Below are 228,194 nucleotides of genomic sequence, written 5' to 3' on the forward strand. Positions count from 1 at the left end.
CTGGCGCGGCGATAACGCGCCAGTCGCCAGACACGCCGACAAGCGGCTGGTGCCTTCGATTGCCGGGAAATCGCGCTGCTGCTCATACGCCGCCGCCTGCTGCTGGCAAAACTGACGAAGCCGCGCGAGAGCGCTTTTCTCATCGGCCGGGAACAGGTTTTCGTCAAATTCCTGCTGCGGATAATCAAGCGTAATCGGTTCTACTGCGACCTCGACGCCTTCACGCGGGTGCGGTGCGGCGACACACTGAGGCAGATCCGCTTTCAGCCGACGCAGAAAGGCATTTTTAAAGGGCGTAAAGACTTTATACATCTCATGATTGCCGGTCATCACGCTACCAGGTGCCAGCATCACGCTGTCGTCAAAACCCTGGCAGGCAACATTTGGCAATGCCTTTTCGACGGCCGCGTCACGCTGTCGCTCGTTAAATTCGTATTGATAGTTATAAAAAAGATGGCTGACTTGCTCGCGCCCACAGACATCCACCACCGTTTGTACGCAGTCGGTAAAATCTGCCGCTTCCCGGTAGATCAACGGAATGCCCTTTTCCGCCAGCGCCTGCTGCAAGGCGTTGAGATGCGCATTGAGACAGGCAGCCTGGCGTGGCGCCATATTATGTTGCCGCCACTGTGCCGGCGTGGCGATAAACAGGGCTTTTACCTGCGCGTTATCGCTGCGACAGGCGGCAGCAAGCGCAAGATTGTCGTGCACGCGCAAATCCGCGCGAAACCAGACCAGATGGGTGGTCATACCGCTCCTAATATCCTTAATGTAAGCACCGCGCCTTTGGCCGGGAGTTAACATGGCGTCGCCCGGCCAGGGACGCGTCGGGAAATTCAACCATATAGTGTTTGAGTAAGGTCTTCGGTGCAAGCCGTGGCTGGGGTCGCTGGCGGTAACATTCAATCAGCGTGGAGAGGGCTGGCTGCTGGCGGGCATAAAGCGTTTGATAAAAACCAGACATCAACGCCATGGTATGATTGCGCCGCGTGGTTAGCGCCAGGCGGGTCGGAGCAAATATCTGGCGGGCAGAGAGCGACTTAGCCGCGAGCGCAAGCCCTGTATAACAACCGTAAAAAAGACGGGTTTCCCGGACAAACAGGCATGAATGCCAGCAGGGATGTTCTCGCGCATCACAGCTCCTTTTTTCTACCCGCAGTAAGTGTAGTCACAGGCCGCAGATAAAAAAAAGCCACCGCAAAAGCGGTGGCGATGAGGTTTGCTGTGTGTCGTCGATTAATAAAAGTCGCAGGCTACTTTCTCTGCCTGCTCCATCCACACCGGTTTATCGCTGGTTTTTGCCCAGACGCGATGCAGATAGCTATAAAAACGTGCGCGGTCTTTCCAGAACAACATTACCGGCAACGCCAGCACACCCGCCAGAACGGCGAAAGCACGTCGCATCAACACAATATGAGCCGGAAACGCTTTGTATGTGTCCATAATTCTCTCCCCTTTGTCAGGCCGGTAAGCAGCACCGGAAAATAATTAGCCCCCACTGAAAGTCACTAACGTAAAAACCAGGGCGGTACTGAAATCTGGTTAAAATAGTACCGTTTTGTTTGTAATTTTACTACTCATCCGACCACTATTTTTTGTCAATTTAGGCTTTATTTACATTGAGCCGGTAAATAAGTTACAAAATGGTTAAATTAATACTAACCATCAGTTAAATTGTGGATTTTTTGATAAACAGGGTTGCCCGGGGAAAGGGGCAACCCGCATTAACACCACTCCCCCTGCTCATTCCGCGCGATTTTTATATTTTTTTTACACCTCGCCCGCCGATTTTTGCGAAATCTTTGCGTCGAAAATTCTACTTTTTCTGCACATCGTTAAATCACCCCGGAGGTGGATTGTGAGTGCAGGCGTAGTAATCGGCATCGTGCTGGTTTTCCTGTTATTGGGCTATCTGGTTTATGCCCTGATCAACGCGGAGGCTTTCTGATGGCCGCTCAGGCGTTTCTTCTGATTGCCAGCTTTCTGCTGGTATTGTTTATCCTCGCGCGCCCGCTCGGTTCGCTGCTGGCGAAAATGATCGCCGGGCAGCCGCTGCCCGGCGTGCGCGGTGTGGAAAACCTCCTCTGGCGCGGGCTTGGTATCGATAACCGTGAAATGAACTGGCGGCACTATTTACTGGCGATTTTGTGGCTGAACATCTTCGGCCTGGTGCTGCTGTTTGCGATGCTGATGCTGCAAGGCATTCTGCCGCTCAACCCACAAAATCTGCCGGGGCTCTCCTGGCACCTGGCGCTGAACACCGCCGTCAGCTTTATCTCTAACACCAACTGGCAGGCGTACTCCGGGGAGAGCACCCTGAGCTATTTCAGCCAGATGGCGGGACTGACGGTACAAAACTTCTTATCCGCCGCGACGGGTATTGCTGTGGTCTTTGCGCTGATCCGCGCTTTTTCACGTCGCAGTATGGAGACGCTCGGTAACGCCTGGGTCGATATCACGCGCATTACCCTGTGGCTGCTGCTGCCTATCGCACTGCTGATTGCGCTGTTTTTTATTCAGCAAGGGGCGCTGCAAAACTTTTCGCCGTACCAGGCTTATACCTCGCTGGAAGGTGTGCAACACCTGATGCCGATGGGGCCTGTCGCGTCGCAAGAAGCGATAAAAATGCTCGGCACCAACGGCGGCGGCTTCTTTAACGCCAACTCGTCGCATCCGTTTGAAAACCCTACAGCCTTAACCAATTTTGTGCAGATGCTGGCGATCTTCCTGATCCCGGCGGCGCTGTGCTTCGCTTTTGGCGATGCGGTCGGCGATCGCCGCCAGGGACATATGTTGCTGTGGGCAATGTCGATTATTTTCGTCATCTGCGCCGGGATTGTGATGTGGGCGGAGTTGCAGGGTAATCCGCACTTCCTGACGCTCGGCGGCGACAGCGCCATCAATATGGAAGGGAAAGAGAGCCGTTTCGGCATTCTGGCCAGCAGCTTGTACGCCGTGGTCACCACCGCGGCCTCTTGCGGCGCGGTCAACGCCATGCATGACTCGTTTACCGCGCTTGGCGGCATGATCCCGATGTGGCTGATGCAGATTGGCGAAGTGGTGTTCGGCGGCGTGGGTTCGGGTCTGTACGGCATGCTGCTGTTTGTACTGCTGGCGGTGTTTATCGCGGGGCTGATGATTGGCCGCACACCTGAATTCCTCGGCAAGAAAATCGACGTGCGTGAAATGAAAATGACCGCGCTGGCGATCCTCGTCACCCCGGCTCTGGTGCTGATTGGCACCGCGCTGGCCATGATGACCGACGCCGGTCGCAGCGGTATGTTCAACCCCGGTATTCACGGCTTTAGCGAAGTGCTGTACGCCGTCTCATCTGCCGCTAATAACAACGGCAGCGCCTTTGCGGGCTTAAGCGCCAATACGCCATTCTGGAACTGTTTGCTGGCGTTTTGCATGTTCTTTGGCCGCTTTGGTGTGATTGTGCCGGTGATGGCGATTGCTGGTTCGCTGGTGGCGAAGAAAATTCAACCGACCAGCTCCGGCACGCTGCCAACGCATGGTGCGCTGTTTATCGGCCTGCTGATCGGCACCGTGTTACTGGTCGGCGCTTTAACCTTTATTCCAGCCCTGGCGCTCGGCCCGGTGGCGGAATACCTGCAATTTTAAGAGTGGCGGAGACGCGTTATATGAGTCGTAAACAACTGGCGCTTTTCGAACCGAATCTAGTCCGCCAGGCGCTGATGGATTCCGTGACCAAGTTAAGCCCGCATGTACAGTGGCGTAACCCGGTAATGTTTATTGTCTGGATTGGCAGCGTGTTAACTACCCTGCTGGCGCTGGCAATGGCGACCGGTCATCTCGACGGCAGCGCGTGGTTCACCGGCGCGATCAGCGTGTGGCTGTGGGTGACGGTTCTGTTCGCCAACTTCGCCGAAGCGCTGGCCGAAGGCCGCAGTAAAGCACAGGCCAACAGCCTGAAAGGGGTGAAAAAGACCGCGTTTGCCCGCAAACTTCGCGCCCCGCAGCATGACGCGCAAATCGACCACATTCCGGCGGAAGATCTGCGCAAAGGCGACATCGTGCTGGTGGAAGCAGGCGACATTATCCCCTGCGATGGCGAAGTGATCGAAGGCGGCGCGTCGGTGGATGAGAGCGCGATCACCGGGGAATCCGCACCGGTGATTCGTGAGTCCGGCGGCGATTTCGCCTCAGTAACCGGCGGTACGCGTATTCTCTCTGACTGGCTGGTGATCCAGTGCAGCGTTAACCCCGGAGAAACCTTCCTTGATCGCATGATCGCGATGGTGGAAGGCGCGCAGCGGCGTAAAACGCCGAACGAAATCGCGCTGACCATTTTGCTGGTGGCGCTGACGATTGTGTTCCTGCTGGCAACGGCAACGCTGTGGCCCTTCTCCGTATACGGCGGCACGCCGGTGAGTGTCACCGTGCTGGTTGCCCTGCTGGTATGTCTCATCCCAACCACTATCGGCGGACTGCTTTCCGCGATTGGTGTCGCGGGGATGAGCCGCATGCTGGGGGCAAACGTGATTGCCACCAGCGGCCGCGCGGTGGAAGCGGCGGGCGATGTCGATGTGTTATTGCTGGATAAAACCGGCACCATCACGCTGGGTAACCGCCAGGCGTCAGACTTCCTGCCCGCCCGGGGCGTGGATGAAAAAACGCTGGCCGATGCCGCGCAGCTCTCCTCGCTGGCGGACGAAACGCCGGAAGGCCGCAGTATTGTTATTCTGGCGAAACAGCGCTTTAACCTGCGCGAGCGCGACATGCAAAGTCTGCAAGCGACTTTTGTGCCGTTCACCGCGCAAACCCGGATGAGCGGGATTAACGTGCAGGACCGGATGATCCGCAAAGGTTCTGTCGATGCCATTCGCCGCCATATCGAAGCGAATGGCGGTCAGTTCCCGGCTGATGTCGAAGCGCTGGTCGAACGCGTGGCGCGCCAGGGAGCAACGCCGCTGGTGGTTGCCGAAGGGGCAAAAGTGCTGGGCGTGATTGCGCTGAAAGATATCGTCAAAGGCGGTATTAAAGAGCGTTTTGCCCAGTTACGCAAAATGGGTATTAAAACGGTGATGATCACCGGTGATAACCGCCTGACCGCCGCCGCGATTGCCGCCGAAGCGGGTGTCGACGATTTTCTGGCCGAAGCGACACCGGAAGCCAAACTGGCGCTGATCCGCCAGTATCAGGCAGAAGGCCGGCTGGTAGCGATGACCGGCGATGGCACCAACGACGCCCCCGCGCTGGCGCAGGCGGATGTGGCGGTCGCGATGAACTCCGGTACACAGGCGGCGAAAGAAGCGGGCAACATGGTGGATTTGGATTCCAACCCCACCAAGCTGATTGAAGTGGTGCATATCGGCAAACAGATGCTGATGACGCGTGGTTCGCTGACCACCTTCAGTATCGCTAATGATGTGGCGAAGTACTTCGCCATTATCCCGGCAGCGTTTGCAGCGACCTATCCGCAACTGAATATGCTCAACGTGATGCACCTGCACTCCCCGGCGTCGGCGATTTTGAGTGCCGTTATTTTTAACGCGCTGGTGATTGTGTTTCTGATCCCGCTGGCATTGAAAGGGGTGAGCTACAAACCGCTGACCGCCTCTGCCATGCTGCGTCGCAACCTGTGGATCTACGGGCTGGGCGGTTTGATCGTGCCGTTTATTGGCATCAAAGCGATCGACCTTATTCTCACGCTGTTCGGCCTGGTGTAAGAGGAAGATAAAAATGGCTTTATTACGTCCCGCATTTCTGCTTTTGATACTCTTTACCCTGATTACCGGCGGGCTTTATCCGCTGCTGACTACCGCGCTGGGGCAGTGGTGGTTTCACGATCAGGCCAACGGCTCACTTATTCGTGAAGGCGACAATGTGCGTGGCTCTCGCCTGTTAGGCCAGGATTTTACCCAGCCGGGATATTTTCATGGTCGCCCTTCCGCCACGGCGGACGCGCCTTATAATCCTATGGCGTCCGGCGGCAGTAACCTGGCGGGTAGCAACCCGGAGCTGGATAAAGAAGTGGCGCAGCGCGTCGCGCAACTGCGGGCCGACAACCCGCAAGCGGATACGCATGTACCGGTAGAACTCATTACCTCCTCGGCCAGCGGCCTTGATGGTCAGTTATCTCCGCAGGCCGCGGAATGGCAGATCCCGCGGGTGGCGCAGGCGCGTAACCTGCCGGTGCAGGTGGTGGCGAAACTGGTGGCACAGCACACCTCAACGCCGCTGGTGAATTTTATCGGCCAACCGGTGGTGAATGTGGTGGAACTTAATCTGGCGCTGGATGCGCTCAAGGACAAATAAAGCATGACTGATGAGCCTTTGCGCCCCAATCCCGACCGCCTGCTGGAGCATGCCGCCACCGCGCACCGGGGCAAGCTAAAAGTCTTTTTTGGCGCCTGCGCCGGGGTGGGGAAAACCTTTGCGATGCTGCAGGAAGCACAGCGGCTGCGGGCGCAAGGGCTGGATATTCTGATTGGCGTTGTGGAAACCCACGGTCGAAAAGAGACCGCCGCGCTGCTGGAGGGGCTGGCAACGCAGCCCGCCCGGCGTATTCACCATCGCGGACGCTTAATTCAGGAGTTTGATCTGGACGCCGCCCTTGCGCGGCGTCCGGCGCTTATTTTGATGGACGAGCTGGCGCACAGTAACGCGCCCGGCTCGCGCCACCCGAAACGCTGGCAGGATGTCGAAGAGCTGCTGGAAGCGGGAATTGATGTTTTTACCACCGTCAACGTTCAGCACCTCGAAAGCCTGAACGACGTGGTCAGCGGCGTGACCGGGATTCAGGTGCGCGAAACGGTGCCGGACCCCTTCTTTGACAGCGCCGATGAAGTGGTGCTGGTGGATTTACCGCCGGATGACCTGCGCCAGCGTCTGCACGAAGGCAAAGTCTATATTGGCGGTCAGGCGGAACGCGCGATTGAGCACTTCTTCCGTAAAGGCAACCTGATTGCCCTGCGCGAACTGGCGCTGCGCCGCACAGCCGATCGGGTGGATGACCAAATGCGCGCCTGGCGCGACCGCCAGGGCGAAGAAAAAGTCTGGCACACGCGTGATGCGATTTTGCTTTGCGTCGGCCACGGCGCAGGCAATGAGAAGCTGATCCGCACTGCCGCACGCCTGGCGGCCAAGCTCGGCAGCGCCTGGCATGCGGTATATGTCGAAACCCCAACGTTGCATAAACTGCCGGAGCCGCAGCGGCGGGCGATTTTAAGTTCGCTGCGTCTGGCGCAGGAGCTGGGCGCAGAAACCGCCACCCTTTCCGATCCGGCGGAAGACCGCGCCATTTTGCGTTACGCGCGCGAACATAATCTCGGCAAAATTCTGATTGGCAGACGCAACAAACGCCACTGGTGGAGCCGGGAATCCTTTGCCGACAGGCTCGCCAGGCGCGCGCCGGATCTCGATCTGGTGATTATCGCGCTGGAAGATGCGCCGACTCCCCTGCCCGCCCGCGCCGGGGATATTCGCCCGTTTATGGATCGCTTTCGCGTGCAGCTTAAAGGCTGTCTCGTCGCGCTTGCGCTTTGCGCCGCCATTACCCTGATAGCTATGCAGTGGCTGACGGCATTTGATGCCGCCAACCTGGTGATGATCTATCTGCTTGGCGTGGTGCTGGTGGCGCTGTTTTTTGGCCGCTGGCCCTCCGCGTTCGCCACGGTAATTAACGTTGTCAGCTTCGATCTCTTTTTCATTGCCCCGCGCGGCACGCTGGCGGTGTCCGATGTGCAGTACCTGCTGACCTTTGGCGTAATGCTGACGGTAGGCCTGGTGATAGGCAACCTGACGGCCGGTGTTCGTTACCAAGCGCGCGTGGCGCGCTACCGGGAGCAGCGCACCCGACATCTGTATGAGATGTCAAAAGCGCTGGCGGTTGGACGTAGCAATCAGGATATCGCCGCGACCAGCGAAACCTTTATCCACTCCACGTTTAATGCACGCAGCAAACTGCTGTTGCCGGACAGCCACGGCCAGCTGGCGGCTGTGACGCAGACGCACGGCATGACGCCGTGGGATGACGCCATCGCCCGCTGGAGTTTTGATAAAGGCCAGCCTGCCGGTGCAGGCACCGATACGCTGCCCGGCGTGCCGTATCAAATTTTGCCGCTAAAAAGCGATCAAAAAACCCATGGCTTGTTGATTGTTGAACCGGCGAATCTGCGCCAGTTAATGATCCCGGAACAGCAGCGCCTGCTGGAAACCTTCACCCTGCTGGTCGCCAGCGCGCTGGAGCGCCAGGCATTAGCCACCAGCGAAGAGCAGGCGCGGCTTGCCAGCGAGCGCGAAAGCATTCGCAACTCGTTGCTGGCGGCGCTGTCTCACGATCTGCGCACGCCGCTGACCGTGCTGTTTGGTCAGGCGGAGATCCTCACACTGGATCTGGCGAGCGAAGGTTCAACACATGCGCCGCAAGCTAACGAAATCCGCCAGCATGTGCTGAACACCACGCGGCTGGTGAACAATTTGCTGGATATGGCGCGCATCCAGTCCGGCGGCTTTAACCTGAAAAAAGAGTGGCTGACCCTCGAAGAGGTGATTGGCAGTGCGTTGCGAACGCTGGAGCCAGGGCTTGGCGGCCAGCATATTGCGCTCGACCTGCCCGATCCGCTGATGCTGGTGCATGTTGACGGCCCGTTGTTTGAGCGCGTGTTGATTAATCTGCTGGAAAATGCGGTGAAATATGCCGGGCATCGCGCCGAAATCGGCATTACCGCGCACAGCACGCCGGACCAGTTAACGCTGGATGTGTGGGATAACGGGCCGGGGATCCCCACTGGTCAGGAAGCGGCGATTTTCGATAAATTTGCCCGCGGAACCAAAGAGTCTGCCATTCCCGGCGTTGGGCTGGGGCTGGCGATTTGCCAGGCGATTGTTGAGGTGCATGGCGGCACTATCGCTGCCCGCAACCGTCCGCAAGGCGGCGCGCTGTTTTGTGTTACACTTCCACGGGAAACACCGCCGCAACTGGATGAATTACCTGAGGATCTGTGATCAACGTTCTGATTGTTGAAGATGAACAAGCTATCCGCCGTTTTCTGCGCACCGCGCTGGAAGCCGAAGGGCTGCGCGTCCATGAAGCAGAAACACTTCAGCGCGGGTTAATTGAAGCCGCCACCCGCAAGCCGGATCTGGTGATCCTTGATTTAGGGTTGCCGGACGGTGACGGGCTCGATTTTATTCGTGATCTGCGCCAGTGGAGCAACATGCCGGTGATTGTGCTCTCTGCGCGTACTGAAGAGAGCGACAAGATCGCCGCGCTGGATGCGGGTGCCGACGATTATCTCAGCAAGCCGTTTGGCATTGGCGAATTGCAGGCGCGCCTGCGCGTCGCGCTGCGCCGCCATGCCGCAGCCACACCTGATGAGCCGGTGGTCACTTTTTCCGATATCCGCGTCGATCTGGCTAACCGCCGCATCCAACGCGGTGAGGAAGAGCTTCATCTCACACCGATTGAGTTTCGCCTGCTGGCAGTGCTGCTCAATAACCACGGGAAAGTCCTGACGCAGCGCCAGCTGCTTAGCCAGGTCTGGGGTCCTAACGCCGTGGAACACAGCCATTACCTGCGCATTTATATGGGACATTTGCGGCAAAAGCTGGAGGTCGATCCGGCGCGCCCTCGCCATTTACTGACGGAAACAGGTATCGGCTACCGGTTTATGCTCTGACGGCGTATCCTTCTGATTTTTTGGGAGGGGAATCATGAGTGCCTGGTTAATTTATGCCTTGCTGTCGGCGCTGACCGCTGCGCTGGTCGCCATTTTCGGCAAAATCGGTTTACAACATCTTGATGCCAATACCGCCACTGCTATCCGTGCGGTGGTGATGGCGATTTTTCTGGTTGGCGTGGTGGTGGTTCAGGGCAAGCTGTCGCTGATTTCGACGGTATTCGCCGATAAAAAAGCGTTGCTGTTTGTGGTGCTAAGCGGTGTAGCCGGTGCGCTGTCGTGGCTGTTCTATTTTATGGCGATCAAAACCGGGAATGTGTCGCGCGTGGCGCCGATTGATAAGCTCAGCGTGGTATTTGCGGTGATTCTGGCGGTGGTGCTGTTTGGCGAGAACGTTTCTCTGATTTCTGGCGCGGGTGTGGCGTTGATTACCGCCGGTGCGCTGATGGTGGCGCTGGGGTAATTAAAAACAGGCTCCGGGAGGAGCCTGTGCGAATATTATCGGGATATTTGACGACTAAACATTCGGGAGAAAAGGCCGCCTTTCTTCGTTGGGGTTGTAGGAGGTGAATTAGGTAACCTCATCTTAAATACAATCCGTTGAGTGGAGGGTTTATCCTTCGTCTGATAGGTTAATAGTCTGCTACCTGAAGCATCGAAATTCGTCGCGTCAAGATATGTCGTTTGTTCGACTGTCGCGCTAAAAATCCCCTCTGCCAGATATTCTTCAGTATCCATATTTTTCATTTCGAACTGTTGCCTGGAGGTGATGCGGTACACATCCCCCTCATGAACGATCAAATGTTCAGGTTTGCTGTCACGTTTAGCCGAAAACGTGTTGTCATCATCAACACGCCTCACGCCATAAAGCTCAATAGCAATATCTGCAAGGTGCCCCTGATGAGCCACCGTAGAAAGGATTTTTTTATTTTGCGGAGAGAAAAACTGATCAACGTCTGCCGCTGAGAATGGAATATCCATACCGAGTGCGGCATAGGAAGTAGTGTAAACAGAGCGATGGAGATCTTTGGCAAATGCCTCAGAAACAGCAGCCCCTTCTTCAACCAATTCTGATTCGTGCGTGGGCTGAAAATGAGGGATTTTTCGTTCCCAACTGACAGTGATACTACGCGAGCTGGTTTCACTCCCCTCTGAAGCGGGTTCATCCTGGATATTTCCTCTCACTATCACCGGGTTGTTTTCCGATTCGATAAAGCTATCTGGTACATGAAGTAATCGATCCAGTGCAGCGAATTCATTATTACCGATCAGTTCCCCGAAACTTCTGGAAGCTAAGATCGGCGCTCGCCCATCGGGATCTTTTAGCGTCAACGGATTGTTATGTACCATGCAGAATAAATTTAGCCCTCCCTCTGGGTCAGCACTGAGCCAACGTCCGCCCCACGGCTGATAATAGCGATAGCCGTAATAATACAACCCTGTGGCGTCAAGCTCTTTGCTCGAATAACGTAAGGTTTTGTAGCTGACTTCCGTCTGATTACGGGCCACCAGTAGCGCCGTGCCGCCGAAGGGATAATACTCTTCCTGACTAATGAGGTATCCGTCCCCATCGACCTCCAACTGGCAGCTACCGATCAGGTTGCCATAGCTCCAGCGTAGTTGGTCATTTGCGCTAATATCGCCTGGTAAGCCACTTTCCCAATGCAATGCCCTCACTTGTACCTGGTCGGCAACGCTGGTAGTGATCACCTGTAAATTCTCCGTCACGGTGCCGCCATTGGTGGTTGTTCGCCATTCAAGACCAGGCAGGTAAATCACCTTTTGTGACCGATAACCGCCGCTAGTCTGTTGACTAGTCATTTTGATAATACGCTGGCTGCGGGCATCGTAACGATAGCTTTCGCTGTCATCGCTGCCACTGTTGCGCACAACTGGCACAACTTTCTGTAGTTCGCCTCGCGGGGTCCAGGTCACTGGCTGACCCGAGAAGAGAACGGTTTGCTGACCGCGATAGGTGAAAAGAGTATCTACTTGCGCAGGATCCTCTGTCAGACTCCTCAACACGGCCCGATTGCTACTATTGCTGACAGTCATCGTCGTGGTATAGCTATTGCCGGAGGCGGGTGCGCTTTGTTGAATCTGTATCAGATTGTTGCCGGTATCATAACTGTATGTGCGGCTGTAGTTAGTGTAAGTAGCATCATCGAAGGAAGAAAATACAGGGAGAGCACTGCTTTGTTGCCTTGCATCCGCCATTTCACGACCAGTTGCCCTGATCAATTGATACAGGCTGTCATAGCTGTAAGTACACCTGGGCACGATTTCTTGATTACGCCAGAAGCGTGTCTCTTCTGCATCGTTGCTGACCACCAGTACATTACCTACTGGATCATATTCATAACGCAAATCTTGCAGTACTTTCGCACCGGAAGGGTGAGTCGTTGGACGCTCGGTTTTAATACCAACCAGGCGCTGAGTTTCCTTTTCGTAGGTCCAGGTCGTCATCACACCATTACCGTGTAGTTCTACGAGCTTTTGCCCTGCGGCAGAATAGGTTATTGATGTGACAATGGGCTGCTCTTTACCACCGTTGATTGTCAGCCAACACGATTTCACCAATCCTGCCACATCGTACGCAATGCGTTGCACATTGCCGACAGCATCAATGGTGGCGAGGACACTTCCTATGGCATCAACGGTAGTCAACGTGGTGTAATTCTCACTCGCCAACGAATCGTTCCAGACAGAAACATCACTGCCCTGCCAGTCTGCAAAAGTATTTGCATCTTCAGCACCCCGCAACAATCTGCGTGTAATGGATAGAGGAACGCCATGAAGTGAAAAAACCTCCACCTGGACCAGGCCTACGGGATCATAATGGCTGATACACTGGCCAGAGAGATTATTATCCTGCTCACTTTGCGTATTGCTACCGTAGACAAATCGTTCCATTACTCGAGCATTATCTCCCGCTACCTGCTCCGTCAAACTCAGCAAGCGGCCAGGCAAAGTACTTTTCTCATACTGCCAGGAGCGGGTCAGTGAACGCTCACGTTCACCATGGAAACCAATATTTGTAACGGAAAGAAAAATACGTCCGGCATTGTCGTTCAACGCAATTGTGGTTCCCGCATCAGAACTCTGCTCACAGAGTACATGCCCTAACAAATCGGTCATGTAGATAAAATTCACCTCCCCGTTAGCATATAAACGAGGGTCTGCACTCTGTTGCAAAAAGCCCCGCGCATTGAACCCATGCCTGGCTATACGTTCGCTGGTAACTGCCGGGGTGTCGGGGTGCCGGCAGTACGCAATATTGCGGACATTTAGTCCACGGTTATCAAGGACTTTGACTGACGGGGTTTTTCCAAAAATCGTCAACATAAGCATTCTCCTGTCGTTTTTATCGAGGCGCGAAATCTGCGGATCGATTCAAAATGAGTTAATGGCAAAATAATAAAGTTCGCCACTCAAGCACAGGAAAGGAGGGGAAAGTCACTGGGGTAACATCTTAAAAAACAAAACAAAAAAACGGGAACGCTAAACGTTCCCGTACAAATTAAGATTTTTCATTACCCTGGGGGAATGTTGAGCTATGCGTTTTTCAGCACTTCGCTGACAATCTCTACCGCTTCTTTTTCGATCTGCTTACGGTGTTCAGCACCGAGGAAGCTTTCACAGTAGATTTTGTAGGCGTCTTCGGTGCCTGACGGACGCGCGGCGAACCAGCCGTTGTCGGTCATCACTTTCAGCCCGCCAATGGATGCGCCGTTGCCCGGTGCCGCAGTAAGACGCGCGGTAATCGGGTCACCAGCGAGGGTGCTGGCGCTAACCATTTCCGGAGAAAGCTTAGACAGTGCCGCTTTCTGTGCGGAAGAGGCGGAAGCCTGTAAACGGTTGTAGCTCGGCGCACCGAAACGTTCTGCCAGCTCATCGTAGTGCTGCTGCGGGTTTTTCCCGGTGACGGCGGTGATTTCCGCAGCCAGCAGGCACATGATGATGCCGTCTTTATCCGTTGACCACGGGGTGCCGTCGAAACGCAGGAAAGAAGCACCCGCGCTCTCTTCGCCACCGAAGCCGAAGCTGCCATCGTGCAGACCATCCACAAACCATTTAAAGCCGACCGGGACTTCCACCAGCTTACGACCCAGGTCATTCACCACGCGGTCGATCATCGCCGAGGAAACCAGCGTTTTACCAACGGCAACGTCTTTGCCCCACTGCGGACGGTGCTGGAACAGGTAGTTGATCGCCACCGCCAGGTAGTGGTTCGGGTTCATCAGACCAGCCGGAGTAACAATGCCGTGACGGTCGTAGTCCGGATCGTTGGCGAAGGCCAGATCGAACTTGTCACGCAGCGCCAGCAAGCCCGCCATGGCGCACTCGGAGGAGCAATCCATACGGATAACGCCATCTTTATCGAGATGCATGAAGCGGAACGTCTGATCGACCTGATCGTTAACAATGGTCAAATCCAGCTTGTAGTGCTCAGCAATACGTTTCCAGTACTCGATACCGGAGCCGCCCAGCGGATCAACACCCAGTTTCAGGCCCGCTTTCTGGATAGCCGCCATATCGACGATATCCGCCAGCCCTTCAATAAACGGCTGTACCAGATCTTTTTCCGTCACATGACCAGACGCCAGTGCGGCATCAAGCGTAATGCGTTTTACGCCTTTCAGGCCATCTGCCAGCAGTGCGTTAGCGCGATCCTCGACCACTTTGGTGACGTTGGTATCAGCCGGGCCACCATTGGGTGGGTTGTATTTGATACCACCATCTTCCGGTGGGTTATGCGACGGCGTAATAACGATACCGTCCGCCTGCGCGCCGCCGTTTTTGTTGTGAACCAGGATAGCGTTTGAGATGGCAGGCGTCGGCGTGAAGCCGTTATTTTCCTGCACGATAATGTCCACACCGTTGGCTGCCAGCACTTCCAGCACAGAGATAAACGCCGGTTCAGACAGCGCGTGGGTATCTTTACCCACATAGCACGGGCCGGTAATACCGTTTTTCGCACGCTCTTCGGCGATAGCCTGAGCGATGGCAAGGATATGCTGCTCGTTGAAGCTGTGGCGACCTGCGCTGCCACGGTGGCCGGAGGTTCCGAACTTCACCGCATGTTCTGAATTTCCGACTTCCGGTTTCAGCACGTAATACTGCGCAGTAAGCTGCGCGACGTTGATTAAATCGCCCTGTTGTGCAGGTTGACCCGCACGCGGATGGTTAGCCATTGCCTGGTCCTTTCAATGCAAGGATTAAATTGTGCCGCAAACTTTTTCAATCAATTCCGCGGGGAACTGCATTGATTGCATGATGTGCTCGATCATGCTGCATTTACGACCCGTATTGGTATTAGTGATGACCCAGTAAGGGGTGTTCGGCACCTGTTTCGGCTTGGTTTGATTGCCGTTTTGCAAAAGCGTTTGCTCGTTCGCGGCAAAGTATACGCGGGTGCGCCCATGCAGAGACTCGGTGGATTCCGTAAACCCTTTTTCATCCAGTAAGTAGAGTGTAGACAGCACCAGCAGGAAACGATTGACCGCCTTTTTCTGCTCGGCATATTCATCAGACAGAAGCAGCTCGCGAACGGCACGGACTTTGTCTTTGGCGGTGTTGGTCGGTTTACTCCCTTCAACGGTGCTGACAGTACGCGTCTCTTTTACCGGCGCGAGGGAAGCGGCAGGCTGTGATGATTGAGGTACGGCGGAAAATTTTAACATACGCCGTAAAATGTCGGATGCGCTCTCGCCAATGTGCTTCGTGTGGCTGGCAATATAACTGTAGAGCTCATCATCAACTTCGATCGTTTTCATCTTAATCCAGTGCGATATCTTATCTGAATACAAGTGTTGGGATTATAAAGTGAAATCTCAACAGCGGATAGCGTCAAACCAGGATGGCGGCAAAACTAAGAGTAATTCTTAACCTTGCGGCCGGGCGGCAGAATGTTCAACATAATAACCTAACCCGAATGAGTGAAAAAAAGAACTTTGCCATGAAATTGAATACGCGCGCGCAAACTGCGCAACATCCGCACAACAATTCTCCGATCGTCCTTGTTCACGGTCTTTTTGGTAGCCTCGATAACCTTGGCGTGCTCGCCCGTGAACTGGTTCAGGATCATGATGTGTTGCAAGTGGATATGCGTAACCACGGTCTTTCAGAACGCGCTTCAGAAATGAACTACCCGGCCATGGCGCAGGATCTGCTGGATACGCTGGATGCACATCAGCTCGATAAAGCGACCTTTATTGGCCACTCCATGGGTGGTAAAGCGGTGATGGCGTTAACAGCGCTTGCGCCGGAGCGTATTGATCAACTGGTGGCGATTGATATTGCACCAGTGGATTACCAGGTGCGACGCCATGACGAAATTTTTGCCGCCATCAATGCGGTGAGCGATGCCGGGGCATCCACTCGCCAGCAAGCCGCTGCTCTGATGCGCGAACATATAAATGAAGAAGGTGTCATTCAGTTCCTGCTGAAATCCTTTGTCGACGGCGCATGGCGTTTCAATGTGCCGGTGTTATGGGATCAATACCCGCATATTGTCGGCTGGGAAACGATTCCTGCATGGCATAAACCGGCCCTGTTTGTTCGCGGGGGAAACTCCCCTTACGTCACTGAAGCCTACCGTGACGCGCTGCTGGCGCAGTTCCCGCAGGCGCGAGCACATGTGATTGCAGGTGCAGGTCATTGGGTACATGCCGAGAAACCCGATGCGGTTTTGCGCGCTATCCGTCGCTATCTCGCTGAAAAGACAAATTGATTAAAAAGGCGGCGACTGGTCGTTTCAACGCGCCCGGTCGTTGGCGTGTCCGTTGTGCTGATGTATGATGGCGCGCTATTCAGCCCGGGCGCGCCGCCCGATTGCTTGTTTTTCCCGTAGTATGTTTAGACCATGGCTAAAGAACAAACGGACCGTACGACACTAGATCTGTTCGCGAATGAGCGTCGCCCGGGACGGCCGAAGACAAACCCGCTCTCGCGCGATGAACAGTTGCGCATCAATAAACGCAATCAGCTAAAACGCGATAAAGTTCGTGGGCTTAAGCGTGTCGAATTAAAACTCAACGTGGAAGCCGTCGATGCGTTAAACGAGCTGGCAGAAGCGCGAGATATGAGCCGCAGCGAGCTTATCGAAGAGATGCTGCTGGCGCAGCTGAAAGCTTTGCGCGGCTAGCGAATCCTCCGAAACATCATCGAAATAACACTTTCATGTGTCATACAGTGCAGTCCGACGCGATAGCAGTTTCCGCGTGCTTCCCTGTTCTGCTATGATTGCCCTTATCTGTGGGCGTAGCGCCACCACCATACTCATTAAGTTTCAAGAGGTTATTTTACTCATGGCAATTACAGGCATTTTCTTCGGCAGCGACACCGGTAACACCGAAAACATCGCGAAAATGATTCAGAGTCAGCTTGGTAAAGACGTTGCCGACGTACATGACATTGCCAAGAGCAGCAAAGAAGATATCGAAGGGTATGACATTCTGTTGCTCGGCATTCCCACCTGGTACTATGGTGAAGCGCAGTGCGACTGGGATGACTTTTTCCCGACGCTGGAAGAGATCGACTTTAACGGTAAATTAGTTGCGCTGTTCGGCTGTGGCGACCAGGAAGATTACGCGGAATACTTCTGCGATGCGCTGGGCACCATTCGCGATATCATCGAACCGCGCGGCGCGACCATTGTTGGCCACTGGCCGACCGCGGGCTACCATTTTGAAGCCTCTAAAGGTCTCGCGGATGACGACCACTTCGTTGGCCTGGCGATTGACGAAGACCGTCAACCCGAGATGACCTCAGAACGCGTACAGAAATGGGTAAAACAGGTTCGTGAAGAGCTGCACCTGGACGATATCATTAACGCCTGATTTTTTACGGCGTAATCTGTGGGTTACGCCGTATTAATAGATAAAAGCAATGGAAATAATTGCTACAAATTTTTAACTTTTTTCTCCATCGCTGTACAATGAGCCCTGCTAAACTGGGTGCCGTCGCAAAGGACTTTGCTGGCGACACCACGTTTTATAAGCTTACTTTACTTGAGGGCTTGCAGTTTTCATCCAGCCATGGCAGTTCTATAATGAGACGCATTACCCCAGGTGCATTCCTTATAACTTCCGCTAAGGAAGTGAATCGTATAGCAACAGGACAGATTCCGCATGACTGACAACAATACCGCATTAAAGAAGGCCGGCCTGAAAGTCACGCTTCCTCGGTTAAAAATCCTTGAAGTGCTTCAGGAACCGGATAACCATCATGTCAGTGCGGAAGATTTATACAAACGACTGATCGACATGGGCGAAGAGATCGGGCTGGCAACGGTTTACCGTGTACTAAACCAGTTCGACGACGCCGGGATTGTGACCCGTCATAACTTCGAAGGCGGCAAGTCCGTTTTTGAACTGACTCAGCAGCATCACCACGATCACCTGATCTGCCTCGATTGCGGCAAGGTGATTGAATTCAGTGATGACTCCATTGAAGCGCGTCAGCGTGAAATTGCCGCGAAACACGGCATTCGCCTGACTAACCACAGTCTTTACCTTTACGGCCACTGCGCCGAAGGTGACTGCCGCGAAGATGAACACGCGCACGACGCGAAATAACTGCTTTTGAAACCTAAAAAGCCAGCCTGACGGTTGGCTTTTTTTTGCCTGCAACATCGGCAATAAAAGAAAAAACCCGGCAAGCTCGCGCCGCCGGGTTTAATCGCTGCATCACATTACGCTTTTACGCTATCGACACGGCTAAAGCGTTTACCGTCCGGGCTGGCGGTGCGCACCTGCACTTCCCCCCTCACCTGCGGACGCGCTTTATCGTCGTAGCGCTGCCAGTTTTTGCCGCCGTCGGTTGAGAACTCAACCACCATGCCAGGGAAGCTGGTATTGGCTTCAAGTTTTCCACCGACCACGCGCGCGCCCGGTACTGGCAGGCGGTAATGAACCCCGGCCTTATCCAGTTTCGCCAGTTCGCGATGACCTAACAGGTTCGCAAAGCGTTGCCAGTCACGTTCCAGCGCTTTCACATCCACCAGATGTGTCACGCCGCCTTTGTATTCACGTCCGGCTTTGTAATCCTGCTCCCAGCCCGCGCGATGCCATGCGCGCTCAGCCACCGAAACCATACGCGGATAGATCATGTACTCCATCTGGTTATCGGTGCGCACCACTTCGCTCCACAGCTGCGCGGAAAGGCCATACGCGCCAGGCCACGGTTTATCGGACTTCGCGCTAAACGGGTTGCCATCACGATCGAGCGAGGTTTCCGCGTTCTGCGGCATGTTGTCCGGGGCGAAGCTGAAAATCTTACGTTCATCGCTAAAACGCGTGCCCCAGTAATAGCCGCTTTCCGCCGGGTTGACCTCATTCGGGAAGTCGAGATACACATAATCAGGATTGGAGACGACAACACGGAAGCCTTTGTTCGCCCAGTCATTCACCGAATCAAAACCGCCCCAGTAGAGCGTATCCCAGAAGTTAACATTGACATGATCGGTGGCGAACACCGACGCGTCTTTGGCATCTTTCAAACCGTCCTGCCACGCCTGCATAGTATCAATGCCGTGCGCTTTCACCAGCTTGCTGACTTCCACGCCGAAATAGCTGGAGAGATGTTCAACATCGGCAACTTTGCCCTCTTTGATCATCGCCTGACAGGCTTGCGATTTCGCCCATGGCTTATCCTGATTGCTCTGATCGATAATGCCTTTGCCCGCTTCCGGTTTTTTCTGATCCGTATAGCCTGTACCCAGATAGATATTTTTCGCTTCGTCACCGCCAAAATGCCAGGTATTCAGCGGCAGCCCGGCTTCTTTATGCATTTGCTGGATTTCGCCAATCACTTTGTCCACAAAGTTACGCGACGAATCAAGGCACGGATTGAGATAGCCGGTACGGTTATAGAACTGCACACCGGTGGTGTTCGAGGTGTCTGTCGGATCCAGCAGACGATATTGATTCGCCTCTTTCTCTTTGCCCGCTTTCATCAGGCGATCGTAACGCGCTTCCATCGCGATCACCGCTGCACGCGCATGAGCTGGCATATCGATTTCCGGGATCACCTCAATCTGTCGCGCTTTGGCGTATTTGAGGATCTCGATGTAATCCGCACGGCTAAAGTGGCCGCTGCCGTTGTTGTTACTGTCCGGCCCGGAACCCAGCTGTGGCAACAGGCACGTTTTCTCACTCAAATCATGACAACGTTTGCTGCCGATATCGGTCAGTTCCGGCAGGCCGGGGATCTCAATACGCCAGCCTTCATCATCCGTAAGATGGAAATGGAATTTGTTGAGTTTGTACGCCGACATCTGATCCAACAGACGCAGCACCGCCGCTTTGCTGTGGAAGTTGCGACCGACATCCAACTGAATGCCGCGATAGTCAAAACGCGGCGCATCTTTCGCTTCAAGCGCGGCAATCTTCATCTCGCCCGTAGCAGGAACGAGCGACAGCAGCGATTGCAGACCGTAGAACACGCCCGCCTGATCGTAGCCGGTCACCACGGTTTCCTTCGTGCCAATGTGCAGACGGTACGCGCCAGAAACCGCCTCATCGCCGCTAAAGACGTTGCTGGCAATTTCAGTCCGCAGCGGATAACTGCCCTCTTTCACCCCCAGCAATGCAAAACGCGATTTCACTGCATCCTGTGCATCGGCACTCAGCGCTGAGAGATCCAGCTTCACGCCCTTACTCAGGTCGACATCCTGCCCGTGGATGTTAACGTGCTGCGGTGTTGGCACAATCTGACCACGTAGCGATGCGAGGTTTAGCGTTTTCACATCGCTATTTTTCTCAAAACGCGCCTCGGCAGTCATCAGGATATTTTTATCGTCCGGCGTGCGTTTCCACTGATTATCAAGCGGTGTAACGAAGCGGGATAAATCTTCCGTGTCCGTATTGGCAATGACTTTCGCCGTCGCGCCGTCGGCGGTGACGTACCAGCGCGGCAACACATCGGTGATAAACAACTGCCAGTATTCATTGATAATCGGGATCTCTATCGCCTGCCTGGCCGGGAAACCGGTGAATTTGTCGGTCGGTTCCAGCTTATGCAGGTCGCCCATAATGTGGGTTACTTTGAACTGATCGTTTGCTACCTCCAGCACCGGGCGAATGCTATGAAAATAGATGGCCCACGCTTTGTCGGTTACCGCGTCGCCATTATTGGTCAGTGTGATCACCGCTTTGTTGCAGGAAGCCCAATCGGCGCCGAGTTTCGCGCAGTCAACGCCGTGTTGCGCGGCGAAATTATCTTTCACCGCATAGTTAAGATGAAACTGGCTGATAGCATCCACGGTACTCTGATTCGCCAGCGCCGCAGTGCTGCCCAGCATCGCCAGTACGGCACTGGCGAGCATACTTAAACGAACTGTTTTCATTACGTATTCCTTGTAGTTTGCCGGGCCGAACCCGGCATGCGCTCATCAGAAAATGGTAAACGGTGCGATAACCATAAACTTCACATCGCGCTCATCCTGGAAGATGTTGCCATAACCGCCGCTGTAGCTCGGGATGTCGGAATGGTTGTCGTACTGGGTGAAGTGCAATTTGAACATCGTGCCTTTCGCACGCCCTTCCTGCAGGGTGTAAATTGCATCGAGGCTGTAAGAAGACTCTTTCAGGCGGTAGTTCGGATCGTAATAGGCATCTGGCGTTGCCATATCTGCGGGTTTCGCATCCCAGGCGTAAGCGTAAGACGCGCCCACCGTCCAGCCCGGCAGGTTCCAGTTTTTCAGGTCGTACATCGCACCGAAGAACACCGCTTTTTCGCCGTTGGCGTTAAAGTCAGAGCGGTTATCCCACCAGATATCCAGCCGACCGTTGGATGAAGCGTAAGTCGGCGTCATACGTTGCAGGAAGTAGCCCTGCTGGCCATCCGCTTTTACCCACGTTCCTTCCAGACGCAGATCGACCTGCCCCACTTTGTAGCCAAATGTCAGCGCCTGCAGCCACGCCGTGCCGTCATAAATATCGTTTACGCCGCCATTACTGACTTTGTCGCGTGTGCCATAGAACTGGTAACTGGTGCTCAGCGGGCTGCCTGCGATATCGAATTTGTAGCTGGCTTTTGCGAAATATTGATCGACATACCCCTGAGCCTGACCAAACGCGGCTTCCAGGATGAGATCGTTTTTAAAGTCATATTTCGCGCCAACCGAATGCAGGTAATCAACTTTGGTCTTTTTATCGTTTTGATAGAACTTGTCCATCTCGATATGCCACGGCGATTTGTACTCGTTGGTCCACATGTAGGAGAAACTCAACGCCCCGGCATCGCCGTAGTCAAAATTCGCCCCGGCTTCAGCGCCCTGATAAGTGCCTGGCATAAAGCTCCAGTGCGGCGCTAACAGCGTCTGGCCGGTTGGCTGGATGTAACCTGCGCGCGCCCATACCGGGCCATATTTAAATTTCGCCGCGGCTTTATACAGGCTGACCCCGCTCTTATCACCTGACCAGTCTTCTTTGTAGGCTTTATTGCTGGAGGAGAAAGCGATTTCGTTCGGATGCGCGCTGTCGCCGTTTTCCGCCATCTCGATGGCAGTAAAGGCAGCAATATCCAGACCAAACATATCGGCGGCGTAACCGGACTGGAAATCCAGGTTCGCGTTCCATGTTGAGTGGGAAAGGTTGGTTTTGTATTTATCTTCCAGAACATCTTTGCGGTCACGTTCACGCTGCCAGTAATAGATACCGCCGGTGAGCGTGGAATCATCGATAAAGCCTGCTGCATGAGCCTGTGGAGAGACAACCCAGCCCGACATTGCTGTGACACCGGCGATTGCCAGCGCCAGCGTACTACGTTTGCCACTAAACGTACGCATGAGTGATTCCTTCTAGACGTATTAAAAAATCGCCGGAGATGACGAAAAAAGGTCAAATAGTTTAGGTAGTTACGAAAACCCCCGAATTCACTACCGACTTAAGACTATTTTTCGCGACGCGAATTATCAATGTTTTTCAGCGGCAAAATGACAGGATTATGACGAAGAGCACATATTCCGTAGTGTTTTGAAACATGTTACATAAAACAGGAAAACAACCAATAAAAATCGGAAAAACAAAGACATTAATACTAATTGATAGCGATTACACATTAGAATCGACTTTTAAAGCCACAAAAATGCTTTCCATCTGTTCAGTAAAAGCATCAATGAGAAGACACATTAATTCGCGTCGCGAATGTATATAAAGTGTAACAAGCTAATGGATAAGCAAAAAAAAGCGCCGCTGAAAGCGGCGCTTTAACCCAATTGTTTCTGGTTGACTTACTCAGTCGCCGATTTTCGCCCAGGTATCGCGCAGACCCACTGTACGGTTGAACACCGGTTTGGAAGCGGTTGCATGACGGCTATCAAGGCAGAAATAACCTTCACGTTCGAACTGGTAAGCTTTGCCCGCCTCTGCTTCTTTCAATGACGGTTCGGCGTAGCCTTGCTTAATAACCAGCGATTCCGGGTTGATGGTCGACAGGAAATCTTCGGCCGCCCCCGGATTCGGGACGCTGAACAGACGATCGTAAAGGCGGATTTCGACCGGCAGCGCATGCTGTGCGCTCACCCAGTGAATAACCCCTTTCACTTTGCGACCGTCGGCCGGATCTTTGCTCAGCGTGTCCGCATCGTAAGAACAGAAAATAGTGGTGATGTTGCCGTCGGCATCTTTCTCCACGCGTTCTGCTTTGATGACGTAAGCGTTACGCAGACGAACCTCTTTACCCAGTACCAGACGTTTGTACTGTTTGTTGGCTTCTTCGCGGAAATCTGCGCGATCGATCCAGATTTCACCGCTAAACGGCACGTCACGTGTGCCCATTTCCGGCTTATTCGGATGGTTCGGCATGCTAACGATTTCGCTGCTGCCCTGCGGGTAATTTTCGATAACCAGCTTCACCGGATCGATAACCGCCATTGCACGCGGAGCGTTTTCATTCAGATCTTCACGGATGCAGGACTCCAGAGAAGCCATCTCAATGGTGTTGTCCTGTTTGGTGACACCGATACGTTTGCAGAATTCGCGGATAGAGCCTGCGGTGTAACCACGGCGGCGCAGACCGGAGATGGTCGGCATACGCGGATCGTCCCAGCCTTCAACATGCTTGTCAGTGACCAGCAGGTTCAGCTTGCGCTTGGACATCACAGTGTATTCCAGATTCAGGCGCGAAAATTCGTACTGGCGCGGGTGAACCGGAATGGTGATGTTATCCAGCACCCAGTCATACAGACGGCGGTTATCCTGGAATTCCAGCGTACACAGTGAATGAGTAATGCCTTCCAGCGCATCGCTGATGCAGTGGGTAAAGTCGTACATCGGGTAGATGCACCACTTGTTACCGGTCTGGTGATGTTCGGCGAATTTAATGCGATACAGCACCGGATCGCGCATCACGATAAACGGCGACGCCATATCGATCTTCGCACGCAGGCACGCTTTACCCTCTTCGAAGCCACCCGCGCGCATTTTTTCAAACAGCGCCAGGTTCTCTTCCACGCTGCGATCGCGATACGGGCTGTTCTTACCCGGTGCCGTCAATGTACCGCGATATTCGCGGATCTCATCAGCGGAGAGCTCGTCAACGTAGGCCAGGCCTTTGTTGATAAGCTCGATCGCGTATTCGTACAGCTTGTCGAAATAATCCGAGGAGTAGCAGATATCGCCAGACCAGTGAAAGCCCAACCATTGCACGTCGTTCTTAATAGATTCAACGTATTCGATGTCTTCTTTTGCAGGGTTTGTGTCATCGAAACGCAGGTTGCACTGCCCCTGGTAATCCTGGGCGATACCAAAGTTCAGGCAGATCGATTTCGCGTGGCCAATGTGCAAATAACCATTTGGCTCCGGCGGAAAACGGGTATGGACGGTAGTGTGCTTACCACTGGCCAGATCTTCATCAATGATCTGGCGAATAAAGTTAGTCGGGCGGGCTTCTGCCTCACTCATCACAGGTTCCTCAAGGCGTAAACAACGTATAACGGCATATGATCTAATAAGAGGACGCAGGAAACAACCTTTACTTATACAAATCACTGATGCCCGGAAGAAAGGTATTCAGCTACGTCCTGCGCTTGTCGGCAGCGTAAATCTTGCGTGGTCGGTTTAAGGATGACCGGGCTCGCTATCTCATCGCCCTCGCCGTTTTGCGGAACATAACCCGGCGCTTCAATACACCAGCCCCACGAGTAGAAATTCGTCCCGTGCAAAAAGAAAATCATATTTTCCCACTGGGATTTTTTCTCCACGTCGATATGCCCTTGCCGATCGGCTCGAAACGCTTCCGGCGGCGGATAGTACCCCGGCGGTGAACGCCCGGTGCTGACCCACATCATTGCCGTTGAGATCGGTTCCCCGGCCGGATTACGCACATCCACTTCATAGTGTGGACGCAGCGTGGCGTAACGTGGAATACAGCCGCTTAACGTCAGTACGATAAAGAACGCGCTAATTATCCTTTTCATATCATCCCCTTGATAAAAGCGACATCAGTATGGCACTGATTAAATGCAAGGCAAAAAAAAGCGGCGGAGGATATTCCCCCGCCGCTTAAGGCATGAAAGCTTACTCAGGAGCTATTAGCCTTTAATTTCATACAGCGGAGTCTGACCAGCAACCACCGCGCCCTGCGCCTTGATAACCAGACCGCTAAAGTCGTCGATATTGCTGACCACCACCGGGCTAATCATTGAACGGGCATTCGCGTTGAGGTATTCCAGATCCATTTCGAGGATCGGCTGTCCCGCTACCACTTCCGCACCTTCTTCAACCAGGCGAGTAAAGCCCTGGCCGCCCAGCGCCACGGTATCAATGCCCATATGGACAACGATTTCCGCACCTTTCTCGGTTTCCAGGCAGAAGGCATGGTTAGTGTTGAAGATTTTCACAATGGTGCCCGCAGCCGGAGAAACCACGGTTTTATCCGTCGGTTTCACTGCCACGCCATCACCCACGGCTTTGCTGGCAAAGGCTTCATCCGGCACTTGATCCAGCGCCACCAGTTCACCGGTTACAGGCGATACCAACTCAGCGATGGTTGTCGCGTTCGGTACCGCCTGCGGCTTTACCGATGCCGCCTGAGCCGCTGCCGGAGCAGCATTGCCTGCAGGCGGGACATCACCTGCCGTTCTCATCGCGTCGGCAATTTTTTCCGCCACGAAACCAACAATAATCTGCACCCCGGTTTTGTTCAGACGAATAACGCCTGAAGCGCCAAGACGTTTCGCCATGGATTCGTTCACCAGCGAAGAGTCTTTCACCGTTAAACGCAGACGAGTGATACAGGCGTCAATACCAGTCAGGTTAGAAGACCCCCCAATCGCGGCGATATACTGACGCGCCAGGCCACTCACATCCTGCTCGGTGTTACCGCTGACATTCATATCCTGACCATCCGCTTCGTCGCCGGAAACAGCCAGTTCGCGACCCGGAGTCAACATGTTGAACTTGGTGATAGCGAAACGGAAAACCACGTAATAGATAACGAAGAACACCAGACCTTGCGGGATCAGCATCCACCACTGGGTCGCCAGCGGGTTGCGCGAGGAGAGCACCATATCCACCAGACCGGCGCTGAAGCCGAAACCGGCAATCCAGTGCATGCTCGCGGCGATAAATACGGAGATCCCTGTCAGCACTGCATGGATCACATACAGTACCGGCGCAACGAACATAAAGGAGAATTCCAGCGGTTCAGTGATACCGGTAAAGAACGAGGCAAACGCGCCCGCCATCATGATACCCAGAACTTTGGCTTTATTTTCCGGACGTGCACAGTGGTAAATCGCCAGCGCCGCGCCCGGCAGGCCGAACATCATGATCGGGAAGAAACCTGCCTGGTAACGGCCAGTGATACCGACCACCGCTTTACCGGCTTCAATAGACTGCGCGCCACCAAGGAAGTTAGGAATATCGTTAATACCTGCTACGTCAAACCAGAACACAGAGTTGAGCGCGTGGTGCAAACCGACCGGAATTAACAGGCGGTTAAAGAAGGCGTAAACGCCAGCGCCCACGGAGCCGAGTTTCTGAATGCTTTCACCAAATTCCACCAGACCGCTAAACACGACCGGCCAGATATACATCATGATGAAAGCAACAACGATCATCACAAACGAGGTGAGGATCGGCACCAGACGGCGACCGCTAAAGAAGGAGAGCGCTTTCGGCAGCTCAACGCTGCTAAAGCGGTTATAGAGTTCAGCGGCAATAATCCCCACCAGAATACCGACGAACTGGTTTTTGATTTTGCCAAACGCGGCCGGAACTTGATCCGCAGGGATTTTTTGGATCATTGCCACTGCTGCCGGTGAACAGAGCGTGGTCAGAACCAGGAAGCCGACAAAGCCAGCCAGCGCCGCAGCACCATCTTTGTCTTTTGACATACCGTAAGCGACACCCACCGCGAACAGCACGCCCATGTTATCGATAATGGCGGAGCCGGACTGGATGAAAAACGCCGCCAGTGCGTTTTGACCACCCCAGCCAACCGGGTCAATCCAGTACCCGACACCCATCAGAATTGCCGCCGCAGGCAGCGTGGCGACAGGCACCATTAGCGCACGGCCGATCTTTTGCAGATAACCTAGAATACTCACTTTTATTCCCCCTATGAACCCGATAAGAGCTCACTGAAACAGTCGTTTTTTATTGTGTCACTAACCCTGAAATCACGGCTATTTTCTCACTACCTGACAGAGTGTGTGAAAAATTAATTCGCCTCGCAAATTAAAAGCGTATTTTCTGTGATTAAAATCACTAAGTATCGTCAATCACCCTCCCAATCACTGGCAAACAGGCAAAACTTATTTTATGATTAAAAATATCAGGACGGATTGCTCCCTTCTCTCTGTCGCGAACCAGGTTACGCTTAACGCTGAGTTAGCACGCATTCCGCCAACTTTCTTCATTTAACTTTAGAGGTGAACAATGAGACTGATTCCCCTGGCGACAGCTGAACAAGTCGGCAAATGGGCAGCCCGCCATATCGTCAATCGTATCAACGCGTTCAAACCAACCGCAGACCGTCCGTTTATTCTCGGCTTACCAACCGGTGGAACTCCGCTCACCGCGTACAAAGCGTTAGTTGAGATGCACAAAGCAGGCCAGGTTAGTTTCCAGCATGTTGTCACCTTTAACATGGATGAGTATGTCGGCTTGCCGAAAGATCACCCGGAAAGCTACCACAGCTTTATGCACCGCAATTTCTTCGATCATGTTGATATTCCGGCTGAAAATATTAACCTGCTCGATGGCAACGCGCCGGATATTGACGCAGAATGTCGCCGTTATGAAGAAAAAATCCGCTCTTACGGCAAAATTCACCTGTTTATGGGTGGCGTAGGCAACGATGGGCACATCGCGTTTAACGAACCGGCGTCTTCGCTGGCCTCGCGCACCCGTATTAAAACCCTGACCCATGACACTCGCGTGGCGAACTCTCGCTTCTTTGACGGCGACGTTAATCAGGTGCCGAAATACGCTCTGACCGTTGGCGTGGGTACGCTGTTGGATGCGGAAGAGGTGATGATCCTGGTGCTCGGCGGCGTGAAAGCGCAGGCGCTGCAGGCGGCTGTTGAGGGCAACGTTAACCACATGTGGACCATCAGTTGCCTGCAGTTACACCCGAAAGCCGTCATCGTCTGTGACGAACCGTCCACGATGGAGCTGAAAGTGAAAACGTTGAAATACTTCAACGAGTTAGAAGCGGAAAATATTAAAGGTCTGTAAGTTAGTTCCCGCTCCGCGAGGCGGATCCTGCGGAGCGGTATACCTAGTTAACCGGGGGTCGTTATGTATGCTTTAACCCAGGGCCGAATCTACACCGGCCATGAAATTCTGGATGGCCATGCGCTGGTCATCGCCAATGGTCTGATTGAACGCCTTTGTCCGCTGGCTGAGCTGCCAACAGGAATTGAACAACGCTCGCTGAATGGTGCCATCCTTGCCCCCGGTTTTATCGACGTGCAGCTCAACGGCTGTGGCGGCGTACAGTTTAACGACACCGCAGAAGCCGTTAGCGTAAAAACGCTGGAAATCATGCAGCAGGCAAATGAGAAATCCGGCTGCACCAGCTACCTGCCGACGCTGATTACCACCAGCGATGAATTAATGAAACAGGGCGTGCAGGTAATGCGCGATTACCTGGCTAAATACCCGAATCAGGCGCTGGGCCTTCATCTGGAAGGGCCGTGGCTGAATATTGTTAAAAAAGGCACGCACAACCCGGAATTCGTGCGTAAACCGGATCCGGCGTTAGTCGACTTCCTGTGCCAGAACGCCGATGTGATCACCAAAGTTACGCTGGCCCCGGAAATGGCGGGCACCGAGGTGATTCACCAGTTAGCTGACGCGGGCATCGTGGTTTCTGCCGGTCACTCCAATGCAACGTTAAAAGAAGCAAAAGCCGGTTTCCGCGCCGGGATCACGTTCGCCACACATTTATATAATGCCATGCCGTACATTACCGGCCGTGAACCCGGTCTGGCAGGCGCAGTGCTTGATGACACAGACGTTTACTGCGGCGTGATTGCAGATGGCCTGCATGTCGATTACGTTAATATCCGTAATGCTAAGCGATTGAAAGGCGACAAACTTTGCCTGGTAACTGACGCGACAGCGCCAGCAGGCGCGAATATTGAGCAGTTCATTTTTGCTGGCAAAACAATATACTACCGTAATGGACTGTGCGTGGACGAAAACGGAACGCTGAGCGGTTCCTCCCTGACGATGATCGAAGGGGTGCGAAATCTGGTAGAGCATGTCGGCATTGCGCTGGATGAAGCGCTGCGTATGGCAACCCTCTACCCCGCTCGCGCCATTGGCGTTGACGAAAAGCTGGGAAGTCTCGCCGCGGGGAAAGTGGCGAACCTGACGGCGTTCACGCGCGATTATAAAATCATCAAGACCATCGTTAATGGCAACGAGGTCGTCACTGCATAAAGAGACGGTATGACATCAGGCGGACAAGCTCAAATCGGTAACGTTGACCTCGTAAAGCAGCTTAACAGCGCGGCGGTTTACCGCCTGATTGACCAACACGGCCCCATTTCGCGCATTCAGATTGCCGAACAAAGCCAGCTTGCTCCCGCCAGCGTGACAAAAATCACGCGCCAGCTCATCGAACGCGGGCTGATCAAAGAAGTCGATCAGCAGGCCTCCACCGGGGGCCGCCGCGCTATCTCCATTGTTACCGAAACCCGCAGTTTCCAGGCTATCGGCGTGCGCCTCGGGCGTTACGACACCACCCTGACCTTGTACGATTTAAGCAGCAAAGTGCTGGCGGAAGAGCATTATCCGCTTCCCGAACGTACCCAGGAAACGCTGGAACACGCGCTGCTCAATACCATCAGCCACTTTATTGAAACCAGCCAGCGTAAGATCCGCGAACTGATCGCGATTTCCGTTATTCTGCCGGGCCTGGTAGACCCGGAAAGCGGTGTGATTCGCTATATGCCGCATATTCAGGTTGAAAACTGGGCGCTGGTGGAAGCCCTTGAAGAACGTTTCAAATTGACCTGTTTTGTCGGGCATGACATTCGCAGCCTGGCGCTGGCCGAGCACTATTTTGGGGCAAGCCAGGATTGTGAAGACTCCATTCTGGTGCGCGTGCACCGCGGGACAGGCGCCGGGATTATCTCTAACGGGCGTATATTTATCGGCCGTAACGGCAACGTCGGCGAAATTGGACACGTGCAAGTCGAGCCGCTGGGCGAACGCTGCCACTGCGGCAATTTTGGCTGTCTGGAAACTATCGCCGCCAATGCCGCAATAGAACATCGCGTTCGTCACCTGCTGGAACAGGGCTACCAGAGCCGCCTGACGCTGGAAGATTGCTCTATCAAAACCATCTGCAAAGCCGCCAACAAAGGCGATGCGCTGGCCTGTGAAGTAATCGAATATGTTGGTCGCCATTTGGGTAAAACCATCGCCATTGCCATTAACCTGTTTAACCCGCAGAAAGTGGTGATCGCCGGGGAAATTGTTGAAGCAGAAAAAGTGCTGCTCCCGGCCATTGAGGCGTGCATTAACACTCAGGCGTTAAAAGCGTTTCGCAAAAACTTGCCTGTGGTGCCTTCCGCGCTGGATCACCGCTCGGCGATCGGCGCGTTTGCGCTGGTAAAACGCGCTATGTTGAACGGTCTGCTGCTGCAACGTTTGCTGGAAAACTAACAGCGTCTATCGTTAATACTTATTTTTTTATCCGGACAGTCCATGACCATTCAGAATGTAATCTGTGATATTGACGGCGTGCTGATGCACGACAACGTTGCCGTACCGGGTGCTGCGGAGTTTATCTCCCGCATCCTTGAAAAAGGCATGCCGCTGGTATTACTGACCAACTACCCTTCGCAAACGGGCCAGGATCTGGCGAACCGCTTTGTCTCCGCGGGGATTGATGTGCCTGCCAGCGTCTTTTATACCTCGGCGATGGCGACCGCTGATTTTCTTAAACGCCAGGAAGGGAAAAAAGCCTATGTGGTGGGCGAAGGCGCACTGATCCACGAGCTTTACAAAGCTGGTTTTACCATTACCGATATCAACCCGGATTTTGTCATCGTTGGCGAGACCCGCTCCTATAACTGGGAAATGATGCATAAAGCAGCGTTCTTCGTGGCGAACGGCGCGCGCTTTATCGCCACCAACCCTGACACCCACGGGCGTGGATACTACCCGGCCTGCGGTGCGCTGTGTGCAGGTATTGAAAAAATTTCCGGCCGCAAACCTTTCTATGTCGGCAAACCCAGCCCGTGGATTATCCGTGCGGCACTCAACACTATGCAGGCGCATTCCGAACAGACGGTGATTGTGGGCGATAACCTGCGCACCGATATCCTGGCGGGTTTCCAGGCCGGGCTTGAAACTATCCTGGTACTCTCTGGTGTGTCGCGCATCGATGATATCGACAGCATGCCGTTTCGCCCGTCGTGGATTTACCCCTCGGTCGCGGAAATCGACGTTATCTAAACTTCACCACGTCTTCGGGCGTGGTTTTTTATTTTCACCCCTGTCAAAAAGAACACCATTCAATAAAAAGCGCATTATTTTGCCGATTCATCAATAACAGAGTCTTATGCATACTCTTTTTTCAGCATTCAATAATCATCATTGCACTTTTTACTTTCAGCGCGGTAAAAGGCTTGCGCGCTGCCCCGTTTTTGCGGCATTTTGACTGCAAGCACACAACATTACAGCTTTGCACTCAAGGTTAACGGAGAAGTCTATGTGTTCAATTTTTGGCGTACTGGATATTAAAACCGACGCAGTCGAATTACGTAAAAAAGCGCTGGAATTATCCCGACTGATGCGCCACCGCGGCCCGGACTGGTCCGGTGTTTATGCAAGTGATAAAGCCATTCTGGCGCATGAACGTCTGTCTATTGTTGACGTTAACGCCGGGGCACAGCCGCTCTACAACGAGAAGAAAACACATGCGCTGGCAGTGAACGGTGAAATTTATAACCACCAGGCGCTGCGCGCAGAATATGGCGACCGTTACGCATTCCAGACCGGTTCTGACTGTGAAGTGATCCTCGCGCTGTATCAGGAAAAAGGGCCGGAATTCCTCGACGACTTGCAAGGTATGTTCGCTTTCGCCCTGTACGACAGTGAAAAAGATGCTTACCTGATTGGCCGCGACCATATCGGCATTATCCCGCTGTATATGGGGCACGACGAACACGGCAACTTGTACGTGGCGTCAGAAATGAAAGCGCTGGTGCCGGTTTGCCGCACCATTAAAGAGTTCCCGGCAGGCAGCTACCTGTGGAGCAAAGACGGTGAAATCCGCTCTTATTATCAGCGCGACTGGTTTGACTACGATGCAGTAAAAGACAACGTGACCGACAAAGCGGAACTGCGCCAGGCGCTGGAAGACGCGGTGAAAAGCCACCTGATGTCCGATGTGCCGTACGGCGTGCTGCTTTCGGGTGGTCTGGATTCTTCGGTCATTTCCGCGATCACCAAAAAATTCGCAGCCCGTCGCGTTGAAGATCAGGAGAAATCAGAAGCCTGGTGGCCGCAACTGCACTCCTTCGCTGTGGGTCTGAAAGGCGCGCCGGATCTGAAAGCGGCGCAGGAAGTCGCCAACCATCTTGGCACCGTGCACCATGAAATTCATTTCACCGTGCAGGAAGGACTGGATGCGATTCGCGATGTGATTTACCACATCGAAACCTATGACGTGACGACGATTCGTGCCTCGACGCCGATGTATCTGATGTCGCGTAAAATCAAAGCGATGGGCATCAAAATGGTGCTCTCCGGCGAAGGTTCCGATGAAGTGTTTGGCGGTTATCTCTATTTCCATAAAGCGCCGGATGCCAAAGAGCTGCACGAAGAAACCGTGCGTAAACTGCAGGCCCTGCATATGTTTGACTGCGCCCGTGCAAACAAAGCGATGTCCGCCTGGGGCGTGGAGGCGCGCGTGCCGTTCCTGGATAAAAAATTCCTCGACGTGGCGATGCGTATCAACCCGGAAGACAAAATGTGCGGCAGTAACGGCAAAATGGAGAAACACATTCTGCGCGAATGTTTTGAGTCCTACCTGCCGGCAAGCGTGGCATGGCGCCAGAAAGAGCAGTTCTCCGACGGCGTGGGTTATAGCTGGATCGATACGCTGAAAGAAGTTGCGGCGCAGCAGGTTACGGATCAACAACTGGCAACGGCCAGCTACCGTTTCCCGTACAACACGCCAGCATCGAAAGAAGCGTATCTGTACCGCGAAATTTTTGAAGAGCTGTTCCCGCTGGCAAGCGCGGCGGAATGTGTTCCCGGCGGCCCGTCCGTTGCTTGTTCTTCCGCAAAAGCGTTTGAATGGGACGAAGCTTTCAAAACCATGAACGATCCGTCAGGTCGCGCGGTTGGTATTCACCAGTCAGCTTATTAATAAGTAATGGTTATTCTTACAGGCCCTGCGGGGCCTGTTGTTTTTTGTGCGCTGATTTAATGAATAAAATCAATTTTCGCCCAATAAAGCGTCATGCTGTTCGCAACCTAACCAAACAGTCACATTCCGGCAATTTTCGATGAAAAAGGTATTGACGCTGTAAGGCCCAATACGCATAATGCGCCCCGCAACGCCGATAAGGTAACGCGAAAAAAGATGGCTACGTAGCTCAGCTGGTTAGAGCACAGCACTCATAATGCTGGGGTCACAGGTTCGATTCCCGTCGTAGCCACCATCTTTTTTGCGGGAGTGGCGAAATTGGTAGACGCACCAGATTTAGGTTCTGGCGCCGCAAGGTGTGCGAGTTCAAGTCTCGCCTCCCGCACCATTCCCAGGTAAGCGTTGCACGGATGGGGTATCGCCAAGCGGTAAGGCACCGGTTTTTGATACCGGCATTCCCTGGTTCGAATCCAGGTACCCCAGCCATCTCTTCTTCGACTCCTGCGAAACGCACTAGTCGTTGGGGTATCGCCAAGCGGTAAGGCACCGGTTTTTGATACCGGCATTCCCTGGTTCGAATCCAGGTACCCCAGCCAGTCGATGACTGGGAAAGCAGTAAAACTTGGCTACGTAGCTCAGCTGGTTAGAGCACAGCACTCATAATGCTGGGGTCACAGGTTCGATTCCCGTCGTAGCCACCATATTTAAGGTCTAATGTTAAGACGTTAAACCTGAAAAAGATTTGTTGGGGTATCGCCAAGCGGTAAGGCAGTGGATTCTGATTCCACCATCCCGAGGTTCGAATCCTCGTACCCCAGCCATCTCAAAGACGTTTGCTTTCGCGAACGCACTTTTGGGGTATCGCCAAGCGGTAAGGCAGTGGATTCTGATTCCACCATTCCGAGGTTCGAATCCTCGTACCCCAGCCAACAAAACAAAAAAGCTCGCTTCGGCGGGCTTTTTTGTTTTCTGCACATCCACGGATGTTGGTAGTTAATCACTGCATAAACCGTATGGTAATTTACCCGCCTCTCTCCTCTGAGCCAGCATGATGAACTATCAAAACACTGCCCTGTTAATTTATGCCCCGCTGTATTTACTTTTTGTGGTAACCGGTTTCGGTCTTGCTTTTATGGGCCTCTCCGCGCCGATCTTTTATGGCCTCTGTATGGGGGTGATTTTCCCGGTTGTCATATCCATGCGTCTGCATACGCTGAGCGAAAGCGGCCAGGCCCTGCTGCTGAAGGAGACAACTCACTGGACGGTGTATGTGCAGGGCATTCCGGTGCAGGAAACACGCTCATCGCTGAAAAATCCCTGCTTCTCTACGCCACAGCGCCTTCAGCAATTCTGTATGCGGACACTGCTCGCCAGGCTCGTGCTGCAGGTTGCGTCTGTCGCGCTACTGGTGCAACAGGCCAGCGCAAACCCGCTCTCCCCAGGTTATGGGGCGGCAGCCTTCGTGGCGCTGATTATTCTGCTGGTGCCGCTTTACCGCACAGTGCTGTTGCTGCGCAAAATGCACAATGGCCAATGGGCGCTGCAACAGCTTGAAGGGATTGACGGGTATCAGGCCTTTTTTATCGACAAAAAAGGCGCGCACACGGCCCTGGATAAGTTATTGGCCATTATGTGAGTACTGCGGGTGCTGCGCCCGCAGACCTTTTATAATCCTAATGCGTACTTCAGCGCCTGCCGTTTCAGCACACCGGCGCGATCTGCCGCCATCAGGCCGATATTGCGCAGCAGCCGCACCGGGCCGAGGGTATTACTGAACCCGGCGTAAAACAGATCCATTCCGCTTTGCATAATAAAGTTATCCGCCATACGTCGCGTCTGATAACGCTTCAACACCGCATGGCTGGCCCAGGCTTCCGCCTGCGTACGCGCGCTGGTCAATACATCCAGCAGCGCATCCACATCGCGATACCCCAGATTAACGCCCTGCCCGGCCAACGGATGAATGGTATGCGCTGCGTCGCCCACCAGCGCCAGCCCCGGCCTGACATACTGCAGCGCATGGCGGCGAGTCAGCGGAAAAGAGGCCGCAGCAACCGGTTTAACGGCACCTAAGCGCGCCGGGAAATGCCGGGCAATCTCCTGCTCCAGTTGCGCCATCGTTAATGTCTGCAACTGACGAATACGCGCCGGGCTGTCATACCACACCAGCGATGCCCAGTTATCAAACAGCGGTAAAAAGGCATGCGGACCAGCAGGCGTGAAATGTTGCCAGGTGCTGTCACCCGCTTCGTGTTCGCACTGAACGGTGATCAACATGCAGGATTGCTGATACTGCCAGGCGTGAATGCCAATTCCCGCCGCTTGTCGTACCCAGGAATTCGCGCCATCGGCCCCTACCACCAGTTTTGCGGTTAACGTATCACCATCCGCAAACGTTAATTGCTGATGCGCATCGTGCGCATGCAGCGCGGTTAATTCTTTCGCCGTAAGTAGCGTTACCTGCGGGTGCGCCTGTAACGCCTCCCACAGCGCACGCTGGAGCACCGTGTTTTCCACCATGTAACCGAGCAGCGGCAACTTCAGCTCGCGAGCGTCGAACAGCACATGCGCATTTTCCCACTCCCAGGTTTCCAGTTGCCGATAAGGGTGACAGCGCATGGCCTGAATGTTCTCCCAGACGCCCAGCCCGCGGAGTAACGCCACCGATGCGGCACTGATTGCCGAAATACGTACGTCCGGCGGTAACGTTGCATCAAACGCCGCGGGTTCCTGTTTTTCAATCACGGTCACGGCAAAACCATGTTGCGCCAGCCCCAGCGCCAGCGCTCCGCCGACCATTCCGCCGCCAACGATGGCAACTTCAGTGGATTGATTTGTCATGGCTACTTGTCCTTCAACGAGAATCCGTTAAGTTTACCGGATTTTTTACCCCTTGAGGCTGACAACCGTCATACTGGTCAGCACGCGACCAAAGCATTACAATACGCGGCCTGCAATCCTGGCTGATACCCGTCATACTCAGGGTATACGAACTTAAGCAAGAGCAAGTCGATGACAAAAAAACTCCACATAAAAACCTGGGGCTGTCAGATGAACGAATACGATTCATCGAAGATGGCCGATCTGCTGGATGCCACGCACGGCTATCAACTGACCGAGGTGGCGGAAGAAGCGGATGTGCTGCTGCTTAATACCTGCTCAATCCGTGAAAAGGCTCAGGAAAAAGTCTTCCATCAGTTGGGCCGCTGGAAGCTGCTGAAAGAGAAAAACCCCGATCTGATTATCGGTGTTGGCGGCTGCGTGGCGTCTCAGGAAGGCGATCATATTCGCCAGCGCGCGCACTATGTCGACATTATTTTTGGGCCACAAACCCTGCACCGCTTGCCGGAAATGATTAACTCCGTGCGCGGCACCCGTAGCCCGGTAGTCGATATCAGCTTCCCGGAAATTGAAAAATTCGACCGTTTGCCGGAACCGCGCGCCGAAGGTCCGACCGCGTTTGTATCGATCATGGAAGGCTGTAACAAATACTGTACTTACTGCGTGGTGCCTTATACCCGTGGTGAAGAAGTCAGCCGCCCTGCCGATGACATCCTGTTTGAGATCGCGCAACTGGCGGCGCAGGGCGTGCGTGAAGTGAACCTGCTCGGCCAGAATGTGAACGCCTGGCGCGGTGAGAACTTTGACGGCAGTATCGGCACCTTTGCCGAACTGCTGCGTCTGGTGGCGGCGATTGATGGTATCGATCGCATCCGTTTCACCACCAGCCACCCTATTGAGTTCACCGATGACATCATTGACGTCTATCGCGACACGCCGGAGCTGGTGAGCTTCCTGCATCTGCCGGTGCAAAGTGGTTCTGACCGCATACTGAATCTGATGAGCCGCACGCATACCGCGCTGGAATACAAAGCGATCATCCGTAAGCTACGCGAGGCGCGCCCGGACATTCAGATTAGCTCCGACTTTATCGTCGGCTTCCCGGGTGAGACCACCGAAGATTTCGAAAAAACCATGAAGCTGATTGCCGATGTTAACTTCGACATGAGCTACAGCTTTATCTTCTCCGCACGCCCGGGCACGCCCGCTGCCGATATGGTAGATGATGTGCCGGAAGAGGAGAAAAAACAGCGCCTGTACATTCTGCAAGAGCGTATTAACCAGCAGGCGATGGCCTGGAGCCGCCGTATGCTTGGCACGACGCAGCGCATCCTGGTGGAAGGTACTTCTCGTAAGAACATCATGGAGCTGTCCGGCCGCACCGAAAATAACCGCGTGGTGAACTTCGAAGGCAAGCCAGAGATGATCGGTAAATTTGTCGATGTGGAAATCGTTGATGTCTACCCGAACTCCCTGCGCGGCGTGCTGGTGCGTACCGAAGAAGAAATGGGTCTGCGCGTGGTGGAATCGCCACAATCTGTTATTGCCCGTACGCGTAAAGAGAACGACCTCGGCGTCGGTCTGTACCAACCGTAATACCACCGGCCTGCCATTTCTGGCAGGCCTTGCTTTTCCCCTCGCCGGCCCCAACATCTTGCGCAATGCTTGCGACTTCTTTATATGCCGTGAATAATTCCCTAATGGGCATAGCCCTCGACACATCGAAAAGAGGAACAGTTTGAATATAGATACGCGTGAAATTACCCTTGAGCCAGCGGACAACGCACGTCTGCTAAGTCTGTGCGGCCCGTTTGACGACAACATCAAACAACTGGAGCGGCGACTGGGCATCGAAATCAACCGCCGCGATAATCACTTCAAACTCACCGGACGCGAAATTTGCGTTAATGCCGCCGCCGATATTCTGCGCACCCTGTATGTCGATACCGCGCCGATGCGCGGCCAGATCCAGGATATCGAACCGGAACAGATCCATCTGGCTATCAAAGAAGCGCGCGTGCTGGAGCAGAGCGCCGAGAGCGTGCCGGAGTACGGCAAAGCGATTCATATCAAGACCAAGCGTGGTGTGATTAAACCGCGCACGCCGAACCAGGCGCAGTACGTCGCCAATATGCTCGATCACGACATCACCTTCGGCGTTGGCCCGGCGGGAACCGGTAAAACTTACCTCGCGGTCGCCGCAGCAGTGGATGCACTGGAACGTCAGGAAGTACGCCGCATTCTGCTGACGCGCCCGGCGGTAGAAGCAGGTGAAAAACTCGGCTTCCTGCCCGGCGATCTCAGCCAAAAAGTCGATCCTTATCTGCGCCCGCTGTATGACGCGCTGTTTGAAATGATTGGCTTTGAACGCGTCGAAAAGCTGATAGAGCGCAACGTCATTGAAGTCGCGCCGTTAGCCTATATGCGCGGCCGTACGCTAAACGACGCGTTTATCATTCTTGATGAGAGCCAGAACACCACCATCGAACAGATGAAGATGTTCCTGACGCGTATTGGCTTTAACTCCAAAGCGGTGATTACCGGCGATGTCACGCAGATTGACCTGCCGCGCAATACCAAGTCCGGTCTGCGTCACGCCATTGAAGTGCTGGCGAACGTCGACGAAATCAGCTTTAACTTCTTCCACAGCGAAGATGTGGTGCGCCATCCGGTGGTTGCCCGTATCGTTATCGCCTATGAAGCCTGGGAAGAGGCCGAACAGAAACGTAAAGCAGAACTGGCCGCCGAGCGCAAACGCGAAGCCCAGGAGCAGGAGCAAAAATGAGTCAGGTGATCCTTGATCTACAGCTGGCGTGTGAAGATAACAGCGGCCTGCCGGAAGAAGCGCAGTTCCAGAAGTGGCTTGACGCCGTTATCCCGCAGTTTCAGGAAGAAGCGGAAGTCACCATTCGCGTGATCGACAATGCGGAAAGCCATGAACTGAACCTGACCTACCGCGGGAAAGATAAGCCGACTAACGTGCTCTCTTTCCCGTTTGAAGCGCCGCCGGGTATCGAAATGCCGCTGCTTGGCGATTTGATCATTTGCCGCCAGGTTGTGGAACAGGAAGCCCAGGAGCAAGGCAAACCACTGGACGCACACTGGGCGCACATGGTGGTGCACGGTAGTTTACACCTGCTCGGTTACGATCATATTGAGGATGATGAAGCCGAAGAGATGGAAGGGATCGAGACAGAGATAATGCTTGCTCTGGGCTATGAGGATCCGTACATTTCCGAGAAAGAGTAAGTTGGCGCGCAGATTGCTGCGCGCCACTCGCTAAAAATGCCGTCCGGCGCTGAGTTTACGCGCGACGCGCGACAGATTAACCAACACGAGAACCCACACGACGCCATGAGCGACGATAACTCACACAGTAGCGACAACACCACCAACAAAAAGGGATTTTTCTCCCTTTTGCTCAGCCAGCTCTTTCACGGCGAACCGAAAAACCGTGATGAACTGCTGGAACTGATCCGAGACTCCGGGCAGAACGAGCTTATCGACAACGATACGCGCGACATGCTGGAAGGGGTAATGGATATTGCGGACCAGCGCGTTCGCGACATCATGATCCCCCGCTCCCAAATGATTACCCTGAAACGCAACCAGACGCTGGACGAATGTCTCGATGTCATTATCGAGTCTGCCCACTCGCGTTTCCCGGTGATTAGCGAAGATAAAGATCACATCGAAGGGATCCTGATGGCTAAGGATTTGCTGCCTTTTATGCGCAGCGACGCCGAAGCGTTCAGCATGGAAAAAGTGTTACGCCAGGCGGTAGTGGTGCCGGAAAGCAAGCGTGTTGATCGCATGCTGAAAGAGTTCCGTTCCCAGCGCTACCATATGGCTATCGTTATTGATGAGTTCGGCGGCGTTTCTGGCCTGGTAACGATTGAAGATATTCTCGAGCTTATTGTCGGCGAAATCGAAGACGAATATGACGAAGAAGAAGATATCGATTTCCGCCAGCTTAGCCGCCACACATGGACAGTACGCGCACTGGCGCCGATTGAAGATTTCAATGAAACCTTCGGCACCCACTTCAGTGATGATGAAGTAGACACCATTGGCGGTCTGGTGATGCAGGCGTTTGGTCACTTGCCTGCGCGCGGCGAATCGATTGACATTGATGGTTACCAATTCAAGGTCGCTATGGCTGATAGTCGACGTATTATTCAGGTCCATGTCAGAATGCCGGATGATTCTCCGCAACCGAAACTGGATGAGTAATGTAAATGGTATTTGCCGCATTGTTTGAGCGCCAGCGCATACGTCTGCTGCTGGCGTTGTTATTCGGAGCCAGCGGAACGCTGGCTTTTTCTCCTTATGACTTCTGGCCCGCCGCACTTATCTCTCTGATTGGTCTGCAGGGTTTAACCCTGGATCGCCGCCCGTTGCAAGCTGCCTGGATTGGTTATTTCTGGGGGCTTGGCCTGTTTGGCAGCGGTGTGCACTGGGTGTATGTCAGCATCGCCCAGTTTGGCGGCATGCCTGGCCCGGTTAATATATTCCTCGTGGTGCTGCTGGCGGCCTATCTGTCGCTCTACACCGGGCTGTTCGCCGGTATTTTGTCGCGTCTGTGGCCGCATACTACCTGGTTGCGCCTGGCCGTTGCCGCGCCGGTCGTCTGGCAAATTACCGAGTTCCTGCGCGGCTGGGTGCTGACCGGTTTCCCGTGGCTCCAGTTTGGTTACAGCCAGATAGATGGGCCGCTGAAAGGTCTTGCGCCGGTGCTTGGCGTTGAAGCAATCAATTTCTTACTGATGGTGGTGAGCGGTCTGGTGGTACTGGCGATAGCGCAGCGTCGCTTGCGCCCGCTGGTTGTCGCCGTCGTGTTGTTCGCTCTGCCCTTCCCACTGCGTTATATCCAGTGGTATCAACTGCTGCCGGAGCGCACCACTCAGGTGTCGATGGTGCAGGGGAATATTCCACAATCAATGAAGTGGGACGAAAACCAGCTGCTCAATACGCTGAAAATCTACAGCGAAGCCAGTGAGCAGGTGATGGGTAAATCGCAGCTGATTATCTGGCCGGAGTCTGCCATTCCGGATCTGGAAATTAACCAGCAACGCTTTTTAAGCGCCATGGATAATCTGCTGCGGGCAAACAACAGTACGCTTATCACCGGGATTGTCGATTCACGTCTCAATAAGCAAAACCGTTACGATACCTACAACACCATCATTACGCTGGGCAAAGACAACGCTTATAGCTACAGCTCAAGCGATCGCTATAACAAAAACCATCTGGTACCGTTTGGCGAGTTTGTACCGCTGGAGTCGATTCTGCGTCCGCTGGCACCCTTCTTCGATTTGCCGATGTCCTCATTCAGCCGTGGCGCTTATGTACAGCCTCCGCTGTCGGCGCATGGGCTAACGCTGACGGCGGCAATCTGCTACGAAATCATCCTTGGCGAGCAGGTGCGTGATAATTTCCGTCCGGATACCGATTTCTTGCTGACCATCTCGAACGATGCCTGGTTTGGCAAATCCATCGGCCCGTGGCAGCACTTCCAGATGGCACGGATGCGTGCGCTGGAACTGGCGCGCCCGCTGTTGCGGAGCACCAATAATGGCATCACCGCAGTCATTGGCCCGCAGGGTGAAATCCAGGCGATGATCCCGCAATTTACTCGTGAAGTATTAACCGCGAAGGTGACGCCAACCTCTGGTCTCACGCCGTATGCCCGCACGGGTAACTGGCCGCTGTGGATTATCACCGCCTTGCTGGGCTTTGGCGCCCTGGTGATGGGCTTGCGTCAACGCCGCCGTTAATCACTCTCCTCGTTGTTCTGCCCGGTGGCGATCTGCTTGCCGGGCATCCTCTCTTCGCTACACAAAATTTACGATTAGGCCGTTTTGGCATGCGGTTTGCTTATATCTATCAGGCAGCTATGTAATCCGCTTATGTGCAACTTATGTCGCACCAGCAGGAAACAGTAGCAGCACCAATCTGGTGCAATGGAAGATTTTTGCCTCTAAACGGTGCGGCGCGCCTCGCAAAAATAAACAATACCGCAGCAAAATCTTTACATTAAGCCAGACTGAATGTAACAAACACACACGACACTGCACGATATTGTCGCAGAACAACAAAAACACAATACACACAATGGGTATCAATACGCGTCTCTGGCGCTGACGATAAAGGAGTCTGGATATGCAATTACGTAAACTGGCCGCCGCGATGCTGGTGATGGGACTGTCCGCCGGTCTGGTGCATGCTGAAGATGCAAAACCTGCCGACGCAGCGCCGGCTGATCAACAAGCTACACTGGCTAAAATTGCTAAAAACGGCGTTATCGTCGTCGGTCACCGCGAATCTTCCGTACCGTTCTCCTACTACGACAATGAACAAAAAGTCGTGGGGTACTCCCAGGACTACTCCAACGCTATCGTTGAAGCGGTGAAGAAAAAACTGAATAAGCCGGATCTGGCGGTAAAACTGATTCCAATCACGTCACAAAACCGTATCCCGCTGCTGCAAAACGGCACCTTCGATTTTGAGTGTGGTTCCACCACCAATAACGTTGAACGTCAGAAGCAAGCGGCGTTCTCTGACACCATTTTCGTGGTTGGCACACGTCTGCTGACCAAAAAAGGCGGCCCGATTAAAGACTTCGCCGACCTGAAAGGCAAAGCGGTTGTTGTGACTTCCGGCACTACCTCAGAAATCCTGCTGAACAAGCTGAACGATGAGAAGAAAATGGATATGCGCATTATTAGCGCGAAAGACCATGGCGACTCGTTCCGTACGCTGGAAAGCGGTCGTGCGGTAGCCTTTATGATGGATGACGCGCTGCTGGCGGGTGAACGTGCGAAAGCGAAAAAACCGGACAACTGGGACATCGTTGGCACGCCGCAATCAAAAGAAGCCTATGGCTGTATGCTGCGTAAAAACGATCCTGAGTTCAAAAAGCTGATGGATGACACCATCGCTCAGTTGCAGACATCCGGTGCGGCGGAAAAATCCTTCGATAAATGGTTTAAAAACCCAATTCCGCCAAAAAACATGAACCTCAATTTCGATCTCTCTGACGATATGAAAGCGCTGTTCAAAGAACCGAATGACAAAGCTCTGAACTAATTAAAACCATTAGGGGCGGGTTTACCTGCCCTCTCGATTGTCGAAGTAGCACGGACAGACTATATGCTGAGTGGTCGTTCCCCACTCAACACGAAAACTCGCTCTTCACACAATCTTCGAGGGTAGCGCTGCTACCCTTTTTTTTCCGGAGTAGATTTATGTCCATAGACTGGAACTGGGGAATATTCTTTGAACAGGCCCCGTTCGGCAACACCACCTATCTTGGCTGGCTATGGAGTGGTTTTCAGGTCACCATCGCGCTTTCCGTGACGGCCTGGATTATCGCTTTCCTGGTCGGTTCCCTGTTTGGCATCCTGCGCACCGTCCCTAACCGTTTCTTGTCCGGCATTGGCACCCTTTATGTCGAACTGTTCCGCAACGTGCCGCTGATCGTGCAGTTCTTTACCTGGTATGAAGTGGTACCTGAATTGCTGCCGGAAGATATTGGCATGTGGTACAAGTCGGAACTGGATCCGAATATTCAGTTCTTCGTCTCCTCAATGGTCTGCCTGGGGCTGTTTACCGCAGCGCGTGTTTGCGAGCAGGTACGCGCCGCGATTCAGTCGCTACCGCGCGGGCAGAAAAACGCCGGTCTGGCGATGGGGCTGACTCTGCCGCAAACCTACCGTTATGTATTGCTGCCAAATGCCTATCGCGTGATTGTGCCGCCGATGACCTCGGAAATGATGAACCTGGTGAAAAACTCGGCCATCGCGTCCACCATCGGGCTGGTCGATATGGCGGCACAAGCGAGCAAATTACTGGATTACTCGGCGCATGCGTGGGAAACCTTCACTGCCATTACCATCGCCTATGTATTGATTAACGGCGTCATTATGCTAATGATGAGCCTGGTTGAACGCAAAATTCGCCTGCCGGGCAATATGGGAGGCAAATAATCATGTACGAGTTTAACTGGGACTCAATTCTCCCTTCCCTGCCCTATCTAGTGGCAGGCTTGATGATGACGCTAAAGATCACGGCGATTGCGATTATTGTCGGTATCATCTGGGGAACACTGCTGGCGGTATTGCGCCTGTCGACTTTCGCCCCGCTGCGCTGGTTCGCCAAGAGCTACGTTAACGTGTTCCGCTCCATTCCGCTGGTGATGGTGCTGCTGTGGTTCTATCTGATCGTGCCGGGCTTTCTGCAAAACGTGCTCGGCCTGTCCCCCAAAACCGATATCCGCCTGATTTCAGCGATGGTGGCCTTTTCAATGTTTGAAGCGGCCTACTATTCAGAAATCATTCGCGCAGGCATCCAGAGTATCTCCCGCGGGCAATCCAGCGCCGCACTGGCGCTGGGGATGACGCACTGGCAGTCGATGAAACTAATCATTTTACCGCAGGCATTCCGCGCCATGGTGCCGCTGCTGCTTACGCAGGGCATTGTGCTATTCCAGGACACCTCACTGGTGTATGTCCTGAGTCTGGCGGATTTCTTCCGCACGGCGACGAATATTGGCGATCGCGACGGGACTCGAGTTGAAATGATCCTGTTTGCCGGTGCAGTTTATTTTGTTATCAGTTTGAGTGCTTCGCTGTTGGTCAGCTGGCTGAAGAAAAGGACCGTCTAATGATTTCCCTGAAAAATGTTTCTAAATGGTATGGTCACTTTCAGGTGTTGACCGATTGCTCCACCGAAGTGAAAAAAGGCGAAGTGGTGGTGGTTTGTGGGCCGTCCGGCTCCGGTAAATCCACGCTGATTAAAACCGTCAATGGTCTGGAACCGGTGCAAAAAGGCGAGATTCTCGTCAACGGCACCAAAGTGAATGACAAGAAAACCGATCTGGCAAAGCTGCGTTCTCACGTCGGGATGGTGTTTCAGCACTTTGAACTGTTCCCGCACCTGTCGATTATCGAAAACCTGACGCTGGCGCAGGTAAAAGTGCTGAAGCGTGATAAAGCCGCCGCACGGGAAAAAGGGCTCAAGCTGCTGGAGCGCGTTGGTTTGTCAGCGCATGCGAATAAGTTTCCGGCGCAGCTCTCCGGCGGCCAGCAGCAACGTGTGGCGATTGCCCGCGCGCTCTGTATGGATCCGGTGGCGATGCTGTTTGATGAGCCGACTTCCGCACTCGATCCAGAGATGATCAACGAAGTGCTGGATGTCATGGTTGAACTGGCAAACGAAGGCATGACGATGATGGTGGTGACCCACGAAATGGGCTTTGCCCGCAAAGTAGCGAACCGGGTGATCTTTATGGATGAAGGGAAAATTGTCGAGGATTCAGAGAAAGACGCCTTCTTCGATAATCCGAAATCCGAACGTGCAAAAGACTTCCTCGCAAAAATCCTGCATTAATAATCTGCGCCTGCCCGCTCCGGGCAGGCGCTTTCTGGATTATGGTTCGAACGGGCGGCGCTGGAATTGGTCATGTCCGCATTTCGGGCATAACGGCAACACATCCGGTGTATAGACCGCCAGATGAAAGTGGCACTTCTCGCAGACCAGATTCCCGAGTCCTACCACTTCGCCGCTGTGATAGACACCGTGGTGATTGAGATCCTGGAACACTTCACGCCACTCAAGCTGCGTTTTATCGGTGATATCCGCCAGTTCCTGCCAGATACTCTCTTTAATCACCCGCATAAATACGCTGTCGGTGACTTCTTCCTGGCTTTCGCTGTAACTGAGGGCGAACTCCTCCAGATCGCGGCGAATGGCGCGCATCAGCTCGTCAACCTCGGTGCGCGTTAACTCACCGGTCTTCGCCACGCGCAGGCGCGCTTGTTCAACCAGGGCGTCAATATCACGCTCTCCATTGCGTAGACGCTCGGTCAACGCCGCCACCAGTTCACGGTAAAAATGAGCAACCTTGTTCATCGTTTCGCCTCCCGGTTCAGTAACTCTCTCTAATGGTAGACGTTATTTCTTACTCGCTGTGCCGACTCGCCCGCACTGTCGACAAAAAATTCGCCGCCAACGGCTGCGGCAATTTCATTCCCGCCTCGCGGAAAGGCTGTTTTGAGAGTGGCGTTTGGGCTATGCTATGCCTTTCGAAAAATCACGTAACAACGCTACATTTGTAGCTGTAGCAAAAACAGGACTACTGGCTGCCATGCAAGAGCAATACCGCCCGGAAGAGATAGAATCCAAAGTACAGCGCCACTGGGAAGAGAAGCGCACATTTGAAGTCACTGAAGACGAGAGCAAAGAGAAATACTATTGCTTGTCGATGCTCCCCTATCCTTCTGGCCGACTACACATGGGCCACGTCCGTAACTACACCATCGGCGATGTGATCTCCCGTTATCAGCGCATGTTGGGTAAAAACGTGCTGCAGCCGATTGGCTGGGATGCGTTTGGTCTGCCGGCTGAAGGCGCGGCGGTAAAAAATAACACCGCACCGGCACCGTGGACTTACGACAACATCGCGTACATGAAAAACCAGCTCAAAATGCTGGGTTTCGGCTATGACTGGAGCCGCGAGCTGGCGACCTGCACCCCGGAATATTACCGTTGGGAACAGAAGTTCTTCACCGAGCTGTACAAAAAAGGTCTCGTCTATAAGAAAACCTCCGCGGTGAACTGGTGCCCGAACGATCAGACCGTGCTGGCGAACGAACAAGTTATCGACGGCTGCTGCTGGCGCTGCGATACCAAAGTTGAGCGTAAAGAGATCCCGCAGTGGTTTATTAAAATCACCGCTTACGCTGACGAGCTGCTGAATGACCTGGATAATCTGGATCACTGGCCGGATACGGTGAAAACCATGCAGCGCAACTGGATTGGCCGTTCTGAAGGCGTGGAGATCACGTTCGACGTGCAGAACAGCGACCAGAAACTGACGGTCTACACCACCCGCCCGGACACATTTATCGGCGCAACCTATCTGGCCGTTGCGGCAGGCCATCCGCTGGCGCAGCAAGCTGCCGCGAGCAAACCGGAGCTGGCGTCCTTTATCGACGAATGCCGTAACACCAAAGTTGCGGAAGCCGATATGGCGACGATGGAGAAAAAAGGCGTTGATACCGGCCTGAAAGCCATTCACCCGCTGACCGGGGAAGCGATTCCGGTATGGGCGGCAAACTTTGTGCTGATGGAGTACGGCACCGGTGCGGTGATGGCCGTTCCGGGTCACGATCAGCGCGACTACGAATTTGCCACGAAATACAATCTGCCGATCAAGGCGGTCATTCTCAACGCTGACGGCAGCGCGCCGGATCTGAGCGAACAAGCGATGACCGAAAAAGGCGTGCTGTTTAACTCCGGCGAATTCGACGGTCTCGACTTTAACGCTGCTTTTAACGCCATTGCCGACAAACTGGCGGCCAAAGGCGTGGGCGAGCGCAAAGTGAATTTCCGTCTGCGCGACTGGGGCGTTTCCCGTCAGCGTTACTGGGGCGCGCCCATCCCGATGGTGACGCTGGAAGATGGCACCGTTATTCCAACGCCGGAAGATCAACTGCCGGTTATCCTGCCGGAAGATGTTGTCATGGACGGTATCACCAGCCCGATTAAAGCCGATCCTGAGTGGGCGAAAACCACCGTCAACGGCCAGCCGGCGCTACGCGAAACCGATACCTTCGACACCTTTATGGAGTCTTCCTGGTACTATGCGCGTTATACCTGCCCGCAGCACAACGAAGGTATGCTGGACCCGAAAGCGGCAAATTACTGGTTGCCGGTAGATATTTATATTGGCGGTATCGAACACGCCATCATGCACCTGCTCTACTTCCGCTTCTTCCACAAACTGATGCGCGACGCGGGCATGGTGAACTCCGATGAGCCTGCGAAACAGCTGTTGTGCCAGGGCATGGTACTGGCCGATGCGTTCTATTACGTGGGTGAAAACGGCGAGCGTAACTGGGTTTCGCCGAAAGATGCCATTGTTGAACGTGACGAGAAAGGGCGCATTGTCAAAGCGACCGATCCGGCGGGCCACGAGCTGGTTTATACCGGCATGAGCAAAATGTCCAAGTCGAAAAACAACGGTATCGACCCGCAGGAAATGGTTGAACGTTACGGCGCGGACACCGTGCGTCTGTTCATGATGTTTGCATCGCCAGCCGATATGACACTGGAGTGGCAGGAATCCGGCGTAGAAGGCGCGAACCGCTTCCTGAAACGCGTCTGGAAACTGGTTTATGAACACACCGCTCGGGGTGCTGTTGCCGCACTGGATCTGGCTGCGCTGAGTGAAGACCAGCAAGCCCTGCGCCGCGACGTGCATAAAACTATCGCTAAAGTTTCCGATGATATTGGTCGTCGTCAGACTTTCAACACCGCTATCGCGGCGATTATGGAGCTGATGAACAAGCTGGCGAAAGCGCCGCAGGAGAGCGAGCAGGATCGCGCCTTAATGCAGGAAGCCCTGCTGGCGGTGGTACGTATGCTTAACCCGTTCACCCCACACGCCAGCTTCACGCTGTGGCAGGAACTGGGCGGCGAAGGCGACATCGACAACGCACCGTGGCCGGTAGCTGATGAGAAAGCGATGGTTGAAAACACCACGCTGGTTGTCGTCCAGGTCAATGGTAAAGTGCGTGGTAAAATTACTGTTGCCGTTGACGCGACGGAAGAACAGGTGCGTGAACGCGCAGGCCAGGAACATCTGGTAGCAAAATATCTTGATGGCGTGACCGTGCGTAAAGTGATTTACGTACCGGGTAAACTGCTTAATCTGGTCGTTGGCTAAGCGCGGGAGGAAGCGTGCGATATCTGGCTACATTGTTCGTATCACTGGCGGTGCTAATCACCGCCGGATGTGGCTGGCATCTGCGTAATACCACGCAGGTGCCGAGCGAAATGAAAACGATGTTCTTTGATTCCGGGGATCCGAATGGCCCACTGAGCCGCGCGATCCGCAGCCAGTTGCGCCTGAATGGCGTCGAACTGTTGGAGAAAACGTCCACACGTCAGGATGTGCCTTCTTTGCGTCTTGGTGCCGTAACGTTCTCCCGTGACACGGCTTCTGTTTTCCAGGATGGCCGAACAGCGGAATATCAAATGGTGCTGACCGTAAACGCCAGCGTACTGATCCCGGGTCATGATATTTACCCGATCAATACCAAAGTTTATCGTTCCTTCTTTGATAACCCGCAAACGGCACTGGCGAAAGCCGCAGAGCAGGAGATGATCGTTCAGGAGATGTACGACAAAGCAGCCGAACAACTGATTCGTAAGCTGCCTAGCGTACATACGGCAGATGCGAAAAGCACGCAGCACGCCGCCACCTCGACGACTGGCTCCTCCTCCACGCAACCGGGTAGCTAATGCTCAGGTTGTATCCGGAACAACTCCGCGCGCAGCTTAATGAAGGGCTGCGCGCGGCGTATTTACTCCTCGGTAATGATCCGCTGCTGTTGCAAGAGAGCCAGGACGCCGTGCGTCAGGTCGCCGCTGAACAGGGCTTCATCGAACACCATACCTTTACACTGGATGCCAGCACGGATTGGGATGCGATTTTCTCCATCTGCCAGGCATTGAGTCTGTTCGCCAGCCGCCAGACGTTACTGTTACAGCTGCCCGAAAATGGCCCAAACGCGGCTATCAATGAACAGCTGGCAAAGCTGGTTAGCCTGCTGCATGACGACCTCATTTTGACAGTGCGCGGGAACAAGCTGACCAAAGCGCAGGAAAACGCGGCATGGATAACGCAGTTAAATAATCGTGCCGTGCAGGTAAGCTGCCAGACGCCGGAGCAGGCGAATCTGCCGCGCTGGGTTGCCGCCAGAGCAAAGCAAAACAAACTGGAACTGGACGACGCCGCCAATCAGTTACTTTGTTATTGCTACGAAGGAAACTTACTGGCACTGGCACAAGCGCTGGAACGCCTGGCGCTACTGTGGCCGGATGGCAAACTCACCCTGCCCCGTGTGGAACATGCGGTAAACGACGCGGCGCACTTCACACCCTTCCACTGGGTTGATGCGCTACTTGCCGGGAAAAGCAAACGCGCGTTGCACATTCTCACCCAGTTGCGACTGGAAGCGTGTGAGCCGGTGATCCTGCTGCGTACCGTGCAACGGGAATTGCTGTTGCTGGTGACATTGAAACGCCAGTCAGCACACACGCCATTGCGTGCGCTGTTTGACAAGCATCGGGTGTGGCAAAACCGCCGGGGTGTCACGGGCGATGCGCTTAATCGCCTGAGCCTCGATCAGTTACGCCAGGCAGTCCATTTGCTGAGCCGCATTGAGTTGATTGTGAAGCAGGATTTTGGGCAGTCGGTCTGGGCCGAGCTTGAAGGGCTTTCTCTGCTACTCTGTCATAAGGCACTGGCAGACGTTTTTATTGATGGTTGATATGAATCAGTTGCAGGCACTGTTTGGCGGTACATTCGATCCGGTCCATTATGGACACCTGAAACCTGTGGAAGCGCTGGCGAACCAGATTGGCCTTTCCAGGGTGATCATCATGCCCAATAACGTGCCGCCACACCGCGCACAACCGGAGGCCAGCAGCCAGCAACGCAAAAAAATGGTCGAGCTGGCCATTGCCGACAAGCCCTTATTCACCCTTGATGAACGCGAACTTCGCCGCGACACCCCATCATACACGGCGCAAACCTTACAGGAGTGGCGGGAAGAGCAAGGTACGCAACACCCACTGGCGTTTATCATTGGCCAGGATTCACTGCTCACCTTCCCCACCTGGCATCACTACGAGACCATTCTGGATAACTGCCATCTGATTGTCTGCCGCCGCCCGGGTTACCCGCTGACGATGGAGCAGGACGCGCACCAGCAGTGGCTGGAAGCCCATCTCACCACCAATCCTGAAGAGCTGCATGTTTTACCCGCCGGACGGATTTACCTTGCCGAAACGCCGTGGTTCAACATTTCGGCAACGCTTATCCGTGAACGGCTGGAGCACGGTGAAAAGTGTGATGATCTGCTCCCTGAGTCCGTCATGGCATATATCAACGAGCAGGGTTTGTACCGCTTATCACCGCCGTCATGGCAGCGATGAGCCGATCATTCTCCCTTTCGCTTCGCACCGCCACACGATAATAGCGCGCATCGAGCCCTGGATAATTGGCGCAGCTACGAATCAAAATGTGGCGGGAAAGCAAGGCCTGTTGTAACTCCAGACCCGGCACGTCACAGCGCAAAAAAAGATAGTTTGCACGGCCAGGCCAGACCGTTAACCCCGGCAGCACACTAAGCGCGGCGAACAGACGCGGACGTTCGTTATTGAGCCAGTTCCAGCTTGCCTGCTGATAGTCACTGTCCTGCAAAATCACCTCACCGGCGAGCGCGGCAAAGGCATTGATGGACCACGGCATCTGCGCATCGCGCATAGACCGGACCTGCTGTTCGTTGCTGCCCAGCACATACCCCAGTCGCAGGCCAGGAATGGCGTAAAACTTGGTGAGTGAACGCAGCACCCAAACGTGCGGATTGTTTGCCAGATAAGGAATAAAACCTTCGCGTTCGGCAATAAAATCCATAAAGGCTTCGTCGAGGACAAGCGTAATTCCCAGCGATTTACAACGGGCGGCAATCGCGTGCAGCAGAGCGTCGTCCGGCAACAAACCGGTGGGGTTATTGGGTGTACAGAGAAATAAACAGTCGAGATCGGCGGTTAGCGCGCCCAGCAACGCATCAGTAAGCTGCCAGCCATCAGTCTCACGCAATTGATAGTCGCGAATCCCGCACGCCACCAACGCCAGCGCCCGGCGATACTCGGCAAACCCAGGCGTTATCAGCATCGCTTGACGTGGCTTAAGCATGTTGACCAGCGAAAAGATCGCTTCCGTTTCACCATTTCCGGCAAGTATCCATGAAGCAGGCACCTGGTGATGAGCCGCCAGCACCTGATGCAGACGCTGATACTCAACATCCGGGTAGCGCTCGGCGAGCGACAGATTATTTTGCAACGCGTGTTTAAGCGATGCCGGCATGCCAGCCGGATTAATGTTGGCACTGAAATCAAGCAACTGCTCCGCTGATATCCCCAACAGTTCTGCCGCCTCACGCGTGTTGCCACCGTGCGCACTGTGAAACAAAGCCATCTTCCGCTCCGGTTAAAAGCCGTTATCTTAAACGAAAAAGAGGCCGTGATTGAGGGCGCGATGGTAAACTTTGCGCACAAATCCAGACGGGAGACCATCATGCGACTCTGGCTGATACGCCACGGAGAAACCGAAGCGAATGTCGCCGGGCTTTATAGCGGCCATTCACCGACTCCGCTGACGCCCAAGGGGCTGGCGCAGGCGAAAACTCTGCGCGATCTACTCGCTCATGTACCCTTCGATTATGTGCTGTGTAGCGAACTGGAGCGCGCGCAGCAGACGGCCGCACGCGTGCTGGAATCGCGCACGCTGACCGTTCATACCACACCATTACTCAATGAGATGTTTTTTGGCGACTGGGAAATGCGCCATCATCGCGATTTAACGCGAGAAGATCCGCAAAGCTATGCCGCCTGGTGTACCGACTGGCAGCACGCCGTTCCAACCAATGGTGAAGGATTTCAGGCATTTTCTGCACGAATTGAGCAAGTTATTGCGCTCGTTGCCGATATAAAAAGTCAGCACAAGAATGTGTTGATCGCCAGCCATCAGGGAGTGTTGAGTTTGTTGATCGCCCGTTTGCTCAACATGCCTGCTGCGTCACTGTGGCATTTTCGTGTTGATCAAGGGTGCTGGAGCGCTATTGATATCCATGATGATTTCGCCACGCTGCGGGTATTAAATAGCCGGGCAGCATGGCACGCGGACGATGCATAGCCTGTTTTTCATGCATCCTATTCACACCGCTGATTCGGTCATTGACACGCCCTCACAGGCTGTTATCCTCCGCGCGCAGAAATTGTTTTACAAAAATGGCAATGCAATCACGCGCCCGTGATGGGATGATAGCCAACTTTTAAACTTGCCGGGTCTCTCAGACCCCGACAATCGATGCAGTTCAGGTATAATGTCAGGCCGTTCATTAACAGTACATTTTTTACTCACCCCAGGGGGAACACTTGCAGGGTAAAGCACTCCAGGATTTTGTTATCGACAAAATTGATGACCTGAAAGGTCAGGATATCGTCGCCATTGACGTTCAGGGTAAATCCAGTATCACCGACTGCATGATTATCTGCACCGGTACATCTACGCGTCACGTTATCTCTATTGCGGATCATGTGGTGCAGGAATCGCGCGCCGCCGGCATGATGCCGCTGGGTGTCGAAGGTGAAAGCGCCGCGGACTGGGTCGTTGTCGATTTAGGCGATGTAATTGTCCACGTCATGCAGGAAGAGAGCCGTCGCCTGTATGAGCTGGAAAAACTCTGGGGTTAATGCGTGAAACTGCAACTGGTCGCCGTCGGCACGAAAATGCCGGACTGGGTACAGACAGGTTTTAGTGAATACCTGCGCCGCTTTCCAAAAGATATGCCGTTCGAGTTAATCGAAATTCCGGCGGGAAAGCGCGGCAAGAACGCAGATATCAAACGCATTCTCGATAAAGAGGGTGAACTGATGCTGGCCGCGGCTGGCAAAAATCGTATCGTTACCCTCGATATTCCGGGCAAACCCTGGGATACGCCGCAGTTGGCAAACGAACTGGAACGCTGGAAGCAAGACGGGCGCGATGTCAGCTTGCTTATTGGCGGGCCGGAAGGGTTATCCCCGGCCTGCAAAGCGGCGGCAGAACAAAGTTGGTCACTCTCTGCGCTAACGTTACCTCACCCGCTGGTGCGCGTGCTGGTTGCCGAAAGCCTGTATCGCGCATGGAGTATTACTACCAACCATCCTTATCACCGTGAGTAACGACGAGTCTTGGGTAGATTAAGCAGCGGATGAAATTACAGAATTCTTTTCGCGACTATACGGCTGAGTCCGCGCTGTTTGTGCGCCGGGCGCTGGTCGCTTTTACGGGGATTTTGCTGCTTACCGGCGTGCTGGTAGCCAATCTTTATAACCTGCAAATCGTCCGTTTTGCGGACTACCAGACCCGCTCCAACGAAAACCGCATCAAGCTGGTGCCTATCGCGCCCAGCCGCGGCATTATCTACGATCGCAACGGCACGCCGCTGGCGCTGAACCGCACCATCTATCAGGTCGAGATGATGCCGGAGAAAGTTGATGATGTGCAGCAAACGCTGGATGCCCTGCGCGATGTGGTGGATCTGAATGACGACGATATCGCCAACTTCAAAAAAGAGCGCTCACGCTCGCACCGCTTCACCTCAATCCCGGTAAAAACTAACCTGACGGAAGTCCAGGTGGCGCGCTTTGCGGTGAACCAGTACCGTTTTCCCGGCGTTGAGGTCAAGGGCTATAAGCGCCGCTTTTATCCGTATGGTTCCGCGCTGACGCACGTTATTGGCTACGTGTCGAAAATTAACGATAAAGATGTCGAACGGCTGGATAAAGAGGGCAAGCTGGCAAACTACGCCGCCACCCACGATATCGGTAAACTGGGTATCGAGCGCTATTACGAAGATGTGCTGCATGGTCAGACCGGTTATGAAGAGGTGGAAGTCAACAACCGCGGCCGCGTGATCCGTCAGCTCAAAGAGGTGCCGCCGCAGGCCGGTCACGATATCTACCTGACGCTGGATTTAAAACTCCAGCAATATATTGAAACGCTGCTCGCCGGTAGCCGTGCCGCCGTGGTCGTGACCGATCCACGCAATGGCAGCATTCTCGCGCTGGTGTCGATGCCAAGCTACGACCCGAACCTGTTTGTCGATGGCATTTCCAGCAAAGATTACTCTTCACTGTTAAACGACCCAAATACGCCGCTGATCAACCGCGCCACACAAGGGGTTTACCCGCCTGCGTCGACGGTGAAACCGTATGTGGCCGTTTCCGCACTCAGCGCCGGGGTGATCACGCGCAATACCAGCTTGTTCGATCCCGGCTGGTGGCAATTACCCGGCTCGGAAAAACGTTACCGCGACTGGAAAAAATGGGGTCACGGCCACCTGAATGTTACCAAATCGCTTGAAGAGTCCGCCGATACCTTCTTCTATCAGGTCGCCTATGATATGGGCATTGACCGCCTGGCAGAATGGATGGGCAAATTTGGCTACGGTCACTATACCGGCGTTGACCTCTCGGAAGAGCGCGCCGGGAACATGCCAACCCGCGAATGGAAACTGAAGCGCTTTAAAAAGCCGTGGTATCAGGGCGATACCATTCCAGTAGGGATCGGCCAGGGTTACTGGACAGCAACGCCATTGCAGATGAACAAAGCGATGATGACGCTGATTAATGACGGCGTTGTTAAAGTGCCGCATCTGCTGATGAGCACGGTAGAAGATGGCAAACAAGTGCCGTGGCAACAGCCGGCACAGCCGCCGGTGGGTGATATTCACTCTGGCTACTGGGAGATTGCCAAAGACGGGATGTATGGAGTAGCCAACCGTCCGAACGGTACGGGTCATAAGTATTTCGCCAACGCGCCGTACAAAGTCGCGGCGAAATCCGGTACCGCCCAGGTCTTTGGCTTGAAAGCCAACGAAACCTATAACGCCCACCGTATTGCCGAACGTCTGCGCGACCATAAACTAATGACGGCATTCGCCCCTTACGACAACCCGCAGGTCGCCGTCGCCGTCATTCTGGAAAACGGTGGCGCTGGTCCGGCGGTGGGTACGATTATGCGCCAGATCCTCGATCACATTATGCTTGGCGATAACAACACCGAGCTGCCAACGGAAAACCCGTCCACGGCAGCAGTGGAGGACCAATAACATGACGGATAATCCGAACAAGAAATCGTTCTGGGATAAAATCCACATCGATCCGGTGCTGCTGCTGATTATCCTTGCGCTGCTGTTTTACAGCGCGATCGTTATCTGGAGCGCCAGCGGCCAGGATATCGGTATGACCGAGCGCAAAATCGGCCAAATCGCCATGGGGCTGATTATCATGGTTATCCTGGCGCAGGTGCCGCCACGCGTCTATGAAGGTTGGGCGCCCTATCTCTACATTTTCTGCGTCGTGTTGCTTGTCGCGGTGGATGCTTTCGGCGCTATCTCAAAAGGCGCGCAGCGCTGGCTCGATTTGGGCGTGGTGCGTTTCCAGCCTTCAGAAATAGCCAAAATAGCCGTACCGTTGATGGTGGCGCGCTTTATTAACCGCGATGTCTGCCCGCCTTCGCTGAAAAATACCGCAATCGCGCTGGCGCTGATTTTCGTGCCGACGCTGCTGGTGGCGGCGCAACCGGATTTGGGAACCTCGATCCTCGTGGTGCTCTCCGGGCTGTTTGTGCTGTTTCTTTCCGGGTTAAGCTGGCGATTGATTGGCATTGCCGCAGTGCTGGTAGCGGCATTTATCCCGGTGTTGTGGTTCTTCCTGATGCATGATTATCAGCGCCAGCGCGTGATGATGCTGCTCGATCCGGAAACCGATCCGCTCGGCGCGGGCTATCATATTATTCAGTCAAAAATCGCCATCGGCTCCGGCGGTCTGAGCGGTAAAGGCTGGCTGCATGGAACCCAGTCGCAACTGGAGTTTCTGCCCGAACGCCATACCGACTTTATCTTTGCCGTGCTGGCAGAAGAGCTGGGCCTCATCGGTATCCTGATTTTGCTGGCGCTATATGTATTGCTGATTATGCGTGGGCTGTGGATTGCCGCCCGGGCGCAAACCACGTTCGGACGCGTTATGGCCGGTGGTTTAATGTTGATTTTGTTCGTTTATGTGTTCGTAAATATTGGTATGGTGAGTGGTATCCTGCCAGTGGTGGGCGTTCCGCTGCCACTGATCAGTTACGGGGGTTCTGCCCTGATCGTACTCATGGCCGGGTTTGGTATCGTTATGTCGATCCATACCCACAGGAAAATGTTGTCAAAGAGTGTATAAGAGGTGGGCAATGCGTAAGCAATGGCTTGGGATCTGCATAGCAGCAGGATTACTGGCGGCATGTTCGAACGATGATGGTCAGCAGCAGACGACCGTAGCGCCGCAACCTGCGGTGTGTAACGGCCCTGTCGTTGAAATTAGCGGTGCGGAGCCTCATTACGAAGCGCCTGTCGCCACGGCGAATCAGGATTATGAACGCGACGGTAAGCGCTACAAAATCGTGCAGAATCCGGCGAACTTTAGCCAGGCGGGTTTTGCGGCGATTTACGATGCCGAACCCGGCAGTAATTTGACCGCCTCCGGCGAAGCGTTCGATCCGATGCAGCTTACCGCAGCACATCCGACGCTGCCCATTCCGAGCTATGCGCGTATCACCAACCTGGCCAATGGTCGCATGATAGTGGTGCGTATTAACGATCGCGGGCCCTACGGTAACGATCGCGTAATTTCCCTGTCGCGCGCGGCAGCGGATCGACTGAATACCTCCAATAACACCAAAGTGCGTATTGATCCGATTATCGTTGCGCAGGATGGTTCCCTTTCCGGCCCGGGTATGGCATGTACGAAAGTTGCACAGCAAACCTACGCCTTGCCAGCGCGTCCCGATCTTGGCGGCGGTCTCGGCAGTGTCTCTTCGGCTCCGCAGCCTGAAGAACCGCAGGGCAACGTACACGCGATCAGCAATGATACGCTGAAAAGCGACGACACCACTGCTGCGCCGGTACGTAGCGGTGGCTTCCTGGGCGCGCCGACCCCACTCGCCTCTGGCGTACTGGAAGGAAGCGCTAATACTTCCACCGCGACAGCAGCGCAACCTGCAACAACATCTGTGACGCCAACCGTTACACCGACCGCGCAGACTGCTCCGGCTGCGCAAACGTACACACCGACGCGCACTTCGCCCGTTACAGCACCGGGTTCGGTACAGGGCAACGTACATACGGCCGCGCCTGCCAGCAGCGCTGCGGCGGCAAGCAGTGGCGGTTATATGGTGCAGGTGGGAGCCGTCAGCGATCAGACCCGTGCTCAGCAATATCAGCAGCGCCTGGCGCAGCAGTTTGCGGTTCCTGGCCGCGTCACGCAAAACGGTGCTGTCTGGCGCGTACAGTTAGGGCCGTTCAGCAACAAAGCGGACGCCAGCGCATTGCAGCAACGTCTGCAAAACGAGGCGCAATTGCAGTCATTTGTCACGAATGCCCAGTAAACATGCGAAGGTGTCTGACTTTGTCAACTTATGTCAGCAACATTAACAAAGTCATGCTGAAAGTCAGATGCCTGCATGTATAGCTTTTGCTATAGTAAGGCACTTTTTTTAACTCCATCACGGATGTCGTTGTTCGACCATGAAGACCACTTTTTCCGTTCGTTTTATGCAGCGCCTGGCGCTCACCACGGCGCTGACTGCAGCCTCTCTTTCCGCTGCGCATGCCGATGACCTGAATATTAAGACCATGATCCCGGGCGTTCCGCAGATTGACGCGGAATCCTATATCCTGATCGACTATAACTCCGGCAAAGTGCTGGCTGAGCAAAACGCCGATGCGCGCCGCGATCCGGCAAGTCTGACCAAAATGATGACCAGCTATGTCATTGGCCAGGCCATGAAAGCGGGCAAATTTAAAGACAGCGATCTGGTCACGATTGGTAACGACGCCTGGGCGACCGGCAACCCGGTGTTCCGTGGCTCTTCCCTGATGTTCCTGAAACCTGGTATGCAAGTGCCAGTTTCCCAGTTGATCCGTGGTATCAACCTGCAATCCGGTAACGATGCCTGCGTGGCGATGGCCGATTATGTGGCGGGCAGCCAGGACGCGTTTGTCGGCCTGATGAATAACTATGTGAAAGCACTGGGCCTGCAAAACAGTCACTTCCAGACCGTACATGGCCTGGATGCTGATGGTCAGTACAGCTCCGCGCGTGACATGGCGCTGATTGGTCAGGCGCTGATCCGCGATGTGCCGAACGAATACTCCATTTATAAAGAGAAAGAGTTCACCTTTAACGGCATTCGTCAGACCAACCGTAATGGCCTGCTGTGGGATAACAGCTTGAATGTTGACGGGATTAAAACCGGTCACACCGATAAAGCGGGTTATAACCTGGTGGCGTCAGCGACCGAAGGCCAGATGCGCCTGATATCTGCTGTAATGGGTGGTCGCACGTTTAAAGGCCGTGAAACCGAAAGCAAGAAACTGCTGACCTGGGGCTTCCGTTTCTTTGAAACTGTAAGCCCAATTAAAGCCGGTAAAGAGTTTGCTTCAGAGCCAGCATGGTTTGGCGACAGCGATCGTGCTTCGCTGGGTGTTGATAAAGACGTGTACCTGACCATTCCGCGCGGCCGTATGAAAGATCTGAAAGCCAGCTATGTGCTGAACACCAGCGAGCTGCACGCACCGCTGCAGAAAAATCAGGTGGTTGGCTCTATTAACTTCCAGCTGGATGGCAAAACCATCGAACAGCGCCCGCTGGTGGTGCTGCAGGAGATCCCGGAAGGTAATTTCTTCGGCAAAATCATTGATTACATTAAATTGATGTTCCATCACTGGTTTGGCTAAAAATTGAACACTTGAAAGTGTGATTTCCGTCCCCATATACTTAGCATCTCAGAAAAACTCCTGCCCTTGCGGCAGGAGTTCTTATTTTTTACGCCGGAGCTGACATGAAAACCAATCTTAAAGAACTGCTTGAATTCCCGACTCCTTTTACTTACAAAGTGATGGGTCTGGCGAAACCAGAGCTGGTTGATCTGGTGGTTGAAGTGGTACAGCGCCATGCGCCAGGTGATTACTCTCCGCAGGTAAAACCGAGCAGCAAAGGCAATTACCACTCGGTATCCATCACCATTAACGCTACCCATATTGAGCAAGTTGAGACGCTGTACGAAGAACTCGGCAATATCGAAATTGTTCGTATGGTGCTGTAATTGTTCATCACGTTACCCGGAGCCATTCGGGTAACGTTTTCGCTGTGATATACTTCCCCCACTCTTTTTCTCCCCCGGGGATGCCGTTTTGTCTCAGGACACCATTCTTATCCGCAATCTTGGTTTGCAGCCTTATGATCCGATTTCTCGGGCAATGCATGAATTCACTGATGCTCGCGACGAGACGACGCCGGATGAAATCTGGCTGGTAGAACACCATCCCGTCTTTACGCAAGGCCAGGCTGGCAAAGCCGAACATGTGCTCGCCCCGGGGGATATTCCTGTGATCCAGAGCGACCGCGGCGGCCAGGTAACCTACCATGGACCAGGCCAGCAGGTAATGTATGTATTAATTAATCTGAAGCGGCGCAAAGTAGGCGTGCGCGAACTTGTCACATTGCTCGAAAATACGGTTATCAATACGCTGGCCACACTCGGGATTAACGCACAGGCGCGAGCTGACGCACCGGGTGTATATGTGCAAGGCAAGAAAATCTGTTCCCTGGGTCTGCGGATCCGTAAAGGGTGCTCATTCCATGGCCTGGCGCTGAATATCGATATGGATTTGGCGCCGTTTATGCGCATCAATCCTTGCGGTTACGCCGGTATGGAAATGACCCAAGTCAGCCAACTGGTGGAAAATAGCGATATGGATAAATTAAGGACGATTCTTATCCAGCAATTTTTAGCGCTACTAAACAATCCACCGCATCAATATATGAGCGCTTAATATATCATGTATAGAAGCCCGCATTTTGTGCGGGTAGTTATTTATTTGGCCTGTTAGCGCTTTACAATAGAAGCCATATTCTCTATTTTCAACCTGCCTGCTTTGTCGGGAAAATTAGCATTAAAGCACGTTGCCAGGCTTTGTATACACGCTCCAGTCCAATCTTTTTTTAGTGTATTGTCTGGCCTCGCGATGAAAAACTACGTCATGATGACGAGAGACAGGATGTTTACTCAAGTTAATAATCAACAAAAAAAATAAATTCAACTATCATTCAGATTTTGAATGAATACGGAGCACAAGCGTGGATAATAATAACCTGCAGGAAAAGCGAATAACCGTGCGCCCCGACGATGATAAGCCGCAAGTCTTCAGAACGCTGCGCAATATTGATCTCAATTTACTGACTATTTTTGAGGCAGTATATGTGCACAAAGGGATAGTCAACGCGGCGAAAGTGCTCAATTTAACGCCTTCCGCAATTAGCCAGTCCATTCAAAAATTACGCGCAATATTTCCCGATCCGCTTTTCATTCGTAAAGGTCAGGGCGTGACGCCTACGGCTTATGCTTCCCATCTGCACGAATATATCAGCCAGGGACTGGAGTCTATTCTTGGCGCATTAGATCTGACCGGCAGCTATGACAAACAACGTACGATTACCATCGGTACGCCACCATCGATTGGTGCATTAGTTATACCTGTTATCTTCCAGGCAATAAAAGAGAGTTCGCCGCATCTGATGATGCGTAATATTCCTGTTAACGATGCGGAAAGCCAGCTCAGCCAGTTTCAAACCGATTTAATTATTGATACGCATATTGCAGGCTCTCGTACCATTAATCATCACGTCCTCTATAGCGACCGTGTCATGCTGGTTTGCCGCAAAGGGCACCCTTGTTTAAATGGGCCGATTAATGAAGCGGTTTTACAGCAGTACGAACACACGCTGCTCATGCTGGAAGGGCAAAATCTTAGCGGGCTGCGCCAGCGTGTACAGGATCTTTTCCCTGAGCGTCAGGTAAGCTTCAGCAGTTACAATATGTTTACGATTGCGGCACTGATCGGCAACAGCGATATGCTGGGATTAATGCCGGCGCGGCTGTTTACGTTATTCAGTGGCTGTTGGCCGCTGGTTGAAATTGATTACCCGCCAATCAGTAACGAGCACCTTGAAATCTCGCTTTTTTACAATAAGTTGAGCCTGCGTGACCCGGTGCTGGAAAGCGTTATTAACGTTATACGACGGGCTTTTTAACGCCCGTCCGTGCCAGGCGAAAGCGCTAACCCTTATTGGGCATTTGGCACAAAACAACAACTATTTTACAAATTGCCCCGTTGTCAGGCTGCTTTCTATCCCCCATCAATGGTATACTGCACGCAAGTTAATTCAAAAATAGTTGATAAATACAACATTCATTTGAATTGAAATGCTTACTTCGTTATCCGCAACTGGAACACGCACGCTATGAGTAAACCCATTGTGATGGAACGCGGTGTTAAGTACCGCGATGCCGATAAAATGGCGCTTATCCCGGTTAAAAATGTGGCGACAGAGCGCGAAGCCCTGTTAAGAAAACCGGAATGGATGAAAATCAAACTCCCGGCCGACTCCTCCCGTATCCAAGGGATTAAAGCAGCCATGCGCAAAAACGGGCTGCACTCTGTGTGCGAAGAGGCTTCCTGCCCGAACCTTGCTGAGTGTTTCAACCACGGTACGGCAACCTTTATGATCCTTGGTGCTATCTGCACGCGCCGTTGCCCATTCTGCGATGTGGCACACGGACGTCCTGTGGCGCCGGATGCCAACGAACCGCAAAAACTGGCGCAGACCATTGCTGATATGGCGCTGCGTTATGTGGTTATCACCTCTGTAGACCGTGACGATTTGCGTGATGGCGGTGCTCAGCATTTTGCTGATTGCATTACCGCCATCCGTGAAAAAAGTCCATCGATCAAAATCGAAACGCTGGTGCCGGATTTCCGTGGCCGCATGGATCGTGCGCTGGATATCCTCACCGTCACGCCGCCGGATGTCTTTAACCACAACCTGGAGAACGTGCCGCGTATTTACCGCCAGGTTCGCCCGGGCGCGGATTACAACTGGTCGCTGAAACTTCTGGAGCGTTTTAAAGAAGCGCATCCGGAAATCCCAACAAAATCCGGTCTGATGGTTGGCTTAGGTGAAACCAACGCAGAGATCATTGAGGTTATGCGCGATCTGCGCCGTCACGGCGTGACGATGCTGACGCTGGGCCAATATTTACAGCCAAGCCGCCATCACCTGCCGGTACAGCGCTATGTCAGCCCGGATGAGTTTGACGAAATGAAAGAGGAAGCACTGGCGATGGGCTTTACCCATGCGGCGTGTGGCCCGTTCGTTCGTTCCTCTTACCATGCCGATCTGCAGGCAAAAGGCGTGGAAGTAAAGTAATACTTGCTTACACTGCAGACAAAAAAACCGGCTTCTGCGCCGGTTTTTTTTCGCCTGTCAAAGCCGCTGTTACTCTTTGTGAGAGAGTTTTTCTGCTGTGACTTCGTCAGCTTTTTTCGCTGCATCATCATCATTCATGGCTTTTTTAAAGCCTTTGATGGCTGCGCCCAGGTCACCGCCGAGCGTACGCAATTTTTTGGTTCCAAACAGCAGAACAACCAGTGCGGCCACAACCAGCAGTTTGGTAATACTAATCTCACCCATAGATACCTTCTTTCGTAAAACAGGCTGCATAAAACGCCATTATAACCGGACTTCATTAACGGTCATTCGACGCGCGCACACAATAGCAATGTGTAACGAGATGAATCAAGTGTTGTTTAAAAAAACATCACACTAAATGTGGTGCAGCGAAACGGCGATTACGTAACACCGGCAGTGCCTCGCGGGTCTGCACCACACGTTCAGGCGAGACCTCGGCGAAAATAAGCTGTGGCGCTTGCGCCGCCGCCGCAATCGTCACGCCCTGCGGATCAACGACCCGGCTCTGCCCGATATTCTTATTGCCGCATTCGCCTGCCGCGACAATATAACATGTTGTGTCCAGCGCCCTTGCCGAGAGCAGCGTCGCCCAGTGCTGCTCCTTGAGGGGACCGCGTACCCAGGCGGCAGGCAACACCAGCAGTTCTGCCCCCTGCAACGCCAGCGACAACGCCAGTTCCGGGAAACGCAGATCGTAGCACGTCATCAAACCGACCTTCATGCCCTCCACCTCAATCAACGGCGGAATATCGCGCCCGGCGTCCACCCGCGCAGATTCCTGCATGTTGAACGCGTCATACAAATGCAGCTTGGCATACTGCGCGATCACCTCACCACCGCGCAATACCACCAGCGTATTAACTGCCCTGCCCTCGGTTGACGGAACATGCACTGTCAACACCGTCGTCAACGCATTACGCTGGCTCTCCGTACGCAACAGGCTCAGAAAGCCGCCATCAAGCGTCTGCGCCGATTTGACCGCAAGGTGTGGGTCAGCATCATCTCTTGCCAGTAATGCCTCTGGCAGCACCAGCAGCGACGCCTGACGCGCTACCGCCTGTGCCATCAACGCAACACACGTCTGCGCATTGGTCCGCCAGTCTGGCGTGACCGCAAATTGCCCGGCTGCAACAATCATCTTTAGTCCTCTCGCTTCGTCGCGATAGCCAGAAAATAGCCGCGACGCTAAACTCAACACTCTAACAAATCAAATAGCAGGATCTCACGGTGTTACAACTTCTTTTAGCGGTATTTATTGGCGGTGGAACCGGTAGCGTTGCGCGCTGGATGTTAAGCATGAAACTTAATCCGGCGCATCAGGCGATCCCTGTTGGGACGCTCACCGCCAACCTGCTCGGCGCGTTTATTATCGGTATGGGGTTAGCGTGGTTCAATCGGATGACGCACATCGATCCCGTCTGGAAAGTACTGTTAACCACCGGTTTTTGTGGCGGTCTGACTACCTTTTCTACCTTTTCCGCGGAAGTGGTGTTCTTGTTACAGGAGGGGCGAATTAACTGGGCGCTGCTGAACGTGGCGGTAAACCTGCTGGGCTCGTTTGCTATGACGGCACTGGCGTTTTGGCTATTTTCCTCAGTTAACGCAAACTGAAAGGATAAAAAAACCCGCCTTACGGCGGGTTTTGGAATTCTTACTGTACGTACGTAGCTGAATTAAACAGGCATTACGTTCGCAGCAGATGGGCCTTTGGCACCGTTAGTGATTTCAAACTCAACGCGCTGACCTTCAGCCAGGGTTTTGAAACCATTGCTCTGGATTGCAGAGAAGTGTACGAACACGTCTTTGCTGCCATCTTCCGGAGTAATGAAACCGAATCCTTTGGATTCATTAAACCACTTAACGTTACCTTTAATCTTAGACATCAAAATTACCTTTACATGAAAAATCGACACAAATGCTGTGTCGGGTATCAGTACAACAATTGTGACGACTTTTGTCCAGTCGTTATTCGTGAAAAAGTGATAAATGTCGCTAACTTTTTTGCAAAAGTGAGTTTATTCCGCGTTTTAGGCGATGATTAAAATTTGTACATCGCGTTAACACCGCGTTTGCAGCTAAAACTGAAAGCGCATCCAGGCAAAGTAAACGTTCCCGTTGTTATAGGTGCCCGGAATGTAGGTCATCTGGAAGGTCGCCGGGCCATAACCGATAGATGCCAGCGGCAACAGCACCGGAACGGGAATGTACTTCCAGTTATCACGCGCGGTAAACCCGGCCGTATAACCCAATCCCAGACGGAAGTTATCATCTGCCAGCGGACGCCATGTTTTCTCCCATCCGTAGCCGCCAATCGGCTCCCATTTGTTAAATGAATCTTTAAATGCCATCAGATAGAGGCCGTGCCAGTTCCCTTTTTCGTCCCAGCGTGACTGACCAAAACCCGCGCCCCATGGACGTTCGTTATAGCGGTCCGTTTTCTCCTTGTCATAGGCGAAACGCGCATGCCAGGTGATAGCAGGAACATAGAGATCATAATGCTCTGGCTGCTGCCAGGTTTGCTTCACATTGTCAGTAAAACTCGAGAACCAGGAATTCTCTGCAGCAAGCGCTGTGGTAACCACCGAAAACTGGCAAAATAAAGACAAAATAATAGCTAAAAACTTCTTATTTACAGACACCGTAATTATTCCATGTTATGCAACAACGTATATTCTTGGGCATGTTATCTGAATGGTTCCTTAACAAGATCGGATTAATTCTGAAAAAACCTACGGAATAATCGCAGTATTACGTCACTAAACACAGAATATCGTTCAATGCGCCCCATCACAGGGGCGCAAAAAAGCGACTAACGTTTGCGATGCAGTAAGAAATAAACTGCCGGGATAACCAACATCGACAGCAAAGGTGCCGTTATCATGCCGCCAATCATCGGCGCAGCGATACGGCTCATCACCTCCGAACCGCTGCCACCGCCCCACATAATGGGAAGCAGCCCCGCCATTATCGTCGCAACCGTCATTACCTTTGGCCGCACGCGGAGTACCGCACCTTCATGGATTGCCTGTAGCAGTACCTTATTTCCCCCCTCCGGTTCACGTGTGCGATATTTCTTAAGCGCGTGATTAAGATAGAGCACCATAATAACGCCGAACTCTGCCGCCACGCCGGCCAGAGCAATAAAACCGACCGCCCCCGCAACGGATAAATTATATCCCAGCAGCCACAATAACCAGACACCGCCAATCAACGAGAATGGTAATGTCCCCATTATTAACAGGGCATCAGATATACGCTTAAAGGTAATAAATAGCAGGACGAAGATAATCATTAGCGTTACCGGCAAAACGATTTTCAATTTTGCCGTGGCGCGTTCCAGATATTCAAACTGTCCGGACCACGAGAGCGTAACCCCCTGCGGCAGTTTCACCTGCTGTGCTACACGCTGCTGCATCTCGTCCACTGCCGATTTCAAATCGCGACCGCGCAGGTCAACGTAGATCCAGTTTGAGAGGCGCGCGTTCTCGCTTTTCAGCATTGGCGGCCCCTCTTTCACCACGATATCCGCCAGTTCACCTAACGCGATCTGGCTGCCATTTTCGGTGATCACCGGCAATTTACGCAAATCATCGACGTTATCTCGTATTTCTCGCGGGTAACGTACATTGACAGGATATCGCTCCCGCCCTTGCAGCACTTCGCCAATATTTTCCCCACCAACCAGCGTAGAGACCAGCGATTGCAACTCTTTTACCGACACACCATAACGCGCAGCCTGCTGCCGGTTAATGTTGATATCGACGTAGCGCCCCCCCGCCAGACGCTCGGCCAGTGCCGATGTTACGCCTGGCACTGTTTTCACCACCTGCTCGATTTGCTGCGCCACACGTTCAATATCAGCAATATTATTGCCGTTCACCTTAATCCCCACCGGGCTTTTGATCCCGGTTGCCAGCATATCCAGGCGGTTACGGATAGGCGGCACCCAGACATTGGCAATGCCCGGCACCCTGACGGTTTTATCCAGTTCTTCCACCAGTTTTTCCGGCGTCATACCTGGCCGCCACTGGTCGCGCGGTTTAAAGCGGATAGTGGTTTCCAGCATGGTTAATGGCGCAGGATCGGTCGCGCTCTCTGCTCGGCCTGCTTTACCAAACACGCTCGCCACTTCCGGCACGCTTTTAATCAGCCGGTCAGTCTGCTGCAATAAACGCCCGGCTTCCCGCGCAGAGATCCCCGGTAACGTCGACGGCATATACAGTAAATCACCTTCGTTGAGCGGCGGCATAAACTCACTGCCCAGCCGACTCAACGGCCATAACGTTGCCAGCAACAGCAACAACGCCACCGCCAGTGTCGCTTTCGGCCACGCCAGCACTTTATCCAGCAGTGGCTCATACAGGCGAATCAGGAAACGGTTAATGGGGTTGGCTTTCTCATCAGGGATCTTGCCGCGAATAAACAAGCCCATCAGCACCGGAACCAGCGTGATACCAAGCCCGGCCGCTACAGCCATCGCCCAGCTCTTGGTGAATGCCAGCGGCGAGAACATACGCCCTTCCTGCGCTTCGAGTGAAAACACAGGAATAAACGACAAGGTAATGATCAGCAGGCTGCAAAATAACGCCGGCCCCACTTCGACTGCCGCCTGTTCTGAAAAATGCCAGTAATCCGCTCCGGTCGGCTGTCGATCAGGGTTATCGTGCCGCCACTGCTCCATCACCTTGTGCATATTCTCGATCATCACAATGGCCGCATCCACCATTGCGCCGATAGCAATCGCAATCCCGCCCAGCGACATGATATTGGCGTTGATGCCCTGGTAATGCATGACGATAAACGCGCCGAGGATCCCCAGCGGCAGTGACACAATTGCCACTAATGCCGAACGGAAATGGAACAGGAACAGCGTGCAAACCAGCGCAACAACGATAAATTCCTCAATTAATTTATGCGTCAGCGTTTCAACCGCGCTCTCAATCAGCGTCGAGCGATCATAAACCGGTACGATCGCCACACCGTCGGGCAGCGTTTTTTGCACCTCGCTGAGTTTCGCTTTCACCGCATGAATGGTATCGAGCGCGTTTTTGCCATAACGCATAACGATAATGCCGCCCGCGACTTCACCTTCGCCATTATATTCCGCCACGCCGCGGCGCAGCTCAGGCCCCAGGCGCACCGTCGCTACATCTGAAAGCATCACCGGTACACCATCCCGGCTGGCAATCACTATCTGGCGAAAATCCGCCAGTTGCCGCAGGTAACCGGTGGTCCGCACCATAAATTCGGCTTCGCCCATCTCCAGCAGCGCACCGCCGCTCTCCTGGTTCGCCGCCTGCACAGCGCTGACGATCTGTTCATGGGTAATATTCAGCGCCCGCATTTTCGCGGGATCCGGCACAACCTGATATTGCCGAACCATACCGCCAACACTTGCCACTTCCGCAACGTTCGGCACGGTTTTAAGTTCAAATTTCAGCGTCCAGTCCTGCAACGCGCGCAAATCCGCCAGATTATGTTTACCGCTGCGATCCACCAGCGCGTACTCATAAATCCAGCCCACACCGGTCGCATCCGGCCCTAACCCAACGTTCACGCCCGCAGGCAATGAAGACTGGATTTGACTTAAGTTCTCCAGCACACGAGAACGCGCCCAGTAGAGATCGGTATCATCATCAAACAGCACATAGACATAGGCATCGCCAAACATCGAATAGCCGCGCACCGTTTTCGCCCCCGGCACGGAAAGCATGGCGGTAGTCAACGGATAAGTCACTTGATCTTCAATAAGTTGCGGCGCTTTACCCGGATAGCTGGCACGAATAATCACCTGTACATCGGAGAGATCCGGCAGAGCATCCAGCGGCGCGCGCTGGATTGACCAAATCCCCCAGCCGGTGAGCACCAGCGCGGCCAGCAGGATTAACAAGCGGTTACGCAGCGAGGCGCGAATCACGGCAGCAATCATTTCATCGTCTCCTGCGTGGGCATCAGATGAGTAATGACAGCACCCTGCTCGTCATCGAGCGTAAAGCTGAACATCACCTTATCGCCCACTTTGATGGCGGGTTCAGGCTGTTTAAGAACGAAGTCCATCGTCATCGCGCCCCAGTTCAGCGCCGGAATCGGCTGGTGCGACAGCGTGATGCTACCAGCATCAATCGCTTTCACCACACCGGTTGCGTCGTAGGTTTGCACTTTCTTCGCGGGAGTTTGCGGCGCCTGTTGGTGCGGCAGTGCGCTACGCAAGCTCGCTTCTGAGTCAATCAGGAACTGGCCGGAGGTCACGACCTTATCGCCCTCCTGTAATCCGGACAGCACTTCGGTCCAGCCCTCTGCCGTACGCCCGGTGGTGACGTTAACGGCCTGGAAATGCCCGTCACCCGTCGCCAGTAACACGCGGCTTGCCGCACCGGTTTCAATCAGTGCCTCTTCCGGAATAGCCAGTACCGCAGGCTGTTGCGCCGATGCAGGCTGCGTTACGGTCAGGAACATGCCGGGTTTAAGTTTTTGCTGTGGGTTATCCAGCACGATACGCGCTTTCAGCGTCCGGGTGGTGGTTTCAAGCTGCGGCAACAACTCACTGACGCGGCCGTGAAACTGCTCACCCGGCCAACTACCCGATGTGGCAATAATTTCGCTACCCGCAGTAAGCGCCTGCGCCTGGCTTTGCGGGTAATCGACCACCAGCCAGACAGGATCAAGGTTCGCCAGCTCAAAGAGAACTTGCGTAGCGGCAACTTGCGCGCCTTCACGGGAATCAAGTTTCACCACATAGCCGTCACGATCGGCGCGCAGCGTGAGCCGGGTTTGCGGTTTCCCGCTACGCTCAACCGCGCGAATAATGGCATCCGGCATAAATTGCAACGCCAGCCGCTCGCGGGCGGCGCGCGTCAGTTCGCCATCGCCCAACTGGCGCACCGCCAGATACTCCTGCTGCGCCGTTGTCCATTGCGGGATCCACAGTTGCGCCAGCGCTTCGCCTTTCTTCACCCACTGTTGCGGCGCGCGAACAAACAGTTTTTCCACCACGCCCGCCGCCGGAGACGGCACGCTCTGAATACTGCGCTCATCGGTGGTTACCGTGGCAAAGGCGGAAAACGCGTCGGCAAGCGCGCGTTTTTCCACCTTCGTCGTCGTCATCCCCAGGTTTTGCTGCTGCTGCGCACTGACGCTGACGCCACCGCTGGCAGGTGTTTCATCGGCATAACGCGGCACCAGCGGCATATCCATAAACGGGGATTTACCCGGCTTGTCAAAACGCTGATCCGGCACCATCGGATCGTACCAGTAGAGCACTTTTCGTTGTGTTGTTTGCTCGCCTGAAGCCGCAGGCGCACTGTGCTGGCGACCGGCGAAATACCCTGCGCCCGCCGCCAGGCAAGCCGTAATCACGACGGCTAAAATCGTTTTTTTCATTACCTTAACTCCTGCGGGATCAGCCAGCGGATTGCGGCCCATTTCTGCGCCATCTCTTTCTCGGCCTGGTTCGCGGCCAGTTCGCTATCGAGCACATTACGCCGGGCCTCCAGTAACCCGGAGAGATCCGATTGCCCCGAACGGTATTGCGCCGCCAGTAACGTGGCCCGCTGACGAACCAGCGGCAGCACCTCGTCACGCTGGCGCATCCACAGCGTTTGCGCGGCGTTATATTCGGCAATGAGCGAATGCAGCTGTGCGGCGTGATCGCGCTCAGCCAGCGCCAACTGGTCGTTAGCCTGCATAGTGCGGGAAACATCAGCGGCGTGATCTTTATCCTGACGGTGCGACTGGAACAGCGGCAAATCGACGGTAAACATCACCCCGGCCATATCTTCATACCCTTCGGCGCGGCGTCCGTACCACACTTCCACCTCGACATCCGGAATGGCGGCAATGGCGGATTCGGCGGAACGGGCTTTCGCGCTGTTAGCCATACTGGCCGCAGCGATAATGTCCGGATGCTGCGCAATGCCCTGCTCCAGCGTTTTTTCATCCGCGGGCAGACGTTGATACCGTGGAAGCTCGCCGGAAACGGCACTCACATCCTCGCCAGTCAACTGCGCCAGGCGAGTTTGCGCCAGGTGCACATCGCGTTCGGCGAGCGTGAGCTTGTCGCGCATTGCACTCAGGCCAACCCGGAAAGCCAGCACGCTATCTGGTGCAGCATTGCCAGCGCCCACGCTGGCGCGCTGCGCGCCCTGCTGGCGTTCGGTTTCTGCCAGCAGTTTGCGCGCGGTCTGCAACGCCTGTTGTGAAAGCGCTAAGTCGAGCCACGCCTGGGCGGTGTCGCGCTGTAAATTGGCGCGTACGACGGCAGATTTGGCGCTAACACTTTGCGCTTCGGCTAACAACGTATCGGCTTTACGATCGCGTTTTTCGGCGCTGACATACTGCTGCATGATCCCGATCCGCTGCATCGTCATCCCTTCGCGGGTTAAACGGCGATCGTTGTTGCCCTGTACCGGGACGTTTTCAATACCGAATTTCAGCTTCGGGTCGGGTAACTGGCGGGCAGAATCTGCCATCGCATCCAGCGCCTGCGATTCGTTGCGGTTAGCGGAAAGTTCTGCGGAATAGCGCTCAGCGGCGGCAAGGGTTTGCGTCAGCGTCAGTGACTCCGCCTGCGCGGCGGAGCACATCAGTCCAAGCAACACCCCGCCGAGCCGCAGGCTCAGCGAGTAACGTTTCATTGTTGCCCCCGGTTAGCGTTGCGGCGTTAATGAAACGAGCTGGTAGCCGTTTTCGCTTTGTACAAAGCTGAACTCGACCTTATCGCCCACGTTCACCAGTGCAAACGTGCTGCCTTTGGCCAGGGCAAACTGCATGGTCATTGGCGGCCAGTTCAGCGCGGGAATAGCGTGATGGGCAATAGAAATCGCATCGGGGGTAATTTTCTTGATAACGCCCTGGCTTTGATAGGTCTGCGCTTGAGCGTGCATGGCACCATGCGAAGACATATCGTGCATGCCGTGCATTGCGGGCATATCTTCCGCGTAAGCGGCAAGGGAGAAAAACAGCACGCCAGAGAGCATGCAAAGAAGAGAAGAACGCATAATAAAACTCCTGTTAAACAATGAAATTAATAAAATTCAATGGATTAACAGGTTTTTATTCACGGAACCGGCAAAAACGAATCGTTGCCGGCGGGCCTATAGCGGGAGGGGTTAACGACCATCCGTCATGCGCGACGGGGGAACAAACAGGTTCAGCGACCACCAGCGTCAGCGAAACGGGCAGCGCTACCAGTGAAGCGTTATCGGTATCTTTTTGCGCCAGATCCGGTACACAATGCTTTTCGCACAGCGGCGTTTTCATCATGTCCATATGCGGCGCGCTGTCCGACATCATCATTCGATGGTCCATATGCTGAACCATCATATGTTCACCCTGCACGCTGACACTGCAGTCATGGGAAGCGAGCGCCACCTGGCTTTGAATCAGCAGCCAACCAAACGCCAAAAGCAGCATCAATAGATGCCGCTTAATAAAGCGCAATCGGTATAGCCAGCCTGCGTGCATAACGTCGCCATGGGTGAAAGGAAAGTAACGGCGAGTATAAGCAGCATTATTTTTAATTTTAAAGCGTTTTTTAACTAATTTACGCCCGGAAATAAAGCGCAACCGAAACCGTTAAATTCATTAACTTATCAGCACTTTTTAAATAACAAATTTATCATTTCCTATTAATCCCAATTATTGCTTAAGCAGTATTAATTAAGTGGGGTGATAACAATTTGACGCGATTATTCGCTCAACACATCGCTTTGTTGATTTTAATCATCTACCCGCTGGCTATTATTCGGCACATTGCGTTGCCAGTTTTTTTACTTACTTTTCATTCAGGTCAACCTCCGGGGCCAACAACATGTTATTAACACTCATTGAACTGCTGATAGGCGTGGTGGTGATTGTCGGCGTGGCGCGCTACATCATCAAAGGCTACTCCGCCACCGGCGTGCTGTTTGTCGGCGGTCTGGCGCTATTAATTGTCAGCGCGCTGATGGGCCACAAAATATTACCAGGCAGCGCCACCAGCACTGGCTATAGCGCTACCGATATTGTCGAATACATTAAAATCCTGCTGATGAGTCGCGGTGGCGATCTCGGCATGATGATCATGATGCTGTGCGGGTTTGCCGCTTATATGACCCACATCGGCGCCAATGACATGGTGGTGAAGCTGGCTTCGCGGCCGCTGCGCTTTATCAACTCGCCTTACCTGCTGATGATTGCCGCCTATTTTGTCGCTTGCCTGATGTCGCTGGCGGTCTCTTCCGCAACCGGCCTTGGCGTGCTGTTGATGGCAACGTTGTTCCCGGTGATGGTCAACGTCGGTATCAGCCGTGGTGCGGCAGCAGCCATTTGTGCTTCTCCGGCGGCAATCATTCTTTCGCCCACCTCCGGTGACGTAGTGTTGGCCGCGAAAGCCGCAGAGATGCCGCTTATCGACTTCGCGTTTAAAACCACCCTGCCCATCTCTATTGCGGCAATTATTGCCATGGCGATTGCCCACTTTTTCTGGCAGCGCTACCTGGATAAAAAAGAGCATATCGTCAGCGAAATGCTGGATGTGAAAGACATCACCACCAGTGCGCCCACCTTCTACGCCATTCTGCCGTTTACGCCGATTATCGGCGTGCTGATTTTCGACGGCAAATGGGGCCCGGAACTGCATATCATCACCATTCTGGTGATTTGTATGTTGCTGGCGGCAGTGCTGGAATTTTTACGTGGTTTCAATACACAAAACGTCTTTTCCGGGCTGGAAGTGGCTTATCGCGGTATGGCTGACGCGTTTGCTGGCGTGGTGATGTTGCTGGTCGCCGCCGGGGTTTTCGCCCAGGGGTTAAGCACCATTGGCTTTATCCAGAGCCTGATTTCGATTGCCACCTCGTTCGGTTCAGCGAGCATTATTTTGATGCTGGTGCTGGTCACGCTGACCATGCTGGCGGCAATGACCACCGGTTCCGGTAACGCGCCGTTCTACGCCTTTGTCGAGATGATCCCGAAACTGGCGCACGAATCCGGTATCAACCCGGCTTACCTGTCGATTCCAATGTTGCAGGCATCCAATCTTGGTCGCACCATCTCTCCGGTTTCCGGCGTGGTAGTTGCCGTGGCGGGGATGGCGAACATATCCCCGTTTGAAGTGGTAAAACGGACTTCGGTACCAGTGATCGTCGGTCTGATTGTGGTGATCATCGCCACCGAAGTATTAGTCCCGGGTGTCGCAGTACATTAATTTATAAATGCCATTTATGAAAAAGCGCCTGCCCGGCGCTTTTTTTATGGTTTAATAACGCATGGCAATTACCCGGATACATCCATCAGGAACCGATATGTTTATAAAGGGATTCTTCACCTGCGCAAGCCTTGCCGCAACGCTGTTCTCCGTCGCTTATGCCGCACCGCTCAAGCCCACACAGTATGGTGACTTTGACCGCTATGTTCTGGCGCTCTCCTGGCAAACCGGTTTTTGCCAGAGCCTGCACGCGCAAGGTCGCAATGAGCCTGATGAGTGCCGACCGCAAAAAGAACCCGCCAACAAAGCCGATTATCTGACCGTGCATGGCCTGTGGCCTGGCCTGCCAAAATCCATCGCCGCGCGCGGTGTCGACGAGCGCCGCTGGATGCGCTTCGGCTGCGCCACGCGTCCGATTCCAAACATGCCGGAGGCGAAAGCCAGCCAGAAATGCGCCGCGGCGGAAACCGGCTTGTCGCTGGAAGTCGCCAATAAACTCAACGCCGTGATGCCGGGCGCGGGCAGCACCACCTGCCTTGAGCGCTATGAATATGCCAAGCACGGCGTCTGTTTTGGCTTCGATCCGGACGACTATTTCGGCGCGATGGTACGCCTGGACACGGAAATCAAACAGAGCGCGCTCGGCCAGTTTCTGGCGGAAAACTACGGGAAAACCGTCACCCGTGACGCATTCAACGCCGCCGTCGCGAAAGCCTACGGCGATCAAAGCGTGAAAGCGGTGAAGCTGACCTGTAGCGGCAACCCGGCGTGGCTGACGGAAATGCAGATCGCCATCAAAGCCGGGGCGATAAATGCACCGCTCGCAGCCACCTCTTTGCTGCCGCAACCGCACCCCGGCAACTGCGGAAACAGCTTCGTGATTGATAAAGCGGGCTACTGATAAATCATAATTCCGGCAAATGTGCGCGGCATCACTTCACAGCGCGCTGCCGTGTCAGTATTATCCCCTTTAGACAAACCCTCGCTGCCAGTCGGCGAGGGTTTTTCTTTGGATCAATCACCTGACATGGAGTACCAGATGTCCAGACCTGCCATTATCATTAATGAGCGAGACGCCGAGCGCCTCGACCGTCTGCTTGAGCAGCCCGCTCACGCTAACCTGCCGGTCGCGGATGCGCTAAATGAAGAGTTGGATCGCGCCCAGATGTGCGCCCCAGAAGCGATGCCACATGATGTGGTGACGATGAACAGCACGGTAAAATTCCGTGAGCTGAAAAGCGGTGAAGAGCGCGTGCGCACGCTGGTTTATCCGGCGAATGTGACCGACAGCGCCAGCCAGCTTTCGGTGCTTGCGCCTGTCGGCGCAGCGCTACTGGGTTTGCGCGTTGGCGATACCATTCACTGGGAACTGCCGGGCGGCACCACCACCGACCTTGAAGTACTCGAACTGCTGTACCAGCCCGAAGCCGCAGGCGATTTCATGCGCTAAGCCCCGCCCTGCGTTGTTATGCAGAGGATGCGCCCGCATCCTCTTTCCGTTCCCGCCCGTTTATTCTTCAGATTTGCCATCCAGGCAGCAAAATATTCCTCCCGTTTATGATTCAATCAGAAGGACATAATCTACAGGGAGAAACGTTTATGTATCAGACAATCATTATGCCGGTCGATGTTTTCGAAATGGAGTTAAGCGACAAAGCCGTGCGTCACGCTGAATTTCTCGCTCAGAGTGAAGGCGTTATCCATCTTTTGCATGTACTACCCGCCTCCGCCAGCCTGAGTCTGCACCGTTTCGCCGCTGATATACGCCGTTTCGAAGAGCATCTGCATCAGGAAGCGCAAACACGCCTTAGTACCATGATCACGCACTTTTACATTGATTCTTCACGCATTCATGTTCATGTCCGTTCTGGGAACGTGCGCGATGTGGTCAATGAGTTAGCCGAAGAGTTGAATGCTGATATGGTGGTGATTGCCTCGCGCAATCCGTCCATCTCCACCCACCTGCTCGGCTCGAACGCCGCGAATATCGTGCGCCACGCGCACATTCCGGTGCTGGTGGTCAGATAAAGACGCTCAGGCGTAAAAAAAGAGGCTACCAACGGTAGCCTCTTTACATTTGCAGGTATTGTTTACTTTCTTATTTTTGCTTACGCAGTTTTCGTGCGGATAAGGTAGTCAAAGGAACTCAGAGAGGCTTTGGCACCTTCACCCGTGGCAATAATGATCTGTTTGTACGGCACCGTGGTGCAGTCACCGGCGGCAAACACGCCTTTCACGCTGGTTTCGCATTTCGCGTCGATAATAATTTCGCCCATGCGGTTGCGCTCAATCGCGCCTTCCAGCCAGGTGGTGTTCGGCAGCAGACCAATCTGCACAAAAATCCCCGCCAGCGCCACGCTGTGAACATCGCCGCTCACACGATCGCGGTACTCAAGACCGGTCACTTTGCTGCCGTCGCCTTTCACTTCAGTAGTCTGCGCGTTCAGAATAATGTTGACGTTTTTCAGGCTGCGCACTTTGTCCTGCAACACCTGGTCAGCTTTCATTTCCGGGGCGAATTCAAGCAGTGTTACGTGCTCGACAATCCCCGCCAGATCGATAGCCGCTTCCACACCGGAGTTACCACCGCCGATCACCGCCACGCGCTTGCCTTTAAACAGCGGGCCGTCGCAGTGCGGGCAGTAAGTCACACCTTTGGTGCGATATTGATCTTCGCCCGGCACATTCATGTTGCGCCATTTCGCGCCGGTGGCAATGATAATGCTGCGCGCTTTCAGTACCGCGCCGGAGGCGGTTTCAATCTGGTGCAGACCGCCTTCCACCGCAGCCGGAACCAGTTTGCTGGCGCTCTGGCTGTCAATCACGTCGACGTTGTAATCCGAGACGTGCGCTTTCAGCGCACCCGCCAGTTTCTGGCCTTCTGTTTTCGGCACAGAAATGTAGTTTTCAATATCCACGGTATCCAGTACCTGGCCGCCGAAACGCTCGCCCATCAGGCCGGTACGAATGCCTTTACGCGCTGAGTAAACCGCCGCCGCCGCACCCGCCGGGCCGGAACCGACAATCAGCACGTCGTAAGCGTCACGCTTGTTCAGCTCTTCCGCCGCGCGTTTTTCCGCACCGGTATCAATTTTGGCGACAATTTCGCTCAGCGTCATACGCCCCTGACCGAACTCCTGGCCGTTAACGAACACGGCCGGCACACCCATCACGTTACGATCGGTGATTTCGTTCTGGAACGTACCGCCATCAATCGCCGTGTGTTTAATACGCGGGTTCAGCACCGCCATCAGGTTCAGCGCCTGCACCACGTCCGGGCAGTTATGGCAGGAGAGCGAATAGTAGGTTTCAAACTCAAAATCGCCATCCAGATCGCGGATCTGCTCAAGCAGCGCCTGCGCCTCTTTTGACGGATGACCACCGGTCCACAGCAGCGCCAGCACCAGAGAAGTAAATTCGTGACCCAGCGGCGAACCGGCAAAACGCGGGCCGTTATGCGAGCCAGGGTTAGTGATCAGGAACGACGGTTTACGCACCGCCAGGCTGTTGTCTTCTTTAAAGGAGACCTTGTCTGACAGTTCAGCGATTTCGCCCAGCAGTTCTTTGATTTCTGCCGATTTCGCGCTGTCATCCAGCGTAGCAATCAGCTCAACAGGTTTAGTCAGTTTCTCAAGGTAGGCCTTGAGTTGGGTTTTCATAGTAGTGTCGAGCATAACGTTCTCCCTTAAAACATCATCATGCAAGCCGAATTGTTTAAGGCTGCATCAATGCAACTTGCATCATGGTGCTGAATAAAACGGGCACCCAAAAGTACCCGTTTGCCAGATAATTTCCCCAGTATTTCGCGCCAGAGCAAGGCGGCTAGCCTGAGCGTCCCCGGGAGCTTACACCACTAAGTGAACGGGGCGAGCAGGCGACGCCAACGCCGCTATGGCGTGAAAGACGACAGGAAATTTAGATTTTACCAACCAGATCCAGGGACGGAGCCAACGTCGCTTCACCCTCTTTCCATTTCGCCGGGCACACTTCACCTGGGTGAGAAGCCACGTACTGTGCTGCTTTGATTTTACGCAGCAGGTCAGATGCGTCGCGGCCGATGCCTTCAGCGGTGACTTCGATAGCCTGGATGATGCCCTGCGGGTCAACAACGAAGGTGGCGCGATCGGCCAGACCTTCATCTTCACGCATGTTGTCGAAGTTACGGGTCAGGGCGCCAGTCGGGTCACCGATCATCGCGTATTTGATTTTCGCGATGGTTTCGGAGCTGCTGTGCCACGCTTTGTGGGTGAAGTGGGTATCGGTGGAAACAGAGTAAACGTCCACGCCCAGTTTCTGCAGCTCTTCGTAGTGGTCAGCCACGTCGCCCAGTTCAGTCGGGCATACGAAGGTGAAGTCAGCCGGGTAGAAGAAGAAGACGCTCCAGCGGCCTTCGGTATCTTTCTCGGTTACTTCGATGAACTCACCGTTTTTGAACGCCTGGTTTTTAAAAGGTTTAATCTTGGTATTAATTAAGGACATCTATACTTCCTCCGTGTTTTCGTTGGGGTGTAAGTTAACGAACTTCGATTGATTGAGCCAATGCGTTTGCTTTATCAAATCAATAAGTGTTAGCTAACAACCCGCAACGAGCAACCTTGTGAACGGCTGAATTGCCAAAAGTAAAAAGGCCACCGCGACGGGTGGCCTCGATACCTGAAATACCCGTGGGTAACTTCAGCGCCAGCAAGCTGGCTTTGCGTTGCGCTCATAACCTGTTGGTCATCAAGCGTTGTTGATTACACCACTGCGGGCACGTGAGGACAATGCCTTGCCCGGCGGTCTTACCGATGGTTGTGATAGGTTTTCTCTACCCTTGCTCTTTCCCACTGTTTTTATAAGGATTTTTATGCTCAAGCGCCTGTTAATGCTGACCCTGCTCCCGCTGACTCTGCACGCCGAAGAACTGCCTGCGCCGGTAAAAGCCATTGAAAAACAAGGCATCACCATCATTAAATCCTTCGACGCGCCGGGCGGCATGAAAGGCTATCTCGGTAAATATCAGGAAATGGGCGTCACCATTTATGTCACGCCGGACGGCAAACACGCTATCTCCGGCTACATGTACGACGATGCAGGCACCAACCTGAGCGAAAAGCTGATCGCCAAAGAGATTTACGCCCCGGCAGGCCGTGCGCTGTGGCAGCAGATGGAAAAAGCCGACTGGCTGCTGGATGGCAAAAAAGAGGCACCGCGCGTGGTGTACGTCTTTGCCGACCCGTATTGCCCGTACTGCAAACAGTTCTGGCAGCAGGCACGCCCGTGGGTGGAGTCCGGCAAAGTGCAGATCCGCACGTTGTTGGTTGGCGTGATCAAACCGGAAAGCCCGGCGGCCGCGGCAGCGATTATGAGCGCGCAGGATCCGGCAAAAAGCTGGCACGACTTTGAGCAGTCGAACGGCAAAATGGCGCTGACGTTACCGAAAAGCGTACCGCCGGAAATGATGAAAAAGCTCAACATCAACCAGAAAATCATGGACGATCTCGGTGCGAACGCCACGCCTGCCATTTACTACATGAATGAAGACAATGTGTTGCAGCAGGAAGTCGGTTTGCCGGACGCGGAAAAACTGAACACGATTATGGGCGAGAAGTAAAAGCAGTCACGGCGGCGCAGGCAGCACCGCCGTTAACCTGTTACAGCTTACACAGGCGCTCTGCCGCCGCCAGCAGCGTCGATTCCTGTTTCGCGAAGCACAGACGAATCAGTTTGTGCGGGAAAGGATCGGCGCAGAACACCGACAGCGGGATCGCCGCCACGCCAACTTCTTTCGTCAGCCACTGGCAGAAACTCACATCGTCCAGATCGGAAATCGCACTGTAATCCGCCAGCAGGAAGTAGGTGCCTTCGCACGGCAAAATCTCCAGCTTGCTGCGGCTGAGCGCATTGACCAGCACATCGCGCCGCGCGCGGTAAAACTCCGGTAGCTCACGATAATGTTCCGGCTCGGCGCGCAGCATATCCGCCAGCGCCAGTTGCGCCGGAGTATTCACCGAGAACGTCAGATACTGATGAACCTTGCGCAGCTCCGCGCTGATGGCGGCAGGCGCCACGCAGTAGCCCACTTTCCAGCCCGTCATATGGTAGGTTTTGCCAAATGACGACACTGCCACCGCCCGCTCGCGCAATTGCGGATGCGCCAGCACGCTGGCATGCCCCTCTTCGGCAAAACAGATGTGCTCGTAGACTTCATCGCTCAGCACATAGATTTCGCGTTCGGCAATTGCCTGCCACAACGCAGCGAAATCCGCCTTTTGCCACACCGTCGCCGACGGGTTGTGCGGCGTGTTCAAAATCACCAGCCGCGTGCGGTCGCTGAGCAACCCCGCAAACTGCTGCCAGTCGACGCGAAAATGCGGCGGTTGCAGCGCAATGCGTTTCAGCACCCCGCCGGAAAGCTCGACCGCTGGCGCGTAACTGTCATAGCTCGGATCAAAGCAGATCACCTCATCGCCCTGGCGTACCAGCGCAGTAATCGCCGCGTACAACGCTTCGGTCGCCCCGGCGGTGACGGTGATATCGGTATTAACATCCGGTTTATGCCCGTACAGCGCGGCGGTTTTATCGGCAATCGCTTCACGCAGCGCCTGCACACCGGTCATCGGCGCGTACTGATTCGCCCCCTGCGCCACATGAAACGCCAGCCGCTCCTGCAAATAGCGTGGGCCGTCGAAATCCGGGAAGCCTTGCGACAGATTAATCGCCTGGTGCTGCTGCGCCAGGGCGCTCATTTGCGTAAAGATGGTGGTGCCAAGCGCGGGAAGTTTACTTTGTGGAATCAGTGCATTATTGCTCATTATTAGCTGCCTGCCTGTGATACGCGTGTTGCCACCACTATAACACGATGCTAGTATTTGGCAATCAAGACGCTTAGACGTCTATACGATAACAATATTCCTTATAAGGAAGGGTGATGACAGACAACCTGCAACTCCAACAACTCGTTGCCGCCTGCCACTGGATAGGCGCAAAAGGCTGGGCACCCGCTACCGGCGGGAATATGTCCGTGCGCCAGGACGCCGACTGGTGCTGGCTGAGCGAATCCGGCAAAGACAAAGGCAGCCTGACCACGGCGGATTTTTTGCAGGTGTCGATTGCCGATAACCATGCCCCTTCCGGTCGTAAACCCTCGGCGGAAACTGGCCTGCACACCTTGATTTACCGCCTCTACCCGCAGGCCAACGCAGTGCTGCACGTACACACTGTGAACGCGACGGTGCTGTCTCGGGTGGAGAAATCCCCTGCCCTGCTGCTGAACGGTTTTGAGATGCAAAAATCCCTGAGCGGCCAGACCACGCACCTGGACACCGTGCCGGTGGCCATTTTCGACAACGACCAGGATATCGACGCGCTGGCGGCTCGCATCGCCGACTATGCGCAGACCCATCCGCTGCGCTATGGTTTTCTGCTGCGTGGCCACGGGCTAACCTGCTGGGGGCACGATGTCGCCGAAGCCCGCCGCCATCTGGAAGGGCTGGAGTTTTTATTTGAATGCGAAATGCAGCGTCGCCTGCTGGAGAGACCATGATCCGCGCTATCGTTACTGATATTGAAGGCACCACCAGTGATATCCGCTTTGTGCACAACGTCCTGTTCCCTTACGCCCGTGAACGCCTGGCGGCGTTTGTCACAGCCGAGCAGTACAACGAGCCGGTGAGCACCATCCTGGATAATCTGCGGGAAGAGATCGCCCGGCCACAAGCCAGCACCGCCGAACTGATTGAGGTGCTGTTTGCTTTTATGGATGAAGATCGCAAATCAACGGCGCTGAAAGCGTTGCAGGGCATTATCTGGCGCGACGGTTATGTGAACGGCGATTTCAAAGGCCACCTTTACCCGGACGTGTTGCCCCAGCTTGAGAAATGGAAAGCGCAGGGTATTGATCTGTATGTATATTCCTCTGGCTCGGTGGCGGCGCAAAAACTGTTATTTGGCTACAGCGACGAAGGTGATATTACTCCTCTGTTCAGCGGGTATTTCGACACGCTGGTTGGCGCGAAACGCGATGTGCAGTCGTACCGCAATATTGCTGCGCAGATTGGGTTGCCGCCCGCGTCCATTTTGTTCCTCTCCGATATTCATCAGGAGCTGGACGCCGCCGAAGCGGCAGGTTTTCGCACCACGCAACTGATTCGCGGCGATGATGACGCAGCCAGCCATCATTACCAGGTTCCCTCTTTCAGCAACATTAAGCCGGAGCAGATCCCTTCATGAGCGCACTGACGATTTACACCGATACCGACGCCAGCACGCCGGTGTGGCACAGCACCGACGCCGCAGAGATCCAGCAAAAACTGAACGCCAAAGGTGTGCGTTTTGAACGCTGGCAGGCCGACCGCGATCTCGGCGCAAACCCGACACCGAAGACGGTGATCACCGCTTACCAGCACGCCATCGACAAATTGGTGGCCGAGAAAGGTTATCAAAGCTGGGATGTGATCAGCCTGCGCGCCGATAACCCGCAGAAAGAGGCGATGCGCGCCAAGTTCCTCAATGAACATACGCACGGCGAAGATGAAGTGCGCTTCTTTGTGGAAGGCGCGGGCTTGTTTTGCCTGCACATCGGCAGCAACGTTTACCAGGTGCTGTGCGAGAAAAACGACCTGATTTCCGTTCCCGCCGGAACCCCGCACTGGTTTGATATGGGCTCAGAGCCGAACTTCACCGCCATCCGGATTTTTGATAATCCAGAGGGGTGGATCGCGCAGTTTACCGGCAGTGAAATTGCGGACGGGTATCCGCGGTTGGCGTGATAATAAGGCTCCTTTTGGAGCCCTATTTTTAGATTTTCATGGTGGCTATCTAACCTCCATACAGGCATCTAAGGGATTACTTTTCTGTCTATCTCGTCGATCCCATTCTCAACGCAGCAACCGCTTGCTACACCCTGCTTTGTTGGCGCGCCATCTTCTTTCATCGCATCAAATGACTGAGCGGAAAATCGCCGCAGAAGAGTATCAGATCTAACCCATACGGCTTCCACTACGCTCAGTTAACGCTTTTGGGAGCCTGCCCGGTTCACGCTTTTTTAAGCACCTTTATGATGCACGGATATTCTTCTGAATAGACACAAGCCACTTACTCACCTCCTTTTGCTAAGCCAAAACCCCCATATCCCTGCAAGCCTTCATTCCTGAATGGGATACGTTTTTTGGAGCGCAGTGTTTTACGGGAAAAAACGATATCTCATTATTTTCACAACGCCTTTGTTACGACGAAACATTTGTGATCCCTGCGTAATAGACCACGCCCCGCACTGGCAATCTCCCACTCCACCGGCGACACTCTTTAAGCCGCCAGCACAGATAAAGGAGCGAAACATGACGGGTGATTTTTACTGGATTAACGAACCGCAGCAGTGGCGTGAAACGCAGGGCAAAATGGAAGTGGTCACGGATGGCAGCACCGATTTCTGGCGCAAGACCTGGTACGGGTTTGAGCGCTTCAGCGGCCACGGTTTTGTGCGCGATGTGACGGATGATTTCACCTTTCAGGTACGGATTCAGGCGCGTTTTTCCGAGCTGTATGACCAGGCGGGCGTGTTGTTGGTCGCGGACGAACAGAACTGGCTAAAAGCCGGGATTGAGTTTAACGATGGCGCGCCCGCCATCGGCAGCGTGCTGACGCAGGGTTATTCAGACTGGGCGACCGGTATTTTCCCCGGTGACGCGGGCGATTTCTGGCTGCGCCTGAGCCGCAAAGGCGACGCGCTACGGCTGCAATACTCCACCGATGGTCACATCTGGCCGCTGCTGCGGCTGTGCCATTTTCCCCACTCGCGTTGCGCGGTTGGCATGATGTGCTGCACACCGGAACGCAGCGGTCTGGAAGTGGTCTTTTCTGAAATGGCGTTCACGCCGCTGCTGGAAAAAGATCTCCACGATCTGAGCTAGGTTCACCAGCATATCAGCGCCTCAAGTACAGCGCAGGCAGTCGACGCGTTATTGACGTTACAGGCTGCCTTACCTAGCCAGGCCGAGAAAAATATTCACTCATAAATATCCTTTTCTAATAATTCCGTTGATAAACTTTTTCTTGTGCTACACATTATTTCAGTTTTACTAAACTCTCGCGTTAAATAGTGGTAAAAATACACAATATATTATTCACTCAATAACAACATGCTTTGAATATATTATATAGACAATACTTTTAGTCATTTCATTAAAAATTTAGCGCTTGTATTTAAAGGTTATTTTCCCGAACACTTACCAAGCTAATGAAAAAGTAAAACTCACTTCTCTTTTTATTCATTTCGCTATGAAGGTTTCACTTTAGTCGCCGATAAAAATAGTGTTCCCCTGGATATGGAAAGTACCTGAGGCTGTTATGACCATTCTTAAGAAATTATTAGTCGTGTTTGCTATAACATTTGTTGCCATGATTGTGCTCGGTGGTCTTAGCATCCGGGCATTAGATAATGCGCAATCACGTTTCGATTACGTTGTTGAAAATAGTTTACCGAGTATCAGTAAGCTCAGCGAGGCGCTCCAGCACCGCGAAGAGGCGCGTCGACAAATCCTGATGTCACTGTTGGTCACCGATGAGGCAGTGTTTACCAAACATATGGCGCAAGCGAAAGATGAGCTAAATAAAACCAACGAGATATTTAAATATTATCGTGAAAAGCTTATTAGTGACGACATTGATGCACAGCAATTAAAAAAGACGCAAGATTCCTTTGATGACTATTTGCAAAAAGCAGAATCCATGGTTGGTGTTTATCACAGCGAAGGTGTTGAAGCGGCTCGAAAAATGGTTTCTGATGGCGGTATAACTGCCAATGCCTCTGTTGCTCTGAGCGCAAATATTAAAGATATGCTGATTCATAATTATAATATTGCTGCTAAATACGCCGAAAATAACCATGCACAATATATCAATACTTTTTGGCTATTAGTGGGAACCATTATCTTTTTGCTGGCGTTAATTGCCGTATTTGCTTCGTCAATCCTGAGCTATTTAAACAAGGGTTTAAAAAGCCTGCAAAAAAGTATGGAAACCATCAGCAGCACGCTGGATCTGACGCTTAAAGTTGATCTGCATAAAAAAGATGAACTGGGTGCAACTGCCAGCAGTTTTAATAACCTGATGGAGAAAATCCGCGAAGTGTTGAGCAGCGTAAAAGATGCCAGCAACGAAGTGGATGTCGCGGCGAGCGAGATCGCCAAAAGCAATGATGACCTGTCATCCCGCACCGAATCGCAGGCCTCGTCGCTGGAGCAAACCGCCGCCAGCATGAACGAATTGTCAGCCACGGTGCGCCACAATATGGATAACGCCCAAGAGGCGAACGCCTTTATTGGTCGCGTACAGTCAATGGTGAATGAAAGCCATCGTGAGCTGAGTTCCCTGCAAAAATCCATCGACGATATTTCCGCGTCTTCGGCGAAAATCTCTGAAATCACCGACATTATAGACGGCATCGCCTTCCAGACGAACATCCTCGCGCTCAACGCAGCGGTGGAAGCCGCCCGTGCCGGTGAGCAGGGCAAAGGCTTTGCGGTGGTGGCCGGCGAAGTGCGATCGCTCTCGCAGCGTTCCTCGGTGGCGGCACGTGATATTCGTGGTTTAATCGATGAAGCCATCAAGAATGTCGGTCAGGGCGTCAGCTATGCGGCCAACGTGACCACGCGGATGAACGAGGCGCTGGGCGCGGTTGATGAAACCACGGTACTGATTAATCAGGTGAATAACTCTTCAACCGAGCAGAGCCACGGTATTGAGCAGGTTAACGTGGCGGTCAGCCAGATGGAGGGCAACCTGCAGCAGAATGCCGCCATGGTTGAAGAGATGGCCACCGCCGCGAACTCACTCAGCCACCAGGCCGGTAAACTGCTTAACGATGTAAACGCCTTTAAGCTGTAACCCATCATTGTCAGGCAAGTGCCCCCTACGCACTTGTCTGACAATCTTACCTCTCTCCGGCCTTCCTCGATAAATCCCCCAAATATTTACTTCTGATGCATTCCCCCTGAAACTGCTTAGCAGCAGTGCCAGACTCTGCTTTGCAACGCAACACAAACAGAAAATCACACAGGCCTACTTTGGCATGGTATTGCGGGGCGCTGGGCCATAAAAACCCTGGCGGTTTGCGTAGCTAAAACGATAAAAAAATCGTTGAGTTAATTCGTAAGCGTGGTTTTTATATAGCCTTTGAAGCGAACCGAAAAAGGATTAGCCTTCTGCCATGCAAATCATAAAAATTGCACTTGTCATCGTATCGCTATCAATTTTCAGTGCGGGTGCCATCACGCTTGATTCAGGCAAAGCTATCCAGCAATGCCTTACACTGCCTGCCTATGGTGATGAAAAAAACCAGACACAATGCAAAGAGGACTTAAAAAATAAATCAGAAAAATCACTACAAGAAACAATCGCTAAGATAAAAACACGGATAAACAACGATTACGATACGCCCTATCACCTTAATGATCCTGAAGGCAGTGAGATAAAAGATCTGTTTTGGGAGAGATTTAATAAATCTCAACAGCTTTGGATCGCATCACGAAATGAGTTCTGTGCAGCGTCAGCGTTATTAGTTGGCGAGTGGGCGGCAAGCCAGGATGATTTACAGACGCAATGCATTATTAATCAAAACACTGATCGCGAGCAGTTATTAAAAGCGACCTATATAAAATAAGCTGCCAGGCACCTTTATGCCGGAGTATTTTTGCTGTCGCAGGAAATAAACCTGGTGGTGATTCTCCCGGCTTCTACAGTAAGCCTAACGCTTCCGGTAAATGGCTAACAAACGCGGTTTTATCGGCTGGATAGTGCCGTGATAACTCAATAAATATCGCCGTCAGGTGATGTTTATCATCTGCTTTTAATGTTTGCAGTTCAGCGGCAACCTGCTCCAGCGCATTGATGGCGGTGTCCTGATCCAGTTGGTTTTCATCGGTGAACTCAAGGAAAATAGCCAAATCGGCGATCACTTTTGCCAGCGCAATTTCACAACGTGTTGGCAATTTCACCTCTCCTTATGGATGCATTTTCAGTTTTTTCGGCGCAAATATCACAAAGCGGAACCGCCTTCTTTAACTATCAGCGCTTTCATATGTTCAATACTGAAAACACCCCATTTACCGCCGTAGTCGTTAAAAATCTCTACGGCGAGGCGGTACTCCTCTTCGCTGATGAGCGCGTCTTCTTCGACGATATAATCGCAGATCGTTTCGAATGCTAAACCACTCTCACCGTAATCGACGTACTCAATGGCAAAGCGCAGTTTCTCTGCATTCACGCGGCCAGCAAAACGCGCACCAAAGGTTTTAATGCCCTCGCGCATTATGATCCTCTTTTTTCCCGCGATTCGTTGACCAGCGCGCAAACCACCGGCACAGATACCGCCAGCAAAAACAGCATGATGCTGATCATTGCGTTACCCGCGTTTTCACGCCAGTTACCAAGCAGCGCCGAAAGCAGAAAAAATCCCACACCGCAGAGCAGCATCACTTTGCCAAAAAGGCGGTTCGCCCGATACCAGGCCGTGTCATCCCGCAAGGTTAGCGCGGTGCGCACACCGTAAAAACGATTGGGTTTGATACGTTGTCGCGCCAGCGGAATAGCAATCGCCATTAGCACCAGCATCCCAACGCTGAGGGAGAGAAAGATGTCGTTCATTGCAGGCTCCTTATGCTGAGCAGACATACATTCCGGACGTTTGTTATGGCAAAACATCATGTGCCCGACAACGGGATAAAGCAACGGCTATCCCTTGAGCGGGATCGCGCATATGTTTAGCGGAGAGATAGAAACCCGCACACCGGACGGTGCGCGGGAAAGTGCGAGGCTTAGAAGAAGGTCAGCAGGCTGAGGTTAAAGCGGTTGTCCTGCGATTCGCCGCTTTGATTGCCGTGCGCGTACTCCAGCGTTAGCAAGGCGCTGTTCGGGCTCGCGGCCTGGCTGGCGCTCAGGCGCAAACCGGCACCATACGCGCTACCATGCACCTCTTTTTTCTCCAGCGCCGTCGGTTTTGCCTGGCTTACCGAACCCAGCGAACCGAAGACGTATGGCATTACCGCGCTGCCAAAGTCGGGTGCCCAGGAGAACGCGCCCAGCGGCTGCGGTAAGCCAACTTCAGCACGCGCGGCCAGGGCGCTATCGCCGCTGACCGTGCCGGAATCAAACGCCGACAGCCAGCTGCTGCCGCCAAGTGAAGCCTGCTCAGAGGACGGCAGGGCCTGGTCAAACGAGGTCTGCGCCAGGCCAGAAAGGGAGAGTTGTACTTTGCCATCCACCAGCGGCTGGCTGTAGTTCATGGTCAGCTCCAGTTTCTGGAAATCGGGATCGGCACCGTTTCGGCTCATCGGCAGATCGATGGTGCCGTGGCGTGCGCCCAGGCCGTCGATACCAAAAGAGGCCGTCAGGCTGGAGGCGAAACGCGCGTCAAAATCGGTGGTGTAATCCATCGACTGCGCCACGCGTACAATGCGCAGACGATCCTCGGTAAACGGCACGTCGGTGTTATTGAACTGCAAGTGCTGCGTTTCGTTTTGCACATCCAGCGACAGCAAAGTCGAGGTGTTAAAATCACGCGCACGCACCCAGTGGTAACCCAGGCGTGTCGACAGGCGCTGGAAATGATCGCGCGAGGTCAGCCCGCTGTCGGTTTTCGGTTTGGTGCGGCTGTCCACCCCTTCGACGTTCATCCACAAACCATCTGTGCCAAGCGGTACGACCACGCCGAGCGCCCACTGGCGGTTACGCGGCTGCGTATCCGTAAACGGGTTATCGCCGCGCGGGTAACCGTTCAGGCGCGCGTATACCTGCTCGCCAAAACCCGTCAGGTTATTAAGCTGCCCGCCAAGCCCGAGTGAGTATTTACCCAGTTCGTCAGAAAGGCCGTTATCAAAGGTTACCAGCCCGGCAAGCGGATCGTAGCGGCCATCAACAATCAGCACCGTTGAGCCCGGTTTGCTGCCCGGTTTGAGGGTCGATTTCAACATCACGCCCGGCGTGTCACCCGCCAGCAGCAAACGCCGCTCGAGCGCTTTACGGGTTAAATGTTTCTCGCCCACCAGCGGTTGCAACAGGCTTTCCACCCGGCGGCGCGCAGTGTCCGGCAGCGCAGAGGCATCCACTTTTTCCACGTAACCGTCGGTTACCACCACATGCAGCGGCGCACCATCTTTGATTTGTTGCGGCGGCAGGCTGACGCGCGCCAGCAAGTAACCCGCTTTGATGTAGGCGGTTTCCAGTTCCTGCGCGGCGGCAAACAAATTCGCGGCAGAGACGCGGCGACCTTTGACGCGCGATTCAATGCGCGCCGTTTCGCTCGCTAACTGCGGAAAACCGCCTTCAACCAGCAGACCGTCTGGCGTGACAAACAGTTTTTCCGCGCCGTTCGGCGCAGTAAGCCCGGTGGTGGCAGGCAGCGTAATGCCGCCGCCGGTGTGCTGCTGAACCGGCGCATAAGAGGGTTGCACCAGTTGGCCGGCGCTGGGAGCCGCCATCGCGGTTCCTGCGTGTAAGCTCGCGGCGATACTCAGGCTCAACAATGTCGGTGCTAAAAGTGAAGAGTGTGAAAATAAACGCATGAGTTATCTCTTATTTTTACTTGCCGGAGCAGGAAAGGGCTAAATCGGCGCCCATGGAACAAACCGCACCCGCCAGGCGAGGATCCGCCGTGGCGATAACCGCGTTATCCGCGCTACCAGCGCTGCTGGCATCATGGGTCACCAGCATCGTATTACCGGTTAACTGACGCGTCACATCCTGCGCAAAGACACGGTTGCCAATGGTGGCGGCTAACGGCGTCGCTACCGGTGTTGATGTCGGAGTCGGGGTTGGCGTCGGAGTTGGCGTGCCCGGCTGGTCATTTACCACAAGCGTACCGTCGATATAGTTGATGGTGTAATTACCCAGCCCGTTACCGGTGGCATTGGCGGCAATCACCGCGTAACTGCCCGCAATGGCGGTGCTGTCTGCGCCGTCACTGGTGACATCCACGTGCGCGATCGCATCGCTGTTCAGCAGGCCGCTGGCGCTATAGCCCAGTTGCGCGGTACTTCCAACCGTTTTGCTGCCGCTATTCGCGGTGATGGTCAGTGCAGCAGGTGTCACGTTCAGCGTGCCGTTGTAGCTAATAACGTAGTTGGACAAACCGCTGCCGGTTGCACCGCTACCATTGATACCGTAGCTGCCAACATTAGCCGTCGCCGCTGCACCTGCGCTGCTCAGCGCCACGCCGGTCACCGTGTCGCCATTGAGCAGGCCGAGCACGCTGTAATCGCTCAGGCTGATAAGGTCGCCGTAGGTTTTGCTGGCGTTGCCGGCGTTGATCACCAGTTGTGCCGGCGTCACGTTCAGCGAGCCTGCACCGTAGCTGATGGTGTAATTCGACAAGCCGTTGCCGTTCGCATTGCTGGCGTTGATGGCATAACTGCCCACGCCTGCGGTGATGGCGGCCCCTGCGCTGTTAAGGGCGACATTCGTTACCGTATCGCCGTTTAACAAGCCCACAATGCTGTAGCCACTTAGGTTCGCCGCATCGCCATAAACCTTGCTGGCGTTCGCGGCGGTGATGGTCAGCGTCGCGGGTGTGACGGTCAGGTTGCCGTTGCGATAGACAACGTTGTAATTGGCAAGCCCGGTGCCTGTCACGTTGCTGCCCACAATGCTGTAGCTGCCAACGTTAGCCGTGGTGGCAAAGCCCAGGCTGGTATAGGTCAAGCCGTTCACGGAATCGCCATTGACCAGGCCTTGCGCGGAGTAATTCACACTTCCCGGGAACTGACCATACACTTTGCTGGCGTTAGCCACGTTAATGGTCAGCGTAGCTGGCGTCACCGTGGCGCCAACGCCCACAATGCTGGCTGGCTGCCCGTTGGGTTTAAGCGCGCTGACACCGGTGGTGTCCAGTGCATAGCTGCCGACGTTATCGGTGCTCCTAAGCCCGTTTGTCAGGCTGCCGCTGATAGCGTTCCAGAACCCGGCGCCGTAGTAAGTTGTAATCGGGTTCGTACCGTAGATAGCAGTTTGCGCCACGCCAACAATACCGGACACGCCGAACAGCGCCGGTGTAGCGGAACCGGTGGCCGGTGCCCAGACTTTATTATCCAGCCCGATAAAATTCGCGCTGTTGTTCATTTGCGCGGTGGTTAAACCGGTGATCGCTTCCGTACCGTTGGCACCGCGCCCGATGCCTGCCGCGACGTTATCGCTATTCCAGTAGAGGTTACTCTGCGTTCCGCTACCGCTTTTGGAACCCACCACCCCGCCAATCGCGCTGGGTGTGGAGGTCACGTTGATGGTATTGGTTGCAATGCTATTGCTGATCGTTCCGGTGTTACTGCCTGCCAGTCCGCCTGCCTGCGCGTTCAAACCGGCGTTAATCACGCCGGAGGAGTAGACATTGTTGATACTGCCGGCGTTATTACCGGTCAGCCCGCCGACATAACCAATCGCACCGCCCATCCCGCTGCCGGTAACGCTACCGGAAACGTAGCTTGCGCTAATCGTGCCGCCCGCCATGTTGTAGCCGGTCAGACCGCCGACATACTGCAAGCCGTTGCCGCTGGTGCCGGAGAGATTCAGGGAGCCGTCGAAATAACTTTGCGTAATGTTTTTGCTGTTCTGCCCGACCAGACCGCCCCAGTAAGACCAGTTAGAGCTGTTCGTCGCGCTAATTGACGCCCCGGAACGGCTGTAGGAGATCTGCCCGGCGTTGTTACCCACCAGCCCGCCCATGTAGGCTGTGGCATCGGACGAGCGGGTCAATGAGCCAAGCACCGTAGAATAGGCGATAGTGCCGGTGTTGTAGGCTGCCAGCAGTCCGGCGTAGAACGGCGATGTCGAAGACGCGGTGAGCTGCGCCGAGTTCAGCCCCATGTTGCGGATGGTGCCGGTGTTATAGCCAAACAAGCCAACATAGGTATCCGCACTGTTAATGGTCAGGCTGGAGATGGTGTGCCCAAGCCCCGTGAAGATGCCGCTAAACGGCGCACTGGACGAGACGCCAACCAGTGAAGAGGTATATGTGTTGCCAATAGCAAGAATGTTTTGCGCCAGCGCGTATTTGCCGCCAAGCCCGGTGCTGTCAATGGCATCGAGATCCGCCATCGTGCGGATCAACGTGTAATTCTGCCCACCAATGGTCAGTGAGGCATTCGCGCCAGGTATTGTTATCTGTTTGCCGGAGAGCAGCGTGTAATCTTTGCCGATGCCATAGTTCAGCGCCAGGCCCGCATTCGCTCCGGTCGCCGAGATATTACCGTTAAGAATGATGTTGCCAGCCGCCGCCAGCGTTAAGGTGGTGTCGGTCGTCCAGCCAAGGTTCGTGGCAAGCGTGATGTCGCCATTCTGGCTGCCGGTCGAGCCGGTGGAAACCGTGACGTTGGCGGTCGAGAGCGCGTTTTGTAACGTGGTCACGTTAATAACACTATCATCCGCGCTGGCGCTAAAACCGGAGCCACTATCCGCCGCCGAGGAGATGACCACGTTATGCGGATCGAGCAGCAGATTGCCGAATTTGCCGCTTTGCGCAGAGAGATCGGTGCTGCCGGTATAGGCCAGTTTGGCTTTGCCGGAGACTTCCGCTTCGCCGCCTTTGCCGGTGCCCGCGCCGCGTGCGCTGATTTTACCGCTGAAGGTTGTCTGGTTATCCGACCACACCACCACATCGCCGCCATTCCCCTGGACTGTCGCATCAGCGGTGATACGGCTGGCGCTGTCAATGTGTGTATCCGTGGCGCGTTGCGTGCTGCCTTTGCCCTGACGCTCGCCGCCAATGTTAATGTTACCGCCGCCGGTTTTGCCGGAAGCGTCCACTTTCGCCCCCGCCAGTGCAATGTTATCGCCGGTGACAGTGATTTTCCCGCCTGCGCCGCCGCCCGATTTCGCGCTCAGCGTGCCGGAAAGCACTACATTGCCGCCTTCACCGCCGCCAATGACGATGGAGCCGTTCTGGCCGCTAACGCTGTCGGCTTCGACCACGCCGCTCAGGTTGATGGCGTTACGCGCCGCATTGCGCGCCGTGGCGGCTGTCATCACCACCGAGCCGCCCTGTGCCGACACCGTGCCGCTATTTTGGATCAGCGCCTCTTTCATGCCGGAATTACCCGGTACAGCGACCTGCAGGAAGCCATCGCCGGAGAGATCCAGGGTGGCAGATTCGCCCGCGCCCAGCCCCACTTTGCCGACCGGGACGTTGATTAAACCGTCGTTTTTGACGTTGCCGCCAATCAATGCGGCATAGCCGCCGCGACCAACGCTTATCACGCCTGCGTTGCTCACTTCAGCCGATGAACCGTTGCCGGTGAAGACGCGCTTCCCTTTGAGGAAGTCTTCATCTTTGATGTCCAGCGTCGAAGCAACAAAGCCGCCGCCGGTTTTCACCGTGCCACCCGGTGTAATGGCGATACCGTTCGGGTTCACCAGGTAGACCTGACCATTAGCCGTTATCGAACCGGCGATGGTGGATTTTGTTGTGCCTGTGACGCGGTTAAGAATGGCGGAAGAGCTGCTCGGCTGAACGAAATCGACCGAATTGCCCTTGCCGACGGAGAAACTGTTCCAGTTAACGATCGCCGTGCCGGAGTGCTGGTTCACCGTGACGGCGGAACCATTTTGCCCAATGGAGACCTGCCCCGCCGCGACATTCGCGCCGGTGGGCAACTCGCCCGCTAGCGCGGGGGCTGCGCAAAGGGCACTGACAAACAGCGCGATAAAACGTTTTGTAAAAACCGGTGGCGTATTACTGCCCTGGTGCTGAGCTGAAGAACGGCAAAACGATGATGTCATGAGCATCATTCCTGTGATGGCAAGAAGAGTAATGGGGTGTTTACTCGCAAGCTGCTCTTTGCAGAGCAACGTTACATCCCTTGCTGATCAACAGGTCTGAACTGTCGCTATCGCAGAATTATGTAAATGCGCCGTAACAATAAGGTTATCGTCACCTTAAGATAAATCTTTATCATTTCGGACATATCTCGTTGCATCTTTTCACAAATAAAAATAAGCGATTGATTAGCTGAATGTTCTGCCGGGTAGCAATGTGCTGACCCGGCCAGCCGGAGTGGTCAATGCTGGGGCGTCACGCGGTTGATGCCCATCGCCATCACCTGTGCCGGGTCGAACAGCGACAAACTTTCCACCTGCGAAAGCAGCAGTACTTTGCGAAAATCGAGCGCCGAGCGTGGTTCTGAAGCAAGGTCGATACCATGCTCGTCATACCAGGCGCTGTAGTTATGCTCGACGTGCAGATCGAGGGTGTTTTCATCGCGATAGCCGCTAAGCATGGGGATCAACACAATGTTGTTCGCATCGCCGCTATCAAAGGTGGCCGTGTGGATCATGCCAATGTAAATGCGTTGTGACTTGAGGGTGATCCACGCCAGATCGCCCTTTTCCATACACTGATAAATCAGCCCTTCCACGCCGTTAGCGCGCGAGAGGTGTTTATACAACTCGCGCCGACCGTTGCTGTCGAGCCTGGCGCTACCGGACCAGTTCGAGCGCCACAGGCAAAACAGCACCGCAAAGGCGAGCATAATCACCACCGGCGCCTGGATGCCTAAAAAGCTCCAGTTCATAAAGCTCATATGCAGGTGGTGCTGCTCCGGGCCAAACACCGCTGGCCACGCGTTCATCACCGTAGAGGTGATCAACAGACACAGCCACAGTAGCCCCGTCGCCAGAATCCCCTGTAACACGAAGACGCAGCCATACAGCGCCACGAGGAAGTAAACATCCCAGCCGAAGCTGCGTTTGAATTTAAAACGGGTGGAGAGATCGTGCGAGGTATACCAGTAGCCACAAACCATTAACACCATAAAGATAGCGGTTCCCATGCTACGCCCTCTTCAACGTGTCGACGTGGCGTTTGAAATCTTCCTGCACGCGCTGGCAATGAATATTCACCGAGGTATTGCCATCGGCATCAACCACAATGCGTTCGCCATCTTCAATGGCATCCTGAATGTCGTTGTGACTCATCACCTGTAACAATCGGTCCGGGCTTGCGAATAATGAATACAGCATTTTTTTCATTTCGTACCTCCGCAGCCAAGTATAGAAACCCTGCCGCGTGTATGGCGTTTTTCATCCGGATTCTTACTGCCGCACGGCTTTTCGCTCAGATTGTCACTTTTACGCAACAGGTTGTCCGTTACGCGGGGGCGACGAATAGGCGCGGCGTGGAAACTGACACCACACCCTGCGGAGACCCGAAAAATGTTAACGACCCCTGCTGAAAAATATCAACGCCACATGCCCGTAACGCTGCGCGATCGCCGCTGGCCGGATAACACGCTGACCCGCGCCCCGCGCTGGCTCTCGACCGATTTGCGCGACGGCAACCAGGCGCTCGCCGAGCCCATGGACGCCGCGCGGAAACTGAAATTCTGGGAATTGCTGCTGGCCTGCGGTTTTAAAGAGATTGAAGTCGCTTTCCCGTCCGCGTCGCAAACGGATTTCAATTTCGTGCGCCAGTTGATTGAGGAACACCGTATTCCGGACGATGTGACCATACAGGTGTTAACCCAGGCGCGGGAAGATTTGATTACCCGCACGTTCGCCGCGCTGCAGGGCGCGAAGCGCGCCACCGTGCATCTGTATAACGCCACCGCCCCGGTGTTCCGTGAGCAGGTTTTTCGCCAGAGCCGCGAGGAGATCGTCGCGCTGGCGGTAAACGCCGCGCGGCAAATTCGCGACCTTTGTGAAAACGCGCCAGAAACCGAGTGGGTTTTCCAGTATTCGCCGGAAACCTTCTGCTTTACCGAAGCGGAGTTTGCACTGGCGATTTGCGAAGCGGTGGCCGATGTCTGGGAACCGGGCGCGACACGACCAATGATCGTTAACCTGCCTGCCACGGTGGAAGTGAGCACGCCAAATGTCTATGCCGACCAGATTGAGCATTTTTGCCGCCACTTCTCGCGCCGCGAGCAGGTGTGCATCAGCGTGCATACCCATAACGATCGCGGCACCGGGATTGCCAGTGCGGAACTGGCGCTGCTCGCCGGTGCGGAGCGCGTGGAAGGTTGCCTGTTTGGCAACGGTGAGCGTACCGGCAATGCCGACCTGGTGACGCTGGCGCTGAATCTTTATACCCAGGGCATCGCGCCGGAGCTGGATTTTAGCCAGATGAAAAAGGTGGTTGAGATCGTCGAAGAGTGCAACCAGTTGCCGGTAGCGCCGCGTCATCCCTATGCCGGAGAACTGGTGTTCACGGCCTTTTCCGGCTCTCACCAGGATGCGATCAAAAAAGGCTTTGCCGCGCGGCAAAACACCCCGAATGCCTTCTGGGAAGTGCCCTATTTGCCGCTCGATCCGGCGGATATTGGCTGTAGTTATGAAGCGGTTATCCGCGTCAATAGCCAGTCAGGCAAGAGCGGTGCGGCATGGCTGCTGGAGCAGAACCACGGCCTGAATTTGCCGCGCAAACTTCAGCAGGAATTCAGCCAGCATGTGCAAAACGCGGCGGATGCGAACGGAAAAGAGATGTCGCAAATGGCTATCTGGAACCTGTTTCGCCAGACTTACGGGCTGGTGGAACATCCGCCACTGCAACTGATTGAATATGTCTGCACCAACCAGCCAGGGCAGCGCACCACGTTACAGGCGGAGATCCTTTGCCACGACAAAAAACTCAAACTCGACGCCAGCGGCAACGGCTTTCTTTCCGCCGCCATCACCGCCCTGTGCCGCAGCTTGCAAGTGGAGATCAACATTGAGAGCTACCACGAACATACGCTCGGCAAGCACAGCGACAGCCGCTCGGTCGCCTATGTCTGCTGCGAGGATAAACACGGCGCGCGCGCCTGGGGCGTCAGTATCGATAGCGACATTACCCGTGCCTCGTTGCAGGCGGTGTTAAATGCCGCCCGGCCCTTTATTACGAGGTAAAGTAATCGCCGGGCGGCACGCCCATTACCCGGCGAAACATGGCGCTGAAGGCGCTGGGGTTGGCGTAGCCGCACTCCAGCGCCACCTGCGTGACCGGCTCACCCTGCGCCAGCCGGGTTAACGCGGCCAGCAAACGCGCCCGCCGTAACCATTCGCTGAACTGTAAACCGGTCTGCTGGTAGAAATGGCGCGACAAGGTGCGCCCGCTCATGTTGACCTGGCGAGCGGCATTTTCCAGCGTCCACTCACCCGCCGGATCGCGCCGCACCGCGTCACAAAGCTGCCTTAACCGCGCGGAAGTGGGTTCCGGCAGGCAAAACGGCAGCGTATTCATCAGGCGGATTTCATCCAGAATCAGTTCGTAAATGCGCTCCGCACGGCTGCCAGCCTGATACGCCTGTGGCAATTCCAGCGCGTTCAGAATCAGCGCGCGCAGCAAATCGCTGACCCGCACCACCTGGCAGACCACCGGTAAATCGGCCCGCGCCAGCGGTTCGACAAACACGCCGCGCGCCTGCACTTCCCCGTCAATACGCAGCGCATGAGAAACCTGCGCCGGGATCCACACGCCACGCCCTGGCGGCACAATCCACATGCCCTGCTGCGTTTCCACGCGGATCACGCCACTCAGGGTGTGGATCAGCTGATCGCACGGGTGAGTATGCCAGTGCTCATGCTCCCCGTGCCGGTAATCATGGGCGTAGGGGATCACTGCGCGTTGGGAAAAATCGAGGACGAATGTCTGTTTCACGGCGCGACCGTTGTTATGTTGCAGGGTGACATTACCTTAATCACCGCCGCGCTCGCTGTCATTTATTTCTCCCGGCACAGCGGGCAGTTGTGGCAATATTCCACCGGCGTTGAGGCTTTGTAATAAAAACAGCAGGTGCGGCGAAAACGCACCATCTTGCCCGCTGCGTCCTTTTGCGCAGGCCGGCGAAAGCGCCTGAGCGGATTCCAGGGCGCAGCAAACAGATCGGGTGTGGCGGCGTCCAGCAGCCAGGCGAAATCCGCCTGCTGGCGCTGCGTCTGCTGCGCGTTCAGCCCCTCCATTCGCCCCTGGTAGAGCGAGTAAACGCGCACGGCGGTGTTTTCCCACAAAATAGCTTCCGGCAGGCCGCTTACCCGCGCCAGGCTCTGCCACAACGGCGATAAATAGTCGCGAAACAACGCGCCAACCACCGTTTCGCGCCATGCGTCGCGCTGGCCGGAAAGGTAATGCGTTACGTCAACATCCACCGGCAGCGACGAGCTCCACAGCCCGTTGTCGTGCGCATATTCCACCCGGCTGGCGTAAAGGCTTAACGGCAAGCCTTTATCAAACACGCTCATTGCGTACAGCACATTGCCGGTCGCGAGGAATGCCAGCCGTTTGGCGAGCAGCGACGCGGCAATCGCCAGATCGGGCGCGCCAATCAGCGGCATCACCCGCGCTAACAGCGCGCGGCAGCTTTGTGCATCCAGTAGCGCCTGTGCCGGTACGCTGCGCGCATCGGCTTGAGAGCGCGAACGCAGACGGAAAGTGTGTTGCAGGTACGAACGCTCTTCAACCGTCAGCATCGGACGCTCCCGGAAAAGGAATGCACAACGGTGTGTGGAAGAAAGGATCGTCGATGATGCGACAGCGCAGATTAAACACCTCGTTGACCAGCGTTTCGGTCATTATCTGCTGCGGCGCGCCCTCGGCATAAACCCGCCCGTCATGGATGGCGACGAGGTGATCGGCATAACGGCAGGCGAGGTTGAGATCGTGCAGCACCATCACAATGGTTTTGCCCTGCTGCCGGTTGAGCTGGCGCAACAGTTCAAGGATCTCAATCTGGTGCGCCAGATCGAGATAGGTGGTCGGTTCATCCAGCAAGAGTGTCTCCGTGGCCTGCGCCAGCGTCATGGCAATCCACACGCGCTGGCGCTGCCCGCCGGATAACGCATCCACCGGGCGATGCTGCAATGCGTCGGTTGCGGTCAGGCGCAGCGCGGCATTCACCTGCTGCTCATCCTCTTGCGACCACTGGCGCAGCCAGTTCTGATACGGAAAACGCCCCAGACTCACCAGTTGACGCACCGTGATACCTTCCGGCGCGACAGGCGTTTGCGGCAAAATGGCCAGCTTGCGGGCAATTTCCGCCGTATTGCTGGCGTGAATGTCCAGGCCATCGAGAATAACGGTGCCGGAATGCGGCGTCAGCAAGCGCGCCATGGCTTTAAGCAGCGTGCTTTTGCCGCAGCCGTTGCTGCCAATCAGCACCGAGACTTTCGCGCCAGGCAGGGTTAAATCCAGCGCGTTAATCACCTGCCGCTGTTGATAGCTGACGCTCAGTTTTTGCGTTGAGAGAGACACATTTTCCCCATCAGATTACGTCCGCTGCCGAATCAGCAGCCACAAAAAGAACGGCGCACCGGCCAGCGCCACAAAAATCCCTGCCGGTAAATCAGCAGGCCGGAATAGCGTTCTGGCGAACAGGTCAGCGATAACCACCATACTGCCCGCGCTACAGACGGTGACATACGCCAGGCCGAAAAAGCCATTGCGCACCACAAGCCTTGCCAGGTGCGGCGCAATCAGCCCGACAAACGCCATCGCCCCCACCTGCGCAATCGCCCCGCCGGAGAGCACCACACAACTTAGCAGTAACAGCACCCGCAGCGGCTGCACCCGTACGCCAAGGCCGGTGGCCAGCGCGTCGTCCAGTTGCAGGGTTTTCAGATAGCGCGCCAGAAACAGCAGCACCGGCAACGCCCACACATACACCGCCAGCAGGCGCAACACTTTGTCCCATGTAGCGGCATACACGCTGCCGCTCAACCATACCCAGGCGGAAAAGGTGGTGGTCAGCGGGCTGAAGACCAGCACCAGCGTCACTACCGCGCCCGCCAGGGCTGAAACGCCAACGCCGGTGAGGATCAGCCGCAAGGGTGTCAAACCGCTGCGCCACGACAGCAGAAAGATCAGCCCGACGGCGCAGGCCGCGCCGCCCATCGCCGCATACGGCAAGGGCGCGCTGCCATATTGCAGGCTGAAAAAGGAGAGCCACAACAACGCCCCGGCACTCGCCCCGGCGGTCACGCCGAGCGTATCCGGCGAAGCTAACGGGTTACGCACCAGCGTTTGCAGGATCAACCCGGCAAGCCCCAGCCCGCCACCTGCCAGCATCGCCAGCGCCACGCGCGGCAGACGCAACTGGTGCAGAATAAAGCTGTGCGCGCTGGCATCCGGCTGCACCAGCAACCGAAGCGTTTGCGCCAGCGAGATCGCCACATCGCCAGTGTTCAGTGCCACCAGCGCGACCAGCAAAGTCATCGCCGTACAGCCGAGTAATAGCGGCAGTAAACGCCGGGAGTAGTGGCGGGAAAACGACCCGCAGCGCAAAAGCTGACTATCCGGCATGATTCCCCCTGCGTTGCGCCAGCAGGATAAAAAACGGCGCGCCCATCAGTGCGGTCATCACCCCGACCGGCAGCTCCTGGGGCAGAATAACCACCCGCGCGGCGATGTCGGCGGCCAGTAGCAGTAACGCGCCGAGCAGCGCGCAGGCCGGAAGCGTATAGCGCAGGTCGCTGCCAAATAACTGGCGCGCCATATGCGGCACCATCAGGCCGACAAAACCGACATTTCCCGCCAGCGCCACGGCGCAACCCGCCAGCCCCACTACCAGCATGCTCGCCAGCAGGCGCACCAGCGCGATGTTCAGCCCCAGCCCACGGGCAATCTCTTCTCCGGCGTTGAGCACGTTCATCTGCCCGGCGAAAAAGCAGGCGGCCACCACCAGCAGCGCACCGGGGAGCAGCATCGGGTAGACGAGCTGTACGTCATTGCCCGCAAGGCTACCGGCCAGCCAGAACAACATGGTGTCGAGACTTTCCTGATCGATAACGAGAATGGCCTGAGTAAAGGCATTGCACAGCGCAGTGATCGCCACACCCGCCAGCACCAGCCGCAGTGGATTAAGCTGCCCGTTGCTGACGTTACTGGTAAACCACACCAGCGTGCCGGTGGCGCAGGCACCGCTAAACGCCAGTAACAGCGTGATCCACGGGTCGCCGATGGCAAAAAAACTGCCCGCCAGCACAATTAACAGCGCCGCGCCCGCATTGACACCAAACAACCCCGGCGAGGCCAGCGGATTGCGGGTCAAGGCCTGCATCAACGCCCCCGCCACGGCGAGAAACGCACCAACGCCAACAGCCAGCACTGTGCGCGGCAGGCGCGAGGTGCGAATAATAATATCCACCGCGCTGGTGGGATCGGCATGCAGCAGCGCCTGCGTCAGTTGGCTGAGTGAATAAAACCGCGCGCCGGTCATCATGCTGAGCAACATCAGCATTACCAGTAGCAGGCCGCCGAGCAGAAAACGCCCGCTCATACGCGCCCCCGGTTGAGTGCCTGTTCAACATCACGGAGGATCTGGTTGGCGCCCAGGATGCCGCCGGATAAGCTCCACGGCACGCTATCCACTTCCCACAGTTGCCGCGTTTTCACCGCGCGCAGTTGCTGCCACAGCGGGTGCGCGGTGAGGGCGTGGTACTGTCGCGTGATGGCCGGGCTGTTGGCCCGCAGCAAAATAAAAAACAGATCGGCATCCAGCAGCGGAATATTTTCCATGCTGGAAAAGCGCAACGACGCGCTGTGCGCCTGCATGGCCTGCGCATTCCAGGCAAATCCCACTTCAGACATCACCGAGCCGGGAAAGCTGTTCGCCACATAGCTGCGAATGTGATCGGGTCGCACTTCAATTACCGACACCTGCGGCGCACGCTGCCCGGCAAAACGTTGTTGCAGCAGGCTGCGCAGCGTGGCGATACGCGCATCCCAGCGCTCAAGGAGCTGCGCGGCGGAGCTGGTCAGGGCCATTTTTTGCGCCACCACCGTCAGCGTTTTTTTGAATTCAAAGACATCGTCGAGCAGCGTAACAGGTGCGATTTTCGCCATCAGCGGCGCGACATCCTGATGGCGAAAGCGGGAAGCGAAAATGATATCGGGTTGCAGCAGCGCGATTTTTTCCAGCGCAGGCTGCGTCTCCAGCCCCAGTTGCGGCACACCGGAAAGCTGCGGGCGCAAATAGCGATACACCGGTTTTTCCGCCCAGGATTCAACAATGCCGCAGGGCGTAACGCCCAGCGCGGCCAGGCTGTCGGTGGCCCCCTGAAACAGAGAAACCGCGCGCGATACGCCGGGTTTGGCAAACAGCAATGGTGAGACACTGCACAACAGTAGCGCCTGTAAGCTGCGTCGGCGCGAAAGAGAGAAAGCGAGTTCGTTTTTCATCATCCACTCAAACCGCCCCGCTAACCGGGGCGGTGACACTCAAAAATCGAGACTGTAGCCCAGCGTCGCGGTGCGACCCCGACCGGCGAAATAGCGATCCGGATCGACTGACGCGCTTTGCGAATAGTAGGTGATGTACTGTTTATTCAGCAGGTTAGAAACCCCAAGGCTCACCTGCCCGTACGGTAGCTTGTAGCCGACCGCCGCATCCACCAGCGCATAACCGGAAAAGTCTTTTTCCGCATCGTCGAATGTCTTGCTGAGCGCCCAGTTGGCTTGCAGGAAGGTGCTCAGTTGCGCATTCCAGTTTGCCGACCAGCTGGCGATGATGCGATCCGGGGCGATATTTAAGCCATCGAGTTTCGCATCCAGGCTGCCGTTGTCATCGCTGTCATACCGGCCGCGCATGTGTGACCACGACAAGGTCAATTTGTGATCGGCATTCGGGCTGTAACCGGCGCTAACTTCCACACCGTCAATCTCGGTCTTTTCGCGACGGGCGACAAACGCATCGTTGACCAGCTCAACGCGGCTGCCGAGCTTCGAGGTGGACTGGTAGTAACTGGCTTCGAAATCAAACGGCGCGTGTTGTACGCGAAAACCGATTTCGCTGTTTTTGGTGACGATCGGTTTCAGACCGTTGTAGTCATCCAGTTTGATGCCCGGCGTGTCGATGCCGCGCAGCACGCGTCCGACATCCGGCACGGTAAACCCTTCGCTGTAGCTGGCAAACAGGCTTAACGGTTCAACCGGTGTCCAGACCACACCGGCGTTATACAGCGTCTGGTCGAACGATGGCGTGCCCCCTTCTACCGTCACGCGGTCGTTGGCCCACACGGTTTGATAACTGTCGATATTCAGCCGGGCATATTCATAGCGAACACCGCCGCTTAATTTCACCGATTCAACCGGCGTGTATTCCAGTTGCAGGAACGGAGACAGATCGGTGTAGTTAATTTCCGGAACGTAGGTGCGCCCGGTAGCCCATAAATCCTGTTTCGAGTTATCAAACAGGGTATCGAAACCCACCGTCGCTTTAATGCGGTCATCCCAGAGATCGTCTTTGGTGAGCGCGATTTTGCTGCCGTACTTATCGGTATACGCACGGCTCTGATCGTACAACGTGCCGAGGGGAGCAATAGCCGGATCCTGGAACGACGAGGAATTGGTCGCGCCGAACAGCGCTTCATAGCGCTGATAATAGGCCAGCGCCGTCAGCTTCATGCCTGCCAGATTGTAGTTATCGTAGGTGGCTCCCACCGTCCACACATCGTTATGCGGCGCGCTGCCTGGCGGGTTACCTTTTTTCGAGGTGGTTACTTCACCGTCATCGCGATCGCCTCGCACGCTGACATAGTTATCTTTGTTTTTCAGGCGGTAACGGTTAAGGCTCAACTGTACGCGCTGATCGTTATCCAGCCAGTAACCCACTTTCGCCAGCAGATCCCAGGCGCGGGAATCCATCAAATCGCCCTGCGTGTTATCCACTCCAATCGCGTGGTTATTGGCGTCTTTGAACAACCCCTGATCTTCGTAGCTCAGGGCGAAGAGGTAATCGATGTACTCTTCGCTGCCGTTGATGCTGTAGTTGGTTTTATAGGAAAGCGTATCGCGGTTAAATTCCGCGGTGGGCGTGGTGGTTTCCACGCTGACATGCTGGTTGACGGTGCCCGGTTTCGCGTGTTTGGTGATGATGTTGATCACCCCGCCCGTCGCGCCGACGCCGTTGCTGGCGTTCGCCCCTTTGATCACCTCAATGCGCTCGATCATCGAAGCGTCGATGGTATGCATTTCGCGCCCGGTCGGGCGCAGCGGGTTTGATTGCGGTATGCCGTCAATCATCACCAGCGGTGTGCGCCCGCGCAGCGTTTCGCCACTGCCGGACATTTTCTGCCGTGACGGTGAAAACGACGGCAGCAGGTTGCTGAGGATCTGCGAGGTATCGGAGGTAATTTGCCGCTGCTGGGCAATCTCTTTTTCGCTAATGACTTTGATGACCTGCGGGGAATCATTACGCGAACCGTCGGTGCGGGTGGCGGTCACAATCAGTTCATCATCACTGTTTTTCGCATCCTGCGCATAAAGTGGCGAGGCGAAAAGCAGAGCCATCGCGCCGTACAAAGGGGAAATTCTCATCTAAACAACCCTCAATTTTTATTATTCCCCACCGTTTGCGGGGATCATTCCGTAACAAAATCAAATGACAACAATAAGAAACATTTTGATACCGATTATCATTATCGATAAGAGAATGTAAAGTGAATATTTTCCAGGCGAAATTGAGGGCCGCCTGAAGAGCGAGACGTGAATGGAATAAACGCAACACATAAGCAAAATTAATTAAATTTTGTGTAAGCGGTCTACCCTTTAACAAGCAGATCCTGTGGCTTATCCCGATTGTTTCCACCAAAAGGAACGACCAATGCAAACACTCTCCGGGCCATCGCGTGCGACGCTTGCGCTTTACGAACTCTTTAATCCGCTGCCTACCGGCTTTTTTGTGGCGGCGTGGATCTTCGATATTCTGTACCTCAAAACCTTTCAAATTATGTGGACCGACGCGGCAAGCTGGCTTATCGCCATCGGTCTATTGATTGCCATCCTTCCCCGGCTCATCAACCTTGTGCAGGTTTGGGTAACGCAGCGCCATAGCGTTACTAACGCGGAAAAAATCCATTTCTGGCTCTGGCTGCTGGCGATTGTGCTGGCGATTTTTAACGCCTTTGTGCACAGCCGGGATGCTTACGCGGTGGTGCCGCTTGGCGTGATCCTCTCAACGGCGGTCGTGATTTTGCTGCTGATTGCCCATCTTCAACTCGCCCTGCGCATGCGTGTCCAGTAAGGAAACAAACCATGAATATGCCTAATCGCTTACTGACCGTTGCCGCGCTCACCGCCCTGCTCACCGCCTGCGATCAGGGGGCAAACATAGACCCGATGAAACAAATTGGCCCAGAGCCAGAGTTGCCAAAAGCGCAGAATTTCCTGTTGCCGCCTATGCAGGTGCCGGAGGGCGTGGCGTGGAAAGCGGGAGAAACGCCAACAGTTCCGCAGGGGTTAAAAATCGAAAAAATAGCGGATGGCCTGCTGCACCCACGCCAGCTGTACGTTTTGCCGAATGATGACATTCTGGTCGCCGAAGCCAATGCCCCGGCAAAACCGACCACGCGCCCGAAACAGCTGATTATGGGTCTGGTGCAAAAAGCCTCCGGCAAAGGCGGCCCCGGCGGTAACCGCATCACGTTGTTGCGTAACGCTGGAGGCACATGGCAAAAGCACACGTTTATTGAAAACCTGCACTCACCGTTTGGCATGCAGTTGATAGGAAATACCTTGTGGGTCGCCAATGCCGACAGTCTGGTGAAATTCCCGTATCAACAAGGAGAAACCACCCTCAGCGCGCCGGGAGAAATCGTCACCGAACTGCCCGGCGGACCGATTAACCACCACTGGACAAAATCCCTGCTCGCCAGCCCCGACGGCAGCAAACTCTATGTAGGCGTGGGTTCCAACAGCAATATCACCGAAAACGGTATCGGCGCGGAATATCGCCGCGCGGCGGTGCTGGAAGTGGATGCCGCCACCGGCGCGAGCCGGATCTATGCCAGCGGGCTGCGTAACCCGACCGGGCTGCAATGGGAGCCAGAAAGCGGTGCGTTATGGGCGATCGTCAATGAACGCGACGAAATTGGCTCCGATCTGGTGCCGGACTACATGACATCGGTAAAAGAGAAGGGTTTCTACGGCTGGCCATATAGCTACTTTGGGCAGCACGTTGACGAGCGCGTCAAACCACCGCGCCCGGACTTAGTGGCGCAGGCCATCAAACCGGATTACGCGCTTAGCTCGCACGTCGCACCGCTCGGGTTCTTGTTCTATACCGGCGACAATATGCCGCAATATCGCGGCGGCGCGTTTATCAGCGAGCATGGAAGCTGGAACCGTAAACCGCTCAATGGCTACCAGGTGGTGTGGGTGAAATTTGCCAACGGCAAACCGGTTGGGCAACCGCAGCCGGTCGTAACCGGTTTTCTTACCGATGATCAGAAACAGGTGCGCGGGCTACCGGTCGGGCTGGCGATGGATAAACAAGGCGGCGTGCTGATTGCCGACGATGCCGGTAACGCCATCTGGCGAATCAGCGCACGCTAATCTTGTCGCTGCCTGTCGCCTGCTTTATAACGTTCAGACACGCTTAATGGATGAAAACGATGGATAGCAGATTGCAGGCAGCGATTGCGCTGCGCAAACAGGGTCAACACGATAAAAGCCGTCAGGCGCTGCAAGCGCTGGCAGAAGAGCCCGCGCTACGTGCGCAGGCGTTGCTCAATATCGCCTGGTCGTATGATAACGAAGGCAAAGAGCGCGACGCCGAGCCTCATTACCTGGCGGCGCTTGCGGCCGGATTAAGCGGTGAAGATAAGTTCGAAGCGCAGTTTGGGCTGGCGTCAACGTGGCGCTGTCTTGGCAAATACGCACAGGCGAAAAGCTTGTTTGAAGAGATCATGGCAAGCTGGCCGCAGGCCACCGAAGTGCGGCCATTTTATGCTTTGTGTCTGCACAATCTTGGCGAACACGACAACGCCATTGCCGTGCTGCTGGCGTCGATTATTCAGCATCCCGACGCCCGCACCGAACCCTATAAAGCCGTGCTGCAGCATTACGCGCAGCACCCGCATCAACGCTGGTGACCGGTGTAGCGGTGCCGTTTGCCGCAGTGGACGGCGCGCTGGGACTAGCTTGCCTGCTGGGTTAAACCGTCAATGATCACCTGCTTCATCCCTTGCGAGCAGGGTTCCACACGCCCGCGCACACCGTAGACCTGCGCCAGACTTTCCGGCGTTATCACCTCGCCAGGTACACCGTTCGCCACTAACTCGCCTTGTTTGAGGATCAGCACATGGTCGCCGTGGCGCAGCGCGATATTGATATCGTGCACCACCACCACGGTGACGATATTGCGGCTGCGCGTTTCCCGCTTCACCAGATCCATCACGTGGAACTGGTAGTTGAGATCCAGCGCGCTGAGTGGTTCATCGAGCAACAACAGTGAAGGCTGGCGGATCAGCGATTGCGCCAGCCCGACTAACTGTTTCTGCCCGCCGGAGAGCTGGTCGAGGTAGTGCAGCGCCAGATGCTCGATACCGAGCTGGCGCAGGAGCGACATCACTTCCGCCTGCTTTGCCGCGCTGTGTAAGCCGCCGGAAGCACGTTGTGCGACGATAATCGACTCCAGCACATGCAGATGAACGCCCGCTGGCAGCGATTGCGGCAGATAGACGACCTGCTCGGCGCGTTTTGCAAACGGCTGGCTGAGCAGGTCTTCGCCATCCAGCAACAATTCCCCTTCTGCTTTGTTCAGCCCGGCCATTGCCCGCAGCAGCGTCGATTTGCCGCTGCCGTTTGGCCCAAGCAGAATTGTCACTTTGCCGCGCGGCAAATGAGAAATATTGAGATCGCGAATAATCTGTCGCTTGTGATACCCCGCGCCAAAACCGCGCAGGCTCAGGCCGCTCTGGCTCATACACTCCCCCGGTGGCGCACAATGATGGTGATAAAGAACGGCACGCCAACCAGCGAGGTGACAATGCCCACCGGAATAATTACCCCGTCGATCAGGTTTTTGGAAACGATAGAAGCCAGCGATAACACCAGCGCGCCAATCAACGCGCTACCCGGCAGATAAAAACGGTGATCCTCGCCAAACAACATGCGGGCGATATGCGGAGCGACCAGGCCGATAAAACCAATCGGGCCGACAAACGCTACCGACAGCGCTGACAAAATACTGATGCGCAAAAGCGTCGCCAGCCGCAGGCGACGCACGTTAATGCCAAAACTTATCGCCCGATCTTCGCCAAGGCGCAGCGACGTCAGTTTCCATGAACTGAGCATCGACAGCGGCATGATCACCGCCAGCGCCAGTAGCAAAATGCCAAGTTTCTCCCACGACGCGCGGGCAATGCTGCCCATGGTCCAGAACACCAGCCCCTGCAGCGTGTCTTCGTTGGCGATAAATTGCAGCATCGACACCAGCGCGTTGAAGGTAAACACCAGCGCGATACCGAACAGCACCACGCCGGAGGTCGCCACCTGCGTCCAGCGGGTAATACCGTCCAGCAACAGCGCCGCCAGCAGCGCAAAAAGAAACGCGTTCACCGAGATAAACCACTGCCCTGGTACGCCGGGAATACCGATACCAAGTACAATCGCCAGCGCCGCGCCAAACGCCGCCGCCGACGACACACCCAGCGTAAATGGGCTGGCTAACGGGTTATTCAGGATGGTTTGCATCTCCGCACCCGCCAGACCCAGCGTGAGCCCAACAATGATCGCCATCAGCGCGTACGGCATGCGGATATCCCAGACAATCACCCGCGTTCCGGCATCGGCGCTCGCCGGGTCAACCAGCGTTTGCCACAGCGTATCCAGCGGCAAACCAGAGGGGCCGAGGGTGAAATCCAGCAGCATTGAGGCGGCAATGAACACCACCAGCAGCGCCAGCAAACTGACGCGGCGGCGAAGGATCACGCGGTAATTGAGCATCAGGCTGTCCGCAGCCGTTTCCTGCCTCTGCTCGTTTGTTTCCAGCGTGGTACTCATTTGCCCTGCTGCCAGCTATACACGAAGTTGTTATCCGGCAGTTTGGTGAAGTTTTTGATGATGTGATGGTAGGTCGCATCCGGGTTCAAATCCGCAAACGCCTGCGGATAGATATCTTTCGCCAGATATTCCATGCCGACAATGTTGTACGGATGATTGTAGAAGTGGTGGTAAACGCCATACACACGTTTTGCACTGACCGCCGGGATCTGCGCGACACCGGTGCGTTGCAGCAGCACCTGCGCCTGTTTATTGACCTCATCTTGTGAGACGTTCAGCCCGAGCGGCAGTACCTGGCTGTTACCCCGTTTAGAGCCGGTCATGATATAGACATCCGGGTTGGCGCTGATGAGTTTTTCAAGCGAGATAAACCCGGTTGCTCCCGGTAGCAGCTCAGAGCCAAGGTTCTTCGCGCCGACCGCTTCAACCAGCCCGCCCCAACCGCTGTGCCCGTGGGTAAAGCAGCAGCTATCCGCGTTACCGGCCAGCGCTTCGACGAATACCTTCGGTTTCGGGTTGATGGCGGCGGTTTTCTGCTCAATCGCTGCTAATTGCTGGCGATAATAGGCGGTGTACGCCGCCGCGTTGCTTTCGCGGTTAATCACTTTACCCAGCAGATCGATACTCGGCGCGGTGTCTTTTGCCGGGTTCACTTCGTAATCAACAAACAGCACCGGAATGTGCAGCGTGGTCAGTTTAGCCAGCACGCCGCTATCGGCCAGCGCCGGTTTCGCGCGCAACTGCGCAATCATCAGATCCGGCTGTTTCGCCAGCACGCTTTCCAGATCAACATTGCCTTTATCGCTAAAGCCCATGTCCATAATGCGGGTCGCTTCCGGCCACTGGGTTTTCAGCATTTCCCAGGTGGCAATGTCCTGTTTTTTCGCCAGATTATTCCACGCCACCAGCCGTTTAAACGGATTGTCGCGATCCAGCAGCGCCATCGTCATGATGTCGCGCCCGTCCTGCAAAATAATGCGTTGCGGTTCGTGTTCAATGGTCACTTTGCGGCCATCGAAATCGGTTACGGTGAGCGGATATTGCGTGGCGTGCGCCAGCATGGGAACAGCGAGTAAAGCGGAGAGCACGAATGTAAAGATTGATTTCCCTTGCATAAAAAAACAACCCTGCAGATAGTCAGATATTAATGATTTTGATAATTATTATCATGTCTAAATAAACGAAACATATACAACATCAAAAAATAGGCTGACCGCAACCCCGCGTTAACATCCTGATTCGTTTTCTCTTTTGCTGACATCGTTTCTTACGGATTTTCACCGCCGCGATGGATTACCTTCGTGCTTTGCCAAAAACCTGCGGAAACGGTTGATGAAATACGCCCTGTTTTTATTCCTTTGTACCTTTATCTCCAGCGTGCGGGCGGATGATGCCGTCCGACTTCACTGCCCGACACGCGGCAACCTGACGGTCTCTTTTTTTGACTACAACCTGATAACCATGAAGTGGAGCGACCATTTTCAGGTCGCGGCGGGCAAAGAGCGCAGCAAAACCAAAGCGGGCGTCCCGTTCTGGAGCACCACGTTTGGTAACGGCGACAACTTAGCCTTTTTCCCGGATTCCGGTCAGTACTATCTTTTTTATGCTGGCGCGAATGCGCCTGAACAGTGCAGCGAGCTGGGCAGTTTTGTCTACCCGGTGATCACCCCGCCGCGCTATGACAAAAACGCCAGTACGCCGCAAAGCCAGGCCAGCACCATTGATAAGGATGTGATTTTGCTGCACCCGGCGACCTGAATTTCCCCTACCCAATCCAGTAGCCTCCCTTTGTGACACGCCGCAAGGCGTGTATGCTGCCAGCGCCGCTGCGGCATACAGGGAGGTCATCATGCAAAAATTCATTATGTTGATAGTTATCGTGTTGCTTTCGGGCTGCGCGACGACGTCGCCAATGCCAGAATGGGACAACATCACCGCGCTTGAAGTGCGCCAGGATCGCATCACCGCCTATTCCGACCATTACGCCTACAACTTCATCCGTAACGATCCGCATGCTGATGCCTACGCCCGGTACGCTGAGTTTTATCAGGAGTTTGCCAGCCATGTTCCCGGCGTTGCCGTGAACTTTGTGGTGAAAGATAAAAAGGTGACGGCTGAGTACAAAGCGCTCGTTGATATCTCCGGGCTCAGTGCCGCGCAAATTGAGCGCCTGCGTTATCACTACGGGGCAAACATTATTGAGCCGAATAAAAAGCTGGCGGTGACCTTCAGAGCGCAGGGTGACGTGGTCTACATTCTGCAACACCCGTACGGCCCTGATACCCGTACGCTGGAAAAACCGGTGACCGTCACGATTAACGACACCACCAAACAGCATGTCTCGTGGACGGCGCCCCTACTGATCCCGGCGTTTCCACTGATTATGATTTACGGCTGCGCCACCGGGCCGTGCGTGTGATCGGCGCCGTTTCCCGCATAGAGAGTTACCGCCGTCTGGCAAGCAAACAGCGGTGTTAAGCCGGTACGTTGGTAATTAGCGTGGCTGGAAGATCCCGTTCGCCACATCAGCAGGTGTCACCACGCCGCTGTCGAGTACCCAGCCGCTGATGAGCGCCGCTGGTGTGACATCAAATGCCGGGTTGTAAACCCGCGCATTTTCCGGCGCCCAGTTCACTGCGCCAAAACTCCCGGCCACCCCGGTCACTTCCGCGGCAGCGCGCTGCTCAATGGGAATGGCATCGCCATTCGGGCAGTGCGGGTCGAGCGTGGTTTGCGGCGCAGCCACATAAAACGGGACGTTGTGGAATTTCGCCAGTACCGCCAGCGAATAGGTGCCGATTTTGTTCGCCACATCGCCATTGGCGGCAATGCGATCGGCGCCAACCCATACCGCATCCACCTGCCCTTTCGCCATCAGGCTGGCGGCCATGGAATCAGTAATTAACTGATACGGCACCCCCAGCTCGCCCAGTTCCCAGGCCGTTAGCCGCCCGCCCTGTAATAATGGGCGGGTTTCATCCACCCACACATGGGTAATTTTTTCCTGCTGATGCGCCCGCGCAATGACACCCAGCGCGGTGCCGACGCCCGCTGTCGCCAGCCCACCGGTGTTGCAGTGGGTCAGCAGTCGGCTGCCAGCTTGCACCAGCGCGCTGCCCGCTTCGGCAATGTTGTCGCACAACTGTTTATCTTCTTCGACAAGCCGCAGCGCTTCGGCGGTTAACGCCGCCACAAAATGCTCCTGCGTGAGCGCCTGTTTCATGCGATCAAGGTTATTCATCAGGTTCACCGCCGTCGGGCGCGCCGCGCGCAACGTTTCCAGCGCCTGCGCCAGTTGGTCGCGGTTTGCGCCCTGTTCTGCCAGCAGCGCCAGCAATAAGCTGGCAGAAAGGCCAATCAACGGCGCGCCACGCACCCGTAGGGCATGAATATGGCCGACAAGATCCTCTACCGTGCTGGCCGGTAGCCACTGTTTCTGCTGCGGTAAGGCCTGTTGGTCGAGAATAAATAATTGATTGTCGGCGACTCGCAGGCTGGTGGTCTGTAATGGCTGCATTGCGTTAAATCCCTGTTGCGTTGTTGTAGCGTATTGTGTCAGGATGAATTCCGGATGTATAGACGTCTAAATGGCTTTATTAGCAAAAGAGGATCGAGGCAATGTCGCAATACCGTACCTTCTCCGCCCGCGATGCCGTGGCGTATGCACAACAATTTGGCGGCCTGGACAACCCGTCCGAACTGGTGGACGCACAGGAGGTGGGCGACGGTAACCTCAATCTGGTGTTCAAAATTTTCGATACCCAGGGCGTGAGCCGCATTATTGTCAAACAGGCGCTGCCCTATGTGCGCTGCGTGGGTGAATCCTGGCCGTTAACGCTTGATCGCGCCCGGCTGGAAGCGCAAACGCTGGTCGAACATTACCAGCACAGCCCGCAGCATACGGTAAAAATCCACCACTTCGACCCGCAACTGGCGGTGATGGTGATGGAAGATCTCTCCGATCATAAAATCTGGCGCGGCGAGCTCATTAACAATGTGTTTTACCCGCAAGCGGCTGCGCAACTGGGCGAATACCTGGCGCAGGTGCTGTTTCACACCAGTGATTTTTACCTCCATCCGCATGACAAAAAAGCGCAGGTCGCACAGTTCATTAACCCGGAAATGTGCGAAATCACTGAAGATCTGTTCTTCAACGATCCCTACCAGGTTCATGAGCGCAACAACTACCCGGCTGCGCTGGAAACGGAGGTCGCCGCCCTGCGCGATGACGCGCAACTGAAACTGGCGGTGGCGGCGTTAAAGCACCGCTTCTTTTCTCACGCCGAAGCACTGCTGCACGGCGATATTCACAGCGGCTCGATTTTTGTCGCCGACGGTAGCCTGAAGGCGATTGACGCCGAGTTTGGTTACTTTGGCCCCATCGGTTTTGATATCGGCACCGCCATCGGCAACCTGCTGCTCAACTACTGCGGTTTACCAGGGCATCTGGGCATTCGCGATGCGGCCAGCGCGCGTGAACAGCGTCTGACCGATATTCAAACCCTGTGGACCACCTTTGCCGAGCGCTTCCAGGCGCTGGCGCGAGAGAAAACCCGCGACGCGGCACTAGCACAACCGGGCTACGCCAGCGCCTTCCTGAAAAAAGTGTGGACCGACGCAATCGGTTTTTGCGGCACGGAGCTGATTCGCCGCAGCGTTGGGCTTTCACACGTCGCCGATATCGACACCATCAACGATGAAGAGATGCGCCACGCCTGCCTGCGCCACGCCATCACGCTCGGTAAAGCGCTGATTGTCATCGCCGAGCGCATTGATAACGTCGATGAGCTGATTGCCCGAGTGCGTCAGTACAGCTAACGCAGCCCTCTCCCCCTGTCGGGGGAGAGAACCTCACTACCCGAGATACTCGATTATCGACAACCCGCCGTTGTAATCGGTGCTGTAGATAATGCCGTTCACATCAACAAACACATCGCAAGACTGGATCACGCGCGGGCGTGCAGGCCGCGTATCCATCATCTTCGCTGGCGCGGCAGGCACCAGCGCGCCGGTTTCCACCGGGCGATACGGGTTAGAAATATCGTAAGCCCGCACGCCCGCGTTCTGGTAAGTGGCGAAAATCAGCGTCGAGCTGATAAAGCTGCCAGGGCGATTTTCGTGCAGGTTGTGCGGCCCGAAATGCGCCCCTTTCGCCACATAATCGGTTTCGTCCGGCTGCGGGAACGTCGAGATACTTACCGGATTTGACGGCTCACGAATATCAAACAACCAGATCAGCTTCTCGCCATCTTCCTGATTGTCGAGCACCGCTTCATCCAGCACCACCAGCAAGTCCCGGTCCGGTAGCGGTAGCGCGGTGTGCGTGCCGCCGCCAAACGGCGGACTCCAGTTGCGGTGGCTGATCAGCTTCGGCTGGGTTCTGTCTTTCACATCCAGTAGCGTTAACCCGCCGTCGCGCCAGCTACCGTACGCCGTATCCCCGGCGATAATCGCGTGGTGTAGCGCATAGCGTTTGCCTTCCGACCACGCTGGCGTTTCCCCTGCGGCCTGGTTCATTCCCGGCAGCCACCAGCGCCCGGCAACCTGCGGTTTACGCGGATCGGCCAGATCGATGGTCAGGAAAATATAGTCGGTAAAGCCGTCGATCAGCGCCGAGACATACGCCCAGCGCCCGCCCACATACCAGATACGGTGAATGCCGATGCCGTTGAGCGACAGAAAGCTGATTTCGCGCGGTTTATCGGGCGTGGAGATATCAAAAATGCGCAGCCCGGCGCTCCAGCCTTTGTCCTGCACATCGCTGACCGTCTCGCCGACCGAGCGGGTGTAGTAAACCTTTTCATCGGCAAAGCGCGCATCGGCGAACAGATCGCGGGCGTTGATTACTAAAAGCAGATCGTCATGGGCTTGCAGATGCACATTCCAGGTGCCCGGCGGGGCCGGGACGTAACCGGCGGCTTTCGGGTTTTTCGGGTCGCGCACATCCACTATCGAAAACCCCTGCGACACCATATGCCCGATATAGGCAAAGCCACGGTGCACCATCAGTTGCACACCGTCCGGGCGACCGCCCTGGTCGCTGTGACCAATCAGCCGCATATTGCGGCTGTATTCAGGACGCGGTAATTCACTCGCCATGTCCGTTCCTTACTTGTTTTTCGCTTCCAGCGTGGCGAACCACGGCGCGATAAAATCTTCCGTCTGACCCCAGCCCGGAATGATTTTGCCGAGCGACGCCACATTCACCGCGCCCGGCTGGCTTGCCAGCAGCGCTTGCGGAATGGCAGCGGCTTTAAAATCGTAGGTGGCAGGGGTCTGTTCACCGGCAATTTTATTGGCGATGAGGCGCACATTGGTGGCACCAATCAGTTTCGGATCCACCGCCACGCTTACTTTCCACGGGCTGCCCGACTCGCGCATCAGTTGCAGATCCTGGTTGGAAACGTCGATGCTGTAGAGTTTGATCTCGGTGCGACCGTTCTCTTTCAGCGCTTTATACGCGCCCTGGCTGAAGGCATCCCAGGTGCCCCAGATTGCATCAATCTGCCCTTTCGGGTATTTCGCCAGCACCGCGCCCACTTTGTTGGCCGTGTCGCCCTGCACATCGGAAGAGACCGCGCCAATCGACTCCAGCTCTTTAATGCCTGGATTGGCTTTCAGCAACTCGGCGTAGGCGGCCTGGCGGCGCTCCATCGGCGGGAAACCGGCGACCCACAGCTTGATAATGTTGGCTTTGCCGTTGAAATCTTTCACCAGCTCGCCAAAGGAGAGTTTGGTCAGCGAGGCGTCATCCTGCTGCGTCACCGTCACGCCCGGAATTTCACCGTTAACAGCGGTATCAAACACCGCCACTTTGATGCCCGCTGCGACCGCTTTTTTAATCAGATCGGTGGAGTACGGATCGCGCCCCTGCGACAGAATAATGCCGTCATATTTCTGGCTGATCGCCTGGTTAACGAAGTCCTGGAATTTGGCGTCATCACCGTTGCTCAAAAAGGTGCTGATTTTAAAACCGAGTTTTTTACCTTCCTGCAACGCGCCGGAGACAAACTGGGTGGTGTTATCGTCTGAACCCAGGTTGCGGATAAGCGCAATGCGTATCGGGCCGTGGTGATTAGCAATGGCGTCCGGCACCGGCGCAGGTGTAGTAGCATGGCCTGGCAGCGCGCTCAGTAAGCCCAGCGCCAGCAGTGAGAGTGCAATTTTTTTCATCTGTTTTCCCCTGAAGAATTAACGACGCTGGAAGTAAGTCAACGCAAGGGCACCGGCCAGCACCAGCCCCTTAATAATGTCCATCGCGTAATAGGGCACCGACAGCATCACCAGCCCGTTTTGCAGCACACCGAGAATAACCGCCCCCACCAGCGTGCCGAGCGCATTCGGTTTGCCGGAACCGGCGAGCGAGAAACCGATCCACGCCGCCGCCACCGCATCCATCAAATAACCGCCACCGGCGTTGACCTGCGAAGAGCCAATGCGTGACGCCAGCAGAATGCCGCCCAGCCCCGCCAACAGCGAGGCGATAACATATGCCGCCACTTTGTAGCGCGTGGTACGAATGCCGGACAGGCGCGCCGCTTCCGGGTTGCCGCCAATGGCATACATGCGACGACCGTGGGTGGTCAGCGACAAACCCAACTGCGCGACAACCGTCACCACCAGCATAATGATCACAATGGTCGGCACCTGGCCGAGCAGACCAAACGCCGCCGGAATGGTGCCCTCCGCCATATCGCCGCTCGGCAGCACCATGTTTTCGGTAATCGAACCGCCATAGCTGTAGGTCATTGCCACACCCTGAATCACAAACAGGCTGCCAAGCGTCGCCAGCATGTCGGGAATGCGCAGCACCACAATTAAAAAGGCGTTGAACAAGCCCACCAGCGTACACAGTGCCAGCGTGATAATGATGGCTTCGGTGGTACCAACGCCGTGCCAGACAAACAACGAAATCACCAGCGCATTCGCCAGTGAGGCGGTGGAACCGACCGACAGATCAAACCCGCCGATGGTCAGCGAAATAGAGACACCAATCGCAATCACCGTGACGATGGCGATGGATCGCAAAATGTTGATGATGTTGAAGGGATCGAGGAAGTTGTCCGACGCCACGCCAAAGATGGCGACAAGCGCGACCACGGTAAGCAACATGCCCCATTTATAGAGAAAATCAAAAAACTGCTGGCGGGGCGTCGCCGCCGCATTGACTGAAAGGGCCTTACTCACGGCGCCGTTCCTCCGGTGGAATAATAAAGAAGCGTCTCTTCGCGGGCATCCTCGCCCTGCACTTCCGCAACAATGCGCCCATCCCACAGCACACAAATCCGGTCACACAACCCCACCAGTTCGGCGAATTCACCCGAGGCGTAAATCACCCCTTTGCCTTCGCACGCCAGGCCATCAATCAACTGGAACAGGTCGGTTTTCGCTTTCACGTCCACGCCTTTGGTCGGCTCATCGAAAATCACCACATTGGCGTGACCGCGCAGCCATTTACCAATCGCCACTTTTTGCTGGTTGCCGCCGGAAAGACGGCGCAGCGTCTGCCCCGGCCCGGTAGTGCGCACGCCAACGCGGGCAATCACTTCCTGCGCCCAGCGCCAGGCCTGGCGATGCGCAAAAAAGCCCCAGCGCGAGAAACTGTTATCCGCGCTAATGGACAAATTCATGCTCACCGGCTCATCAATAAAAATGCCCTCTTTGCGCCGCTCTTCCGGCACCAGCGCCAGCCCGCGCATCACGGAATCGGCTGGATCGCGCGGCCGCCACGGTTGGTTATTCAGCTCGCCACGGCTGATTCGGCTTTTACTCGCACCGAACAGCGCCTTACACAGCTCGGTTTTCCCCGCACCCGCCAGACCAGCAATGCCCAGAATTTCCCCTTTACGCAGGCGCAGCGAGATATCTTTCAGCAGCCCCTCGTCATGCAAACCGTCAATGCTTAGCAGCACTTCATCACTGTGCGGTGGACGGGCCGGCGGATAGATGTCGCTCAACTCATGACCGAGCATCTTCTCGACAATCGCTTCGCCGCTCAGGGCATGCATCGGGCCGGATTCAATCAGTTTGCCGTCGCGCAGCACCGTTAAGGTGTCGCAAATCGCGTTCAGTTCGTGGATGCGGTGCGAGATAAACACCACGCCAATGCCCTGCTGTTGCAGGCGTTTGACCACGGTGAACAAGCGCTCACTTTCATGCTGGTCGAGCGGCGCGGTGGGTTCATCGAGAATTAAAAAACGGCAGTGGTGCGAAAGCGCGCGCGCCAGCAGGATCTGCTGCTTCTCCGCCAGCGTGCAGCTATCGATCGAACGTTTTACATCAAACATTACATCGAGTTGCGCCAGCGCCTCGCGCGCCGATTTTCGGATCTCGCCCCAGCGGAAACGATGTCCGCCTTCCGCCAGCTTATCGAGCATGATGTTCTCGGCAATGCTCAAACCCGGGATCAGCGCAACATCCACTTCCTGCTGCACCAGATGAATGCCCAGCTGTTTGGCATCGCGTGGGGTGCGAATCGACACCGCCTGGTTATTGATGGCGATTTCGCCTTCGTAATGGTCGTATGTGCCGCACAGCACCGCCATCAGCGTCGATTTCCCCGCGCCGTTCGCGCCGGTTAAGGCATGCACCGAACCGCCGCGCAGGGAGAAATTGACATGCGACAGCGCCTTAAAGCCGCCAAAGGCCAGGCTTATGCCGCGCATTTCGAGGTGGTTGCTGCTCATTCGCACGCTGTTCCTGCAATTAATAGGTTGATTTAACGAATTTTTCACAGCCTCGCTTGACTGGCAACGACAGAAAATGCATAAGATAAAGCTAAATATTATTAGCCATCCGGATGTCCAGACATAACATCAGGTTAGCGATCACGCACAAGGACACAACACATGAGCAGCACTGATATCCGCGTCGTACCCGGCCCGGCCAACTACTTTTCCCACGCCGGTAGCCTCGCGCGGTTGCATGATTTCTTCAGCGAAGAACAACTGGCGCGCGCGGTATGGATCTATGGCGAGCGCGCCTTTGCCGGGGCAAAAGCGTTTTTGCCGCAAGGGTTTAACACGCCGGGCGCGAAACACATTTTGTTTAAAGGCCACTGTAGCGAGCACGACGTGAACGAACTGGCGCAGCAGGCGGGCGACGATCGCGCGGTGGTGATTGGGCTTGGCGGCGGCGCCTTGCTGGATACCGCCAAAGCGGTGGCGCGCCGTCTTGGTTTACCGGTGGTCGCCATTCCGACCATCGCCGCCACCTGTGCGGCGTGGACGCCACTGTCGGTGTGGTATAGCGACGCTGGTCAGGCGCTGCACTTTGAAATTTTCGACGACGCCAATTTTCTGGTGCTGGTTGAACCGCAAATCATCCTTAATGCGCCTGCGGAATATCTGCTGGCAGGCATCGGCGATACGCTGGCGAAGTGGTACGAAGCGGTAGTGCTGGCACCACAACCAGAAAAGCTGCCGCTCACCGTACGTCTGGGGCTAAACGGCGCACTGGCGATCCGCGATGTGTTGCTACAGAGCAGTGAACAAGCTCTTGCTGACCAGCAGCGCGGCGAGGTGACGCAGGCATTTCGCGATGTGGTGGATGCGATTATTGCCGGGGGTGGGATGGTCGGCGGGCTGGGCGAGCGTTACACCCGCGTTGCCGCCGCACACGCGGTGCACAACGGTTTAACCGTGTTGCCGCAAACGGAGAAATTCCTGCACGGCACCAAAGTAGCGTATGGCATTCTGGTGCAGAGCGCCCTGCTCGGCGAGGACGATGTGCTGGCACAGTTGATTAACGCCTATCAGCGTTTCAACTTGCCGACCTCGCTGGTAGCACTGGACGTGGACATTAATAACCGCGCGGAGCTGGATAAAGTGATTGCTCACACTCTGCGCCCGGTGGAGTCGATTCACTACCTGCCGGTGGAACTCTCTGCCGATACGCTGCGCGCGGCGTTTGAAAAAGTGGAAGCGCTGTCGCGCTAATCGCCCTTCTTTGCGTAATGCCGCCGGTAAACGCGTTACCGGCGGCATTTTCTTTTACGCTCGCAGCGGTGTACCGCGAACCGGGCGATCGCCCGCCACGAAATAATCCGCATTGCTGCGCGGCAGCGGCGTGCGGCCACGGATGTTATCGGCAATCTTCTCGCCAATCATAATGGTGGTGGCATTGAGGTTACCGGTGATGATCAGCGGCATGATCGAGGCATCCACCACGCGCAAGGCTTCCAGCCCATGAACACGCCCTTCGCCATCGACCACCGCCATCTCATCGCTGCCCATTTTGCAGGTGCCACACGGGTGATAGGCGGTTTCGGCGTGGTTACGCACAAACTCATCCAGTTGCTCATCGCTCTGGCACTCAATGCCCGGGCTGATTTCCCGCCCGCGATATTTGTCCAGCGCCGGCTGGTTGATGATCTGCCGGGTGATACGAATCGCGTCGCGGAATTCGTACCAGTCCTGCTCATGGGCCATGTAATTAAACTGAATGGCCGGGTGCTGGCGCGGATCGCGCGATTTCAGACGCACAAAACCCCGGCTTGGCGAGCGCATCGAACCCACATGACACTGGAAGCCGTGCGCTTCTACTGCATTTGAGCCGTTGTAGTTAATCGCCACCGGCAGGAAATGGTACTGAATATTCGGCCAGGCGAACTCCTCGCGGCTGCGGATAAACCCGCCGCCCTCGAACTGGTTGCTGGCCCCAATACCCGTGCCGTTAAACAGCCACTCCGCGCCAATTTTCGGCTGGTTCCACCACTTCAGCGCCGGATAGAGCGACACCGGCTCCTTGCACTCATATTGCAGGTACATTTCCAGGTGATCCTGCAAGTTTTCGCCCACGCCCGGTAAATCATGCACCAGCGGAATATCGAACTGCCGGAGCAGATCAGCGGCACCGACGCCGGAGCGCTGCAAAATTTGCGGCGAAGCAATCGCTCCGGCGCAGAGCAACACTTCCCGGCGCGCATGCACCTCATGTACCGTGTCGCTGGAGCCCTGCAAATAGGCCACACCGACAGCGCGTTTCCCCTCAAACAGAATGCGTTCGGTGGTGGCATGGGTAATGATTTTCAGGTTCGGCCGCGTTTTTGCCATGTCGAGATAGCCGCGTGCGGTGCTTGAGCGGCGGCCTTTCGGTGTGACAAAGCGATCCATCGGGCCAAAACCTTCCTGCTGGTAGCCGTTAAGATCGTCAGTGCGGGGGTAACCGGCCTGCACGCCCGCCTCAATCATCGCGGCGAACAGCGGGTTGTTGCCCGGCTTGCAGGTAGTGATGCTGACCGGGCCGTCGCCACCGTGGTAATCGTTCGCGCCGATATCGCGCGTTTCCGATTTACGGTAATAGGGCAGACAGTCGCGGTAGGTCCAGTGCTCAAGACCCGGCTGCTGCGCCCAGTTATCGAGGTCCATCGCGTTGCCGCGCACGTAGCACATGCCGTTAATCAGCGATGAACCGCCCAGCCCTTTACCGCGCCCGCACTCCATGCGGCGGTTATTCATGTGCGGCTCAGGTTCTGTTTCATAGGCCCAGTTGTAGCGCTTGCCCTGCAGCGGGTAAGCCAGCGCCGCAGGCATCTGCGTACGGAAATCAAAACGGTAATCGGGACCACCCGCTTCGAGCAGCAGGACATTCACATCGCTCTCTTCGGTCAGTCTTGTTGCCAAAACGTTCCCTGCGGATCCGGCTCCAATGATGATGTAATCAAATTCCATTCGTCGCTCCTCAGGTTAAAACTTTATTCAAAATACGGACTGAAAACGGCTCAGCTCGAGCTGGACGGATTTAACCTGCGTATAGTTTTGCAGCGTCATCAGGCCATTTTCACGCCCAACGCCGGAGTGCTTGTAGCCGCCCACCGGCATTTCAGCGGCGGATTCCCCCCAGGTGTTGATCCAGCAAATACCGGCTTCAATCTGGTGAATGACACGGTGCGCGCGGTTAAGATCCTGTGTCACCACGCCCGCCGCCAGGCCGTAATCGGTATCGTTGGCGCGGCGCACCGCTTCCTCTTCGCGCTCATAGGTCAGAATCGACATCACCGGACCGAAGATCTCTTCACGCACGATGGTCATCTCATCGCGACAGTCGGTAAATACGGTGGGTTCGACCCACGCCCCGTGGTCGAAGTCACCGCCGGTCAGACGCTTACCGCCGCACAACAGGCGAGCGCCTTCGTTGATGCCGCTTTCGATATAACGCATTACGTTGTCGCGGTGCGCAAAACTGACCAGGGGCCCGAAATTGGTGTTCAGATCGTTGACATCACCGGCTTTAATGCGCGCCACGCGCTCAACGATTTTTGCTTCGAACGCCTGCTGCAAGGCCTTCGGAATAAACACGCGCGTGCCGTTGGTACACACCTGGCCGGAGCTGTAGAAGTTCGCCATCATGGCGATATCGGCGGCGAGATCGAGATCGGCGTCGTCAAAGATAATCAGCGGCGATTTACCGCCCAGCTCCATGGTCACGTCTTTCAGCGTCGAACCAGCCGCATTCGCCATCACTTTCTTGCCGCTGGCAACGCCGCCGGTGAAAGAGACTTTGTCGATGCCCGGATGGTCGGTCAGCAACTGTCCGGTCACCGCGCCGCTGCCGTTCAGCACGTTAAATACGCCGTCTGGCACGCCAGCTTCGCTGTAAATTTCCGCCAGTTTCAGCGCCGTGAGCGGCGTGACTTCGCTCGGTTTAAAGATCATGGCGTTACCGGCCGCCAGCGCAGGCGCAGATTTCCACAGCGCAATCTGGATCGGGTAGTTCCACGCGCCAATCCCGGCCACCACGCCAAGCGGTTCGCGGCGGGTATAGACAAACGAGGTGTCGCGCAGCGGAATTTGCTGGCCTTCAAGAGAGGGGATAAGCCCCGCGTAATACTCGAGTACGTCCGCGCCGGTGACGATATCAACGGCCTGGGTTTCGCTCAGCGGTTTGCCGGTATCCAGCGTTTCCAGCGCCGCCAGTTCATCATTGCGCTCGCGCAGAATATCGACGGCGCGGCGCAGGATGCGCGAGCGCTCCATGGCGGTCATCGCGGCCCAGATTTTCTGCCCTTTTTGCGCACTGGCAACGGCGCTATCGACATCGGCCTGCCCGGCTTCGTGCACCTCGGCCAGCACCTCGCCGTTCGCCGGATTGATGGTCTGGAATGTGTTACCCGCCGCAGCCGGGACGTATTGACCATGGATATAGAGCTGCTGTTCTGCGAATCGGGACATACTTCCTCCTTCTCAGTGATTCGTCGCGCCAGCCAGTTGCTGGCGAATGAATTGGGTGGTGAGCGTTCTGGCAATGTCCAGGTTAAAGGGTTTGCCGCTCAGCGCCGCGCGAAGCCAGAGGCCATCGATCAACGAGGCAAGGCCATGCGCCGCCAGCCGTGCCTGTTCACGCGGCAGATCGCGGCGAAACTCCGTCGCCAGCGTGGAGAACAGTCGGCGGCTGCTGACGCGCTCCAGCCGACCAAGTTGCGGCTGATGCATGCTGCTGGCCCAGAAATCGAGCCAGGCTTTCATCGCCGCGCTGTGAACCTGGCTGTCATCAAAATTGCCTTCGACAATCGCCAGCAAACGCGTTTCGGTACTGGCCTGCGCGAGCGGTTTTAATCGCTGCGCCACGGCGTCGCGCAACTGGCGGGTGATGTCGCGCATGGTCGCTTCCAGCAGACCATTTTTGTCCCGGAAGTAGTGGCTGATGATGCCGGTCGATACGCCAGCGCGGCGCGCAATTTGCGCAATCGTGGCGTCGTTAATTCCTACTTCGTTAATGGTACTCAGGGTCGCATCAATCAGCTGCCGACGGCGTATCGGCTGCATTCCCACCTTTGGCATGGCTCCATCTCCACCGCAATGTAAGGGCCTTATTTAATCTTTTTTTGATTGCACGTTCAATATAAAAAAAGATTTTGTTAGGATACTGTGCTTCAATTGTTAAATAAACGAAGCCGGAATGTATAAGCTAAATACGGCGACGCAAACCGTGAGAACAGAGAGGAGCAAACGCGATAAAACAACCGATGTTTGGCGTTAATGTTTTGAAAAATTACAGGAAATTAACCAGAGGTAACCGATGATTAATCCACCTGCCAGTGAAAAAGACAGAATCAATCCCGTGGTGTTCTACACCTCTGCCGGACTGATTCTGACATTTTCACTGGTCACCATTTTGTACAGCGATTTCGCTGCGACCTGGATCCAGACTACCGTTAACTGGGTCTCCTCCACCTTTGGCTGGTATTACATGCTGGCCGCGACGCTCTATATCGTCTTTGTTATTTATATGGCCTGCTCGCGCTACGGGGCGATTAAACTCGGGCCGGAGCAGTCCAAGCCGGAGTTCAGTTTGCTGAGCTGGTCGGCGATGCTGTTTGCCGCCGGGATCGGTATCGACCTGATGTTCTTCTCCGTCGCGGAGCCGGTGACGCAATATATGCAGCCGCCGGAGGGCGCAGGCCAGACGATGGAAGCCGCACGCCAGGCGATGGTGTGGACGCTGTTCCACTACGGTTTAACCGGCTGGTCGATGTATGCGCTGATGGGGATTGCGCTGGGCTACTTCAGCTACCGCTATAATCTGCCGCTCACTATTCGTTCTGCGCTGTACCCTATTTTCGGTAAACGCATTAACGGCCCGATTGGCCACACGGTGGATATTGCGGCGGTGATCGGCACCATTTTTGGTATTGCCACTACGCTCGGTATTGGCGTGGTGCAGCTTAATTACGGGCTGAAAGTGCTGTTCGACGTGCCGGAAGGGCTGACCGCGCAGATGGCGCTGATTGTGCTGTCGGTGGTGATCGCCACCATTTCGGTCACCTCCGGGGTGGATAAAGGCATTCGCATCCTTTCGGAACTGAACGTGGCGCTGGCGCTCGGGCTGATCCTGTTCGTGCTGTTTATGGGCAAGACCGATTTCCTGCTCAACGCGCTGGTGCTCAACGTTGGCGATTACATCAACCGCTTTATGGGCATGACGCTCAACACCTTCGCGTTTGATCGCCCGACGCAGTGGATGAACAGCTGGACGCTCTTCTTCTGGGCCTGGTGGGTGGCATGGTCGCCGTTTGTCGGGCTGTTCCTTGCACGTATTTCCCGCGGGCGCACCATTCGCGAGTTCGTGCTCGGCACGCTGATTATTCCGTTTACCTTCACCCTGCTGTGGTTGTCGGTGTTTGGTAACGCCGCGCTGTATGAAATTATCCACGGCGATGCCGGTTTTGCCCAGGAGGTGATCGCCCATGCCGAACGCGGGTTCTACAGCCTGCTGGCGCAATATCCGGCGTTCAAACTCAGCGCTTCTGTCGCCACCATTACCGGCCTGTTGTTTTATGTCACCTCGGCGGATTCCGGCTCGCTGGTGCTGGGTAATTTCACCTCGAAGCTGAAAGATATCAATAGCGATGCGCCGAACTGGCTGCGGATTTTCTGGTCGGTCGCTATCGGCGTGCTGACCATGGGCATGCTGATGACCAATGGCATTTCCGCGCTGCAAAATACCACGGTGATCATGGGCTTACCGTTCAGTTTTGTGATCTTCTTTATTATGGCCGGGCTGTATAAATCGCTGAAGGTGGAAGATCACCGCCGTGCCAGCGCCAGCCGCGAAACCGCACCTTATATTCCGGCGAGCAACGATCGCCTGAGCTGGAAAAAACGCCTCTCGCGGCTGATGAATTATCCGGGTACGCATTACACCCGGCAGATGATGGAAACGGTGATTTACCCGGCAATGCAGGATGTGGCAAAAGAGCTGGAACTGCGCGGCGGACGGGTATCGCTTGAAAATGTCGCGCCGGAAGAAGGCCAGCCGCTGGGCTACCTGGATCTGCGCGTCCACCTCGGTGAGGAGCAGGATTTTGTCTACCAGGTGTGGCCACAGCAATACTCCGTACCGGGCTTTACCTACCGCGCACGCAGCGGCAAATCGCACTACTTCCGGCTGGAAACCTTCCTGCTGGAGGGCAGCCAGGGCAATGATTTAATGGACTACAACAAAGAGCAGGTGATCATCGACATACTGGATCAGTACGAACGCCACCTGAACTTTATCCATCTGCACCGCGAAGCGCCGGGCAATAATATTGTTTTCCCTCAGCCATAACGCAACGGGCCACTTCGGTGGCCTGTTTTTACGGCGCAGGCCACAATCCCATTGCCATACGCGCGACGCCGAGTAGCGTTTCCCGGCTCGCGCCATCGCGCGCCTGAATCGACATCCCCTGCTGAATGCTGACATACAACCGGGTCAGCGCATCGATATCGGTGGTCTCAGGTAACTCGCCGCGCTGCTGCGCCTCGCTCAGGCGCGCTTTTAGCTGCGCAACGCCGCCATTACGCAACTGACGAACCCGCTCGCCCAACCGTTCATGGCCTTCGCTGGCAACCGCTGACAGCGTCACCATGCAGCCATGCGGCAAATCGCAGCGGGTTAACACCTCAGCCGATCGCTCCAGCCACGCCGCAATGGCTTTTTTCGGCGATGGCTCGCTTGCCATATCGCCCCAGATCGCTGGCGCAACGCACTGTTCGTAGTGCTGCAACACTTCGTCGTAGAGATCTTCTTTGCTACCGAACGCCGCATACAAGCTGGGCGATTTAATGCCCATCGCCTCATACAGATCGTTCATGGATGTCGCGGTGTACCCCTTCTGCCAGAAGAGTTTCATCGCGTTATTCAGCGCCTCGGTACGGTCAAATTCCCGCGGTCTTCCCCGGCTCACTTTCGCCTCCTCGCATTTTGTGCTGATCGGTATATTAATAAGATTGACGAATGTATGGAAGCCTGTTTATTTTAATTATGTATCAATCGACACATAATTACGGAGCCACCATGTCACATTCACTTGCAGGAAAACGCGCGCTGGTCACCGGCGCGAGCCGCGGTCTGGGAAAAGCCATCGCCTTAACGCTGGCGCGCGAAGGAGCGGACGTCGCCATCACCTGGGAGAAATCCGCCGATAAAGCACAAGCCGTTGTGGAAGCAATCCGCGCGCTGGGGCGTAACGCCGTGGCGATCCAGGCCAACAGCGCCGAACCACAAGCTGCCCGCGCCGCTGTTGATCAAACCGTGCAGCAACTCGGCGGGCTGGACATTTTGGTTAATAACGCCGGCATCGCGCGCGGTGGCCAGTTAGAAGCGATGTCGCAGGAGGATATCGATGCGATGATCAACGTGAATATTCGCGGCGTGGTCTACGCCACCCAGGCGGCCATTGCACATCTGCCCGACGGCGGACGCATTATCAATATCGGCAGTTGCCTCTCCGATCGCGTGCCGTTTAAAGATATCGCCATTTATTCGATGACCAAATCCGCGCTGAACTCATTAACACGCGGGCTGGCGCGGGATTTGGGCCCACGCGGGATCACCGTGAATATGGTGAAACCCGGTTCGACGGACAGCGATATGAACCCGGCGGACGGCGAAGGCGCGGAAGAGCAGCGTCGTATGATTGCGCTGGGGCATTATGGTGAAGCGCAGGATATCGCCGAAGCGGTCGCTTTCCTTGCCAGCCCGGCGGCGAAGCAGATTACCGGTGCGGATATTGTTGTTGATGGCGGCACCAACGCCTGATCCTGGCGAAAATAACTGGCCTATAGCTGAAAGCTTTCCGGAAGCACCAGCCTGGCTGGGGGTTTTCTGTAGATAAAGAAAAGCGGCGCTATGAGCGCCGCTTTTTGAGCAAGACGAGAGTTAACAGCAGCGTGCACCGCCCTTTCCACCGTAGCGCGCATCCTGGCGCTCGCGGAAAAACTCCTCATAAGTCATCGGCGTCTGCTCCGGGTGCGTCACGCGCATATGCTCGACATAGTTGTCATAATCCGGAACGCCAATCATCATTTTCGCCGCCTGGCCTAAATACTTCCCGGCTTTTGAAAGCGTATCGAACATAAACCCTCCGCGTTACGCGATTAATGCACACTTTTTGCCTGGCCGACAATCTGCTCAACGTCGCCCGTCATTTCCTGGTACGGCGTCTCGTTCGCGGTCGGTTGATCCTCTTTCAGCGCCGCCAGCGCGGTTTTCAGCGAGTAGAACGCCAGTACCACCACCACGACCATAAAGAAGATGGTCAAGCCAGCATCGAGACGGTTGTTAAACACCAGTTGCGCCAGTTGAGACTGGGTATATTGCGCCGGAATATTGCCGCTGTCGATCATCGCCTGGAACTTATTGGCGATGGCCAGGAAGCCGACTTTCGCATCCGGGCTAAAGGCTTTTTGCCAGCCTGCGGTGAGCGTACAAACCAGCAGCCAGGCAGTTGGCAGCAGTGCCACCCACGCGTAACGCTGGCGTTTCATCTTGAACAGCACCACCGCACACAGCATCAGCGCCATGCCCGCCAGCATCTGGTTGGCGATGCCAAACAGCGGCCACAGGGTGTTAATACCGCCGAGCGGATCAACCACGCCCTGATGCAGGAAGTAGCCCCACGCCAGCACGCACAGCCCGGTCGCCAGCAGGTTCGCGGGCAGCGATTCCGTGCGTTTGAGGTTCGGTGAAATCACGCCCAGCAGATCCTGCAACATAAAGCGCGCCGCGCGTGTCCCGGCATCCACCGCCGTCAGAATAAACAGCGCCTCAAACAGAATGGCGAAGTGATACCAGAACGAGACATCCATCAGACCGCCGAGCGCGCCGTGCAGGATATAAGCCATGCCCACTGCCAGCGTCGGTGCGCCGCCCGCGCGTGAAATGATCGACTGCTCGCCCACTTCGCTGGCAATCTGCCTGAGCGCATCCGGGGTGATACTAAAGCCCCAACCGCTCACCACCTGCGCCGCCGACGCTACTACATCGGTGGTGCCCGCAGGGGCTAAGACCGCCATCGGGCTGTTCATCGCAAAGTAAACGCCCGGATCGATAATGCACGCCGACACCAGCGCCATGATCGCCACGAACGACTCCATCAGCATGCCGCCGTAACCGATAAAACAAGCCTGCCCTTCGCTGGCGAGCATTTTCGGCGTGGTGCCGGAGGAAATCAGCGCATGGAAACCGGAAACCGCGCCACAGGCAATGGTAATAAACAGGAACGGGAACAGATTACCGGTCCACACCGGGCCAGTCCCATCAACAAACTTGGTCAGCGCAGGCATGGTCAGCGTCGGGCGCATGATCAGAATGCCGATCGCCAGGCCGATAATGGTGCCGATTTTCAGGAAAGTGGAAAGGTAATCACGCGGTGCCAGCAGCAGCCACACCGGCAGCACTGAGGCGACAAAACCATAGCCCACCAGCATCCACGTTAGCTGCACACCGGTGAAATCAAAGTACGGTGCAATCGCCGGGTTTGCCGCCACCCAGCCGCCAGAAATAATGGCGAACACCAGCAGCACCAGACCAATCACCGACACTTCGCCAATTCGACCGGGGCGCAGATAGCGAATGTAGATACCCATAAAAATCGCCAGCGGAATGGTAAAGGCGACGGTATAGGTTCCCCACGGGCTGTGGGTCAGCGCTTTGACAACAATCATCGCCAGCACCGCGAGGATGATCACCATGATCATAAAGGTCGCCACCAGCGCAATCACGCCAACGGTCGGCCCCATCTCCGCTTTCACCATCTCACCGAGCGAACGCCCGTCGCGACGGGTGGAGATAAATAGCACCATGAAATCCTGCACCGCACCGGCCAGCACTACGCCTGCGAGGATCCAGATCATGCCCGGCAAATACCCCATTTGCGCCGCCAGCACCGGCCCTACCAGCGGGCCTGCGCCGGCAATCGCCGCAAAATGGTGACCGAACAGCACTTTTTTGTCTGTCGGCACGTAATCAAGACCATCGTTGTAGCGCACCGCCGGAGTCATGCGAGTCGGGTCAACCTGTAGCACATTTTTAGCGATATAGAGGCCGTAAAAACGGTAAGCGATAAGGTAGATACAGACCGCGGCCACCACGATCCACAGCGCGTTGATCTGTTCGCCGCGGTTAAGCGCGATATAGCCGAGGGCGAATGCGCCAACCAGCGACAGCACGCCCCAAATAAGGTATTTCCCTGAGTTGTTCATAGCGGGTATCCGTTGAGAGACAGAGAGATGTTACATTTTGTATCTATATCAACTCGCGGATTTTAACAACTTTGAAACATGGGAAATTTGCCCTGCCACCAGGCATTTACCTGATTGTGTTAACGGGATCGCAAGAATGCGCCCTCTCCTGTCAAAGAGAGGGCGAGATTACCCCAGCACCGCCGTGCTGAGACGACAGGTGCAGCAGCGTCGGCCTTGTTCGTCAAACACCACAATTTCCCAGCTTTGGTTCTGCCGGCCAAGATGCAGCGGCTGGCAAACGCCGCGCACTTTTCCCTGCGAAACCGGGCGATGATGGGTGGCGTTTAATTCCGTGCCCACCACGCACTGGCCGTCGCGGGTCATCAGGTAGCCCGCCATCGATCCCAGCGTTTCCGCCAGCGCCGCCGAGGCACCACCGTGCAGCAGACCAAACGGTTGATGCGTGCGGCTGTCTACCGGCATTGCCGCTTCAAGGAAATCATCGCCGATGCGGGTGTAAGTAATCGCGAGATGCGCCACCAGCGTGTTGGCGCTTGTCGCGTTCAGTTCATCAAGGGTTAAATGACGTTTCCAGATCATCTACGCCCCCAGCGTCGAGCCGCCATCCACCACGATATCCTGCAATGTGATATGGCTTGCCAGATCGGAAGCGAGGAACAAAATGGTGTTCGCCACTTCCTGCGGGCGGGCGATTTTCCCCAGCGGGATGCCGAGCTTGAACTGCTCGCCAAAACCGCGAATACGCTGTTGTTCGGCGTCATCGCTCACCCACAGCAAACGCTGCATGTCGGTGTCGGTCGATCCTGGTGAAACCACATTGCAACGTACATGGCTTGCCGCCAGCTCAAGGCCAACGGTGAGCGCCAGGCTTTTGAGCGCCGCTTTCGATGCGCCATAGGCGCTCATGCCGATACGCGGCGTGTGCGCCGCGTCGGATGCGACGGTGACAATCGCCCCGCTCTGCTGACGGCGAAATTGCGCCATCGTCTGCTGAAACAGGTTAAACGCCCCACCGACGTTAACAGCGAAGGTGTTGTGCCAGGCGTCTGGTGTCAGTTCATCGGTGGCGGCCATGTGCAACACCCCGGCGGCGTTGACCAGCACATCCAGCCGCTCGCATTGCGCCAGCACGCGCTGGCATACCACCTGTACTTGTCCGGCGTCAGCAACGTCCAGCACTTCACAGGAGAAAGGGTAATCCGTGCCGCCAAAGGCGAGATCGAAACCGATCACGTGCGCGCCCGCCCCGACAAACGCCTTCGCTGTGGCATAACCGATGCCTTTACCGGCCCCGGTCACCCAGACAATTTTGCCGGTAAAATCCAGACCAACCATTACTTCACCTCACGCGAAAGCAGCGTCCACCAGGCGTCAATGGTCGGGTTTTTCGCCAGCATCACAAAGTCGATATCGCCATGTACTTTGCGCCAGCGCGCGGCGAGCGCCATCATGCGCACGGAATCGAGGCCGTAGTCGATGAGATTCTCGTCATCTAACGGTTCGTCGGACTCATCCAGCAGCGGCAGGATCAGCGTGCGTAATGCCGCTTTGCTGCCCGGCACAGGCAGTAATTCTTGCGTCATCACCACGCGACCAGCACGCCCGGCGACATAATTAAGCGACATCAAATGCTCTTCGCGGCTGAAATCCGCCAGCGCGTCGGCAACCATAAACGGTTTGATATCGCGCATAAACGCATCGGTGGCGGTGGTCATGCAGCCAATGTGTGAATACACCCCGGTGATGAGTAACTGGTTACGGCCGGTCTCTTTGAGCATCTGCTCCAGCGGCGAGCGGTGAAACGCGCTGTAGCGCCACTTCACCAGCACGGTGTCGGCCTCATCCGGCGCGAGCGCAGCAACAATTTTTTGCTGCTCCGGCGAGCGGGTTAAGCCTGGCCCCCACATATCGTTGAGCAGCGCGCGGTCTTCATCGTTCTGCTCTTTCGGCTGCGCGGTGTAGTACACGGGAATAGCGTTTTGCTTGCAGAAATCACGCAGTGCGGCGATGTTCGCCACCACTTGCTGCATCATCGGGCAGTTTTCGCCCCAGAAGTTAACAAAGTAATCCTGCATATCGTGGATCAGCAGCGCCGCACGTTCCGGCTCAAACGGCCAGCTCACTTTGTTTTGCGGGATATCGGCCGCGCCAGGCAGCGCGTAGCCCTGTAGTTTTGGAATCGCCATCTTCTCTCCTTTACGCCGGTGCGCGTTGCGCTAACCACTGACGTAACTGTTTTTTATCGACCTTACCCACCGGCGTCAGCGGCAGCGCGTCCACGCACTCCACACGATCCGGCAGTTTGAACTCGGCAACGCCCTGCTCGCGCAGAAAGCGGCGGACAGCTACCGCGCGCAGCGGCGTTTTCACCACCAGGTAAGCGCAGCTTTTTTCACCCAGCAGGCTGTCTTCCATGCTGACCAGCGCGGCGTGGATCACCGACTCATGGCGCAGCAGCAGGTTTTCGATCTCCTCGGCGGCAATCTTCTCGCCCCCACGGTTGATTTGATCTTTTTCCCGCCCCTGCACGGTGATATAGCCCTGTTCGTCGATCGAAATCAGATCGCCGGAGCAGTAAAAACCGTGTTCGTCAAAGGCGCTGGCATTGTGTTCCGGGCTGTTAAAGTAGCCGCGAAAGGTGTACGGACCGCGCGTCATCAGGCGGCCAATGTGGCCTGGCGGCAGCAGATTGCCGTTTTCATCCGCCACCCACACTTCATCATCCGGGCACATCGGGCGGCCTTGCGTGTTGATAATGCGGTCAAAGGGATCGTCCAGACGGGTGTAGTTCACCAGCCCTTCCGCCATGCCAAATACCTGCTGCAACTGGCAGCCGATCTCCGCCGGAATACGCGCCGCAAGCGTTGCCGATAAACGCGCCCCGCCGACCTGCAACAGCCGCAGCGAGGCGAGTTGCGCATTGCTGCCCCACTCGGCGATCGCCTGTAACCACAGACTTACCGCCGGCGGTACCAGCGCGGTAACGTTAATCTGGTGTTTTTCAATCAGCGGGAAGCAGAGCGTGGCGCTCGGATCGGCAGCCAGCACCACGCAGCCTCCGGCGTGGAAGACACCAAGCGCGCCGGGTGAACTCAACGGGTAGTTGTGCGCCGCCGGCAGCGCGCAGAGGTAACGGGTTTGCGCGTTAAATCCGCAGATCTCGTTACTGCGCACAATGCTGTAGTAGTAATCATTGTGCGTGCGCGGAATGAGTTTCGGCGTGCCGGTGCTGCCACCGGAAAGCTGGAAAAACGCCACTTCATCGGCAGGCGTTGGCGTGGCGATAAAATTATCCGCCGGGCGGGCAATGGCGTTTTCCAGCGCCTGCTCGCCGCTGTCGCCGTGCAGCAGTACGGTGCGCACCGACGGGTGCTGTGCAACAAACGCGGCGAGGAAATGGTCATTCTCAAACAGCGTGTGGGCGCGATCGGCAATCAGCAGCGCCGGCGCGATTTGCGCGGCATACGCGTTCAATTCGCTGCGCTGGTGGCTGAACAGCGCATTCACTGGCGCCACGCCGATTTTCAGCAGAGCGAAGAAAACAATGTAGAACTCGCTGACGTTGCCCAGTTGCACCAGCGCGGTTTCGCCGCGCTTGATGCCTTGCGCCTGTAACGCCGAGGCCAGATTGTCTGCGGCATCGTTAAGCTGGCGGTAGCTCAAGCGGCGTTCGCCCTCGATCACCGCCGTGGCATCACTGCGCGCGTGGCGGGTCAAAATATCGGTCAGCGGTAAATCCTGCCAGTAGCCCTTTTCACGGTAACGCTCGGCGAACTCGTGCGGCCAGCGGGTAAACGGAATGGTCATGGTTGATCCTCAGTGCAAACCAAATGCGTTCAGCATGGTGGTCAGCTTGACGCCAGTTTCGCGCCACTCGGAAAGCGGCGAAGAGGCCGGAACAATCCCGGCACCGGCGAACAGACGAACATGGTTATCGTGAAGCCGCGCACAGCGAATAGTGACCACCCACTCGCCGTTACCCTCGGCGTCGCACCAGCCAACGATGCCGCCAAACAGCTCACGGTTGAAGGGCTCCAGCTCGGCAATCACCTGTTTCGCCACCTGGTGCGGGAAGCCGCTCAGCGCGGGCGTCGGGTGCAGCAGGCACGCCAGCGTCAGCGCGTTTTCCCCGGCGACTGCAGTGCCGGTAATCGGCGTGGCCAGGTGCCATAAAGTGGGGGTAGTGACCAGTTGCGGTGATTCCGGCAATGTCAGGGTTTGGCTGCGCGGCTGCAGCACGTTTTTCATCGCCTGCGTCACCAGTTCGTGCTCGTGCCGATCTTTTTCCGAAGCCAGCAGCTTGTTACCCGCTTCGCGGTCAAGAATGTCGTCCGGCTGGCGACGGGCGGAACCGGCTAACGGCAGCGAACTGAAGTGCTCCTGCTCTTTGCGCAGCAACAGTTCCGGGCTTGCGCCCAGCAGTACGCCGCCATCCGGTAGCGGAACGTGGAAGTTGTAACTGGCCGGGTTCTGGGCAATCAGGCGCTCTAACAGCACGCCGCTGTTGATACGGCGGTCGGTGGTTAACTCAATCAGACGCGAGAGCACCACTTTGTCGACTTCCGGCGTGGCGGTGCGCGCGGCGGCATTCGCCACCATCTGCATAAAAGTCTCCTGCGGTGGGATCGCCTGCTGCGCCGTGACGTTCGGCATCGCGCCACTGGTGAAATAGCGCGCGGATCGCTGTTTCTCGGGGCGGGAGAAAGTTTGCCAGCTGTACGGGATAAACAGCGCAGATGGCTGGGTGGTGTCGAAGGGGATCGCGCCAACCATCACCGGGTGGGCAATGCCCTGCGCTTTCGCATCGGCAAACGCCTGAGCCAGTTTTTGCTGGAAAGCACTCTCGGGCGCATCGCCGCCCGCGGCAGGCTCGCAAAAACGCGCCACGCACCCGGAGGTGGTGAAACTGCGGTACGGCGACATAAAGAAAAACTGATCCGCGGCCAGCGTCTTTGCAGACTGCCGGGTTTCCTCAGCCAGGGACGTATCCATATCATCCTCCAACAGTGATAAATTAACTAATAATGATTATCATTTGTGTTTTTGAGTCGGTAAGATAAAAAGTTATTGCCCGCTCTGTCAACAGCAGATTGTTCTCTCGCGCGGCGAATGCTTGCATCTGCTTCATTCAGATATGAAAATGAGAAGCATTAACTTCAACAAAAACAGGATATGCGTTGTGAAATGCTCTTTTTTGCGCTGTAAGCCCTTAGTGTTTTTAGGAATTTTTGTTTTAGGAATTACCTCAGCGATGGCGGCAGAGTGGCCTCGCCAGGTCACGGACAGCCGTGGAACGCACACGCTACCGACTAAGCCGCTGCGTATTGTTTCCACCAGCGTGACGCTCACCGGTTCGCTACTGGCGATTGACGCGCCGGTTATCGCCAGCGGCGCGACCACGCCAAATAACCGTTTTGCCGACGAACAAGGCTTTTTGCGCCAGTGGGGGGAAATTGCCCGGCAGCGTAATGTCGCGCGGCTTTACATTGGGGAACCCAACGCTGAAGCCGTCGCTGCACAAATGCCGGATTTAATCCTGATCAGCGCCACCGGCGGCGACTCCGCGTTGCCGCTGTATGATCAGCTATCAACCATCGCCCCGACGCTTATCATCAACTACGACGACAAAAGCTGGCAGGCGCTGTTAACGCAGCTTGGTGAAATCACCGGTCACGAAAAAGAGGCAGCAGCGCGTATCAGCCAGTTCAATCAACAGCTTGCGGACGTTAAAGCACGCATGAAACTGCCGCCGCAGCCGGTCAGCGCGCTGGTCTATACCCCGGCGGCACACAGTGCCAATCTGTGGACTGAAGATTCCGCGCAGGGCCAATTGATGCAGCAACTGGGCTTTACCCTCGCGCCGTTACCGGCGAATCTGCACGCCAGTCAGAGCCAGGGGAAACGTCATGACATTGTCCAGTTAGGCGGCGAGAATCTGGCCGCCGGGCTGAATGGCGAAGCGCTGTTCCTGTTTGCCAGCGACCAGAAAGACGCGGATGCGCTCAGCCAGAACCCGCTGCTGGCGCACCTGCCTGCGGTGCAAGATCACCGCGTGTACGCACTCGGCGCGGAAACTTTCCGCCTTGATTACTACAGCGCCACCCGCGTGTTACAACGCCTGGCGGCGCTGTTTGGTTAATCAGGCTTCGGCGGCGGGCTGCACCTGGCGAAAACGCCGCAGCTCGCCGAGCACCACCACCAGCAACACGCCCACTATCGCCAGCACAAAACCGCTGATACTCGCCGATGCGGCGGGCGTCATCATTGACCCCATCGCGCCCAGCAGCGCGGCACCAATGGCGTCACCCGTGACGTTTTGCGCCGTCCATAAACCGTTAATTCGCCCGAGCATCGCTTCCGGGGTTTGCGTTTGCAGCAGCGTGTATTGCAACAGTGAACTCACCGCCGTCAGCCAGCCGCACAGCGCCAGAAACAGCACGCCCAGCGCCCAGACGGGCATCAGGCTGAATAAACCGATGGCGATAAACGCGCCAACGGACGCCAGCAGCATAATCACGCCGGGGCGCTCACTGTGCGCCAGCTTGCCGCTGGTTAACGCGCCAATGGCCGCACCGAGCGGCAGCGCGGCATACAGCAAGCCAATTTCTGCCGCCGACATGTTCCAGCTTATCGCCAGCGCCGGGTAGAGCACGCGCACCGCGCTTGCCATCGTCAATAACCCACCAAGCAGCGCGATGCCGCCAATCAAAGGGTTGTGCAGTAAAAATTGCAGGGCGCTAAGTAGCGATTTCAGCGGGTGCTCGCGCGGTTGTGGAGGTGGCGGTAATGCAGGCAGGCTCAGTAACGGCAACAAGGTGGTAAACGTGCCCGCCGCCGCCAGCCCGTAGTTCCACGCCACGCCGCCGGTTGCCAGCAGCAAACCGCCGCACATTGGCGAAATAACGGAACCCAGCCGCACCGTCAGCATAGTAATTGCGCCAGCGTGCATCAGGTTTTCCCGCCCGACCAACGCAGGTGTCGCCGCCAGCAGCGCCGTTACGCCCAGCGCGCCGAAAAAACCATCCCACAAACCGAGCAGATAAATTGCCAGCAGCGAAGGCTCCGGCAACAACGCATTCAGATACAGGCCGATAAAACCGACGCCGCAGGTGGAACGCGCCAGCAGAATCAGTTTCTTGCGTTCAAAACGATCCGCCAGAACACCACCAAACATCAGGCCGACGAACATGGCGCTGCCGGTCAGCGTAACGGCAAGGCCAACTTGCCAGCTGGAGTGGGTCATCGCCTGGATTTGTACCGGCACCGCTACGCCCAACAAGCCCAGCGAGAGAATCGAGATAAAACGCGCCAGAAATACCGCGCGAAAAGCCGGATGCGTACGCAGCAGACTCAGGTTCAACAGCCAGGATTGTTGCTTCATTCCAATGCCTTAAATACACACTTTCTATGTCCATTCGCAGGCTGTGCATGGTAACATACCAAAACAAGATCGATAACGATAATTAATATCATTATCAAATTTGGGACGTTTTATGTCGTGTTCTGCTTTCCCGGCGCGCCCCGTTACCCTCGCCGGGTTATTGATATTGCTGGTTGTCGCCGTTGCACTCAGCCTGTTTATTGGCGCAAAACCTCTGCCCGCCGCGGTCATCATCGACGCCCTCACTGGCGTCTGTCAGAGCGCGGACTGCACCATCGTCAACGATGCCCGTTTGCCGCGAACGCTGGCAGGTTTACTCGCGGGCGGCGCACTGGGCATTGCCGGGGCGTTAATGCAAACGCTCACGAGAAATCCGCTCGCCGATCCAGGCTTACTCGGCGTTAACGCCGGTGCCAGCTTCGCCATTGTGCTCGGCGCGGCGCTGCTGGGCGCTGTCTCCCCTGTCGAACAATTACTGCTCGCCTTTTGCGGCGCACTGGCGGCGTCGCTGCTGGTCGCTTTTACCGGCAGCCAGGGCGGTGGGCAACTCAGCCCGGTTCGCCTGACGCTGGCGGGCGTGGCACTGGCGGCGGTGCTGGAAGGATTATCCAGCGGTATTTCATTGCTTAACGCCGACGTTTATGACCAGTTGCGCTTCTGGCAGGCCGGTTCGCTGGATATCCGCACCCTGCAAACGCTAAAAATTGTTCTGATCCCGGTGCTGCTGGCAGCGCTCATGGCGTTGATGCTGAGCCGCGCGCTTAATAGCCTGAGCCTCGGCAGCGACACCGCCACGGCGCTGGGCAGCCGCGTGGCGCGCACGCAGTTGCTCGGTTTAGTGGTGATCACGGTGCTGTGCGGCAGCGCGACGGCGGTTGTCGGCCCGATTGCCTTTATCGGCCTGATGATGCCGCACATGGCGCGCTGGCTGGTGGGCGCGGATCACCGCTGGTCGCTGCCGGTCACCCTGATTGCCACCCCTGCCCTGTTACTGTTTGCCGATATCATTGGCCGCCTGCTGGTGCCGGGCGAACTGCGGGTTTCCGTGGTCAGTGCCTTTATCGGCGCGCCGGTATTGATCGTGCTGGTGCGCCGCGCACGCGGAGGCAACTTATGATGGCACCCTCCCGCCGCCTGCTCGGCAGTTGCGTGTTTATGGTTATCGCCGCGTTGCTTTTAGCCAGCTGGGGTTTACGCAGCGGTTCGGTGACGCTGGCATTTTCACAGGTGCTTGACGTGCTCACCGGCGACGCGCCGCGTGCCATGCAACGGGTCGTGATGGAGTGGCGCTTGCCGCGCGTGCTGATGGCGCTGCTGGTGGGCGCAGCGCTTGGTGTGAGCGGCGCGATTTTCCAGTCGCTGATGCGTAACCCACTCGGCAGCCCGGATGTGATGGGTTTTAACACCGGTGCATGGAGCGGCGTGCTGGTGGCGATGGTGCTGTTTGGTCAGCATCTGGCCGCTATCGCACTGGCGGCGATGGTCGGCGGTATGCTCACTTCGCTGGTGGTCTGGCTACTGGCCTGGCGCAACGGCATTGAGACATTCCGCTTGATCATCGTCGGTATTGGCGTGCGCGCGATGCTGGTGGCGTTTAATACCTGGCTGTTGCTGCATGCCTCGCTGGAAACCGCGCTCTCCGCCGGGCTGTGGAACGCCGGGTCGCTCAATGGCCTGACCTGGGCGAAAACCGTCCCTTCCGCACCGATCATGCTGGTGATGTTTCTTTTTGCCGCCCTGCTGGCGCGCCGTATGCGGCTACTGGAAATGGGCGATGACAGCGCCTGTGCGCTCGGTGTCAGCGTTGAGCGTTCGCGACTGATGCTGATGCTGGTGGCCGTTGCACTCACCGCCGCCGCAACAGCACTGGCGGGGCCGATTTCGTTTATCGCACTGGTCGCGCCACATATTGCCCGTCGCGTCAGCGCCACTGCACGCTGGGGATTAACCCAGTCCGCGCTGTGCGGTGCGTTGTTGTTGTTGCTGGCGGATATGATTGCCCAGCAAGGTTTTACGCCTTATCAGTTGCCGGTCGGCGTGGTGACCGTCAGCCTCGGTGGCATTTACCTTATCGCCTTGTTAATTCAGGAGTCTCGCAAGAAATGACCGATTTATCTGCCCGTTTGCGCGGCGAAGCGCTCACCCTTGGCTACGGCAAAAAAGTGGTGGCCGAACACTTAAGCGTGGCGATCCCCGACGGCCATTTTACCGCCATTATCGGCCCTAACGGTTGCGGGAAATCCACCTTACTGCGCACGCTGAGCCGCCTGATGACGCCCGCGCAGGGCCATGTTTATCTTGATGGCGAGCAGATCCAGCGCTATGCCAGCAAAGAAGTGGCACGCCGTATAGGGTTGCTTGCACAAAACGCCACCACGCCCGGCGATATCACCGTGCAGGAACTGGTCGCTCGCGGGCGCTATCCGCACCAGCCGCTGTTCACCCGCTGGCGCAAAGAGGATGACGAGGCGGTGCAGCGGGCGATGCGGGCCACCGGGGTGGAAAGCCTGGCTAGGCAGAGTGTCGATACGCTCTCCGGCGGGCAACGCCAGCGCGCATGGATTGCCATGGTGCTGGCGCAAGAGACGGCGATCATGCTGCTTGATGAGCCAACAACTTGGCTGGATATCAGCTACCAGATCGACTTGCTGGAACTGTTGAGTGAGTTGAATCGCGAGCAGGGCTACACGCTGGCAGCAGTGCTGCATGATTTGAACCAGGCTTGCCGCTACGCCACGCATCTGATTGCGCTGCGCGACGGCAAAATTGTGGCGCAGGGCGCGCCAAAAGAGATTGTGACCGCCGAGCTGATTGAGGCGGTGTATGGCATGCGCTGCATGATCATTGACGATCCCATCGCCCATACCCCGCTGGTGGTGCCGCTCGGGCGTTGCGGCAGATAAATGCATTGCGGGTGATGTTTACCCGATATTTGGTGTGGTGACGGTTGTGTTCCGTTCACCAGACGTATCCTGTTTCAGCGGTTCAACAGGCGCAGAAACAGGACAAAGGGGCCTGTATGCCCCTTATAAATGCAGAAGCGTCGGGTCTTTCCCTATTCCCCCAAAATTTCCCTTAACACCGGCCCAATATGCTCAAACGCCTGCGGCGAGATAATCTCGACGTGGGCGCAATCCTGACGATAAACCTCCAGTTCACGAACCCACGGTGCCCAGGTTGTGTGCGGATCGGTGCCTGCGGGTAAGGTGCGCCCGGCGACAAACAGCGTTGCTTTCCCGTCAAATGGCAGGCTGTGGGCGGTGGTCAGCAAGCGAACCGCATCGGCATAGTTGCCCTCGATAACGGAGAACAGCTCGCCGGAGGCTTGCCCCTGCTGCGCGGCGAGAAACGCCTGACGCTCGCGTTCAATCTCTGCCAGCACTTCCGGGTCCAGCCCGTTTGCCTCTTTTTCTGCCCAGTTTTGCGTTTCCGGCGGCCAGGTATCGAGCAGCCCGAGGAATGCCACGTCCTCACCCCGCTGCCGCAGACGCGCGGCAATGCCCTGCGCTAACGTGCCGCCGAGCGAATACCCGAGCAGGTAATACGGCCCGTGCGGCTGCTGCGCAAGTAGCGTCGCCAGGTGTTGCTCACAGGCTTCGTCTAACGTCGCGGCCTGTTGCAGCGGGCCATCCGGTCGCGGTGACTGAATACCGGTGATCGACCAGCGCGGCGCAAGGTGACGGGCCAGCACGCTAAACTGCCAGGCAAAACCGGACGCCGGATGGAAGCAAAACAGGGTCGGCCCGTCGCTTTGCCGCAATGGTAGCAAGGTTTCCAGCCCCAGCCGCCCGGTCTGCTCCGCCGAAAGCACTTGTTCGAGCAACGCGGCAAGTTTTTCTACCGTGGAAGCGACCATGATTTGCCCTGGCGTGACCTGCCGTTCGCACTCGCGGCTCAGTTGCGCCGCCAGGCGCATCGCCAGCAACGAATGCCCACCGAGCGCGAAGAAATCCGCCTGCGCGTCGTTCACTTCGCATCCGAGCAAACCGGAAAATGCCTGCGCGATCAGCGTTTCCATACCGCCGTTGAGCGGGCGGCCGCCCTGCTGCACCGCCAGTTCAGGCAGTGGTAACGCTTTTCTGTCGAGTTTACCGTTGGCGCTCAGCGGCAACGCGTCCAGTTGCACCAGCAACACCGGCACCATATGCGGCGGCAGTTGCTCACGCAGTTGCGCCAGTAGCGCCGTTGTCTCCAGCGGCTGTCCGGAGGCAGAAACCACATAACCGACTAACTGGCGTGCATCGCCGCCGCTGGCGGCAGCCTGATTGAAGACACAGGCATGCGATACCGCCTGAGCCACGTCTGGCAGCGCCAGCATGGCACGGTCGATTTCACCTAATTCAATGCGCTGACCGCGAATTTTCAGCTGGTCGTCGCTGCGCCCGAGGTATTCAACCGCGCCATTTTCCAGCCAGCGCGCGACATCACCGGTGCGATACATGCGTTCGCCTGCGGCAAACGGATCGGCGATAAAGCGGCTGGCGGTGAGATCCGGGCGACCAAGATAGCCCTGCGCCAGCTGGATGCCAGTGAGGTAGAGATCGCCCGCCACGCCCGGCGGCACCGGACGCATCATCGCATCCAGAATGCGCAGCCCGGTGTTCCAGACCGGGAAACCAATCGGCACGCTGTTGCCGCGTACACCCGCCAGCGCTTCGCCATAAGCCGGATACCAGCTCACATCCACAGCCGCTTCCGTCGGGCCGTATAAATTATGCAGCGGCGCGCCAGTCAGCTGCTGCCATTCGCGACAGAGCTCGGCAGGCAGCGCTTCGCCACTACAGAACACCTGTTTTAGCGTGCGGCAACTGCGCTTTGCACTTTCCGGCGTGAGTGAGGCGACAAACGCAGCCAACATCGACGGCACAAAATGCGTGGTGGTCACGCCGTAATGGGTAAAGAAGTCCTGCAACGCTTGTGGATCGCGGTGCGCATCCGGTTCCGCCATCACCAGCTTTGCCCCGGCGATAAACGGCCACCAGAACTCCCACACCGACACGTCAAAACTGCACGGCGTTTTCTGCGCCACCACATCCTGCGCGGTGAGCGGGTAGCTTTCCTGCATCCACAGCAGACGGTTGACGATGGCGGTTTGCCCGACCATCACCCCTTTTGGCCGCCCGGTGGAGCCAGAGGTGAAAATGATGTACGCGGTATGCTCCGGACGCGCCAGATTGAGCGCGTCGCTGCCGTGGGTTTCCAGCGGGGCTTCGTAGCAGAAATGACGAAGCGCGGGAATATCGACAAAGCGCGCCCGTTGGTTCTGCGCAGTGATCAGCAGACGCGGTTTGGCATCGTCGAGCATCATTTTCAGCCGCTCGTCCGGGTAACCGGTATCCAGCGGTAGCCAGGCGGCACCCGCTTCGACAATACCGTGTAGCGCCAGCGTCAGGAACACCGAGCGCGGCAGCGCCACCGCCACGCTGTCGCCGGGCTGAACACCAAGCTGGCGAAGCTGGTGCGCCAGCGCCACAACCTGCTCGCGCATTTCGCGATAGCTAAATTGCCACTGCGCATCTGCCAGCGCGGGTGCATCCGGCGTTTTCGCCGCCTGCGCGGCAACCAGCGCGCTTAAGGTGGTAGTCGGCAGTATCTTGCCGGTATCGTTAATGTCTGCCAGCCGCTGCGCTTCTGGCGATAAGAGCAACTCAGCATCACCGCAGCGCAGATGTGGATTTTCGGCAAACTGCCTGAGCAAATGCCCCAGCCGCCCGACGTGTGTTTTTAAGGTGGATTCATCATAACGGCTGCGGTTCGCCAGCACTTCCAGCGATAACCCGCCCTCTTCGTGCGGGAACAGAGCGATTTCCAGATCGTTCACGGGGCCGGTTGCCAGCGTGTGCGTGGTGCCTTTAATGCCATCAACATCCAGCAGATAATCAAACATTTTGACGTTAAATACCGGGCCGAACAGCGGCTCGTCGCCCGCTGCACGCCCGACGTCACGCACAATTTGCTCGGCGTCATAACGCTGGTGGCGACGCATCGCTTTCAGGCTGCCCGCAAACGTTGTCGCCAGCGCGGAGAGCGTTTGAGTACCATCCAGATGAATGCCCAGCGGCAGTACGTTGAGCACCGGCCCGGTAGCGGTTAACGCCGCCGAGCCCATGCGGCGCATAAAGATAAACCCGGCGGCATAGTCGGTGCGTCCGCATAGCCGACCAAGCCACAGTGCGGCCAGCGCCAGCGCCAGATCGGCGGGTGAATTGTGGCTAAAAGCCTGGGTTACGCGGCAAAATGCCCCGGCATCCATCGCCACGTTGAGACGTAAAATATCGGTTGTTGCCGCGCGCCCCGGCAGTGGCGTGTCGGAAAGGGAGACCGGAGAGGGTAACGCGCTGCGCTGCTGCGCCCAAAAAGCGCGGTCACGCTGCCAGGCATCGCTTTCACGGTAGCGCTGATACTCTTCCACCACCCCGGCAAACGGTGTAAAGGGCGATGCCGGTGTTGCCTCACCGCGTCGCCATGCGCTGTAAATGGCGGCAATCTGGCGGGTAATGGCCGGAAAACTGAAGCCATCAACCAGTAAATGGTGATAACGCTGATACCAGTACCAGTGCTGCTCGCCCACGCGTAACAGTTGGTGGCAAACCAGCGGATTACCACTCTCCACGCGCAGGTTTTGCGCCAGGTCGGCCTGCATTATCTGTAATGCAGCAGCGTGCGGTTGGCGGCTGTCACACAGATCGACGATCGTCGGCAGGGCAAAGACATGAGCCTCGTCGACCCACTGCCACACTTCGCCGTTCTCCTCTTCAAAGCGCATACGCAGCGTATCGGCCTGCGACAAACCGCTGGCAATCGCCTGTGCCAGCAGCGCGGCGTCGATATCGCCCTTCAGTTCAACATAGTGCGCCACGCTCCAGGCGTTGGGCAGCGTGGAGAGTTTTTCCGCCATCCAGATCCCCGGCTGTGCGGCGACCAGCGGTAAACGTTGGGTCATTTTCCGCTCCTCATTGCGCATGGTGCGCCGGGGTTAATGTTTGCCAGTTTGCCGCCAGCCAGGCGTTGCAGTCGTCCTGCGGTTGCGGCTCGCACACCACGTTCCAGCCTGCGGGAAGCGCGCACTGCGCGGGCCACAGGCTGAACTGCCGCCGGGTATTTTGCAGAATATAAAATTGCCCTTGCGGGTTATCGAAGGGGTTGGTGAATTCCATAGCAAACTCCTGTCGTAGAAAGGTGCGATTAACGGGCGCGGGTAAGCGGCTGCCAGAGGGTGATAAGCCCGGAGGTCAGCCCGCCGCGCCAGCAAAGCGCATCGTGTCCGCCGTCAACCTGACGCCAGAAAACCGACTGCTGTGTGCGTTGTAACAGGGGAAAAAGCGCCTCGTTGGCGCGAAAAATCAGCGGTTCGCGCACCCCGGCCTCCAGCACAATGCGCAGGCCCTGCGGGTTCAACTCACCGTTTTTAAGTTGTTCGATAATGATGCCGTCACGCTCGCCGCCGCGATGCGGCCACCAGAACGATCCGGACTGGCTCAACACGCAGCCAAACCGCTGCGGCCAGTGCAGCGCGGCATAAAGTGACGACAGGCCGCCAAAACTCTGCCCGGCCACCACGGTGCGATCCGCGCTGTCGCTGAACGGCGCAATGGCACGGACCTGCGGTAATAACTCGTCCTGTACCGCCAGCCAGAAATCGGCATTGCACGGCAGCTCCTGGCTGCGGTGGGTGTTATCAATCACATCAATCAGCACATACACCGCCTCCGGCAATTGCCCGGTGTTGGTCAATGCAGCCAGCGCAGGCCATACCGGCATACTTTGCGCCCAAAACTGCCCGTCGAGCAGGATCGCCAGCGGGCGTTCAGCGCTATGGCTGTTGCCGGTAGTGTAAACCCAGACGCGGCGCGTGTTGTTCAGGCGCGCACTGCGCCATTGCAGGCGCTGCGGTTCGTTGAATGGCGTATCCGTTTCGCGCCAGCCAGGCTGTAACGGTGCATCGGGCATTTCCAGCGCCGAAACGGGATGGCCACGCCCGCCGCGCCAGCTTTGCGGATTGAGCGGATCGCCAATCGCGCGCGGCAATAGTTTTCGCCAGCCTTCGCGCAGCGCGGTGCGATCCGGCGGCGTAAGCGTGAAAACGTCGGCGGCGAAATCGTCGCTGTTTTGCGAAGGAATCAAGCAGTAGCTGCCGCGCCAGCTGGCGGCAAGCGTGGTTTTCCAGTACCAGACATCGGTTCCGGCAATGCGCGTCAGCGATTGCGGCGTCGATTTTTGATGGTGATCGGTCACGCCGGTAATGTAGATCCACACCTGGCGTACGCGGGAGGTTGCTTCTGTCCCGGCGGGATCGCGCCACCAGAAAGTGACCTCATAATTTCCCTGCGCGTTTTTGACCCATTCGGGCCCCTGTTTCGACTCCCACCAGGCATCACTTCCCGTTGTTGACGTCACGGCTTTCACCTCAAATATGCTGTGGAAATTTTTGCTTGCAGATCAAAAAATATCGATAATATTATTGATAATTATTTTCATTTGCAATAGCGTGTTGGCGCGCTGTGGGAAGCGCGTCTTTCACTTAAAACGGCCGCCGTGGGCGAATTTTCTCAGGAATGAGCGCCTCGCTACGAGCTGGCTTCATCATGCTGCCTCCTCTCCCCTGGGAAAGGAATTGCCGGGGATGCGGCGACGAAATGCAGGTAAAAAATGAATAACAAAATCAAGTCCCTGGCCGTTCTGGTCAATCTGGGGATCTACGGCGTTGCTGTGCCAGCGTTGGCGGCAGAAACCCGCACCGCTTCTGGCGAAGAGACGATTGTTGTCACGGCTGAGCAGCAAAATTTGCAGGCACCGGGCGTTTCCACCATCACGGCAGACGAAATTCGTAAGAACCCGCCTTCCCGTGATGTCTCCGAAATTATCCGTACCATGCCCGGCGTGAACTTAACCGGTAACGCCACCAGCGGTCAGCGCGGGAACAACCGCCAGATCGACATTCGCGGTATGGGTCCGGAGAACACGCTGATTCTGGTGGATGGCAAACCGGTCACCAGCCGTAACTCCGTGCGTCTTGGCTGGCGCGGCGAGCGCGACAGCCGGGGCGACACCAACTGGGTGCCGCCGGAGATGATCGAGCGTATCGAAGTGATTCGCGGCCCGGCGGCGGCGCGCTACGGTAACGGCGCGGCGGGCGGTGTGGTGAATATCATCACCAAAAAAGAGAATACTGGCGAATGGCACGGCTCGTGGAATACCTATTTCAACGCGCCGGAACACAAAGATGAAGGGTCAACCAAACGCACCAACTTCAGCCTGAGCGGCCCGCTTGGTGGCGATGTTAGCTTCCGCCTGTACGGCAACCTCGCCAAAACCCAGGCCGACGCGCAGGACATCAACAAAGATCACCAGTCGGAACGCACCGGCACTTACGCCAACACCGTCGTTGCCGGCCGTGAAGGTTCAATCAACAAAGATATTACCGGCGTCGTGCGCTGGGATTTTGCCCCGATGCAGGCGCTGGAGTTGCAGGCCGGTTACAGCCGCCAGGGCAACCTCTACGCGGGCGATACGCAGAACACCAACAACGACAGCAGTACCAATAACTACGTCAATGAAAACTATGGCAAAGAGACCAACCGTCTCTATCGCCAGAACTACTCGGCGACCTGGACCGGCGGCTGGGATAATGGCGTCACCACCAATAACTGGGTGCGTTATGAACACACCCGTAACTCGCGCATCCCGGAAGGGCTGGCAGGCGGTACGGAAGGCCTGTTCAACGCGCAAAAATTCTCTGATATCGACTACAGCGATCTGTTGCTGCACAGCGAAGCGAGCGTACCGTTTGAGCTGCTGTTCAAGCAGAACCTGACGCTCGGCGCCGAGTGGGATCACCAGAGCATGAAAGATTCCACCTCGAATACCCAGACCTTTATGGGCGGCAATATTCCGGGTTACAGCAGCACCGGTCGTAGTCCTTACTCCAATGCCGATATCTTCTCGGTGTTTGCCGAAGACAACATTGAGCTGACCGACAGCACCATGCTCACTCCGGCGCTGCGCTTTGATCACCACACGATTGTTGGCAACAACTGGAGCCCGTCGCTGAACTTGTCTCAGGGCCTCGGCGACGATTTCACCCTGAAAATGGGCATCGCCCGCGCGTACAAAGCACCAAGCCTGTACCAGACCAACCCGAACTACATTCTCTACAGCCGTGGTCAGGGTTGCTACGCGGTCACCGTGGATGCTAACGGCCGAGACATCGGCTGTTATCTGCAAGGTAACGACGATCTGAAAGCGGAAACCAGCATCAACAAAGAGATTGGTCTGGAGTTCAAACGTGACGGCTGGCTGGCGGGTGTCACCTGGTTCCGTAACGACTACCGCAACAAGATTGAGTCAGGCTACTCGCCGGTTGGGCAAACCTCTATCAAGAGCGGCAACTCAAACCTGAACACCTATATCTACCAGTGGGATAACGTGCCGAAAGCAGTGGTGGAAGGGTTAGAAGGTGCGTTGAATGTACCGGTAAGCGAGACGGTAAACTGGACCAACAATGTCACCTACATGCTGCAAAGCAAAAACAAAACCACCGGTGAGCGTCTGTCGATCATTCCTGCATACACCTGGAACTCCACGCTGAGCTGGCAGGTTACTCAGGATGTTTCGCTGCAATCCACCTTTACCTGGTACGGTAAACAGCAGCCGAAGAAATATGACTACAAAGGTAACCGCGTCACCGGTTCCGCCACCAACGAAGTGAGCCCGTACAGCATCGTTGGCCTGAGTGGCACCTGGGACGTGACCAAAAACGTCAGCCTGACGGGCGGTGTCAGCAACGTGTTCGATAAACGTCACTGGCGTGAAGGTAACGCCCAGACCACCGGCGGCGGCGCAAACTGGATGTACGGCGCGGGTGCCGCAACGTATAACGAGTCGGGCCGCACCTGGTATATGGGAGTAAACACCCGCTTCTAACCGCTGTCCGCCCTCTCCCCCGCCGGAAGATCCCCCGCTTCCCCACGGGGAGAAGGGCACTTACGTTATCAAGCGATGGCAAAATGAAACGGCACGCCACCTGAAACGGTGCGCGTGCCGGATTTATCTATTGCCCGGACAATGCCGCCGGGCGGGGTTTATCAGAACGCTTCCCAGTCATGTTCCGGCGCTTTGCTGCCGCCTGCAAGCGCAGGTCGGCGCAAGGCTTTCCCCGCTTTTGGCGCAGCCGCTGACGGTTTGCCGGTAGCCCCCTGCTCTGCATCGCCCGGCAGTTTAAACACCGAGACAATTTCCGTTAACTGGAACGCTTGATGCTCCAGCGAAGCGGAAGTGGCGGAAGATTCTTCCACCAGCGCGGCGTTCTGCTGGGTCACGCTGTCCATTTGCGAAATCGCCGTGCCAACCTGACTAATCCCTTTGCTCTGCTCCACGGACGCCGAGGCGATCTCGCCCATGATATCCGTTACGCTGGTGACGGAACGCAGGATGTTGTCCATCGATTCGCTGGTCAACGTCACCTGGTCAAAACCGTTATTGACGTTCGTGACCGACTCATCGATCAGCACTTTGATCTCTTTCGCGGCTCCAGCGCTTCGCTGCGCCAGATTACGCACTTCGCTGGCGACCACCGCGAACCCGCGCCCTTGCTCACCCGCACGCGCCGCTTCAACAGCGGCGTTGAGCGCCAGGATATTGGTCTGGAACGCAATGCTGTCGATGACGTTAATGATGTCGGTGATTTTCTGCGAACTGTTGGTGATATTTTTCATGCTGGCGATGACCGCCTGCACGCGCTCTTCACCCTTGTTCACGGCGGCTGACGCCACGTGTGCAAGGTTGCTGGCTTCGCTGGCGTTGTCGGCGTTCTGTTTGACCACCGCGCTCAGCTCTTCCATGCTGGCGGCGGTTTGCGTCAGCGCGGCGGCTTGTTCTTCTGTACGCGAAGAGAGGTCGGTGTTACCGGACGCAATTTCGCTCGCCCCCTGGTAAATTTCACCCGCACTGTTACGGATCTGCGTAACGGTGTTCACCCAGTTGTTCTGCATGGTTTCCAGATAGGGAATCAGTTGCCCCACTTCGTTGTTGCCCAGATCTTTTGTCGGCTTATCCAGCTTGCCCACCGACAACACCTGCAGATGTTGCTTAACCCACTCCAGCGAGCGCGCCAGGCACAGCGCCAGGTAACGCTCGGACATCACCAGCATCGCCAGGCCAATGATCATGGCGATGATAATGATGGCGCGCGTCAGCGAAACCCAACTGGCAATACGCGCGTTAGCGGCGGATTTCAGCTCGTGAATTTGCTGGTTATACGCGACGATCGCCTGTGAGAATCCGCTGCGCAGCGGGCTGAACTGCGCTTTCGACAACTGGTTATAACTCTCGGCATTGTCGGCTTTAACGGCGGCGAACATCGGCGTAATGGCCTGATTAAACAAGTTCAACGAGCTGTTATAGATATTATCGATGGCCTCGGTGCTGATATTCGCATGATCGGTCACTTTGAACTGATTTAAACCGTTTTGCAGAAAATCGATATCTTTGCCGATACGATCGAGGGTTTGCTGGTAGTTTTGCGTATCGTTATTGGCCTGGAAAACCAGCGCGCGGTCCATCAGCAGTTTGACCTGGTAATAGCGATCGCTGGCGTTGTTGATGATGTCGCCGTTAATTTGCTGAACGTTGGTGAGTTCCACTTCATCGGTTAAGGCGCTCAACGCATGTAACGAATAAAACGAGACACCGCCCCAGAGCAAAGTGAAAATGACCAGGATCGCCAGCATTGCGACCTTGATTTTTAAATTTCGAATAAAGTGCATAAAAAACCCCGGTAAATAGTTGTGAAATAACGTTTTAAAGCAGCGATCTCCTCGCTGTCATAAACCCCATCGGCTAAGTTTCCGGGTTAATTAAGAATAAAAAGAAGTAAGGCAATAACCTTTCTATTGAAATGGTGATAACACGTAGTTTACCGTGGCTTAACTTTTGAAACGGAAGTAAAGTGGTACTTTGGCAGGCGTTTAACCGGTAAAGATGTCGAGTTGCGTGGCGCGCGGAAGGGGTAAAGCGGGGGCATCGGCGGATACCGATGCCACGTTCATTAAGATGACGAGGGAGCAAAGAAGGCGCTGAGTTTTTGTTTTTGCCTGCCCTGCTCGTCAAAGTTACTGGCCGCCAGCCAGGCGGAAATCGCCGCGTCGCGCTGCGGCCATTCGCTATCCAGCATGGATAAATAGTCGGTATCGCGGTTGCGCCCTTTACGCACCATATGCTGGCGAAAACGCCCTTCCCAGCTAAAGCCGAGACGTTCGGCAGCGCGGCGGGAAGCGACGTTGAGCGTGTCACACTTCCACTCTACGCGGCGGTAGTTGCAGGCAAACGCGTGGCGCAGCATCAACCAGATGGCTTCCGTTCCCAGCACGCTATTTTTCATGCGTGGTGACCAGGTGACATGGCCGATTTCCACCGAGCCATTTTGTGTGTTGATGGCAAGCCAGGCGACAACGCCGAGCGCCTCACCGCTGGCACACTCCACCACGGCGAAAGGCGCGATGGTGGTGTCGATCATTTTACCCACCACCCATTGCGCCATGCTGTCCACGGTTTGTGGGCGCTCACCCGCCAGCCATGTCCAGTCGCTCTCGTTTTCCGCCTGAGAGTAAGCGCGCAAAAGATCGTGCGTGTGTACCCTAGCGTCAAGCGGTTCCAGCCGACAGTATTGTCCGTGCAACACGCTGCGCGGCAGCGGCTGGACGCCGTGCCAGTGCGGCAACATGTCACCGACGGTTTGACCATAATGATTCAATTCCGGCACTTTTTTCTCCCAGGCAAAAAAGTTAAACAGAAAAAGAGTGTTTTAACAGCAGTTAAGCCCGGAATATAGTGCCTAAAATTGGGGGGTAAGTGGAGAAAAATCTCTTTGAAATCAGAGGACTGACCAGATTTGGCATCAGAATAGTCTGATGCCTTTACACTTACTGACCAAAGTGGCCAAATTGAGCCAAAACCTGGTCAAAAATGGCCATTCCCTGCTGGACTTCTTTCGCGCTCATTATGCAAGGTGGCACCACATGAATGCGGTTTTCGACAACAAAAGTTAACATTCCGGCTCCGGTTAGCGCCGCCTTGATCGCAGCCATCTCTGTCGCGGCTAAAGGCGTTTTGGTTTTGCGGTTGCTCACCAGCTCCAGCGCCTGGAACATGCCGCGCCCGCGTACCTCGCCAATCAGCGGATGTTTTGCTGCCAGAGCCTCCAGCGCAGGACGCAGAACGCCGTTGCCGATCTCTGCCGCATTCTGCACCACATTCTCCTCTTTCATCGCATCAAGCGTGGCGACAATCGCCGCCATCGCCAGCGGATGCCCGGAATATGTCAGCCCACCGGCGAAGAAATGGTCGTCAAAGTAGTGAGCAATCGGCGCGGAAATCAGCACACCGCCCGCCGGCACATAGCCCGCATTCACCCCTTTGGCGAAGGTGATCAGATCCGGCACGATGCCATCCTGTTCGAAAGCAAACCAGCTACCGGTACGGCCAAAACCGGCCATCACTTCATCAAGGATCAGCACAATGCCGAACTCATCCGCCAGCGCGCGCACGCCCTGCATATACCCGGCTGGCGGCACCAGAATGCCCGCCGTGCCGGGAATGGACTCCAGCAGGATCGCCGCAATCGACGACGGCCCTTCGCACTCAATCATGCGGCGCAGATGCGCCAGCGCGCGTTCGCACTCTTCGGTTTCACTGACGGCATTAAATTCGCTGCGATACAGGTACGGGTTAAAGAAGTGAACATGCCCGCGCGAATACTCATTAGGCACACGTCGCCAGTCGCCGGTCGCCGCAATGGCGCTGCCGGTGTTGCCGTGATAAGAGCGATAGGCAGAGAAAATTTTGTCACGCCCGGTGTACAGCCGTGCCATGCGAATGGCGTTTTCGTTGGCATCCGCCCCGGCGTTGGTGAAAAAGACTTTGCTGAAGCCTTCCGGCGCCAGTTCCACAATGCGTTTTGCCGCTTCGCCACGCGCAAGGTTGGCGGTGGCCGGCGCAATGGTTACCAGCGTTTCCAGCTGCGCTTTCATCGCCGTCAGCACGCGCGGGTGTTGATAACCAATATTGACGTTCACTAACTGGCTGCTGAAATCGAGGTAGCGGTTACCGTCGTAATCCCACAGCTCGCAGCCTTGCGCCCCGGCAATCACCATCGGGTTGAGGTTGCCCTGCATCGACCATGAATGAAACACATATGACCGGTCCAGTTGACGCACGTCGTCGTTCGTTATCGCCATCTCGTTGTGAAGTGCCAGTTTCATGCCAGATCCTCTCATGCCGTTGTTGTTGTCTGCATCATGCTGCGCGCCATAAAGAGGCGGGTAGAGCCAGTCGGCTTCGCGGGATGTGACACCAGTGTCACACGTCAGTGGCGTAACTGGCACTGTCTGGCAGGCGTGAGGATTTTTATAGTGGCGCAATAACCCTGCACAGGAGAAGAGAACAATGGCAGCGAAAAACGTGGTGTTCATTACCGGCGCGACCTCCGGATTTGGCGAAGCGGCGGCGCAGGTTTTTGCCGACGCCGGATGGGCGCTGGTATTGAGCGGGCGTCGGCTTACGCGTCTGGAAAACCTAAAAGAACGGCTGCATTGCAAGGTGCCGGTGCACATTATTGAACTCGATGTCCGCGATAACGCCGCGGTAAAAAAAGCGGTGGACGAACTGCCTGCAGAATTTGCCGATATCACGACGCTTATCAACAACGCCGGACTGGCGCTCGCCCCACAGCCCGCCCAGAAAGTGGAGTTGCAGGACTGGCAAACGATGATCGACACCAATGTTACCGGGCTGGTTAACGTGACACACGCGCTGCTGCCCACGCTAATTGCGCACGGTGCGGGGGCATCGATTATCAATGTTGGCTCTATCGCCGGGCAGTGGCCCTACCCTGGCAGCCATGTGTATGGTGCGACCAAAGCCTTTGTGAAGCAGTTTAGCTACAACCTGCGCTGCGATTTACTGGGAACGGGCGTGCGGGTAACCGATCTTGCGCCGGGGATTGCCGAAACGGAATTTACCCTCGTCCGCACCAAAGGCGACAAAGCGGCGTCTGATAATTTGTATCGCGGCACGACGCCACTCAGCGCGCAGGATATTGCCGGGCAGATGCTCTACATCGCCACCCTGCCGGATCATATGAATATTAACCGTGTAGAAGTGATGCCGGTGCGCCAGGCCTGGCAGCCGTTTGCCATCGACAGGGATTAAGCTGGCGTGGTCTGAGCCACAAAATAAAACGCCCCGGCATAAATGCCGGGGCCTGCTTTTATTCTTTTTTCCTGGGTGTTTAATCGTTTTACCCCGCCCGGCGCTTATCTCCGGCACTCACTCTTAGGTGGCGTTAGCTCTTTATGGGGTGAGACCACAATAGTCCATCGGAATATTCTGAACAATAGTCTTTTGGTTGCAATTTTCGGTTTTTTGATGCTCATCATAATTTGCCGGATCTTCCCGGTAACCCGCGTGACGACGGTCACTCATCAGCAGGCGCTAACAATTTTCGAGCCGCAGAAAACAGACGAAGCGTGACGCGTATCGCGATGCGAGCGCAAAATTGATGAATTTTTCGCCGCCATTGTCGATAAAAGAGGCAATGCGTTATGATTGCGCCATTCGGAATTTGACTTAAATCCTTCAGACGTTTACAAAAGATACTGCCTTCCTTAAGTCCGACTTGCGTCTTTCCCGTTTTCGTCCAGGCTTCCATTTTACCCAGCGTAAAAATGGTGCGGATTGACCGGTTCAGATTTGCGTTTTACCGACTATTTTAAGATTTGCAGGCATCTGTAAGTGGAGTATCGCATGTTCTCTTTTGTCGCCCGGCAGGCGATTTTTGATGCAAATATGAACACAGTCGGTTACGAGTTGTTGTTCAGAGACAGTATGACGAACCGGTTTCCCGACGTTACGCCGGAGTACGCCACTGCCCAAATTATTGTCGAACAGTTTCTGGGCGCACCGCTGGGCCGTCTGAAAGAGTACAGCGCGATCTTCGTTAACTTCCCCTATGAACTGCTGATACAGGGGATGGCGGAAACGTTGCCGAAAGACCGCGTGATTGTGGAAATCCTCGAAACCGCCAAACCCACGCCTCAGTTGCTCAACACGGTAAAAAAACTCTCTGCGCACGGCTTTCGTATCGCGCTGGATGACTTCGCGTTAGGCGACACCTGGAACGCGTTTTTACCTTATATCAGCATTATCAAATTCGACGTGCGGGAAAATACGCCGGACGAGATCAGCGGCTATATCAATGCCAAAGCCCATTTGCTGAAAGACACCATATTTCTTGCCGAAAAGGTGGAAACCCAGGAAGAGTATGAGTGTTTCCGTAATATGGGCTGTACGCTGTTTCAGGGGCATTTTTTCAGCAAGCCGGTGATCCATTCAGCCAATAAACTGTTTCAGAATCAGGAAATCACCTTAAAACTGATGAAAGAGGTGAATGCCGACTCGCCGGATTTTGGCCGAATCGAAGCCCTGCTGAAACAGGATCTGGCGCTGTCGTTTAAGATCATGCGCTATGCACAAAATATTGTCTTCAACGCGCGCGGGATTAAAAACTTCCGCAGCCAGTCGTTAAAGGACGTTATTTTTTACCTTGGCACCAATGAGTTACGCCGCTTTGTGCTGGTTTCCTGCCTTACCTCAGTCAACAAAGTAAAGACCGACGACATTTACTACCAGAGCCTGATCCGCGCCAAGTTTTGCGAACTGGCCTCGGCGCACTCCATCAGCCGTCACTCAGCCGATGACGCGTTTATCGTCGGTCTGTTTTCACAGCTCGACAGGATTTTTGAAATGCCGATGGCAGATTTATTAAGCCAGATTGATATTTCCGCCAGCGTCATGATGGCGCTTAAAGAGCAAAAAGGCCCGCTCTACCCTTACCTGCAACTGATTGAGCTGTACGAAAATCACAACTGGGAAGAGGTCAGCGCGCTCGGTCACCGGCTGGGTTTTAACCGCAGCATGGTGGCAGAGCTGATTAAAGCCGCCACCAAATGGACCAACGCTATCCCGTCAGACGTCAGCTAAGCATTTCAGTTTTCGCGCCGGAAAGCCGATTTAATCAGTAGGGTGTTACTTACACCGCTACTTTGTTTCACTCGGCTGATCACTGGACGCACATCATGGAAAAGTTAACGGTATATGGATATCGCCTCGGTAACGAATATCAGGTGGAATTCGTGCCTTATAAGCAAAGTCTGACGACCTGCGCGATCCCCGGTAGCTGCACCTATTTACGTAACACCATGAGCAACCTGCTGACCTATCTGCTGGCGCACGCCGTGGGGAATATTGTGGCCGACAAAACGCTGCAGATTCAGGTATGGGAAAATAATGGATTGAGTTGCTCAAGCCAGCGGCTGTGGCAAGTGATGAACAACCTGAAGCGTAAACTGGCGGTATTCGGTTTGCCCGACGACTTTATTCTGCGCGTGGCCGGGAAAGGGTATCTTATCCCGCCGGAAAAGGTGCTGACGCTGTATTGCCGGGAGACGTTTTTTCAGCAACACCTCGCGGTAGATTACTCCGCCCTGTAAGGCCAGATAATTAAGCGTAACGCAGCGCGTCAATCAGTAAGCTAAACGCGGCAGTGTGCTGTTTGCGGCTGGGATAATAGAGGTAATAGCCGGGGAACGGTTCACACCAGTCGTCGAGCACCGTTTCAAGTTTGCCTTCGCTAACAGCCTGCGCCACGCAATCTTCCGGTACCAGCGCCAGCCCCATACCGCTGGTTGCCGCTTCGACTCTGGAAGCCAGGTTATTAAAGGTTAATTGCCCTTCCACGCGCACGCGCATTGGCTGGCCGTCTCTGGAAAACTCCCAGGCATACAGCCCGCCAAGTGTCGGCAGACGCATATTAATACAGTTGTGCTGCTGTAAGTCATGCGGCGTTTGCGGTTTACCATGACGGGAAAAATAGCCCGGCGAGCCCACAACCACCATGCGCCAGTCGGGGCCAATTCGCACCGCGACCATATCTCTGGCAACCTGTTCACCAAGGCGAATACCGGCATCGTAGCGTTCACTGACAATATCCGTCAGGGTGTTATCGATAGTTAGTTCCACTTTCACATCAGGGTAAGCGTCTAAAAAAGGCTTAATGGCTGGCCACACCGTCGAATGCAATGCGTGTTCGCCAAGCGTGATGCGGATATTGCCGGCCACGCGATCGCGCATATCGGTTAAGGCAATGAGTTCTTCCTCAATCTCTTTAAAGCGCGGGCCAATGCTATTAATTAATGTCTCGCCTGCATCGGTGGGCGCGACGCTGCGCGTAGTACGGGTAAGCAGACGAATTTGCAGACGCTCTTCCAGCCCGCGAATAGCATGGCTGAGCGCCGATTGCGAGACACCTAATTTTGCTGCCGCGCGAGTAAAGCTACGTTCGCGGGCCACCACAATTAAATAGAAAAGATCATTAAAATTATCTTTCAGCATTTCCGCCCCGTGACCAGACCATGAAAATAGCGTTTATGCTACACTTCGGCTGCGTTTTAATATATGTCTATAATTCACTAACCCCGCAATAAAAGGGCTCTGATCGTGAAGCAGGTCACCTCTTTTTATGTTAATAAGCGCCAGCGCCCTTCTTTTTAATGAGCCATGTTCATAACCGCAATGAGCCATATTACTTAATCAATACGCTTTATTATTCACCACGCATAAACGCACTGAACACCATTAAAATTAACCATGCAGCAGCGGCAGATATTTAATAATTAAACATCTGCTTTTATTACCCGCCTTAAATAACCACTTAATCAACCTGCATATTTAACCGCACCTTTTGCCAATAAAAGCCGGGGGAATTACCCCCGGATAGGGAAAAAAGTAACAGTAGACACAAAAAATGCAATGAGGTTAATAAAGCGTCTTAACGGTAACCGATCAAACGCGGGTTGATATTAGCGATCTGTGCGATTAAAAATAACCCCAAAAAAAGTTCCAACCGATACTTGTCAATATGTGCTAAAAAGAATTTAAATATTTACACCAGAAGAACTCAGATGATAAACAATATCCTGCAACCTGAATAATCCATGAACCACTCTCATAAGTGGCAGTGTATTCTTGTTGTTATTAAAAAACACAGTGGCAAACATCAAGGGTTTATTTATATGAAAATCTCTCAACTGAGTCTTTTCGTCTCTGCTGCGGTACTGTGCTCGTCAGTACAGGCGGCGGAAATATATAATAAAGACGGTAATAAGTTAGACTTATATGGTTTGGTATCAGCAGAACATTATTTTTCTGATAACAGCGGTTGGGACGGCGACCAGACTTATATGCGTCTTGGCTTTCGCGGTGAAACGCAAATTAATGACCAACTGACCGGCTACGGCCAGTGGCAAATGCATATTGACGCCAATAAATCGGAAGGTGATACCAATACGCCACGCACGCGTTATGGCTTCGCCGGGTTAAAATTCGCCAATTACGGTTCAGTGGATTATGGCCGTAACAAAGGTGTTTTATATGACTCCCTCGGTTATACCGATATGCAGCCCGAATTCGATGGCATGACATACGGTTCCGACCAATTTATGTTTAGCCGTGGCAACGGCATGCTGACCTACCGCAATACGGATTTCTTCGGTCTGGTTGACGGCCTGAATTTCTCCCTGCAGTACCAGGGCAAAAATGATGGCGGCGGCGAATCCGGCGCCGGTCGAAATGTATTACGCCAGAACGGCGACGGCTACGGCTTATCCGTGGAATATAACATTGGCGCGGGCGTAAGCGTTGTTGGTGCCATGACCAGCGCCAAACGGACAGAAGAGCAAAATACCGCCACCAATATCCTCGGTAATGGCGATCGCGCCGAAGCCTATTCTGGCGCAATTAAATATGACGCCAATAATATCTACCTGGCGGCGATGTTTACTCAGGCTTATAACGCTTCGCGTTTTGGCAGTGCTTCCGATACGACGACCGCCTACGGCTACGCTAACGAATCACAGATTTTTGAAGCGTACGCCAGCTACCAGTTCGACTTTGGCTTGCAGCCATTCGTGGCGTATAACGCGCTGAAAGGGAAGAATATTGGCAGCAACAGCGCGGGCGATAAATATGGCGATCAGGATATCGAAAAATATGTCGATCTCGGTGCCACCTATTACTTCAACAAGAACTTCAACATGTTTGTTGATTATAAAATCAACCTGATTGATGAAGATAAATTCACCACCGCCGCCGGTATCAACACCGATGACGTGGTAGCAGTGGGTATGGTTTACCAGTTCTGAACCTGCAAAAAGGCGGCGCAGGCCGCCTTTTATTCACCGTCTTTTCCCGCACGTTTTCCTTTCATTACGCTTTTTTCCTTAGCGCTGATGCTGGCGTCGCCAGACGCCGGGCGGCATCTGGTATTTGCGCGTAAAGGTGCGTGTAAAAGTCTGCTGCGAGTCATAACCGTATTTAGTGGAGATAGCCATAATCGACTGCTCAGTCGCCAGCAGTTCATGCGCGGCGCTTTCCAGCTTTTTCTCGCGGATATAGATGCCAAGCGGTATCTGAATCACTTGCTGGAACAGGCGCTGAAGATGCCATTTCGAATACCCCGCCCGCGTGGCGACATCCTCGATCCGTAGCGGCCTTTCAAGGTTATCGTCAATCCATTGCTGGATCTCAAGAATCACCGCGTGTTGCATACCCATGGTTGAAACCTCCTTGAGAACAGGAGCATCCACCTTAGCGGAGTGATACTTACGCAAACATGACGCGAAAATAATAATTTTGTCAGAAATGTCCATGCCGCAACGCCATATGGCATGGGGCAGCACGCCCGACGCGGGGAAACCTGTCAGCGCGTACACCATCCTGACTGGCCTGCAATGCACAAGGGAGGCGGCTGAGCGCAGCCTCCCTGTTGCCGTTTTCGGTCAGGCTATAGCGCTTTTGCCTCCCCCGCCCATTCGCGCAGGAAATGCGCGGAGCAAAGAGCAGGCTCGATAACCGCAATATCGACGCTGACCAGGCCAAATTTAACAAAAGGATCGCGTTCTATGTCATTTTCCAGACTCTGGCTGTCGCTGGCCGTCGCCAGGATAAATCCACCCGGTTTATTTTGCAGCGGCCCGGCGAAAATAATATGCCCTTTTTTGATCATCTCGCCCAGCCACAATTTGTGCGCATCAACATACGCACCGAGAATATCCGGTTCACTGGCGTAAGTAAGCGTAATTGCATATAACATAATTTATTTCCCACAGGTTAATGTAATGGCAGCGCAGCAATAATGTTATTTATCGCCGATCGCGCGGCGGCAATTTGCTGGTGTTTAATGTCATCCCCTTTCGAGGTACCTTCCGCGCGGATAATATGAATAGCGTCAATACCCAGAAAACCGAAAAAGGTACGTAGATATTTCTCCTGGAAATCCATGCCATCAAAAGGCGGCTGTAAATAAAAGCCGCCGCGGGCTGAAATAATCAACACCTGTTTTCCCTCCGCCAGCCCTACCGGCCCGGTGGCGGTGTACTGAAAGGTTTTTCCCGGTTGCGCAAGCCTGTCCAGCCAGGCTTTTAACTGACTGGAAACAGAGAAGTTATACATTGGCGCCGCGATAACAATCAGGTCATGCGCCAGGAATTCATCGACCAGTTGCTGTGAAATCTGGTGCTCCGGCTGCCTGTCGCTTGTCGGTTGGCTGCCGGGAACAACGCGAAATCCGGCGGCAATATCTGCGGTTAAATGGTTTATTTCGTCGCGAACCACATCGCGATAGGTTATTTCCGCTTGCGGATAATGCGCTTTTATTTCCCGCATAACGTCAGCGGAAAGTGCGCGAGTGACGGAATGGTCACCCGAAATACTGGAATCAATATGCAGAATCTTCATCATACTCTCCGACAATAAACACAGCAGTTATTTAAAGGATTTAGCAGCAGTATCGATAAATTTCGCCACCGCTTCGGGTTGCGAAACCATAGACAAATGTGAACTGTTAACGCTATATACCGTGGCGTGGATCTGTCTGGCTATTTTCTGCTGAACGGCGGTTAACAAAGCATGATCGTTTTCGGTCAGCAAATACCAACTCGGTTTATTTTCCCAGGCGGCATGAGTGATTTTTCCCTGAAATGCCGCGAGGGCGATCGGTTGTGAAACCGCAGCCAGCGCCCGGACATTGCTGGTTGAAATATCGTTCGCCATCACCTGTTGAAACTGGCTGGCATCATCTAACCACACCAGCCCTTGCGCATCCGGCGTTAACCCGCTCATTGGCGCGTTAAGCCGCGCCAGTAAATCCGTCACCGATTCCCCCGTTGCCGGTGCCAGCGCCGAAAGGTAGACCAACCCCCGCACGTGGCTGTTATTACCAGCCTGGCTGATAACCGCACCGGCCCACGAATGACCGACCAGCAGCACATCGCCGTGCTGGCGTGCCAGCACACGCCCGGTGGCGGTGACATCATCATCCAGCGAGGTCAGCGGGTTTTGTACCGCCGAAACGTGGTAGCCCATGTTTTGTAAGCGCTCGGTCACGGCGGCCCAACTGGAGCCGTCCGTAAACGCGCCGTGTACCAACACAATATTTTTAATCGGCTGCGCGGCCACCTGCGCCGACATCACGCTCAACATGGCCGCACAAGATGCCGCCGTGATAAACCGTTTTCCTTTGCGAAAAGCGTCCCGCATGTTCTCTCCCGCCACCTACTGATGAAGTTATAAACACCATGCGCAGAGTGTAATCAGGGCAATCTGGCGTGGTAAGATGGCGAACTTGACATTAAACAGGCAAAATCAGACATAACGCGGAGAACCACAATGCAGATAGCGATAATGGCCACGGCAGGCAGCATGATGTCTGCGATTAGCGGGCTTGCGGATATGTTCTGGATAACCAACCAGCTTCTGCCCGCCAGCGATGAAGCCAACCGGTTCAGGATCGCCATTGTCAGCCCTGACGGGAAGCCGGTCGCGGACGCGCAAGGTCGCACGATTGCGGTGGATGGCGCGTTTGCCAGCATAACCGCGCCCGATGTGATTCTGGCCTGCGGCATGGCGCTCGCCGGCAATAAACTGCCTGCGCTCACCAGCCCGGAAGCCGTCGCGTGGTTGCGCCATCAGCATCAGCGCGGTGCGAAAATTGGCGGCGCCTGCGCCGGGGGGTATCTGCTGGGTGACGCCGGATTGCTGGATGGCAGAGAATGCGCCACCACGTGGTGGCTGTATCCCACTTTCCGCGCCCGCTATCCGCGCGCCAAAATGGTGTGGGGCAAAGCGTTAATCGAAGAGCGCAACGTGATCACCACCGGCGGACCGCTATCGTGGGTGGATCTGGCGTTGCACATTATTCGCCAGCATGCCGGGGATGAAGTGGCAAGGATGGCAGCGGATATGACCGTTGCCGACAGCCAGCCAATCTCCCAGCAAATCTATGCGCCGCGCGGCTTTTTAAACACCATTGATCCGCTGTTACTGCGCGCCGAACAGCTTATCCGCTATGAAAATCCGGCCATAACCGTCGAAGCACTCGCCAGCGCGTTGAACCTCAGCCCGCGCACCTTGCACCGAAAACTGGCCGATTTAACCCACGAAAGCCCTAAACATTTTATTACGCGTGTGCGCATAGAATCGGCCTGCCTGCTGCTTGAAAACCCGTCAGCCAATATCAGGCACGTCGCCGCCGCGTGTGGCTATACGGAAGATACGGCGTTTCGCAAAGCCTTTAGCCAGCTCATCAACATGACACCTGCGCAGTACAAGCACTGGGCTGCCGCGCGAAACACGAAGCACGGGCATTAACGCCCCGCCGTTGCGGCATTTTTGTCGTCATGGCGGGGTTATCTGATCGTTTTACGAAACGCTGCATGTCCGGTTACGGGAATTCTCTTCACCGTCAATGTGCCTACAATGGGCGGCACCTGCACAACAAGAGAGAATAACCATGGCATTTCAGGCTGGGCTGTACTGGATAATCGATCCGCTCTGCGGCTGGAGTTATGGCGCACTGCCGCTGATTAACCGCACGGCTGAACACTTCACTGAACGACAACATATTTTGCCCGGCGGCCTGTTTATCGACGCGCAGCGCCGCCGCCTGGACGCCGACTGGCTGGCCCATGTACACGAACATGATGATCGGATCGCGAAATTAACCGGTATGCCGTTTGGCCGTGCTTATAAAGAAGAGTTGCTCGCCCGCGACGGGTTGCTGCTCGACTCGCTACCGGCCACTCGCGGTTTGTTAGCCTTACAGCAATCTGGCGAACCGGCTGACGCACTGCGCTTTCTTAACGCCATCCAGACAGCCTGGTATCGGGACGGCCGTGATATCACCCGCGATGAGGTGGTCAATGCGGTGATTCAGCACGCCACCGGTCTGCCTGTTGTCAACGGTCAGGTGGCGGAAAGCGAAGCCCGCGCCGCCATTCAATATGGCCGCATGGTCATGGCACAAGCCGCCGGAGCGGGTTTCCCCTGCGCCGTGTTGGTGCAGGAAGATGGCCGTTACACGCGGCTTCCGGTCGGCCAGTATTACGGCAATCCGGATGCATTTATGTCGCTCGTAAAAACATATCGTTAAAGGAACTCCACCATGAACCGTAAACTATCCGGCGTATTGCTGATGCTCGCCAGCGCCTCTTCTGTTGCCGCACCGTTACAATTGCAGGTTTATAACCCGCAGGAAAAGGCGATTTTCGCCGTCTCATCCACGCTGGTTTCTGGTCCTACGGAAGCCATTTTGTTTGATGCGCAATTCAGCGTGAAAGATGGCGAAAAACTGGTGGAGATGATCAAAGCCAGCGGCAAAACGCTCAAGCAAGTGGTGATCACCTCCGGCGATCCGGATTTCTATTTTGGCCTTGAACCGATCGTTAAAGCCTGGCCGCAGGTCAAGGTGGTTGCCTCGCCGGCGGTGGTGAAACATATCGAAGCGACAAAAGAGGCCAAGCTGGCGTACTGGGGGCCGCAGATGAAGGACGGCGCGCCGCACACCTTAACCGTACCGACAGCGACCACGGCGACCCACTTTACTATCGATGGTGAAACGCTGGAGCTGCGCCATCCGCAAAGCTATGCGGCTTATGTCTGGATCCCGGCGAATAAAGCCATTCTCGGCGGCACAGCGATTTCCAGCGGCATCCACGTCTGGAGCGCCGATACGCAAACCCCGGCTGCACGTGCGCAGTGGCGTGACGTGCTGGGCGAAATGCAACGCCTGAAGCCGCAGCAGGTGATCCCCGGTCATTACCTGGGGGCGCGTCCCGCCGGTGAGCAGGCCATTACGTTTACCCTTAATTACCTCGATACCTTCGAGCAGGCGCTGAAAGCGAATAACACCTCGGCGGGCGTTATCAAAGCAATGAGCGCCGCTTATCCGAAGCTGGCAGAAGCGGGTTCACTGGCGCTGAGCGCAAAAGTGAACACCGGCGAAATGACGTGGTGATCGTCACGCGGAATCCTGATTTCCCAGATCAGAATTTACGCATCATCTGCAATATTGTTCCACACACGCCAGGCGCGGCGTGATGAATTAAACGCCGCGTCATGAACAAGATAAGGGGCCCACTGCGTCCCCCTTATCCATTCCTGCAACTCCCACAACTCGCACTATACTCACCTTCCGCGTGCCGATCGGCTGTCGGCTCGCGTCGGGATGACACGTCCCCTCACACCTTCCGGTGCGATCAAACATTGCGTTTTAAATCCTCAAAAGCCCTGGCGTGGCGAATTAAAAAAGCGTCACTGTTAATTGGCAGGCGTAGTCGTCGTCGTTGTGCTGGTTGAGGTATTACTGCCGTCATTTCCCCCGCCCATTGATAATAAAAGCAAACCGGCTACGGCAGAAACAACTGCCACGCCGGTGACGGCTGAACTGCCAACTGCATATTCCGCTGCATTCTCCCCGGCGGCTTTTCCTTCTTCTGCGGGCGCTGCGTAGCAAATTTCAGAAATAACAAATACGAAAGCGATAATAATGTATTTTAAAAGCACCATAATCCTGTCCTCATATTTATTTGGGATCATCTGCACTTTAAATCGCCATCGCAAAAACGGATCGCAAAATAGGACATTCCTCGACAATATGAAAACAAATGGGAGATTCCTCAGCGAAACCAAATTATCTCAGCGGATGCACATTTCGCTTAAAAATAAAAATAAGATAATCCTCAGTTAACAATTTTTTAGCAGTATGATAGAGATCAAAGAAGACATAGAAGAACACCACAAAGGATTGAGAAAAATTTCAAACTGCAAATTTTACACACGCACATCCAGACGCTCCAGGAGGGTGTAATATGGAAAGAAAAATAGATGTCATATTATGCAAAATCACCTGCTCTTATACCAAAAAAGGCATCACGCAATTAGTTAATGAAATCAGAAACGGCAGTGGTTTGCACATTGGAATTAACTTTACAGCTCCTTATTCTGGCCGGGGAACATTAGTGGTAACCAAAGGTAATTTTATACCCTTTACGTTGGCACATACGCCTATGATTGTGATACCCGATAAAGTTCCGGTCAGCGTTTTAATGGACATATTAACCGAATTTGTTTACGGAAGAGTCAGCCAGCATGTTAAGACGATCCGTCTGGGAAGGCGCGAAATTGCGATTCTTAAAGAGATGATTTTCGAAAAAAGTGACGAGGAGATTTCAACGCTATTAAACATCAACAAAAAAACCGTTTCATCGCACAAGGACAACATAAAAAAGAAAATCTCCGCGAGTACAAAGATTGACATTTTCTATGCGTTTAGCATTTTTTCCTTTACCGACTCCACATTAAATGAGAGTACGAGTGAAGATCCACTTTTTATGCCGCCGGGCGAGCAAATAAATAGAATGGTCGCTTACGGCTAAGAAAGAAAAATAACTACAACACTCAGCAAAATAAAAACCAGGACGCAACATGAAATTGCCTTTTTATCCCATCGATAAAAAGGCAATTCACATTAAATATCGTTAAGTCTTCTTACCGTATTTACGCGGTTGACCCACTTTTCTTGAGCGTACAAGTCGAAAGTGCCTGTAAAAAGAATACGCGATAACGATCAGCAGCACGCCTATCAAGGCCAGGTTCATCATCACCATTTTAGTTTCACTCACAACGGGCGGGCTTTCATTTAACCGATAAATAACCGCAGCCGTCAATAGCTGACCAAAAAATAAGACTGGCCTCAACAGCACAAATAATTAAATGCTAATGATGAGATTAAACCTAAGGAAAACAATGGCGCTGCCGCGCATTGCCAGCACGAGTACGCAACACCGCTATTATCTTTAGATTTTTCATCGTTATTACCCGGCGAATTCCCCACATAAAATGGCTATTTATTCTGGCACGCTGGTTAACTGCTGGCGGATAGCATCAATAAACAACCGCAGCGCGGCGTGTTGATGGTCCCGAGACTGATACAGGCCATAAATCCCCAGTCGTTGCGGTTCAAGAGCGGGTAATACCCTGACCAGTTGGCCATTATTCAGCGCCTCCAGCGCTTCCCGTTCCGGCACCAGCGCCAGCCCACACCCGGCAATCGCCGCATCGCGCAGCACCGCCGAGATCCCCGCGCTCAGATTACCGTTCGCCATCACTTGCCACGTGTTTTGTGCGCTGTCGGTGAAGTGCCACGACTGCCCGGCGAAACCGCTATAGTGAAGACAATTGTGGTGCTCAAGCTCGTGTACCGTGTGCGGTGTACCGTGCAGACGCAGGTAATCCGCCGATGCGCAAAGTACCGAGCGGCACTCGCCGAGACGGGTGGCTATCGCCCCTGCTTCCGGGTTATTGGTGATGCGAATCGCCAAATCGATGCGTTCACCAATCAGGTTGACCGGGTGGTTTCCCACTTCGACTTCGATTCTTAACGCCGGGTAACGCGCCAGAAAATCCGGCAGTACCGGCCCGATAATGTGGCTGGCCGTGAAGTGGGCACAGGCGACACGCAATGTGCCGGAGGGTGTTTCCCGCGTCGATTGCCCTTCAATATCGCCAAACAACGGCGCGAGTTGCCGCGTCTTTTGTAGCGTATTCTCCCCGGCAGGCGTAAGCGTCAGGCGGCGAGACGAACGATGAATAAGCCGGGCGCCCGCCCATTTTTCCATTTCATCGAGGTAGCGGCTGACCATCGGGCGAGAAATACCCAGCGCCCGCGCGGCGGCGCTCAGGCTTCCCAGCTCGCAGATGCGATTAAACACCACCACCGCCATCACTCTGTCCATCTGTTCACCTGTTCGGTTTGTGAAACGTAACGCGCATTGTTTCAGAAATGTGCCAGGCAAAACAGCCTTCCTCGCATACCTTGTGTTTTGAGTACCGCGCGCGCTTCCCGCTTTTTGTGTAAGTCCGCGTTCTGTGACGCTGCCGTTTTAACGTCACATGGTGATGAAATGGCTGTCATGCCAACGAAGGCGCATGACATCTGGCGCTTTTTCAACCAGCAATGCCAGCCCTTTGCGCACGATGTCACTCATCGGTGTACTGCGCTTACGGCACCTTCTTATCTTCGCCCTGCAATTTATGCATAAAGTTTACAGGCGGTGTGCCGTTAGTCATATCGGTGGGCCAATGCTTTGGCAATGCAAATACCTGAATGTGTTTTGAGCGGGAAACCGTGGATGAGAAAAATGATACGAAAAATATTGTTACTGCTGTCTGTTTTATCGATTGGCTATTACGCCTACTCATATTCTACGGTGATGGCAGATTTACCTTTCACGTACCAGGTGCAGAATGTCTTCACAATAGTCATGTGCTCGGTGTTTGCAGCACTGTTATTTGTATCAAACAATAAAGAACTATTGTTTTTGCTAAATCGTTACTATTGCTCATTCAGCATAAGAAAAACAAACGATAGCGATAACTACACCATTTTATTCTGTTTCATGTTTCTGTCTTACGCGCACTATTATCTTTCCAGCCTGTTCTGCAGGTTAATACTGGATGTAATAGTAAAAATCGGCTCACTGGACTCCTTCCTGGCGATCAATATTTACACTTCACTGTTATTTGCAGCAAACTGTTTATTGTTTGTGGTTTACGCAATCCCTGTTGTGCGAGCATTTATAAAGCGGAACGCTGAAAAAACGTCTGTGGTTTCTACCCAACAGGACGAATAAACAGACCTGCGATGCAACGATCACTCCTTTGCAGCCCATAAAAAACTGGCGAGAGTTCGCCAGCACTTTTTTGTTATCCGGGGTGCCATTTCAATATGTTTTCACTTCTATTCAGTAAGTTACCTACATTCTAACCGTTTGGATTATGTTTGTGCTTTCCGCGCACGCGCAGAGTTATGCAATCAGATGGATACGTTACCCGCCCCGGATAAAAGGTCTACGCCAAAAGCCCGATTTGTTTTTTTATTTCCACCGTTATCTTTAAGTGATTATCGGATGAACACACGGTAGCGGATAATATTTAAATCAGCTCAAATGGGTTGATATAAATATGACGTCACTATACCGGCCGTTTGCCTGCGGTGAGAGGTGCGTTATTTTTTTGATGCGCATCCGATAACCAAAATTAAATACCAGCAGTACACGATAAACACCCATCGTAATCATGAGGAGATAAAGAGATGCCATCTATTTATTATCGCGGTGATAACCGTGTTATTTCCGAAATACAAAAAACCGGGTTCCAGCCGCGCATTGAATCGTGCCGCGGGCGAACTCCAGCCCAGGCAATTGCCTATATTCAGCAGCTTATTGTCACCAACGGTTTTAAAAACCTTGTGGATATTGGCGGTTACATCATAAGTAATTCTAAAGGGGATTCTGTCTCGACCTCCTGTATTGAAGATGGCGCTTCTTATGGCAAACATAAATATCGCATCACCGCCCCGAAGAGTGCGCTGTTTTTTGAATTTAATCTCGACGGCAGCGTGGGAGCACAACTGCCCGATCAAGGGCATATGTATGGACGCAAGCCGTACTATATTTTAACCGACGCGAACCCTGACTTAAGCCAATACGTTATTGTTGGCACCAGAACAGCCACGCAGGAAGCCACCTTTTTTACTGATATACCCAGCGACTGGATCTCGTTACTCAGCTAACCGGATCGTGCAGCCTGCTCGACGCGAAACAGTGCCCTCCTGCTTAGTGAGGGCACTGCTTAGGCATGAATTAACCCATGACATCACTGTGCCAGGTTTCCCTTTTCGTTAATCTGCACCATGGCATTCTGCGCATCGGTTTGTCGCGCTGAACAGCGAATAAGTGCATGTCACAGCCGGACGGCTGCGATCATGCTGTGCAACGTCCTGCCGGCGTCTGATTCACACCGTGAAACGACGCGCAATGCGCATCCCGCTCTGTGCATGACACCCCCCTTTAATAAACGCTGGTTAAACGGCACGCCGCTAAATCCCTGGCCGCAGTGTAAATTTTCCGCGTCCACTGCCGATAGCAATAGCAGAAGTGCCACTTTGACATTGACGTTGAGCAGAACACATTATGAAAAGACATCCCCTTTCCTGCCGCGCGCTGCGCGCCGCCGGATACGATCCAAACTCCTGCGTACTTGAGCTTGAACACAGCAACGGCCGGGTTGAGCAATATCTTGGCGTGCCCCCCAAAACCTGGCAGGCATTTTTGATGAGCCACGAACAGGAAAACTATTTTCGCGAGCATATCGCCAGTAGCTACCTGAAAATTACCGTCGAGCAGGCAAATCGCAGCCGTTTTTAACCGCTGATGCGGTAATTTTTTGCCCGCGTTTGTGCTAACGTTGTCTGCCCGCAGACGATGCGGTTTGGTGCGTGTTCATGCTGGCGACAGCGTAACGAGGTGTTATGAGAATTGGTATTGCGTTTCCTATCCTGGTTTTTATTGTCGCCGTCGCCTTTCTGACGTGGTTTATCGCTGGCGGTTACGCCACGCCAGGCAGCTAACGCCCGGCGTGTTGCGCCATCGGGCGACAGATAAATATCATGGCCAGTGCGCTGAGCAACGGGATCAGCGCCAGCCACAACCAGGCGATACTCGCCGCCGCAGAAGGGGTCAGCGCGTTATCCAGTTGCCCACCTAACAGGAAGTTTCCCGCAAGCACCGTCACGCCCCCCATCGACGCCAGTGCGCCATAATGCGCGCCGAGGTTCTGGTTATCCGCGAACCATGGCACCAGATCTTTCCCCACCGGGACAATCAGCATTTGCCCGAGCGTTAATAGCGTCACCATGCAGGCGGCGGGTACATAGCGCTGCCAGTTTTCCGGTGCCGGTGTCGCGGCAAACAGTGCAACGCTGATAAATGACGCAGCCAGTAGCGCAAACCCCACCGGCAACATGCGTGCCGCGCCAACACGGCGGGCAAGCCGCGCCAGCGGCATCTGTAACGTGATGATGAGCACCGACGCCAGCATAAAGAGCGGGCCGAGGGTTTTCTCGCTGCTGCCCGATCGGCTCAGCTCAACCGGCAACGCCAGGTAAAGCTGGTTATAGCTGAACAGATAAGCACTGTAGGCCACCATAAACGCGACAAAACGCGGTTTGCGAAAAGTTTTCCACCACGGCAGCACATGCAGCGTTTCCGTTTTCCCGTTGCCACCCGGCAGGCAGAAAAAGAGCACCAGCAGCGCAACCACAAACACGCCCGCCCCGGCCAGCGCCACGCGCTGGAAACCAAAACCGGCAAGCAGCGAACCCAGCAGCGGACCGAGCACCGTGCCCAATTCGCCGCAAATGGCGAACAGCGCGAACCACTCAGCGCGGCTGCGCTTTCCCGCTTTTTCACTCTGCGTGCCCGCTTTCGCCAGCAGCGCTTCGATGGAGGGGGAAAACAGCGCCCCGCCAACGCCGGTTAAACAGGCGCCCAGTACCACCGGCAGCAGCTCCCCGCCAAACGCCAGCAGCAGATACCCGCTGATACGCACCACGCAGCCGCACAGAATAATGATCCTTGCGCCAAAGCGGTCGGATAACGCGCCACCTAATAAAAACATGCCCTGCTGAGAGAAAGTGCGCAGACCGATGATCAAGCCAATCAACGAGCCAGAAAGCAGCAAATCGTCGCGCAGATAGATCGCCAGAAACGGCACCACCGCATAAAAACCGATATTAAAAATCAGCTGGCTACCGGCGAGCAGATACGGCGAGGTCACTTTCGACGGGGCAGAAATTTGGGCAAGCATGAAGGATCCAGGTCAGCAAAACGCGCAAGGGTCTTTAATACCGGGGAAATTTCCTGCTGGCAACTCTCTTTAAACACACATTGAAAACAAGGTGTTCATTGATAATCCCCCATATTGACAAGGCCCATGCCGCTCGGTATAAGAGCCGCCATAAGAATGATTTGCATTTACAAAACTAATACTTTCTCAAGGTCATGATGATGCCAATGTTTAAAAAATCGTTGTTTGCACTGGGGATGTTGTTTGCGGGTTCCGCTCTGGCGCAAGCCACCCATTATCCGCTGACCATTGAAAACTGCGGAGTGCAGGTTACGTTCGACAAAGCGCCGCAGCGCGTGGTGGCGCTGGGGCAGAACACGGCAGAAATCATGCTGCTGCTTGGTTTGCAGGACAAAATGGTGGCCAGCGCGTTCTGGCCGACCAAAGTGCTGCCGCAGCTGGCCGCGCAGAATGCCAAAGTGAAAGTGCTGACGGTCGAGATCCCAACGCTTGAGTCGATCATTGCCCAGGAGCCCGATTTCGTGGCCGCCCAGTTGCCGATCCTGCTGGGGCCGGACAGCAAAGTGGCGAAGCGCGAAGATTTGTCCGCCATTGGCGCAAACAGTTATCTCTCGCCGGGTGTCTGCGCAACCAAACAGGATAACGGCGATATTTACGGTAGCCGTCATACCCTGTGGAACCCGTCGCTGCTTTATAAAGAGATCAGCGATCTGGCCGAAATTTTCGATGTACAGGATCGCGGCGAGAAGCTGATTGCCGGGTTTAAACAGCGCGAAGAGGCGCTGCGCAGTAAATTCGGCCACGGCAAGAAAAACCTGTCGTTTGTCTTCTGGTTCTCCAGCGCCTCGCCCTCGGCGGATGCCTATGTCGGCGGTAAGAACAGCGCTTCCGGTTATATCGCCAGCCTGCTTGGCGGGCACAGCGCTATCACCTCGGAAAGCGAGTGGCCGACGCTCAGCTGGGAAAGCATTATTGCTTCTAACCCGGATGTGATTGTTGTCTCCAGTCTCGATCGTAACCGCTGGGCGCTGGACAGCGCGGAAGAGAAGATCAAATTCCTGAAAAGCGATCCGGCGGTCAGCCAGCTTGAGGCGGTGAAAAAAGGCCATATCGTGGTGATGGACGGCCAGGCGATGAACCCGACCATCCGTACGTTCTACGGCGCAGAACAAGTGGGCGCACAACTGGAGAAGTTGGGGCTGGATAAATGACCACGCCCTCACCGGCTGCGCTTAAAAAAGCGCAGCACGCGGTACTCTTGTTGTTATCGCTGGTGCTGCTCGCACTGGTGATTGCCGTCAGCGTCGGCGTTGGCGAACTGGCGATTCCGCTGAGAACCACCTTTTACGCCGTCAGCAATAAACTGGGGCTGACCAGTGAGCCGCTAAACCGTATCCATGAAACGGTGATTTGGGACTTCCGCCTAAGCCGCGCGCTGGTTGCCGCCTGCTGCGGCGCCGGGTTAGCAATTTGCGGCGCGGTGCTGCAAAGCCTGCTGAAAAACGCGCTGGCAGAACCTTATGTGCTGGGCGTGTCCGCCGGGGCATCCACCGGCGCGGTATCGGTGGTGGTGTTAGGTCTCGGCGCAGGCGCGGTGTCGCTCTCTGCCGGGGCATTTGTTGGCGCGTTTGCCGCGTTTTTGTTTGTCGCCGTGCTGACTAACGGCGCGCGCGGCGGTAACGAACGCACCATTCTCGCCGGGGTCGCGGCGTCCCAGCTTTTCAACGCCATCACCGCGTACAGCATCAGCACCTCCGCCAGCGCGCAGCAAGCGCGGGATGTGATGTTCTGGCTGCTGGGCAGTTTCAGCGGCGTGCGCTGGCCGGAATTCCAGCTGGTGTTAGTCGTGGTTATCGTTGGTCTGCTGGCGTGCCTGTATCACGCCAAAGCGCTGGACGCTTTTACCTTTGGCGATGACGCTGCCGCCTCGCTGGGCATTCCGGTAGGTGCGGTACGCTTGATTCTCTTTTCCGTTACCGCACTGATCACCGCCACCATTGTCAGCATGGCGGGTTCCATTGGCTTTGTGGGTCTCGTGGTACCGCATGTGATGCGCTATTTCATCGGGCCGCTGCACCGCCAGTTACTGGTGGCGTGTGCGATGGCCGGTGCGATTTTGATGGTGCTGGCGGATATTGCCTCGCGCACGCTGATTGCGCCGCAAAGCCTGCCGGTTGGCGTGGTTACCGCGCTGGTGGGCGTGCCGTTCTTCGCGGTTATTCTCTATCGCTCAAGGAAATTCGCATGAGTATCAGCGCCAAAAATCTCTGCTGGCGGGCAGGGAAAAAAACCATTGTCGATAACGTCTCGCTTGAGGTAGCAAAGGGCCAGACGCTGGGCCTGCTGGGGCCGAATGGTTCAGGAAAATCCTCGCTGCTGCGCATTCTGGCCGGCCTGCGCCGCCCGGATGACGGCAGCGTGATGCTGGATGGTCGCGATGTCGCAACGCTGAGAAAAAAAGCGCTGGCGCAGCGGGTGGCGTTTGTTGAGCAGCATGCGGCGACGGAAGCCAACATTCGCGTGCGCGATGTGGTGAAACTGGGGCGCATTCCGCACCACTCGCCGTTTAGCCCGTGGTCGCACAGTGATGATGAGATAGTCACGGCGGCGCTTGAGCGCGTGGGCATGCTTGAGCACAGCGAACAGGGCTGGCAAAGCCTCTCCGGCGGCGAACGTCAGCGGGTGCATATTGCCCGCGCGCTGGCGCAAGCGCCGAGCGAAATTTTGCTCGACGAGCCTACCAACCATCTCGACATTCATCATCAAATGCAGTTAATGCGCCTTATCAGTGAACTGCCGGTAACCAGCATTGTTGCGATCCACGATTTGAATCACGCGGCCATGTTCTGCGATGCGCTGATCGTGATGCAAAAAGGGCAGATTGTGGCGCGCGGCACGCCGGACGAGGTGCTCACGGAAGCGATGCTGGCCGAGGTGTTTCAGGTGCGGGCACGCATTGAGATCTCACCCGATCACGGCAAAAAACATATTCACTTTTTGTGAAAAGCTTTGCGCCAGAACGTAGCACTGTTCTGGCGCAAAACAGGTTTACAGATCGATAACGTTGCGGCTGTCCTGCAATGTCGCATGTAACGATTTCAGCGACACCACCGAAGATTGCTGGGTGATGGCCACAATCGCGCCTAACGATTTATCTAACAGGTCCAGATTGTTCGTTTCCAGTGCTTTGTCCAGCACAGCAAACGTCTGGGTAAGCGAGGTCTGGCGCAGCGCGAAATCCTGATTCAACGCCTCCAATAGCACCTCTTTTTGCGCCTGAATCCGCGCAATTTGCACATCGGTTTCCCTGGTGATTTGATGGCGAGCCGTTTCCTGCTCCGCACGGTATTTTTGTAAATCACGCCAGGCGTCAAAAATCTCTTTCGCCGCCGAGGCCGCTTGTAACGGCGACGCTTTTGCCGCCACTTTCGAGGCGTTAAACAGTGCTTTCATATTATGCCCACCAGAATAAATAAGCTGCGTATCCCATCACGGCCAGAATGCCCGTCCCCACCAGCCCTGAGCTGTCAAAATTAAACAGACGACCTAACGCCCCGGAAAAGCCGGTGAAACTGAACAAAAAGGCAACAAGCGAGGTGTAAGTCCACTCAATGCTGTGCAGGTAATACCCCAGCGCGCCAAAAAGAAGGCACAGCACCATCCACACCAGAAACGAAGGTTCATCATCATCGGCAGTTGCTTTGCGCCGCTGGCTGTCTGCCAGCCAGAAATAGAGCGCGCTCTGCTCGCCAGGTGCGAGAGAAGAGACATCGCTGGTCGTGGTCATGTGATCATTTGCGGCGATCAGGTTTGTCACCAGCGTATTCACACGCTCCTCGGTGAAGGCCTGCGCATGGGAAACCACCGTCACGGATTCCTGCGTTGGGCTATTCTGATCATCCACCAGACGTATCGCCAGCAACTGTTTCATCGCTTTTACCAGCAGTACGGTCTGGAGTTTCAGGAAAACGACACGCTCGTGCGCAACGTTAGTTGAGAGTGCCTGATCCAGCATCTGGTAACTTGTTTTCAGGCGCTGAGCAATACCTTCAATGGTCGAGGCATACAGCGAAATATGCTGGTTAATGGCCTGCGCTACTTCGATTACCGCATTGATTTTTGCCACTTCCTTGTTAACCGCACTGCGATATTCATACGCTTCGGTCAGTTTTTTTTCCGCATTCTGGCTGTATTTCAGCATCGCGAAAATGGCGACCGGAGCCAGCACAATGCCGCCCAGCACCATGGTGCCACCGGCGATCCCTGCGCCACCGGCGGAAAGCGCGCCGCCGCCAAACCAGGCCAGCGTGGCGTTACTGGCGGCAGCGCCGGAAAGCGACGCGATCGCAGTGCCGGTAGAGGCCGCGCCGAATGTCGAAACCGCGCTCATCGAGCCGAGGGCGAGCGCCGCGCCGGTCGCTGTACCTTTCACCCCGGTACCAATGATTTCGGTCATTTTTACCGACTGGGTTTGCAACTGAGGCGCGTCGTAGCGGGCAAAATTATCTAACACATCCTGCGAGACTTTGGTCTCCAGCCGGTTAACTTTTTGGCACTTCTCCAGTACCGACAAGGCCTCAGGGATAATGACATCCGCATAGCGTTGCTTTTGATCGAGCAGCGTGTTGATGAGCGTTGACGATGTATTTCTGGCTTCTTCCAGCCCCTCTTCCGCCAGCCGCGCTTTAAAACGCGCATTCACCACAATCTCTTCTGCTTCTTTTTTTTGCTTGTGTGCTTTAAAAATATTTAGTCCCATCGGTAACCTCGAATCATCCCACTGTGTTCCAGGCATAAAATCGGGTTATCGGCATAATCGGCTGAACGTTAAGTGAAATTTTCCCGACACCGACCACTGCTATGCCGACCGTTCTTTTTATTGCACGGCCTATCTCTTTGTATTTGTTGCAGAATGCCACGTTTCGCGGGGCTTTATTGCGCCACCTACCAGATCACGTAGCTCGGGTAAAACTGGCGACTCTGCAAAGAAAATAAGTAAATACAATGGGGTGAAAGCGGCGGCCAAACCGTTGCCGGGTGTACTATAGCGGTGAAAACATTCCCCGGAGTCAGTAATGAATATCATTGAAATCATCATGTCGGCGGGCAAGGTTTCCGTAGATGTTGCGCTGTATACCTTGCTGCCCATCATGGTGGTGATGCTCATCATGATGAAATACCTGGAGGAGAAAGGGGTTTTAGATGGCATCGTGCGCCTTACCTCCCCCGTTCTGAAACCTTTTGGTATCAGCGGAATGGGGATTTTCGCCCTTATCCAGCTTAACTTTGTCAGTTTCGCCGCGCCTCTCGCCGCCCTGGCGATTATGGAAAGAAGAGGCACCTCCGACCGCCATCTCGCCGCCACGCTGGCCATGTTGTTCGCCATGGGTCAGGCAAACGTCTTTTACCCGCTAACGCCGTTCGGCCTGCACTGGGGGATGGCGATTGTGATTTCGCTTATCGGCGGGCTTGCCGCCTCCACGCTGACCTATTATGTGTCGGGACGAAAACTCTCCGCTGCAAGCCTGCGCGACGAAGAGGGCGAATTACACAAAGATAAACCGCGCGCGGGTCTGATTGCGGTGATTAACGGCGCCGGGGCAGATGCCATCCGTTTGTCGCTGGGTTCACTACCGATGCTGCTGCTGTCGTTAACGGTGGTGGGGTTATTGAAAGCCGCAGGCGTCGTGGAAGCCTTAACCACGCTGCTCACGCCGCTGTTATCGTTTTTCCATATTTCGACGGTGTATGTGTTGCTGGCGTTAACCAAATGCCTGGCGGGCGGGACGGCGTATTTTGGCGTGGCGTCCGAAATGGTGCAGCACGGGCAGTTAACGGCTGAGCAAATCAACGCCTCGGCGGGTTTTCTGGTGCAGACGCTGGACTTGCCCGGTATCGGCATTTTTCTCGGCATCGCCAGCCGCTTTGTGCGTCTGTTCCGCTTTGCGCTGCCGGGCGCGATTGTCGGGATACTGGTGCGCACCGTCTTGCATACGGTGATGTTTTAAGCGTACGCCGGGTGACGCATTGCGCACCCGGCAGCCTGTTCTATTTTTTCACCGTATCTTCAAGGAAGAAACGTCCCAGCGGATTCTGGTAGAAACCTTCAATATTCTTCCGCGTCACATTGCGATAGGGGCTGTAGTAGAGATCGATCCAGTTCACATCAGCTTTCGCCATTTTTTGCAGCTCGATATACATCTGTTCACGTTTTTTCGCATCCATTTCGACACGTGCCGCCGCCACCAGCGCTTTCACTTTGTCGTTCTTATAACGCGTCATGTAGTTCATGTTCGTGTCATGGCCGAGCACAAAGGTGGTTTTCTGATCCGGGTCGAGAATGTCGTTGGTCCAGTACATCACCGAAATATCGTACTCACCGGCCACCAGCATGTCCCAGCTCTGGCTGGGGTCAACTTTCTGCAAGTTCACCTTAACACCCGCTTTCGCCAGCTGCTGTTGCAGTAAAATGGCAATTTGCTCATCCACCTCATCACCGGCGTTAACCACATAATTCAGCGTCAGATCGCCCGCGCCCGCCGCTTTCAGCATCTGTTTCGCTTTTTCTGGATCGTAGGGGCGACGCAAGTTGTCGTTGTAGTGATAGAGCGCACCGGCCGGAATATAGGAGTTCGCCACCTGGCCGTAACCAAAGGTCACGGTTTTGACAATCGCGTCTTTATCGATGGCAAAGTCCAGCGCCTGGCGCACCTCCACTTTGCCAAGCGCGCCGTGCGAATGGTTGATAAGCAGATGATCTTCGCGGGTTGACGGATCCAGCTCCACTTTCAGGTTGCTATCTTTTTGCAGGGAAGCGATTCGCGAGAACGGCACCGTCAGGGCGGCATCCAGTTCGCCGGCCTGCACTTTCAACATACGCGTGTTGTCATCCGGGATGGTCAACCAGTCCACTTCATCAAGGCTGACATTTTTTGCCTGCCAGTAGTTCGGGTTCTTCACCAGCACGATTTTTTCGCCGCGCACCCACTCTTTTACGCTGAACGCGCCGGAACCGACCGGTTTTTCCGCGAAGGTTTCTTCGCCTTCAGCTTTCAGCGCTTTCTCGGAGATCACCGACGCGTTCGGCAGCGCCAGCTGTGACAGGAACGGCGCAGAGGGCGATTTCAGCGTCACCACCAGCGTGCGCGCATCCGGCGCTTCGGCTTTATCAATAATGCTGTACGAGTCGCGCCAGAGCGATCCTTCATCACTACGAATGCGCAGTAGGCTGAAGGCCGCGTCGCTGGCGCTTACCGGCGTGCCGTCAGAGAATTTGGTATCGCGGATTTTAAAGGTATAGACCTTGCCATCCGGGGAAATTGTCCAGCTTTCCGCCACGCCCGGTTCCAGTTTGGTGCCGGTTTTATCGACGCGCACCAGCGGATCAAAAACGTTGGAAAAGACCCAGTTATCCGCGTTCTGCGCCGATTTGATCGGATCAAACGTGGTGCTGTCTTCCCGACGGCCAATCGTCAGAACGCCAGCCGCCTGCGCCATTTCACTGACCACACTGAGCGCCAGAAAAACGCTGGCTGCCAATAACTTAACTTGCTTGTGCTTCATCAAAGGATCCCTCAGTCAAAGGAAAAACACTCTTCTCGCCTGCGTGCGTCAGCACACAGGTCCAGGCGTGATCGGCAATCTGCCGGGTCGGGGGTAATGCGCCAGTGCGGCACTGCACCTGCGCGTAAGGGCAGCGCGGATGAAACGCGCAACCTTGTGGAATGGCAACCGGGCTCGGCGGCTCGCCCGTAAGCGTCTCCTGCGGCAACGGTTTATCCGGGTCGATTTCCGGGATGGCGGAGATCAGCGCAGCGGTATAAGGGTGGCGCGGATGGGTAAAGACGGCTTCTGCGGGGCCTTCTTCGACGATCCGCCCGAGGTACATCACCGCCACCCGATCGCACAGGCGGCGCACAATCGCCAGATCGTGGGCAATAAACAGGATCGCCAGCCCCATTTTTTCGCGCAGATCCATCAGCAAATTGACGATCTGCCCCTGAATGGAGACATCTAGCGCCGCCACGCACTCGTCGGCGACGATCAACCGGGGTTCGATCGCCAGCGCCCGCGCAATCCCCGCCCGCTGGCACTGCCCGCCGCTCAGTTGGCCGGGTTTGGCTGCGGCGTGCTCCGGCCGCAAGCCGACCAACGTCAGCAGTTCTTCAACCCGTGCGCTAATCCGGTCGCGCGGCACTTTCTGGTGGACGCGCAGCACTTCGCTGATGCTCTCACCTATTGTCTGCTGCGGGTTAAGCGAGGCGAACGGATCCTGAAAAATCATCGCCGTTTGCAGACGCAGCCGCGCGATGTCGCTTTTCAGACCGTGAGTGACGCGGTGACCGTCGAAACGCACTTCACCATCATTGATCTTTTCTAGCTGCAACAGCGCCCGCCCCAGCGTGCTTTTGCCGCTGCCGGATTCGCCCACTAATCCCAGCGTTTCACCCGCGTGGATTTTGAGCGTCACCTGGTTTACAGCGTGGACCACGCGTTTTTTGCTGAGCAACCCGCCGGAAACCGGAAACGTGACTGAGACGTTATCCGCTTCCAGCAAAGGCCAGTTTGCCGGTGTCGACATTATCCCTCCCGCTGAGTCAGTGGCTGTAAGGCGTGATGGCACGCCGCCGCGTGCGTCAGGCTGTCGCGCCCGAACAGTAACGAAGGCTGCTGCTGACATGCGCTGCTCGCCTGCGGGCAACGCGGGTGAAAGCGGCAGCCGGTCGGGAAGCTCCCTGCCAGCGGCGGTTGTCCATTGATGGTGACCAGCCGTCCCTGCCCGCCTTCGCTGGAGGGCTGGCAATCAATTAACCCGCGCGTGTACGGGTGCAGCGGCTGTGCCAGCACTTCGCGTTTGCCGCCCACTTCGCATAAACGCCCGCCGTACATCACCGCAATGCGATCGCAGGTTTGCGCCACCACGCCGAGATCGTGGGTGATCATCACCACCGCCAGGCCTAACTGCTCGCGCAGGGTGCTGAGCAAACGCAGGATCTGCATCTGCACGGTGACATCCAGCGCGGTAGTCGGCTCATCGGCAATCAGCAGCGACGGTTCCGGCGCCAGCGCCACGGCAATCATCGCGCGCTGGCGCATACCGCCGGAAAATTCGTGCGGATAGTTGTTAATGCGATTTTGCGGATCGGGAATGCCCACCTGGCGCAGCAGCTCTTTGGCATCCTCTTTTGCCTGCCGACGGTTAACGCCGAAATGCAGGCGGCGGCTTTCGGCAATCTGCTCGCCAATGGTCATTACCGGGTTTAAGTGGCTGGCCGGGTTCTGGAAAATCATGCCAATTTCCCGTCCGCGCACCGCCGACATCTGCGCTTCGCTAAGCGACAACAGATCGCGCCCGCCAAACCACACTTCGCCACCGCTAATCGTCAATCCCTGCCCCGGCAGCAGTCGCATTAGCGCCCGGCAGGTCACGGTTTTTCCGGAACCGCTCTCGCCCACCAGCCCCAGCATTTCCCCGGCCTGCAGCCGGAAAGAGACCTTATCCACCAGCGCACCATCATCCCCCCGGGAAATGGTCAGTTGCGAGACGTTTAGCAAACTCATACGCGCGCTCCCAGTTTGTCGCCAAGACCATCCGCCAGCAGGCTGAAGCCCATTGCCAGCAGAACAATCGCCAGCCCCGGAAAGGTGGTTATCCACCAGGCGGTAGTGATAAAACTCTGCCCCTCTGCCACCATCACGCCCCACTCGGCCGTCGGCGGTTGTACGCCAAGACCGAGGTAGCTCACCGCCGCGCCGTTTAACAGCACCAGCACGCAATCCGACATGGAAAACACCAGCGCGCCAGTCATGGCGTTAGGCAGCAAGTGGCGAAACAGAATGCGGGCATGACCATAGCCGAGGCTACGCGCCGCCAGCACAAAATCACGCTGCTTGAGAGTTAATACCTGTGCCCGTACCAGCCGGGCGTAAGAGACCCAGCCAACCATCGCCATCGCGATGTAAAAACTGCCAAGACCCGGCCCGAGAATGGCGATAATCGCCAGCATCAACACCAGAAACGGGAACGCCAGCACGATATCGATAATGCGCATGATCAGCGCATCCACCGCGCCACCCAGGTAGCCTGACAGCGCGCCGAGCGTGGTGCCGAGCAGAAATGGAAAGATAACGCCCAGCAGACAGATTTGCAGATCCACCCGCGCGCCCCACAGCACGCGGGAGAAGATGTCGCGGCCAAAGTTATCCGTGCCAAAAAGATGTGCGCTCCCTGGCGGCAGCAAGCTGGCGGTCGCATCCTGGGTTATCGGATCAAACGGTGCCAGCCACGGGGCGAATAACGCGACGCACAGCCACAAGCCGACAATCAACAGCCCAACGCCCAGGGCATGCTGCTGTGGAATAGCGCGGCGACGTAACACGGTCAGTACGCTGATAGCACTCATAGTTTCACCCTCGGATCCAGCGCTACCGTCAGTACGTCGGCCAGCAAGTTGACGGCGACCGTGGCAAGGGCAAATACCATCACCACGCCCTGCACCACCATGTAGTCACGGCTGAAAATCGCTTTTACCAGCAGTTGCCCCAGGCCCGGAATGGCGAACACGCTCTCAATCACCACCGTGCTGCCAATCAGCCAGCCGATATTCACCGCCAGCAGGTTTAGCGTCGGCACCAGTGAGTTGGGTAACACATGCCGCCAGAAGATGCGGTTTTCCCGCTGCCCGCGCGCTCTGGCGGCCATCACGTAATCGCTGCTCATCTCCATCAGCAGGCTGGCGCGCAGGTTGCGGATCAACACCGCCGACAGCGCCAGCGCGACGGTCAGACACGGCAGCACCATATGGTGCAACTGGTCGGCAAAATCGCTGCCGTAACCGGAAACCGGGAACCAGCCCAGCACCACGCTAAAAACAATGATCATCATGATGCCCAGCCAGAAGGCGGGGAAACCGAGGCCGGCGGTGGTGAACAGGCGAATAAGCTGGTCGGCGATGCGCCCACGCTGACGCGCCGCCAGCGCTGCCAACGGCACCGTAAAAATAACTGCCAGCAGCACGCTGCCAAGCACCAGCCACAAGGTGGGCTCAAGGCGGGAGTTAATCAGTTTCAGGGTATCGATGCGGTAGACGATCGATTTTCCCAGTTCACCCTGCACCAGATTGCGCAGAAAGTAGCCATACTGTACCCACAGGGGTTCATCCAGCCCGAACTGCGCACGAATACGCGCCAGTGCCGCTGGCGTGCTGCGCACACCAAGCAGGATGCGCGCCGGATCGCCGGGGATCGCGCGCACCATCGCAAACGTGATGATGCTTATTCCCAACAACACCGGCAGTAGCTGCAATGGTCGGAATAACAGAAAACGGTAACGGTGCATCAGCATTCTCCTGTGGTGCATGCGGGGTCGTAAGGTTAAAAAAACGCCTCGCGATGGTGCGCCACTCCCCTGGTTATCCGCGCCCGGCCTTGTTTGTCGGGCGTTTTCTTTACGCTAGCGGCATCCATGGAGGCTGGGTAGTTAGCAAAAATACTAGTTTTGCTTCTCCCGCGTGACGGCACCGGAATTGCATACCTTCCTCACGCTACGGGAGAAGTCTGCACAAAGCGTGCCCGTGGCGTGGCACCGTCAACCATGAGGGGGAATGATGCGAATAAACATTGAAAACCCTGCTGCTGCTAATGGCAGCAGGCTTGAGGAGGCGTTTGCCGGGCTATTTACCCAGACGCAGGCGCTGGGTTTTGACGCGGTGATTTATGACTACACGCCGGTTCCGCGCTCGCTGGAAGGGGCGCTTATCACGCCATCGCTGCTGGAGATGCGTAATGTGCCGGAGGATATGCGCCGCTTGTGGTGCGAGCGCGGTTACTACCAGGTCGACCCGGTGCAGCACTTCGCGCTGGAGAGCTGCGCGCCGTTTGTCTGGTCCTATCAACGCCCGGACAGCGGGGCGCTGCATGGCAGGCTGGATGATAACGCCCAGGAAGTGACGCATTACATGCGCGACCACAATATGCCCTGCGGTGCCACGGTGCCGCTGCATTTGCCGCACGGCGGATTTGTTACCCTGACCGGCATTGTCGCCAGCCAGCAGCAAGCGCGCGATATCAGCGACACGCTGGCGCAATTAACCTTTATCGCCCACCGTTTTCAGGAGTCTGCCTTTCCGCTGTTTGACGCCTCGATGCTCACTTGCCGCCATGTCAAATTAAGCAACCGCGAGCGCGAGTGCCTGGCGTGGTCAGCCGAAGGATTAACGGCGAAAGAGATTGCCCGCAAGCTGCACCGCTCGGTGGCAACCGTAACGTTGCATCTGAATACGGCGGCGAAAAAACTTGGCGCGACCAACCGCGTACAGGCGGTGGTGCGGGCGCTGCACTACCGTCTGCTCGACAGCTAATAACTAGCAATTTTGCTAGTGTTCAGCGCCGCCTTCGGCGTTCTACCCTGAAAGCCAGTTCACTTAACAGGGTAGACGTCAACTATGTATACCATTCGCGAAGGCTACGTTCCCTTCCGGGAGTATCAGACCTGGTTTCGCATCTGCGGCGATCTGCAAAGCGGGCAGACGCCGCTGGTAGTGGCCCACGGCGGCCCCGGTTGCACTCACGACTACGTTGATGCGTTCAAAGATATCGCTGAAACCGGACGGGCGGTGATCCACTACGATCAAGTGGGTAATGGTCGTTCAACCCATCTGCCGGATAAAAGCCCCGATTTCTGGCAACCCGGTCTTTTTCTTGATGAGCTCAATCATCTGCTGCAGGCGCTGGAAATTGCCGATAACTACGCGCTGCTCGGCCAGTCCTGGGGCGGCATGCTGGCGGCAGAACATGCGGTGACGCAGCCACAGGGGCTGAAAGCGATGGTGATCGCCAACTCACCGGCCTCGATGGCGCTGTGGCTGGAAGGCGCGGCGAAGCTGCGCGCGCAATTACCGCCGGATGTGCAGGACACGTTGTTGACCCACGAGGCGGCGGGTACGGTGGATAGCGCAGAGTATAAAGCGGCAAGCCAGGTATTTTATCAGCGTCATGTGTGTCGGCTCGACCCGTGGCCTGTGGAGGTGCAACGCACCTTTGACGCCATGGAGGCTGATCCCACCGTTTACCACGCGATGAATGGTCCCACCGAATTCCACGTTATTGGCAGCATGAAAAACTGGACGATTATCGACCGGTTAAAGCAAGTGCGCGTGCCGACTTTGTTGATTTCCGGGCGCTACGACGAAGCCACGCCGGACGTGGTGCAACCCTTCAAAGACCATATTACCGGGGCGCAGTGGGTGATTTTTGAATCCTCAAGCCACATGCCCCATGTCGAAGAGCGGCCGTTGTGTATGAAGACCGTCAGCGACTTTTTACTGGCCACATGCTGAGGCTGTTTGCCCACACCAGGTTGTGTTGTTAAGCGCCGGCCAGGCGCTTTTTTTATGCGCGCATTGCGGTGTAGAGCGAACAAAGCGCCTGCAAACTTTTGGTGCCGGTGCGCTTCATTAACCCGTTGCGCTGCACGCTGACGGTGGTCGGGCTGACACCGCGAATGCGGGCGATATCCTCCACCGAATGTCCACGCAGCAGCAGGCGCATAATTTGCTGTTCGGCGCTGGTGAATTTAAATGTGCCGTGGTTGTAACCCGGCTGCTGATTCTGTACAGATAACAAACTCATCACTTCCAGCGCCTGACGCAGCTCTTCAACGCGTAACCTTTCGGCCAGACAGAGTTTCACAAGACCAGGGAAAAGTAGCGACAGCGAGTCAAAATGGCGTTCTGAGGAGATAAAAATAGAGTAGTGCGCGGGGGGACGGGTGAAAAACAGCGAGTACATTTCCACAATGTCCATTCCCGTGGTGACATATATAGCAGGCGCACCACTGCAAAAACGGCTGCCCTTTTCCCGGTTAAGTTGTCTGAGTATTTTCTCAATACCATAAATGAAAAGGCGATCCTTCCCGTAGATAGTCATGTAGGTACTCCAGAGGGTAATGTTTTATTATTTTCCTCTCCGCTAACGGAGGCATGGTCTTTTTTCCTGAATGTGCGGGATGTGTTCAGTCAGATCAAGCGTGATTCTGGCTCGTTTAATGTTTGTTTAGTTTGCGACAACATAAATCACCCTGATTTTCCTTTCCATACTCTCCCTGTTGTGCTCAGTGTATTGCATTTTGTGTCAAATGTTCGCCTTTTATTCCAGGAATAAATTTACTGTGCTATTTATTTGGCGGGTAAACCTTACAAAGTTGCATACATACACTCTTGTATATTTTTTGATTAATTTGTTGATTTTAAAGGATTTTAATAAATTAAGATTATCTTTATAATCAGCAAAATAACAATTTTCATTCTACTTTTAAATGTTCGATCTCAGTCTCAAAACATCATTTCAAAATGTGTAAAAGTCCGTTCCACTTGATAGGATAAAGATATCTTGATGCAGACAAAACCGTATTTTGTGTGGTGAATCCCCCTAAGCGGAGGGGTCATGCTGATATGAGGTTATTCTCAATAAAGTTTCATTTTTATGGACGGATTGAGGCGATCGGCACTCAATTCACCGGGAGGCACCCGGCACCACACGCCACTTTAAAAGTAACGTGAGCGTTGCTGTTGTTATCAGCAATAACTGCATCGAAACTATATTTGGCATAATTATTATGCTTGCTAATTATATCAATTTGCACTGAGAGCGAATAAACCATTCCTCTTTGAATTAAAACCATCTGCATTTTTCGCAGAGAACATCTTGTACCTTTTGACTATAAATAATAGGGGATATTATGTTGCGCACTTTGTTATTAGTTACTGTACCTTTTATGAGTATTGCCGCCCAGGCGGTAACATTTGATTATCGCCACGAATTAAATGATAGCGGCGGTAATAATCACAAAGATCGTTTATTAATGTCGCACCGTTTTGCTAACGGTTTTGGTTTATCGCTGGAAGGCAAATGGAAAGGTTCACAAAATAAAGATAAGGCGTATCACGAGACGGTAAGTAATGGTACCGAAGTGGTGGCCAGCTACGTCTATAAAATTAACCCCACCTTCCAGATTGAGCCGGGTTTCTCACTCGACAGTAGCTCCACGTCGAACAACTATCGCCCGTACCTGCGCGGCAAAGTGAACTTCAGCAATGACGTTGGCGCAACGCTGCGTTACCGCCCGTACTTCAAACGTAACTCCAACAACATCGGTACGGCAAAAGATACCAGCGAAAACGGCTATAACCTGACGGCTGCGGTGTCATGGAAAATTTTCGGTGATTACCAACTCGATTACGAGCTGGATTACAAACATGCCACGTCCGCCGGCGTACTGATTGCAGATAATGAAAACTACGACTGGACGCACGATCTCAAACTGACATACAAACTTGATAAAAACTGGTCTCCGTATATTGCCGTGGGCAACGTTTCCGGCAGCAAATATACCGATGAGCGTCAGACCCGTTATCGTGTCGGTGTGAAATATAATTTCTAATAAGTAATTGCAGGGTAGCAAACATAAATAAGGGTTTCGGCAGAAATCCTTATTTTATCTAAGAGGCGAATAATGAAACTGTCAAAAATAGCACTGGCGGTCGGTCTTCTCGGTATCTTCTCCTGCACGGCATTTGCGCAGGAGAGCGCGCGGTTAAGCAGTGTAAAAGCGTTTGCCGATACGGTCATTGATAAAGCCGGTGACAAATATCACAGCAATGTGCCGCTGCTGGCGGATGGCGTGGATCCACGCACCGGTAAGCAGATGGAGTGGGTCTTTCCGGATGGAAAAACGGCGGTACTTTCCAACTTCTCCGCACAGCAGAATCTGATGCGCGTACTGGTTGGCCTGAGTAACCTGACGGGTGACGCGAAATATAAAAAGCGGGCGGAAGATAATGTCCGTTACTACTTCCAGCACTACCAGGACAAAAGCGGGCTGCTGCTATGGGGCGGGCACCGCTTTATCGATCTGAAAACGCTTGAACCACAAGGGCCAAGCGAAAAAGAGATGGTCCATGAACTGAAAAATGCCTACCCATACTACGACCTGATGTTTGCCGTGGATAAACCGGCAACCGCCCGCTTTATCCGCGCGTTCTGGAACGCACATGTGTACGACTGGAAAATCCTCGAAACCAGCCGCCACGGCGAATACGGCAAAGAGATGGGCAAACTGTGGGCCAGCCATTTTGAACAGCAACCGCCGTTCTTCGCCACCAAAGGTCTGAGCTTTCTTAACGCCGGCAATGACTTAATTTATTCAGCTTCGCTGTTGTATCAACACGATGGCGAGAAAGGCGCGCTCACCTGGGCGAAGCGACTGGCGGAGCAGTATGTGTTGCCACGCGATAAAAAGACCGGGCTGGGTGTTTATCAGTTTACGCAAGCGCTGAAACGCGCCGAAACCTCCGACGACACCGATACCAACTCAAAGTATGGCGATCGCGCACAGCGCCAGTTTGGTCCGGAATTTGGCCCCGACGCGCTGGAAGGCAATATGATGCTCAAAGGCCGCACCAGCACGCTCTACTCCGAAAACGCCCTGATGCAGTTAGCGCTGGCAAAATCACTGGGCGCGGATGGCAATGACATCAAAAAGTGGACGCTGGATGGCCTGAAAGCCTTTGCGCATTACGCCTATGATGAGAAAACCAACACCTTCCGCCCGATGCTGGCAAACGGCACCGACTTGTCGAACTACACGCTGCCGCGCGATGGTTACTACGGCAAGAAAGGCACCGTGTTGAAGCCTTACACGGCGGGGAATGAATTCCTGCTCTCTTATGCCCGCGCCTGGACACTGGCACCGGACGCAGAGATGTGGAAAGTGGCGCGCGGCATTGCCAAAGGCCAGGGGCTGGGTGATATCGGTGAGCCGGGCGGTAAAAACAGCAAGCTGGATCTGAACACCAAAAACAGTGAGCCATATGCCATTTTTGCGCTGATCGATCTCTGGCAATCTACTGGCGACAAAGGATACCTGACGCTGGCTGATAAAGTGGCGGACAATATTCTGGCAACGAAACGGCTGAATAACTTTTTCATCGATGATCCGCAATATATCTATGCCAATGTCGACAATATTGCGCCTTATGCACTGCTGGCACTGGAAGCGGCCATGCGCGGCAAACCCGATGCGGTTGCGCCATTCATTAACGGCGCGGGCTTTACCGAAGGCGCATATCTGCTGGCCGATGGCACCGTGCGCTACTCCACGCGTGATGATGAGTTGTTCATGCTCAAACCGGGTGAGCAGTTGAAACCTAACGGTAAAAAGTGATCCCCTCTCCTCTCACGGTGCGCCCGTGGGAGGTTTTCTTGCGCCGTATTTTTCCCTTCACATGCTATTCTGGCGGCGTTCACGACGCCTTATCAGCGATAATGTCGAACAAAAAATGTATTAATCTCCGCAATCCCGGATATAACAATCCGGCATTTCTCTTGCGTATTATTAGCACGCAATTTTATTTCCCGCAGATTAAATAAGATAGCGACCTTATTATCCGGTCACTAAGAAATAATCATCAAATTGAATTTAATAAGACTTAATTCAAATCAAATATTGGTAGCCGATAGAAATAACCTTTTCAAGTAATTGCTGAAAAATAATAGACGCCTGTTATGAATTCAGATAGTTTATGTGATCGAAGTCCAGGAATAATATTCTGCACTCTGATTAATTATATTTAAGTTGATTGAAATCAACATTCACAAAATAGAACATCTTTTCAAAAAGTTAAAAGACCGTTTTATTAACGCCAATCGCGTTCTGGTCAAAATGTCATGGAGGGTGAAATAGCCAGAGAGCTGGGCCAATGCCAACCTGAGGGTAATTTTTATTACCGGGGAAACAACATGAAAATACTTCGCGACATAACTATCCGCAAAATGCTGATCATCATTTTATCGCTTTTCAGCATTATTTGGGGACTGGCAACCGTCCTGACATTTCACAATTTTTCTACTATTGACCAATTACTGACGCAAAACGCCGGGCAAAAAAATGTCTACGCCTTGTTGGTGAAAGGAAACGATCAATATTTCCGCACCGTGACCCGCATGCTGCGCGCCATGGATTACCAGCAAACCGGCGACGACGAAAATGCGAATAAAACATTCGCCTCCGCTGAAAAAGCACTGGCCATTACCCAGGATATGCTGGCGAAGTTTCGCGCCAGCCAGCACCCAGGTGTTGATAGTGAAACCGTTGCCGCTATGATCCGCGACTGGGACGCCCTGCTTAATAACGGCATTGTGCCAATGCTGAATGCAGCCAAAAATAAGCAAACGGATACTTTTCGCGACTTATTTCGTAAAACCTATCCTCCGCTGAGCGTGCAGTTTGGCGCAACCGCGGAAAAATACACACAATCGATTCAGTCCAACGATTTACTGGATCAAACACAAGCCAAGGTGATTTTTAATAAATACGTGCTCGCTGCCGCCTTAATAGCCGGTATCTTCACGCTGTTTCTCACCGACCGCTACCTGGTGAATTTCCTGGTCAAACCGATTCGTGCGATTCAGACACATATGGAAACCATGGCCGCCGGTAAACTGAATCACGAATTGCACGAATTTGGTCGTAACTGTGCGGGCCAGTTGATTCCTTTCATCCGCACCATGCAGGAAAACCTGAGAACCACGGTGGAAACTATCCAGGAGAGTTCGACCAGCATTTACCGCAGCACCAATGAGATCCGAGAAGGCAACGAAGAGCTTTCCGGGCGTACCGATCAGCAAGCCGCCGCGCTGCAACAAACCGCCGCCAGCATGGAAGAACTCACTTCCACCGTGCGTAACAACGCGGAGAACGTGCGCGAAGCCCGTAAACTGACGGAAAACGCTCAGCAGACCGCGCAAAAAGGCGGCGAGATCACCGCGACCGTGGTGAAAACCATGCACGGGATTTCCGAAAGCTCGCAGAAAATTGCTGATATTACCAACGTGATCAACAGCATTTCGTTCCAGACCAACTTGCTGGCGCTGAACGCGGCGGTTGAAGCGGCTCGCGCCGGGGAGCAAGGTCGTGGATTTGCCGTGGTAGCCAGTGAAGTACGTGCGCTGGCAAGCCGCAGTGCGCAGGCGGCAAAAGAGATCGAAACGCTGATTCATGAATCCGTCTCCCGCGTAAAAACCGGAGCCGAACAGGTTCAGGAAGCCGGTGGTGCCATGTCGGTAATTATCAACTCCATTGAACATGTGAATAAGCTGATGACGGAGATTTCCGTCGCCTCCGATGAACAAAGCCGTGGTATCGACCAGATTGGCCAGGCAATGACCGAAATGGACGGCGTAACACAGCAAAACGCCGTGCTGGTGCAGGAAGCGAAAGCTAACGCCGTGTCGCTGGAAAAAGAGGCCGAGCGCCTGAATAAAACCATCGCCATGTTTGATTCTGGCCTGAAAGAGAACCGCCGTAGCGCGCAGCCAGGCCGAAGCACATTACGCCAGTCGCCGCAGCTCGCGCTGGCGTCCTCATCAACAGGTGAGAGCCGTGATAACTGGCAATCTTTCTAAGTAAATCGCTCTCCTTTCACCAAGCCCGGGGCTTCACGCTTCGGGCTTTTTTATTTATATAACAGCCAACTAACGCATTAATAATGCAGTGATTTTGATAAATGGCGGAAATATATCTGTGTGCTAAATTTCTCTGTAGACAAATCGGGGAGGGATAACGCATGAAGTTCAATGATGAGCACACGGGACTCATTGGATTAGCCATTGGCGCGGCCGTGATTGGCCTTGTTTCAGAACGCAAAGCCATTAACCGTGACAGCATCGTGCAGGAGATTGAACGGCAAGGCAGAAACCGGGGCGATGGTGTAGAAGATGACGTATTCCTCAAAGCGGCGGAGTTGGTGCGTAAGGGCGTTTAACGGGCAATAGCGGTGAGCCTGGCGGAATAGCAAGCTCACCGATGCATGCGTTATTTAACCGTTCCTTTCACACCGTGCGGTTCGGCACGGCGATACTGCGGCGCGATATGTACCGCACCATGCAACGCGGCGGCGGCGTGCCATGGCCAGCGTGGATCGTAGAGCGCGCCTCGTGCCAGCGCGATAAGATCGGCCTCCCCTTGCTGCAAAATAGCTTCTGCGTGCTGTGGCTCGGTAATCAACCCCACGGCGATAACCGGCATACGGGTCTGCTGGCGCAATGCTTTGGCAAATGGCACCTGATAACCCGCCGTCACCTTAATGCTTTGCAACGGCGAAAGTCCGCCGCTGGAGACGTGAACATACGCGCCGCCCAGCGCTTCAATTTTTTTCGTCAGTACCACCGATTGTTCCAGATCCCATCCACCTTCTACCCAGTCCGTCGCCGAAATGCGAATGCCTACAGCAACGGAAGCCGGTACCGCTTCACGCACGGCGCTAAACACTTCCTGGGTGAAACGCAGGCGATTTTCAAGGCTGCCGCCATACTTATCACTGCGCTGGTTAGAGAGCGGCGAGAGAAACTGATGCAACAAATAACCGTGTGCCGCGTGGATTTCAATCACCTCTATTCCCAGCGCTACCGCCCGCAAGGCGCTGTCGACAAACGCCTGTTTAACCCGCGCCAAATCTTGTTTCGTCATTTCAAGCGGTGGACGTTCTGCCGGATCGTGCGCCAGCGCGGAGGCTGAGATCGTTTGCCAGCCGCCCTCTTGTGGCGAAAGCTGTTTGCCCCCCTGCCAGGGCGCGCTGACCGACGCTTTACGCCCGGCATGCCCAAGCTGGATGCCGATTTTCACCGGCGAGTACTGGCGAATATCCTCCAGTACCACGCGCAGCGCCTGCTCGGTTTCGTCATCCCACAGGCCGAGATCCTGCGGCGAAATTCGCCCTTGCGGCTCAACGGCAGTGGCTTCGATTATCAGCAGCCCCGCGCCGGAGAGCGCCAGGTTACCTAAATGAATGCGATGCCAGGCGGTCGCTTTTCCTTCTTCGGCGGAGTACTGGCACATCGGGGCAATAACGATGCGGTTATCCAGCGCAACGTCGCCAATAGTAACTTCGGTGAATAACTGACTCATATCTCATCCTTTTCCGGTTTCGCAAATGGCACTCCCGGACGGCAACAGTGTGAATGGTTTGCATGACTTTCAGCCAATTTTCCGGGCTTGTCTTTGGCGGCACGTGCCCTTTTCACGGCATTTACCTTTGATAACACAATGAAATGACTGACGAATTATAGCTGCGTGACGCCGCGTGCTGCGGCCTCATCCCGCCATCTCAACAACAAAGAATAGTCCTGTCGTGTGACCACGCTAAAACCGCCAATCAATACCGCGGCACAGATGTCGTGAAAACGCGCGTCGCTGACCAGTTGCTGCAACGCCTCTCTTAGAGATGCGAGCGTGGCGGCGCTGCTCTGCTGCGCGGTGATCAGCGGCAACCCCGGCGCTAACGGGCTTTGCGCTATCACACGCAGCCCACGCAACAGCGAAGGTTCGTGGCGTTGCAATAAGGCGAACGTTACACAGTCGATGGCGGCGATATCCGCCGTACGGTTGTGCAGCGCCACCAGCGATTGCCGGTGGCTGCCGCTGAAATGGGGAGCATCGGCGAAAAATCGTCCTTCGCCCGCAAGTTGCGAAACCAGATAACGCAGCACGTTATAACCTGATTGCGAATCGGCGGAATTACACACTGCGCGACGACCGCGAAAATCCGCCAGCGAAGTCGCGCGTTCCTCATCACGCGTCACCAGCAGGCTGCGATAGCGAAAACCTTCACAGCCTGGCGCAAGGTAGTGAAAGCAGCCAACCAGTTGCACATCCGGTAATTGCGTTACCAGCGGGTAGCCGCAGGTCTGGCTGAGCAGCACATCGTCACGCCGCCAGTGGGAAGGCAGGTCGCTTTGCGGCCAAATCTGCTGCGCCGGTAGCCCGCGCTCCGCCAGCAGTTCGCACAACGCCTGGCCCAGCGCGGCAGTTTCTGGCTGCGCGACGTTATACATCGGCAGGGCAATGTTATTCACTGCGTACTTTGCTTGCGGGGTGTGCATTGACTTCTACCGGGGTAAAGAAAAACTGCCGTAACCATTCACTATAGCCGCGCACCAGAAACCCGCTATTGCGCTGCTGGTACGCCGCTTTGTCACGCAGGTAAACCGTTCGCAGGCCGTACCACGGCACGGCGGGCAGATCGTGATGCACGGAATGGTAGTTGAGGTTAAGAAACAGCAGACGCCACGGCCAAGCGGCTTCGTTGATCACCGAACGCGCTAACGGATCGTCGGCTGCGCGGTGTTCGAGAAAAGAACGCACTTTCGTGATAGCCAGCGCCGGGTAGCTCACCGCCAGCACAAACCAGATAACGGAAAAATTACAATGGATTATCCAGGCAAAGGTCACAACCAACAGCGCACCGTGTACCAGCCACATCAGCATGGTTTTACCTTGCCACACGCGAAATGCCGCTACCATTCCTGCCAGCAAGTGCGCAATATCCAGCGCCGGAGCCAGCAGTAAACGGCCAGCAAAAGTATTACGCAACTGAATCAGTTTTCGCTGCCAGCGCGTCAGGCGATGCCAGTGTTGGGTGGAAAAATAGTAGGATTCCGGATCATCTTCCGGCAGCGTCAGTAAGTGCGTACGGTGGTGAGCCAGGTGCGAATCGCGATAAATGCCGTACGGATACCACACCGCCAGCGGCATTACCCCCAGCAGTTGGTTAAACCAGGCCCAGCGCGTGGGATGCCCGTGGATCAGCTCATGTTGCACCGACAAATACCAGGTGGTGAAAAGGATCAGAAGCGCGGTGGCCGGCAACAGGCCGAGCGTTTTCCACTGTGCGAGCGTGCCGAACCAACCGCCATACACGGTAACAATCACCAGCCAGGTAGGCAGCTCGCTGCGCCACAGCCAGCTGCGTGATAACCGCCGGATGGCGTCCCGTTGTTGTTTATCTAAATAGACCGCGCTGCTTTTCGCCATTCACTCATTGACTCCCCGCATTCTCATGTCGCCACGATGTGAGAGAACGCCAGAAATGACAAAGTATTTAAATGGCTTAGCTATTGCTGAAAATCGCTTAATGCGGCAGCGGCTCAGGCCACTTTGCCGCGCGGATCATCCACGTGTTGCAGGGCAACATCGTAGCGAACACCCTGGCGGTTAAGGATGCGCACATTTTTAACTACCGTCGCAGGGCCTGCAGAAAGGTTGTCGCGTTTTCATGGCGCTGGTGGAAGGCTTCATCTTTCCAGCCTGCCACCAGGTGATAGGCGTTGGCATCGGCCAAATCCTGCGCGAAAGCATAATAGATACAGCCCGGCAGTTTGCGCGCCGCCGCCATTTCCGGCACCACAGCATCAATAAAGGTTTGCCCGTCCTCAGGATGAACGTGGTAGTAAGTGCTGACAACAATATCGCCAGCCAGGAACCGGTTATGTCGGCACTGGAAAACTCAGGTTTACCGGTATGTTGATAGGGGTTTCTCAGTGGGCAATGAATAGTGCGGCTTGCCGACCGTCACGGCGTGTTAATAAATACCCACAGGCTGGCAAGTCTGCCATCGCGCACGGTGAAAATATCCTCACCGCGGATCAGATTCGGGTTCTCCTGCGGGCCATAACCCCAGCTAACGCGCCCTAAACCGTGGTTCCACGTCACCGGTTCGGGGGTGAAGGAAAACCCCGGATGCTCACGCTGCACGCGAGAAATCAGTGCCGCGACGTTCTCGAACCCGGTTGCCACATCGGCATCATCCGCCACGAAAAAATCGTCGGCATAGACGTCAGAAAAGGTGGTGACCTGTTGTTCAGGGTGTGCGCTATTCCAGATAGTAAAATGCTTGTCGATCAGTTGCTGAGCGACCAAAAGTGCGGAAGTGTGCATGTTCTGCTCCTGCGTTGCGGGCTGGCGCAGCGATGGCCAGCCCGGCGTGGTGAATTAGATTTGCGCCATGCCACCATCGACGAACAGCTCAGCGCCATTGATAAAGCTGGAAGCATCCGAAGCGAGAAACGCGACCACTTTGCCAATCTCTTGCGGTTCACCTAAACGCCCCAACGGAACCTGGGCTGCCAGCGCGTCAAACAAGCCCTGACGATGCTCATCCGGCACCAGTTCACCTAAACCCGGCGTGCGGACTGGGCCAGGGCTGACCACGTTAACGCGGATACCGCGCCCTTGCAGATCCAGCGCCCATGAACGGGCAAAGTTACGCACCGCCGCTTTACTGGCGCTGTAAACGCTGAAACTGGCGGTGCCTTTCACCGATGTGGTCGATCCGGTGAGAATGATTGAAGCGTTGTTTACCAGCAGCGGGAGCGCTTTTTGCACGGTAAACAGTACGCCGCGCACGTTGGTGGCGAAAATGCGGTCGAAATGCTCCTCAGTAATCGCCCCCAGCGGCAGCATGTCACCACCACCGGCGTTGGCAAACAGGATGTCGAGTCGCCCGGCGCTTTTCGCAATCTGCGCAAACACGGCATCAAGATCCGCCATTACCGACGCATCGGCGCGAATGCCCGTGGCGCTGGAACCAATACGTTCAACCGCCGCATCCAGTTCTGCCTGGCGACGACCAGTAATAAAGACGCGCGCCCCCTGCTCTGCCAGTTCTTGTGCGGTTGCCAGACCAATGCCGCTTGTCCCGCCAGTCACCAGTGCGATTTTGCCATTCAGTTGTGTGCTCATGTGGTATTCCTCGGTTCAGTTAAGGGATGTGCCTGCGGCAGACCAGCCTGCCGTCTCAGGTATGGCGCAACTCTACTTCCCCCGTTTTTATTGAAAAATACCGAAAAATTAAAATGACTATTCACCACTGTGTATAATCAACATCACAGCAACGGAGGAACTCGCATGGATCAATTACTGGCAATACGCGCTTTCGCCCGCGTGGTCGAGGCGGGGAACTTTACCCGGGCGGCGGATTCGCTGGAGATGCCCAACGCGACATTGAGCAAACTGGTGCAGGAACTGGAAGCCCACCTTGGCGTGCGGTTATTGCAGCGCACCACCCGCCGCGTGACGGTTACGCCGGAAGGGCGCGACTATTATGAAAAAACAACCCGTATCCTGCGCGATCTCGAAGATGTCGACGGTTCATTCAATGCCGCACGTGGAACGCCAGGCGGACAGCTTCGCGTCGATATTGGCGGCTCAACGGCGAAAGATGTGTTGATCCCCGCCCTGCCGGATTTTCTGGCGCGTTATCCGGACATTCGTCTTGATTTAGGCGTTGCCGATCGCCCGGTGGATCTGATTAGCGACAATGTGGATTGCGTGATCCGTGGCGGGCCACTGGACAGCTCCTCGCTGATAGCCCGCCGTATTGGCGCCGCCACGCTCATTACCTGCGCAACGCCGGAATACCTGAAAACATTTGGTACGCCGGCCTATCCCGAAGAGCTAAAAAACGGCCACCGGCTCGTCAGCTACCTCTCGCCACAAACCGGCCGAGCGTTTCCGTTACGCTTTGAGCGCGATGGCGAAAAAACCGAAATTAAAGTGCCGCACCGGATTGGTATTAATGAGAGCAATGCGCATCTCGCCGCCGGGATGGCGGGGCTGGGGATTATCCAGACCTTCAGTTATTCACTCGGTGCGGCGTTAAAAGCGGGCACGCTGGTGGAGATCCTGCGCCCGTGGCGGCCAGAGCCGTACCCTTTTCATGTGGTGTATCCACAAAACCGCCACGTTACGCATCGTCTGCGCGTGTTTATTGACTGGCTGCTGGAGATATTTCCCCAGCGGGTGGGGAAATAACCGCAAAATAATCCGCAACGCTTTTATCTGAATCTGTTTATTCGCGCGGGAAAGCGCCAACGCAGCGATAGCGCATTTCTGCGGCTGCGATTGGCAGCAACGTTATGGTGATATTGAACGGTGAATTTATCGCGCCGCGCGTTTTCTCGCAGGCCGAACCCGTTAAAAACAGGATAGCGATAAGATCTGCAGTTTCAGTTTAATATCAGCAAAACCTGATAACAGGATAAAACCTGCACTTCATCATTTATGCGACACGCTGCGTGCAGCGCAACAAGCGATATCCAGCAATGCAATTATTACTGCACGTAATTAAAAGTAGAGTATGAAAAAGAAACCCCAGCGGAGGGTCAATAAGGTCGATTTTATGACCTCCGATATGAACTGGAGCGTGCTGTGCTTGCTACTAATCGAGAATATTCTCAACAGCGTCTGACGCGGATCAAATTTCTTAGCGGCTTATTGTGGAGAAACCTGAGCCATCAATATGTGGTCATGTTTAATGGAACATTTAGCCGTGCTGAAATTGCCGCTTGCGCTAACGCAAATCAAAAAGAAAAAACGCGTCAGTTCAGAGATAACGTTTACCGTTTGCCACAGGCGCTATACCTGTAATGCCTCTTTGTTAAGAAAAATCTGCACCCGTCAAGCGAAAGTCAATGCGAAGATATAGGTTATTTTATGATGAACAAGCGGCATTAACTAACGATTCCGATAAAAATAACCCTTAAATTCTGTGGCTTTTTTAATGCCGCATTGTGACTAAATTAGCCAGAGCCAGATACCCACAAAGTCATAGGGTTGCACAATCACATATATATTTGCTAAAACCTATAATTCCGTATTGATTTTTATGTCGTTATCACTAAAAATTAATTCCGATAGATTATTCATTTTTCCGCACACGGAGTGACGCTATGTCAGAAGCACTTAAATCACTTAATAACATTCGCACCCTGCGAGTTCAGGCCCGTGAGCTTACCCTTGAAGCTCTTGAAGAGATGCTTGAAAAACTGTCAGTTGTTGTTGAAGAACGTCGTGAAGAAGAATCTTCTCTACGTAAAGAACAAGAAGAGAAAGAAGCCAAGCTGGCTGCATTTCGTCAAAAACTGCTGGATGAAGGTATCGATCCAACCGAACTTTTATCCTCGCTGAAAGGACAAACGACGAAATCAAAATCTGTTCGTGCACCACGCCCAGCCAAATATAAGTATATTGATGAAGACGGCACGGAAAAAAGCTGGACCGGCCAGGGCCGCACACCGAAAGTGATTGCCAAAGCACTGGAAGACGGTAAAAAACTGGAAGATTTTGCCATCTAAAAATAAAGGGTTTGTCTTTATCCCACCCTGCATTTTTATCGCTTTCTAACGCAACATCTGCATGCGTTATTGTTCCCCGCCGCCACGGCGGGGATTCTGTTTTTGTTGTTCAAAAGACCACTTCAGCCTGCACGCCAAAACTTATTTGATAATCCTTACCGTCGTTAAAGGTCTGGTTATCGATCTCATGCTCTAACGCTTTCAGGTAAGTACTATAGAGGCGAAGTTCCGGTCGGGAATTAAGAATGCTGGTATCCACTTTATACACCTGCGCCAGCGTCACCTTATAACCAGATTCATCCAATGTGGAATTATTGACACGATTTTTCTGCGTGAAATACCCCAATTCCAGCGCCGTCTGCATGTTTTGATTCCAGATCCATGACGGACGAATAACCGCACGCGCGGTAGTAAAGTCCGTATGCGCCCCGGTATATGTCGAGTAAAGATCGTGGCCGCGACCATACACCAGCGCGTGCGCCATGATTATCTTCTCACCCAGATAAAACTCCCCCTGATCCACCAACCGCCAGCCAATACCGCCGCTATGAATACCGTAGTAAGAACTGTTGTAATCAAAATCCGGGTTGGCGCTGGAAATATTCATAAACTGGCTGGCAAGGGAGTTATTTGCCACTTGCAGCGTCAATTCATTTGAGCCTTTCAGAATGGGATTACGCAAAATCGCCTGTCCAAGCCAGGAGGATTTGACCTGATAATAGTCATTATCCGCCTGCGCTTTTTTCTGCTCATCCGTCTGGTTAGCAAACGCATATTTCGCCCCCAGCTCCAGCGTCGCATTTTTTGTCACGGGAAGATTCTTGTAGCGAACTTCAGCGATATTGACGTTAACCTGCGTGGTATCGCTACAGCTGGAAGCGCCTGCGGCGCAGACCGTACTGTAATTATCAATATCGTTACGCGTTATCGCCATACTGAGTGCGCCAACCGGTAGCTTCCAGTTTTCTATCCCTACACCTGCACCGGAAAGTGTGCGATTGCTTTTCCAGTCCAGAAGCTGAATTTCATATTGTGGCAGCGTATGTTTCCCCACCCAGACCGAAGCCTCTGGCGCAAAAGGAAGTAGCCCATTGCCTTCAACGTAGAGCTTACTTAGTTTGCCCATACCGCCGCCGGACATTCCTTTTTCAAAGGATTCATTGCTCTGGGTTAATCCGAGATCGCCCTCAAATTGCACGTTCGCCCAGATAGATTTGTCGCCATCGCGCCATGCCCGTTTCTTTAATGACAAGTTATACCAACCGTCATATTCGTTACCAAAACGCCCCAGTGAGCCCACTGCCCAGGATTTTGGTCCCCCATTGGTGGTGGTTGCCCAACCCGAGCGGAAATAACCGGAATATTTAAAGCCGGTATCATCCTGCACATACTGGCTTATTTTTTTCAGAGTCGCTGGCGATAGTTCCGGCTCCGTTTTCGCTTGCGCTGCCGTAGCCTGCACCGTCGCACCGGATTGCCCTGCAGGCACGGCTGACGAGGCAACATTGCGTTGCTGCGCGCGATCTTTTTCTTCATAGGCTTGCAGTTTCTGCTGCGTAACGCGCAACTGCGCTTCCAGTGCCACCATGCGCTGTTCAAGCGTTAGCTGCTGCGCCGTTGCGCCGCTACTTGCGCCATAACAGGATAATAACGCCACGGCAATGTACGTCTTTTTAGAAATTATGTTGTTCACCTTCATGAGTTCCCCTCGGTATTGCCCCCTGAAAACAAAAAGACCCGCAACTGACGGAAAATGCTCCGTCAGTTGCAGGTCTCGCCTGAATAAAATCAGTCACGTCCTGTGGGGGTAGATCAATTAACGCATAAACACGTTCTTAATAGGTTGCGGCGACAACTGCCCCCGCCGCAAATAGCCTCCCGCCAGCAGCGGGCGTTACACCAGGAGCGCCATTACCGGCTCGCCAAAGCGGGAATGGGACTTATCGCTAATGTGTAATTCGCGCCAGGCTTCGCTGTTGGTAATGACCACGGGTGTCACCGTGTCATAACCCGCCTGTTTAATGTCATCGAGATCGAATGTCAGCAGAAGCTGGCCTTTTTTGACTTCATCGCCCTCTTTCACCTGCATATGGAAATATTGCCCATCCAGTTGCACGGTATTAATCCCGACGTGGATCAGTATTTCCGCGCCCGCCGTGGAGCGAATGCCAATGGCATGGCCGCTGGCGAAGGTGCTGGCAATATGGCCGTCGACCGGGGAATAAACTCGTCCTTCATCCGGAATAATGGCAAAACCCGGCCCGACAACGCCTGTCGAAAAAACCTTATCATCCACTTCAGCCAGCGGAATTAACGCGCCAGAAACCGGCGCGGTAATCTGCTCAGGAGCCAGCGCAGCGGTTTTCGGCATCACCGGTTGATGCGCGGTATGCTTTTTTTCACTCGCCGACGCGTCAGATAGCGCTTGCGCGGAAGGTTCGTCAAAACCCACGATCAACGTCAGCACCAGGCTGCCAGCAAACGCCATGGCGCAGCCAATAAGAAAGCCGATAAAACCGTCGCCGTAGAAAATCGGCAGCGTCAACAGCCCCGGCATCCCCATTGAGATCGCCGAACTTTTGGCGTATCCGACCACCGCACCGCCAAAGGCCGCCGCGATCACTGCACAGATAAACGGTTTTTTCAGTTTCAAGGTGACACCGTAGACACCCGGTTCGGTAATGCCGAATAGCGAGGCGATAAAGGTACTGCCCGCCAGCGCTTTCAGCTTTTTGTCTTTTGCCCGCAGCATCACCGCCAGCAAGGCTCCGGACTGGGCGAAAACCGAGGGGCTGGAGGCTGCTTTAAGAAAGCTGTGTCCCATCACCGAAATGTCGTTGATAAAGACGGTAACAAAGCCCCAGTGCACGCCGAAAATCACCAGCACCTGCCAGGCGGCAGCCATTAGCGCGCTGGCGATAATCGGGTTGAAGCCGTAAATCGAAACAAATAAAGAGGCGACAAACTCACTGATCGAAATGCCAATCGGCCCGATGGTCATTAACGTCAGCGGCACCATTAACGTCAGCAGGAAAAACGGCGTCAGAATATTGCGCACGCTTTCATGAATATGGCGATTGAGAAAGCGCTCAATTATCGACATCAGCCAGACGCTGAAAATAATCGGGATCACCGAACCGGTATATTTCATCATCACCACTGGCAGGCCAAAAAAGCTCACCGGCTGGCCGCCATCAAATAGCCCTTGAATACTGGGGTAAATGAGCGCACCCGCGATCGACACGGCAACAAAGATATTGGTTTCAAATTTACGTGCGGAGGTGATGGCTAACAGCATCGGCAGAAAATAGAACAGGCTGTCGGATGCGGCATGCAAAATTATATAGGTGCTCTCTTTATTGCTCAGCCATCCGGCGGCCAGCACAATCGCCAGCGCGCCTTTTAGCACACCGGCTGCGGCCATCGCACCTAATAATGGCGTGAAAATCCCGGCGACCAAATCGATCAAACGCCCTAACAGCGAGGCTGTATTTTGCGACGGCTCCGAAGGTTGTTTCTTTTTATCATCCTCCAGTAATCCTGAGATGGCGCCAAACGCGCGGAATACGTCTGGCACGCGGTTGCCAATCACCACCTGTAATTGACCGGAGCCATTCACCACGGTAATGACGCCGTCCAGCGCGTCGAGCTCTGCCAACCGCACTTTGCTGTTATCGATGATTTTAAAGCGTAAACGTGTCGCGCAATGTACCAGCGTCGCAACGTTGCTCTCCCCACCTACCAGCTGCAGAATATTTTCTGCCAGTACTTTGTTATTCATAATGAGACTTCCCGTTTCACAAACGACAGTAATAATCAGGACACCCTGGTGTTGCCCGTATCCGCTGGCCAGCTGGAAAAAAGCAAAAAAAAACCTGGATAAAATAGTGTGTAAACACACTGCTTTATCCAGGTCTCGCCCAGAATTTCTCTGGTGACGTCCTTAACTAACGCCCTCTTTCTAACAAGCCGCGCAGGCAATTACCACCGCAAATAACCAATTTGTGAAAATCATCACGCAAATAGCGTTGCCATGGAATTGAGCAGGCAGGCAAATACAGCCCCCCGGTCACATTTATCACTATCATGGGCGGCCTGGCTGAACGACTCTTTTTATAACCATGCCCACAGCATGCTACATCACCTTTGGCGAAACCTGCTTTCTGTTGTCTGGCGGAGCGACGGGTAGCAGAATTTTAAGAGGGGAAAAACCAGGTCACTTACAAAAACGCGATTAAGCATGTTACTGGCGCTCTCCCCTGGTACGGCCAGCACGGGGATCTATTTCGCCCCGCAACTGACACCAGGGCACAGCGACTTACCCGATGCCGGCGTTACCGCACCGCAAACCAAAAACCGCTACGCCGTTCCACATCATTTTGCAGGTGCAGAATGGCGGCATGCCGTCCCTTTTCGCCTGGCGCTGCGCGATTGTCACCGGGACGCCATAAACGACAAATGCCGGATGGGCGTAAGCCACATCCGGCATCTCTTGCGATCATATTACGGCGCTAAGGTTGCCCCATTACTGCTGATCACATCGCGATACCAGAAGAAGCTTTTCTTGCGCCGACGCGCCAGCGTGCCATTCCCGGCATCATCGCGATCCACATAGATAAAGCCATAGCGTTTCGACATCTGCGCGGTACCGGCACTGACCAGATCAATCGGTCCCCAACTGGTATACCCCAGCAGTTCCACGCCATCTTCAATCGCCTCTCTGACCTGCACCAAATGCGCCTGCAAATACTGGATACGGTAATCATCTTCAATTGAGCCATCCGCGGCGGGAACATCTTTCGCCCCCAGCCCGTTCTCCACAATAAACAGCGGTTTCTGGTATCGATCGTGCAGCTCATTGAGTAAAAAACGCAGCCCTTGCGGGTCTATCTGCCAGCCCCACTCGGAGCTTTCAAGGTACGGGTTGGGGATCATGCGCATAATATTGGTGCGCGAGCTTTGATACAGCTCCGGCTGTGCGGCGGCGCAACCGCTCATGTAATAACTGAACGAGATGAAATCGACAGTCTCTTGCAGGTCCAGCTCATCCTGCCCGGTGATATTGAGCGAAATGCTATTTTCGCGGAAAAAGCGGCCAATCCACGCCGGATAAGCACCACGCGCCTGAACATCGCCAAAAAACAGCCAGTCGCGATTTACGCGCTGCGATTGCAGTACATCTTCCGGTTTGCAGGTGATCGGATAACGAATGCCACCCAGCAACATGCTGCCAATTTTGGCATCCGGGATGATTTCATGGCAGGCTTTTACCGCGCGGGCGCTTGCCACCAGCTGATGATGAATAGCCTGATAGATTTCCTGCTTACTTCGCTCACCCGCAAGCCCAACGCCGGTAAACGGCGCGTGCAATGCCATGTTGATTTCGTTAAACGTCAGCCAGTATTTCACTTTATCGCGATAGCGGGTAAAGACCGTGCGCGCGTAGCGCTCGAACAAGTCAATCACCTTCCGGCTGCTCCAGCCGTCATAGTTTTTCACCAACCCGTAAGGCATTTCATAGTGTGAAAGCGTGATTAACGACTGGATGCCATAGCGGGCCATTTCATCAAACAGTCGGTCATAAAAAGCCAGCCCCTCTTCGTTTGGCTCGCTTTCATCGCCATTCGGGTAGATGCGCGTCCAGGCAATCGAAGTGCGCAGCACGTTAAAACCCATCTCAGCAAATAACTGAATATCTTCCGGGTAGCGGTGGTAAAAATCGATGGCTACATCTTTGATACCGGTGCTGTTCGCGTCACGCTCAACGACATTGCCGTGTATTCCCTGCGGTTGCAGATCGGAAGTGGAAACGCCTTTTCCTCCCTCGTTCCACGCGCCTTCGACCTGGTTTGCAGCAACTGAACCGCCCCACAGAAAACCTTCGGGAAATCTCATTTGCATCGTTACTTTCTCCTTTATCTTGCCGCCGTTAACCACCGCTCAGCCGATTGATATGGATCGTCAGGAACATCACTTCGTCGGTGGTGAGCTGGCACTGGTAATTTTTCTCAACATAATCATTAACTTTCATCGCACAGGCATAGGCGGCCGGCATCATGCCGGTGATCCCCTGATAGATGCTGTCGTCACCGTGCGCAACGGTTTTGCGGTTCAGCAAACGCAGTGCGAAAAATTTGAGGTGTGTGATAAGGCGCTGATAATTTAGCGATTCTTCGTCATAGGTCAGATGCAGATCGTATTTCAGGATTGTCAGCACATCTTTAATGATGGTGGCGCTCTGCATGGTGCTTTGCATGTCGCTGTTATTTTTGGCATTCGCCAGATGCAGGGCGATAAACCCGGCTTCATCCTCCGGCAGGCTAATGCCGAGTTTACTGTTGATAAGCTGCAGTGCCTCAAGCCCCACCGCATATTCCTGGGCATAAAAACGTTTAATGTCCCACAGTAAAAAGTTCTTAATCACCAGCCCGTTGGCTTGCCGCTGGATGGCAAAATTTAAATGATCGCTTAACGCCAGGAACAGCGTGTCCTGCACAGTGATCGCCAGCCGCTGCTGAGCCAGCGCAATGATCTGCTGCGTGACTGCCAGGTAAGGGGGAGGAATTTCCGCCAGCAGTTGCGAAAGGACGTCCGCCAGCCCTTCCGACTTTTTGACGAACTGGCTTTCAATCTGGCTGCGGTCGACCTTATCGCCCGGTCTTTTGCCAAAACCAATGCCCCGCCCAATGGCTACGATCTCTTCATGCTTTGCATTGATGAGCAGGACAGCGTTGTTGCTGAGTATTTTTTCTACTTTCATTTCAGCTTTCTCACTGTTTAATCCTGATGTTTTTCCAAAAGCGTGCGCCCGGATAAAAAGCAAAAAAAAACCTGACTCCATTGCCGCCACGCAAGGCAACAATGGAATCAGGTTTCGCTCAGTTCTCTACTGATTACGTCCCGGAAACCCTTATAACGAATCAGACGAGGCGGCTCAAGCCTTCAAAACGGGAACTGTGATGATAATCATGGATGTGTGATCAGTGCCCCGATAACCGTGCAATCCCTTGCAGGGTTATACATGTATTTTTTGCGACGGGCGGAAATATTTTACCGGGAACATTGACATACAGCAGAGTAAAAGAATGTTGAATTTAAATCCTTTATCTATATAAAGGCCATCAAGAATTAATCACTAAGCTGTTGCGTTTTATTTAATAAATAAGAATTATTCCGACTCACTAAACAGGCTTGCTTTAATAAACCGGACTCTAATTGCAAATCAGGTTCGAAACACAACTGATATATATATTTTTCCAGCAAAGAAGGCGCGGATTGCTCGCCAAAACAGCATGCAGGTTCGCACCCATCACTACAGGCCAGACACTTCTCATAAGCCTCGATTAACACCCAGCCCTGAACCAGCGTCAACACCGGAGCAGACTGTAACTCCAGCAGGCAGTCACTGACATAAAGCGAGTAGGCTTCAAGTGCTGTGCGGCTTGTCGCCTCCTTGTCACGCTTTTTTAGCAGCCGCCATATGCGGCCAAAATGACGGACGTGTATCCGGTGAGTATGATCCAAAAACCACGCTTTTGTGAAAGGAGAGCTGCTGTAAGTATGCTTATCTCCTTCATTATCAGCGAATATATTGCAGACGCCCCTGTTCGCTAAAAATAATACCAGAGACATCTTTTGCAGTTCAGAAATATAAGATTTATTCATTGCGTCACAAAAGAATATAAGAATTTACTGTAGCACCCATAATCAATAATACATTTTACATGAAACTTTGCCACAAACATTTCAATGATACTTAATAAAAATTTGTTACCCGTATCCCAAAAACAATACTTAAATAAAACGCAAACTAATGTTTTCTTAATAAATAGACCTAAAGCGGAACATACGAGCAGAGTTTGTACAAACCTGCATGAGTGTGAGGGTAATTGCACGGGCATTCAGCAAATGCCCGTGATGACGGAAAGGCGGCTCCGCTGAGCTTCTTAAAGCTGTTTGCGCAAAAAAATCCGGCTGGTTCCCTCAGGCAGGCAATCAATCCGGCCAAACTCTTGCCAACCATTTTTTTTATAAAACTCAGGGGCCTGGAAACTGATGGTGTAAAGAAAACCAGAGATACAGCCGCGCTTTCTCCCTTCCTCTTCGAACTGCCGTAGTAGTGTTTCGCCTAAACGCTGCCCACGAAGTACTGGCGGAAGATAAACCAGATCAATAAACAGCAGTCCCAGTGACGTACGACCAATCATCCCGCCAATCACTTCACCAGTATTCGCATCTTTAACCAATACGCTCAAAGGCTTACGATCGCTGATACCGGTGATCTCATCATTAAAAGCATTCAGGCCTTGTTCCACCGGAAAAAAATTTGCCGCGACAGCCTGGTCTGAAACGCTGACCACGTAATTTGCCATGATCTTCCCCACACGAAAGCACTCATAGATTCCTTGATTTGCACCAATAAAGATGAAAATTCAGTGCTAAATCCCCGCTAAAGCTTATTTAAATCAGACCGTTATCTTTATTAACAACTTTCTGCTCAAAGTCAGGCTACCGGCGTGTTCACTGAAAGAACCGCTCCGCCGGATAAAACGTTGTAAACAGAAAAAAGAAGGAAAAAAAGTGAAAATTAAAGCATTAGCGCTCAGTGCACTCTCTGTCGCCCTGCTGGCCGGATGTGCGGGAACCAGTACGCACCCGGTAAAGGCCACCAACGGTACAACGCTTGAGGTTGCCACCATTTTTAGCCCGCCTGAAATGAATAACAATCGCTACCCTGATGTAAAACTGCGTGAAGTGAGCCCTGCCCATGCTGGCGCCGGTATGGGGCTTTCGTTACTCAGCGCCGCGCTTGGCGGCGGCGCGGGCAGTGGCGATGCCTTTGATAAAAATAGCTACAAAGGCAACGCGATAGATTCTATGCCGGAACCGACATCGCACTATTTAAGCCCAAAAGCCGAAGTGAAAATTCGCGAATGGCTCGATAAACAGGGCGGTAATTATGTCTACAAACAGCCGCTGTATATCGCAGCAGCACAGTGGTCGCTGGTCTACACAGATATGTCTGCGGGAAACAGTAATTATGATCTGGCCTACCGCGTGTTGTTCTATAAACGTGCAGAAGATGGCAATATGCTGAGCACGTTTGTAAAAGCGGAATGTGCACCAACGGCGAAAACCGCGCCGCTGGCCGACTGGCGGGCAAATAATTACCAAAAAGTGACGCAAGAAACGCAGAAAATGATGGATGCGTGTCTGCTTGAGCTGGAAAACCAACTGCCACGACTGTTGAAGAAATAATCTGAAAAAGCCGCAAATAACTGCGGCTTTTCTTCCACTCTGTATTGATGCCTCTGGTTCGAGCCAGACAGCAGTGTTATACCATTGCTGACAGCAATAAATAGCATGCTAATGATGGCACGGATGGCCATACGCATCGGTTATTTAGTCAGAGAGGGATTTTCAGATGAGCAACTCTATTTTTATTTCCAAAAGAATGCGCAATTTCATTTTACTGGCGCAGACGAAAAGCATCGCCAGAGCGGCAGAAAAAATACACATGACTGCGTCGCCGTTTGGCAAAAGTATTGTCTCGCTGGAAGAACAGATTGGTTATCCGCTCTTTACCCGCAAAGATAACAGTATCCGTTTGAATAAAGCCGGGCAGGAACTTTATCAGAAACTGTTCCCGGTTTATGAGCGCTTATCGGCAATTGAAAATGAACTTCACTCTTCCGCCCTGCGCTCGCACAAAATCGTTATTGGCGTCGACAATACCTATCCCACCATCATTTTCGATCAACTGTTAAGCCTGGGCGATAAATATGACAATATCAGCACCCAAGCCATCGAATTCAGTGACAACGGCGTGATTGACGACCTGCTTGGCCACCAGCTTGATTTTATTATTTCTCCTCAGCAAGTTTCCCCGCGTGTTCTGGGGCTGGAGAACCTCACGGCTACCGAGTTACCTCCGCTGCGTCTGGGTTTTTTAGTTTCCCGCCGCTACGAGCAAAAACAGCCGCAGGAGTTGCTACGAGAACTCCCATGGTTGCAGATGCGTTTTCAGAACCGCGCGAATTTTGAAGCCATGCTCGATTCTCACATGCGCCCCTGTGGGATCCACCCAACCGTTATCTACCGGGCCTACAGTTTTATGGCGAAAATCAGCGCGGTGGAACGCGGGCAGTTTCTTACCGTGATCCCCTATTTCGCCTGGCATCTGGTTAACCCCACTACACTGCGATATTTCGATGCGCCAAACGGACCGATGTATATGCAGGAATATCTCTATTCACTGAAAAACCATCGTCATACCGCCGAAGTCTGTCTGTGTATTAATGACGATCGCGACGATTCGTCCGGTTTAGCCGAGCATCGATCCTGTGTTCAGTAAATTCGTATGCAATTCGAATACGCGGCTAAGATCGTGATGAAGATGCCCGCCGGGAGCCGTTTCCAGGTAATGATGAAGGTAATCCCGATAGAGTGGGTGTGCGCAGTTATCAATAATGGTGCGGGCGCGCTCAATTGGCGACAACCCGCGCAGATCGGCGATACCCTGCTCCGTAATGATCACTTTGACGCTATGCTCGCTGTGATCAACATGGCTGCACATCGGCACAATGGAAGAAATTTTTCCCTCTTTAGCAATCGAGGGGGCCATAAATACCGATAAATAGGCATTACGCTCGAAGTCTCCACTGCCACCAATACCATTCATCAGGTTAGCGCCCGCGACATGCGTTGAATTGGCGTGTCCGTAAATATCAAATTCCAGCCCGACATTCAGCGCTATTACTCCAAGACGGCGGATGATCTCCGGGTTATTGGAAATCTCCTGTGGTCGCAAAACGATACGCCCGGCGAAAAAATCCATATTGTCGTAAATGTTGCGCAGCGTATTGTCGGAAACGGTCAGGCTGGATGCGCTAACACCGAGGATTTTTCCTGCGGCAAGTAAATGCGCTACCGACTCCTGCAACACTTCGGAATACATCATAAACGCAGGGATGTCCGGGCTTTCACCGAGCCGCGCCATCACGGCATTATTGATATTGCCTACGCCGCTTTGTAACGGCAGAAATTCGCGCGGAATACGCCCCTGTGCCATTTCATGGAGCAGGAACGTCACAACATTGTCGGCAATTTGCTGGCAGACAGGTTTCGCGCCATCCAGCACGTTACCGGCATCCGGTAATTCGGTGTCCACCACCGCCACAATCTTTTGAGGTTCCACCTGCACATAGTGCAAGCCAATCCTGTCCAATGCGCTAAAAATAGCGACACTGTGGCGATACGGCGGTGCGCCGGGCGTAGCGATATCGGCAAATTCAGCCACCCGCGTGCTGTGGTAGTGATTAAGCTCAATGATGATTTTTTTTGCTTTGCGCAGCCAGGTCGGCGCGTTGCCAATCCCACTGGAAAGCCAGATTTTGCCATCAGATGTCAACGCCGAGGCTTCGATCACTGCGATATCAATCTCGCCAAAAAAGCCGTAGTTCACCATCTGAGCAACTTCACTCAAATGCAGATCAACAAACTTAACCTGCCCCTGGTTAATTTTTTGCCGCATTCCCGCCGCAGATTGATACGGCGCGCGCCAGCTGACCGCTTCCGCCTCCGATAAGGCATTATCAGCCGCCGCGCTAATAGACGCGCCAGTGAGCAAACGGATTTGAAACGGTTGCTGCATTTGATGCAGCTCCCGTGCTCGCCGAGCGATGGCGGCGGGAAGCGCTTTGGGCGAACCTGCGGCAGTAAAACCACTGAAAGCAACCATGTCATCGTGGTGGATGAGTTCTGCCGCTTCGTCGGCGCTCAGCCGGGGCCATGATTGTTTCATTATCGTCTCCGTTAATTAGCGTCCAAGGAAGTTCGGTTTGCGTTTTTCCATAAACGCGCTCATTCCTTCCTGATAATCCCGGCTGTCATAAACTGCGCGACGCATCCCCTGAATACGCTCAAACTCATCCGAATTCATGGTGTGTGCTTCACCAAGCACGCGTAGCTCTTCTTTAATTACCGCAATAGCAAGCGGTGCTTTTTCCGAGATCTGGTGCGCCATCTGCAAGGTGAAATCTTCCAGATCGCTGGCGTCAACAACATGATTCAGAATGCCAACTTCCCGCGCCCGCTGCGCCGTGATGGGGGCCGCAGTGAAAATCAGCTCTTTAACGATATGGAACCCGGCGTCGCGCGTCAGGTTATGAATGCCGACCAGGTTATAAGGAACGCCGAGATTAACGGGCGTCATAGAGAAAGTTGAAGAGCTGGCGGCAATGATCAAATCGGAACTCATGATCATTTCAAACGCCCCTCCCCAGACGCTTCCTTCCACCATGGAGATCACGGGCTTCGGATATTTTTGGATCATGCGGGTGATCTGGCGCAGCGGGTCGTCATAAGAGAGAGGATCGCGCCGCCCCGAAGGCAATTCGTGGATATCATGCCCGGCGGAGAAGACTTTCGCACCGTGCGGTGCACGCAGGATCACGCAACGGATCTCCGGCTTGTTAAGGTCCTCCAGCGCCCGCATCAAATCATCGATAAATACTTTACTGAGCGCGTTAAGCTTGCGTGCGTAATTAAATTCAATGACAGCCACTTTTTGAATAATGTTTACAACCACATACTCATACGACATATCAATTCCTTTTTACCGTGCAAAATAGTGATGCTGAAGGTATTCACGGATGTGCTGTAAACCTGTACGCGGTGCTTGCTGATGATTTTTCACCTCATCTAGCGTTTTGTTGAAATCTTCACGGAAAGCGCGGTGGGCATAAAGCTGACGCACCGCCTCTTCTTCAACCTGTTTTCGTAGCCACGTCACGGTCTGCTGCTGGCGCAATAACTTGAGATAACCACTTTTTGTCATCACGTCGTAGAAATGAATAATTGCCTGCCACACATCCTCGATGCCGCGCTTTTCCAGTGCGCTACAGCTCAACACCGCTGGTCGCCACGGCGGATATTTGTGGCGAACGATAGCAAGCGCGCTGTCGTAAATTTGCCGGGCGATGGCAACTGCTGCGCGGTTGTCGCCATCATCTTTGTTGATAACAATGATATCGGCCATTTCCATGATGCCTTTTTTGATGCCTTGCAACTCATCTCCACCACCAGCGATTTGCAGCGAAACGAAGCAATCGACTATGCCTGCGACCTCCGTTTCAGACTGGCCAACCCCGACTGTTTCCACTATCACCACATCGTAATTGGCGGCTTCGCACAGCAGTATCAATTCGCCAGCGTGCAGGCTGATCCCCCCCGTAGCGCCGCCGGAAGGCACAGGCCGAATAAACGCCGCATCGGCTCTGGCCAGTTCCGTCATACGGGTTTTATCACCCAGCAAACTGCCGCCGCTGAGTGGACTGCTGGGATCGACCGCAATAACCGCCACCCGCTTTCCCTGGCCAACGAGCATCATGCCAAAGGTATTAAGAAAGGTACTTTTTCCGGCTCCGGGTGTCCCGGTGATACCAATGCGTATTGCCCTACCTGTCGCCGGCATAATCGTGTCCAGCAATTGCTGGCTCAGCCTCTGATGCCGTGAAAGCTGGCTTTCCACCAGCGTCATAGCCTGTGCAAGCGCGACGCGATCGCCCGCGCATAACCGGCGAACGAATTCATCAAGGGTTTGTTCATTAATCATGGCGCTGACTAATCCGCTTCAATACATCGCGCACGCTTTCCAGCATCGGCGTACCTGGGCCATAAATCGCTGCCACGCCACGTTCACGCAGGAAGTCATAATCCTGTGGCGGGATCACGCCGCCAGCAATCACGCAAATATCCTCACGACCATATTTTCTTAGCTCATTAATTAATTCGGGAATAAGCGTCTTATGACCTGCCGCCAGCGACGATGCGCCAACCACATGCACATCATTTTCCACGGCCAGCCGGGCAATCTCTTGCGGTGTAGAAAACATAGGGCTAAGATCGACATCAAAACCCACATCGGAATATGCGCTGGCAATGACTTTTGCCCCCCGGTCGTGCCCATCCTGCCCCATTTTCGCAATCAAAATGCGCGGACGACGACCATGCTCAGCAAGAAAGTGTTGTGTTTGCGTAATGATAGCGTCGAATTCCGCCGCCGTTTCGCTGTCCTGCTGATAGCTTTGCGTGATCACCCCCGTTACGCATTGGCTGGGAACAAGGTAGCGGTCAAACGCCGCTTCCAGCGCACTGGAAATCTCACCAAGCGTCGCACGCAATCGCGCGGCATGAATCGCCGCAGCGAGCAGATTTTCGTTGTGTTGGGCGGCATGAGTCAGCGCTGACAGCGCATTGCGAACGGCAGCGGAATCACGTGTGGCGCGGATCTGTTCAAGTGCGGCGATTTGCTCGTTACGCACCTTCACATTGTCGATTTCCAGTACCGGCGTAACGGCTTCTTTATCAAGCTTGTATTTATTAACACCGACAATGGTACGTTTACCCTGGTCGATAAGAGATTGCTCGCGTGCGGAAGCCTCCTCGATCATGCGTTTTGGCAAGCCCGATTCGATAGCCTTTGCCATCCCTCCGGCATCATCAATCCGACGGATGATTGCCCGCGCCTCTTTTATAATTTGATCGGTCAGAGATTCGACATAATAGGAACCGCCGAGCGGATCGACGGTGCGGCAAATTTCCGCCTCTTCCTGCAGGATAATTTGCGTGTTACGCGCAATACGCGCCGAAAAATCCGTCGGTAGCCCCAGGGCTTCATCAAACGCATTGGTGTGCAGAGACTGAGTGCCGCCAAGCGTCGCTGCCAGCGCTTCAATGGTAGTGCGAACAATGTTGTTGTAGGGATCCTGTTCTGTCAGGCTCCAGCCGGATGTCTGGCAATGGGTGCGCAGCGCCAGCGATTTCGGATTGGTCGCGCCAAACCCGCTAACGGCTTCGCTCCATAGATAGCGAGCTGCGCGCAGCATGGCGACATTCATAAACAGATCCATGCCGATACCGAAAAAGAAAGAGAGGCGCGGCGCGAAGTCATCAATTTTCAAGCCTGCGGAGAGCGCGGCTTTTATATATTCAATGCCGTCCGCGAGGGTAAACGCCACTTGTTGAATACAGTTAGCTCCCGCTTCTCCCATATGGTAACCGCTGATGCTAATCGTATTAAATTGCGGCATATTGGCAGAGCACCAGGCAATAATATCGGCAATAATCCGCATCGATGGCTTAGGTGGATAAATATAGGTATTGCGGCAGAGATACTCTTTTAAAATATCATTCTGAATAGTACCGGTTAATTTTTCAGGAGGAACGCCCTGCTCTTCCGCTGCAACAATATAAAACGCCATGATAGGTAAAACCGCACCATTCATCGTCATCGATACCGACATTTTATCCAGCGGAATATTGTCAAAGAGTATTTTCATATCTTCCACAGTATCGATAGCGACACCCGCTTTTCCTACGTCGCCCGCTACGCGCGGGTTATCCGAGTCATATCCCCGATGAGTTGGCAGATCAAACGCAACGGAAAGCCCTTTCTGCCCGGCGGCAAGATTACGCCGGTAAAACGCGTTCGACTCCCTGGCCGTTGAAAACCCGGCGTACTGGCGTATCGTCCACGGTTGGGCGGTATACATTGTGGCACGCGGCCCGCGAGTATAAGGCGGAAGACCCGGTAGCGTGCCGGTGATTTCCAGCGCGTTCAGATCGTCAGGAGTATATAAAGGCTTAATCGCAATGCCCTCTGGCGTCAGTTTGACCAGCGATTCAACGCGTTTTCCCTTGCGACTGAGCTCTTTATTCGCGACATTTTGCCAGTCAGACATGGTAGCCATAAATATCTCCGTTATTCCAAATCAATAACTCACTGGGAAGAAATAGTAATTTCCACTATCAACATTGTCGCCAGCAAAAAAAGACCTGCGGCGATTCATTTTTTGCCGCAGGTTAATATTCTGATTTTCTATCACGCGCCAATTAATAGCGTGGGCACGTCGCTTATTTAATATTTATGGGAAAAGAATCGCTCAATCGTTTCCTGTACATGCTCATCAGGATTTTCTGCAATATCCCCTTCTCCAGCGCCATGACGTATATAGTGATTTTGCCCGTGAATCTGCGGGAAAGCGGGTGCCGCCGAACTGGCAGTCGAGGCGAACGTCAAAAGAAGAAAAAACCAGGCTACGCTTAACTTTTTTCCCATCATGCCTATACCTTTCAAGAGAGAGTTAACAGGCAACATACTGAAAGAGAAAGCGTCAGAAAGTGTCAGGGATGTTCAAACCTGTTCCGGCAGTTGTAATTAGCCGTGGGAAATGAAAGAGAGAGGAAACAATAAAAAACCGCCCTCAGGCGGTATGTTTACAGGTCAGACTCTAACGCATCCTGAATCGCATCGGCGAGAGTGGCGACTTCTTGCGAGACGTTACGTAAATCCATCTGGCTACGAATGCCCGCGTTGGCCGTGGTTGCCGAAACCGCCGCTTTTGAAATTTCCAGCGCTGCCTGTACAGCTAATAAGCGCTTTCTGTTTTCTACCGCCTCATCCCCTGTCGCGCCATCAAGATCAAAATATCCTTCTAACATTACTTTCTCCTTCGGATTTACCAGCAAAGGCCAAGCATACACAGTTAAGCGAGGGGATGAAAACGTAAACGCGTGCGAGCAGCCTCGTATAACGACGTTATGGCGAGTGTTTGAAATAGACAACATGGCGCATAGCATAACGATAAGAAGGGTTATCGGACGAGGGATCAGGTTTTGTGAGCGTCGTAAAGAAGATACCTGCCGAGTAGCAGCACTGAAAATACGAAAACGTGAAGATAAAGAGTGCGATCACAGCGCCGGTGTTGTTGTCCGGTTGTCCATCTGCTTGTGATGTGGTTTGAGAAGAAGCGTTTCTCGCGCTGCGCGTTAGCTAAAATCCGGGCAAAAAAAACCGCTCGGACAGAGCGGTAGAAGAACATCACCAGGGAAAATAGGGTTAACGATGATAGCGCGTTAACTATAGTTACTTTCTGTCGCTCTGCCAGTTCAAAAAGCATTAATTAAACCAATTACATAGAGAGCCAATATCTATCAGAAATCGATTACAAATGAGAACAATCTCATTGCCGTCAGGTTAATAATTAGCAAACTAATAAACGTAACGAATATGCATTTGCATCCCTCAGGAGCAGCCCGGATTTCCTATTCCTGAGGGTCTTTTCTTATCAAGATAATTCCCCTTTTCTCTGAAATGAAATAACGTACAGAAAAGTTATATCCTCCCGAACGGCTCCCTCTGCGGCCAACGCAAAAAACCAGCGGCAGCTGCAAGTTTGCATTAGCGGCTTCTTTTCCCTCCTATTACAGGCCCGTTATTTTCTACATCCAACGGCCATTTCAGGGGTACTCAACCATGCAATTCGTCGGCTCGATACAGGCAAAAAAATTTTTATTTGTGGCCTTGAAAAAACCGTTGCAGGAATTATTTATATAAGCGGACAAGCAAAGCTTGCCTTTAAGTTGAACTTTTGAATGGATTATTCAGGAGGTTAAGTTATGGCACTCAAAACCTTGTCAGCACTCCCCGGTTTCACTGACTCTGTTTTTGCTGACCGCTTCAATCGTATCGACCGGCTTTTCAGCCAGTTAACCGGCGACTCGCCGGTGGCATCATTACCTGCTTATGACCTGAAAAAAGTCGATGCAAGCAATTATCAGTTACACGTAAGCGTCCCTGGCTGGAAAGAAGACGAACTCGAAATCGAGACCGTCGGCGGGGTATTAAATGTATCAGGTAAACGCGCGGAAAATGAATCTCATGATGAGCAGGGCTGGATATACAAAGGTATTCGCCGCGCGGATTTCCGTCTGAGCTTTTCGCTTCCGGAACATACTAAAGTGAGCAACGCAAAACTTGAAAATGGCATATTGCAGGTGTCCATTTATCAGGAAATTCCCGAGAGCGAAAAACCACGCAAAATTGCCATTGAAAATACACAAAAAGCCATTGAACATCAGGCTTGATAGCTTTCCTTTTTTCTTTACGGCCCGCGCATGCGGGCCTTTTTCTTACCCTGGCTCTGATACGCTGTTTTGCCGACACGTATAAACTTTTCGCAGAACGTATAACCAGCAGGACGTCGTTGCAATTCATTACTGTGGCGGGCCCATCATCGAGCGACAGCATGAACAAGCCACACGATTCTGGCGCTGTGGCAAAGGAGTACGGGCAATATGTTCAGGGATAGTGTATGGTTGCAGGCCATTTATCAGGAAATACTCTATGCCACAACGCAAAGACTCAAAAAACAATCGCAACTTCCTCACCAAATGCACCTGCCCGCATTGTTCACAACAGTCAGAACACAGCTTCTCCCGAGTCCAGAAAGGCGCAGCGTTAATGTGCCCGCACTGCAGTAAGATCTTCCATCAGGACAAGGCCGCTTTCGCTTAAAACCGAGCTACGTTGAGAAACCGGTCGAAATATCAGGGCCGGTTATCAACCTGGGCGGTCCTGACAAGCAAAAGTCACGGCAATCATTTCGGCCTGAATCACGCCAGCATAATTGTGCAGCAGTAACCGCAGGCTGGCATGCAAAGAGCGTTGGTATGGGTTAAGCCGCAGAACTGTCCAGACACTTCATCAACCGTGTGGTTGTTACCCTCATTAACCGTATTGCTCACACCACAAAGCGTATCAGCCGTCACCGTATAAGCATCGCACTCACTTTAAGCCGCGTAGAATCTGCTCTCAATGTTGTCGCCCCAGTCGTGATTACCGCATCAGTAGGTGCCGTTGGTGCCTTATCAATAACGCTTTGAGTATCAATGAATTCAGCCAGACACCTGGCCAGCCTGATGCCGGAAGGATGTATAACCACGACAAAACTATTTCATCCTTCATTATAGAAATCTCGACCATAATATATTCAGGGGTGATGTGGCTAATAACAGGGGCACTTATGAAAAACTTAATACTCAGTGTGATTGCAAAAATCTCGAAAATGGATGCGGAAGCCAAGCTACTCGCAGCTAAAGTGGAAGCTCAGTCTTTACTTATCGGAGCATTACTGCTGACACTTGGCAAAAACGGTGGCATGAATGAAATGCTTGATAATGTAAAAAAAGCAATTAATGCAGCGCTTGATGCGGCTGATATTCCACTGAAATCAGACGCAGAATTACTGATGAATGAATTTAACAATCTTATTCAGTTAACTCAGTTGCTTGAAACAAACGACGCGGAAATTGATATAGAAGCGTTAAAGGGCGCGTCCGATAAAATTTAACGCAATTCGTTTATTAATCATAAGGCTGGAAAAATAAACCTCCGGCCTTTTATTTGCGCTGCCACCGAGCCATCTCTTTACCTGAACCGTTTGTTGTGAACCCAAATGCCCGACAGAGCCAGCCGCAATGCGTAAAGCCTGCCGATGACCAGCGTTTTCTTTCCCCCCCAACTCAAGTAGCTGTTAGCGCAGCTCCCCTTGCAGCCCGGTTAATGGATGAGTGATATTTCGATTCGCTCGCTGAGGGTGAAATCATCCCGCAGATCTGGTTCATCAGCCTTGACCGGGAGAACCTGACATGTCGACAGTGATGCAATCTTCTGACGCTACTCCGACCTGATACGCCGTCCTGATGTTATCCCGATCCGGTTTGGCCGTGGCTCCACTGGTTTTATTTGCCTAACTGAACGATATTAAATATTCATATCACACCGATATTCGCGACAGAACATTCCTTGTTTGTCGGTGAGCGCCACAGTATTTCTTAAGGAGAGGTTATGAAGCCAGTAGAAGACGCGATTAATGACCTGCAGTGTCGTGCTTTAGCGTATGAAATCATTTTTCAGTCCATTTGCTCAGAGTTGCCGCAAGTGTTCATCGAAAAAGCCGCAGAGAACATTCAGCTTAACTTCAAAGCATTTGAATCTGGCACGCATTCTGAAGCAGGGAAAGCAAAGCTTGAAGCAGCGAAAGCGATTGCCTCGAGAATTATAGGAGCAAAGATTTAACCTCTCTCCCAGACTGGATCCTAAGGTGGAGGGGAAGTCACCATCCTTTCTTCTCCGCTTTTTCTCTTGCTGTGTTGTCATGGTTGTTATGGTCAGAAATGGGGATTCGCGCACTCAAAGGCAGGAAACAGGCCTGCTGCTTCACTGACCCGACAGTCCGAAATAAGAGCGTCCATGATAGCCGCGCATGCAAGTTTGAACGCCATCAAGGATTTTCAGTTCGATACCTTAGATGCATGGACTAACGGGTTGACCTGCCCCCGGAATTAGATACAACCTTCAGTTAGTAATATCGGTTGGTTTTTCTTCATATTTCCTGTTTCGCCAGTCCGTTGCGAATTCAGCTGGTGTCTGGTAATCCAGCGATGAATGGGGACGACACTCGTTATAATCCTGCCGCCAGTCATTAATCGTTTTCCGGGCATGAAGAATATCGCTGAACCAGTGTTCATTCAGACACTCATCGCGAAAACGTCCGTTAAAACTCTCAATAAATCCGTTCTGCGTTGGCTTACCTGGCTGGATAAGCCGTAGTTCCACACTATGCTCGAAGGCCCATTGATCGAGCGCGCGGCAGGTAAATTCCGGGCCCTGATCGGTTCTTATTGTCGTCGGATACCCCCGAAACAACGCGATGCTGTCCAGAATACACGTGACCTGAACGCCTGAAATACCGAAAGCAGCGGTGATCGTCAGACACTCCTTCGTGAAATCATCCACACAGGTCAGGCATTTGATCCTGCGACCGTTGGCCAGTGCGTCCATAACGAAATCCATCGACCATGTCAGGTTCGGTGCATCCGGGCGCAGAAGTGGAAACCGCTCGGTCGCCAGCCCTTTACGGCGCCGTCTGCGTTTTACGCTCAGTCCATTAAGGTGGTAAATACGGTAAGGCGCTGGCGGCTGCTCGGATCGAGCCCCAGCATCCCGCCAAATGATGCTATCTGGCGCATCGCCTCATTGAGCACCGTCAGTGCCGGGTTTTTTATCGGGCCGCCCATTGAGCCAGCCATGACGATCCCATGCACCTGAATATGCTCCTGCGCCTGACGGGAGTTCGAATAGGCGATACAGAACATTTCAAGGTTATGCAGATCGGTGGCGCAGAGAACCTGCTGAGCACAGAGCTCTTTTGAAACCATGCGCCACATCGTCGCGGCGTTATCGTCCAGCCACTCCGGTGGCTCAACGCCAGTGATCGGCGTGAATGAAGGTTCAGTTTTGTTGAGGGCGCGCTTCCCCGGATTGCCCGCCAGCAACTTCCTAGCAACAGGCTTTGCCCGGCGCCCGGATCGCCCCGTCGCTCCAGCCATAGACGCTCCGGTTAATTTTTATATTTCGCGGGTGAAAAAATCTGACTGAGGCGGCGGTCCTTAGCAGGCAGCCCTCTGAACTTTTGACCCGCCCTCCCCCTTGATGAGAATCGATATCATTCACATCGATATAGTTGCAAATGCAATCAATTTGTTGATATCTGTTCTCATTTGAATCTTTCGCGCCCCGTCTTCGAACGGTGACATGACCAGCACAGGGCTTCGAGATTGGTCTGGTCGTCTGTTCCGCCGTTAGCTTTGGCAATGATATGGTCGACTGTCTTTGCCGGTGCTATCAGCCCGTTGCGTTTACAGTTCTGGCACAGATGTTTGTCGCGCTTCAGCACCTCAGCCCTGAGCACGTCCCACTTGCTTCCGTAGCCACGCTGGTGGCGGCTCTGCCCGCGCTGATGCTGTTGCCAGCCTTCGTTGCGGTGCTGGTCACAGTAGCCTGAACGGTCTGTCGTTGTTCCTGAGCAGCCACGCTTGCGGCATGCTCGCGGTATCGCTGCTGGCATTATGCAACCCTCCATGCCCGGCGCCGTTCCGTCCGCGCCTCACCATCGGGATGGCGCTCTACCGGTTCACCGTCAGCATGATCAACCAGTGACCAGCAGGGGTAGACCACCGGCGCACCCCATGCATCACCCAGCGCAAAGTCAGCGGGCTTGCTGCTGTCCCAGCGTGCCAGAACCTTTGGCAGGTGCTGAGACGGGACGCTGTAACACACGCCATGAATAAGCTGCGGTAACGTGATGTAGTCGGCGCGCGTCCTGTCGGCGGCAATCAGCCGTTCTGCAATCTGCGCCTGATACTGTGGAGGGCGGCCAGTGCCGAGGTAAAAACTAATTAAGTCATCAGGCTTGTCATTAAGCCAGGGGATAACCTTATTGATAAACCAAGGCACCGGCAGTGCATCATCCTCCAGCACCACCACGCGACATGGTTGTGCGGAAGCCCATTCGAGTGCCCGCCGGTGATTCCAGTTCGCACCATGATTATCCTCATCAATAACAAGGTGCGCGCCAATATGGGAGGCCAGAGCATCGGCATGCTGACGCCGGGAGTGATGGCCAACAACAACAAATCTCACTTGTGCTGCCACCATGCCACCTCTTTACCCATGCCGTTTGTTTTGAAAACCGTATGCACTGCCGGGCCTGTCACGATGCGATCGCCAAAGCGTTTCGCCACAATGCCAAAGGCCAGCATATCGCCGACGGCTGCCGGTGCTTTCTCTGTCTTCCAGAAGCGGTGACACTCCAGCAGGTAATGCAGCCGCACAATGCCATGAGCAAATGCCATGACATCTTCACGCAGACCGCCAAGCAACCCGGCGTTGAGCATCACATCGTTACGGTGCTGGTCGATGAAGTCCTGATAGATGCGTTCCGGGTGATGCTGCCGCGCCCATGCATCCGCATAGGTCTTAGGCTCGGAGCCAACGTAAACCATGCCCGGCACCATTTCCGACCAAGGTTCCCTCAGCATTTCGACATCGGTACCGTCGGTACACCACACGAAATGATATTCCGGGTGATCACGAAGGTGCTGCCAGATATGCAGCCAGCGACGGAAATAAACGTTCATCGCTACTTCCGGCACATTGACCAGACTGGCACCGGATGGTGCGCTGGTTAGCTGGTCTGCCAAAACCACTGCTTCAGCACCTTTGACTGATGCCGACCAGTGCTCGAGCATGCAGGGTTCTGCCGTCATACGCTCATTGCGTTGCAGGTCGGGCTGGCTGGTTAACAGCGTGGTGATCACCACATCATGTCGCTGGCGGTACTCTGCATAGCCGGTATATCCGGTGTCGCGGCGCTCGTTGTGAATCTTAACGTTGCGCTTCACCTGCTCTTCCCGATCCGGGCGCGGTACCGAACGTTCAACCTGTTCATGCTCGTCCAGCGAATGAATGAGCTTTTCTGAGCCAACCACATCGGCAAACGCCCATGAGGTCAGCCCGGCGTTGTGTATGCGCAGTGCCAGATCAGAATGTTCATACATGCCGCGACCGTAAATCGGATCAAAGCCGCCGACGCGCTCTATCACGCTGCGGTGGTAGTAAAGCATCACGCCGCGCTGGCCGGTGTAAGCCACATGCTTAACGTCGCGGTACAGCACCGCAATATCATTCAGCTTGCGCGCGCCCGCGAGATCGAGGAACTGATAGGCCAGGTGAGGCTCAGGTGAATTGATATAAGGCAACCACCAGCTATCAGCAACCGGCCATGCGTCATCGTCACACAGAAAAAGATGCTCGCATCCAGCATCCATCAGCGCGGCAAGGCTGGCATTCTTCGTTGCCACAATGCCCAGCGATTTTTCGTGCCGGATCAGCTTAACGCCGTCGGGCACCGCTGCTGGTGGCTGTGAACCATCGTCAACGACAACCACCAGCGCGCCAGCGGGAAGATGCTGGAGGTGATGCTTCAGCGACTGGCTAAGCACACCTGCTCGGTTATGGGTGGAAATAGCAATACCGATGCGGCTGGTGGTCGTGTTACAGACAGGCGCATACGGGACACCATCGATAGTGACCTGCATAAAGCTTCCCTTTAGATGTGAGCCAGTCACGTGGGACAGCCGCCCGAGAAAACAGCTTCCACCAGGCTCATGACTGAAAGACTCTCGATTGTTTAGCGCATGCGAAGCGCAATAAAAAAGGCCGCCGTTGCGACCTTAGTTTTAGGTATGAGTGTTAGTGAGGATCGGTAATAAACTGCGGTATGCGGGAATCTATCGTCATGATACTAATAAAGTTGCCTGTCAGGTCAGGAACCTTAACAGTGCGTCCACCGCTCCATTCTTCGTAATGGAAGGGAACCTCAGTTAATTTTCCATCAATGATGACCTGCATCATGGTTGTTTCGTCTATGTTCATAGCGCCGCCTTAAAAAGCCACCAGCGGAAGCCAGTGGCTTTAATGGAATAAATAATTCAATTTAGCTTTATTTTATTTTCATATAAGAAGCTAAAAATAATATCGTATTTCTCGGTATATATCCCAGCAATGTTATCTAAATGCTCATGATTACTACTTTTTGCATGGTAGCCGATAATGTAATCACGGATATATTGAGGTTCAACTAACTTCTCATTTGATAAAATTAATTTATAAATCGATTTATAAAATCGCTCCTCATCCGAAGGGTGATGAGTGTCCCACGTACTAACTTTTAACCACGAATCCAACGGCGACAGATCAGGCATGCTTTATCCCCTTTGTTATCACTATCAGGAATCAAACATTAAACTGATTTTGTCCGTATAAAAAGCATTATCACAGGCACTCAGTGAATGCCTGCTGTAATGCTTGACAAATTTTATCAGTGGTCACGTTCATAAGAGACCGGGAAAGAATGTTTTATAACCCTAGTGGAGCAATGAAAAACTCAAATTTATTCCACAGTGAAGGGTTCAATGCCAAAAGGCCAATCGAAAGAAATGAAAATGCACATAAAGATGCCAAAAATAATAAAACTTTCTTTTTTAATCGACTCCACTTTGAATGAATGAAATATGTAACTAAAATTATTATCACTGTCTGAGCAATATACGGCGTCCATGATAGCGGATACCCAAACATAAAATGGGGAAAAAACAAGATCGCATAATAGCATCGCATTATGAATGTAAGAATACTCCCAACCCCGCCAAACACGCCATCTGTAAAGGAAAGCATGTAGGCTGCTCTGAGCCCAGGAGAAACCAAGCAATAGTACAATATCGCCCATCCGCCTAAAACTAGCGTAGAAAGCATTAATCCATATCCTAAGGCGGCATCCCCTTCAGGATTATGGTTTGCTTTATTATTATCAAACATTGCATTTATATCAGCTATGTTCGCTTCTTCTCGCGAAGAAAACTTACGATTAGAGTTATCACGCTGATTTACTTGCGTACTACTATAAGTCCCATCTTCGTTATTTTTTATAGACATGATGAACCTCGTGAAAGCACAAAATCACAAATATATATGTTACCCGCTTGCCTTCATCATGATAAGTATGTTTTACGAAATAAATGGTTATTGTTTTGAATAAGTCTTTTAAAGCATTAAATAAAGAATAATATTCCAATATATTTTAAATTTTTAAGGATAATGTCTACCAAAGCAGACGCGCTATTCAATGCACTGCTTATTAATGTACCCCTGCAAATAGTCCACCTGATTCGTCACTGTGACGATTTGCTCTCTGAGGGCGAAATAATCCCGTTCAGCGGAGTCATTAAGTCGGGGGCTGGAAGCATCGCCCACGCTGCCGGTGCTGGCCGCTCCGTTCTTTCGACAGGTGGCATTGAGCGGCAACCTATGTTTGCCATCAAAAACATTTAGCTGGCGCGCTTGCAAATGCGCCTTGTGATGAAGGTGGTACAACTAACAAGAGTTTTTTGCTAACCAATCCGCCGCAGAGCGCATTTGTTTAATGGCCTCTTTTTTTGCCAGTTCCTCTAACTCAGCAAGCGTTGCTTCATGCTGGTAAGGCAACTTCAGATACAGAGACACGTTTTCACCACCCGAATCGGGATCGGTATAAATCGTCACTTCTGCATAGACAGTATCGCCCTTAACACGTGTGAAATGTCCAATGTCTATTTCCATAGTTCACTCAAGTAAGATGCATTGAATCATAATTATTCATCACAATGAGCCATGCATAAACGTTGAGCTTCACCGCTATTTAAGGCATTGCTGCCTGATGTAGTCCTGCAAATAGTTCACTTGCCCGGTGATGGTTTCGATTCTGGCCCTGAGACGCCAATAATCCCGCTCAGCGGCTCCAGTAAGTTGGGGGCTGGTTGCATCGCCCATGCTGCCGGAGGTGGACGATTCGTCCTTTGCGCAGGTGGCGTTGAGCTGCAACCGACGCTTACCAGCAGCAACATCGCGTTCAAGCTGATCAATAGTGGCCTGTGCATCTGCCAGTTCTCCGGTGTATTTGGCATCCAGTGTAGCAATATCGCGCTGGCGCACCTGCATGTCGTTGATAGTGGCATTAGCCATGTTGAGCGCCTGCGTTTTTTCGTCACGCTGATTTTTGTACTCAGTGGCGTTATCGCGGTAGTGGTTCACAAAGAACGCCAGCACGGCAATCAGCGCGATAAACGACAACTGAAGCCAGTAACGCTTTAACAGTGCCGCGATCACGATAAGAACAGAGATTTCTCTGCCTCACGGCGACGTGTAAGACCATCCAGCACCTGCCCGCCAGCTTTGTTCCAGCGCGGGAATTCATCGGCGGCGCCGCGGTAATCGCCTGCATTTAGCTTTTTCAGCAGCGTAGAGGTGGAAAGCGACCGGACGCCCAGGTTGTAGGCAAACGACACCAGCGCATCGAACTGGCCCTGCGTTAATTTAACTTTCACCAGCTTCGATACATCGCTCTCGTAGCTCACCAGCCCGGTACGCAACAGACGTTCTGCTGTTTCCTCTTTGATGGTCATCCCGGCGCGTATTGGTTTCCCGTCCACCGGCTGCGCCCAGCCATAGCCGATGGTCCATTTGCCTATAGCGTCCTGATACGCCGTCAGCCGCAGACCTTCAAACTGTTTGATGAGCGCAATGCCCTTATCGCTGATCTGCATTATTCTGGCCTCAGTACGTGAAAAATCCGGGCTACGTTACCGCGCGCCGCGAAAACAGCAGCGCAGATGATGAGATTCATCAGCACGGTTGCCCAGTGGGCATGGAAATAGAAATTGAACATGAAACGGAATGGCACCGTGGCGTAAGCCAGGATAATCAGATAAGCCAGCCATGACGCCCACCAGTTGTGTCGCCCACCGGGCTTACGAAACATCATCAGGCGCAGAACGATAGCGGTACTGGTCACAACGTTGGTCAATACCAGCGGATCACTTGTTACCATTTGTCCCTCCCCGCCACCTTTGCAGCAGCGACAGGGGATCCAGTTCGCTGAAGAAGGTGAGCGTCTTAATCGCCACAGCGGAAAGCAAAACCGCGCCGAGCGCATCAAGCGGTTTGTCGCTGTAATGGGTGACGCTCGCCAGCATTGAGCCCACCAGCCCGGAGCCGTACACGCCAGCGAAGTAAGAAACGATGAAGTAGGCCGAACGGCGGAGAATCGTCAGATCGGCAGCAGTGGCGACATAGAACACGGCACCAGCGAATGCACCGAACACAACGCCATAATCGGTGCCGGTTAACAAGCCATACAAACTGGCACCGGTTAAAGCGCTCGCCGCCGCTGCGGAACCGGAAACAGGTTCGGACATTTAGCCCCCTCGTATATGCTGTGAGTCCTCTCAGAATGAGGGGAATAAAAAGGCCAGCACAATTGGGCAGGCCAGAAGGAAAATAACTATTTTTTGGATTTACAGGGCCATTACCGACAGGCCACCAGCACGATGATGAAAATCACCAGCAGAGTAAGATCCATCAGCACGCCATCGTTCAGCCAGGCGGTTATAATACTAAGTACTTATTTTGGTCTGGACACAATTAAGAAAGGTGGACTTATGAGTTCGGCACTTGAGCAACAGATTAACCATCTGACAACTGAGATAAAAAAACTTAAAGAAGCGCAGTACGTTGCAGAAAAAAACGTCGCTAACCTTGTTGCTCGCTCTGAATTCACATTTGCACTTATTTCTGCACTGATAGTGAAGGGAACTCTTGAGCGGGATGAAGCAATCAACTTCGTAAAACATGCTCCAGTAGAAATCTCTGGCTTCTCTGATAATGTCGAACAAGCCAGAACTGCTTTAATTCAGATACTGAGCTATGCCAACTTCGACCTGTAGACAGTTGAGCTCTGTCCCAGAGGTCTGAAAAGAGGAAAGGCCCGCGTAAGCGAGCCTTTGGATATGGTAAATAATCAAACTAACCGAGAAAGGTTTTCTCGACATATTACTTTTGGATGTTTTCGATACTTATGACTTTACCGTCAGCAATCGTAATTTTTTTCCCAAGGCATTCTACAAAGGCCCTATCACAGGTGTATGAAATACTCCGACTGACTAGCTGTTTTTTAGTATTTGTAGAAAACTGATATTGAGAAACATTGAAACCATAAGCCGCATAAGCTACACATTCTTTATCGCCAACTGAAACATTATGCGACTTTGCCTTTGCGGCCTCTTCTTTTGAGAGAAGATTCATGGAAACTAGCCGATCAGCATTTTCAGGAAAATAAAAACCAGGAGAAAATGATGTCTGAGCACATTCGTGAAAAGCATCATATGTTTTCTCTGCGTTCCATCCACTTTCATATGCGGATGAGGCACAACCAGACACGACAAAAACCACACATAACAACAATTTCTTCATAGAATCCTCCTGCCAATCTTAATCGGCAGGAGTCCGTAGTCCTTTAACGAAAAAACCTCGCCGGAGCGAGGTTTTGAATGCGATAAGCTCGTGTCTAAGTGACCACACTTAACAGGCTAAATAGCTTTTTGGAATTCCACAACCTTTTTTGCCTTCGCCGTATAGACTTGCTCCTTCTGGCATTCACGGTCAATCTCAAGGGTAACGTCGATCATTGCCAGAGCCCCTTCTACAAAACCTTCTCCAGCCTGAAGCCTTTTCAGGATTTGAGTATGAGATACCCCCAGCCTTGACCCCATAGTGCGAACAGGTATCTCCAAAACGTAATACCATTCCAGCATCACGCAGAGCAACGGGTCATGCTTTTTCAGCCGAACCATCGCCTCATTGATAATCAATCCATCATCATCACTGCATGATGGGCGAGACTTTCGGGATGATGGCAGCAGACCTTTGAACCCAGCTGCAACGGGTGCGTAATAAATACCGTTATCGGCACTTGCTGCCCATGCGCCCCAACGTTCAAGTACCATCCGAATATCACGCATTTGAAACCTCTGCTAATCGAATATTTTCAATTTTCATATTCATCACCTGATATCAGAACGGTACATCGTCGGAATACTGCGGAGCCGGCTGTTGCGATTTACCGCCATTTGATGGTTTCCGGTTACCACCTGAACGGACTGTTCTGGCGCTTATCACTGAATCAGCAATGACCTGTAAGCCGGACTGGGTTTCACCATTCCCGTCAACCCACAGGCTTACCTGCAGACTTCCTGAAACGCTGATAATGTCACCTTTAGAATGCTTGCTGAGCAGTTCTGCCTGACGACCAAATGTAGTAACAGCCAGCCATAATGTCGTTTCTCCGTTTTCAGCTTTCTGGCAGGGAAGAGCAACAGCCATTCGGGTAAATGCCATCTGGTTTCCGTTGGATATTGTTTTACTCTGAACATCGGCAACCAGTCGCCCGTGTGCTGCAATATGAGCTGTCATAATGATTTCTCCTCGCTTTCATCGAGCTGAACTAACAAATATGAACGAAGACGCTGCCCGTTAAGGTGGCGTAATCTGGGAGTTAAAGTCTGATAGCCTTTACCGCTGGCTGGTTTTCGAAGAAGCCCGGCGTTGCAAAGGATTCTGGCGAACTGAGACGCATCAAAGCCCTTCGCAACCTCAGTTTTGAATGCCGCTGGAAGAACATAGAACGAAACCGGTTCATTCGGATTTCCATCTTTATCCCTGTAACCTGCAAGGTTGTGGATGGGAAGGCTTTGTTCGTCATAAGGCAATGGTGCAAAACGGCTCATTCCAAAAGAACTAAGGAAAGCCATTGCCTGCTCAACAATTTGTTCAACTTCTTTATTCCCCGTACCAAAAACACCGATCCACGCGTTATAGCTGTACTGAATAGCATCCCGGCATGTTTGTTCATCCCAACCGGTGATTTCACGGCTAAGTAATAATGCAGCTTCGAGAATGGCAAAACGCACACCGACACGATGAACCTGCTCTCCGTATTCAGAAGGGATGAGAGCCCGCCAGCGCTCTTCTGCCTTCCTCACCGTCCTGACAGCTTCAGCCTGGTTATCTGCCAGCCAGCGAACCCATTCACGACCAGCGGCACCGTGGTTATTCTGGTATGCATCTTTCAGCGCATCAGCATGCTGTTTGCCATTCTGATAACCATGAAAGCGAATAGCCCGGCTCATTGGTATATTGAGCAATCGCACCAGCTGACCAGCCTTTGCTTTTTTACCGGCTCCAGATATGAAGGTTTCCATATCAACTTCGCCAGTACTGATAGCAATGGTACGCCAGCGTTTCAGCTCCCGGTTGCCCCCCTCCTTAGCGCCCTGAAGCTTGCCGGTACCATTAAACAATGCGTATGCCGACTTATAGACTTCAACCGGATCAGCGCCTTGCCCGATCTCATCAAGGGGCATCAATGCATCGTTGTGGGAAGCAGCCTCGTTCGCCAGGCCCAATGCTGTGCCATACCATGTAAGCCTCAGCAGGTCAGGATTCCCATAAAGGCTG

At 54.4% G+C, this 228,194-nt stretch carries 215 protein-coding genes, 7 tRNA genes and 2 pseudogenes (2 of these 224 running past the window's edge); 107 read left to right on the top strand and 117 right to left on the bottom strand.

Translation table 11 applies throughout. The annotated features are described in order from the left end of the window. Positions 1 to 750, bottom strand: the 5' portion of a protein-coding gene (gene phrB, locus AAIG26_RS04330; RefSeq protein ID WP_343180051.1) for a deoxyribodipyrimidine photo-lyase. Its footprint begins 663 nt before the window's first position; only the first 750 of its 1,413 coding nucleotides appear in the window; the start codon lies at positions 748 to 750; its stop codon lies beyond the left edge, outside the window. A 486-nt stretch (positions 751 to 1,236) separates the two neighbouring features. Next, complete coding sequence (locus tag AAIG26_RS04335; protein WP_017455929.1) at positions 1,237 to 1,443, bottom strand: YbfA family protein; 207 nt, start codon at positions 1,441 to 1,443, stop codon at positions 1,237 to 1,239. Positions 1,444 to 1,858: 415 nt separating this feature from the next. Here AAIG26_RS04335 and kdpF point away from each other — a divergent pair, with 415 nt between their 5' ends. Genes kdpF through AAIG26_RS04370 form a run of 7 tightly spaced genes read left to right on the top strand, consistent with a single transcriptional unit; the run spans position 1,859 to position 10,110 of the window. Beyond that, positions 1,859 to 1,948, top strand: coding sequence for a K(+)-transporting ATPase subunit F (gene kdpF, locus AAIG26_RS04340; protein ID WP_020457044.1), 90 nt, complete (start codon positions 1,859 to 1,861; stop codon positions 1,946 to 1,948). Beyond that, on the top strand, positions 1,948 to 3,624 hold the full coding sequence (gene kdpA / locus AAIG26_RS04345) for a potassium-transporting ATPase subunit KdpA (RefSeq protein WP_343180052.1): 1,677 nt from the start codon (positions 1,948 to 1,950) through the stop codon (positions 3,622 to 3,624). Before kdpF ends, kdpA begins: the two co-directional genes overlap by 1 nt. 20 nt (positions 3,625 to 3,644) lie before the next feature. Further along, entirely contained in the window at positions 3,645 to 5,693 is a 2,049-nt protein-coding gene (gene kdpB / locus AAIG26_RS04350; RefSeq protein ID WP_020457042.1) for a potassium-transporting ATPase subunit KdpB, read from the top strand. A 13-nt stretch (positions 5,694 to 5,706) separates the two neighbouring features. Next, positions 5,707 to 6,282: a potassium-transporting ATPase subunit KdpC gene (gene kdpC, locus AAIG26_RS04355; RefSeq protein WP_097406828.1), complete on the top strand. Its 576-nt coding sequence runs from the start codon at positions 5,707 to 5,709 to the stop codon at positions 6,280 to 6,282. A gap of 3 nt (positions 6,283 to 6,285) precedes the next feature. Beyond that, entirely contained in the window at positions 6,286 to 8,973 is a 2,688-nt protein-coding gene (gene kdpD / locus AAIG26_RS04360) for a two-component system sensor histidine kinase KdpD (RefSeq protein ID WP_343180053.1), read from the top strand. Further along, a complete protein-coding gene (gene kdpE / locus AAIG26_RS04365; protein WP_020457039.1) occupies positions 8,970 to 9,647 on the top strand; it encodes a two-component system response regulator KdpE in 678 nt (225 codons plus the stop codon). The genes kdpD and kdpE overlap by 4 nt, the downstream gene beginning before the upstream one ends. Positions 9,648 to 9,681: 34 nt before the next feature. Then, on the top strand, positions 9,682 to 10,110 hold the full coding sequence (locus AAIG26_RS04370) for an EamA family transporter (RefSeq protein ID WP_343180054.1): 429 nt from the start codon (positions 9,682 to 9,684) through the stop codon (positions 10,108 to 10,110). Positions 10,111 to 10,145: 35 nt separating this feature from the next. Here AAIG26_RS04370 and AAIG26_RS04375 read toward each other — a convergent pair whose 3' ends face one another. The 3 genes from AAIG26_RS04375 to seqA all read right to left on the bottom strand — a co-directional run bounded on the left by AAIG26_RS04375 (position 10,146) and on the right by seqA (position 15,424). After that, positions 10,146 to 12,998, bottom strand: coding sequence for an RHS repeat domain-containing protein (locus AAIG26_RS04375; RefSeq protein WP_343180055.1), 2,853 nt, complete (start codon positions 12,996 to 12,998; stop codon positions 10,146 to 10,148). Between the two features lie 203 nt (positions 12,999 to 13,201). Continuing rightward, positions 13,202 to 14,842, bottom strand: coding sequence for a phosphoglucomutase (alpha-D-glucose-1,6-bisphosphate-dependent) (gene pgm / locus AAIG26_RS04380; RefSeq protein ID WP_086871560.1), 1,641 nt, complete (start codon positions 14,840 to 14,842; stop codon positions 13,202 to 13,204). 24 nt (positions 14,843 to 14,866) lie between these two features. Continuing rightward, on the bottom strand, positions 14,867 to 15,424 hold the full coding sequence (gene seqA, locus AAIG26_RS04385; protein WP_045509016.1) for a replication initiation negative regulator SeqA: 558 nt from the start codon (positions 15,422 to 15,424) through the stop codon (positions 14,867 to 14,869). Between the two features lie 182 nt (positions 15,425 to 15,606). On the opposite strand from seqA, the gene ybfF reads away from it, so the two are divergent. The 4 genes from ybfF (at position 15,607) to fur (ending at position 18,226) form a co-directional block, all read left to right on the top strand. Then, positions 15,607 to 16,380, top strand: coding sequence for an esterase (gene ybfF / locus AAIG26_RS04390; RefSeq protein ID WP_020457034.1), 774 nt, complete (start codon positions 15,607 to 15,609; stop codon positions 16,378 to 16,380). Between the two features lie 132 nt (positions 16,381 to 16,512). Further along, on the top strand, positions 16,513 to 16,794 hold the full coding sequence (gene ybfE, locus AAIG26_RS04395) for a LexA regulated protein (protein ID WP_017455918.1): 282 nt from the start codon (positions 16,513 to 16,515) through the stop codon (positions 16,792 to 16,794). Positions 16,795 to 16,957: 163 nt separating this feature from the next. After that, entirely contained in the window at positions 16,958 to 17,488 is a 531-nt protein-coding gene (gene fldA / locus AAIG26_RS04400; RefSeq protein WP_170956365.1) for a flavodoxin FldA, read from the top strand. 291 nt (positions 17,489 to 17,779) lie between these two features. Continuing rightward, positions 17,780 to 18,226, top strand: coding sequence for a ferric iron uptake transcriptional regulator (gene fur / locus AAIG26_RS04405; RefSeq protein ID WP_007373881.1), 447 nt, complete (start codon positions 17,780 to 17,782; stop codon positions 18,224 to 18,226). Positions 18,227 to 18,342: 116 nt separating this feature from the next. Here fur and AAIG26_RS04410 read toward each other — a convergent pair whose 3' ends face one another. The 5 genes from AAIG26_RS04410 to nagE all read right to left on the bottom strand — a co-directional run bounded on the left by AAIG26_RS04410 (position 18,343) and on the right by nagE (position 27,204). Then, positions 18,343 to 20,997 carry a beta-N-acetylhexosaminidase gene (locus tag AAIG26_RS04410; RefSeq protein WP_343180056.1) on the bottom strand — a complete coding sequence of 885 codons (2,655 nt, stop codon included), beginning with the start codon at positions 20,995 to 20,997 and terminating at the stop codon, positions 18,343 to 18,345. A gap of 45 nt (positions 20,998 to 21,042) precedes the next feature. Next, positions 21,043 to 22,440: a chitoporin gene (chiP, locus tag AAIG26_RS04415; protein WP_020457031.1), complete on the bottom strand. Its 1,398-nt coding sequence runs from the start codon at positions 22,438 to 22,440 to the stop codon at positions 21,043 to 21,045. A gap of 448 nt (positions 22,441 to 22,888) precedes the next feature. Continuing rightward, the gene (gene glnS / locus AAIG26_RS04420) at positions 22,889 to 24,556 is read right to left on the bottom strand and encodes a glutamine--tRNA ligase (protein ID WP_020457030.1); all 1,668 of its coding nucleotides are present in this window, start codon (positions 24,554 to 24,556) and stop codon (positions 22,889 to 22,891) included. A gap of 83 nt (positions 24,557 to 24,639) precedes the next feature. Next, positions 24,640 to 25,071 carry a lipoprotein gene (locus tag AAIG26_RS04425; RefSeq protein WP_343180057.1) on the bottom strand — a complete coding sequence of 144 codons (432 nt, stop codon included), beginning with the start codon at positions 25,069 to 25,071 and terminating at the stop codon, positions 24,640 to 24,642. A 114-nt stretch (positions 25,072 to 25,185) separates the two neighbouring features. Then, positions 25,186 to 27,204 carry an N-acetylglucosamine-specific PTS transporter subunit IIBC gene (nagE, locus tag AAIG26_RS04430; protein ID WP_343180058.1) on the bottom strand — a complete coding sequence of 673 codons (2,019 nt, stop codon included), beginning with the start codon at positions 27,202 to 27,204 and terminating at the stop codon, positions 25,186 to 25,188. A gap of 331 nt (positions 27,205 to 27,535) precedes the next feature. Here nagE and nagB point away from each other — a divergent pair, with 331 nt between their 5' ends. The 13 genes from nagB to AAIG26_RS04495 all read left to right on the top strand — a co-directional run bounded on the left by nagB (position 27,536) and on the right by AAIG26_RS04495 (position 35,130). Continuing rightward, positions 27,536 to 28,336 carry a glucosamine-6-phosphate deaminase gene (gene nagB, locus AAIG26_RS04435; RefSeq protein ID WP_017455911.1) on the top strand — a complete coding sequence of 267 codons (801 nt, stop codon included), beginning with the start codon at positions 27,536 to 27,538 and terminating at the stop codon, positions 28,334 to 28,336. Positions 28,337 to 28,399: 63 nt separating this feature from the next. Then, complete coding sequence (gene nagA, locus AAIG26_RS04440; RefSeq protein ID WP_343180059.1) at positions 28,400 to 29,548, top strand: N-acetylglucosamine-6-phosphate deacetylase; 1,149 nt, start codon at positions 28,400 to 28,402, stop codon at positions 29,546 to 29,548. A gap of 9 nt (positions 29,549 to 29,557) precedes the next feature. Then, positions 29,558 to 30,778 (top strand): N-acetylglucosamine repressor, encoded by a 1,221-nt coding sequence (locus AAIG26_RS04445; RefSeq protein WP_065368999.1) that lies wholly within the window; start codon positions 29,558 to 29,560, stop codon positions 30,776 to 30,778. Between the two features lie 42 nt (positions 30,779 to 30,820). Beyond that, positions 30,821 to 31,573, top strand: a complete 753-nt coding sequence (locus AAIG26_RS04450; RefSeq protein WP_020457025.1) for an HAD-IIA family hydrolase — start codon at positions 30,821 to 30,823, stop codon at positions 31,571 to 31,573. A 256-nt stretch (positions 31,574 to 31,829) separates the two neighbouring features. Next, positions 31,830 to 33,494 carry an asparagine synthase B gene (gene asnB, locus AAIG26_RS04455; protein WP_017455907.1) on the top strand — a complete coding sequence of 555 codons (1,665 nt, stop codon included), beginning with the start codon at positions 31,830 to 31,832 and terminating at the stop codon, positions 33,492 to 33,494. A gap of 218 nt (positions 33,495 to 33,712) precedes the next feature. After that, positions 33,713 to 33,789 (top strand) — tRNA-Met (locus AAIG26_RS04460). A gap of 8 nt (positions 33,790 to 33,797) precedes the next feature. Next, positions 33,798 to 33,882: transfer RNA gene (locus AAIG26_RS04465), tRNA-Leu, on the top strand. A 23-nt stretch (positions 33,883 to 33,905) separates the two neighbouring features. Then, a tRNA-Gln gene (locus AAIG26_RS04470) sits at positions 33,906 to 33,980 on the top strand. 35 nt (positions 33,981 to 34,015) lie between these two features. Next, positions 34,016 to 34,090: transfer RNA gene (locus AAIG26_RS04475), tRNA-Gln, on the top strand. A 28-nt stretch (positions 34,091 to 34,118) separates the two neighbouring features. Continuing rightward, positions 34,119 to 34,195: transfer RNA gene (locus AAIG26_RS04480), tRNA-Met, on the top strand. A 45-nt stretch (positions 34,196 to 34,240) separates the two neighbouring features. Next, positions 34,241 to 34,315 (top strand) — tRNA-Gln (locus tag AAIG26_RS04485). 33 nt (positions 34,316 to 34,348) lie between these two features. After that, positions 34,349 to 34,423: transfer RNA gene (locus AAIG26_RS04490), tRNA-Gln, on the top strand. A 119-nt stretch (positions 34,424 to 34,542) separates the two neighbouring features. Beyond that, a complete protein-coding gene (locus AAIG26_RS04495; RefSeq protein WP_343180062.1) occupies positions 34,543 to 35,130 on the top strand; it encodes a hypothetical protein in 588 nt (195 codons plus the stop codon). A 29-nt stretch (positions 35,131 to 35,159) separates the two neighbouring features. Here AAIG26_RS04495 and ubiF read toward each other — a convergent pair whose 3' ends face one another. Further along, on the bottom strand, positions 35,160 to 36,335 hold the full coding sequence (ubiF, locus tag AAIG26_RS04500) for a 3-demethoxyubiquinol 3-hydroxylase (RefSeq protein WP_343180063.1): 1,176 nt from the start codon (positions 36,333 to 36,335) through the stop codon (positions 35,160 to 35,162). A 171-nt stretch (positions 36,336 to 36,506) separates the two neighbouring features. On the opposite strand from ubiF, the gene miaB reads away from it, so the two are divergent. The 9 genes from miaB (at position 36,507) to gltL (ending at position 45,725) form a co-directional block, all read left to right on the top strand. Next, positions 36,507 to 37,931 (top strand): tRNA (N6-isopentenyl adenosine(37)-C2)-methylthiotransferase MiaB, encoded by a 1,425-nt coding sequence (gene miaB / locus AAIG26_RS04505; RefSeq protein WP_020457022.1) that lies wholly within the window; start codon positions 36,507 to 36,509, stop codon positions 37,929 to 37,931. Positions 37,932 to 38,073: 142 nt separating this feature from the next. Beyond that, positions 38,074 to 39,120, top strand: a complete 1,047-nt coding sequence (locus tag AAIG26_RS04510; RefSeq protein WP_045508990.1) for a PhoH family protein — start codon at positions 38,074 to 38,076, stop codon at positions 39,118 to 39,120. Then, a complete protein-coding gene (gene ybeY / locus AAIG26_RS04515; protein WP_343180065.1) occupies positions 39,117 to 39,584 on the top strand; it encodes an rRNA maturation RNase YbeY in 468 nt (155 codons plus the stop codon). The genes AAIG26_RS04510 and ybeY overlap by 4 nt, the downstream gene beginning before the upstream one ends. A gap of 105 nt (positions 39,585 to 39,689) precedes the next feature. Beyond that, entirely contained in the window at positions 39,690 to 40,568 is an 879-nt protein-coding gene (gene corC, locus AAIG26_RS04520; protein ID WP_044489811.1) for a CNNM family magnesium/cobalt transport protein CorC, read from the top strand. 5 nt (positions 40,569 to 40,573) lie between these two features. Further along, entirely contained in the window at positions 40,574 to 42,112 is a 1,539-nt protein-coding gene (lnt, locus tag AAIG26_RS04525) for an apolipoprotein N-acyltransferase (RefSeq protein WP_160270943.1), read from the top strand. A 385-nt stretch (positions 42,113 to 42,497) separates the two neighbouring features. Further along, positions 42,498 to 43,424 (top strand): amino acid ABC transporter substrate-binding protein, encoded by a 927-nt coding sequence (locus AAIG26_RS04530; RefSeq protein ID WP_017455899.1) that lies wholly within the window; start codon positions 42,498 to 42,500, stop codon positions 43,422 to 43,424. A gap of 158 nt (positions 43,425 to 43,582) precedes the next feature. Beyond that, positions 43,583 to 44,323: an amino acid ABC transporter permease gene (locus tag AAIG26_RS04535; RefSeq protein ID WP_097407168.1), complete on the top strand. Its 741-nt coding sequence runs from the start codon at positions 43,583 to 43,585 to the stop codon at positions 44,321 to 44,323. Between the two features lie 2 nt (positions 44,324 to 44,325). Next, positions 44,326 to 45,000, top strand: a complete 675-nt coding sequence (gene gltK / locus AAIG26_RS04540; protein WP_343180066.1) for a glutamate/aspartate ABC transporter permease GltK — start codon at positions 44,326 to 44,328, stop codon at positions 44,998 to 45,000. Beyond that, on the top strand, positions 45,000 to 45,725 hold the full coding sequence (gltL, locus tag AAIG26_RS04545) for a glutamate/aspartate ABC transporter ATP-binding protein GltL (RefSeq protein WP_020457015.1): 726 nt from the start codon (positions 45,000 to 45,002) through the stop codon (positions 45,723 to 45,725). Before gltK ends, gltL begins: the two co-directional genes overlap by 1 nt. Positions 45,726 to 45,764: 39 nt before the next feature. On the opposite strand, the gene AAIG26_RS04550 is transcribed toward gltL, so the two are convergent. After that, a complete protein-coding gene (locus tag AAIG26_RS04550; RefSeq protein WP_020457014.1) occupies positions 45,765 to 46,247 on the bottom strand; it encodes a zinc ribbon-containing protein in 483 nt (160 codons plus the stop codon). A gap of 235 nt (positions 46,248 to 46,482) precedes the next feature. On the opposite strand from AAIG26_RS04550, the gene leuS reads away from it, so the two are divergent. The 4 genes from leuS to nadD are packed head-to-tail and all read left to right on the top strand — an operon-like array spanning position 46,483 to position 51,341. Continuing rightward, positions 46,483 to 49,065, top strand: a complete 2,583-nt coding sequence (gene leuS, locus AAIG26_RS04555) for a leucine--tRNA ligase (RefSeq protein WP_114413825.1) — start codon at positions 46,483 to 46,485, stop codon at positions 49,063 to 49,065. Positions 49,066 to 49,079: 14 nt separating this feature from the next. Continuing rightward, the gene (gene lptE / locus AAIG26_RS04560; RefSeq protein WP_343180067.1) at positions 49,080 to 49,643 is read left to right on the top strand and encodes an LPS assembly lipoprotein LptE; all 564 of its coding nucleotides are present in this window, start codon (positions 49,080 to 49,082) and stop codon (positions 49,641 to 49,643) included. Next, positions 49,643 to 50,674 carry a DNA polymerase III subunit delta gene (holA, locus tag AAIG26_RS04565; protein ID WP_020457011.1) on the top strand — a complete coding sequence of 344 codons (1,032 nt, stop codon included), beginning with the start codon at positions 49,643 to 49,645 and terminating at the stop codon, positions 50,672 to 50,674. Before lptE ends, holA begins: the two co-directional genes overlap by 1 nt. A 1-nt stretch (position 50,675) precedes the next feature. After that, a complete protein-coding gene (nadD, locus tag AAIG26_RS04570) occupies positions 50,676 to 51,341 on the top strand; it encodes a nicotinate-nucleotide adenylyltransferase (protein ID WP_343180336.1) in 666 nt (221 codons plus the stop codon). Here nadD and cobD read toward each other — a convergent pair. Continuing rightward, a complete protein-coding gene (cobD, locus tag AAIG26_RS04575; protein WP_343180068.1) occupies positions 51,292 to 52,386 on the bottom strand; it encodes a threonine-phosphate decarboxylase CobD in 1,095 nt (364 codons plus the stop codon). The genes nadD and cobD overlap by 50 nt on opposite strands. A gap of 99 nt (positions 52,387 to 52,485) precedes the next feature. Here cobD and AAIG26_RS04580 point away from each other — a divergent pair, with 99 nt between their 5' ends. The 11 genes from AAIG26_RS04580 to lipA all read left to right on the top strand — a co-directional run bounded on the left by AAIG26_RS04580 (position 52,486) and on the right by lipA (position 63,266). After that, positions 52,486 to 53,103 carry an adenosylcobalamin/alpha-ribazole phosphatase gene (locus AAIG26_RS04580; RefSeq protein WP_045509062.1) on the top strand — a complete coding sequence of 206 codons (618 nt, stop codon included), beginning with the start codon at positions 52,486 to 52,488 and terminating at the stop codon, positions 53,101 to 53,103. Between the two features lie 242 nt (positions 53,104 to 53,345). After that, positions 53,346 to 53,663 (top strand): ribosome silencing factor, encoded by a 318-nt coding sequence (gene rsfS / locus AAIG26_RS04585; RefSeq protein ID WP_017455887.1) that lies wholly within the window; start codon positions 53,346 to 53,348, stop codon positions 53,661 to 53,663. A 3-nt stretch (positions 53,664 to 53,666) separates the two neighbouring features. Continuing rightward, positions 53,667 to 54,134 carry a 23S rRNA (pseudouridine(1915)-N(3))-methyltransferase RlmH gene (rlmH, locus tag AAIG26_RS04590; protein ID WP_017455886.1) on the top strand — a complete coding sequence of 156 codons (468 nt, stop codon included), beginning with the start codon at positions 53,667 to 53,669 and terminating at the stop codon, positions 54,132 to 54,134. A 29-nt stretch (positions 54,135 to 54,163) separates the two neighbouring features. Further along, the gene (gene mrdA, locus AAIG26_RS04595; protein ID WP_020457006.1) at positions 54,164 to 56,065 is read left to right on the top strand and encodes a peptidoglycan DD-transpeptidase MrdA; all 1,902 of its coding nucleotides are present in this window, start codon (positions 54,164 to 54,166) and stop codon (positions 56,063 to 56,065) included. A gap of 1 nt (position 56,066) precedes the next feature. Continuing rightward, the gene (gene mrdB / locus AAIG26_RS04600; RefSeq protein WP_020457005.1) at positions 56,067 to 57,179 is read left to right on the top strand and encodes a peptidoglycan glycosyltransferase MrdB; all 1,113 of its coding nucleotides are present in this window, start codon (positions 56,067 to 56,069) and stop codon (positions 57,177 to 57,179) included. Between the two features lie 10 nt (positions 57,180 to 57,189). Next, positions 57,190 to 58,383: an endolytic peptidoglycan transglycosylase RlpA gene (gene rlpA, locus AAIG26_RS04605; protein WP_343180069.1), complete on the top strand. Its 1,194-nt coding sequence runs from the start codon at positions 57,190 to 57,192 to the stop codon at positions 58,381 to 58,383. A gap of 139 nt (positions 58,384 to 58,522) precedes the next feature. Next, entirely contained in the window at positions 58,523 to 59,734 is a 1,212-nt protein-coding gene (dacA, locus tag AAIG26_RS04610) for a D-alanyl-D-alanine carboxypeptidase DacA (RefSeq protein ID WP_020457003.1), read from the top strand. A gap of 104 nt (positions 59,735 to 59,838) precedes the next feature. Continuing rightward, positions 59,839 to 60,102 carry a DUF493 family protein YbeD gene (gene ybeD / locus AAIG26_RS04615; protein ID WP_017455881.1) on the top strand — a complete coding sequence of 88 codons (264 nt, stop codon included), beginning with the start codon at positions 59,839 to 59,841 and terminating at the stop codon, positions 60,100 to 60,102. Between the two features lie 88 nt (positions 60,103 to 60,190). Further along, the gene (lipB, locus tag AAIG26_RS04620) at positions 60,191 to 60,832 is read left to right on the top strand and encodes a lipoyl(octanoyl) transferase LipB (protein WP_017455880.1); all 642 of its coding nucleotides are present in this window, start codon (positions 60,191 to 60,193) and stop codon (positions 60,830 to 60,832) included. 304 nt (positions 60,833 to 61,136) lie between these two features. Next, positions 61,137 to 62,090 (top strand): YbeF family transcriptional regulator, encoded by a 954-nt coding sequence (locus AAIG26_RS04625; protein ID WP_097407175.1) that lies wholly within the window; start codon positions 61,137 to 61,139, stop codon positions 62,088 to 62,090. 210 nt (positions 62,091 to 62,300) lie between these two features. Continuing rightward, positions 62,301 to 63,266, top strand: a complete 966-nt coding sequence (lipA, locus tag AAIG26_RS04630) for a lipoyl synthase (RefSeq protein ID WP_343180070.1) — start codon at positions 62,301 to 62,303, stop codon at positions 63,264 to 63,266. Between the two features lie 69 nt (positions 63,267 to 63,335). Here the strand turns inward: lipA and tatE are convergent, their stop codons facing one another. Next, positions 63,336 to 63,530, bottom strand: a complete 195-nt coding sequence (tatE, locus tag AAIG26_RS04635; protein WP_017455877.1) for a twin-arginine translocase subunit TatE — start codon at positions 63,528 to 63,530, stop codon at positions 63,336 to 63,338. A gap of 127 nt (positions 63,531 to 63,657) precedes the next feature. Then, entirely contained in the window at positions 63,658 to 64,446 is a 789-nt protein-coding gene (locus tag AAIG26_RS04640; protein ID WP_343180071.1) for a deaminated glutathione amidase, read from the bottom strand. Positions 64,447 to 64,535: 89 nt separating this feature from the next. On the opposite strand from AAIG26_RS04640, the gene crcB reads away from it, so the two are divergent. After that, positions 64,536 to 64,919: a fluoride efflux transporter CrcB gene (gene crcB / locus AAIG26_RS04645; RefSeq protein WP_017455875.1), complete on the top strand. Its 384-nt coding sequence runs from the start codon at positions 64,536 to 64,538 to the stop codon at positions 64,917 to 64,919. A 62-nt stretch (positions 64,920 to 64,981) separates the two neighbouring features. Here the strand turns inward: crcB and cspE are convergent, their stop codons facing one another. The 7 genes from cspE to AAIG26_RS04680 form a co-directional block, all read right to left on the bottom strand. Then, positions 64,982 to 65,191, bottom strand: a complete 210-nt coding sequence (cspE, locus tag AAIG26_RS04650; protein ID WP_007373839.1) for a transcription antiterminator/RNA stability regulator CspE — start codon at positions 65,189 to 65,191, stop codon at positions 64,982 to 64,984. A gap of 192 nt (positions 65,192 to 65,383) precedes the next feature. Beyond that, on the bottom strand, positions 65,384 to 65,917 hold the full coding sequence (pagP, locus tag AAIG26_RS04655) for a lipid IV(A) palmitoyltransferase PagP (RefSeq protein ID WP_343180337.1): 534 nt from the start codon (positions 65,915 to 65,917) through the stop codon (positions 65,384 to 65,386). A 200-nt stretch (positions 65,918 to 66,117) separates the two neighbouring features. Further along, entirely contained in the window at positions 66,118 to 69,237 is a 3,120-nt protein-coding gene (locus tag AAIG26_RS04660; RefSeq protein ID WP_269231450.1) for an efflux RND transporter permease subunit, read from the bottom strand. Further along, positions 69,234 to 70,688: an efflux RND transporter periplasmic adaptor subunit gene (locus AAIG26_RS04665; protein ID WP_343180072.1), complete on the bottom strand. Its 1,455-nt coding sequence runs from the start codon at positions 70,686 to 70,688 to the stop codon at positions 69,234 to 69,236. The genes AAIG26_RS04660 and AAIG26_RS04665 overlap by 4 nt, the downstream gene beginning before the upstream one ends. Further along, positions 70,688 to 71,941: a TolC family protein gene (locus AAIG26_RS04670; protein ID WP_343180073.1), complete on the bottom strand. Its 1,254-nt coding sequence runs from the start codon at positions 71,939 to 71,941 to the stop codon at positions 70,688 to 70,690. Before AAIG26_RS04670 ends, AAIG26_RS04665 begins: the two co-directional genes overlap by 1 nt. A 12-nt stretch (positions 71,942 to 71,953) precedes the next feature. Continuing rightward, positions 71,954 to 72,304, bottom strand: coding sequence for a copper-binding protein (locus tag AAIG26_RS04675; RefSeq protein WP_343180074.1), 351 nt, complete (start codon positions 72,302 to 72,304; stop codon positions 71,954 to 71,956). Positions 72,305 to 72,359: 55 nt separating this feature from the next. Then, positions 72,360 to 72,770: a DUF2946 domain-containing protein gene (locus tag AAIG26_RS04680; RefSeq protein WP_343180338.1), complete on the bottom strand. Its 411-nt coding sequence runs from the start codon at positions 72,768 to 72,770 to the stop codon at positions 72,360 to 72,362. A gap of 346 nt (positions 72,771 to 73,116) precedes the next feature. Between AAIG26_RS04680 and dcuC the strand changes: the two genes are divergently transcribed. From dcuC to uspG, 4 genes are all read left to right on the top strand, one after another. After that, on the top strand, positions 73,117 to 74,493 hold the full coding sequence (dcuC, locus tag AAIG26_RS04685; RefSeq protein WP_045508942.1) for an anaerobic C4-dicarboxylate transporter DcuC: 1,377 nt from the start codon (positions 73,117 to 73,119) through the stop codon (positions 74,491 to 74,493). A gap of 97 nt (positions 74,494 to 74,590) precedes the next feature. Continuing rightward, positions 74,591 to 75,394 (top strand): ribonuclease I, encoded by an 804-nt coding sequence (gene rna / locus AAIG26_RS04690; protein WP_020456992.1) that lies wholly within the window; start codon positions 74,591 to 74,593, stop codon positions 75,392 to 75,394. Positions 75,395 to 75,532: 138 nt separating this feature from the next. After that, positions 75,533 to 75,943 (top strand): nucleoside diphosphate kinase regulator, encoded by a 411-nt coding sequence (gene rnk, locus AAIG26_RS04695; protein WP_017455866.1) that lies wholly within the window; start codon positions 75,533 to 75,535, stop codon positions 75,941 to 75,943. A 149-nt stretch (positions 75,944 to 76,092) separates the two neighbouring features. Continuing rightward, positions 76,093 to 76,521, top strand: coding sequence for a universal stress protein UspG (gene uspG, locus AAIG26_RS04700; RefSeq protein ID WP_343180075.1), 429 nt, complete (start codon positions 76,093 to 76,095; stop codon positions 76,519 to 76,521). An 80-nt stretch (positions 76,522 to 76,601) separates the two neighbouring features. Here the strand turns inward: uspG and ahpF are convergent, their stop codons facing one another. Continuing rightward, positions 76,602 to 78,167, bottom strand: a complete 1,566-nt coding sequence (ahpF, locus tag AAIG26_RS04705) for an alkyl hydroperoxide reductase subunit F (protein ID WP_313627173.1) — start codon at positions 78,165 to 78,167, stop codon at positions 76,602 to 76,604. A gap of 241 nt (positions 78,168 to 78,408) precedes the next feature. After that, positions 78,409 to 78,972, bottom strand: coding sequence for an alkyl hydroperoxide reductase subunit C (gene ahpC, locus AAIG26_RS04710; protein ID WP_002894394.1), 564 nt, complete (start codon positions 78,970 to 78,972; stop codon positions 78,409 to 78,411). A gap of 367 nt (positions 78,973 to 79,339) precedes the next feature. On the opposite strand from ahpC, the gene dsbG reads away from it, so the two are divergent. Beyond that, entirely contained in the window at positions 79,340 to 80,086 is a 747-nt protein-coding gene (gene dsbG, locus AAIG26_RS04715; RefSeq protein ID WP_020456990.1) for a thiol:disulfide interchange protein DsbG, read from the top strand. 40 nt (positions 80,087 to 80,126) lie between these two features. Here dsbG and AAIG26_RS04720 read toward each other — a convergent pair whose 3' ends face one another. Further along, a complete protein-coding gene (locus AAIG26_RS04720; protein WP_160270951.1) occupies positions 80,127 to 81,287 on the bottom strand; it encodes a pyridoxal phosphate-dependent aminotransferase in 1,161 nt (386 codons plus the stop codon). A 116-nt stretch (positions 81,288 to 81,403) separates the two neighbouring features. Here AAIG26_RS04720 and AAIG26_RS04725 point away from each other — a divergent pair, with 116 nt between their 5' ends. The 6 genes from AAIG26_RS04725 to AAIG26_RS04750 all read left to right on the top strand — a co-directional run bounded on the left by AAIG26_RS04725 (position 81,404) and on the right by AAIG26_RS04750 (position 87,133). Beyond that, positions 81,404 to 82,018 carry a methylthioribulose 1-phosphate dehydratase gene (locus AAIG26_RS04725; protein WP_343180076.1) on the top strand — a complete coding sequence of 205 codons (615 nt, stop codon included), beginning with the start codon at positions 81,404 to 81,406 and terminating at the stop codon, positions 82,016 to 82,018. Continuing rightward, positions 82,015 to 82,704, top strand: coding sequence for an acireductone synthase (mtnC, locus tag AAIG26_RS04730; RefSeq protein ID WP_343180077.1), 690 nt, complete (start codon positions 82,015 to 82,017; stop codon positions 82,702 to 82,704). Before AAIG26_RS04725 ends, mtnC begins: the two co-directional genes overlap by 4 nt. Continuing rightward, the gene (locus AAIG26_RS04735; protein ID WP_343180078.1) at positions 82,701 to 83,243 is read left to right on the top strand and encodes an acireductone dioxygenase; all 543 of its coding nucleotides are present in this window, start codon (positions 82,701 to 82,703) and stop codon (positions 83,241 to 83,243) included. Before mtnC ends, AAIG26_RS04735 begins: the two co-directional genes overlap by 4 nt. A 567-nt stretch (positions 83,244 to 83,810) precedes the next feature. Continuing rightward, entirely contained in the window at positions 83,811 to 84,383 is a 573-nt protein-coding gene (locus AAIG26_RS04740) for a DUF1349 domain-containing protein (RefSeq protein WP_343180079.1), read from the top strand. A 436-nt stretch (positions 84,384 to 84,819) separates the two neighbouring features. Further along, the gene (locus AAIG26_RS04745; RefSeq protein ID WP_343180080.1) at positions 84,820 to 86,358 is read left to right on the top strand and encodes a methyl-accepting chemotaxis protein; all 1,539 of its coding nucleotides are present in this window, start codon (positions 84,820 to 84,822) and stop codon (positions 86,356 to 86,358) included. Positions 86,359 to 86,680: 322 nt separating this feature from the next. Beyond that, positions 86,681 to 87,133, top strand: a complete 453-nt coding sequence (locus AAIG26_RS04750; RefSeq protein WP_343180081.1) for a DUF1311 domain-containing protein — start codon at positions 86,681 to 86,683, stop codon at positions 87,131 to 87,133. A 73-nt stretch (positions 87,134 to 87,206) separates the two neighbouring features. On the opposite strand, the gene AAIG26_RS04755 is transcribed toward AAIG26_RS04750, so the two are convergent. The 7 genes from AAIG26_RS04755 to AAIG26_RS04785 form a co-directional block, all read right to left on the bottom strand. After that, positions 87,207 to 87,467 carry a hypothetical protein gene (locus tag AAIG26_RS04755; RefSeq protein ID WP_343180082.1) on the bottom strand — a complete coding sequence of 87 codons (261 nt, stop codon included), beginning with the start codon at positions 87,465 to 87,467 and terminating at the stop codon, positions 87,207 to 87,209. 41 nt (positions 87,468 to 87,508) lie between these two features. Further along, a complete protein-coding gene (locus AAIG26_RS04760; RefSeq protein ID WP_343180083.1) occupies positions 87,509 to 87,781 on the bottom strand; it encodes a MafI family immunity protein in 273 nt (90 codons plus the stop codon). Further along, positions 87,781 to 88,116, bottom strand: coding sequence for an SdpI family protein (locus AAIG26_RS04765; RefSeq protein WP_020456974.1), 336 nt, complete (start codon positions 88,114 to 88,116; stop codon positions 87,781 to 87,783). The genes AAIG26_RS04760 and AAIG26_RS04765 overlap by 1 nt, the downstream gene beginning before the upstream one ends. A 170-nt stretch (positions 88,117 to 88,286) precedes the next feature. After that, positions 88,287 to 89,948 (bottom strand): ShlB/FhaC/HecB family hemolysin secretion/activation protein, encoded by a 1,662-nt coding sequence (locus AAIG26_RS04770; RefSeq protein WP_343180084.1) that lies wholly within the window; start codon positions 89,946 to 89,948, stop codon positions 88,287 to 88,289. A 100-nt stretch (positions 89,949 to 90,048) separates the two neighbouring features. After that, complete coding sequence (locus AAIG26_RS04775; protein WP_343180085.1) at positions 90,049 to 94,236, bottom strand: MBG domain-containing protein; 4,188 nt, start codon at positions 94,234 to 94,236, stop codon at positions 90,049 to 90,051. 278 nt (positions 94,237 to 94,514) lie between these two features. Beyond that, entirely contained in the window at positions 94,515 to 95,285 is a 771-nt protein-coding gene (locus AAIG26_RS04780; RefSeq protein ID WP_020456971.1) for a hypothetical protein, read from the bottom strand. A gap of 1 nt (position 95,286) precedes the next feature. Then, entirely contained in the window at positions 95,287 to 95,484 is a 198-nt protein-coding gene (locus AAIG26_RS04785) for a hypothetical protein (protein ID WP_020456970.1), read from the bottom strand. A gap of 183 nt (positions 95,485 to 95,667) precedes the next feature. Between AAIG26_RS04785 and leuA the strand changes: the two genes are divergently transcribed. Further along, positions 95,668 to 97,338 carry a 2-isopropylmalate synthase gene (leuA, locus tag AAIG26_RS04790; protein WP_343180086.1) on the top strand — a complete coding sequence of 557 codons (1,671 nt, stop codon included), beginning with the start codon at positions 95,668 to 95,670 and terminating at the stop codon, positions 97,336 to 97,338. Here leuA and AAIG26_RS04795 read toward each other — a convergent pair. The 7 genes from AAIG26_RS04795 to AAIG26_RS04825 all read right to left on the bottom strand — a co-directional run bounded on the left by AAIG26_RS04795 (position 97,328) and on the right by AAIG26_RS04825 (position 104,713). Continuing rightward, positions 97,328 to 98,089 carry a helix-turn-helix transcriptional regulator gene (locus tag AAIG26_RS04795; RefSeq protein ID WP_343180087.1) on the bottom strand — a complete coding sequence of 254 codons (762 nt, stop codon included), beginning with the start codon at positions 98,087 to 98,089 and terminating at the stop codon, positions 97,328 to 97,330. The two genes, leuA and AAIG26_RS04795, sit on opposite strands and share 11 nt — an antisense overlap. 62 nt (positions 98,090 to 98,151) lie before the next feature. Further along, positions 98,152 to 98,898, bottom strand: a complete 747-nt coding sequence (locus AAIG26_RS04800) for an IucA/IucC family C-terminal-domain containing protein (protein ID WP_343180088.1) — start codon at positions 98,896 to 98,898, stop codon at positions 98,152 to 98,154. Further along, on the bottom strand, positions 98,885 to 99,679 hold the full coding sequence (locus tag AAIG26_RS04805; RefSeq protein WP_020456966.1) for an ABC transporter ATP-binding protein: 795 nt from the start codon (positions 99,677 to 99,679) through the stop codon (positions 98,885 to 98,887). The genes AAIG26_RS04800 and AAIG26_RS04805 overlap by 14 nt, the downstream gene beginning before the upstream one ends. Before the next feature lie 15 nt (positions 99,680 to 99,694). Then, positions 99,695 to 100,726, bottom strand: a complete 1,032-nt coding sequence (locus tag AAIG26_RS04810) for an iron ABC transporter permease (RefSeq protein WP_343180089.1) — start codon at positions 100,724 to 100,726, stop codon at positions 99,695 to 99,697. Continuing rightward, positions 100,716 to 101,702: an iron ABC transporter permease gene (locus AAIG26_RS04815; RefSeq protein WP_343180090.1), complete on the bottom strand. Its 987-nt coding sequence runs from the start codon at positions 101,700 to 101,702 to the stop codon at positions 100,716 to 100,718. Before AAIG26_RS04815 ends, AAIG26_RS04810 begins: the two co-directional genes overlap by 11 nt. Continuing rightward, positions 101,699 to 102,607 (bottom strand): iron-siderophore ABC transporter substrate-binding protein, encoded by a 909-nt coding sequence (locus tag AAIG26_RS04820; protein WP_343180092.1) that lies wholly within the window; start codon positions 102,605 to 102,607, stop codon positions 101,699 to 101,701. The genes AAIG26_RS04815 and AAIG26_RS04820 overlap by 4 nt, the downstream gene beginning before the upstream one ends. A gap of 36 nt (positions 102,608 to 102,643) precedes the next feature. Next, the gene (locus tag AAIG26_RS04825; protein WP_343180339.1) at positions 102,644 to 104,713 is read right to left on the bottom strand and encodes a TonB-dependent receptor; all 2,070 of its coding nucleotides are present in this window, start codon (positions 104,711 to 104,713) and stop codon (positions 102,644 to 102,646) included. A 313-nt stretch (positions 104,714 to 105,026) separates the two neighbouring features. On the opposite strand from AAIG26_RS04825, the gene AAIG26_RS04830 reads away from it, so the two are divergent. Genes AAIG26_RS04830 through AAIG26_RS04840 form a run of 3 tightly spaced genes read left to right on the top strand, consistent with a single transcriptional unit; the run spans position 105,027 to position 107,295 of the window. Then, on the top strand, positions 105,027 to 105,446 hold the full coding sequence (locus tag AAIG26_RS04830; RefSeq protein ID WP_343180094.1) for a DUF2231 domain-containing protein: 420 nt from the start codon (positions 105,027 to 105,029) through the stop codon (positions 105,444 to 105,446). 11 nt (positions 105,447 to 105,457) lie between these two features. After that, positions 105,458 to 106,756, top strand: a complete 1,299-nt coding sequence (locus AAIG26_RS04835; protein WP_343180095.1) for a sorbosone dehydrogenase family protein — start codon at positions 105,458 to 105,460, stop codon at positions 106,754 to 106,756. Positions 106,757 to 106,815: 59 nt separating this feature from the next. Then, a complete protein-coding gene (locus AAIG26_RS04840; RefSeq protein WP_343180096.1) occupies positions 106,816 to 107,295 on the top strand; it encodes a tetratricopeptide repeat protein in 480 nt (159 codons plus the stop codon). 44 nt (positions 107,296 to 107,339) lie between these two features. On the opposite strand, the gene AAIG26_RS04845 is transcribed toward AAIG26_RS04840, so the two are convergent. The 3 genes from AAIG26_RS04845 to AAIG26_RS04855 are packed head-to-tail and all read right to left on the bottom strand — an operon-like array spanning position 107,340 to position 110,322. Beyond that, entirely contained in the window at positions 107,340 to 108,128 is a 789-nt protein-coding gene (locus AAIG26_RS04845) for an ABC transporter ATP-binding protein (RefSeq protein ID WP_269231475.1), read from the bottom strand. Beyond that, positions 108,125 to 109,153, bottom strand: a complete 1,029-nt coding sequence (locus AAIG26_RS04850) for an iron ABC transporter permease (protein WP_343180340.1) — start codon at positions 109,151 to 109,153, stop codon at positions 108,125 to 108,127. Before AAIG26_RS04850 ends, AAIG26_RS04845 begins: the two co-directional genes overlap by 4 nt. 50 nt (positions 109,154 to 109,203) lie before the next feature. Then, on the bottom strand, positions 109,204 to 110,322 hold the full coding sequence (locus tag AAIG26_RS04855; RefSeq protein WP_343180098.1) for an ABC transporter substrate-binding protein: 1,119 nt from the start codon (positions 110,320 to 110,322) through the stop codon (positions 109,204 to 109,206). Positions 110,323 to 110,539: 217 nt separating this feature from the next. On the opposite strand from AAIG26_RS04855, the gene AAIG26_RS04860 reads away from it, so the two are divergent. Together AAIG26_RS04860 and AAIG26_RS04865 are read left to right on the top strand one after the other, a co-directional pair. After that, on the top strand, positions 110,540 to 110,965 hold the full coding sequence (locus AAIG26_RS04860) for a hypothetical protein (RefSeq protein ID WP_045508868.1): 426 nt from the start codon (positions 110,540 to 110,542) through the stop codon (positions 110,963 to 110,965). A gap of 91 nt (positions 110,966 to 111,056) precedes the next feature. Continuing rightward, positions 111,057 to 111,626, top strand: coding sequence for a hypothetical protein (locus tag AAIG26_RS04865; protein ID WP_343180100.1), 570 nt, complete (start codon positions 111,057 to 111,059; stop codon positions 111,624 to 111,626). A gap of 75 nt (positions 111,627 to 111,701) precedes the next feature. Here the strand turns inward: AAIG26_RS04865 and mtnA are convergent, their stop codons facing one another. Next, positions 111,702 to 112,724 (bottom strand): S-methyl-5-thioribose-1-phosphate isomerase, encoded by a 1,023-nt coding sequence (mtnA, locus tag AAIG26_RS04870; RefSeq protein WP_343180101.1) that lies wholly within the window; start codon positions 112,722 to 112,724, stop codon positions 111,702 to 111,704. A 101-nt stretch (positions 112,725 to 112,825) separates the two neighbouring features. Between mtnA and mtnK the strand changes: the two genes are divergently transcribed. Beyond that, a complete protein-coding gene (gene mtnK, locus AAIG26_RS04875) occupies positions 112,826 to 114,025 on the top strand; it encodes an S-methyl-5-thioribose kinase (RefSeq protein WP_343180102.1) in 1,200 nt (399 codons plus the stop codon). A gap of 36 nt (positions 114,026 to 114,061) precedes the next feature. Here the strand turns inward: mtnK and AAIG26_RS04880 are convergent, their stop codons facing one another. Genes AAIG26_RS04880 through AAIG26_RS04895 form a run of 4 tightly spaced genes read right to left on the bottom strand, consistent with a single transcriptional unit; the run spans position 114,062 to position 118,893 of the window. Further along, positions 114,062 to 115,306, bottom strand: a complete 1,245-nt coding sequence (locus AAIG26_RS04880; RefSeq protein WP_343180103.1) for an LVIVD repeat-containing protein — start codon at positions 115,304 to 115,306, stop codon at positions 114,062 to 114,064. Between the two features lie 9 nt (positions 115,307 to 115,315). Beyond that, positions 115,316 to 116,380, bottom strand: a complete 1,065-nt coding sequence (locus AAIG26_RS04885) for a sugar ABC transporter substrate-binding protein (protein WP_020456950.1) — start codon at positions 116,378 to 116,380, stop codon at positions 115,316 to 115,318. 18 nt (positions 116,381 to 116,398) lie between these two features. After that, the gene (locus AAIG26_RS04890) at positions 116,399 to 117,394 is read right to left on the bottom strand and encodes an ABC transporter permease (protein WP_045508856.1); all 996 of its coding nucleotides are present in this window, start codon (positions 117,392 to 117,394) and stop codon (positions 116,399 to 116,401) included. Continuing rightward, positions 117,391 to 118,893: a sugar ABC transporter ATP-binding protein gene (locus AAIG26_RS04895; protein WP_343180104.1), complete on the bottom strand. Its 1,503-nt coding sequence runs from the start codon at positions 118,891 to 118,893 to the stop codon at positions 117,391 to 117,393. The genes AAIG26_RS04890 and AAIG26_RS04895 overlap by 4 nt, the downstream gene beginning before the upstream one ends. Positions 118,894 to 119,055: 162 nt before the next feature. Between AAIG26_RS04895 and AAIG26_RS04900 the strand changes: the two genes are divergently transcribed. Continuing rightward, positions 119,056 to 120,144: an oxidoreductase gene (locus tag AAIG26_RS04900; protein WP_343180105.1), complete on the top strand. Its 1,089-nt coding sequence runs from the start codon at positions 119,056 to 119,058 to the stop codon at positions 120,142 to 120,144. A gap of 54 nt (positions 120,145 to 120,198) precedes the next feature. Here AAIG26_RS04900 and betA read toward each other — a convergent pair whose 3' ends face one another. From betA to betI, 3 genes are read right to left on the bottom strand one after another with little or no spacing between them, the layout of a single operon-like run. Further along, positions 120,199 to 121,878 (bottom strand): choline dehydrogenase, encoded by a 1,680-nt coding sequence (betA, locus tag AAIG26_RS04905; protein ID WP_343180106.1) that lies wholly within the window; start codon positions 121,876 to 121,878, stop codon positions 120,199 to 120,201. A gap of 27 nt (positions 121,879 to 121,905) precedes the next feature. Beyond that, positions 121,906 to 123,378, bottom strand: coding sequence for a betaine-aldehyde dehydrogenase (betB, locus tag AAIG26_RS04910; protein WP_343180108.1), 1,473 nt, complete (start codon positions 123,376 to 123,378; stop codon positions 121,906 to 121,908). 12 nt (positions 123,379 to 123,390) lie between these two features. After that, positions 123,391 to 123,987, bottom strand: coding sequence for a transcriptional regulator BetI (gene betI / locus AAIG26_RS04915; protein WP_343180109.1), 597 nt, complete (start codon positions 123,985 to 123,987; stop codon positions 123,391 to 123,393). A gap of 238 nt (positions 123,988 to 124,225) precedes the next feature. On the opposite strand from betI, the gene AAIG26_RS04920 reads away from it, so the two are divergent. Beyond that, entirely contained in the window at positions 124,226 to 126,256 is a 2,031-nt protein-coding gene (locus tag AAIG26_RS04920) for a choline transporter (protein ID WP_045508842.1), read from the top strand. Positions 126,257 to 126,284: 28 nt separating this feature from the next. On the opposite strand, the gene AAIG26_RS04925 is transcribed toward AAIG26_RS04920, so the two are convergent. Beyond that, complete coding sequence (locus AAIG26_RS04925; protein ID WP_020456942.1) at positions 126,285 to 126,875, bottom strand: TetR/AcrR family transcriptional regulator; 591 nt, start codon at positions 126,873 to 126,875, stop codon at positions 126,285 to 126,287. A gap of 110 nt (positions 126,876 to 126,985) precedes the next feature. On the opposite strand from AAIG26_RS04925, the gene AAIG26_RS04930 reads away from it, so the two are divergent. Then, on the top strand, positions 126,986 to 127,729 hold the full coding sequence (locus AAIG26_RS04930) for a 3-oxoacyl-ACP reductase family protein (RefSeq protein WP_045508839.1): 744 nt from the start codon (positions 126,986 to 126,988) through the stop codon (positions 127,727 to 127,729). Between the two features lie 120 nt (positions 127,730 to 127,849). Here the strand turns inward: AAIG26_RS04930 and AAIG26_RS04935 are convergent, their stop codons facing one another. The 7 genes from AAIG26_RS04935 to entC form a co-directional block, all read right to left on the bottom strand. Continuing rightward, a complete protein-coding gene (locus AAIG26_RS04935; protein WP_017455812.1) occupies positions 127,850 to 128,047 on the bottom strand; it encodes a YbdD/YjiX family protein in 198 nt (65 codons plus the stop codon). A gap of 20 nt (positions 128,048 to 128,067) precedes the next feature. Further along, the gene (cstA, locus tag AAIG26_RS04940; RefSeq protein ID WP_045508832.1) at positions 128,068 to 130,173 is read right to left on the bottom strand and encodes a pyruvate/proton symporter CstA; all 2,106 of its coding nucleotides are present in this window, start codon (positions 130,171 to 130,173) and stop codon (positions 128,068 to 128,070) included. A gap of 168 nt (positions 130,174 to 130,341) precedes the next feature. Further along, positions 130,342 to 130,755, bottom strand: a complete 414-nt coding sequence (entH, locus tag AAIG26_RS04945) for a proofreading thioesterase EntH (protein WP_343180111.1) — start codon at positions 130,753 to 130,755, stop codon at positions 130,342 to 130,344. Beyond that, a complete protein-coding gene (gene entA, locus AAIG26_RS04950; RefSeq protein ID WP_343180112.1) occupies positions 130,756 to 131,511 on the bottom strand; it encodes a 2,3-dihydro-2,3-dihydroxybenzoate dehydrogenase EntA in 756 nt (251 codons plus the stop codon). Continuing rightward, complete coding sequence (locus tag AAIG26_RS04955) at positions 131,511 to 132,362, bottom strand: isochorismatase (RefSeq protein WP_343180113.1); 852 nt, start codon at positions 132,360 to 132,362, stop codon at positions 131,511 to 131,513. Before AAIG26_RS04955 ends, entA begins: the two co-directional genes overlap by 1 nt. A 10-nt stretch (positions 132,363 to 132,372) precedes the next feature. Then, positions 132,373 to 133,983 (bottom strand): (2,3-dihydroxybenzoyl)adenylate synthase EntE, encoded by a 1,611-nt coding sequence (entE, locus tag AAIG26_RS04960; RefSeq protein WP_343180114.1) that lies wholly within the window; start codon positions 133,981 to 133,983, stop codon positions 132,373 to 132,375. A 9-nt stretch (positions 133,984 to 133,992) separates the two neighbouring features. Then, a complete protein-coding gene (entC, locus tag AAIG26_RS04965; protein ID WP_343180115.1) occupies positions 133,993 to 135,168 on the bottom strand; it encodes an isochorismate synthase EntC in 1,176 nt (391 codons plus the stop codon). Positions 135,169 to 135,427: 259 nt separating this feature from the next. Between entC and fepB the strand changes: the two genes are divergently transcribed. After that, positions 135,428 to 136,315, top strand: coding sequence for a Fe2+-enterobactin ABC transporter substrate-binding protein (gene fepB, locus AAIG26_RS04970; RefSeq protein WP_343180116.1), 888 nt, complete (start codon positions 135,428 to 135,430; stop codon positions 136,313 to 136,315). On the opposite strand, the gene entS is transcribed toward fepB, so the two are convergent. Further along, the gene (gene entS, locus AAIG26_RS04975; protein WP_343180117.1) at positions 136,316 to 137,557 is read right to left on the bottom strand and encodes an enterobactin transporter EntS; all 1,242 of its coding nucleotides are present in this window, start codon (positions 137,555 to 137,557) and stop codon (positions 136,316 to 136,318) included. Between the two features lie 112 nt (positions 137,558 to 137,669). Between entS and fepD the strand changes: the two genes are divergently transcribed. Genes fepD through fepC form a run of 3 tightly spaced genes read left to right on the top strand, consistent with a single transcriptional unit; the run spans position 137,670 to position 140,460 of the window. Further along, positions 137,670 to 138,674, top strand: a complete 1,005-nt coding sequence (gene fepD, locus AAIG26_RS04980) for a Fe(3+)-siderophore ABC transporter permease (protein WP_045508810.1) — start codon at positions 137,670 to 137,672, stop codon at positions 138,672 to 138,674. Continuing rightward, entirely contained in the window at positions 138,671 to 139,663 is a 993-nt protein-coding gene (gene fepG, locus AAIG26_RS04985; RefSeq protein ID WP_097407225.1) for an iron-enterobactin ABC transporter permease, read from the top strand. Before fepD ends, fepG begins: the two co-directional genes overlap by 4 nt. After that, positions 139,660 to 140,460 carry an iron-enterobactin ABC transporter ATP-binding protein gene (gene fepC, locus AAIG26_RS04990; protein ID WP_343180118.1) on the top strand — a complete coding sequence of 267 codons (801 nt, stop codon included), beginning with the start codon at positions 139,660 to 139,662 and terminating at the stop codon, positions 140,458 to 140,460. Before fepG ends, fepC begins: the two co-directional genes overlap by 4 nt. Positions 140,461 to 140,612: 152 nt before the next feature. Here the strand turns inward: fepC and entF are convergent, their stop codons facing one another. From entF to fes, 3 genes are read right to left on the bottom strand one after another with little or no spacing between them, the layout of a single operon-like run. Then, a complete protein-coding gene (entF, locus tag AAIG26_RS04995) occupies positions 140,613 to 144,500 on the bottom strand; it encodes an enterobactin non-ribosomal peptide synthetase EntF (RefSeq protein WP_343180119.1) in 3,888 nt (1,295 codons plus the stop codon). Between the two features lie 10 nt (positions 144,501 to 144,510). Further along, positions 144,511 to 144,714 (bottom strand): MbtH family NRPS accessory protein, encoded by a 204-nt coding sequence (locus tag AAIG26_RS05000; protein ID WP_020456925.1) that lies wholly within the window; start codon positions 144,712 to 144,714, stop codon positions 144,511 to 144,513. 28 nt (positions 144,715 to 144,742) lie between these two features. Then, a complete protein-coding gene (gene fes / locus AAIG26_RS05005; RefSeq protein WP_343180120.1) occupies positions 144,743 to 145,954 on the bottom strand; it encodes an enterochelin esterase in 1,212 nt (403 codons plus the stop codon). Positions 145,955 to 146,206: 252 nt separating this feature from the next. On the opposite strand from fes, the gene AAIG26_RS05010 reads away from it, so the two are divergent. Beyond that, positions 146,207 to 148,480: a TonB-dependent siderophore receptor gene (locus AAIG26_RS05010; protein WP_269231498.1), complete on the top strand. Its 2,274-nt coding sequence runs from the start codon at positions 146,207 to 146,209 to the stop codon at positions 148,478 to 148,480. A gap of 161 nt (positions 148,481 to 148,641) precedes the next feature. On the opposite strand, the gene AAIG26_RS05015 is transcribed toward AAIG26_RS05010, so the two are convergent. The 3 genes from AAIG26_RS05015 to AAIG26_RS05025 all read right to left on the bottom strand — a co-directional run bounded on the left by AAIG26_RS05015 (position 148,642) and on the right by AAIG26_RS05025 (position 152,814). Next, positions 148,642 to 150,321, bottom strand: coding sequence for a methyl-accepting chemotaxis protein (locus AAIG26_RS05015; protein WP_020456922.1), 1,680 nt, complete (start codon positions 150,319 to 150,321; stop codon positions 148,642 to 148,644). Between the two features lie 281 nt (positions 150,322 to 150,602). After that, positions 150,603 to 151,316, bottom strand: coding sequence for a GNAT family protein (locus AAIG26_RS05020; RefSeq protein WP_044489588.1), 714 nt, complete (start codon positions 151,314 to 151,316; stop codon positions 150,603 to 150,605). 160 nt (positions 151,317 to 151,476) lie between these two features. Continuing rightward, positions 151,477 to 152,814 (bottom strand): aspartate aminotransferase family protein, encoded by a 1,338-nt coding sequence (locus tag AAIG26_RS05025; protein WP_343180341.1) that lies wholly within the window; start codon positions 152,812 to 152,814, stop codon positions 151,477 to 151,479. Positions 152,815 to 152,998: 184 nt separating this feature from the next. On the opposite strand from AAIG26_RS05025, the gene AAIG26_RS05030 reads away from it, so the two are divergent. The 3 genes from AAIG26_RS05030 (at position 152,999) to AAIG26_RS05040 (ending at position 156,102) form a co-directional block, all read left to right on the top strand. Continuing rightward, positions 152,999 to 153,763, top strand: a complete 765-nt coding sequence (locus AAIG26_RS05030) for an SDR family NAD(P)-dependent oxidoreductase (protein WP_343180121.1) — start codon at positions 152,999 to 153,001, stop codon at positions 153,761 to 153,763. Positions 153,764 to 154,357: 594 nt separating this feature from the next. Further along, the gene (locus AAIG26_RS05035) at positions 154,358 to 155,593 is read left to right on the top strand and encodes an HDOD domain-containing protein (RefSeq protein ID WP_269231501.1); all 1,236 of its coding nucleotides are present in this window, start codon (positions 154,358 to 154,360) and stop codon (positions 155,591 to 155,593) included. Positions 155,594 to 155,688: 95 nt separating this feature from the next. Continuing rightward, positions 155,689 to 156,102 carry a winged helix-turn-helix domain-containing protein gene (locus tag AAIG26_RS05040; protein ID WP_020456916.1) on the top strand — a complete coding sequence of 138 codons (414 nt, stop codon included), beginning with the start codon at positions 155,689 to 155,691 and terminating at the stop codon, positions 156,100 to 156,102. Positions 156,103 to 156,112: 10 nt separating this feature from the next. Here AAIG26_RS05040 and AAIG26_RS05045 read toward each other — a convergent pair whose 3' ends face one another. Continuing rightward, entirely contained in the window at positions 156,113 to 157,003 is an 891-nt protein-coding gene (locus tag AAIG26_RS05045; RefSeq protein WP_343180122.1) for a LysR family transcriptional regulator, read from the bottom strand. 680 nt (positions 157,004 to 157,683) lie between these two features. On the opposite strand from AAIG26_RS05045, the gene ompC reads away from it, so the two are divergent. Further along, positions 157,684 to 158,811, top strand: a complete 1,128-nt coding sequence (gene ompC, locus AAIG26_RS05050; RefSeq protein ID WP_097406385.1) for a porin OmpC — start codon at positions 157,684 to 157,686, stop codon at positions 158,809 to 158,811. Positions 158,812 to 158,889: 78 nt separating this feature from the next. Here the strand turns inward: ompC and AAIG26_RS05055 are convergent, their stop codons facing one another. From AAIG26_RS05055 to AAIG26_RS05070, 4 genes are all read right to left on the bottom strand, one after another. After that, positions 158,890 to 159,222: a helix-turn-helix domain-containing protein gene (locus AAIG26_RS05055; RefSeq protein ID WP_020456913.1), complete on the bottom strand. Its 333-nt coding sequence runs from the start codon at positions 159,220 to 159,222 to the stop codon at positions 158,890 to 158,892. A gap of 230 nt (positions 159,223 to 159,452) precedes the next feature. Continuing rightward, positions 159,453 to 159,761 carry a YciI family protein gene (locus AAIG26_RS05060; protein WP_020456912.1) on the bottom strand — a complete coding sequence of 103 codons (309 nt, stop codon included), beginning with the start codon at positions 159,759 to 159,761 and terminating at the stop codon, positions 159,453 to 159,455. A 17-nt stretch (positions 159,762 to 159,778) separates the two neighbouring features. Then, a complete protein-coding gene (locus tag AAIG26_RS05065; RefSeq protein WP_343180342.1) occupies positions 159,779 to 160,405 on the bottom strand; it encodes an FMN-dependent NADH-azoreductase in 627 nt (208 codons plus the stop codon). Positions 160,406 to 160,432: 27 nt separating this feature from the next. Next, positions 160,433 to 161,149 carry an alpha/beta hydrolase gene (locus AAIG26_RS05070; protein WP_343180343.1) on the bottom strand — a complete coding sequence of 239 codons (717 nt, stop codon included), beginning with the start codon at positions 161,147 to 161,149 and terminating at the stop codon, positions 160,433 to 160,435. Between the two features lie 186 nt (positions 161,150 to 161,335). Here AAIG26_RS05070 and AAIG26_RS05075 point away from each other — a divergent pair, with 186 nt between their 5' ends. The 3 genes from AAIG26_RS05075 (at position 161,336) to AAIG26_RS05085 (ending at position 163,961) form a co-directional block, all read left to right on the top strand. After that, a complete protein-coding gene (locus AAIG26_RS05075) occupies positions 161,336 to 162,316 on the top strand; it encodes a helix-turn-helix domain-containing protein (RefSeq protein ID WP_343180123.1) in 981 nt (326 codons plus the stop codon). A gap of 142 nt (positions 162,317 to 162,458) precedes the next feature. Then, positions 162,459 to 163,097, top strand: coding sequence for a DsbA family protein (locus AAIG26_RS05080; RefSeq protein WP_343180124.1), 639 nt, complete (start codon positions 162,459 to 162,461; stop codon positions 163,095 to 163,097). 12 nt (positions 163,098 to 163,109) lie between these two features. Continuing rightward, positions 163,110 to 163,961 carry a Vmh family MBL fold metallo-hydrolase gene (locus tag AAIG26_RS05085; RefSeq protein WP_343180125.1) on the top strand — a complete coding sequence of 284 codons (852 nt, stop codon included), beginning with the start codon at positions 163,110 to 163,112 and terminating at the stop codon, positions 163,959 to 163,961. A 302-nt stretch (positions 163,962 to 164,263) separates the two neighbouring features. On the opposite strand, the gene yjbE is transcribed toward AAIG26_RS05085, so the two are convergent. Beyond that, complete coding sequence (gene yjbE, locus AAIG26_RS05090; protein WP_097406214.1) at positions 164,264 to 164,512, bottom strand: exopolysaccharide production protein YjbE; 249 nt, start codon at positions 164,510 to 164,512, stop codon at positions 164,264 to 164,266. 302 nt (positions 164,513 to 164,814) lie between these two features. Between yjbE and AAIG26_RS05095 the strand changes: the two genes are divergently transcribed. After that, entirely contained in the window at positions 164,815 to 165,381 is a 567-nt protein-coding gene (locus AAIG26_RS05095; RefSeq protein WP_020456905.1) for a LuxR C-terminal-related transcriptional regulator, read from the top strand. A 471-nt stretch (positions 165,382 to 165,852) separates the two neighbouring features. On the opposite strand, the gene AAIG26_RS05100 is transcribed toward AAIG26_RS05095, so the two are convergent. After that, positions 165,853 to 166,740 carry a LysR family transcriptional regulator gene (locus AAIG26_RS05100; protein WP_343180126.1) on the bottom strand — a complete coding sequence of 296 codons (888 nt, stop codon included), beginning with the start codon at positions 166,738 to 166,740 and terminating at the stop codon, positions 165,853 to 165,855. Positions 166,741 to 168,098: 1,358 nt separating this feature from the next. On the opposite strand from AAIG26_RS05100, the gene AAIG26_RS05105 reads away from it, so the two are divergent. The 3 genes from AAIG26_RS05105 (at position 168,099) to AAIG26_RS05115 (ending at position 169,415) form a co-directional block, all read left to right on the top strand. After that, a complete protein-coding gene (locus AAIG26_RS05105; protein WP_020456902.1) occupies positions 168,099 to 168,578 on the top strand; it encodes a hypothetical protein in 480 nt (159 codons plus the stop codon). A 400-nt stretch (positions 168,579 to 168,978) separates the two neighbouring features. Next, positions 168,979 to 169,212: a KTSC domain-containing protein gene (locus tag AAIG26_RS05110; protein ID WP_020456901.1), complete on the top strand. Its 234-nt coding sequence runs from the start codon at positions 168,979 to 168,981 to the stop codon at positions 169,210 to 169,212. Positions 169,213 to 169,316: 104 nt separating this feature from the next. Further along, complete coding sequence (locus AAIG26_RS05115) at positions 169,317 to 169,415, top strand: YoaK family small membrane protein (protein WP_017455774.1); 99 nt, start codon at positions 169,317 to 169,319, stop codon at positions 169,413 to 169,415. On the opposite strand, the gene AAIG26_RS05120 is transcribed toward AAIG26_RS05115, so the two are convergent. Then, a complete protein-coding gene (locus AAIG26_RS05120; protein ID WP_313627128.1) occupies positions 169,412 to 170,653 on the bottom strand; it encodes an MFS transporter in 1,242 nt (413 codons plus the stop codon). The genes AAIG26_RS05115 and AAIG26_RS05120 overlap by 4 nt on opposite strands. A 206-nt stretch (positions 170,654 to 170,859) precedes the next feature. On the opposite strand from AAIG26_RS05120, the gene AAIG26_RS05125 reads away from it, so the two are divergent. The 3 genes from AAIG26_RS05125 to AAIG26_RS05135 are packed head-to-tail and all read left to right on the top strand — an operon-like array spanning position 170,860 to position 173,656. Continuing rightward, a complete protein-coding gene (locus AAIG26_RS05125) occupies positions 170,860 to 171,864 on the top strand; it encodes an ABC transporter substrate-binding protein (RefSeq protein ID WP_020456899.1) in 1,005 nt (334 codons plus the stop codon). Next, positions 171,861 to 172,901, top strand: coding sequence for an iron chelate uptake ABC transporter family permease subunit (locus AAIG26_RS05130; RefSeq protein ID WP_045508760.1), 1,041 nt, complete (start codon positions 171,861 to 171,863; stop codon positions 172,899 to 172,901). The genes AAIG26_RS05125 and AAIG26_RS05130 overlap by 4 nt, the downstream gene beginning before the upstream one ends. After that, a complete protein-coding gene (locus AAIG26_RS05135; RefSeq protein WP_045508757.1) occupies positions 172,898 to 173,656 on the top strand; it encodes an ABC transporter ATP-binding protein in 759 nt (252 codons plus the stop codon). The genes AAIG26_RS05130 and AAIG26_RS05135 overlap by 4 nt, the downstream gene beginning before the upstream one ends. Before the next feature lie 45 nt (positions 173,657 to 173,701). Here AAIG26_RS05135 and AAIG26_RS05140 read toward each other — a convergent pair whose 3' ends face one another. Both AAIG26_RS05140 and AAIG26_RS05145 read right to left on the bottom strand, forming a co-directional pair. Beyond that, positions 173,702 to 174,106 (bottom strand): hypothetical protein, encoded by a 405-nt coding sequence (locus AAIG26_RS05140; RefSeq protein WP_020456896.1) that lies wholly within the window; start codon positions 174,104 to 174,106, stop codon positions 173,702 to 173,704. 1 nt (position 174,107) lies between these two features. Further along, positions 174,108 to 175,412 (bottom strand): hypothetical protein, encoded by a 1,305-nt coding sequence (locus AAIG26_RS05145; RefSeq protein WP_343180127.1) that lies wholly within the window; start codon positions 175,410 to 175,412, stop codon positions 174,108 to 174,110. Positions 175,413 to 175,728: 316 nt separating this feature from the next. Here AAIG26_RS05145 and AAIG26_RS05150 point away from each other — a divergent pair, with 316 nt between their 5' ends. Next, a complete protein-coding gene (locus AAIG26_RS05150) occupies positions 175,729 to 176,661 on the top strand; it encodes a nucleoside recognition domain-containing protein (RefSeq protein ID WP_305736849.1) in 933 nt (310 codons plus the stop codon). Between the two features lie 40 nt (positions 176,662 to 176,701). On the opposite strand, the gene AAIG26_RS05155 is transcribed toward AAIG26_RS05150, so the two are convergent. From AAIG26_RS05155 to AAIG26_RS05175, 5 genes are read right to left on the bottom strand one after another with little or no spacing between them, the layout of a single operon-like run. Then, positions 176,702 to 178,216 carry an ABC transporter substrate-binding protein gene (locus AAIG26_RS05155; RefSeq protein ID WP_020456893.1) on the bottom strand — a complete coding sequence of 505 codons (1,515 nt, stop codon included), beginning with the start codon at positions 178,214 to 178,216 and terminating at the stop codon, positions 176,702 to 176,704. After that, the gene (locus tag AAIG26_RS05160; protein ID WP_343180128.1) at positions 178,197 to 179,234 is read right to left on the bottom strand and encodes an ABC transporter ATP-binding protein; all 1,038 of its coding nucleotides are present in this window, start codon (positions 179,232 to 179,234) and stop codon (positions 178,197 to 178,199) included. Before AAIG26_RS05160 ends, AAIG26_RS05155 begins: the two co-directional genes overlap by 20 nt. Further along, positions 179,234 to 180,214: an ABC transporter ATP-binding protein gene (locus AAIG26_RS05165; protein WP_045508747.1), complete on the bottom strand. Its 981-nt coding sequence runs from the start codon at positions 180,212 to 180,214 to the stop codon at positions 179,234 to 179,236. Before AAIG26_RS05165 ends, AAIG26_RS05160 begins: the two co-directional genes overlap by 1 nt. Next, on the bottom strand, positions 180,211 to 181,056 hold the full coding sequence (locus AAIG26_RS05170; RefSeq protein ID WP_020456890.1) for an ABC transporter permease: 846 nt from the start codon (positions 181,054 to 181,056) through the stop codon (positions 180,211 to 180,213). Before AAIG26_RS05170 ends, AAIG26_RS05165 begins: the two co-directional genes overlap by 4 nt. Further along, complete coding sequence (locus AAIG26_RS05175; protein ID WP_020456889.1) at positions 181,053 to 181,991, bottom strand: ABC transporter permease; 939 nt, start codon at positions 181,989 to 181,991, stop codon at positions 181,053 to 181,055. Before AAIG26_RS05175 ends, AAIG26_RS05170 begins: the two co-directional genes overlap by 4 nt. 268 nt (positions 181,992 to 182,259) lie before the next feature. On the opposite strand from AAIG26_RS05175, the gene AAIG26_RS05180 reads away from it, so the two are divergent. Both AAIG26_RS05180 and AAIG26_RS05185 read left to right on the top strand, forming a co-directional pair. Further along, positions 182,260 to 183,012 carry a LuxR family transcriptional regulator gene (locus AAIG26_RS05180; protein ID WP_174240610.1) on the top strand — a complete coding sequence of 251 codons (753 nt, stop codon included), beginning with the start codon at positions 182,260 to 182,262 and terminating at the stop codon, positions 183,010 to 183,012. A gap of 84 nt (positions 183,013 to 183,096) precedes the next feature. Next, positions 183,097 to 183,990 (top strand): proline iminopeptidase-family hydrolase, encoded by an 894-nt coding sequence (locus AAIG26_RS05185; protein ID WP_343180129.1) that lies wholly within the window; start codon positions 183,097 to 183,099, stop codon positions 183,988 to 183,990. Positions 183,991 to 184,042: 52 nt separating this feature from the next. On the opposite strand, the gene AAIG26_RS05190 is transcribed toward AAIG26_RS05185, so the two are convergent. Next, positions 184,043 to 184,579: a LuxR C-terminal-related transcriptional regulator gene (locus AAIG26_RS05190; RefSeq protein ID WP_343180130.1), complete on the bottom strand. Its 537-nt coding sequence runs from the start codon at positions 184,577 to 184,579 to the stop codon at positions 184,043 to 184,045. A gap of 811 nt (positions 184,580 to 185,390) precedes the next feature. On the opposite strand from AAIG26_RS05190, the gene AAIG26_RS05195 reads away from it, so the two are divergent. The 4 genes from AAIG26_RS05195 to AAIG26_RS05210 all read left to right on the top strand — a co-directional run bounded on the left by AAIG26_RS05195 (position 185,391) and on the right by AAIG26_RS05210 (position 190,473). Then, a complete protein-coding gene (locus AAIG26_RS05195; protein ID WP_065369098.1) occupies positions 185,391 to 186,092 on the top strand; it encodes an oligogalacturonate-specific porin KdgM family protein in 702 nt (233 codons plus the stop codon). A 72-nt stretch (positions 186,093 to 186,164) separates the two neighbouring features. Continuing rightward, a complete protein-coding gene (locus tag AAIG26_RS05200) occupies positions 186,165 to 187,874 on the top strand; it encodes a pectate lyase (RefSeq protein WP_343180131.1) in 1,710 nt (569 codons plus the stop codon). A gap of 575 nt (positions 187,875 to 188,449) precedes the next feature. Beyond that, positions 188,450 to 190,114, top strand: a complete 1,665-nt coding sequence (locus AAIG26_RS05205; protein ID WP_020456883.1) for a methyl-accepting chemotaxis protein — start codon at positions 188,450 to 188,452, stop codon at positions 190,112 to 190,114. A 161-nt stretch (positions 190,115 to 190,275) separates the two neighbouring features. After that, positions 190,276 to 190,473: a hypothetical protein gene (locus AAIG26_RS05210; protein WP_020456882.1), complete on the top strand. Its 198-nt coding sequence runs from the start codon at positions 190,276 to 190,278 to the stop codon at positions 190,471 to 190,473. Positions 190,474 to 190,523: 50 nt separating this feature from the next. Here the strand turns inward: AAIG26_RS05210 and AAIG26_RS05215 are convergent, their stop codons facing one another. The 6 genes from AAIG26_RS05215 to AAIG26_RS05240 all read right to left on the bottom strand — a co-directional run bounded on the left by AAIG26_RS05215 (position 190,524) and on the right by AAIG26_RS05240 (position 195,227). Next, complete coding sequence (locus AAIG26_RS05215; RefSeq protein ID WP_343180132.1) at positions 190,524 to 191,615, bottom strand: NADH:flavin oxidoreductase/NADH oxidase; 1,092 nt, start codon at positions 191,613 to 191,615, stop codon at positions 190,524 to 190,526. A 155-nt stretch (positions 191,616 to 191,770) separates the two neighbouring features. Then, positions 191,771 to 192,589 carry a PhnD/SsuA/transferrin family substrate-binding protein gene (locus AAIG26_RS05220; protein WP_343180133.1) on the bottom strand — a complete coding sequence of 273 codons (819 nt, stop codon included), beginning with the start codon at positions 192,587 to 192,589 and terminating at the stop codon, positions 191,771 to 191,773. Continuing rightward, positions 192,555 to 193,520, bottom strand: a complete 966-nt coding sequence (locus AAIG26_RS05225) for a fatty acid desaturase (protein WP_343180134.1) — start codon at positions 193,518 to 193,520, stop codon at positions 192,555 to 192,557. The genes AAIG26_RS05220 and AAIG26_RS05225 overlap by 35 nt, the downstream gene beginning before the upstream one ends. A 202-nt stretch (positions 193,521 to 193,722) precedes the next feature. Next, positions 193,723 to 193,893, bottom strand: a complete 171-nt coding sequence (locus AAIG26_RS05230) for an antibiotic biosynthesis monooxygenase (RefSeq protein ID WP_313627116.1) — start codon at positions 193,891 to 193,893, stop codon at positions 193,723 to 193,725. Positions 193,894 to 194,057: 164 nt separating this feature from the next. After that, positions 194,058 to 194,423, bottom strand: coding sequence for a nuclear transport factor 2 family protein (locus AAIG26_RS05235; RefSeq protein ID WP_343180135.1), 366 nt, complete (start codon positions 194,421 to 194,423; stop codon positions 194,058 to 194,060). A gap of 54 nt (positions 194,424 to 194,477) precedes the next feature. Further along, positions 194,478 to 195,227 (bottom strand): glucose 1-dehydrogenase, encoded by a 750-nt coding sequence (locus AAIG26_RS05240; RefSeq protein WP_020456876.1) that lies wholly within the window; start codon positions 195,225 to 195,227, stop codon positions 194,478 to 194,480. A 165-nt stretch (positions 195,228 to 195,392) separates the two neighbouring features. Between AAIG26_RS05240 and AAIG26_RS05245 the strand changes: the two genes are divergently transcribed. From AAIG26_RS05245 to AAIG26_RS05255, 3 genes are all read left to right on the top strand, one after another. Then, entirely contained in the window at positions 195,393 to 196,298 is a 906-nt protein-coding gene (locus AAIG26_RS05245; protein ID WP_045508711.1) for a LysR family transcriptional regulator, read from the top strand. 396 nt (positions 196,299 to 196,694) lie between these two features. Continuing rightward, positions 196,695 to 196,913 carry a hypothetical protein gene (locus tag AAIG26_RS05250; protein WP_141402815.1) on the top strand — a complete coding sequence of 73 codons (219 nt, stop codon included), beginning with the start codon at positions 196,695 to 196,697 and terminating at the stop codon, positions 196,911 to 196,913. A gap of 302 nt (positions 196,914 to 197,215) precedes the next feature. Beyond that, positions 197,216 to 197,620 (top strand): H-NS family nucleoid-associated regulatory protein, encoded by a 405-nt coding sequence (locus tag AAIG26_RS05255; protein WP_017455745.1) that lies wholly within the window; start codon positions 197,216 to 197,218, stop codon positions 197,618 to 197,620. Positions 197,621 to 197,729: 109 nt separating this feature from the next. Here the strand turns inward: AAIG26_RS05255 and AAIG26_RS05260 are convergent, their stop codons facing one another. Both AAIG26_RS05260 and AAIG26_RS05265 read right to left on the bottom strand, forming a co-directional pair. Further along, a complete protein-coding gene (locus tag AAIG26_RS05260; RefSeq protein ID WP_343180136.1) occupies positions 197,730 to 199,319 on the bottom strand; it encodes a carbohydrate porin in 1,590 nt (529 codons plus the stop codon). 195 nt (positions 199,320 to 199,514) lie between these two features. After that, entirely contained in the window at positions 199,515 to 201,401 is a 1,887-nt protein-coding gene (locus AAIG26_RS05265; protein WP_343180137.1) for a beta-glucoside-specific PTS transporter subunit IIABC, read from the bottom strand. A 544-nt stretch (positions 201,402 to 201,945) separates the two neighbouring features. Here AAIG26_RS05265 and AAIG26_RS05270 point away from each other — a divergent pair. Then, positions 201,946 to 202,071, top strand: a complete 126-nt coding sequence (locus tag AAIG26_RS05270; protein WP_269231522.1) for a hypothetical protein — start codon at positions 201,946 to 201,948, stop codon at positions 202,069 to 202,071. A 52-nt stretch (positions 202,072 to 202,123) separates the two neighbouring features. Here the strand turns inward: AAIG26_RS05270 and ascB are convergent, their stop codons facing one another. From ascB to AAIG26_RS05290, 4 genes are all read right to left on the bottom strand, one after another. Beyond that, positions 202,124 to 203,521: a 6-phospho-beta-glucosidase gene (gene ascB, locus AAIG26_RS05275; protein WP_343180138.1), complete on the bottom strand. Its 1,398-nt coding sequence runs from the start codon at positions 203,519 to 203,521 to the stop codon at positions 202,124 to 202,126. 28 nt (positions 203,522 to 203,549) lie between these two features. Beyond that, positions 203,550 to 204,380 carry a PRD domain-containing protein gene (locus AAIG26_RS05280; protein ID WP_097406386.1) on the bottom strand — a complete coding sequence of 277 codons (831 nt, stop codon included), beginning with the start codon at positions 204,378 to 204,380 and terminating at the stop codon, positions 203,550 to 203,552. Positions 204,381 to 204,748: 368 nt separating this feature from the next. Beyond that, positions 204,749 to 205,285 carry a FlhC family transcriptional regulator gene (locus tag AAIG26_RS05285; protein ID WP_343180139.1) on the bottom strand — a complete coding sequence of 179 codons (537 nt, stop codon included), beginning with the start codon at positions 205,283 to 205,285 and terminating at the stop codon, positions 204,749 to 204,751. Between the two features lie 281 nt (positions 205,286 to 205,566). Then, on the bottom strand, positions 205,567 to 205,992 hold the full coding sequence (locus AAIG26_RS05290) for a GNAT family N-acetyltransferase (protein WP_017455739.1): 426 nt from the start codon (positions 205,990 to 205,992) through the stop codon (positions 205,567 to 205,569). A gap of 208 nt (positions 205,993 to 206,200) precedes the next feature. On the opposite strand from AAIG26_RS05290, the gene AAIG26_RS05295 reads away from it, so the two are divergent. Both AAIG26_RS05295 and AAIG26_RS05300 read left to right on the top strand, forming a co-directional pair. Then, positions 206,201 to 206,878: a hypothetical protein gene (locus AAIG26_RS05295; RefSeq protein WP_343180141.1), complete on the top strand. Its 678-nt coding sequence runs from the start codon at positions 206,201 to 206,203 to the stop codon at positions 206,876 to 206,878. Between the two features lie 166 nt (positions 206,879 to 207,044). Next, positions 207,045 to 207,974: a LysR family transcriptional regulator gene (locus AAIG26_RS05300; RefSeq protein WP_343180143.1), complete on the top strand. Its 930-nt coding sequence runs from the start codon at positions 207,045 to 207,047 to the stop codon at positions 207,972 to 207,974. Here AAIG26_RS05300 and AAIG26_RS05305 read toward each other — a convergent pair. The 6 genes from AAIG26_RS05305 to AAIG26_RS05330 form a co-directional block, all read right to left on the bottom strand. Then, positions 207,945 to 209,423, bottom strand: a complete 1,479-nt coding sequence (locus AAIG26_RS05305; protein ID WP_343180144.1) for a succinate CoA transferase — start codon at positions 209,421 to 209,423, stop codon at positions 207,945 to 207,947. The two genes, AAIG26_RS05300 and AAIG26_RS05305, sit on opposite strands and share 30 nt — an antisense overlap. Positions 209,424 to 209,438: 15 nt before the next feature. Further along, positions 209,439 to 210,224 carry a methylmalonyl-CoA decarboxylase gene (gene scpB, locus AAIG26_RS05310; protein WP_020456866.1) on the bottom strand — a complete coding sequence of 262 codons (786 nt, stop codon included), beginning with the start codon at positions 210,222 to 210,224 and terminating at the stop codon, positions 209,439 to 209,441. A 12-nt stretch (positions 210,225 to 210,236) separates the two neighbouring features. Further along, on the bottom strand, positions 210,237 to 211,235 hold the full coding sequence (gene meaB / locus AAIG26_RS05315; RefSeq protein ID WP_343180145.1) for a methylmalonyl Co-A mutase-associated GTPase MeaB: 999 nt from the start codon (positions 211,233 to 211,235) through the stop codon (positions 210,237 to 210,239). After that, positions 211,228 to 213,372, bottom strand: a complete 2,145-nt coding sequence (scpA, locus tag AAIG26_RS05320; protein WP_343180146.1) for a methylmalonyl-CoA mutase — start codon at positions 213,370 to 213,372, stop codon at positions 211,228 to 211,230. The genes meaB and scpA overlap by 8 nt, the downstream gene beginning before the upstream one ends. 167 nt (positions 213,373 to 213,539) lie before the next feature. After that, positions 213,540 to 213,743 carry a hypothetical protein gene (locus AAIG26_RS05325; protein WP_020456863.1) on the bottom strand — a complete coding sequence of 68 codons (204 nt, stop codon included), beginning with the start codon at positions 213,741 to 213,743 and terminating at the stop codon, positions 213,540 to 213,542. A gap of 155 nt (positions 213,744 to 213,898) precedes the next feature. Continuing rightward, complete coding sequence (locus tag AAIG26_RS05330; RefSeq protein WP_017455732.1) at positions 213,899 to 214,123, bottom strand: hypothetical protein; 225 nt, start codon at positions 214,121 to 214,123, stop codon at positions 213,899 to 213,901. Between the two features lie 957 nt (positions 214,124 to 215,080). On the opposite strand from AAIG26_RS05330, the gene AAIG26_RS05335 reads away from it, so the two are divergent. The 4 genes from AAIG26_RS05335 (at position 215,081) to AAIG26_RS05350 (ending at position 217,541) form a co-directional block, all read left to right on the top strand. Then, the gene (locus tag AAIG26_RS05335; RefSeq protein WP_020456862.1) at positions 215,081 to 215,548 is read left to right on the top strand and encodes an Hsp20 family protein; all 468 of its coding nucleotides are present in this window, start codon (positions 215,081 to 215,083) and stop codon (positions 215,546 to 215,548) included. A gap of 259 nt (positions 215,549 to 215,807) precedes the next feature. Further along, entirely contained in the window at positions 215,808 to 215,978 is a 171-nt protein-coding gene (locus tag AAIG26_RS05340; protein ID WP_216848957.1) for a YnfU family zinc-binding protein, read from the top strand. Between the two features lie 508 nt (positions 215,979 to 216,486). After that, entirely contained in the window at positions 216,487 to 216,813 is a 327-nt protein-coding gene (gene iraP, locus AAIG26_RS05345) for an anti-adapter protein IraP (protein ID WP_020456860.1), read from the top strand. Positions 216,814 to 217,310: 497 nt separating this feature from the next. After that, entirely contained in the window at positions 217,311 to 217,541 is a 231-nt protein-coding gene (locus AAIG26_RS05350) for a hypothetical protein (protein WP_020456859.1), read from the top strand. 279 nt (positions 217,542 to 217,820) lie between these two features. Here the strand turns inward: AAIG26_RS05350 and AAIG26_RS05355 are convergent. From AAIG26_RS05355 to AAIG26_RS05420, 14 genes and pseudogenes are all read right to left on the bottom strand, one after another. Continuing rightward, positions 217,821 to 218,432, bottom strand: a pseudogene (locus AAIG26_RS05355) (IS3 family transposase); the annotation flags it as partial. Beyond that, entirely contained in the window at positions 218,405 to 218,854 is a 450-nt protein-coding gene (locus AAIG26_RS05360; protein ID WP_343180147.1) for a phage terminase small subunit P27 family, read from the bottom strand. The pseudogene AAIG26_RS05355 and the gene AAIG26_RS05360, both read right to left, overlap by 28 nt. A gap of 167 nt (positions 218,855 to 219,021) precedes the next feature. Next, positions 219,022 to 219,372, bottom strand: coding sequence for an HNH endonuclease (locus tag AAIG26_RS05365; protein WP_343180149.1), 351 nt, complete (start codon positions 219,370 to 219,372; stop codon positions 219,022 to 219,024). Continuing rightward, complete coding sequence (locus tag AAIG26_RS05370) at positions 219,372 to 219,962, bottom strand: hypothetical protein (protein ID WP_343180150.1); 591 nt, start codon at positions 219,960 to 219,962, stop codon at positions 219,372 to 219,374. The genes AAIG26_RS05365 and AAIG26_RS05370 overlap by 1 nt, the downstream gene beginning before the upstream one ends. Further along, positions 219,944 to 221,404 (bottom strand): glycosyltransferase family 2 protein, encoded by a 1,461-nt coding sequence (locus tag AAIG26_RS05375; RefSeq protein WP_343180151.1) that lies wholly within the window; start codon positions 221,402 to 221,404, stop codon positions 219,944 to 219,946. Before AAIG26_RS05375 ends, AAIG26_RS05370 begins: the two co-directional genes overlap by 19 nt. Positions 221,405 to 221,558: 154 nt before the next feature. Beyond that, positions 221,559 to 221,741 (bottom strand): hypothetical protein, encoded by a 183-nt coding sequence (locus AAIG26_RS05380; protein ID WP_343180152.1) that lies wholly within the window; start codon positions 221,739 to 221,741, stop codon positions 221,559 to 221,561. Between the two features lie 56 nt (positions 221,742 to 221,797). Continuing rightward, positions 221,798 to 222,070 (bottom strand): hypothetical protein, encoded by a 273-nt coding sequence (locus AAIG26_RS05385; protein WP_343180153.1) that lies wholly within the window; start codon positions 222,068 to 222,070, stop codon positions 221,798 to 221,800. 154 nt (positions 222,071 to 222,224) lie between these two features. Further along, entirely contained in the window at positions 222,225 to 222,800 is a 576-nt protein-coding gene (locus AAIG26_RS05390) for a hypothetical protein (protein ID WP_343180154.1), read from the bottom strand. Positions 222,801 to 222,983: 183 nt separating this feature from the next. Then, positions 222,984 to 223,193: pseudogene (locus AAIG26_RS05395) on the bottom strand (lysis system i-spanin subunit Rz); the annotation flags it as partial. 45 nt (positions 223,194 to 223,238) lie between these two features. Continuing rightward, entirely contained in the window at positions 223,239 to 223,463 is a 225-nt protein-coding gene (locus AAIG26_RS05400) for a hypothetical protein (RefSeq protein ID WP_160270632.1), read from the bottom strand. A gap of 75 nt (positions 223,464 to 223,538) precedes the next feature. Continuing rightward, positions 223,539 to 224,009 carry a lysis protein gene (locus tag AAIG26_RS05405; protein WP_343180155.1) on the bottom strand — a complete coding sequence of 157 codons (471 nt, stop codon included), beginning with the start codon at positions 224,007 to 224,009 and terminating at the stop codon, positions 223,539 to 223,541. Then, positions 224,006 to 224,449, bottom strand: a complete 444-nt coding sequence (locus AAIG26_RS05410) for a lysozyme (protein WP_343180344.1) — start codon at positions 224,447 to 224,449, stop codon at positions 224,006 to 224,008. The genes AAIG26_RS05405 and AAIG26_RS05410 overlap by 4 nt, the downstream gene beginning before the upstream one ends. Next, entirely contained in the window at positions 224,446 to 224,730 is a 285-nt protein-coding gene (locus AAIG26_RS05415) for a phage holin family protein (RefSeq protein ID WP_032668529.1), read from the bottom strand. Before AAIG26_RS05415 ends, AAIG26_RS05410 begins: the two co-directional genes overlap by 4 nt. After that, on the bottom strand, positions 224,717 to 225,097 hold the full coding sequence (locus AAIG26_RS05420; RefSeq protein ID WP_343180157.1) for a phage holin family protein: 381 nt from the start codon (positions 225,095 to 225,097) through the stop codon (positions 224,717 to 224,719). Before AAIG26_RS05420 ends, AAIG26_RS05415 begins: the two co-directional genes overlap by 14 nt. A 132-nt stretch (positions 225,098 to 225,229) precedes the next feature. Here AAIG26_RS05420 and AAIG26_RS05425 point away from each other — a divergent pair, with 132 nt between their 5' ends. Next, complete coding sequence (locus AAIG26_RS05425; RefSeq protein WP_343180158.1) at positions 225,230 to 225,625, top strand: hypothetical protein; 396 nt, start codon at positions 225,230 to 225,232, stop codon at positions 225,623 to 225,625. Positions 225,626 to 225,731: 106 nt separating this feature from the next. Here the strand turns inward: AAIG26_RS05425 and AAIG26_RS05430 are convergent, their stop codons facing one another. From AAIG26_RS05430 to AAIG26_RS05445, 4 genes are all read right to left on the bottom strand, one after another. Continuing rightward, on the bottom strand, positions 225,732 to 226,151 hold the full coding sequence (locus AAIG26_RS05430) for a hypothetical protein (protein WP_343180160.1): 420 nt from the start codon (positions 226,149 to 226,151) through the stop codon (positions 225,732 to 225,734). A 116-nt stretch (positions 226,152 to 226,267) separates the two neighbouring features. Further along, positions 226,268 to 226,699, bottom strand: a complete 432-nt coding sequence (locus AAIG26_RS05435; RefSeq protein WP_097400471.1) for an antiterminator Q family protein — start codon at positions 226,697 to 226,699, stop codon at positions 226,268 to 226,270. A gap of 52 nt (positions 226,700 to 226,751) precedes the next feature. Then, a complete protein-coding gene (locus AAIG26_RS05440) occupies positions 226,752 to 227,150 on the bottom strand; it encodes a single-stranded DNA-binding protein (RefSeq protein WP_043954523.1) in 399 nt (132 codons plus the stop codon). Further along, positions 227,147 to 228,194, bottom strand: the final stretch of a protein-coding gene (locus AAIG26_RS05445) for a DUF927 domain-containing protein (RefSeq protein WP_343180162.1). 1,082 nt of this gene lie beyond the right edge of the window; 1,048 of the gene's 2,130 nt are visible here — the last part of the coding sequence; the start codon falls outside the window, past its right edge — the gene reads right to left on this strand; its stop codon occupies positions 227,147 to 227,149. Before AAIG26_RS05445 ends, AAIG26_RS05440 begins: the two co-directional genes overlap by 4 nt.

The organism is Kosakonia sp. PSU_27, from assembly GCF_039409795.1.
GTDB lineage: Bacteria > Pseudomonadota > Gammaproteobacteria > Enterobacterales > Enterobacteriaceae > Kosakonia.

What these genes read in the sequence shown, in the direction of transcription:
- AAIG26_RS04335 (WP_017455929.1), bottom strand. Translation starts at nt 1,443, where the DNA reads ATGGACACATACAAAGCGTTTCCGGCTCATATTGTGTTGATGCGACGT.
- kdpA (WP_343180052.1), top strand. Translation starts at nt 1,948, where the DNA reads ATGGCCGCTCAGGCGTTTCTTCTGATTGCCAGCTTTCTGCTGGTATTG.
- kdpB (WP_020457042.1), top strand. Translation starts at nt 3,645, where the DNA reads ATGAGTCGTAAACAACTGGCGCTTTTCGAACCGAATCTAGTCCGCCAG.
- kdpC (WP_097406828.1), top strand. Translation starts at nt 5,707, where the DNA reads ATGGCTTTATTACGTCCCGCATTTCTGCTTTTGATACTCTTTACCCTG.
- kdpD (WP_343180053.1), top strand. Translation starts at nt 6,286, where the DNA reads ATGACTGATGAGCCTTTGCGCCCCAATCCCGACCGCCTGCTGGAGCAT.
- AAIG26_RS04370 (WP_343180054.1), top strand. Translation starts at nt 9,682, where the DNA reads ATGAGTGCCTGGTTAATTTATGCCTTGCTGTCGGCGCTGACCGCTGCG.
- AAIG26_RS04375 (WP_343180055.1), bottom strand. Translation starts at nt 12,998, where the DNA reads ATGCTTATGTTGACGATTTTTGGAAAAACCCCGTCAGTCAAAGTCCTT.
- pgm (WP_086871560.1), bottom strand. Translation starts at nt 14,842, where the DNA reads ATGGCTAACCATCCGCGTGCGGGTCAACCTGCACAACAGGGCGATTTA.
- seqA (WP_045509016.1), bottom strand. Translation starts at nt 15,424, where the DNA reads ATGAAAACGATCGAAGTTGATGATGAGCTCTACAGTTATATTGCCAGC.
- ybfF (WP_020457034.1), top strand. Translation starts at nt 15,607, where the DNA reads ATGAAATTGAATACGCGCGCGCAAACTGCGCAACATCCGCACAACAAT.
- ybfE (WP_017455918.1), top strand. Translation starts at nt 16,513, where the DNA reads ATGGCTAAAGAACAAACGGACCGTACGACACTAGATCTGTTCGCGAAT.
- fldA (WP_170956365.1), top strand. Translation starts at nt 16,958, where the DNA reads ATGGCAATTACAGGCATTTTCTTCGGCAGCGACACCGGTAACACCGAA.
- fur (WP_007373881.1), top strand. Translation starts at nt 17,780, where the DNA reads ATGACTGACAACAATACCGCATTAAAGAAGGCCGGCCTGAAAGTCACG.
- AAIG26_RS04410 (WP_343180056.1), bottom strand. Translation starts at nt 20,997, where the DNA reads ATGAAAACAGTTCGTTTAAGTATGCTCGCCAGTGCCGTACTGGCGATG.
- chiP (WP_020457031.1), bottom strand. Translation starts at nt 22,440, where the DNA reads ATGCGTACGTTTAGTGGCAAACGTAGTACGCTGGCGCTGGCAATCGCC.
- glnS (WP_020457030.1), bottom strand. Translation starts at nt 24,556, where the DNA reads ATGAGTGAGGCAGAAGCCCGCCCGACTAACTTTATTCGCCAGATCATT.
- AAIG26_RS04425 (WP_343180057.1), bottom strand. Translation starts at nt 25,071, where the DNA reads ATGAAAAGGATAATTAGCGCGTTCTTTATCGTACTGACGTTAAGCGGC.
- nagB (WP_017455911.1), top strand. Translation starts at nt 27,536, where the DNA reads ATGAGACTGATTCCCCTGGCGACAGCTGAACAAGTCGGCAAATGGGCA.
- nagA (WP_343180059.1), top strand. Translation starts at nt 28,400, where the DNA reads ATGTATGCTTTAACCCAGGGCCGAATCTACACCGGCCATGAAATTCTG.
- AAIG26_RS04445 (WP_065368999.1), top strand. Translation starts at nt 29,558, where the DNA reads ATGACATCAGGCGGACAAGCTCAAATCGGTAACGTTGACCTCGTAAAG.
- AAIG26_RS04450 (WP_020457025.1), top strand. Translation starts at nt 30,821, where the DNA reads ATGACCATTCAGAATGTAATCTGTGATATTGACGGCGTGCTGATGCAC.
- asnB (WP_017455907.1), top strand. Translation starts at nt 31,830, where the DNA reads ATGTGTTCAATTTTTGGCGTACTGGATATTAAAACCGACGCAGTCGAA.
- AAIG26_RS04495 (WP_343180062.1), top strand. Translation starts at nt 34,543, where the DNA reads ATGATGAACTATCAAAACACTGCCCTGTTAATTTATGCCCCGCTGTAT.
- ubiF (WP_343180063.1), bottom strand. Translation starts at nt 36,335, where the DNA reads ATGACAAATCAATCCACTGAAGTTGCCATCGTTGGCGGCGGAATGGTC.
- miaB (WP_020457022.1), top strand. Translation starts at nt 36,507, where the DNA reads ATGACAAAAAAACTCCACATAAAAACCTGGGGCTGTCAGATGAACGAA.
- ybeY (WP_343180065.1), top strand. Translation starts at nt 39,117, where the DNA reads ATGAGTCAGGTGATCCTTGATCTACAGCTGGCGTGTGAAGATAACAGC.
- corC (WP_044489811.1), top strand. Translation starts at nt 39,690, where the DNA reads ATGAGCGACGATAACTCACACAGTAGCGACAACACCACCAACAAAAAG.
- lnt (WP_160270943.1), top strand. Translation starts at nt 40,574, where the DNA reads ATGGTATTTGCCGCATTGTTTGAGCGCCAGCGCATACGTCTGCTGCTG.
- AAIG26_RS04530 (WP_017455899.1), top strand. Translation starts at nt 42,498, where the DNA reads ATGCAATTACGTAAACTGGCCGCCGCGATGCTGGTGATGGGACTGTCC.
- AAIG26_RS04535 (WP_097407168.1), top strand. Translation starts at nt 43,583, where the DNA reads ATGTCCATAGACTGGAACTGGGGAATATTCTTTGAACAGGCCCCGTTC.
- gltK (WP_343180066.1), top strand. Translation starts at nt 44,326, where the DNA reads ATGTACGAGTTTAACTGGGACTCAATTCTCCCTTCCCTGCCCTATCTA.
- gltL (WP_020457015.1), top strand. Translation starts at nt 45,000, where the DNA reads ATGATTTCCCTGAAAAATGTTTCTAAATGGTATGGTCACTTTCAGGTG.
- AAIG26_RS04550 (WP_020457014.1), bottom strand. Translation starts at nt 46,247, where the DNA reads ATGAACAAGGTTGCTCATTTTTACCGTGAACTGGTGGCGGCGTTGACC.
- leuS (WP_114413825.1), top strand. Translation starts at nt 46,483, where the DNA reads ATGCAAGAGCAATACCGCCCGGAAGAGATAGAATCCAAAGTACAGCGC.
- holA (WP_020457011.1), top strand. Translation starts at nt 49,643, where the DNA reads ATGCTCAGGTTGTATCCGGAACAACTCCGCGCGCAGCTTAATGAAGGG.
- nadD (WP_343180336.1), top strand. Translation starts at nt 50,676, where the DNA reads ATGAATCAGTTGCAGGCACTGTTTGGCGGTACATTCGATCCGGTCCAT.
- cobD (WP_343180068.1), bottom strand. Translation starts at nt 52,386, where the DNA reads ATGGCTTTGTTTCACAGTGCGCACGGTGGCAACACGCGTGAGGCGGCA.
- AAIG26_RS04580 (WP_045509062.1), top strand. Translation starts at nt 52,486, where the DNA reads ATGCGACTCTGGCTGATACGCCACGGAGAAACCGAAGCGAATGTCGCC.
- mrdA (WP_020457006.1), top strand. Translation starts at nt 54,164, where the DNA reads ATGAAATTACAGAATTCTTTTCGCGACTATACGGCTGAGTCCGCGCTG.
- mrdB (WP_020457005.1), top strand. Translation starts at nt 56,067, where the DNA reads ATGACGGATAATCCGAACAAGAAATCGTTCTGGGATAAAATCCACATC.
- rlpA (WP_343180069.1), top strand. Translation starts at nt 57,190, where the DNA reads ATGCGTAAGCAATGGCTTGGGATCTGCATAGCAGCAGGATTACTGGCG.
- dacA (WP_020457003.1), top strand. Translation starts at nt 58,523, where the DNA reads ATGAAGACCACTTTTTCCGTTCGTTTTATGCAGCGCCTGGCGCTCACC.
- ybeD (WP_017455881.1), top strand. Translation starts at nt 59,839, where the DNA reads ATGAAAACCAATCTTAAAGAACTGCTTGAATTCCCGACTCCTTTTACT.
- lipA (WP_343180070.1), top strand. Translation starts at nt 62,301, where the DNA reads ATGAGTAAACCCATTGTGATGGAACGCGGTGTTAAGTACCGCGATGCC.
- tatE (WP_017455877.1), bottom strand. Translation starts at nt 63,530, where the DNA reads ATGGGTGAGATTAGTATTACCAAACTGCTGGTTGTGGCCGCACTGGTT.
- AAIG26_RS04640 (WP_343180071.1), bottom strand. Translation starts at nt 64,446, where the DNA reads ATGATTGTTGCAGCCGGGCAATTTGCGGTCACGCCAGACTGGCGGACC.
- cspE (WP_007373839.1), bottom strand. Translation starts at nt 65,191, where the DNA reads ATGTCTAAGATTAAAGGTAACGTTAAGTGGTTTAATGAATCCAAAGGA.
- AAIG26_RS04660 (WP_269231450.1), bottom strand. Translation starts at nt 69,237, where the DNA reads ATGATTGCTGCCGTGATTCGCGCCTCGCTGCGTAACCGCTTGTTAATC.
- AAIG26_RS04665 (WP_343180072.1), bottom strand. Translation starts at nt 70,688, where the DNA reads ATGAAAAAAACGATTTTAGCCGTCGTGATTACGGCTTGCCTGGCGGCG.
- AAIG26_RS04670 (WP_343180073.1), bottom strand. Translation starts at nt 71,941, where the DNA reads ATGAAACGTTACTCGCTGAGCCTGCGGCTCGGCGGGGTGTTGCTTGGA.
- AAIG26_RS04675 (WP_343180074.1), bottom strand. Translation starts at nt 72,304, where the DNA reads ATGCGTTCTTCTCTTCTTTGCATGCTCTCTGGCGTGCTGTTTTTCTCC.
- AAIG26_RS04680 (WP_343180338.1), bottom strand. Translation starts at nt 72,770, where the DNA reads ATGCACGCAGGCTGGCTATACCGATTGCGCTTTATTAAGCGGCATCTA.
- dcuC (WP_045508942.1), top strand. Translation starts at nt 73,117, where the DNA reads ATGTTATTAACACTCATTGAACTGCTGATAGGCGTGGTGGTGATTGTC.
- rna (WP_020456992.1), top strand. Translation starts at nt 74,591, where the DNA reads ATGTTTATAAAGGGATTCTTCACCTGCGCAAGCCTTGCCGCAACGCTG.
- rnk (WP_017455866.1), top strand. Translation starts at nt 75,533, where the DNA reads ATGTCCAGACCTGCCATTATCATTAATGAGCGAGACGCCGAGCGCCTC.
- uspG (WP_343180075.1), top strand. Translation starts at nt 76,093, where the DNA reads ATGTATCAGACAATCATTATGCCGGTCGATGTTTTCGAAATGGAGTTA.
- ahpF (WP_313627173.1), bottom strand. Translation starts at nt 78,167, where the DNA reads ATGCTCGACACTACTATGAAAACCCAACTCAAGGCCTACCTTGAGAAA.
- ahpC (WP_002894394.1), bottom strand. Translation starts at nt 78,972, where the DNA reads ATGTCCTTAATTAATACCAAGATTAAACCTTTTAAAAACCAGGCGTTC.
- dsbG (WP_020456990.1), top strand. Translation starts at nt 79,340, where the DNA reads ATGCTCAAGCGCCTGTTAATGCTGACCCTGCTCCCGCTGACTCTGCAC.
- AAIG26_RS04720 (WP_160270951.1), bottom strand. Translation starts at nt 81,287, where the DNA reads ATGAGCAATAATGCACTGATTCCACAAAGTAAACTTCCCGCGCTTGGC.
- AAIG26_RS04725 (WP_343180076.1), top strand. Translation starts at nt 81,404, where the DNA reads ATGACAGACAACCTGCAACTCCAACAACTCGTTGCCGCCTGCCACTGG.
- mtnC (WP_343180077.1), top strand. Translation starts at nt 82,015, where the DNA reads ATGATCCGCGCTATCGTTACTGATATTGAAGGCACCACCAGTGATATC.
- AAIG26_RS04735 (WP_343180078.1), top strand. Translation starts at nt 82,701, where the DNA reads ATGAGCGCACTGACGATTTACACCGATACCGACGCCAGCACGCCGGTG.
- AAIG26_RS04740 (WP_343180079.1), top strand. Translation starts at nt 83,811, where the DNA reads ATGACGGGTGATTTTTACTGGATTAACGAACCGCAGCAGTGGCGTGAA.
- AAIG26_RS04745 (WP_343180080.1), top strand. Translation starts at nt 84,820, where the DNA reads ATGACCATTCTTAAGAAATTATTAGTCGTGTTTGCTATAACATTTGTT.
- AAIG26_RS04750 (WP_343180081.1), top strand. Translation starts at nt 86,681, where the DNA reads ATGCAAATCATAAAAATTGCACTTGTCATCGTATCGCTATCAATTTTC.
- AAIG26_RS04760 (WP_343180083.1), bottom strand. Translation starts at nt 87,781, where the DNA reads ATGCGCGAGGGCATTAAAACCTTTGGTGCGCGTTTTGCTGGCCGCGTG.
- AAIG26_RS04765 (WP_020456974.1), bottom strand. Translation starts at nt 88,116, where the DNA reads ATGAACGACATCTTTCTCTCCCTCAGCGTTGGGATGCTGGTGCTAATG.
- AAIG26_RS04770 (WP_343180084.1), bottom strand. Translation starts at nt 89,948, where the DNA reads ATGGCGGCTCCCAGCGCCGGCCAACTGGTGCAACCCTCTTATGCGCCG.
- AAIG26_RS04775 (WP_343180085.1), bottom strand. Translation starts at nt 94,236, where the DNA reads ATGACATCATCGTTTTGCCGTTCTTCAGCTCAGCACCAGGGCAGTAAT.
- AAIG26_RS04780 (WP_020456971.1), bottom strand. Translation starts at nt 95,285, where the DNA reads ATGGGAACCGCTATCTTTATGGTGTTAATGGTTTGTGGCTACTGGTAT.
- AAIG26_RS04785 (WP_020456970.1), bottom strand. Translation starts at nt 95,484, where the DNA reads ATGAAAAAAATGCTGTATTCATTATTCGCAAGCCCGGACCGATTGTTA.
- leuA (WP_343180086.1), top strand. Translation starts at nt 95,668, where the DNA reads ATGTTAACGACCCCTGCTGAAAAATATCAACGCCACATGCCCGTAACG.
- AAIG26_RS04800 (WP_343180088.1), bottom strand. Translation starts at nt 98,898, where the DNA reads ATGCTGACGGTTGAAGAGCGTTCGTACCTGCAACACACTTTCCGTCTG.
- AAIG26_RS04810 (WP_343180089.1), bottom strand. Translation starts at nt 100,726, where the DNA reads ATGCCGGATAGTCAGCTTTTGCGCTGCGGGTCGTTTTCCCGCCACTAC.
- AAIG26_RS04815 (WP_343180090.1), bottom strand. Translation starts at nt 101,702, where the DNA reads ATGAGCGGGCGTTTTCTGCTCGGCGGCCTGCTACTGGTAATGCTGATG.
- AAIG26_RS04820 (WP_343180092.1), bottom strand. Translation starts at nt 102,607, where the DNA reads ATGATGAAAAACGAACTCGCTTTCTCTCTTTCGCGCCGACGCAGCTTA.
- AAIG26_RS04825 (WP_343180339.1), bottom strand. Translation starts at nt 104,713, where the DNA reads ATGGCTCTGCTTTTCGCCTCGCCACTTTATGCGCAGGATGCGAAAAAC.
- AAIG26_RS04830 (WP_343180094.1), top strand. Translation starts at nt 105,027, where the DNA reads ATGCAAACACTCTCCGGGCCATCGCGTGCGACGCTTGCGCTTTACGAA.
- AAIG26_RS04835 (WP_343180095.1), top strand. Translation starts at nt 105,458, where the DNA reads ATGAATATGCCTAATCGCTTACTGACCGTTGCCGCGCTCACCGCCCTG.
- AAIG26_RS04840 (WP_343180096.1), top strand. Translation starts at nt 106,816, where the DNA reads ATGGATAGCAGATTGCAGGCAGCGATTGCGCTGCGCAAACAGGGTCAA.
- AAIG26_RS04845 (WP_269231475.1), bottom strand. Translation starts at nt 108,128, where the DNA reads ATGAGCCAGAGCGGCCTGAGCCTGCGCGGTTTTGGCGCGGGGTATCAC.
- AAIG26_RS04855 (WP_343180098.1), bottom strand. Translation starts at nt 110,322, where the DNA reads ATGCAAGGGAAATCAATCTTTACATTCGTGCTCTCCGCTTTACTCGCT.
- AAIG26_RS04860 (WP_045508868.1), top strand. Translation starts at nt 110,540, where the DNA reads ATGAAATACGCCCTGTTTTTATTCCTTTGTACCTTTATCTCCAGCGTG.
- AAIG26_RS04865 (WP_343180100.1), top strand. Translation starts at nt 111,057, where the DNA reads ATGCAAAAATTCATTATGTTGATAGTTATCGTGTTGCTTTCGGGCTGC.
- mtnA (WP_343180101.1), bottom strand. Translation starts at nt 112,724, where the DNA reads ATGCAGCCATTACAGACCACCAGCCTGCGAGTCGCCGACAATCAATTA.
- mtnK (WP_343180102.1), top strand. Translation starts at nt 112,826, where the DNA reads ATGTCGCAATACCGTACCTTCTCCGCCCGCGATGCCGTGGCGTATGCA.
- AAIG26_RS04880 (WP_343180103.1), bottom strand. Translation starts at nt 115,306, where the DNA reads ATGGCGAGTGAATTACCGCGTCCTGAATACAGCCGCAATATGCGGCTG.
- AAIG26_RS04885 (WP_020456950.1), bottom strand. Translation starts at nt 116,380, where the DNA reads ATGAAAAAAATTGCACTCTCACTGCTGGCGCTGGGCTTACTGAGCGCG.
- AAIG26_RS04895 (WP_343180104.1), bottom strand. Translation starts at nt 118,893, where the DNA reads ATGAGCAGCAACCACCTCGAAATGCGCGGCATAAGCCTGGCCTTTGGC.
- AAIG26_RS04900 (WP_343180105.1), top strand. Translation starts at nt 119,056, where the DNA reads ATGAGCAGCACTGATATCCGCGTCGTACCCGGCCCGGCCAACTACTTT.
- betA (WP_343180106.1), bottom strand. Translation starts at nt 121,878, where the DNA reads ATGGAATTTGATTACATCATCATTGGAGCCGGATCCGCAGGGAACGTT.
- betB (WP_343180108.1), bottom strand. Translation starts at nt 123,378, where the DNA reads ATGTCCCGATTCGCAGAACAGCAGCTCTATATCCATGGTCAATACGTC.
- betI (WP_343180109.1), bottom strand. Translation starts at nt 123,987, where the DNA reads ATGCCAAAGGTGGGAATGCAGCCGATACGCCGTCGGCAGCTGATTGAT.
- AAIG26_RS04920 (WP_045508842.1), top strand. Translation starts at nt 124,226, where the DNA reads ATGATTAATCCACCTGCCAGTGAAAAAGACAGAATCAATCCCGTGGTG.
- AAIG26_RS04930 (WP_045508839.1), top strand. Translation starts at nt 126,986, where the DNA reads ATGTCACATTCACTTGCAGGAAAACGCGCGCTGGTCACCGGCGCGAGC.
- AAIG26_RS04935 (WP_017455812.1), bottom strand. Translation starts at nt 128,047, where the DNA reads ATGTTCGATACGCTTTCAAAAGCCGGGAAGTATTTAGGCCAGGCGGCG.
- cstA (WP_045508832.1), bottom strand. Translation starts at nt 130,173, where the DNA reads ATGAACAACTCAGGGAAATACCTTATTTGGGGCGTGCTGTCGCTGGTT.
- entH (WP_343180111.1), bottom strand. Translation starts at nt 130,755, where the DNA reads ATGATCTGGAAACGTCATTTAACCCTTGATGAACTGAACGCGACAAGC.
- entA (WP_343180112.1), bottom strand. Translation starts at nt 131,511, where the DNA reads ATGGTTGGTCTGGATTTTACCGGCAAAATTGTCTGGGTGACCGGGGCC.
- AAIG26_RS04955 (WP_343180113.1), bottom strand. Translation starts at nt 132,362, where the DNA reads ATGGCGATTCCAAAACTACAGGGCTACGCGCTGCCTGGCGCGGCCGAT.
- entE (WP_343180114.1), bottom strand. Translation starts at nt 133,983, where the DNA reads ATGACCATTCCGTTTACCCGCTGGCCGCACGAGTTCGCCGAGCGTTAC.
- entC (WP_343180115.1), bottom strand. Translation starts at nt 135,168, where the DNA reads ATGGATACGTCCCTGGCTGAGGAAACCCGGCAGTCTGCAAAGACGCTG.
- fepB (WP_343180116.1), top strand. Translation starts at nt 135,428, where the DNA reads ATGGCGGCAGAGTGGCCTCGCCAGGTCACGGACAGCCGTGGAACGCAC.
- entS (WP_343180117.1), bottom strand. Translation starts at nt 137,557, where the DNA reads ATGAAGCAACAATCCTGGCTGTTGAACCTGAGTCTGCTGCGTACGCAT.
- fepD (WP_045508810.1), top strand. Translation starts at nt 137,670, where the DNA reads ATGTCGTGTTCTGCTTTCCCGGCGCGCCCCGTTACCCTCGCCGGGTTA.
- fepG (WP_097407225.1), top strand. Translation starts at nt 138,671, where the DNA reads ATGATGGCACCCTCCCGCCGCCTGCTCGGCAGTTGCGTGTTTATGGTT.
- fepC (WP_343180118.1), top strand. Translation starts at nt 139,660, where the DNA reads ATGACCGATTTATCTGCCCGTTTGCGCGGCGAAGCGCTCACCCTTGGC.
- entF (WP_343180119.1), bottom strand. Translation starts at nt 144,500, where the DNA reads ATGACCCAACGTTTACCGCTGGTCGCCGCACAGCCGGGGATCTGGATG.
- AAIG26_RS05000 (WP_020456925.1), bottom strand. Translation starts at nt 144,714, where the DNA reads ATGGAATTCACCAACCCCTTCGATAACCCGCAAGGGCAATTTTATATT.
- AAIG26_RS05010 (WP_269231498.1), top strand. Translation starts at nt 146,207, where the DNA reads ATGAATAACAAAATCAAGTCCCTGGCCGTTCTGGTCAATCTGGGGATC.
- AAIG26_RS05015 (WP_020456922.1), bottom strand. Translation starts at nt 150,321, where the DNA reads ATGCACTTTATTCGAAATTTAAAAATCAAGGTCGCAATGCTGGCGATC.
- AAIG26_RS05025 (WP_343180341.1), bottom strand. Translation starts at nt 152,814, where the DNA reads ATGAAACTGGCACTTCACAACGAGATGGCGATAACGAACGACGACGTG.
- AAIG26_RS05030 (WP_343180121.1), top strand. Translation starts at nt 152,999, where the DNA reads ATGGCAGCGAAAAACGTGGTGTTCATTACCGGCGCGACCTCCGGATTT.
- AAIG26_RS05035 (WP_269231501.1), top strand. Translation starts at nt 154,358, where the DNA reads ATGTTCTCTTTTGTCGCCCGGCAGGCGATTTTTGATGCAAATATGAAC.
- AAIG26_RS05040 (WP_020456916.1), top strand. Translation starts at nt 155,689, where the DNA reads ATGGAAAAGTTAACGGTATATGGATATCGCCTCGGTAACGAATATCAG.
- AAIG26_RS05045 (WP_343180122.1), bottom strand. Translation starts at nt 157,003, where the DNA reads ATGCTGAAAGATAATTTTAATGATCTTTTCTATTTAATTGTGGTGGCC.
- ompC (WP_097406385.1), top strand. Translation starts at nt 157,684, where the DNA reads ATGAAAATCTCTCAACTGAGTCTTTTCGTCTCTGCTGCGGTACTGTGC.
- AAIG26_RS05055 (WP_020456913.1), bottom strand. Translation starts at nt 159,222, where the DNA reads ATGGGTATGCAACACGCGGTGATTCTTGAGATCCAGCAATGGATTGAC.
- AAIG26_RS05060 (WP_020456912.1), bottom strand. Translation starts at nt 159,761, where the DNA reads ATGTTATATGCAATTACGCTTACTTACGCCAGTGAACCGGATATTCTC.
- AAIG26_RS05065 (WP_343180342.1), bottom strand. Translation starts at nt 160,405, where the DNA reads ATGAAGATTCTGCATATTGATTCCAGTATTTCGGGTGACCATTCCGTC.
- AAIG26_RS05070 (WP_343180343.1), bottom strand. Translation starts at nt 161,149, where the DNA reads ATGTTGAGCGTGATGTCGGCGCAGGTGGCCGCGCAGCCGATTAAAAAT.
- AAIG26_RS05075 (WP_343180123.1), top strand. Translation starts at nt 161,336, where the DNA reads ATGCAGATAGCGATAATGGCCACGGCAGGCAGCATGATGTCTGCGATT.
- AAIG26_RS05080 (WP_343180124.1), top strand. Translation starts at nt 162,459, where the DNA reads ATGGCATTTCAGGCTGGGCTGTACTGGATAATCGATCCGCTCTGCGGC.
- AAIG26_RS05085 (WP_343180125.1), top strand. Translation starts at nt 163,110, where the DNA reads ATGAACCGTAAACTATCCGGCGTATTGCTGATGCTCGCCAGCGCCTCT.
- yjbE (WP_097406214.1), bottom strand. Translation starts at nt 164,512, where the DNA reads ATGGTGCTTTTAAAATACATTATTATCGCTTTCGTATTTGTTATTTCT.
- AAIG26_RS05095 (WP_020456905.1), top strand. Translation starts at nt 164,815, where the DNA reads ATGGAAAGAAAAATAGATGTCATATTATGCAAAATCACCTGCTCTTAT.
- AAIG26_RS05100 (WP_343180126.1), bottom strand. Translation starts at nt 166,740, where the DNA reads ATGGACAGAGTGATGGCGGTGGTGGTGTTTAATCGCATCTGCGAGCTG.
- AAIG26_RS05105 (WP_020456902.1), top strand. Translation starts at nt 168,099, where the DNA reads ATGCCATCTATTTATTATCGCGGTGATAACCGTGTTATTTCCGAAATA.
- AAIG26_RS05110 (WP_020456901.1), top strand. Translation starts at nt 168,979, where the DNA reads ATGAAAAGACATCCCCTTTCCTGCCGCGCGCTGCGCGCCGCCGGATAC.
- AAIG26_RS05115 (WP_017455774.1), top strand. Translation starts at nt 169,317, where the DNA reads ATGAGAATTGGTATTGCGTTTCCTATCCTGGTTTTTATTGTCGCCGTC.
- AAIG26_RS05120 (WP_313627128.1), bottom strand. Translation starts at nt 170,653, where the DNA reads ATGCTTGCCCAAATTTCTGCCCCGTCGAAAGTGACCTCGCCGTATCTG.
- AAIG26_RS05125 (WP_020456899.1), top strand. Translation starts at nt 170,860, where the DNA reads ATGTTTAAAAAATCGTTGTTTGCACTGGGGATGTTGTTTGCGGGTTCC.
- AAIG26_RS05130 (WP_045508760.1), top strand. Translation starts at nt 171,861, where the DNA reads ATGACCACGCCCTCACCGGCTGCGCTTAAAAAAGCGCAGCACGCGGTA.
- AAIG26_RS05135 (WP_045508757.1), top strand. Translation starts at nt 172,898, where the DNA reads ATGAGTATCAGCGCCAAAAATCTCTGCTGGCGGGCAGGGAAAAAAACC.
- AAIG26_RS05140 (WP_020456896.1), bottom strand. Translation starts at nt 174,106, where the DNA reads ATGAAAGCACTGTTTAACGCCTCGAAAGTGGCGGCAAAAGCGTCGCCG.
- AAIG26_RS05145 (WP_343180127.1), bottom strand. Translation starts at nt 175,412, where the DNA reads ATGGGACTAAATATTTTTAAAGCACACAAGCAAAAAAAAGAAGCAGAA.
- AAIG26_RS05150 (WP_305736849.1), top strand. Translation starts at nt 175,729, where the DNA reads ATGAATATCATTGAAATCATCATGTCGGCGGGCAAGGTTTCCGTAGAT.
- AAIG26_RS05155 (WP_020456893.1), bottom strand. Translation starts at nt 178,216, where the DNA reads ATGAAGCACAAGCAAGTTAAGTTATTGGCAGCCAGCGTTTTTCTGGCG.
- AAIG26_RS05160 (WP_343180128.1), bottom strand. Translation starts at nt 179,234, where the DNA reads ATGTCGACACCGGCAAACTGGCCTTTGCTGGAAGCGGATAACGTCTCA.
- AAIG26_RS05165 (WP_045508747.1), bottom strand. Translation starts at nt 180,214, where the DNA reads ATGAGTTTGCTAAACGTCTCGCAACTGACCATTTCCCGGGGGGATGAT.
- AAIG26_RS05170 (WP_020456890.1), bottom strand. Translation starts at nt 181,056, where the DNA reads ATGAGTGCTATCAGCGTACTGACCGTGTTACGTCGCCGCGCTATTCCA.
- AAIG26_RS05175 (WP_020456889.1), bottom strand. Translation starts at nt 181,991, where the DNA reads ATGCACCGTTACCGTTTTCTGTTATTCCGACCATTGCAGCTACTGCCG.
- AAIG26_RS05180 (WP_174240610.1), top strand. Translation starts at nt 182,260, where the DNA reads ATGCGAATAAACATTGAAAACCCTGCTGCTGCTAATGGCAGCAGGCTT.
- AAIG26_RS05185 (WP_343180129.1), top strand. Translation starts at nt 183,097, where the DNA reads ATGTATACCATTCGCGAAGGCTACGTTCCCTTCCGGGAGTATCAGACC.
- AAIG26_RS05190 (WP_343180130.1), bottom strand. Translation starts at nt 184,579, where the DNA reads ATGACTATCTACGGGAAGGATCGCCTTTTCATTTATGGTATTGAGAAA.
- AAIG26_RS05195 (WP_065369098.1), top strand. Translation starts at nt 185,391, where the DNA reads ATGTTGCGCACTTTGTTATTAGTTACTGTACCTTTTATGAGTATTGCC.
- AAIG26_RS05200 (WP_343180131.1), top strand. Translation starts at nt 186,165, where the DNA reads ATGAAACTGTCAAAAATAGCACTGGCGGTCGGTCTTCTCGGTATCTTC.
- AAIG26_RS05205 (WP_020456883.1), top strand. Translation starts at nt 188,450, where the DNA reads ATGAAAATACTTCGCGACATAACTATCCGCAAAATGCTGATCATCATT.
- AAIG26_RS05210 (WP_020456882.1), top strand. Translation starts at nt 190,276, where the DNA reads ATGAAGTTCAATGATGAGCACACGGGACTCATTGGATTAGCCATTGGC.
- AAIG26_RS05215 (WP_343180132.1), bottom strand. Translation starts at nt 191,615, where the DNA reads ATGAGTCAGTTATTCACCGAAGTTACTATTGGCGACGTTGCGCTGGAT.
- AAIG26_RS05220 (WP_343180133.1), bottom strand. Translation starts at nt 192,589, where the DNA reads ATGCACACCCCGCAAGCAAAGTACGCAGTGAATAACATTGCCCTGCCG.
- AAIG26_RS05225 (WP_343180134.1), bottom strand. Translation starts at nt 193,520, where the DNA reads ATGGCGAAAAGCAGCGCGGTCTATTTAGATAAACAACAACGGGACGCC.
- AAIG26_RS05235 (WP_343180135.1), bottom strand. Translation starts at nt 194,423, where the DNA reads ATGCACACTTCCGCACTTTTGGTCGCTCAGCAACTGATCGACAAGCAT.
- AAIG26_RS05240 (WP_020456876.1), bottom strand. Translation starts at nt 195,227, where the DNA reads ATGAGCACACAACTGAATGGCAAAATCGCACTGGTGACTGGCGGGACA.
- AAIG26_RS05245 (WP_045508711.1), top strand. Translation starts at nt 195,393, where the DNA reads ATGGATCAATTACTGGCAATACGCGCTTTCGCCCGCGTGGTCGAGGCG.
- AAIG26_RS05255 (WP_017455745.1), top strand. Translation starts at nt 197,216, where the DNA reads ATGTCAGAAGCACTTAAATCACTTAATAACATTCGCACCCTGCGAGTT.
- AAIG26_RS05260 (WP_343180136.1), bottom strand. Translation starts at nt 199,319, where the DNA reads ATGAAGGTGAACAACATAATTTCTAAAAAGACGTACATTGCCGTGGCG.
- AAIG26_RS05265 (WP_343180137.1), bottom strand. Translation starts at nt 201,401, where the DNA reads ATGAATAACAAAGTACTGGCAGAAAATATTCTGCAGCTGGTAGGTGGG.
- AAIG26_RS05270 (WP_269231522.1), top strand. Translation starts at nt 201,946, where the DNA reads ATGCCGGCGTTACCGCACCGCAAACCAAAAACCGCTACGCCGTTCCAC.
- ascB (WP_343180138.1), bottom strand. Translation starts at nt 203,521, where the DNA reads ATGCAAATGAGATTTCCCGAAGGTTTTCTGTGGGGCGGTTCAGTTGCT.
- AAIG26_RS05280 (WP_097406386.1), bottom strand. Translation starts at nt 204,380, where the DNA reads ATGAAAGTAGAAAAAATACTCAGCAACAACGCTGTCCTGCTCATCAAT.
- AAIG26_RS05285 (WP_343180139.1), bottom strand. Translation starts at nt 205,285, where the DNA reads ATGAATAAATCTTATATTTCTGAACTGCAAAAGATGTCTCTGGTATTA.
- AAIG26_RS05290 (WP_017455739.1), bottom strand. Translation starts at nt 205,992, where the DNA reads ATGGCAAATTACGTGGTCAGCGTTTCAGACCAGGCTGTCGCGGCAAAT.
- AAIG26_RS05300 (WP_343180143.1), top strand. Translation starts at nt 207,045, where the DNA reads ATGAGCAACTCTATTTTTATTTCCAAAAGAATGCGCAATTTCATTTTA.
- AAIG26_RS05305 (WP_343180144.1), bottom strand. Translation starts at nt 209,423, where the DNA reads ATGAAACAATCATGGCCCCGGCTGAGCGCCGACGAAGCGGCAGAACTC.
- scpB (WP_020456866.1), bottom strand. Translation starts at nt 210,224, where the DNA reads ATGTCGTATGAGTATGTGGTTGTAAACATTATTCAAAAAGTGGCTGTC.
- meaB (WP_343180145.1), bottom strand. Translation starts at nt 211,235, where the DNA reads ATGATTAATGAACAAACCCTTGATGAATTCGTTCGCCGGTTATGCGCG.
- scpA (WP_343180146.1), bottom strand. Translation starts at nt 213,372, where the DNA reads ATGGCTACCATGTCTGACTGGCAAAATGTCGCGAATAAAGAGCTCAGT.
- AAIG26_RS05325 (WP_020456863.1), bottom strand. Translation starts at nt 213,743, where the DNA reads ATGATGGGAAAAAAGTTAAGCGTAGCCTGGTTTTTTCTTCTTTTGACG.
- AAIG26_RS05330 (WP_017455732.1), bottom strand. Translation starts at nt 214,123, where the DNA reads ATGTTAGAAGGATATTTTGATCTTGATGGCGCGACAGGGGATGAGGCG.
- AAIG26_RS05335 (WP_020456862.1), top strand. Translation starts at nt 215,081, where the DNA reads ATGGCACTCAAAACCTTGTCAGCACTCCCCGGTTTCACTGACTCTGTT.
- AAIG26_RS05340 (WP_216848957.1), top strand. Translation starts at nt 215,808, where the DNA reads ATGCCACAACGCAAAGACTCAAAAAACAATCGCAACTTCCTCACCAAA.
- iraP (WP_020456860.1), top strand. Translation starts at nt 216,487, where the DNA reads ATGAAAAACTTAATACTCAGTGTGATTGCAAAAATCTCGAAAATGGAT.
- AAIG26_RS05350 (WP_020456859.1), top strand. Translation starts at nt 217,311, where the DNA reads ATGAAGCCAGTAGAAGACGCGATTAATGACCTGCAGTGTCGTGCTTTA.
- AAIG26_RS05360 (WP_343180147.1), bottom strand. Translation starts at nt 218,854, where the DNA reads ATGGCTGGAGCGACGGGGCGATCCGGGCGCCGGGCAAAGCCTGTTGCT.
- AAIG26_RS05365 (WP_343180149.1), bottom strand. Translation starts at nt 219,372, where the DNA reads ATGCCAGCAGCGATACCGCGAGCATGCCGCAAGCGTGGCTGCTCAGGA.
- AAIG26_RS05370 (WP_343180150.1), bottom strand. Translation starts at nt 219,962, where the DNA reads ATGGTGGCAGCACAAGTGAGATTTGTTGTTGTTGGCCATCACTCCCGG.
- AAIG26_RS05375 (WP_343180151.1), bottom strand. Translation starts at nt 221,404, where the DNA reads ATGCAGGTCACTATCGATGGTGTCCCGTATGCGCCTGTCTGTAACACG.
- AAIG26_RS05380 (WP_343180152.1), bottom strand. Translation starts at nt 221,741, where the DNA reads ATGAACATAGACGAAACAACCATGATGCAGGTCATCATTGATGGAAAA.
- AAIG26_RS05385 (WP_343180153.1), bottom strand. Translation starts at nt 222,070, where the DNA reads ATGCCTGATCTGTCGCCGTTGGATTCGTGGTTAAAAGTTAGTACGTGG.
- AAIG26_RS05390 (WP_343180154.1), bottom strand. Translation starts at nt 222,800, where the DNA reads ATGTCTATAAAAAATAACGAAGATGGGACTTATAGTAGTACGCAAGTA.
- AAIG26_RS05400 (WP_160270632.1), bottom strand. Translation starts at nt 223,463, where the DNA reads ATGGAAATAGACATTGGACATTTCACACGTGTTAAGGGCGATACTGTC.
- AAIG26_RS05415 (WP_032668529.1), bottom strand. Translation starts at nt 224,730, where the DNA reads ATGGTAACAAGTGATCCGCTGGTATTGACCAACGTTGTGACCAGTACC.
- AAIG26_RS05420 (WP_343180157.1), bottom strand. Translation starts at nt 225,097, where the DNA reads ATGTCCGAACCTGTTTCCGGTTCCGCAGCGGCGGCGAGCGCTTTAACC.
- AAIG26_RS05425 (WP_343180158.1), top strand. Translation starts at nt 225,230, where the DNA reads ATGATGAAAATCACCAGCAGAGTAAGATCCATCAGCACGCCATCGTTC.
- AAIG26_RS05430 (WP_343180160.1), bottom strand. Translation starts at nt 226,151, where the DNA reads ATGAAGAAATTGTTGTTATGTGTGGTTTTTGTCGTGTCTGGTTGTGCC.
- AAIG26_RS05435 (WP_097400471.1), bottom strand. Translation starts at nt 226,699, where the DNA reads ATGCGTGATATTCGGATGGTACTTGAACGTTGGGGCGCATGGGCAGCA.
- AAIG26_RS05440 (WP_043954523.1), bottom strand. Translation starts at nt 227,150, where the DNA reads ATGACAGCTCATATTGCAGCACACGGGCGACTGGTTGCCGATGTTCAG.